General features: G+C 69.7%; 206 protein-coding genes, 4 tRNA genes and 18 pseudogenes (2 of these 228 running past the window's edge). 121 read left to right on the forward strand and 107 right to left on the reverse strand.

Annotated elements, in window-relative coordinates; translation table 11 throughout:
- The 3 genes in view from OG322_RS25600 to OG322_RS25610 are tightly spaced (at most 40 nt apart) and all read right to left on the reverse strand, a layout consistent with a single transcriptional unit that may run on beyond the window.
- A protein-coding gene (locus tag OG322_RS25600; protein WP_329306983.1) for a DNA recombination protein RecN crosses the window boundary here: on the reverse strand, positions 1 to 1489 show its 5' portion. Its footprint begins 527 nt before the window's first position; 1489 of the gene's 2016 nt are visible here — the first part of the coding sequence; it begins with the start codon at positions 1487 to 1489; its stop codon lies off the left edge, out of view.
- The gene (locus OG322_RS25605; RefSeq protein ID WP_275815204.1) at positions 1486 to 2064 is read right to left on the reverse strand and encodes an ABC-three component system middle component 2; all 579 of its coding nucleotides are present in this window, start codon (positions 2062 to 2064) and stop codon (positions 1486 to 1488) included. The genes OG322_RS25600 and OG322_RS25605 overlap by 4 nt, the downstream gene beginning before the upstream one ends.
- 40 nt (positions 2065 to 2104) lie before the next feature.
- Positions 2105 to 2980 carry a serine/threonine protein kinase gene (locus tag OG322_RS25610; protein ID WP_329306984.1) on the reverse strand — a complete coding sequence of 292 codons (876 nt, stop codon included), beginning with the start codon at positions 2978 to 2980 and terminating at the stop codon, positions 2105 to 2107.
- Positions 2981 to 3211: 231 nt separating this feature from the next.
- Here OG322_RS25610 and OG322_RS41630 point away from each other — a divergent pair.
- The 4 genes and pseudogenes from OG322_RS41630 to OG322_RS25625 form a co-directional block, all read left to right on the forward strand.
- Positions 3212 to 3402 (forward strand): annotated as a pseudogene (locus OG322_RS41630) (IS5/IS1182 family transposase); the annotation flags it as partial.
- A gap of 179 nt (positions 3403 to 3581) precedes the next feature.
- Positions 3582 to 3917, forward strand: a complete 336-nt coding sequence (locus tag OG322_RS25615) for a helix-turn-helix transcriptional regulator (RefSeq protein ID WP_329306985.1) — start codon at positions 3582 to 3584, stop codon at positions 3915 to 3917.
- Positions 3918 to 3925: 8 nt separating this feature from the next.
- Complete coding sequence (locus OG322_RS25620; RefSeq protein ID WP_329306986.1) at positions 3926 to 4723, forward strand: ATP-binding protein; 798 nt, start codon at positions 3926 to 3928, stop codon at positions 4721 to 4723.
- 204 nt (positions 4724 to 4927) lie between these two features.
- Positions 4928 to 5851, forward strand: a complete 924-nt coding sequence (locus tag OG322_RS25625) for a restriction endonuclease (RefSeq protein WP_329306987.1) — start codon at positions 4928 to 4930, stop codon at positions 5849 to 5851.
- 243 nt (positions 5852 to 6094) lie between these two features.
- Here the strand turns inward: OG322_RS25625 and OG322_RS25630 are convergent, their stop codons facing one another.
- Positions 6095 to 6481: a hypothetical protein gene (locus OG322_RS25630; protein ID WP_329306988.1), complete on the reverse strand. Its 387-nt coding sequence runs from the start codon at positions 6479 to 6481 to the stop codon at positions 6095 to 6097.
- Between the two features lie 206 nt (positions 6482 to 6687).
- On the opposite strand from OG322_RS25630, the gene OG322_RS25635 reads away from it, so the two are divergent.
- The 5 genes and pseudogenes from OG322_RS25635 to OG322_RS25655 all read left to right on the forward strand — a co-directional run bounded on the left by OG322_RS25635 (position 6688) and on the right by OG322_RS25655 (position 11568).
- Entirely contained in the window at positions 6688 to 6969 is a 282-nt protein-coding gene (locus OG322_RS25635) for a helix-turn-helix domain-containing protein (RefSeq protein WP_329306989.1), read from the forward strand.
- Between the two features lie 33 nt (positions 6970 to 7002).
- Positions 7003 to 7564: pseudogene (locus tag OG322_RS25640) on the forward strand (transposase); the annotation flags it as partial.
- Between the two features lie 139 nt (positions 7565 to 7703).
- On the forward strand, positions 7704 to 10754 hold the full coding sequence (locus tag OG322_RS25645) for a Tn3 family transposase (RefSeq protein ID WP_260147642.1): 3051 nt from the start codon (positions 7704 to 7706) through the stop codon (positions 10752 to 10754).
- A gap of 401 nt (positions 10755 to 11155) precedes the next feature.
- Positions 11156 to 11359 carry a Thoeris anti-defense Tad2 family protein gene (locus tag OG322_RS25650; protein WP_123471834.1) on the forward strand — a complete coding sequence of 68 codons (204 nt, stop codon included), beginning with the start codon at positions 11156 to 11158 and terminating at the stop codon, positions 11357 to 11359.
- A 2-nt stretch (positions 11360 to 11361) separates the two neighbouring features.
- Positions 11362 to 11568, forward strand: a complete 207-nt coding sequence (locus tag OG322_RS25655; protein ID WP_123471832.1) for a hypothetical protein — start codon at positions 11362 to 11364, stop codon at positions 11566 to 11568.
- Positions 11569 to 11629: 61 nt separating this feature from the next.
- Here OG322_RS25655 and OG322_RS25660 read toward each other — a convergent pair whose 3' ends face one another.
- From OG322_RS25660 to OG322_RS25670, 3 genes are all read right to left on the reverse strand, one after another.
- A complete protein-coding gene (locus OG322_RS25660; RefSeq protein WP_260147641.1) occupies positions 11630 to 12703 on the reverse strand; it encodes a tyrosine-type recombinase/integrase in 1074 nt (357 codons plus the stop codon).
- Between the two features lie 279 nt (positions 12704 to 12982).
- The gene (locus tag OG322_RS25665) at positions 12983 to 13732 is read right to left on the reverse strand and encodes a LysE family translocator (protein WP_123471830.1); all 750 of its coding nucleotides are present in this window, start codon (positions 13730 to 13732) and stop codon (positions 12983 to 12985) included.
- On the reverse strand, positions 13624 to 15153 hold the full coding sequence (locus tag OG322_RS25670) for a B12-binding domain-containing radical SAM protein (protein ID WP_329306990.1): 1530 nt from the start codon (positions 15151 to 15153) through the stop codon (positions 13624 to 13626). Before OG322_RS25670 ends, OG322_RS25665 begins: the two co-directional genes overlap by 109 nt.
- Before the next feature lie 514 nt (positions 15154 to 15667).
- Here OG322_RS25670 and OG322_RS25675 point away from each other — a divergent pair.
- A complete protein-coding gene (locus OG322_RS25675; protein WP_329306991.1) occupies positions 15668 to 16321 on the forward strand; it encodes a hypothetical protein in 654 nt (217 codons plus the stop codon).
- A gap of 15 nt (positions 16322 to 16336) precedes the next feature.
- Here the strand turns inward: OG322_RS25675 and OG322_RS25680 are convergent, their stop codons facing one another.
- Positions 16337 to 17398, reverse strand: a complete 1062-nt coding sequence (locus OG322_RS25680; RefSeq protein WP_329306992.1) for a hypothetical protein — start codon at positions 17396 to 17398, stop codon at positions 16337 to 16339.
- A 629-nt stretch (positions 17399 to 18027) separates the two neighbouring features.
- On the opposite strand from OG322_RS25680, the pseudogene OG322_RS25685 reads away from it, so the two are divergent.
- Positions 18028 to 18783, forward strand: a pseudogene (locus OG322_RS25685) (ComEC/Rec2 family competence protein); the annotation flags it as partial.
- 8 nt (positions 18784 to 18791) lie between these two features.
- On the opposite strand, the gene OG322_RS25690 reads toward OG322_RS25685, so the two are convergent.
- Entirely contained in the window at positions 18792 to 19247 is a 456-nt protein-coding gene (locus OG322_RS25690; protein ID WP_123471488.1) for a pyridoxamine 5'-phosphate oxidase family protein, read from the reverse strand.
- A 122-nt stretch (positions 19248 to 19369) separates the two neighbouring features.
- On the opposite strand from OG322_RS25690, the gene OG322_RS25695 reads away from it, so the two are divergent.
- The gene (locus OG322_RS25695) at positions 19370 to 20206 is read left to right on the forward strand and encodes an arylamine N-acetyltransferase family protein (RefSeq protein WP_124283979.1); all 837 of its coding nucleotides are present in this window, start codon (positions 19370 to 19372) and stop codon (positions 20204 to 20206) included.
- A gap of 134 nt (positions 20207 to 20340) precedes the next feature.
- A pseudogene (locus OG322_RS41635) lies at positions 20341 to 20442 on the forward strand (YceI family protein); the annotation flags it as partial.
- Between the two features lie 10 nt (positions 20443 to 20452).
- Here OG322_RS41635 and OG322_RS25700 read toward each other — a convergent pair.
- The gene (locus tag OG322_RS25700; RefSeq protein WP_123470919.1) at positions 20453 to 20698 is read right to left on the reverse strand and encodes a hypothetical protein; all 246 of its coding nucleotides are present in this window, start codon (positions 20696 to 20698) and stop codon (positions 20453 to 20455) included.
- Positions 20699 to 20808: 110 nt separating this feature from the next.
- Between OG322_RS25700 and holA the strand changes: the two genes are divergently transcribed.
- Complete coding sequence (gene holA, locus OG322_RS25705; RefSeq protein WP_123470916.1) at positions 20809 to 21795, forward strand: DNA polymerase III subunit delta; 987 nt, start codon at positions 20809 to 20811, stop codon at positions 21793 to 21795.
- Positions 21796 to 22090: 295 nt separating this feature from the next.
- On the opposite strand, the gene rpsT is transcribed toward holA, so the two are convergent.
- Entirely contained in the window at positions 22091 to 22357 is a 267-nt protein-coding gene (gene rpsT / locus OG322_RS25710) for a 30S ribosomal protein S20 (RefSeq protein WP_123470913.1), read from the reverse strand.
- 225 nt (positions 22358 to 22582) lie between these two features.
- Between rpsT and lepA the strand changes: the two genes are divergently transcribed.
- The 4 genes from lepA (at position 22583) to hemW (ending at position 30091) form a co-directional block, all read left to right on the forward strand.
- Positions 22583 to 24457, forward strand: coding sequence for a translation elongation factor 4 (gene lepA / locus OG322_RS25715; RefSeq protein ID WP_078617653.1), 1875 nt, complete (start codon positions 22583 to 22585; stop codon positions 24455 to 24457).
- Between the two features lie 272 nt (positions 24458 to 24729).
- Positions 24730 to 26619, forward strand: a complete 1890-nt coding sequence (locus OG322_RS25720) for an AMP-dependent synthetase/ligase (RefSeq protein ID WP_123470911.1) — start codon at positions 24730 to 24732, stop codon at positions 26617 to 26619.
- Between the two features lie 232 nt (positions 26620 to 26851).
- Complete coding sequence (locus tag OG322_RS25725; RefSeq protein WP_329307766.1) at positions 26852 to 28759, forward strand: ATP-binding SpoIIE family protein phosphatase; 1908 nt, start codon at positions 26852 to 26854, stop codon at positions 28757 to 28759.
- A 90-nt stretch (positions 28760 to 28849) separates the two neighbouring features.
- Positions 28850 to 30091 (forward strand): radical SAM family heme chaperone HemW, encoded by a 1242-nt coding sequence (gene hemW / locus OG322_RS25730; RefSeq protein ID WP_123470907.1) that lies wholly within the window; start codon positions 28850 to 28852, stop codon positions 30089 to 30091.
- An 18-nt stretch (positions 30092 to 30109) separates the two neighbouring features.
- On the opposite strand, the gene OG322_RS25735 is transcribed toward hemW, so the two are convergent.
- The 3 genes from OG322_RS25735 to OG322_RS25745 form a co-directional block, all read right to left on the reverse strand.
- Positions 30110 to 32974 (reverse strand): hypothetical protein, encoded by a 2865-nt coding sequence (locus tag OG322_RS25735; RefSeq protein WP_124283978.1) that lies wholly within the window; start codon positions 32972 to 32974, stop codon positions 30110 to 30112.
- 116 nt (positions 32975 to 33090) lie between these two features.
- On the reverse strand, positions 33091 to 33909 hold the full coding sequence (locus OG322_RS25740; RefSeq protein ID WP_123470903.1) for a DUF3097 domain-containing protein: 819 nt from the start codon (positions 33907 to 33909) through the stop codon (positions 33091 to 33093).
- Positions 33910 to 33934: 25 nt separating this feature from the next.
- Positions 33935 to 34657, reverse strand: a complete 723-nt coding sequence (locus OG322_RS25745) for an MBL fold metallo-hydrolase (protein WP_329306993.1) — start codon at positions 34655 to 34657, stop codon at positions 33935 to 33937.
- 186 nt (positions 34658 to 34843) lie between these two features.
- Between OG322_RS25745 and hrcA the strand changes: the two genes are divergently transcribed.
- The 9 genes from hrcA (at position 34844) to OG322_RS25790 (ending at position 45286) form a co-directional block, all read left to right on the forward strand.
- Positions 34844 to 35860 (forward strand): heat-inducible transcriptional repressor HrcA, encoded by a 1017-nt coding sequence (gene hrcA, locus OG322_RS25750; protein ID WP_073735980.1) that lies wholly within the window; start codon positions 34844 to 34846, stop codon positions 35858 to 35860.
- Positions 35861 to 36997 carry a molecular chaperone DnaJ gene (dnaJ, locus tag OG322_RS25755; protein WP_123470898.1) on the forward strand — a complete coding sequence of 379 codons (1137 nt, stop codon included), beginning with the start codon at positions 35861 to 35863 and terminating at the stop codon, positions 36995 to 36997.
- A gap of 113 nt (positions 36998 to 37110) precedes the next feature.
- Positions 37111 to 38184 carry a nitronate monooxygenase gene (locus OG322_RS25760; RefSeq protein WP_123470895.1) on the forward strand — a complete coding sequence of 358 codons (1074 nt, stop codon included), beginning with the start codon at positions 37111 to 37113 and terminating at the stop codon, positions 38182 to 38184.
- A complete protein-coding gene (locus OG322_RS25765; protein WP_124283977.1) occupies positions 38181 to 38927 on the forward strand; it encodes a 16S rRNA (uracil(1498)-N(3))-methyltransferase in 747 nt (248 codons plus the stop codon). Before OG322_RS25760 ends, OG322_RS25765 begins: the two co-directional genes overlap by 4 nt.
- A 133-nt stretch (positions 38928 to 39060) precedes the next feature.
- Positions 39061 to 39555 (forward strand): hypothetical protein, encoded by a 495-nt coding sequence (locus OG322_RS25770; RefSeq protein ID WP_260147583.1) that lies wholly within the window; start codon positions 39061 to 39063, stop codon positions 39553 to 39555.
- Between the two features lie 79 nt (positions 39556 to 39634).
- Positions 39635 to 42868, forward strand: coding sequence for a S41 family peptidase (locus OG322_RS25775; RefSeq protein ID WP_329306994.1), 3234 nt, complete (start codon positions 39635 to 39637; stop codon positions 42866 to 42868).
- A gap of 115 nt (positions 42869 to 42983) precedes the next feature.
- Positions 42984 to 43343: a histidine triad nucleotide-binding protein gene (locus OG322_RS25780; protein ID WP_123470889.1), complete on the forward strand. Its 360-nt coding sequence runs from the start codon at positions 42984 to 42986 to the stop codon at positions 43341 to 43343.
- 14 nt (positions 43344 to 43357) lie between these two features.
- Positions 43358 to 44266, forward strand: coding sequence for a ribonuclease Z (locus OG322_RS25785; RefSeq protein ID WP_123471485.1), 909 nt, complete (start codon positions 43358 to 43360; stop codon positions 44264 to 44266).
- A gap of 27 nt (positions 44267 to 44293) precedes the next feature.
- Positions 44294 to 45286 carry an adenosine deaminase gene (locus OG322_RS25790; RefSeq protein WP_123470888.1) on the forward strand — a complete coding sequence of 331 codons (993 nt, stop codon included), beginning with the start codon at positions 44294 to 44296 and terminating at the stop codon, positions 45284 to 45286.
- Here the strand turns inward: OG322_RS25790 and OG322_RS25795 are convergent.
- Complete coding sequence (locus tag OG322_RS25795) at positions 45250 to 46608, reverse strand: MFS transporter (protein WP_123470886.1); 1359 nt, start codon at positions 46606 to 46608, stop codon at positions 45250 to 45252. The genes OG322_RS25790 and OG322_RS25795 overlap by 37 nt on opposite strands.
- Positions 46609 to 46932: 324 nt before the next feature.
- Between OG322_RS25795 and OG322_RS25800 the strand changes: the two genes are divergently transcribed.
- The 5 genes from OG322_RS25800 (at position 46933) to OG322_RS25820 (ending at position 51365) form a co-directional block, all read left to right on the forward strand.
- Complete coding sequence (locus OG322_RS25800; protein WP_329306995.1) at positions 46933 to 48036, forward strand: carbohydrate kinase family protein; 1104 nt, start codon at positions 46933 to 46935, stop codon at positions 48034 to 48036.
- A gap of 133 nt (positions 48037 to 48169) precedes the next feature.
- On the forward strand, positions 48170 to 49219 hold the full coding sequence (locus tag OG322_RS25805; RefSeq protein ID WP_123470882.1) for a PhoH family protein: 1050 nt from the start codon (positions 48170 to 48172) through the stop codon (positions 49217 to 49219).
- A 9-nt stretch (positions 49220 to 49228) separates the two neighbouring features.
- Complete coding sequence (ybeY, locus tag OG322_RS25810) at positions 49229 to 49726, forward strand: rRNA maturation RNase YbeY (protein WP_207319655.1); 498 nt, start codon at positions 49229 to 49231, stop codon at positions 49724 to 49726.
- Complete coding sequence (locus tag OG322_RS25815; protein ID WP_123470878.1) at positions 49723 to 51015, forward strand: hemolysin family protein; 1293 nt, start codon at positions 49723 to 49725, stop codon at positions 51013 to 51015. The genes ybeY and OG322_RS25815 overlap by 4 nt, the downstream gene beginning before the upstream one ends.
- Positions 51012 to 51365, forward strand: a complete 354-nt coding sequence (locus OG322_RS25820; RefSeq protein ID WP_123470875.1) for an MmcQ/YjbR family DNA-binding protein — start codon at positions 51012 to 51014, stop codon at positions 51363 to 51365. Before OG322_RS25815 ends, OG322_RS25820 begins: the two co-directional genes overlap by 4 nt.
- A gap of 25 nt (positions 51366 to 51390) precedes the next feature.
- Here OG322_RS25820 and OG322_RS25825 read toward each other — a convergent pair.
- Positions 51391 to 52794, reverse strand: a pseudogene (locus OG322_RS25825) (MFS transporter); the annotation flags it as partial.
- A gap of 30 nt (positions 52795 to 52824) precedes the next feature.
- Here OG322_RS25825 and OG322_RS25830 point away from each other — a divergent pair.
- The 5 genes from OG322_RS25830 (at position 52825) to era (ending at position 57646) form a co-directional block, all read left to right on the forward strand.
- Positions 52825 to 53583 (forward strand): helix-turn-helix transcriptional regulator, encoded by a 759-nt coding sequence (locus OG322_RS25830; protein ID WP_241199960.1) that lies wholly within the window; start codon positions 52825 to 52827, stop codon positions 53581 to 53583.
- Positions 53584 to 53637: 54 nt separating this feature from the next.
- Positions 53638 to 53991, forward strand: a complete 354-nt coding sequence (locus tag OG322_RS25835) for a cytidine deaminase (RefSeq protein WP_123470872.1) — start codon at positions 53638 to 53640, stop codon at positions 53989 to 53991.
- A gap of 216 nt (positions 53992 to 54207) precedes the next feature.
- Positions 54208 to 55575, forward strand: a complete 1368-nt coding sequence (locus tag OG322_RS25840) for a beta-xylosidase (protein WP_185095710.1) — start codon at positions 54208 to 54210, stop codon at positions 55573 to 55575.
- 88 nt (positions 55576 to 55663) lie between these two features.
- Positions 55664 to 56608, forward strand: a complete 945-nt coding sequence (locus OG322_RS25845) for a WxL protein peptidoglycan domain-containing protein (RefSeq protein WP_123470868.1) — start codon at positions 55664 to 55666, stop codon at positions 56606 to 56608.
- 63 nt (positions 56609 to 56671) lie between these two features.
- The gene (era, locus tag OG322_RS25850) at positions 56672 to 57646 is read left to right on the forward strand and encodes a GTPase Era (RefSeq protein ID WP_185095709.1); all 975 of its coding nucleotides are present in this window, start codon (positions 56672 to 56674) and stop codon (positions 57644 to 57646) included.
- Between the two features lie 23 nt (positions 57647 to 57669).
- Here era and OG322_RS25855 read toward each other — a convergent pair whose 3' ends face one another.
- Both OG322_RS25855 and OG322_RS25860 read right to left on the reverse strand, forming a co-directional pair.
- The gene (locus OG322_RS25855) at positions 57670 to 57936 is read right to left on the reverse strand and encodes a protealysin inhibitor emfourin (RefSeq protein WP_124283974.1); all 267 of its coding nucleotides are present in this window, start codon (positions 57934 to 57936) and stop codon (positions 57670 to 57672) included.
- Positions 57937 to 58013: 77 nt separating this feature from the next.
- Positions 58014 to 59090: a M4 family metallopeptidase gene (locus OG322_RS25860; protein WP_123470863.1), complete on the reverse strand. Its 1077-nt coding sequence runs from the start codon at positions 59088 to 59090 to the stop codon at positions 58014 to 58016.
- A gap of 324 nt (positions 59091 to 59414) precedes the next feature.
- On the opposite strand from OG322_RS25860, the gene leuA reads away from it, so the two are divergent.
- The 5 genes from leuA (at position 59415) to OG322_RS25885 (ending at position 65336) form a co-directional block, all read left to right on the forward strand.
- Positions 59415 to 61211 (forward strand): 2-isopropylmalate synthase, encoded by a 1797-nt coding sequence (gene leuA / locus OG322_RS25865; protein WP_123470861.1) that lies wholly within the window; start codon positions 59415 to 59417, stop codon positions 61209 to 61211.
- 213 nt (positions 61212 to 61424) lie between these two features.
- Entirely contained in the window at positions 61425 to 62129 is a 705-nt protein-coding gene (locus OG322_RS25870) for a TerB family tellurite resistance protein (protein ID WP_185095708.1), read from the forward strand.
- A 79-nt stretch (positions 62130 to 62208) separates the two neighbouring features.
- Entirely contained in the window at positions 62209 to 62961 is a 753-nt protein-coding gene (locus OG322_RS25875; protein ID WP_124283973.1) for a hypothetical protein, read from the forward strand.
- A gap of 757 nt (positions 62962 to 63718) precedes the next feature.
- Complete coding sequence (gene recO / locus OG322_RS25880) at positions 63719 to 64465, forward strand: DNA repair protein RecO (RefSeq protein ID WP_123470854.1); 747 nt, start codon at positions 63719 to 63721, stop codon at positions 64463 to 64465.
- Positions 64466 to 64499: 34 nt separating this feature from the next.
- Entirely contained in the window at positions 64500 to 65336 is an 837-nt protein-coding gene (locus tag OG322_RS25885; RefSeq protein ID WP_123470852.1) for an isoprenyl transferase, read from the forward strand.
- A gap of 85 nt (positions 65337 to 65421) precedes the next feature.
- On the opposite strand, the gene OG322_RS25890 is transcribed toward OG322_RS25885, so the two are convergent.
- The 4 genes from OG322_RS25890 to OG322_RS25905 form a co-directional block, all read right to left on the reverse strand.
- Positions 65422 to 65856, reverse strand: coding sequence for a Fur family transcriptional regulator (locus tag OG322_RS25890; RefSeq protein WP_123470850.1), 435 nt, complete (start codon positions 65854 to 65856; stop codon positions 65422 to 65424).
- Between the two features lie 65 nt (positions 65857 to 65921).
- On the reverse strand, positions 65922 to 66815 hold the full coding sequence (locus OG322_RS25895; protein WP_124283971.1) for a metal ABC transporter permease: 894 nt from the start codon (positions 66813 to 66815) through the stop codon (positions 65922 to 65924).
- 2 nt (positions 66816 to 66817) lie between these two features.
- Positions 66818 to 67600, reverse strand: a complete 783-nt coding sequence (locus tag OG322_RS25900; RefSeq protein ID WP_124285149.1) for a metal ABC transporter ATP-binding protein — start codon at positions 67598 to 67600, stop codon at positions 66818 to 66820.
- An 89-nt stretch (positions 67601 to 67689) separates the two neighbouring features.
- Positions 67690 to 68643 carry a metal ABC transporter substrate-binding protein gene (locus tag OG322_RS25905; protein WP_123470845.1) on the reverse strand — a complete coding sequence of 318 codons (954 nt, stop codon included), beginning with the start codon at positions 68641 to 68643 and terminating at the stop codon, positions 67690 to 67692.
- A 208-nt stretch (positions 68644 to 68851) separates the two neighbouring features.
- Here OG322_RS25905 and OG322_RS25910 point away from each other — a divergent pair, with 208 nt between their 5' ends.
- Both OG322_RS25910 and OG322_RS25915 read left to right on the forward strand, forming a co-directional pair.
- Positions 68852 to 70234 carry a glycine--tRNA ligase gene (locus OG322_RS25910; protein WP_024491652.1) on the forward strand — a complete coding sequence of 461 codons (1383 nt, stop codon included), beginning with the start codon at positions 68852 to 68854 and terminating at the stop codon, positions 70232 to 70234.
- Positions 70235 to 70342: 108 nt separating this feature from the next.
- Positions 70343 to 70549 (forward strand): hypothetical protein, encoded by a 207-nt coding sequence (locus tag OG322_RS25915; RefSeq protein WP_123470842.1) that lies wholly within the window; start codon positions 70343 to 70345, stop codon positions 70547 to 70549.
- Between the two features lie 101 nt (positions 70550 to 70650).
- Here OG322_RS25915 and OG322_RS25920 read toward each other — a convergent pair whose 3' ends face one another.
- Together OG322_RS25920 and OG322_RS25925 are read right to left on the reverse strand one after the other, a co-directional pair.
- Positions 70651 to 71238 (reverse strand): TetR family transcriptional regulator, encoded by a 588-nt coding sequence (locus OG322_RS25920; protein ID WP_123470840.1) that lies wholly within the window; start codon positions 71236 to 71238, stop codon positions 70651 to 70653.
- Between the two features lie 133 nt (positions 71239 to 71371).
- The gene (locus tag OG322_RS25925) at positions 71372 to 72385 is read right to left on the reverse strand and encodes an aldo/keto reductase (RefSeq protein WP_124283969.1); all 1014 of its coding nucleotides are present in this window, start codon (positions 72383 to 72385) and stop codon (positions 71372 to 71374) included.
- 298 nt (positions 72386 to 72683) lie between these two features.
- Between OG322_RS25925 and OG322_RS25930 the strand changes: the two genes are divergently transcribed.
- Positions 72684 to 72926, forward strand: coding sequence for a DUF6243 family protein (locus tag OG322_RS25930; protein ID WP_123470836.1), 243 nt, complete (start codon positions 72684 to 72686; stop codon positions 72924 to 72926).
- A gap of 90 nt (positions 72927 to 73016) precedes the next feature.
- Here the strand turns inward: OG322_RS25930 and OG322_RS25935 are convergent, their stop codons facing one another.
- Entirely contained in the window at positions 73017 to 74438 is a 1422-nt protein-coding gene (locus OG322_RS25935; RefSeq protein ID WP_329307767.1) for an MFS transporter, read from the reverse strand.
- Positions 74439 to 74590: 152 nt separating this feature from the next.
- On the opposite strand from OG322_RS25935, the gene OG322_RS25940 reads away from it, so the two are divergent.
- On the forward strand, positions 74591 to 75511 hold the full coding sequence (locus OG322_RS25940) for an MmyB family transcriptional regulator (protein WP_123470834.1): 921 nt from the start codon (positions 74591 to 74593) through the stop codon (positions 75509 to 75511).
- Here OG322_RS25940 and OG322_RS25945 read toward each other — a convergent pair.
- A complete protein-coding gene (locus OG322_RS25945) occupies positions 75481 to 77064 on the reverse strand; it encodes an MFS transporter (protein ID WP_206432306.1) in 1584 nt (527 codons plus the stop codon). The two genes, OG322_RS25940 and OG322_RS25945, sit on opposite strands and share 31 nt — an antisense overlap.
- 221 nt (positions 77065 to 77285) lie before the next feature.
- On the opposite strand from OG322_RS25945, the gene dusB reads away from it, so the two are divergent.
- The 4 genes from dusB to OG322_RS25965 all read left to right on the forward strand — a co-directional run bounded on the left by dusB (position 77286) and on the right by OG322_RS25965 (position 83923).
- Positions 77286 to 78434 (forward strand): tRNA dihydrouridine synthase DusB, encoded by a 1149-nt coding sequence (dusB, locus tag OG322_RS25950; RefSeq protein ID WP_123470829.1) that lies wholly within the window; start codon positions 77286 to 77288, stop codon positions 78432 to 78434.
- A 592-nt stretch (positions 78435 to 79026) separates the two neighbouring features.
- Positions 79027 to 81789, forward strand: a complete 2763-nt coding sequence (gene ppdK, locus OG322_RS25955) for a pyruvate, phosphate dikinase (protein ID WP_329306996.1) — start codon at positions 79027 to 79029, stop codon at positions 81787 to 81789.
- A 566-nt stretch (positions 81790 to 82355) separates the two neighbouring features.
- A complete protein-coding gene (locus OG322_RS25960) occupies positions 82356 to 83375 on the forward strand; it encodes an ArsR/SmtB family transcription factor (RefSeq protein WP_123470821.1) in 1020 nt (339 codons plus the stop codon).
- Between the two features lie 137 nt (positions 83376 to 83512).
- Positions 83513 to 83923 carry a VOC family protein gene (locus OG322_RS25965; RefSeq protein ID WP_123470819.1) on the forward strand — a complete coding sequence of 137 codons (411 nt, stop codon included), beginning with the start codon at positions 83513 to 83515 and terminating at the stop codon, positions 83921 to 83923.
- 103 nt (positions 83924 to 84026) lie between these two features.
- On the opposite strand, the gene OG322_RS25970 is transcribed toward OG322_RS25965, so the two are convergent.
- A complete protein-coding gene (locus OG322_RS25970; protein WP_124283966.1) occupies positions 84027 to 84956 on the reverse strand; it encodes an oxidoreductase in 930 nt (309 codons plus the stop codon).
- A gap of 133 nt (positions 84957 to 85089) precedes the next feature.
- Positions 85090 to 85362 (reverse strand): annotated as a pseudogene (locus OG322_RS25975) (nitrite reductase (NAD(P)H)); the annotation flags it as partial.
- Positions 85363 to 85507: 145 nt separating this feature from the next.
- On the opposite strand from OG322_RS25975, the gene OG322_RS25980 reads away from it, so the two are divergent.
- Positions 85508 to 86296, forward strand: a complete 789-nt coding sequence (locus OG322_RS25980) for a sulfite exporter TauE/SafE family protein (protein ID WP_329306997.1) — start codon at positions 85508 to 85510, stop codon at positions 86294 to 86296.
- A 96-nt stretch (positions 86297 to 86392) separates the two neighbouring features.
- On the opposite strand, the gene OG322_RS25985 is transcribed toward OG322_RS25980, so the two are convergent.
- From OG322_RS25985 to OG322_RS26000, 4 genes are all read right to left on the reverse strand, one after another.
- Positions 86393 to 87016: a class F sortase gene (locus OG322_RS25985; protein WP_123470811.1), complete on the reverse strand. Its 624-nt coding sequence runs from the start codon at positions 87014 to 87016 to the stop codon at positions 86393 to 86395.
- A gap of 117 nt (positions 87017 to 87133) precedes the next feature.
- Positions 87134 to 88222, reverse strand: coding sequence for a hypothetical protein (locus OG322_RS25990; protein ID WP_329307817.1), 1089 nt, complete (start codon positions 88220 to 88222; stop codon positions 87134 to 87136).
- A 393-nt stretch (positions 88223 to 88615) separates the two neighbouring features.
- Entirely contained in the window at positions 88616 to 89089 is a 474-nt protein-coding gene (locus tag OG322_RS25995; protein WP_124285147.1) for a DUF5990 family protein, read from the reverse strand.
- Positions 89090 to 89205: 116 nt separating this feature from the next.
- Positions 89206 to 90006, reverse strand: coding sequence for an aminotransferase class IV family protein (locus OG322_RS26000; protein ID WP_329306998.1), 801 nt, complete (start codon positions 90004 to 90006; stop codon positions 89206 to 89208).
- 88 nt (positions 90007 to 90094) lie between these two features.
- Between OG322_RS26000 and OG322_RS26005 the strand changes: the two genes are divergently transcribed.
- Together OG322_RS26005 and cutA are read left to right on the forward strand one after the other, a co-directional pair.
- Positions 90095 to 90736 carry an NADPH-dependent FMN reductase gene (locus tag OG322_RS26005; protein ID WP_329306999.1) on the forward strand — a complete coding sequence of 214 codons (642 nt, stop codon included), beginning with the start codon at positions 90095 to 90097 and terminating at the stop codon, positions 90734 to 90736.
- A gap of 68 nt (positions 90737 to 90804) precedes the next feature.
- Positions 90805 to 91170, forward strand: coding sequence for a divalent-cation tolerance protein CutA (cutA, locus tag OG322_RS26010; protein WP_123470803.1), 366 nt, complete (start codon positions 90805 to 90807; stop codon positions 91168 to 91170).
- A gap of 7 nt (positions 91171 to 91177) precedes the next feature.
- Here the strand turns inward: cutA and OG322_RS26015 are convergent, their stop codons facing one another.
- On the reverse strand, positions 91178 to 91912 hold the full coding sequence (locus OG322_RS26015) for a SanA/YdcF family protein (protein WP_329307000.1): 735 nt from the start codon (positions 91910 to 91912) through the stop codon (positions 91178 to 91180).
- A gap of 135 nt (positions 91913 to 92047) precedes the next feature.
- Entirely contained in the window at positions 92048 to 92218 is a 171-nt protein-coding gene (locus OG322_RS41640) for a hypothetical protein (RefSeq protein WP_443066558.1), read from the reverse strand.
- Here OG322_RS41640 and OG322_RS41645 point away from each other — a divergent pair.
- From OG322_RS41645 to OG322_RS26040, 5 genes are all read left to right on the forward strand, one after another.
- Positions 92166 to 92465 carry an HAD hydrolase family protein gene (locus OG322_RS41645; RefSeq protein WP_443066599.1) on the forward strand — a complete coding sequence of 100 codons (300 nt, stop codon included), beginning with the start codon at positions 92166 to 92168 and terminating at the stop codon, positions 92463 to 92465. The genes OG322_RS41640 and OG322_RS41645 overlap by 53 nt on opposite strands.
- Positions 92466 to 92501: 36 nt before the next feature.
- On the forward strand, positions 92502 to 93821 hold the full coding sequence (locus OG322_RS26025; protein WP_329307001.1) for a deoxyguanosinetriphosphate triphosphohydrolase: 1320 nt from the start codon (positions 92502 to 92504) through the stop codon (positions 93819 to 93821).
- 373 nt (positions 93822 to 94194) lie between these two features.
- Positions 94195 to 95454 carry an NAD(P)/FAD-dependent oxidoreductase gene (locus OG322_RS26030; RefSeq protein ID WP_123470795.1) on the forward strand — a complete coding sequence of 420 codons (1260 nt, stop codon included), beginning with the start codon at positions 94195 to 94197 and terminating at the stop codon, positions 95452 to 95454.
- A gap of 126 nt (positions 95455 to 95580) precedes the next feature.
- Complete coding sequence (gene dnaG / locus OG322_RS26035; protein ID WP_123470793.1) at positions 95581 to 97497, forward strand: DNA primase; 1917 nt, start codon at positions 95581 to 95583, stop codon at positions 97495 to 97497.
- A gap of 193 nt (positions 97498 to 97690) precedes the next feature.
- A complete protein-coding gene (locus OG322_RS26040; RefSeq protein WP_124283962.1) occupies positions 97691 to 98836 on the forward strand; it encodes an RNA polymerase sigma factor in 1146 nt (381 codons plus the stop codon).
- 44 nt (positions 98837 to 98880) lie between these two features.
- Here the strand turns inward: OG322_RS26040 and OG322_RS26045 are convergent, their stop codons facing one another.
- The 4 genes from OG322_RS26045 to OG322_RS26060 form a co-directional block, all read right to left on the reverse strand.
- Positions 98881 to 100812, reverse strand: coding sequence for an ABC transporter ATP-binding protein (locus tag OG322_RS26045; protein WP_123470789.1), 1932 nt, complete (start codon positions 100810 to 100812; stop codon positions 98881 to 98883).
- A complete protein-coding gene (locus OG322_RS26050; RefSeq protein ID WP_124283961.1) occupies positions 100812 to 102545 on the reverse strand; it encodes an ABC transporter ATP-binding protein in 1734 nt (577 codons plus the stop codon). Before OG322_RS26050 ends, OG322_RS26045 begins: the two co-directional genes overlap by 1 nt.
- A gap of 197 nt (positions 102546 to 102742) precedes the next feature.
- Complete coding sequence (locus OG322_RS26055) at positions 102743 to 104188, reverse strand: FGGY family carbohydrate kinase (protein ID WP_329307002.1); 1446 nt, start codon at positions 104186 to 104188, stop codon at positions 102743 to 102745.
- Between the two features lie 67 nt (positions 104189 to 104255).
- Complete coding sequence (locus OG322_RS26060; protein WP_123470782.1) at positions 104256 to 104555, reverse strand: YtxH domain-containing protein; 300 nt, start codon at positions 104553 to 104555, stop codon at positions 104256 to 104258.
- A gap of 181 nt (positions 104556 to 104736) precedes the next feature.
- Between OG322_RS26060 and OG322_RS26065 the strand changes: the two genes are divergently transcribed.
- From OG322_RS26065 to OG322_RS26075, 3 genes are all read left to right on the forward strand, one after another.
- Positions 104737 to 104809: transfer RNA gene (locus tag OG322_RS26065), tRNA-Asn, on the forward strand.
- A 5-nt stretch (positions 104810 to 104814) separates the two neighbouring features.
- Positions 104815 to 104887: transfer RNA gene (locus OG322_RS26070), tRNA-Asn, on the forward strand.
- 245 nt (positions 104888 to 105132) lie between these two features.
- A tRNA-Ile gene (locus OG322_RS26075) sits at positions 105133 to 105206 on the forward strand.
- Between the two features lie 322 nt (positions 105207 to 105528).
- Here OG322_RS26075 and OG322_RS26080 read toward each other — a convergent pair.
- A complete protein-coding gene (locus OG322_RS26080; RefSeq protein ID WP_329307003.1) occupies positions 105529 to 106365 on the reverse strand; it encodes a hypothetical protein in 837 nt (278 codons plus the stop codon).
- Positions 106366 to 106552: 187 nt separating this feature from the next.
- Complete coding sequence (locus OG322_RS26085; protein WP_329307818.1) at positions 106553 to 106954, reverse strand: hypothetical protein; 402 nt, start codon at positions 106952 to 106954, stop codon at positions 106553 to 106555.
- Between OG322_RS26085 and OG322_RS26090 the strand changes: the two genes are divergently transcribed.
- The 7 genes from OG322_RS26090 to OG322_RS26120 all read left to right on the forward strand — a co-directional run bounded on the left by OG322_RS26090 (position 106924) and on the right by OG322_RS26120 (position 110089).
- A complete protein-coding gene (locus tag OG322_RS26090; RefSeq protein WP_329307004.1) occupies positions 106924 to 107304 on the forward strand; it encodes a helix-turn-helix domain-containing protein in 381 nt (126 codons plus the stop codon). The genes OG322_RS26085 and OG322_RS26090 overlap by 31 nt on opposite strands.
- A gap of 90 nt (positions 107305 to 107394) precedes the next feature.
- A complete protein-coding gene (locus OG322_RS26095) occupies positions 107395 to 107733 on the forward strand; it encodes a hypothetical protein (RefSeq protein WP_329307005.1) in 339 nt (112 codons plus the stop codon).
- A complete protein-coding gene (locus OG322_RS26100) occupies positions 107733 to 107948 on the forward strand; it encodes a hypothetical protein (RefSeq protein ID WP_329307006.1) in 216 nt (71 codons plus the stop codon). The genes OG322_RS26095 and OG322_RS26100 overlap by 1 nt, the downstream gene beginning before the upstream one ends.
- Complete coding sequence (locus OG322_RS26105; RefSeq protein ID WP_329307007.1) at positions 107945 to 108577, forward strand: hypothetical protein; 633 nt, start codon at positions 107945 to 107947, stop codon at positions 108575 to 108577. The genes OG322_RS26100 and OG322_RS26105 overlap by 4 nt, the downstream gene beginning before the upstream one ends.
- 20 nt (positions 108578 to 108597) lie before the next feature.
- Positions 108598 to 108999 (forward strand): hypothetical protein, encoded by a 402-nt coding sequence (locus OG322_RS26110; protein ID WP_329307008.1) that lies wholly within the window; start codon positions 108598 to 108600, stop codon positions 108997 to 108999.
- On the forward strand, positions 108996 to 109268 hold the full coding sequence (locus OG322_RS26115) for a hypothetical protein (RefSeq protein WP_329307009.1): 273 nt from the start codon (positions 108996 to 108998) through the stop codon (positions 109266 to 109268). The genes OG322_RS26110 and OG322_RS26115 overlap by 4 nt, the downstream gene beginning before the upstream one ends.
- 566 nt (positions 109269 to 109834) lie before the next feature.
- Complete coding sequence (locus tag OG322_RS26120) at positions 109835 to 110089, forward strand: hypothetical protein (RefSeq protein ID WP_329307010.1); 255 nt, start codon at positions 109835 to 109837, stop codon at positions 110087 to 110089.
- Here OG322_RS26120 and OG322_RS26125 read toward each other — a convergent pair.
- Together OG322_RS26125 and OG322_RS26130 are read right to left on the reverse strand one after the other, a co-directional pair.
- The gene (locus OG322_RS26125) at positions 110076 to 111029 is read right to left on the reverse strand and encodes an MraY family glycosyltransferase (protein ID WP_329307011.1); all 954 of its coding nucleotides are present in this window, start codon (positions 111027 to 111029) and stop codon (positions 110076 to 110078) included. The genes OG322_RS26120 and OG322_RS26125 overlap by 14 nt on opposite strands.
- Positions 111030 to 111277: 248 nt before the next feature.
- Entirely contained in the window at positions 111278 to 111700 is a 423-nt protein-coding gene (locus OG322_RS26130) for a hypothetical protein (RefSeq protein ID WP_329307012.1), read from the reverse strand.
- A 566-nt stretch (positions 111701 to 112266) separates the two neighbouring features.
- On the opposite strand from OG322_RS26130, the gene OG322_RS26135 reads away from it, so the two are divergent.
- Positions 112267 to 112446, forward strand: coding sequence for a hypothetical protein (locus OG322_RS26135; protein ID WP_329307013.1), 180 nt, complete (start codon positions 112267 to 112269; stop codon positions 112444 to 112446).
- A 173-nt stretch (positions 112447 to 112619) separates the two neighbouring features.
- Here OG322_RS26135 and OG322_RS41650 read toward each other — a convergent pair whose 3' ends face one another.
- The 6 genes and pseudogenes from OG322_RS41650 to OG322_RS26160 form a co-directional block, all read right to left on the reverse strand.
- Positions 112620 to 112760, reverse strand: coding sequence for an IS3 family transposase (locus OG322_RS41650; protein WP_443066600.1), 141 nt, complete (start codon positions 112758 to 112760; stop codon positions 112620 to 112622).
- Complete coding sequence (locus tag OG322_RS26140) at positions 112761 to 114206, reverse strand: NF041680 family putative transposase (protein WP_124286181.1); 1446 nt, start codon at positions 114204 to 114206, stop codon at positions 112761 to 112763.
- Positions 114112 to 115254 (reverse strand): IS3 family transposase, encoded by a 1143-nt coding sequence (locus tag OG322_RS26145; protein WP_329307014.1) that lies wholly within the window; start codon positions 115252 to 115254, stop codon positions 114112 to 114114. The genes OG322_RS26140 and OG322_RS26145 overlap by 95 nt, the downstream gene beginning before the upstream one ends.
- Positions 115255 to 115284: 30 nt before the next feature.
- The gene (gene ltrA, locus OG322_RS26150; protein ID WP_329307015.1) at positions 115285 to 116721 is read right to left on the reverse strand and encodes a group II intron reverse transcriptase/maturase; all 1437 of its coding nucleotides are present in this window, start codon (positions 116719 to 116721) and stop codon (positions 115285 to 115287) included.
- 337 nt (positions 116722 to 117058) lie between these two features.
- A pseudogene (locus OG322_RS26155) lies at positions 117059 to 118050 on the reverse strand (IS5 family transposase).
- A gap of 406 nt (positions 118051 to 118456) precedes the next feature.
- Positions 118457 to 118786: pseudogene (locus OG322_RS26160) on the reverse strand (transposase); the annotation flags it as partial.
- Between the two features lie 1105 nt (positions 118787 to 119891).
- Between OG322_RS26160 and OG322_RS26165 the strand changes: the two are divergent.
- Positions 119892 to 120240: pseudogene (locus OG322_RS26165) on the forward strand (CoA-transferase); the annotation flags it as partial.
- A gap of 155 nt (positions 120241 to 120395) precedes the next feature.
- Here OG322_RS26165 and OG322_RS26170 read toward each other — a convergent pair.
- Positions 120396 to 120648, reverse strand: a pseudogene (locus tag OG322_RS26170) (ATP-binding protein); the annotation flags it as partial.
- Between the two features lie 390 nt (positions 120649 to 121038).
- Between OG322_RS26170 and OG322_RS26175 the strand changes: the two are divergent.
- The 4 genes from OG322_RS26175 to OG322_RS26190 all read left to right on the forward strand — a co-directional run bounded on the left by OG322_RS26175 (position 121039) and on the right by OG322_RS26190 (position 123747).
- A complete protein-coding gene (locus OG322_RS26175) occupies positions 121039 to 121380 on the forward strand; it encodes a PadR family transcriptional regulator (protein ID WP_329307016.1) in 342 nt (113 codons plus the stop codon).
- Positions 121377 to 122333, forward strand: coding sequence for a hypothetical protein (locus OG322_RS26180; RefSeq protein WP_329307017.1), 957 nt, complete (start codon positions 121377 to 121379; stop codon positions 122331 to 122333). Before OG322_RS26175 ends, OG322_RS26180 begins: the two co-directional genes overlap by 4 nt.
- Before the next feature lie 201 nt (positions 122334 to 122534).
- The gene (locus OG322_RS26185) at positions 122535 to 123338 is read left to right on the forward strand and encodes a phosphatase PAP2 family protein (RefSeq protein ID WP_329307018.1); all 804 of its coding nucleotides are present in this window, start codon (positions 122535 to 122537) and stop codon (positions 123336 to 123338) included.
- 157 nt (positions 123339 to 123495) lie between these two features.
- Positions 123496 to 123747, forward strand: coding sequence for a Tn3 family transposase (locus OG322_RS26190; RefSeq protein ID WP_329307019.1), 252 nt, complete (start codon positions 123496 to 123498; stop codon positions 123745 to 123747).
- A 125-nt stretch (positions 123748 to 123872) separates the two neighbouring features.
- Here the strand turns inward: OG322_RS26190 and OG322_RS26195 are convergent.
- Positions 123873 to 124681, reverse strand: a protein-coding gene (locus OG322_RS26195) for an IS5 family transposase (protein WP_443066559.1) whose coding sequence is annotated in 2 segments (ribosomal slippage) — positions 123873 to 124333 and positions 124333 to 124681 — 810 coding nt in all. Because the reading frame shifts where the segments join, the coding sequence is not laid out codon by codon here.
- Between the two features lie 82 nt (positions 124682 to 124763).
- Positions 124764 to 125570, reverse strand: coding sequence for a hypothetical protein (locus OG322_RS26200; protein WP_329307021.1), 807 nt, complete (start codon positions 125568 to 125570; stop codon positions 124764 to 124766).
- A gap of 423 nt (positions 125571 to 125993) precedes the next feature.
- Here OG322_RS26200 and OG322_RS26205 point away from each other — a divergent pair, with 423 nt between their 5' ends.
- On the forward strand, positions 125994 to 126743 hold the full coding sequence (locus OG322_RS26205) for a transposase family protein (protein WP_329307022.1): 750 nt from the start codon (positions 125994 to 125996) through the stop codon (positions 126741 to 126743).
- Between the two features lie 729 nt (positions 126744 to 127472).
- On the opposite strand, the gene OG322_RS26210 is transcribed toward OG322_RS26205, so the two are convergent.
- Entirely contained in the window at positions 127473 to 128051 is a 579-nt protein-coding gene (locus OG322_RS26210) for a MarR family winged helix-turn-helix transcriptional regulator (RefSeq protein WP_123470780.1), read from the reverse strand.
- A 664-nt stretch (positions 128052 to 128715) separates the two neighbouring features.
- On the opposite strand from OG322_RS26210, the gene OG322_RS26215 reads away from it, so the two are divergent.
- The 3 genes from OG322_RS26215 (at position 128716) to OG322_RS26225 (ending at position 130833) form a co-directional block, all read left to right on the forward strand.
- Positions 128716 to 128886, forward strand: a complete 171-nt coding sequence (locus OG322_RS26215; protein ID WP_123470778.1) for a DUF5670 family protein — start codon at positions 128716 to 128718, stop codon at positions 128884 to 128886.
- Positions 128887 to 129364: 478 nt separating this feature from the next.
- Positions 129365 to 130231: a SigB/SigF/SigG family RNA polymerase sigma factor gene (locus OG322_RS26220; protein ID WP_241200173.1), complete on the forward strand. Its 867-nt coding sequence runs from the start codon at positions 129365 to 129367 to the stop codon at positions 130229 to 130231.
- 194 nt (positions 130232 to 130425) lie between these two features.
- Positions 130426 to 130833, forward strand: coding sequence for an ATP-binding protein (locus OG322_RS26225; RefSeq protein WP_241199959.1), 408 nt, complete (start codon positions 130426 to 130428; stop codon positions 130831 to 130833).
- Positions 130834 to 131154: 321 nt separating this feature from the next.
- Here the strand turns inward: OG322_RS26225 and OG322_RS26230 are convergent, their stop codons facing one another.
- The gene (locus OG322_RS26230) at positions 131155 to 131664 is read right to left on the reverse strand and encodes a hemerythrin domain-containing protein (RefSeq protein ID WP_123470770.1); all 510 of its coding nucleotides are present in this window, start codon (positions 131662 to 131664) and stop codon (positions 131155 to 131157) included.
- Between the two features lie 719 nt (positions 131665 to 132383).
- Between OG322_RS26230 and OG322_RS26235 the strand changes: the two genes are divergently transcribed.
- From OG322_RS26235 to OG322_RS26245, 3 genes are all read left to right on the forward strand, one after another.
- Entirely contained in the window at positions 132384 to 132797 is a 414-nt protein-coding gene (locus tag OG322_RS26235) for a DUF4190 domain-containing protein (RefSeq protein WP_123470768.1), read from the forward strand.
- A 12-nt stretch (positions 132798 to 132809) separates the two neighbouring features.
- Entirely contained in the window at positions 132810 to 133253 is a 444-nt protein-coding gene (locus OG322_RS26240) for an SRPBCC family protein (protein WP_398914083.1), read from the forward strand.
- Between the two features lie 191 nt (positions 133254 to 133444).
- Positions 133445 to 134737 carry an MFS transporter gene (locus tag OG322_RS26245; RefSeq protein ID WP_405701076.1) on the forward strand — a complete coding sequence of 431 codons (1293 nt, stop codon included), beginning with the start codon at positions 133445 to 133447 and terminating at the stop codon, positions 134735 to 134737.
- 43 nt (positions 134738 to 134780) lie between these two features.
- Here the strand turns inward: OG322_RS26245 and OG322_RS26250 are convergent.
- The 3 genes and pseudogenes from OG322_RS26250 to OG322_RS26260 all read right to left on the reverse strand — a co-directional run bounded on the left by OG322_RS26250 (position 134781) and on the right by OG322_RS26260 (position 138462).
- Positions 134781 to 135575, reverse strand: a pseudogene (locus OG322_RS26250) (VOC family protein).
- Positions 135576 to 135614: 39 nt separating this feature from the next.
- Positions 135615 to 137006: a carboxyl transferase domain-containing protein gene (locus tag OG322_RS26255; RefSeq protein ID WP_329307023.1), complete on the reverse strand. Its 1392-nt coding sequence runs from the start codon at positions 137004 to 137006 to the stop codon at positions 135615 to 135617.
- Positions 136999 to 138462 (reverse strand): acyl-CoA synthetase, encoded by a 1464-nt coding sequence (locus OG322_RS26260; protein ID WP_329307024.1) that lies wholly within the window; start codon positions 138460 to 138462, stop codon positions 136999 to 137001. The genes OG322_RS26255 and OG322_RS26260 overlap by 8 nt, the downstream gene beginning before the upstream one ends.
- 282 nt (positions 138463 to 138744) lie before the next feature.
- On the opposite strand from OG322_RS26260, the gene OG322_RS26265 reads away from it, so the two are divergent.
- Both OG322_RS26265 and OG322_RS26270 read left to right on the forward strand, forming a co-directional pair.
- On the forward strand, positions 138745 to 141207 hold the full coding sequence (locus tag OG322_RS26265) for a PQQ-dependent sugar dehydrogenase (protein WP_329307025.1): 2463 nt from the start codon (positions 138745 to 138747) through the stop codon (positions 141205 to 141207).
- 7 nt (positions 141208 to 141214) lie between these two features.
- A complete protein-coding gene (locus tag OG322_RS26270) occupies positions 141215 to 143392 on the forward strand; it encodes a ThuA domain-containing protein (protein ID WP_329307026.1) in 2178 nt (725 codons plus the stop codon).
- A gap of 86 nt (positions 143393 to 143478) precedes the next feature.
- Here the strand turns inward: OG322_RS26270 and OG322_RS26275 are convergent, their stop codons facing one another.
- Positions 143479 to 144687 (reverse strand): MFS transporter, encoded by a 1209-nt coding sequence (locus OG322_RS26275; RefSeq protein WP_329307769.1) that lies wholly within the window; start codon positions 144685 to 144687, stop codon positions 143479 to 143481.
- Positions 144688 to 144809: 122 nt separating this feature from the next.
- On the opposite strand from OG322_RS26275, the gene OG322_RS26280 reads away from it, so the two are divergent.
- On the forward strand, positions 144810 to 145241 hold the full coding sequence (locus tag OG322_RS26280) for an Lrp/AsnC family transcriptional regulator (protein ID WP_123470749.1): 432 nt from the start codon (positions 144810 to 144812) through the stop codon (positions 145239 to 145241).
- Here the strand turns inward: OG322_RS26280 and OG322_RS26285 are convergent.
- The 3 genes from OG322_RS26285 to OG322_RS26295 form a co-directional block, all read right to left on the reverse strand.
- Positions 145219 to 146802 carry a GAF domain-containing sensor histidine kinase gene (locus tag OG322_RS26285; RefSeq protein WP_124283954.1) on the reverse strand — a complete coding sequence of 528 codons (1584 nt, stop codon included), beginning with the start codon at positions 146800 to 146802 and terminating at the stop codon, positions 145219 to 145221. The genes OG322_RS26280 and OG322_RS26285 overlap by 23 nt on opposite strands.
- A gap of 21 nt (positions 146803 to 146823) precedes the next feature.
- Complete coding sequence (locus OG322_RS26290; protein WP_123470747.1) at positions 146824 to 147861, reverse strand: rod shape-determining protein; 1038 nt, start codon at positions 147859 to 147861, stop codon at positions 146824 to 146826.
- A 148-nt stretch (positions 147862 to 148009) separates the two neighbouring features.
- Positions 148010 to 148576 carry a hypothetical protein gene (locus tag OG322_RS26295; RefSeq protein ID WP_329307027.1) on the reverse strand — a complete coding sequence of 189 codons (567 nt, stop codon included), beginning with the start codon at positions 148574 to 148576 and terminating at the stop codon, positions 148010 to 148012.
- Between the two features lie 78 nt (positions 148577 to 148654).
- Here OG322_RS26295 and OG322_RS26300 point away from each other — a divergent pair, with 78 nt between their 5' ends.
- A complete protein-coding gene (locus OG322_RS26300; RefSeq protein ID WP_329307028.1) occupies positions 148655 to 149452 on the forward strand; it encodes an SCO2400 family protein in 798 nt (265 codons plus the stop codon).
- A gap of 64 nt (positions 149453 to 149516) precedes the next feature.
- Here the strand turns inward: OG322_RS26300 and OG322_RS26305 are convergent, their stop codons facing one another.
- Positions 149517 to 149951, reverse strand: coding sequence for a MarR family winged helix-turn-helix transcriptional regulator (locus tag OG322_RS26305; RefSeq protein ID WP_123470741.1), 435 nt, complete (start codon positions 149949 to 149951; stop codon positions 149517 to 149519).
- A gap of 137 nt (positions 149952 to 150088) precedes the next feature.
- On the opposite strand from OG322_RS26305, the gene OG322_RS26310 reads away from it, so the two are divergent.
- From OG322_RS26310 to OG322_RS26325, 4 genes are all read left to right on the forward strand, one after another.
- Positions 150089 to 151108, forward strand: coding sequence for an NADP-dependent oxidoreductase (locus tag OG322_RS26310; RefSeq protein ID WP_123470739.1), 1020 nt, complete (start codon positions 150089 to 150091; stop codon positions 151106 to 151108).
- A gap of 90 nt (positions 151109 to 151198) precedes the next feature.
- Positions 151199 to 151627 (forward strand): organic hydroperoxide resistance protein, encoded by a 429-nt coding sequence (locus OG322_RS26315; protein ID WP_124283953.1) that lies wholly within the window; start codon positions 151199 to 151201, stop codon positions 151625 to 151627.
- 311 nt (positions 151628 to 151938) lie between these two features.
- On the forward strand, positions 151939 to 153456 hold the full coding sequence (arfA, locus tag OG322_RS26320) for an arabinosylfuranosidase ArfA (protein ID WP_329307029.1): 1518 nt from the start codon (positions 151939 to 151941) through the stop codon (positions 153454 to 153456).
- 97 nt (positions 153457 to 153553) lie between these two features.
- Positions 153554 to 154372, forward strand: a complete 819-nt coding sequence (locus OG322_RS26325; RefSeq protein WP_266412066.1) for an EI24 domain-containing protein — start codon at positions 153554 to 153556, stop codon at positions 154370 to 154372.
- A 3-nt stretch (positions 154373 to 154375) separates the two neighbouring features.
- Here the strand turns inward: OG322_RS26325 and OG322_RS26330 are convergent, their stop codons facing one another.
- Together OG322_RS26330 and OG322_RS26335 are read right to left on the reverse strand one after the other, a co-directional pair.
- Positions 154376 to 156301 carry a flavin monoamine oxidase family protein gene (locus tag OG322_RS26330; RefSeq protein WP_329307030.1) on the reverse strand — a complete coding sequence of 642 codons (1926 nt, stop codon included), beginning with the start codon at positions 156299 to 156301 and terminating at the stop codon, positions 154376 to 154378.
- Positions 156302 to 156419: 118 nt separating this feature from the next.
- Positions 156420 to 156761: pseudogene (locus OG322_RS26335) on the reverse strand (TetR family transcriptional regulator C-terminal domain-containing protein); the annotation flags it as partial.
- 64 nt (positions 156762 to 156825) lie between these two features.
- Here OG322_RS26335 and OG322_RS26340 point away from each other — a divergent pair.
- Positions 156826 to 157197, forward strand: coding sequence for a fibronectin type III-like domain-contianing protein (locus tag OG322_RS26340; RefSeq protein ID WP_329307031.1), 372 nt, complete (start codon positions 156826 to 156828; stop codon positions 157195 to 157197).
- Positions 157198 to 157323: 126 nt separating this feature from the next.
- Here the strand turns inward: OG322_RS26340 and OG322_RS26345 are convergent, their stop codons facing one another.
- Both OG322_RS26345 and OG322_RS26350 read right to left on the reverse strand, forming a co-directional pair.
- Entirely contained in the window at positions 157324 to 158322 is a 999-nt protein-coding gene (locus tag OG322_RS26345) for an aldose epimerase family protein (RefSeq protein WP_329307032.1), read from the reverse strand.
- A 27-nt stretch (positions 158323 to 158349) separates the two neighbouring features.
- A complete protein-coding gene (locus tag OG322_RS26350) occupies positions 158350 to 159261 on the reverse strand; it encodes an SGNH/GDSL hydrolase family protein (RefSeq protein WP_124283949.1) in 912 nt (303 codons plus the stop codon).
- Between the two features lie 352 nt (positions 159262 to 159613).
- Here OG322_RS26350 and OG322_RS26355 point away from each other — a divergent pair, with 352 nt between their 5' ends.
- On the forward strand, positions 159614 to 160108 hold the full coding sequence (locus OG322_RS26355; RefSeq protein ID WP_123470719.1) for a DUF3145 domain-containing protein: 495 nt from the start codon (positions 159614 to 159616) through the stop codon (positions 160106 to 160108).
- Between the two features lie 148 nt (positions 160109 to 160256).
- Here OG322_RS26355 and fabF read toward each other — a convergent pair whose 3' ends face one another.
- From fabF to OG322_RS26380, 5 genes are all read right to left on the reverse strand, one after another.
- A complete protein-coding gene (gene fabF / locus OG322_RS26360; protein WP_123470717.1) occupies positions 160257 to 161519 on the reverse strand; it encodes a beta-ketoacyl-ACP synthase II in 1263 nt (420 codons plus the stop codon).
- Positions 161520 to 161596: 77 nt separating this feature from the next.
- Positions 161597 to 161845: an acyl carrier protein gene (locus OG322_RS26365; protein ID WP_123470715.1), complete on the reverse strand. Its 249-nt coding sequence runs from the start codon at positions 161843 to 161845 to the stop codon at positions 161597 to 161599.
- A 64-nt stretch (positions 161846 to 161909) separates the two neighbouring features.
- A complete protein-coding gene (locus OG322_RS26370) occupies positions 161910 to 162911 on the reverse strand; it encodes a ketoacyl-ACP synthase III (RefSeq protein ID WP_123470713.1) in 1002 nt (333 codons plus the stop codon).
- Positions 162912 to 162924: 13 nt separating this feature from the next.
- Positions 162925 to 163839, reverse strand: coding sequence for an ACP S-malonyltransferase (locus OG322_RS26375; protein ID WP_123470711.1), 915 nt, complete (start codon positions 163837 to 163839; stop codon positions 162925 to 162927).
- An 89-nt stretch (positions 163840 to 163928) separates the two neighbouring features.
- The gene (locus tag OG322_RS26380) at positions 163929 to 165128 is read right to left on the reverse strand and encodes a PucR family transcriptional regulator (protein WP_123470709.1); all 1200 of its coding nucleotides are present in this window, start codon (positions 165126 to 165128) and stop codon (positions 163929 to 163931) included.
- A gap of 121 nt (positions 165129 to 165249) precedes the next feature.
- Here OG322_RS26380 and OG322_RS26385 point away from each other — a divergent pair, with 121 nt between their 5' ends.
- A complete protein-coding gene (locus OG322_RS26385; RefSeq protein ID WP_329307033.1) occupies positions 165250 to 165909 on the forward strand; it encodes a pirin family protein in 660 nt (219 codons plus the stop codon).
- 137 nt (positions 165910 to 166046) lie between these two features.
- Here OG322_RS26385 and OG322_RS26390 read toward each other — a convergent pair whose 3' ends face one another.
- The gene (locus OG322_RS26390) at positions 166047 to 166679 is read right to left on the reverse strand and encodes a GNAT family N-acetyltransferase (RefSeq protein WP_123470705.1); all 633 of its coding nucleotides are present in this window, start codon (positions 166677 to 166679) and stop codon (positions 166047 to 166049) included.
- A 354-nt stretch (positions 166680 to 167033) separates the two neighbouring features.
- On the opposite strand from OG322_RS26390, the gene OG322_RS26395 reads away from it, so the two are divergent.
- Together OG322_RS26395 and OG322_RS26400 are read left to right on the forward strand one after the other, a co-directional pair.
- Entirely contained in the window at positions 167034 to 169043 is a 2010-nt protein-coding gene (locus tag OG322_RS26395; RefSeq protein WP_329307034.1) for an alkaline phosphatase family protein, read from the forward strand.
- Positions 169044 to 169057: 14 nt separating this feature from the next.
- A complete protein-coding gene (locus tag OG322_RS26400) occupies positions 169058 to 172372 on the forward strand; it encodes a LamG-like jellyroll fold domain-containing protein (protein WP_329307035.1) in 3315 nt (1104 codons plus the stop codon).
- Between the two features lie 87 nt (positions 172373 to 172459).
- Here the strand turns inward: OG322_RS26400 and OG322_RS26405 are convergent, their stop codons facing one another.
- From OG322_RS26405 to OG322_RS26430, 6 genes and pseudogenes are all read right to left on the reverse strand, one after another.
- The gene (locus OG322_RS26405) at positions 172460 to 173293 is read right to left on the reverse strand and encodes a hypothetical protein (RefSeq protein ID WP_123470699.1); all 834 of its coding nucleotides are present in this window, start codon (positions 173291 to 173293) and stop codon (positions 172460 to 172462) included.
- A gap of 77 nt (positions 173294 to 173370) precedes the next feature.
- Positions 173371 to 174018, reverse strand: coding sequence for an RNA polymerase sigma factor (locus tag OG322_RS26410; protein WP_123470697.1), 648 nt, complete (start codon positions 174016 to 174018; stop codon positions 173371 to 173373).
- 182 nt (positions 174019 to 174200) lie between these two features.
- Positions 174201 to 174584, reverse strand: coding sequence for a DUF6281 family protein (locus OG322_RS26415; RefSeq protein WP_123470695.1), 384 nt, complete (start codon positions 174582 to 174584; stop codon positions 174201 to 174203).
- Positions 174585 to 174656: 72 nt separating this feature from the next.
- Entirely contained in the window at positions 174657 to 174899 is a 243-nt protein-coding gene (locus OG322_RS26420; protein ID WP_241199956.1) for a hypothetical protein, read from the reverse strand.
- Positions 174900 to 175151: 252 nt separating this feature from the next.
- The gene (locus OG322_RS26425) at positions 175152 to 175424 is read right to left on the reverse strand and encodes a DUF397 domain-containing protein (RefSeq protein WP_266412077.1); all 273 of its coding nucleotides are present in this window, start codon (positions 175422 to 175424) and stop codon (positions 175152 to 175154) included.
- Positions 175408 to 176231, reverse strand: a pseudogene (locus OG322_RS26430) (helix-turn-helix domain-containing protein). Before OG322_RS26430 ends, OG322_RS26425 begins: the two are co-directional and overlap by 17 nt.
- Before the next feature lie 96 nt (positions 176232 to 176327).
- Between OG322_RS26430 and OG322_RS26435 the strand changes: the two are divergent.
- Entirely contained in the window at positions 176328 to 176807 is a 480-nt protein-coding gene (locus tag OG322_RS26435; RefSeq protein WP_124283944.1) for an ATP-binding protein, read from the forward strand.
- On the opposite strand, the gene OG322_RS26440 is transcribed toward OG322_RS26435, so the two are convergent.
- Positions 176773 to 177588 (reverse strand): serine hydrolase domain-containing protein, encoded by an 816-nt coding sequence (locus tag OG322_RS26440; RefSeq protein WP_329307036.1) that lies wholly within the window; start codon positions 177586 to 177588, stop codon positions 176773 to 176775. The genes OG322_RS26435 and OG322_RS26440 overlap by 35 nt on opposite strands.
- Positions 177589 to 177679: 91 nt before the next feature.
- Here OG322_RS26440 and OG322_RS26445 point away from each other — a divergent pair, with 91 nt between their 5' ends.
- Positions 177680 to 178147, forward strand: coding sequence for a MerR family transcriptional regulator (locus OG322_RS26445; protein ID WP_329307037.1), 468 nt, complete (start codon positions 177680 to 177682; stop codon positions 178145 to 178147).
- Positions 178147 to 179163, forward strand: a complete 1017-nt coding sequence (locus tag OG322_RS26450) for an aldo/keto reductase (RefSeq protein ID WP_329307038.1) — start codon at positions 178147 to 178149, stop codon at positions 179161 to 179163. The genes OG322_RS26445 and OG322_RS26450 overlap by 1 nt, the downstream gene beginning before the upstream one ends.
- Before the next feature lie 195 nt (positions 179164 to 179358).
- On the opposite strand, the gene OG322_RS26455 is transcribed toward OG322_RS26450, so the two are convergent.
- The 5 genes and pseudogenes from OG322_RS26455 to OG322_RS26475 all read right to left on the reverse strand — a co-directional run.
- Entirely contained in the window at positions 179359 to 179715 is a 357-nt protein-coding gene (locus tag OG322_RS26455; protein WP_123470676.1) for a hypothetical protein, read from the reverse strand.
- 196 nt (positions 179716 to 179911) lie between these two features.
- Entirely contained in the window at positions 179912 to 181267 is a 1356-nt protein-coding gene (locus OG322_RS26460) for a S1 family peptidase (protein WP_329307039.1), read from the reverse strand.
- Between the two features lie 734 nt (positions 181268 to 182001).
- Positions 182002 to 182955: a DUF4429 domain-containing protein gene (locus OG322_RS26465; protein ID WP_329307040.1), complete on the reverse strand. Its 954-nt coding sequence runs from the start codon at positions 182953 to 182955 to the stop codon at positions 182002 to 182004.
- Between the two features lie 85 nt (positions 182956 to 183040).
- Positions 183041 to 184252, reverse strand: coding sequence for an alpha/beta hydrolase (locus tag OG322_RS26470; RefSeq protein WP_123471475.1), 1212 nt, complete (start codon positions 184250 to 184252; stop codon positions 183041 to 183043).
- A gap of 222 nt (positions 184253 to 184474) precedes the next feature.
- Positions 184475 to 185128 (reverse strand): annotated as a pseudogene (locus tag OG322_RS26475) (TetR/AcrR family transcriptional regulator); the annotation flags it as partial.
- A gap of 115 nt (positions 185129 to 185243) precedes the next feature.
- On the opposite strand from OG322_RS26475, the gene OG322_RS26480 reads away from it, so the two are divergent.
- On the forward strand, positions 185244 to 186854 hold the full coding sequence (locus OG322_RS26480) for an MFS transporter (protein ID WP_123470668.1): 1611 nt from the start codon (positions 185244 to 185246) through the stop codon (positions 186852 to 186854).
- 175 nt (positions 186855 to 187029) lie between these two features.
- Entirely contained in the window at positions 187030 to 187401 is a 372-nt protein-coding gene (locus OG322_RS26485) for a peptidase inhibitor family I36 protein (protein WP_123470666.1), read from the forward strand.
- 72 nt (positions 187402 to 187473) lie between these two features.
- Here the strand turns inward: OG322_RS26485 and aceE are convergent, their stop codons facing one another.
- Positions 187474 to 190215 carry a pyruvate dehydrogenase (acetyl-transferring), homodimeric type gene (gene aceE, locus OG322_RS26490; RefSeq protein WP_123470664.1) on the reverse strand — a complete coding sequence of 914 codons (2742 nt, stop codon included), beginning with the start codon at positions 190213 to 190215 and terminating at the stop codon, positions 187474 to 187476.
- Positions 190216 to 190744: 529 nt separating this feature from the next.
- Here aceE and OG322_RS26495 point away from each other — a divergent pair.
- The 6 genes from OG322_RS26495 (at position 190745) to OG322_RS26520 (ending at position 195397) form a co-directional block, all read left to right on the forward strand.
- Positions 190745 to 191182, forward strand: a complete 438-nt coding sequence (locus OG322_RS26495) for a DUF3052 domain-containing protein (RefSeq protein ID WP_123470661.1) — start codon at positions 190745 to 190747, stop codon at positions 191180 to 191182.
- 185 nt (positions 191183 to 191367) lie between these two features.
- Positions 191368 to 191826 (forward strand): peroxiredoxin, encoded by a 459-nt coding sequence (locus OG322_RS26500; RefSeq protein WP_123470659.1) that lies wholly within the window; start codon positions 191368 to 191370, stop codon positions 191824 to 191826.
- Positions 191827 to 191976: 150 nt separating this feature from the next.
- On the forward strand, positions 191977 to 192552 hold the full coding sequence (locus OG322_RS26505; RefSeq protein ID WP_024491201.1) for a TerD family protein: 576 nt from the start codon (positions 191977 to 191979) through the stop codon (positions 192550 to 192552).
- Positions 192553 to 192683: 131 nt separating this feature from the next.
- Positions 192684 to 193259 carry a TerD family protein gene (locus tag OG322_RS26510; protein ID WP_123470656.1) on the forward strand — a complete coding sequence of 192 codons (576 nt, stop codon included), beginning with the start codon at positions 192684 to 192686 and terminating at the stop codon, positions 193257 to 193259.
- 71 nt (positions 193260 to 193330) lie between these two features.
- Positions 193331 to 194491 (forward strand): DUF475 domain-containing protein, encoded by a 1161-nt coding sequence (locus tag OG322_RS26515; protein ID WP_329307041.1) that lies wholly within the window; start codon positions 193331 to 193333, stop codon positions 194489 to 194491.
- Positions 194492 to 194662: 171 nt separating this feature from the next.
- Positions 194663 to 195397: a TerD family protein gene (locus OG322_RS26520; protein WP_123470650.1), complete on the forward strand. Its 735-nt coding sequence runs from the start codon at positions 194663 to 194665 to the stop codon at positions 195395 to 195397.
- 75 nt (positions 195398 to 195472) lie between these two features.
- On the opposite strand, the gene OG322_RS26525 is transcribed toward OG322_RS26520, so the two are convergent.
- The gene (locus OG322_RS26525) at positions 195473 to 196309 is read right to left on the reverse strand and encodes a TerD family protein (protein WP_266412083.1); all 837 of its coding nucleotides are present in this window, start codon (positions 196307 to 196309) and stop codon (positions 195473 to 195475) included.
- A gap of 221 nt (positions 196310 to 196530) precedes the next feature.
- On the opposite strand from OG322_RS26525, the gene OG322_RS26530 reads away from it, so the two are divergent.
- From OG322_RS26530 to OG322_RS26545, 4 genes are all read left to right on the forward strand, one after another.
- Positions 196531 to 197694: an HpcH/HpaI aldolase/citrate lyase family protein gene (locus OG322_RS26530; RefSeq protein WP_123470646.1), complete on the forward strand. Its 1164-nt coding sequence runs from the start codon at positions 196531 to 196533 to the stop codon at positions 197692 to 197694.
- Positions 197695 to 197849: 155 nt separating this feature from the next.
- Positions 197850 to 200597, forward strand: coding sequence for a phosphoribosyltransferase (locus tag OG322_RS26535; RefSeq protein ID WP_329307042.1), 2748 nt, complete (start codon positions 197850 to 197852; stop codon positions 200595 to 200597).
- Positions 200594 to 201433 carry an HAD family hydrolase gene (locus OG322_RS26540; protein WP_123470641.1) on the forward strand — a complete coding sequence of 280 codons (840 nt, stop codon included), beginning with the start codon at positions 200594 to 200596 and terminating at the stop codon, positions 201431 to 201433. The genes OG322_RS26535 and OG322_RS26540 overlap by 4 nt, the downstream gene beginning before the upstream one ends.
- A gap of 147 nt (positions 201434 to 201580) precedes the next feature.
- The gene (locus tag OG322_RS26545) at positions 201581 to 202240 is read left to right on the forward strand and encodes an O-methyltransferase (protein ID WP_123470638.1); all 660 of its coding nucleotides are present in this window, start codon (positions 201581 to 201583) and stop codon (positions 202238 to 202240) included.
- 82 nt (positions 202241 to 202322) lie between these two features.
- Here OG322_RS26545 and OG322_RS26550 read toward each other — a convergent pair whose 3' ends face one another.
- From OG322_RS26550 to OG322_RS26565, 4 genes are all read right to left on the reverse strand, one after another.
- A complete protein-coding gene (locus OG322_RS26550; protein ID WP_329307043.1) occupies positions 202323 to 202532 on the reverse strand; it encodes an FmdB family zinc ribbon protein in 210 nt (69 codons plus the stop codon).
- 165 nt (positions 202533 to 202697) lie between these two features.
- Entirely contained in the window at positions 202698 to 203294 is a 597-nt protein-coding gene (locus OG322_RS26555; RefSeq protein ID WP_123470633.1) for a DUF4383 domain-containing protein, read from the reverse strand.
- A gap of 242 nt (positions 203295 to 203536) precedes the next feature.
- Positions 203537 to 204913: a hypothetical protein gene (locus tag OG322_RS26560; RefSeq protein WP_123470630.1), complete on the reverse strand. Its 1377-nt coding sequence runs from the start codon at positions 204911 to 204913 to the stop codon at positions 203537 to 203539.
- 71 nt (positions 204914 to 204984) lie between these two features.
- Entirely contained in the window at positions 204985 to 205761 is a 777-nt protein-coding gene (locus OG322_RS26565; protein WP_123470627.1) for a DUF4097 family beta strand repeat-containing protein, read from the reverse strand.
- A gap of 237 nt (positions 205762 to 205998) precedes the next feature.
- Between OG322_RS26565 and OG322_RS26570 the strand changes: the two genes are divergently transcribed.
- Positions 205999 to 206073 (forward strand) — tRNA-Val (locus tag OG322_RS26570).
- 154 nt (positions 206074 to 206227) lie between these two features.
- On the opposite strand, the gene OG322_RS26575 is transcribed toward OG322_RS26570, so the two are convergent.
- Positions 206228 to 206524: a GYD domain-containing protein gene (locus tag OG322_RS26575; RefSeq protein ID WP_123470625.1), complete on the reverse strand. Its 297-nt coding sequence runs from the start codon at positions 206522 to 206524 to the stop codon at positions 206228 to 206230.
- A 314-nt stretch (positions 206525 to 206838) separates the two neighbouring features.
- Positions 206839 to 207150 (reverse strand): annotated as a pseudogene (locus tag OG322_RS26580) (tyrosine-type recombinase/integrase); the annotation flags it as partial.
- Between the two features lie 813 nt (positions 207151 to 207963).
- Here OG322_RS26580 and OG322_RS26585 point away from each other — a divergent pair.
- Positions 207964 to 208179, forward strand: a pseudogene (locus OG322_RS26585) (helix-turn-helix domain-containing protein); the annotation flags it as partial.
- 65 nt (positions 208180 to 208244) lie between these two features.
- On the opposite strand, the gene OG322_RS26590 reads toward OG322_RS26585, so the two are convergent.
- The 3 genes from OG322_RS26590 to OG322_RS26600 form a co-directional block, all read right to left on the reverse strand.
- Positions 208245 to 208907, reverse strand: coding sequence for a class I SAM-dependent methyltransferase (locus OG322_RS26590; protein WP_329307044.1), 663 nt, complete (start codon positions 208905 to 208907; stop codon positions 208245 to 208247).
- A 67-nt stretch (positions 208908 to 208974) separates the two neighbouring features.
- Positions 208975 to 209460, reverse strand: a complete 486-nt coding sequence (locus OG322_RS26595; protein WP_329307045.1) for a glycine-rich domain-containing protein — start codon at positions 209458 to 209460, stop codon at positions 208975 to 208977.
- Positions 209461 to 209584: 124 nt separating this feature from the next.
- Positions 209585 to 209758 (reverse strand): hypothetical protein, encoded by a 174-nt coding sequence (locus OG322_RS26600; protein ID WP_329307046.1) that lies wholly within the window; start codon positions 209756 to 209758, stop codon positions 209585 to 209587.
- A gap of 102 nt (positions 209759 to 209860) precedes the next feature.
- On the opposite strand from OG322_RS26600, the pseudogene OG322_RS26605 reads away from it, so the two are divergent.
- Positions 209861 to 210496, forward strand: a pseudogene (locus OG322_RS26605) (DUF5753 domain-containing protein); the annotation flags it as partial.
- 58 nt (positions 210497 to 210554) lie between these two features.
- On the opposite strand, the gene OG322_RS26610 reads toward OG322_RS26605, so the two are convergent.
- Positions 210555 to 210995, reverse strand: coding sequence for a hypothetical protein (locus tag OG322_RS26610; RefSeq protein WP_329307047.1), 441 nt, complete (start codon positions 210993 to 210995; stop codon positions 210555 to 210557).
- A 325-nt stretch (positions 210996 to 211320) separates the two neighbouring features.
- On the opposite strand from OG322_RS26610, the gene OG322_RS26615 reads away from it, so the two are divergent.
- Both OG322_RS26615 and OG322_RS26620 read left to right on the forward strand, forming a co-directional pair.
- Positions 211321 to 212220, forward strand: coding sequence for a hypothetical protein (locus OG322_RS26615; RefSeq protein WP_329307048.1), 900 nt, complete (start codon positions 211321 to 211323; stop codon positions 212218 to 212220).
- Positions 212221 to 212805: 585 nt separating this feature from the next.
- Positions 212806 to 213198, forward strand: coding sequence for a signal peptidase I (locus OG322_RS26620; protein ID WP_123470617.1), 393 nt, complete (start codon positions 212806 to 212808; stop codon positions 213196 to 213198).
- 81 nt (positions 213199 to 213279) lie between these two features.
- On the opposite strand, the gene OG322_RS26625 is transcribed toward OG322_RS26620, so the two are convergent.
- Positions 213280 to 213618 carry a hypothetical protein gene (locus OG322_RS26625; RefSeq protein WP_241199954.1) on the reverse strand — a complete coding sequence of 113 codons (339 nt, stop codon included), beginning with the start codon at positions 213616 to 213618 and terminating at the stop codon, positions 213280 to 213282.
- An 862-nt stretch (positions 213619 to 214480) separates the two neighbouring features.
- On the opposite strand from OG322_RS26625, the gene OG322_RS26630 reads away from it, so the two are divergent.
- Both OG322_RS26630 and OG322_RS26635 read left to right on the forward strand, forming a co-directional pair.
- Complete coding sequence (locus OG322_RS26630) at positions 214481 to 214843, forward strand: hypothetical protein (protein WP_329307049.1); 363 nt, start codon at positions 214481 to 214483, stop codon at positions 214841 to 214843.
- Positions 214844 to 214901: 58 nt separating this feature from the next.
- A complete protein-coding gene (locus tag OG322_RS26635) occupies positions 214902 to 215567 on the forward strand; it encodes an alpha/beta hydrolase (RefSeq protein ID WP_329307050.1) in 666 nt (221 codons plus the stop codon).
- On the opposite strand, the gene OG322_RS26640 is transcribed toward OG322_RS26635, so the two are convergent.
- Positions 215548 to 216288, reverse strand: coding sequence for an aminoglycoside phosphotransferase family protein (locus OG322_RS26640; RefSeq protein ID WP_124285142.1), 741 nt, complete (start codon positions 216286 to 216288; stop codon positions 215548 to 215550). The genes OG322_RS26635 and OG322_RS26640 overlap by 20 nt on opposite strands.
- Positions 216289 to 216419: 131 nt before the next feature.
- Here OG322_RS26640 and OG322_RS26645 point away from each other — a divergent pair, with 131 nt between their 5' ends.
- Together OG322_RS26645 and OG322_RS26650 are read left to right on the forward strand one after the other, a co-directional pair.
- Entirely contained in the window at positions 216420 to 217652 is a 1233-nt protein-coding gene (locus OG322_RS26645) for an MFS transporter (protein WP_329307051.1), read from the forward strand.
- 175 nt (positions 217653 to 217827) lie between these two features.
- Positions 217828 to 218604 carry a class I SAM-dependent methyltransferase gene (locus OG322_RS26650; protein ID WP_123470597.1) on the forward strand — a complete coding sequence of 259 codons (777 nt, stop codon included), beginning with the start codon at positions 217828 to 217830 and terminating at the stop codon, positions 218602 to 218604.
- Positions 218605 to 218679: 75 nt separating this feature from the next.
- On the opposite strand, the gene OG322_RS26655 is transcribed toward OG322_RS26650, so the two are convergent.
- From OG322_RS26655 to OG322_RS26670, 4 genes and pseudogenes are all read right to left on the reverse strand, one after another.
- Positions 218680 to 219579, reverse strand: a complete 900-nt coding sequence (locus OG322_RS26655; protein ID WP_123470595.1) for a hypothetical protein — start codon at positions 219577 to 219579, stop codon at positions 218680 to 218682.
- Complete coding sequence (locus OG322_RS26660) at positions 219576 to 219914, reverse strand: PadR family transcriptional regulator (protein ID WP_123471474.1); 339 nt, start codon at positions 219912 to 219914, stop codon at positions 219576 to 219578. The genes OG322_RS26655 and OG322_RS26660 overlap by 4 nt, the downstream gene beginning before the upstream one ends.
- A 63-nt stretch (positions 219915 to 219977) precedes the next feature.
- Positions 219978 to 220181, reverse strand: a pseudogene (locus OG322_RS26665) (MFS transporter); the annotation flags it as partial.
- 224 nt (positions 220182 to 220405) lie between these two features.
- Positions 220406 to 221050 carry a dihydrofolate reductase family protein gene (locus tag OG322_RS26670; RefSeq protein WP_123470592.1) on the reverse strand — a complete coding sequence of 215 codons (645 nt, stop codon included), beginning with the start codon at positions 221048 to 221050 and terminating at the stop codon, positions 220406 to 220408.
- A 75-nt stretch (positions 221051 to 221125) separates the two neighbouring features.
- Between OG322_RS26670 and OG322_RS26675 the strand changes: the two genes are divergently transcribed.
- Positions 221126 to 221647, forward strand: coding sequence for a winged helix-turn-helix transcriptional regulator (locus OG322_RS26675; RefSeq protein WP_266412095.1), 522 nt, complete (start codon positions 221126 to 221128; stop codon positions 221645 to 221647).
- Positions 221648 to 221670: 23 nt separating this feature from the next.
- Here OG322_RS26675 and OG322_RS26680 read toward each other — a convergent pair whose 3' ends face one another.
- Positions 221671 to 222171, reverse strand: coding sequence for a GNAT family N-acetyltransferase (locus OG322_RS26680; RefSeq protein ID WP_123470587.1), 501 nt, complete (start codon positions 222169 to 222171; stop codon positions 221671 to 221673).
- Between the two features lie 134 nt (positions 222172 to 222305).
- The gene (locus OG322_RS26685) at positions 222306 to 222812 is read right to left on the reverse strand and encodes a GNAT family N-acetyltransferase (RefSeq protein ID WP_123471473.1); all 507 of its coding nucleotides are present in this window, start codon (positions 222810 to 222812) and stop codon (positions 222306 to 222308) included.
- A 172-nt stretch (positions 222813 to 222984) separates the two neighbouring features.
- On the opposite strand from OG322_RS26685, the gene OG322_RS26690 reads away from it, so the two are divergent.
- Together OG322_RS26690 and OG322_RS26695 are read left to right on the forward strand one after the other, a co-directional pair.
- Positions 222985 to 223425 carry a DUF7144 family membrane protein gene (locus tag OG322_RS26690; protein ID WP_123470585.1) on the forward strand — a complete coding sequence of 147 codons (441 nt, stop codon included), beginning with the start codon at positions 222985 to 222987 and terminating at the stop codon, positions 223423 to 223425.
- A gap of 372 nt (positions 223426 to 223797) precedes the next feature.
- Positions 223798 to 224022, forward strand: coding sequence for a DUF2277 domain-containing protein (locus tag OG322_RS26695; protein ID WP_123470583.1), 225 nt, complete (start codon positions 223798 to 223800; stop codon positions 224020 to 224022).
- Here the strand turns inward: OG322_RS26695 and OG322_RS26700 are convergent.
- The 4 genes from OG322_RS26700 to OG322_RS26715 all read right to left on the reverse strand — a co-directional run.
- A complete protein-coding gene (locus OG322_RS26700; RefSeq protein WP_123470581.1) occupies positions 224009 to 224692 on the reverse strand; it encodes a DedA family protein in 684 nt (227 codons plus the stop codon). The two genes, OG322_RS26695 and OG322_RS26700, sit on opposite strands and share 14 nt — an antisense overlap.
- Positions 224693 to 225005: 313 nt before the next feature.
- Positions 225006 to 225464, reverse strand: coding sequence for a DoxX family protein (locus OG322_RS26705; protein ID WP_266412096.1), 459 nt, complete (start codon positions 225462 to 225464; stop codon positions 225006 to 225008).
- Positions 225465 to 225546: 82 nt separating this feature from the next.
- Complete coding sequence (locus OG322_RS26710) at positions 225547 to 227325, reverse strand: alkaline phosphatase D family protein (RefSeq protein WP_329307052.1); 1779 nt, start codon at positions 227323 to 227325, stop codon at positions 225547 to 225549.
- 143 nt (positions 227326 to 227468) lie between these two features.
- On the reverse strand, positions 227469 to 227869 hold the 3' portion of the coding sequence (locus OG322_RS26715) for an HNH endonuclease family protein (protein WP_123470574.1). It continues 244 nt past the right edge of the window; only the last 401 of its 645 coding nucleotides appear in the window; the start codon falls outside the window, past its right edge; its stop codon occupies positions 227469 to 227471.

Raw genomic sequence — 227869 nt, forward strand, 5'->3', positions numbered from 1 at the left:
CCTCCCGCAGGCGGTCGATCTGTGCCTCCTGCCGCTCTACGAGCGCGGCGCGCTTCTCCAGGCCGGCCTGAAGCTTCGTCGCGTTCTCGGCGTGCTGGAGATGACGGAGGACTTCCTCGCGTCGGCGCTGGAGGTTGTCGCGGGCGGCGAGGAACGGGGTGACGGTGGGCGAAGTGGCTTCGTCGACCGCGGCCGCGGCACGTTCTTCGTCGATGGCGGCGTCTTCTGCCTGGAGCTTCAACGTGGCGAGCGAGCTGTCCAGGCCGTCAACGTAGGCAGTGATCTCCTTCAAACGGGCCTTGGTGGCCCTGACCTCCGCTGCGACATTTAGCCGCCCTTCATCCGACGAGTGCTCGGCTGTAGCGGTGCCGAGTGTCAGGTGCCCATCGCTGTGGGGCAGCTCGTGGCTGCACAGACTGCACGAGCCGTTCTCCACAGACGGGGGAGCGGGCAGCCGATTCAGGCACGCCGGACAGGTCGTGACGCTGAGGGGGTCGAACAGGCGCTGCGCTTCGGCCAGCATATTGAGCTTGACGAGGTCGTCCGCGTACTGCGCCCGCAACGGCATCATTCGGGTGAGTTGCGTCTCGCAATCGCGTACCACGCCGGCGGCTCGCCTGGCGCGCTGGGCAGCTTGCTGGTGCTCGCGGCGCAGACGTCCTGCGAAGGTGGTGCCGGCTTGCGCTGCCTCGTCGAGGGCTCGTAGCTGCTCGGTCAGCTCCCGCAGCTCGGCTTCGTATTGCTCAGCGGTCAGCGCGCCGGACGTGGGAACGTCCTGCTCGTCGACGAATGCCCGTGCTGCGGCGAGTTCGGAGCGTGCCTGGGTGAGTCGGGCGCCCAGTTCCTTGATGCGTTGCCCAAGCTCGACAGCGCGGTCGTCGTGAACGCCGAAGACGACGTCGACTACCTGCTTCAGCTTGTGCTTCTTTATGTATTCGTTCTCGAACAGGAAGTTCTTTGAGGCGATGCGCTCGTTGGGCAGGAACGCGAGGTTCATGAGGTCGCGGATACTCAGGGGGTCGGTCCGGGACTCACGGCTGGAGGGAGCCTCCCGCAGCTGGACGCCTTCGAGCTTGCAGTGCCCCAGCAGAAGAGCGGAGAGGCTCTCAGGGGCTCCCGCCGGCTCGATGGTCCTGCTCTCAGGCTTGGAGAGTGGCGAGCTGTCCAGCGTCCCCCGGCGTACGTAGGCGACCTTCGACGGCTCCCCGACGGGCCGCTCGATGACGTGCGGTTCGCCGGACAGATCGACTTCCAGAAGACAGGAACGGACCTTCCGCAACACCTCAGAATGCCGTGGATGGCGCTTTCCACCGAGGCCGTAGGCGATGAACTCCAACACCGCGGTCTTGCCCGAGCTGAATGCCCCGGCCACCACGGACAGGTCTCGCACCCGCTGGTCCTGTGTGAAATCGACTTCATAGTTCCGGCTGACGCCAGCAAGGCGCAGGCGCCGAATCCGGATGCCAGGCAGAGGCTGCATGATGGTCATCCCTCCCAGGGCATGTCAGGTGCCTGAGGTCCCGGACCCAGCACGCTGAGGAGCGCGGCACCGGGACCACCCTCTCCATCCGGCCGCAGCCACCGTGCGGTTTGTTCCCGCAGTGCCTTGTCGCTGAGTTTGCGGAGGCTACGCACGACGATGGACGCCGCAGTGGTGAACGACGCGGCGTAGGTGGCGGTGAAGCGAGCCCCGAGTTCCCGACCGCGGTTGCTGATCGAATAGGCGAAGGCGCCGTTGCGGTTGTGGACCTCGCAGCACCCGTAAGCCACGAGCAGTCCGAGATCGTGCTGGATGCGCTCGCGTCGACTGGTGAAGCGCTGCGAGGAAGACGCGTACGAGAGCACCTGCGGATCGAACCCGGCCAGCCTGAGCATATTGCCCTCTCTGCCGTCAGAATCGACGACGAGGAAGGGATTAGCCGACAGGAAGTCGTAGTAGCCGATGCGCTCCAGGCTCGCCCCCTTCGCGTCCTGTCCGGCAACAGCATCGAGGAGAAGCAGCAGCTGCGCCAGCCGGAAGGTCACCTCGTCCTCCGGCATCATCACCGGCCGGTGTGCTTCCACAGCGAACTCCTCGTAGGTCTGACAGGACAGGCGACGGCGGTCAGCCGTCGATGTGCTCGGCGGCGATCTGCCGCCAGTGCTGGACCCAGCCCGCCTTGCGGTTGTCCACGAGCCTGTGGACCAGTCCCCAGCTGTGCACCAGCTCCAGGCGGAGCGACTTCGGCAGTTTGTCGTGCTCGTTGCGTACATCCCGCCAGACACGGGGGTGAAGAACCCGAAGCGCGTCCTCGGCCGCGCATTCGTTGAACTGCATCTCCCATAGCCCGTGGAGCGTCGCATCGGCGGAACTGAGCGCCGCCACCTCGGCCGGAACATCCTTGTGCGCGATCTCGCGAGCCACCAGATCGGCATTGAAGAACTGCCTCTTGGCCGAGTCCAGCTCCACGTGGCCGGCCTCGGCCATCTGCCGAATGAACAGGGCGGAGCCAAGGGCGGCTGCCTTGTCGTCCTCAACTTCGAGTACCAGCCGAAGCTGCTCCGCGGGGGCGGGGGCGGGGGCGGCCTGAGCGTATGTCTCGTAGAAGCCGCGACGCACGTCGTCGCCTTCGGGGCTAAGCAGCTTCTTCCGGAGGGCGGTCTCGTCCCAGAGCTGGATGACGAGGCTGTGTTCCTTCTCCCTTGCCTTCGTCCATCTGTCCCACCACGCCGTCATGGGGCCGTCCATGCTGGAGGGGATACACAGGATCCAGCTGGCGATGGTGTGGCCGTTCTTGACGGCTGCCTTCAGCACGTTGGCGAGCGAGTCTTCGACCTGCTGTACGTGCTTCTTGGTGGTGACCGGCATGAAGTACTTGGACTGCCACACTGTGATCGCTCCGCCGAGGTTTCCGGCGAAGGCGTCGATACCCCAGTCGCCGGGATTGGCAGCGACGGACCGTACGTTTGGGGTCGTCGCGGCGGCAAGCTGAGCGATCATCGTTTCGAAGTCGTCGCGGGCTCCGCCGGGGCTTGACCCACGGAGTGCGTGCACGTCGAAGCTGATTGGCTGGACGCCCGTCGGCGCCGCTATCGAGTCAGGCACAGCCCACCCCCCTGCGCCGTGGCTGCACACAGGATGTCCCCCGTGCGTCACACAACGTATCGGTGGAGCTTATCCAACGGCCACTCGTCTGATCAAGAAGTGGAATGCGCGGGCATCGCAAATACGGCATGGGATCTATCCGGAGCGAAGGAAGTCATCGCCGGACTACCGTGATCGCAGACGACGGCCACCAGCGCACGGGCCTGATCATTCCTCACCACCGTGTGCCCGGTTGGGCTGAACTCCCGTGCTGGAAGGGCGAACCCAAGGCCTCGGACCGCAAGGTTAGGGCCCGCATCGAGCACGTCTTCGCCCAGACCAGCGTGGCGCGGTTCAACCTCCGACGAACCTCTGCGGTCATCGCCGCGTCGCCGGGGCGGTCGGCAGCCCCAACCCAAGTAAGTGGCCGCACGCACACACTCCACCTCGCGAGCGCCACAACCAGCATCCCGAGATTCTCCTGGACGGCCTATCTCTAGATAGCTAGAGTTTGGGTATGGAGTATCCCTTCAGGGTGACCGACGCGACGCTGGACGTGCTCGAAACCCTTCTGTCAGGCGATGAACAGCTCTACGGGCTGAAGATCGCTAAGTTGGCGGGCCGGCCCAGCGGCAGTGTGGTCCCCATCCTCATGCGGCTTGAAGGCTGTGGTTGGCTCCTTAGCGAGTGGGAGCAGAACCAGGACGCCCGAGGGCCTCGTCGGCGGTTCTACCAGATCAACCCCGACCACCTGGGGCAAGCGCGAACCCTTGTGGCGGAGCGGCGAGGGACGCGGGCTCAGCACGCTCTCATGCCCGGCATCCTTCGTCCGGGGATCGAGGGGGGACGATGAGTCCGGAGATGATCGCAGTCCTGACCGCAGTAGTCCTTCCGCTACTGCTGGCGGAATTCGGCGACTGGTGCCCCTGGCTTGCCAAGCGCTTGGTGCGATGGACTGCCCGGCATCTTGGGGATGCGGCTGTGGTTGAGCGCTACTCCGAGGAATGGCTAGCCGAAATCGAAGAGGTGCCTGGAAAGCTGTCCTGCTTGGTCGTTGCGATTGGCAAGGTCTCGGCGTTACCGAAGAGCCGATGGGAGCTGCGAGCCCAGCGGCGAGCCGTCGACCGCTTGGTGAGGTTGGGAGATCTCCTGCCTACAGGCCGCCCCAGCTACTGGGATCACCTGGGCGACAGCGGGGTGATCTACCGCTTCGTGCACCAAGCTGAGGCATGCTCCCGCATGGTGCAGGCCGTCGCTGATGACGATCCGCGATGCAGGAACGATCTGCATGTGCTCGTCGGTCCTGCGGGCTCCGGGAAAACGGTCGTCCTTCAATGGATCTATGAAGCCCTGCACCAACAGGGGAAGGAAGTGCACTACCTCTATGCCCCTAGGTGGGTGACGAGCAGGTCCCAGTCCTCTTTGCCGCTCGACAGACGTTCTCGCAAACGGCTTGCCAGGGCCTCGGAGGATGTCGGACTCCTCATGGTCGACGAAGCGGATGGGGTAACGATCCAGGCCGTTCAGAGCTTGCGGCTTCGCTGCCCAGTCCTCATCGTCGGGCGGGCTTCTGATCTCAGCCGACGGCCGAGGAGCACCGGAGTGGAGTTCGACCTGACGCCTCAAGGGGGTGGCTTCTTGAGGCACGGGCTCTCCTGACCATGCCGGTCCGGGTGAAGCAACACGGCCAGACTTGACACGGATACGTGACGGGCAGCCCTTGGGTTGCCCGTCACGAGGCCCCAACTTCTAAGGGGAAGGTGAGATGTCGGTTCGGTCTGGCTCGGGTGAGGGGATGATCGGTGTCCGACGAAGTAACCGGAGTCGAGTCACCCTCAGGCTGGACGGAGCAACCCTGTGACCATGCGGCAAGAACTCGATGACCTACTTGCACTGAGGAACGGAATCACTCCTCAGACTCGAGGTCGGAGGTTCGAGGGATGGCTGAACCGGCTGCTCTCTCAGAGCAACCTGGCTCCTCGGACGGCGTTCCGGCCAGATGGCGAGGAGGTTGACGGCTCCTTCGTTCACGGACACAGGACGTACCTCCTTGAGGCTAAGTGGCTCAAGGACGAGGTGCCCGCCTCGGCCATCTACCAGTTCAAGGGGAAGGTGGATGGCAAGCTCGTCGGAACCATCGGAGCCTTCATCTCGATGTCGGGCTACAGCCAGGACGCGGTTGATGCCCTCCGCGTCGGCAAGAACCTGAACGTAATACTCTTCGACCGCGGCGATATCGACCTGGCTGTGCGGGTCGGATTCGCCGAGGTGTTCGGTTTCAAGCTCCGCCAAGCCGCCGAAAAGGGTGAGGTTTTCATTCCCTATGAGGTGGTTCCAGATAGCGACGTGGTTCCGTCTCCAGGCGTGCCGTTGACTGTTGTTGTGGAAGGGCCCGGGGATGCGTCCATTATTCGCGGGATCGCCCAGAACCTCAGCCGGAGTGGTACCCCGACGCGCGATCTGCATGTCATCGTCGCGCACGGAGTGATGGGGATGTCCCACATTGCAGAAGCCGCAGCGCAAGCACGTGGTGGAGATGTTCTGGCCATCGCTGACTCAGACGGTCACCTCACCACGATCCCTCACCTGGACATGCTTCAGGGGCAGAACATCGAGTCCATCATCGTCGACCCCTGGATCGAGAAGTGGCTTGGCTTCTCCTCGCCCGCCGAGGCGAGGCAGGTCCCACGAAGGGAGATACCCCACCGAGTGGCAAAGATTGACGTCGCCGATCTCGCGGCACGTGACCTGGAATTTGGACGGTTGATCAAAATTCTCAGTGCGTAGACCCAGCCATGTTCCGATGAGCCGGCGGGTGTCCAAAATTCGCTGCACCAAGTGCACCCAGCACTTCTCCGGCTCGGGCATCGAGTGGTGCGGCAGGTCGAGTGCTGCAGGATGGATGACCAGCGAGGCCCCCGAGCAACGTGATTGAGACGTCAGGCATCTCGATCAACAGCTCGAGGGCCTCGTTCGTTGCGCTTCAGGCCCATCACCAAATCGGTGGCCTCCTCGAAGAAGCTCAGTGATTCAAGGGAGAGGCTCTACAGAAGCAGCCGCCACTGCTTGTGATAGCGAAGCTGACGCGGGGATGACTCTACTAACCGAGCCATCGTCATTAATTAGTAGAAATCCTTCAATGTGCAACTCATGTATTACGCGTCGAACGTCATTCGATGCCACATCCGGAAAATTCTCACACGAGATCCATTTAATCTCAGATGCATTTTTCCCGTTTCGCATGGGGAGAGTTCCGTTTTTAATGTGATAGTCGAGTACGAAGGCGGCTTCAGGGACCTTGGGTTGGTAGAGGTCCAGCAGAAACAACAAGTCCAACTGGCTTTGGTCTTCACGTGAGACTGTATCGCCGTCTGGTGTCAATTCATACCAGGCCTGATAGAGGTCGCCTGGTTCCATGATGGGCATATTGTTCATCAACGCTCGCCTCACACTCCGCTCACCTCGCGGTTTGTGCTTCTTCGTTCTCCCCATGCTTCCGTCCTATGTGATCGCATGCGCTTGCGACTCGCCCAGCTGGAGGCGAGCGGCCCCAGGTGGTGCTGCGGATCGATTATGCACAACTGTTCATGGTGTAGCGAATATATCGCTGTTGATCTCGATGTGTGTCCACGAGCAGCGATCCGCCAGACCCTCGGCTCCTTCTTCTGGGAGTTCACATCCGCAGATTGCGCGAGGAACGTGGTCTCAGCCTTGAGGAGCTCGCCGAACTTAGCGGCCTCAGCTTTCGTGGCCTCGTGTACGTGGAACACGGTCGCAGGAACGCCGGTGTGCTGACTCTCTTGCAGATCGCGGAAGGTCTGCAGACGGAGCCGTCTCAGCTCCTCGCGCCGTTTGACACGCCGACTGCGGCGGATGTCACCAATCCCCGCCGCGGGGGCGAGTAATCGGCGCAGGTGTCGCTCGCCCTTTTGGCTACCAAGGACGCCGTGCTCATCGTGGACGGCACCCTGGCACCCACCCGCGACCACACCATCGCCGAGCAGTCCAAGAACTACCGATACTCCACCAACCACCAGGTCGTCATCGACGCCGACACCCGGCTCGTCGTGGTGGTCGGTCGGCCTCTACCAGGCAACCGCAACGACTGCAAGGCATGGGAGGAGTCCGGCGCGACGGCCGCCGTCGGCACGACCGTGACCATCGCCGACGCAGCTATCCGAGCACAGGGCTCGTGATGCCCCACCGCCGCCGCAAAGGCGAAGAACTGCGGACTGGAAACAGGCCCACAACACGTCCCGCAAACAGGTCCGCGCCCGCGTCGAGCACGTCTTCGCCCGCATGAAGACCTGGAAGATCCTCTGGGACTGCCGCCTCAAAGGTGTGACCACGCAGTCTTGTTGGCAAATCGCGGCGCAGCTTGTCGCTGGTCTGACGGATGTGTCGCTGCGTGGTTGGCGAAGAGGCAGCAGGTTAGTTGGCAAGCCATGGTCACCGAATGTGATGGGCAGACGTCCGACTCGCAGACCGCCTCGATGCTGAGGATTTCGGCGTCTCCCGGGAAAGGGGTATCGCCGGTAATGCTCCAGGATTGAACGCTAAGGAATGATCTTGGTTTGGAGGGTCTCAGTTCGATCACTGGCGGGACGGCTGTGACGCCTGTTGCCTAGCGTCACGCCTTGTGACTATTGAGTATCTTTCAGAAGACCAGATGGCCCGGTACGGACGCTTCGCCGGGGAGCCGTCAGCGCAGGAGTTGGAAGAGTTCTTCCGGCTGGACGCGGCGGCGCTGGAGCGGGCGGCAGCCAAACGGCGGCCGCATAATCGCCTGGGCTGGGCGGTGCAGTGGGGCACCGTGCGGATGCTGGGCACCTTCTTGTCGGCACCGGCCGAGATGCCGCCCGGGGTGGCCGCGTTTGTCGCAGAGCAGTTGGGGATCGACGATCCGTTGTGTCTGAAGCTGTACCCGGAGCGGCTGCCGACCCAGCATGAGCACGCCCGGGAGATCCGGAAGCTGTTGAAGATCCGCGACTTCGAGGACGGAGACCTGGCTCTGCGGGAGCACATAGCCGGCCGGGTGTGGGTGTCGAACGAGGGGCCGCGGGCACTGTTCGACCGGGCGGTGACGTGGCTGTTGCGCAACCGGGTGCTCCTGCCCGGGCTGACGCCGCTGGCCTACCTGGTCGCCGAGGTCCGCAAGGGTGAGCAGGCGCTGATCTACTCGGTGGTGGACGCACCGGTGAATCCGGAGTTCCGGCGTGAGCTGCTGGAGCTCCTCGACGTCCCGGACGGCGCCCAGACCTCGGTTTTGGAGGGGTGGCGCAAGGGCCCGCGGGATGTGTCGGGGCGGGGCCAAAAGGCCGCGTTGGAGCGGACGCGGGACATCCACGGCGTGAAGTCCGGCGAGCTGGACTTGTGGCGGGTGCCGCCGGTGAAGCTGGCGGAGCTGGCCCGGTACGGGATGAGTGCGCATGCGCCGACGCTGCGCAGGCTGGCGGAGCCGCGGCGGACGGCGACGGTGCTGGCCACAATGCGGTACCTGGAGGGCTCCTCGGTCGATGATGCGCTGACGCTGTTCGATGTGCTGATGGCTACGAAGCTGCTGGCCCGCGCGGAGCGCGAGGAGGACAAGGCGAAGCTGAAGGGGCTGCCGAAGCTGCGGAAGGCGGCGGCGAAGGTGGCCAGCGCGGTCTCCGTTCTTCTCGACGTCCCCATCGAGAGCGACGGCGGCGAGGACGACGCGGAGTCTGTGCCGCTGAGTGTGGCCCAGGCGTGGGAGCGGATCGAGCAGCTGGTTACCCGTGAGGAGCTGGCCAAGGCGATCGTGGAGCTTGGCGAGCTGCTGCCCGAGGGCACCGATGAGGACGCGGATACCGCTTGGCGCAAGCAGCTGCTGGAGCGGTACGCGACGGTGCGGCCGTTCACCTCGCTGCTGGCCGAGGTGATCCCCTGGGGTGCGACGCAGGCCGGCACCCCGATCGTGGAAGCACTGCGGGAGCTGCCGAAGGTGCAGGCGCGGCGCAAGCCCGGCCCCGAGCACATCGACGCCTCGCTGCTGGACGGCACGTGGCGGCGCCTGGTGCTGGGCAACCCGCTGCTGGCGGTGAACGGGTACATCGACAAGCATGCCTGGACGTTCTGTGTGCTGGAGGCCCTGCACACCGCGCTCAAGCGCCGGGACGTGTTCGCGAAGGGGGCGGACAACTGGGGTGATCCGCGCGCACGGCTGCTGTCCGGGCCGGACTGGCAGGTCAACCGGCCCAGGGTGCTGACCGCGCTGGAGCTGTCGGGCAGTGCGGAGGAGCACCTGGGCGAGCTCGAAGTGCTGCTGGACGAAATGTACGCGCACGTCGCCGACGGCCTGCCGGGCAATGCGGCGGTGGACATCGTGGACGGGAAGATCCGCCTGGACCGGCTTGAGGCGGAGCCCGAGCCCGCCGGATACAAGCCGGTCCACGACGCGGTGCAGGCGATGCTGCCGAGGATCGACTATCCGGAGCTGCTGCTGGAAGTCCATGCGCGCACGGGCATGTTCGACTCTTTCGAGCACATCGGCGGGAAGGTCGCCCGCCCCGTTGATCTGGACCTCACGCTCACCGCCCTTTTGGTCAGCAAGTCCACGAACATCGGGTTCGAACCGGTGATCAAGCCCGGCGAGAAGGCGCTGACCCGCTCGCGGTTGATCGCCGCGGACTGGGGCTACTGGAACCTGCCCGGGATGAGTGCCGCCTCCGGTCTGCTGGTCACCCGGCAGGGCGATATCGACATCGCCTCGGACTGGGGCGGCGGACATGTCGCCTCCGCCGACGGGATGCGCTTCAACGTACCCCTGCGTTCGATCCACACCCGCCCGAACCGGAAGTACTTCACCGGGCGCGGAGCGACCTGGCTCAACGTCGTCTCGGACCGTGTGATGGGCCTGGGCGGCATCGTCATGCCGGGCACCTTGCGGGATTCGCTCGGCATCCTGGACGCGATGTTCAACCTCGACGGCCCGGTCCGCCCAGAGATCGTCATCACCGATACCGGTTCGTACAGCGACCTGGTCTTTGGGCTGTTCGCGATCTGCGGCTACCAGTTCTCACCGAGGATCGCCGACATCTCGGATGCCCGGCTGTGGCGCTTGGACATGGCCAAGGACTACGGGCCGCTCCAGCCGGTCTCCCGCCAGCGCGTGCAGGTCGAGCGAATACGCCAGAACTGGGAGGACATGCTCCGCGTCGCGGGCTCGCTCCAGACCGGCAAGGTGCGGGCGTACGACCTGTTGCGGATGATGACCAGCGGAGACCGGATGACCGGCCTCGGGGATGCGTTCGCGCATTACGGCCGCATCTTCAAGACGCTCCACCTACTTCAGTTCATCGACTCCGAGGCATACCGGCGCATGATCGGCGTCCAGTTGAACATCGGCGAGGGCCGCCACGCGCTGGCCCGGAATATCTTCTTCGGACGGCTCGGTGAACTGAGGCATGCCTACCGGGAGGGGATGGAGGATCAGCTGGGGGCGCTGGGCATGGCCCTGAATGCGGTGGTCTGGTGGAACACCCTCTATACGGACGCCGCCGTCAAGGAGTTGGAGGCCGGCGGGCTGACCATCTCCCAGGAGATCCGCTCCCGGCTCTCCCCGCTGGTCCATGAGCATATTAATTTCCATGGCCGGTACCCCATCGTTCGCAGCCACGGCGACGGTTCGCTGCGGGCACTGCGGGACCCGAACGCCGCGGAGGAGTAACGGGCGGCCGGCCGTGGGTACGTCTTGTACGGCAAAGGGCCGTCTCCCTCACCCGGCGCCGAGTTCGTCCAGGCCGACGTACTCACCTACCTGCGCACCCTGCCACCGGGCACCGTGACCGCCGCCCTCTCCGTCTTCGGCATCCTCAGCTTCAGCCCCGCGCCGCCGCTGCTGGCCGCCTGCGCGCGGGCACCCTGCGGCCCGGCGGGTTCCGGCTCCTCACCCTCCGGGCCAGTGACACCCACGACTACGTGGCCCTGCTGCATCGCCGCGAGCCGCCTACCGAGCCTGGCGGACACGTTCGCACCCCCGCGAACCCGTCTACACAGGGTGACAGGGAGGCTACGATCACGGGCATGGACTTCTCCGCGGCGCTGGAGCTGCTGAAGGACGGCTGACACATGGCCCGCCGCAGCTGGGTCCAGCCTCGCAAGTACGTATACCTGGAGCCGAATCTCACACCGGACAGCCTCGACCGGACTCTCGCCGCCCACCTGCGGTTCGTGGCCGCCGACGGCACCGTCCAGGTAGGGGTACAGCCCTCGCACGCCGGACTGGTCGCCGAGGACTGGCACGACATCGACGCTGGAAGCGACAAGGGATGACGATGTCGCGAGAACTGACCCGCACTGAGTGGACCGCCTTCCATGCGGCCTACCTGCGAGGGAACACAGCCCTATGCCCATCCTGCGGTACGGCCCAGCAGGCCCTGCTCAAGCCGCTGGACCGGATCGTGCGCTTCTCCTGCGGTCACGAGCTGGCGATCCCGGAGAACACCGAACCTCTCGCGCAGCCGCAGCCCTCCGCGCGCTGACGGCTCCGCCACAGTCGGGCAATGCTGGGGGCCGTGCACCGGAAGCGGGCCGCCGCAAGGGTCAGCGAGGGGCGCCCCGCCGGGCGGCCGGGTCGCCGCCGGCGACGTGGGCCGCGACTGCGTCGACGCCGGGCCGCGCGTACCGCTCCAGGGAGCGGACAGAGGCGTGGCGGGAGCGGGCCAGCAGCATCGGCGTGGACGTGCCGCGCTCGGCGTCATGTGTGAGCGCGCTGTGGCGGAGCCGGTGGAGCGTGAATCCGTCCAGGTCGACGACCTCCTCCGGCCGGGCGAGCGGGTTGGCCAGCAGCCGGGTGGAGGTCTCGAAGACTTCTTCCGCGCGGCGGTACGACAGGCGGGCCCGGCCCGTTTCGGGGCACACATCCAGGGTGGGCGTCCCGGCGGGCGCGCGGCGGCCGGTGAGGAAGAGCGGGCCGCGACTGCGGCCGGCGGTGAGGCGGGGCAGCAGCTGGGCGGTGCCGGACTGCCAGTGCACCCACTCGGTGGCGCCGCCCTTGGCCAGGGTCCGGCCGCGTTTGTCGCCTGGGTGCAGGTCCTCGATGTTGAGGCACAGGATCTCTTCTGCCCGGGCCGCCGATTCGTAGAGCATCTTCCACAGAGTCTTGTCTCGCAGCGCGACGTCCAGGCGCCACAGGGCAGCAATCTGGTTCTCCGCGAGGGCCTTGGTGCGGTCCGGCGGTGCCGGACGCCGCTCGATGCCGATGGTGGGGTCGCATGCGATCCAGCCCTGCCGCTGCCACCAGCCGATCGCCTTGCGGGCGATCGACAGTTCCCGGTTGACGGTGTCAGCGTCCATCTCGTCCGCCCGCGCGGCAGCGAGTTCGGCCAGTACCTGAGGCAGCACCGGATCGTCCAGGCCCGTCAGCGCGAAACCGGGCGGCGTCGCACCGCGTCGGGCCGGTCCGGTGGGCGCAGGTTCGCCGCCGAGCATCCACCCCCATGTCGTGAGCGAGATCCGGTAGATCCGCGCGGAGGACTTCGCGATGCCCGCACCCGTCAAGTACCGGTCGACCGCCGCGGTGTACGTGGCCGGAGGGGCGGACAGCGGCACGACGCGGGCGCGCGGCAACCGCAACGCGCCCCCGGCCCCGAGTTCGGTCACTGGTTCGATCGTCACGCCCGCCCCGCCCTTCCAGCTCTGCCGCAGTAAATGCGTACACCTCGCCCCGGCGGCCGGAATGGCCCACCGCAGGTCGCGATGATCACGGTAGGGGTCCGCCGCAGTAAATCCGGCATTTACCGCGGCAGCACCCTGACGGGCCGTCAGTCGGCGGAAGTCTGATAAGCCGACCCTGAACCGGACCCGGTGCGGAGCCGGACGACGAGAGGACCGCACAGCAAAGCCCCTGCCTGCCCTGAGCGCCGAAGCCCGCGCGGAAAACCTCCAGAGCACGGATCACGCCGAGGGAGCGATGAGGTGAGCGAGCGACCACGCGGCGAAGGCGAAAAAGACCAGTGCTACTCCCCGGCCAAGCCGCGGCGCCGACTTGTTGTAGAAGCGGCGAACGGCGCCCAGTCCGGAAAACCAGGCCAGCAACATCCCCGCAGCCAGGCATCCTAGGGCACTGGCGGCGACGAAGAGCGGAATCGTCGAGACCGTCAGCAGTTCGACCCGGTCGCCCAACACTGCGGCGAAAATCGCGAATGTGACGGGATAGCTCTTGGGATTGGTCATACCGAAGGCGACGCCTTGCAGTACGACCCTACTGTCTGCGAGGGCGATAACCGCCTGGGGAGCCTGAGCTGCCACCAGCGCCCGCGCTCCGAGATAAGCCAGGTACAGCGCGCTGGCCAGCGTCAGAATGGTGAAGAATGTGGGCGAAATCAGCTGGACCCAGCGCAGCGCGATCAAGGCGAGCGCGGCCCAGATGAGATCGCCTGCTAAGTGGCCAACCACAAAGAAAGCGCTGGGGCGTCGGCCGCTGCTGGCGCCGATGTGAAGCACCATCAGCACTCCGGGCCCCGGAGTCAGCACGACGAGGGCACAGGACAGGACTGTGGCGCATAGAAGGGTGACCATTGGGCTCTCCGGGCGACCTAGCTTGATCCGAGCTGAGTGTGCGTGACGCGGCCGGAGCCGGTGTTGGTCCCGCAGCGTTCTGCGTAGGACCGGATCGTGTGGGTTGCCGCTATCTGATCTTCCCATGACGCGTGACTGAAGATCTTGCACCAGTCCTGGGATATCTCATCGAAATCGACAAAATCGGTTGAGCCGTACTTGGATGGCATGGAATCGAGGAGTCCTTCGTCGAGGATCTCGAAACCCTTCTCCTTGGCAGCCTCTCTGGCGAGGTTCGGGTTCATCAGCCACCGGCCGGTCAACGCGCCGAAGTCGGGGTAGAGAGGTCCTGCCTCCAGAGAGGCCATCATCTCGTTATCGATCAGCCAGCGAGAGAAGTCAATCGTGTTCTGCAGGCTCTCATAGTTCTCGCCTGGTCCGCCGAGAACCAGTGAGCCATGGATGAGAATGCCGGCCTCCTTGAACAGGCGGCAGGCGCGTTGATTGTTCTCCAGGCTGTCGCACGGACCCTTGAGAAGTTTGAGCATCCGAGTGTCGCCCGATTCCAGGCCCATGTTGACCCGGTAGACGCCGAGCTGCTGGTACAGGCTGACGAGTCGGGGCGCGGTCTCCGCAGCCTGGGTGTAGATGAAGAATTTCGGGTCGCCGATGTCATCCGGTTTGGCGTCGGCCAGGCTGCTTACCCAGCGAGGGGAACTGCTCATGCTGTCGAATGCCTCATAGAATATCGAGGCAGCAATTTGCTCCTGCGCTGCGCGCACGTCGTCCCAGAACATCTCAGGGGAGGAGAAGCGCAGGCTGAGGTCCATGATGCCGCAGAAGTGGCATGGAGCCTTGACCCGTGCACAGCCGCGGGCACGGTTCATCGTTGTCACACCGGTGACCTCCTCGCCGGTGTGCATCCCGCCGTAGCGGTCCAGGTAGTTGCGCAGGTATTGGGCCCAGTTCGAGTCCAGCATGAGGGACCGGTCCGGAACAGGGATAGCGTCCAGAACCGCGCTGCCCAGCGCACCTCCGCCGCTCTTGATCCGATCAACGGGTATCTCGGGCAGGCGGTTGTGAGCAATGCCGTCGGACGTGCGGTACAGCAGCTCCGGAACGGCCCTCAGGGCGAGCTCTCCATTCAGCGCGCTCACGAACGCCGAGAGAGCGAACTCGCCGACGTCCGCGGCACACACGTAGTCGACGGCATCGCGGTGCTGAAGGATCTGCCGGGCCATGGCGGCGGCGTGATCATTGCCGAGGATGGTAATGGCACCGGCGTTCTTGCCCGCCTCAGCCAGCCGGAGTGTGTTGCGGTAGGACGTGGCCAGTACACCTATGCCGAGGACATCGGGTTCAAAATCCCGGATCAGCTGTTCGATCTCGTTCATCGGCGTGATTTGGCCGTCGAGCGCGATCACTTCCAGGAACGGGTGGTCACGTCGAAGCACCGTGGCCAGCGACACAACCCCTAACGCAGGAAAAGTGCCGTCATTGGCGATCGAGGAGACATCGGAGTCATTACCTGCGTTCACGAGTAGGACCCGCTGCACCTTCATGGGCATCGCGTACCTCCGTGGGCGTGAAAACTGCGTAGGGCGAGGGGCTGCACATAGCAAGCTGCGGAGCGTGCGGCAGGCATACTGCATTTCGTCGCCTTGATCAACGAGCTCTGTTGTGGCGCGTCACGAGTTTGACGAATGTACGGTCTCTGATTGCCGAGCACAAGGACGTTTTTCGGCTATCAAGGTGGAGATATCCGCACACCGCCTTCGAGGCGCAAAACCTGCCTCGACCCTTGTCCGCCGAGGACATCTGTGGGCACGAGGACGGCTTCGTTTCCGTCCCGCTCCTCGGCCACTGCACTGCCGCGGTGCGGGACCCAGGCACCCGGCACCGCGGCCGTGGCGAGGTTCAGACAGAGGCCATGCCGAAGATCATTCCTTAGCGTTCAATCCTGGAGCATTACCGGCGGGACCCCGGAAATGTCGATGCCGACCTCGGCGTCCAAGGGCGCTGAGGCACCGGGCAGTTGCCAAAGCAGTAGTGGACGAGGCAGGCGGTTGCCATTCTGACGGGATGGAAGAAGCAGAAGACCGGTTGAGCCTGCCCCGGCCCCGCTGGGCGAATGCCGAGATTACTGTCTGGGGCGGTGCCAGCGAGGACGATCTGGCCCTTGCTGGCGGCTATCTGAGAGTGGCCGAGACCGCCGCCCGACACTGGATCACCCACGGCCCGGACGACCGGATGCCCCTCCCGATCCTCTACAACTACCGACACAGCATCGAACTGTCGCTGAAGTGGCTGATCCGCAAGGCCGCCCAGTGCGCCCTGCGCGAGGGCTACGCAGGAGAAGAAGACCTCAGCGCCCATCAGTTGGACAAGCGTCTGCGCACGCATAACATCAGAAAACTGGCGGACTGTCTCAACCGGTACCTGGCCCTGCTGGACCTGCCCAAGGTGGAACAGCGCATCGATCCGGATTCCTGGAGCCAGCTCACCTGGCTGGACAGCGAGGATGCATCAGGGGAGACCTACCGGTACGCCGTGGTCGGCCACGGCACGGGCCGGGCTCCCGCCCGTCCCGTGCAGCAGAACGTCAACTTCTACGAGCAGGTGAACGAGCTGCACAAGCTCGCGCACCTGCTGTGGGGCGGCTACTCGGCTCATCTCGGTGAGTACGAGAACTGGCAGATCGAGTACATGGAGGCCATGGACAGGGCCGGCTATTGACGCGCTGCGCCGTCGCTACGGTGTCGGTTTCTTGTGGCGGGTGAGGAGCTCGGTGAAGAAGTCGGAGATGAGCTGCGGGCTGTCGGGCCGAGTGAGTTCCCAGCCGCCGAAGCGGTAGATCTCATAGCCGGCCAGCCGCAGACGGCGGTCCTCGGCGACCATCTCCGAGTACAGCCTGGGCGAGGCGGTGTACGTGGTGCGGCCGTCCGCGCCGGTGGGATTCTTGGTGCCGTAGTGGTGGGCGCCGTCCACCTCGATCACGATGCGGGAGCGGTCGGGGGCCAGCAGTAGGAAGTCCATACGCTCGCGGTGCAGAGCACCGCTGTGTCCGCCGCTCTTGCGGGTGTAGGGGTCGTAGTGCAGGTAGACCTGCGGAATAAGGGCGGGCAGGTCAAACCCGTCGGGTTCGGCGTAGCGGGTGCAGTACGTGCGCAGGACCGTCTGCTCCGGCAGGGAATCCAGTGAGCGGTACAGCCGCCGGTACAGGGCCTCGGCAGCCTCCGGCTCCTCGGCGTCCGGCATGTGGTGCGCCTGCCACCAGGCGACCATCTGTCGCCAGGTCAGGCCCTGTGCCGGCAGCGGGTCCTTGTACACGAGGCAGTTGTCGGCGTTCCGGACAATCTCCACCTCGTTGCTCACCGCATCCCGCAGCACGATCTGCGGCTTCGGGCCGACGGCCGCGAAGATGAGATTTTTGAAGGTGCCACGGGGGCCGTTCCTAAAGCGCTGCTCGTACTCGGCCTCCTGCAGGTCCTCCAAAGCCTGCCTTGTCGGCCCCAGCAGCTCTTCGATGCACTCGCGGCGCGCCTGCCAGCCGCCACCCCCCGACATGTCGTTCTTGCGCCAGTAGTCGTGGAAGCCGCTGTGATGGCGGAACGGCAACTGCGGCCGCTCGAGGCCCAGGCGATCGAGGACCGCCCGGTGCGCTTTGACGGCGAGTACGGCTTCGTCGTCGTTCATGCGTTCGTCATGGCTTGTGCCCCTGGCGACGAAGTCTTCGTGCAGCAACCGGGTCAGGGCCACGGCTACGTCCAGGTCCGGGTGGGCGGGCAGAGGACCGAACCGCAAGGATTCCATCAGCTCAACATCCAGCTCCCACAGCTGACACACCCATTCACCCGGCCTGAGGTCAGGCCAGTCCACGTGCTCAGTGCCGCGAAAGAAGTCATCTGTCTGCATGCTCGCGCATCCCCCTGCCCACAGCGCTGTCGGAAGCAGTATCGCTGGTGTCACTGACAAGGGGGAGCTGTGCGCGATTGGTGAACAGGGCGGTGACAGTGCGGCGGGCAGCTCACGTTACCTGCGTGAGCAGGTCGGCGACCTCGCGGACGGCGTCCCGGACGGTGTGGCCGACGCCGATCAGGGTGGCCAAGGTCGCTTCGCAGAGTAACGAATGAGGGACGTGGGCCTCGTTTGCCAACAAGCTTGCTGATTTGCCAACTGTGCTGCGTTGTCACAAAAGGCGCCGTCGTCCACCACGCCATGCTCGGCATCGCCCGCCTCCACAACCTCAACCTCGCCGGATAGGCGAGCAATCGGACTGGCCACCAACCACGTCCACACCCAGCCGAAGATCATTTACGGGACAGTCAGGAGGGTAGGTGAGGGGTCGATGGTTACAGTTCGTGAGTGCGGTTTGGCGCGTGCAGTGAGATTGGCGAGGGCTGAGGAAGTGAGAGCGCAACACGCTCACTCTTGACAGAGAAGACGTGGGTCAGGGCGATGCGCTGGTGCTCGCGGCGGGGCCCGGCTCGGGTGTGGTGGTCGACACCGGCCCGGATCCCCGGCTCGCCGACCGGTGCCTGCGCGACCTGGGAATCACCCGGGTCCCGTTGTTGCTGCTGACCCATTTTCACGCCGACCATGTCCGGGGCCTGCCCGGTGTGCTGCGGGGCAGGGCGGTGGGCGCGATCCAGACGACGAGCCTGGACGAACCGCCGGAACAGGCCGCGTTCGTGACGAGAACGGCCGCGGCAGCGCGTATCCCTGTGGTGCGGGCCGTCCCCGGTGAGCGGCGACGGATCGGCGCGCTCGACTGGCAGGTGCTGTGGCCGGTGGGCGGTGCGTCGGCGGGTCCGGCGGCCGGTCCCGTACTGCAGGAGCCCAATGATGCCAGCGTCACCCTGTTCGTCCGGGCCGGCGGACTCACTCTGCTGCTCCCCGGCGACCTCGAACCACCGGCCCAGCAGGGGCTGTTGCACAGTTACCCGGCGCTCCCGCGAGTGGATGTGCTCAAGGTCGCCCATCATGGCTCCGCACATCAGGACGCCGCCCTGCTGCGGACTGCGCATCCGAGGTTCGCCCTGGTCAGTGTCGGCCGGGACAACCCGTACGGGCATCCGGCCGCCCGTACGGTCGATGCGCTCAGGGCCGGGGGAGCGGTGGTGCTCCGTACCGACAGGGACGGCGCGATCGCTGTGACGGGCGCCGGGCCGGGGCTGCGGGCGGTGGGCCGGTCGTGACCGTGCGCTCAGTCCAGCCACCGTCCTTCGGCCATCAGTTCGCGGCCGGCCAGCTCGTTCTCCTCCCGCCACGCCTTGACCGCGGTCGGAGTGAAGCGCAGGTACACCCAGGCCTGACGGCCCCGCAGGTCCCAGTTGAGCTTGGAGGCGAAGGCGTCGCCCGACTGAGTGGCGAGGTCCGCCCCCTCGATCACCTCGGCCGTGGCCTCGATGAGGACCACATCACGGGTGTGGCCCACGGCGATCCGGGCGTGCCCGGCCGGTGTCACGTTGACCGCGGTGGGGTTGGTGCGCCGGGTGGCCATGAGCAGCGTCCCCCGGTCCCATACGAACGACAGCGGCACCAGGGTCGGCACCCCGTCCGGCGAGGCGGTGGACACCCAGGCGTCCTCGTCCTTCTCCAGGCGATCGAGCACATCCTGCTTGCGCTGCTCCCGGCTGCGGGCCGGCTTCTGCTTCGTCATGTCCCGCATGTTAGAGGCTGTCCCGCCGGCCCCGGCGGGCTCGCGCGGCGCCGTGGCTCCGCCATCGGTCCTAGGACCGACGGCTCATGGCGGGCCGCCGCGCCCCGGGACAGACTGCCGGTATGGACCCGCACCTGCCGCACACCGTCGACTCCTACCTGGCACGCATCGGCGCCACCAGGCCCGACCGCCCCGACGCGGCGGCACTGCGCGAGCTGCAACTGCGCCACCTCACCGCCGTGCCCTTCGAGAACCTCTCGATCCATCTCGGCGAGGACATCGTGCTGGAGGAGCAGACACTTCTCGACAAGATCGTGGCGGGCCGCCGAGGCGGGTTCTGCTACGAACTCAACGGGGCCTTCGCCGCGTTGCTGCGGGAGCTGGGCTTCGAGGTCGCGCTGCTCCAGGCCCGGGTCCACGGCGACGACGGGAAGCTCGGCATTCCCTACGACCACCTGGCCCTCCGGGTGGGGACGGACGACGGCACCGGCCCGTGGCTGGCGGACGTCGGCTTCGGTGACCACGCCCAGCATCCGCTCGCACTCGACGACCGCACGGACCAGGAGGACCCACGCGGCACCTTCCGGATCAGGCGGGCTCCCGCCGAGGCGGCCGAGGACGGCGAGGACTACGGGGACGTCGAGGTGCTGCGTGACGGTGCGCCGCAGTTCCGTCTGGACCCGCGGCCCCGGGCGCTGGCCGACTTCCGGGCCGGCGCCTGGTACCACCGCACCTCACCCGACTCCGGCTTCACCCGGGCCCCGGTCTGCTCCCGTTTCACCGCCGCCGGCCGGATCACGCTCAGCGGCCGGAAGCTCGTCACGACGGTGGGCGCCGAGCGCCACGAGACACCGTTGGGAAGCGACGACGAGGTGCTCGCCGCCTACCACGAGCACTTCGGACTGCGTCTCGACCGGCTGCCCGCCGTTCGCGGGGCCGGTGCGTCCGCGCGAACGTGAATGCGCCCTCCGGGAGTACGTGAAGATGTTCGGCCGTTGGCTCGCAAACATCGGCCGTTGGCTCGGAAACAAGGGAGCGACGGGTGCCGCGCGCGGCGGCGTCCCCGCCGGAATCGGCCGGTGTCCTCAGCTGAGACCTCACCCTCACCTGGCAGACCGTGCCGGCCCGCGGGATCGCCGCCGTCGGCTCCAGCATCTCCATCGGCCCGGACGACCAGATCGTGCCGAAGGGCTGAGCCCGAGGCTCTACGGGGCCTCCAGCCACCCCCCGTACTCCGCGGCGAACACATCCAGCGCCGCGGAGTCCAGTCGTCGGTACGGGTCCTCCACGACCACCAGCCACTGGGCGTCCTCGGCGTCGTCTTCGCCGGCCAGCGCGTCGCGCACGAGTTGCGGCTCCTCGGTGACCCCGAACCGGTCGGACAGCTCGCCCGCCACCTCCTGTGCCGTGTCGCGGTCGGGCAGCACCAGTACATGTCTCACATCGCTCACCCGCCCATTCTCCGGTACGTGCGGCGGTGCACGTGCGGCGGTGTCCCCCGCAGCGGTGTCCGTGCAGCGCCCGGCCGGGTTGTCCGTGGCGCGTGGGATGCTGGACGGCGATGGCCACCAGAAGGAATTCCACCGACGACCCGCTCGCCCCGCTCACGCTCGCCGTGGGCCAGGAGGACCTGCTCCTGGACCGCGCCGTGCAGCAGGTGGTGGCGGCGGCCCGCGCCTCCGACGCCGACACGGATGTCCGTGACCTCACGTCCGATCAGCTCCAGCCGGGCACGCTTGCCGAGCTGACGAGCCCGTCGCTCTTCGCCGAGCGCAAGGTGGTGATCGTGCGCAGTGCGCAGGATCTCTCCGCCGACACGGTCAAGGACGTCAAGAAGTACCTGGACGACCCGGTCGAGGAGATCACGCTCGTGCTGCTGCACGCGGGCGGTGCCAAGGGCAAGGGACTGCTGGACGCGGCGCGCAAGGCGGGGGCGCGGGAGGTCGCCTGCCCGAAGACCACCAAGCCGGCGGAGCGGCTCTCCTTCGTACGGGGTGAGTTCCGGGCGCTGGGGCGCTCGGCGACGCCCGAGGCGTGCCAGTCGCTGGTCGATTCCATCGGCAGCGATCTGCGGGAGCTGGCGAGTGCCGTGTCGCAGCTCGTCGCGGACGTCGAGGGCACGATCGACGAGGCGGTCGTCGGGCGCTACTACACGGGGCGCGCGGAGGCGTCGAGCTTCACGGTCGCCGACCGGGCGGTCGAGGGGCGGGCCGCGGAGGCGCTGGAGGCCCTGCGCTGGTCGCTTTCGACCGGAGTGGCGGCCGTCCTGATCACCAGCGCGCTCGCGCAGGGCGTGCGGGCGATCGGCAAGCTGTCGTCGGCGCGCGGGGGGCGGCCGGCTGACCTCGCCCGTGAGCTGGGGATGCCGCCGTGGAAGATCGACCGGGTGCGTCAGCAGATGCGTGGCTGGACGCCGGACGGGGTCGCGGTGGCGCTGCGGGCGGTCGCGGAGGCGGATGCGGGGGTCAAGGGGGGCGGGGACGATCCGGCGTACGCGCTGGAGAAGGCCGTGGTCGCGGTGGCGCGCGCCGCGCGGACGGGGCGCTAGCGGGCAGCAGGTGGCCCCGGGCGGGACGGGGGGCCGGGTTCGTTCGGCCGGCCGCGTTGTCCCCAACCGCCGGACGGGCTCGAACCTGGGCTCAGAACGCTGCCCTGCCCCGCCGTGCGCGCATGACGAAGGCCCCTGTCGTCGCCCTGGGGAGGGGAACGGCAGGGGCCTTCGGTCTGTGCTTGGTGCGCCGCACCCGCGTGGCGAACGCAGGTTCGGTGTGCGGCGCGGGGTGCCGGTCAGGAGCGGGAGAGAGGGCCCGCTGGTTCCGTTCCGGCGATCACATCGGGAATGCTCAGCCCTGGAGGGTGGCAACCTTGGTGGCCAGCGCCGACTTCTTGTTGGCGGCGGCGTTCTTGTGGATGACACCCTTCGAGACAGCCTTGTCGAGCGCACGGGAGGCGTCGCGGACGGCCACGTTGGCCTTCTCGGCGTCGCCCGCAACGACGGCCTCGCGGGCCTTGCGGATTGCGGTCTTGAGCGACGACTTGACGGCCTTGTTGCGCAGGCGCGCCTTCTCGTTGGTCTTGTTCCGCTTGATCTGGGACTTGATGTTCGCCACGAAAGAGCCTTTTCAGGTTCGTTGGATCTTCGATGTGCGCCCTGCGGCCGGAAAGCCACGAGGCACAGCTGTCCACGGTAGCAGCCGCGCTCCGACCGGCCCAAACCGGTCTCCGCTCCGCAGGCGTGGGACGATGGGAGCTACGTACAGATCCGAGTACAGATCCGACCGACCCGACATCGACCCGAGACACGGCGTTCGGCGTCTCAAGAATCAGGACCCTGCGTGCCCGCGACTCCTCTCCACGTGCCCGAGCCGAGCCGTACCGACCCGGCGCTGATCCGCAATTTCTGCATCATCGCGCACATCGACCACGGCAAGTCGACCCTCGCCGACCGGATGCTCCAGCTGACCGGTGTGGTCGACCAGCGGCAGATGCGCGCTCAGTACCTCGACCGGATGGACATCGAGCGCGAGCGTGGCATCACCATCAAGTCCCAGGCGGTTCGGCTGCCCTGGGCGCCCACCGTCGGCGAGGACCAGGGCAGCACCCACGTCCTCAACATGATCGACACCCCGGGGCACGTCGACTTCACCTATGAGGTCTCCCGGTCGCTCGCGGCCTGTGAGGGCACGGTCCTGCTGGTCGACGCCGCGCAGGGCATCGAGGCCCAGACCCTCGCCAACCTGTACCTGGCGATGGAGAACGACCTCACCATCGTCCCGGTGCTGAACAAGATCGACCTGCCGGCCGCCCAGCCCGAGAAGTTCTCCGAGGAGCTCGCCAACCTCATCGGCTGCCAGCCCGAGGACGTGCTCAAGGTCTCCGCGAAGACCGGTGTCGGCGTGGACGCGCTGCTGAACCGGGTGGTCAGGGACGTCCCGGCGCCCGTCGGCAAGGCCGATGCCCCGGCCCGCGCGATGATCTTCGACTCGGTCTACGACTCGTACCGCGGCGTCGTGACGTACGTCCGTGTCGTGGACGGCTCGCTGAACAAGCGCGAGCGCATCCGGATGATGTCCACGGGCGCCACCCACGAGCTGCTGGAGATCGGTGTCTCCTCCCCGGAGATGACCCCGTCCGACGGCATCGGAGTGGGTGAGGTCGGCTACATCATCACCGGTGTGAAGGACGTCCGGCAGTCCAAGGTCGGTGACACGATCACCTCCCTGAACAAGGGGGCGACCGAGGCGCTGGGCGGCTACAAGGACCCCAAGCCGATGGTGTTCTCGGGTCTGTACCCGCTGGACGGATCGGACTACCCGGACCTGCGCGAGGCCCTCGACAAGCTCCAGCTCAACGACGCCGCCCTGGTGTACGAGCCGGAGACCTCCGCAGCGCTCGGCTTCGGCTTCCGCGTCGGCTTCCTCGGCCTGCTCCACCTCGACGTGGTCCGGGAGCGGCTGGAGCGCGAGTTCGGCCTCGACCTCATCGCCACCGCGCCCAACGTGGTCTACCGGGTCGAGATGGAGGACGGCAGCGAGCACACCGTCACCAACCCGAGTGAATTCCCCGAGGGCAAGATCGACAAGGTGCACGAGCCGGTCGTCCGGGCCACGGTCCTGGCGCCCAGCGAGTTCATCGGCGCGATCATGGAGCTGTGCCAGCAGCGCCGCGGCACGCTCCTGGGCATGGACTACCTCTCCGAGGACCGGGTCGAGATCCGCTACACCCTGCCGCTCGCCGAGATCGTCTTCGACTTCTTCGACCAGCTGAAGTCCAAGACCCGCGGCTACGCCTCGCTCGACTACGAGCCCACCGGCGAGCAGTCCGCCGAGCTCGTCAAGGTCGACATCCTGCTGCACGGCGACAAGGTCGACGCGTTCTCCGCGGTGACGCACAAGGACAAGGCGTACGCGTACGGCGTCCGGCTCGTCGCCAAGCTGCAGAAGCTGATCCCGCGGCAGAACTTCGAGGTGCCGATCCAGGCGGCCATCGGCTCCCGGGTCATCGCCCGTGAGACCGTCCGCGCCATCCGCAAGGACGTCCTCGCCAAGTGCTACGGCGGTGACATCTCCCGTAAGCGGAAGCTGCTGGAGAAGCAGAAGGAAGGCAAGAAGCGGATGAAGATGGTCGGCAACGTGGAGGTGCCGCAGGACGCGTTCATCTCCGTGCTGTCGACGGACGAGTCCGCCGGGGAGAGCAAGGCCAAGAAGTAGTCCCGTCCCCCGCATGCCGAACCTACTGATCGGTAGACCGAACGGGCCCCCGCATCGCAGAACGCTGCGGCGCGGGGGCCCGTTCGTTATGAAGCGGGGTCCGATTGCCCCTTACGCGGCGGACCCGGGCGCTCTACCCTGATCACGGCTTCGTAGTTACTCGCCAGTTAAACAAGCGCGATCAAGCAGGACCAAGCACCCAGACATACGCGGAGAGCAAGCCGCGAACCAGCAGCCGGTCGTGAAGCACTGCCGTAGGCCCGGAGGATGTCGTGAGCGACACACAGACCATGATCGAGAACCGTCCGCCGTCCGTGGCGACCCTCTTCATCGACCGGGTGGCCGCCACCCCGGACGCGGAGGCCTACCGCTACCCCGTCCCCGCGGCCGACAGCCGGGGCGCCGACGAGTGGAAGTCGCTCAGCTGGGCGCAGGCCGCCGAGCGGGTGTACGCCATCGGGGCCGGGCTGATCTCTCTGGGGGTGCAGCCGGAGGAGCGCATCGCGCTCGCCGCCAGTACCCGGGTCGAGTGGATCCTCGTCGACCTCGGCGTCATGTGCGCGGGCGCCGCGACCACCACGATCTACCCCTCGACCAACGCGGAGGAGTCGGCGTTCATCCTCTCCGACTCCGAGAGCCGGGTACTGATCGCCGAGGACGCCGGACAACTGGCCAAGGCTCGTGAGCGCCGCGCCGAGCTGCCGAACCTCGCCCATGTCGTCGTCATCGACGCCGAGGGCACCGGACCCGCCGAGGGCGACCCCGAGGGCTGGGTGCTCACGCTGGCCGACCTGGAGGCCCGGGGCGCCGAGCACCTGGCGAAGAACCCGGCCGCGATCACCGAGCGGGTCGACGCCATCACCCCCGAGCAGCTCGCGACCCTGATCTACACCTCGGGCACCACCGGCCGTCCCAAGGGCGTACGGCTGCCGCACGACAACTGGTCGTACATGGCCAAGGCCACCGTCTCCACCGGGCTGATCAGCGAGGACGACGTCCAGTACCTCTGGCTGCCGCTCGCGCACGTCTTCGGCAAGGTCCTCACCTCCGGCCAGATCGAGGTGGGCCACGTCACCGCCGTCGACGGCCGGGTCGACAAGATCATCGAGAACCTGCCGGTCGTCCAGCCGACGTACATGGCCGCCGTCCCCCGTATCTTCGAGAAGGTCTACAACGGCGTCGCGGCCAAGGCGCGCGCCGGCGGCGGGGCCAAGTACAAGATCTTCCAGTGGGCGGCAGAGGTCGCCCGTGAGTACGCGAAGGTCTCCCAGGACAACTTCCGGCGCACCGGCACCGCCTCCGTGCCCTTTGCGCTCGGCGCCAAGCACAAGGTCGCCGACGCCCTCGTCTTCGCGAAGATCCGCGAGGCCTTCGGCGGCCGGCTCCGCGCCTGCGTCTCCGGCTCCGCGGCCCTCGCACCCGACATCGGCTTCTTCTTCGCGGGCGCCGGGATCCACATCCTGGAGGGCTACGGCCTCACCGAGACCAGCGCCGCCTCCTTCGTCAACCCGGGCGAGGCGTACCGCACCGGCACGGTCGGCAAGCCGCTCCCCGGCACCGAGGTAAGGATCGCGGACGACGGCGAGATCATGCTGCGCGGCCCCGGTCTGATGCAGGGCTACCAGGGGCTGCCGGAGAAGACCGCCGAGGTGCTGGAGGCCGATGGCTGGTTCCACACCGGCGACATCGGCGAGCTGTCCGTGGACGGCTATCTGCGGATCACCGACCGCAAGAAGGACCTGATCAAGACCTCCAGCGGCAAGTACATCGCCCCGGCCGAGGTCGAGGGCCAGTTCAAGGCGGTGTGCCCGTTCGTCTCCAACATCCTGGTGCACGGCGCGGACCGTAACTTCTGCAGCGCGCTGATCGCCCTCGACGAGCCGACCATCCTCGGCTGGGCCGCCGAGAACGGCATGGAGGGCAAGTCGTACGCGGACGTCGTGGCCTCCCCGCGGACCGTCGAGCTCATCGACGGCTATGTGAAGACCCTCAACGAGGGGCTCCAGCGCTGGCAGACCATCAAGAAGTTCCGGCTGCTCCCGCGCGACCTCGACATCGAGCACGGTGAGGTGACGCCCAGCCTCAAGCTGAAGCGGCCGGTCGTCGAGCGCGCCTACAAGAACCTGATCGAGGACATGTACGCGGGCTCCCGCGAGGCGTGACGGCGGCCCGTCACCGGGCCCCGGCCGACCGGCCCCCGCGTTCCGGCGCGGGGGCCGGCACGTCGTTGCGCCGCGCGCCTCCCCGCTCGCTCCCCGTCTGCTGCTCGGCTCACTTCTCCCCTCACTTCGGTAACTCGACGCGTATGTGCTGGGCCGATCTGTCACTCTGTCCCTGTCGTCAGCGGCGCAATAGCGAGAACAGGTCAGGAGCCGCCCTGTGGGGCCCATTCCCTTGCAGCGGGACATCGTGCAGCGTCCCGGAAGCAGTGCCGCGTCCACGGGTACCCAGCCGGCCGCCCGCACGAGCCTGCCCGGGAATCTGCTCGCGCCCGCCGCGGCCCGGCGGTTCGTCGCGGCCGCGCTCGCCGAGTGGAGCGGGCTCGGCCTGCCCGCGGCCGTGGGGTTCAGCGAGCGGCTGTCCGACGACGCGGCGGTGATCGTCAGTGAACTGGTCACCAACGCCGTCGTGCACGCCGGGACCAACGTCGAACTGCTCTTCCGGCTGGAGGAGGCGACCGAGGACGAGGTGTCGGCACTGGTGCTGGAGGTCTCCGACCACCATCCGGCCCGTGCCGTGCGCAGCGACGGCAGCGAGAACGGCGCCGGGCCCGACAGCGCGGCCGCCCCGGGGGAGCCCGCCGAGTACGGGCGCGGACTGGAGCTCGTCGCCACCCTCGCCGAACGCTGGGGCATCACCTACCGCACCGGCCTCAAGACCGTCTGGGCCCGGCTCCCCGTCGACGACTGGAACCCCTTCGCCGACGCCCGGGCGGAGCCCGGCTTCCAGCACGGGCTGCGGGCGGCCGAACTCCTCGCCCCCACCGCCCGGCGCGCCCTGCGGGACGACGCGGACTGGGCCGGGCGCGGCGCGCTCTCGTTCCTCGCCGAGGCCTCCGACCTGCTGGCCGGACAGCTCGACGAGGACATCGTGGCCGCGCTCGCCGGACAGTTACTGGTACCTAGGCTCGCCGACTGGTGCGCGATCTGGCTGGAGCCGGAGAGCGGCGGCCGCGCTGCCGTTCCGCGGCTCGCCAAGGTCTGGCACATCGACGAGACCCGTACGGACCCGTTGCGCGAGGTGCTGGAGGGGGACCCGCTCCGGCTCCCCGAGCGGGTCGGCACCGGACCCGTCTCGATTCCGTGGCCCGGCAGCACGGAGGACGCCGCCGCGCCGGACGGGAGCGACGGCGTCGCCCTCGCGTACCGGATCACCTCGGGCGGCCGCACCCTCGGCGCCGTACTCGTCGGCCGCGAGGGCATCGCCCGGGTGCCCGACGAGGTGACCGCCCTGATAGAGGACTTCGTACGCCGGGTCGGCCTCGCCGTGGGCGCGGCCCGCGCCTACACCCGGCAGGCCACCATCAGTCGCATCCTGCAGCGCGGACTGCTGCCCAGCAAGGTCGCCGACATACCGGGCGTCGCCAGCTCACTGGTGTACGAGCCCAGCGACGACGGAGTGGTGGGCGGTGACTTCTACGACATCTTCCCGTGCCCGAACGACCGCTGGTGCTTCGTCCTCGGCGACGTCCAGGGCAGCGGCCCCGAAGCCGCCGTCGTCACCGGCCTCGCCCGCCCCTGGCTGCGGCTGCTGGCCCGCGAGGGCTTCCAGGTCGGCGAGGTCCTGGTCCGGCTCAACCGGCTGCTCCTCGACGACGCGATGGAGGCCGCCGAGGCGGCCGCGCTGATGGTCGCCGCCGCGGGCGGCCAGCAGTCCGCGGAGAGCGGGCCCCGGTTCCTCTCCCTGTTGTACGGGGAGCTCGTGCCGCTGCCCGACGGCGGCGCGCGCTGCACCCTGGCCAGCGCGGGCCACCCGCTGCCGCTGCTGCTGCGCCCCGACGGCACGGTGCGGATCGCCGCCGAACCGCAGCTGCTGCTCGGTGTCGTCGACGACGCGACGTACGAGAGCCAGAGCTTCGACCTGGCTCCCGGCGACAGCCTGCTGTGCGTCACCGACGGGGTGACGGAGCGACGCTCCGGCCCGGTGATGTTCGACGACGGCGACGGCCTGGCGCAGGCGCTGGCCGACTGCACCGGGCTGACCGCCGAGGGGATCGCCGACCGCATCAACCAGGCGGTGCACGCCTTCGCCGAGCGCCCGCCGGACGACGACCTGGCGCTGCTGGTCCTCCAGGCCCTGTAAGGCCGGCAGCGCCTGCCCGGCGGATCGGGGGCGGGCAGGCACGGTGGCCGGAGACCGGGGTGGCGTCCGGTTGCCGGGCGGCGCGCGACAATGGACGGTATGCCTTCCGTACTGCCCGATGGTGAGCCCGTGCCCGACGACGGGGCGCTGCCCCGCCATGCCCTGGAAGGCGCCGCCGGCCGGCCGCTCGGCTTCTACCTGCATGTGCCGTACTGCGCGACCCGCTGCGGCTACTGCGACTTCAACACCTACACCGCGACCGAGCTGCGCGGCTCCGGCGGAGCGCTGGCCTCCCGGGACAACTACGCCTCCCATCTGATCGGCGAGGTCCGCCAGGCCCGCAAGGTCCTGGGCGACGACCCCCGGCCGGTCCGCACGGTCTTCGTCGGCGGCGGTACGCCGACCCTGCTGGCCGCCGCCGATCTCGTCAGGATGCTGGCGGCGATCCGGGAGGAGTTCGGGCTCGCGGACGATGCGGAGATCACCACCGAGGCGAACCCGGAGTCGGTCGGCCCGGCGTACCTGGCCGAGCTGCGCGAGGGCGGCTTCAACCGGATCTCCTTCGGGATGCAGAGCGCCCGGCAGCACGTACTGAAGATCCTCGACCGCACGCACACCCCCGGCCGGCCCGAGGCCTGTGTCGCCGAGGCGCGGGCGGCCGGTTTCGACCACGTCAACCTCGACCTGATCTACGGCACCCCGGGCGAGTCCGACGACGACTGGCGGGCCTCGCTGGACGCGGCGATCGGCGCCGGGCCCGACCATGTGTCCGCGTACGCCCTGATCGTCGAGGAGGGCACCCAGCTGGCCCGCCGGATCAAGCGCGGCGAGATCCCGATGACGGACGACGACGCGCACGCCGACCGCTATCTGATCGCGGACGAGGCGATGGCCGCGGCGGGCTTCTCCTGGTACGAGGTGTCGAACTGGTCCCGGACGCCCGAGGGCCGCTGCCTGCACAACGAGCTGTACTGGCGCGGCGCCGACTGGTGGGGCGCCGGACCCGGCGCGCACAGCCACGTCGGCGGCGTGCGCTGGTGGAACGTGAAGCACCCGGGGGCGTACGCGCAGGCGCTGGCCGAGGGGCGCTCGCCCGGGGCCGGACGCGAGATCCTCTCCGCGGAGGACCGCCGCGTCGAGCGCATCCTGCTGGAGCTGCGGCTCGCCGACGGCTGCCCGCTGTCCCTGCTCGCCCCGGCCGGGCTCACCGCTGCCCGGCGGGCCGTGGAGGACGGTCTGCTGGAGTCCGGGCCGTTCGGGGACGGCCGGGCCGTGCTGACCCTGCGGGGGCGGCTGCTGGCCGACGCGGTGGTGCGGGACCTGGTGGACTGAGGACGCGCCGGGGACGGCTCACCCCACCGGGCAGCCGACCGGGGTGATCTTGTGGCCCCCGGCCGGCCGGCCGCAGATGATCCTGCTGTGGATCCGGCCGTCCGGATACGTGATCTCGACGACGTCGAGACCGTGGCCGGCCTGGGCCTCGTACGGGATGAAGCCGCGGAACGTGATCGTGCCGGTGGGCATCGTCTGCAGGTTCACCGCGTACAGGTTCGCCCACGTCTCGGCGGCGCTGTTCATCGTGTCGCCGTGGCTGGCGGCGTCGTACAGGGCGGCCGTCGCGCTGTAGGAGATGACCGACTGCCCGCTGGCGAACAGGCCGTCCTGGTAGGGCCTGGCGGCCGGCAGGCGCGGCAGGGTCCCGCCCGCGGGCAGCAGGCCCTCCAGGGTCCGGTGCGCCTGCGCGTAGAAGCCGTCGGCCCGGCCGCGGCCCATCGGGGCGAGCGCCGTGTGGTAGAGCGTGACGTCCTCGGCGAGATCCGTGCTGTCGTCGAACCGCGCCTTGGTCAGGTCGTCGCCGGTGAAGACCGTGATGGGCTTCCCCGCGCAGCCCTGGGAGAGCCGGCCCATCAGATTGTTGACGTCCTCGACCCGGCCGGCGAAGTACAGGGCGTCCGGTGCCGGGTCCGCGTCGCAGATCTTCTGGACCGGCTTGTCGAGGTCGGCGCTGTTGTGGTGGCCCAGGCCGTACGTCTCCAGCGGAGCCACCTCGAACCCGGCCTTCTTCAGCATCGTGCGCCCCACCTTGCGCTGCTCCTGCGTGTAGCGGTCCTTGTCGTTGTTGACCAGCCTGCGGGAGAGCACGAGGGCCCGCGGATGCGGGGACTTCCCGGCCACCTGCCCGGCCACCAGGCCCAGCGCGTCCGCCTGCTCCTCGTCGGTCGCGGCGATGCCGAAGTAGTTCGAGTAGCCCTTCGCCAGATAGCCGCCGGAGTTGGTCGTGTCCACCACCGGGAGACCGGCCTCCTGAAGCAGCTCGGTGGCCCGGGGACTGTCCGTGGTGTCGCGCCCGAGCCCGACCACCCCGACGACCCTGCGGTCCTTCCTCGCCACCTCGATGATCTTCTTCACCGCCGGGATCTGCTGGAGCATGTCCTGCCCGCCGTTGGCGGTCAGCACCTTGAGCTTGACGGAGAAGTCCAGCTTGTTGGTGTGGTGCTGGTACAGATACACACCCGTCAGCTCCTCCAGGGCCTTGCGGGTGCCCTCCGGGGACGTGGCGGTGAACGGGCCCGCGTAGATGACGGTGACGTAGTCGTCCCCGGGCATGATGGCGGCGTTCTCCTCCTCCACGGCCCGCTCGATCCGGTCGAAGGTGACGCCCTTGCCGGAGCCGTTCAGCGACAGGTCGTTGCCCGAGGCGAAACGCACCTGTGCGGTCGTCGACACACCTATGCACTCCTTCGGCCCGCCGCCCGGGCCGGAGAGCTTCACCGAGTCCGTGTTCACGTCGGTGAGCGGACCGTGGCAGTACCGGTTCGCCAGCTGACTGCTCACCAGGAAGGTCGCCAGCAGGGCGCCGACCAGGAGGAGCGCCACGGTCGTACGCGACATCACCCACCAGACCCACGTCCTGCGCACACGCGTCGTGACCAGTTGCGCGTGACCGTGCTCATGGGTCAGCTGCTCGGTCGAGAGCGGCAGCCGCAGCACCCAGGCGAGCGTGGCGGCGGCCGTCGGGGACTGGCCGATGCTGAGATGGCTGATCCAGTTGTCGTAACGGGCCCGCGCCGCACCGGTGTGCGTGGGCAGCGGTTCCGCGGGCAGCGGCGGGGTGTGCCGCAGTATCTCGGCCGCCGGCAGCGAGGCCAGGAGCAGCAGCGGATCCACCTCGCTGCGCCGGGAGCGGACGTTGTTGAGGGCGTTGATCAGCTGGATGCCGCCGTTGCTCTGACAGGCGGTGGGAAGGAACACCACCGGCGGCACGACGCGCTTGCCGCGCCGCCAGTCCAGCGCGTGGGGACGGTAGTTGTCCCGCAGGTCCTCCAGCAGTGCCTGGACCCGCAGCTCCAGGTGGAACTGGCGGGACTGCTCGTCGCCCGCCGCCGCGTCGGCCACCCGCCCGGCGACCACCGCGGCCCGGACCCGGATGACCCGCCACGACCCGCTGGGCGAGAAGCGGGACCAGCCGTCGGACGGGTATCCGGTACTGGCCGCGGCCAGCGAGGAGGTGGTGGCGAACCACCTGCTGGCCCGCCGCAGCCACAGCAGCGGCGGCGCCGACGTCGTCACCAGCCGGACGACGGCCAGACCCAGCACCGCGCCCACGGCCACCAGGGCGGTGGGCACCCAGCCGATCTCGCCGAGCAGCACACCGAGCACCGCGATGACGACGGCCCCGAGGAACGTCTCGGGCCGCACCGACTCCCTGAACGCGCCGAGCCAGTTCCGCGGGCCCCGTCGGCTGACCCGCCAGCGCAGCGTGCTCAGCTGCTCCAGGATCCGGTCGTCGCGGTCGCCGGGGGAGCCGCCGTGGTCCGGCTCCCCGACCACGGCGGCGGTGGCCTGCTCGATGGCGCCGAGCAGCCGCGAGCGGGGAAAGGAGAAGGGCTTGTACTGCGAGCCGCTCCGGATCTCCCACGGCTTCTCGGTCAGTGTGCGGACCATGTCGAGCGCCGCGTCGTACGGCGTCCCGCCACGGCCGTCGAGCAGCTTCAGCGGCACGCGGCGCAGCTGATTGGCGTGGTGGATCTGGCGCACGATCTGCTCGACCCTGGCGTCCACGGCGGACGGGACGTCGGCGTCGGCGGCCTGGAGGACCACCAGCGGCATCACCGGCCGGTTGTCCCGGTACCGGTCGATGAGCTGCTGCACGAAGTGGAAGACGGCCGAGGCCGCCTCGTTGTCCGCACTGTCCCGCCACACTTCGCGCGCCATCGCCCCGTGCCTTCCCTCGCGAAAAGAGCCAGGCACCACTCAATAACCGATGATGCGTGCGGGGCGCAGGCCATTGTAGGGATCGGCCCCGGATTGGCGGGAAGACCCGCCGGACATCAGGCGGGAAGCGTGACGAAGTCAATCAATTCCTCTACCCGGCCCAGGAGTTCGGGCTCCAGGTCCCGGTAGGAGCGGACCGAGGACAGAATCCGCTGCCAGGCCGCCCCGGTGTTCTCCGGCCACCCCAGCGAACGGCACACGCCGGTCTTCCAGTCCTGGCCGCGCGGCACCACCGGCCAGCCGCCGATTCCCACGGACGACGGCTTTACCGCCTCCCACACGTCGATGTACGGATGGCCGACCACCAGGACGTTCCCGTCCGAGATCCGGGCCGCGATACGGGACTCCTTGGAACCCGGCACCAGATGGTCGACCAGCACGCCGAGACGCGCGTCCGGGCCCGGGGAGAACTCGCGCACGATCGCCGGGAGGTCGTCGATGCCCTCCAGGTACTCGACGACCACTCCCTCGATCCGGAGGTCGTCGCCCCAGACCCGCTCGACCAGCTCCGCGTCGTGCCGGCCCTCCACGTAGATCCGCCCGGCCCGCGCCACCCGCGCCCGCGCCCCGGGTACCGCCACCGAGCCGGAGGCCGTACGGGCGGGCCGGACAGGACCCCCGGCCGACGGCCGCACGAGCGTGACCACCCGGCCCTCCAGCAGGAAGCCGCGCGGCTCCATGGGGAAGACCCGGTGCTTGCCGAACCGGTCCTCCAGGGTCACCGTCGGACCCGCGGCCGTCTTCTCGCAGCGGATCACCGCACCGCAGAAGCCGGTGGCGACCTCCTCCACGACCAGATCCGGATCGGCGGGCACCTCGGGGGCGGGGGCGGACTTCTTCCACGGCGGGGTCAGGTCCGGCTGATAGCTGCGCATCGGACGACGATAGGACGGGACGGCCTCACGACACGCCGAACCGGGCCGCCAATGCGTCGCGCTGCGCCCGGACGAAAGCCGCGTCCACCACCGCTCCGTGCCCCGGTACGTACAGCGCGTCCTCACCGCCCAGCGCCAGCAGCCGGTCCAGTGCGGCCGGCCAGCGCGAGACGACCGCGTCCGAGCCGGCCTGCGGCTCACCGGACTCCTCGACCAGATCGCCGCAGAGGACGACCGCGGGCGAGCCGGGCACCAGCGCCGCCAGATCGTGGCCGCTGTGCCCCGGACCCACGTCGGCCAGCAGTACCTCACGGCCGCCGCCCAGGTCGATCGTCCACTCCCCGCACACCTCGTGGTGCGGGGCCACCAGCACGTCCACGGCCTCCGCCGCGTCCTGTTCGGACACTCCGTGCGCCACCGCGGAGCGGTGGAGGTCGCCGGCCCCGGCTCTCAGCAGATCCGTCAGGCCGGACGCCCCGTACACCCGGGCCCCGGCGAAGGCCGCCGTGCCCAGTACATGGTCGAAGTGCGGATGGCTCAGTGCGATATGCGTCACCCTCCGGCCGAGCAGCCGCTCGGCCCGGGTCCGCAGCTCGACGCCCTCCCGGAGTGTCGAACCCGTGTCGAAGAGAAGGGCCCCGTCCGCTCCGACCACCAGTGCGACCGTCGCGTCCCAGCGGGGCAGCCGCCGCCGGCCCACTCCGTCACCCAACCGCTCCCAGCCGAACTCTTCCCAAGTGGCGTCCATACCGCGACGCTATCGGCAACGACCTGCACGGTCTCGCGGTAGCGTGGCCGGTCGCCCTTGCTAGGGGCCCACTCGGTCGCCGTACACTGACCGGGGGGATTGCTGGCACTCGAACGGACAGAGTGCCAGGAGAAGTCCCGGGAACGACCCGAGATCGACCGAGGTAGACAGCTGGAGGTGTGCGCGATGCTCAGCGAACGCAGACTCGAAGTGCTGCGCGCCATCGTCCAGGACTATGTCGGCACCGAGGAGCCCGTCGGCTCCAAGGCGCTCACGGAGCGGCACAAGCTGGGGGTCTCCCCGGCCACCGTCCGCAACGACATGGCGGTGCTGGAGGACGAGGGCTTCATCGCCCAGCCCCACACCAGTGCGGGACGCATCCCTACGGACAAGGGCTACCGGCTCTTCGTCGACCGGCTCGCGGGCGTCAAGCCCCTGTCGTCGCCGGAGCGCCGGGCCATTCAGAATTTCCTCGACGGCGCGGTCGACCTCGACGATGTCGTGGGACGTACCGTACGGCTGCTCGCGCAGCTGACCCGGCAGGTCGCCGTCGTGCAGTACCCCTCGCTGACCCGCTCGACGGTGCGGCACGTGGAACTGCTCCTGCTGGCCCCCGCCCGGCTGATGCTCGTGCTGATCACGGACACCGGCCGGGTCGAACAGCGGCTGGTCGACTGCCAGACGCCGTTCGGTGAGACCTCTCTCGCCGATCTGCGGGCCCGGCTCAACAGCCGGGTGGTGGGACGCCGTTTCGCGGACGTCCCGCAACTGGTGCAGGATCTGCCGGAATCCTTCGAGAGCGAGGACCGGGCAACCGTGTCCACCGTGCTCTCGATCCTGCTCGAAACCCTCGTCGAGGAGACGGAGGAGCGGCTGATGATCGGCGGCACCTCCAACCTCACCCGCTTCGGGCACGACTTCCCCGTGATGATCCGGCCGGTGCTGGAGGCATTGGAGGAGCAGGTCGTGCTGCTGAAGCTGCTCGGCGAGGCCAAGGACTCGGGCATGACCGTACGAATCGGGCACGAGAACGCCCATGAGGGCCTCAACTCCACGTCCGTCGTCGCGGTCGGCTACGGTTCGGGCGACGAGGCAGTCGCCAAACTCGGCGTGGTCGGACCGACCCGCATGGACTACCCCGGAACGATGGGAGCGGTACGCGCAGTGGCACGTTACGTCGGACAGATCCTGGCGGAGTCGTAAGTGGCCACGGACTACTACGCCGTACTCGGCGTGCGCCGCGACGCTTCGCAGGACGAGATCAAGAAGGCCTTCCGGCGGCTCGCACGCGAGCTGCATCCGGATGTGAACCCCGATCCGAAGACCCAGGAGCGGTTCAAGGAGATCAACGCCGCTTACGAGGTGTTGTCGGACGCGCAGAAGAAGCAGGTCTACGACCTCGGCGGCGACCCGCTGTCCGCCTCCGGCGGAGGTGGCGCGGGCGGATTCGGACAGGGCGGCTTCGGCAACTTCTCCGACATCATGGACGCGTTCTTCGGCACGGCGTCGCAGCGCGGACCCCGTTCGCGCACCCGGCGCGGCCAGGACGCCATGATCCGGCTGGAGATCGACCTCTCCGAGGCCGCCTTCGGCACGACCAAGGACATCCAGGTCGACACGGCCGTCGTCTGTGCGACCTGCAGCGGAGAGGGCGCCGCACCCGGCACCTCGGCCCAGACCTGTGACATGTGCCGCGGCCGCGGCGAGGTCTCCCAGGTCACCCGGTCGTTCCTCGGCCAGGTCATGACCTCACGGCCCTGCCCGCAGTGCCAGGGCTTCGGTACGGTCGTGCCGACCCCCTGCCCGGAGTGCGCCGGCGACGGCCGCATCCGCTCGCGGCGCACCCTCACCGTGAAGATCCCCGCAGGTGTCGACAACGGCACCCGCATCCAGCTCGCGGGCGAGGGCGAGGTCGGCCCCGGCGGCGGCCCGGCCGGCGATCTCTACGTCGAGATCCACGAGCTGCCGCACGCGGTGTTCCAGCGGCGCGGCGACGATCTGCACTGCACGGTCACCATCCCCATGACGGCGGCGGCCATCGGCACCAAGGTGCCGCTGGAGACGCTCGACGGCCTGGAGGAGGTCGACATCAGGCCGGGCACCCAGTCCGGCCAGTCCGTCCCGCTGCACGGGCGCGGCATCACCCACCTGCGGGGCGGCGGGCGCGGCGACCTGATCGTGCACGTCGAGGTGATGACCCCGACGAAGATGGACCCCGAACAGGAACGCCTCCTGCGGGAGCTGGCGAAACTGCGCGGCGAGGAACGGCCCACCGGCCAGTTCCAGCCCGGGCAGCAGGGCCTGTTCTCACGTCTCAAGGACGCGTTCAACGGACGCTAGTCCCCGCATCGACACCGTACGGGCCCGGGTTTCCGGGTCCGTACGGCATTGCGGACATAACGCGTCCACGGGGTGCGCATCACGGGACAGGAAGGACATGACACGATGCCGTCATGCCATCCGCGTTGACCGATCTCTGCCGGTATCCGATCGTGCAGGCCCCGATGGCGGGCGGAGTCTCCTGCCCGCAGCTCGTCGCCGCCGTGGCCGAGGCCGGCGGGCTCGGCTTCCTGGCCGCCGGGTACAAGACCGCGGACGGCATGTACAACGACATCAAGCAGGCCCGCGGACTGACCGGCCAGCCCTTCGGCGTCAACCTCTTCATGCCGCAGCCCAACCTCGCCGACCCGAGCGCCGTCGAGGTGTACCGGCACCAGCTCGCCGGCGAGGCCGCCTGGTACGAGACCCCGCTCGGTGAAACCGACTCCGGCGGCGACGACGGCTACGAGGCCAAGCTCGCCATCCTGCTGGAGGACCCGGTCCCGGCCGTCTCCTTCACCTTCGGCTGCCCGGCCCGCGACACCCTCGACGCGTTCGCCGCGGTGGGCACCTACACCGTCGTGACGGTCACCACGCCCGAGGAGGCCCAGGCCGCGCAGTGGGCGGGCGCCGACGCGGTCTGCGCCCAGGGCGTCGAGGCGGGCGGCCACCAGTCCACCCACCGCGACGACCCGCAGGCCGACGGCATCGGGACCGGGCTGCTCAGCCTGGTGGCCCAGGTGCGCGAGACCGTGCAGATCCCGGTCATCGCCGCCGGCGGGCTGATGCGCGGCGCCCAGATCGCCGCCGTGCTCGCGGCGGGGGCCGATGCCGCGCAGCTCGGCACCGCCTTCCTGATCTGCCCCGAGTCCGGCGCCCATCTGCTGCACAAACAGGCCCTGACCAACCCGCTGTTCGTCCGCACCACCCTGACCCGGGCCTTCTCCGGGCGCCCGGCCCGCGGCCTGGTCAACCGCTTCGTGCGCGAGCACGGACCGTACGCCCCTGCCGCCTACCCGCAGGTCCACCAGCTGACCGCCCCGCTGCGCAAGGCGGCGGCCAAGGCCGGGGACGCACAGGGCATGGCGCTGTGGGCGGGCCAGGGGCACCGGATGGCACGCGAGCTGACGGCCGGCCGGCTCGTCGCGCTGCTCGCCGAGGAACTGGACGCCGCCCGGGCGGCAGTGAGCACAAGGAGCACGCAGTGACGGCACCCGTCTTCGTCGTCGAACAGATGCCTGAGGGACCCGGGTTCGTCCTGGAGGGGCCGGAGGGGCGGCACGCCGTCTCGGTGAAACGCCTGCGCGCCGGTGAGGACGTCGTCCTGACGGACGGCCGGGGCCACTGGGCGCAGGGCGTGGTGCTGGCCGCCGAGGGCAAGGACCGGCTGGTGCTCACCGGTCTGGATTCCGTCCACGAGGAACCCCGGCCCGACATCCGCATCACCGTCGTCCAGGCGCTGCCCAAGGGCGACCGCGGCGAGCTCGCCGTCGAGACGATGACGGAGACCGGCGTCGACGCGGTCGTGCCGTGGCAGGCGGGGCGCTGCATCACCCAGTGGAAGGGCGACCGGGGCCTCAAGGCCCTGGCGAAATGGCGCGGCACGGCCCGCGAGGCCGGCAAGCAGTCGCGCCGGGTGCGGTTCCCGGAGGTGGCGGACGCGATGACGACCAAGCAGGTCGCCGCACTTGTGGCCGCAGCCGACTTCGCGGCCGTACTGCACGAGGACCGCGAGTACGCCAGCGAGCCGCTGGCCACCGTCGCCCTGCCCAGAACGGGCGAGATCGTGCTGGTCGTCGGCCCGGAGGGCGGTGTCTCTCCCGACGAGCTGGCCGCGTTCGCCGCCGCCGGCGCCCGGACCTGCCGGCTCGGACGGACCGTGCTGCGCACCTCGACGGCGGGCACGGCGGCAACGGCCCTGCTGCTGGGCCGGACCGGCCGCTGGTCATGAATCGGGCCGTTTCCCGGAACCTTGGCCGGTTCTGGCCGCAAGCGGTCTACCGCACCGTCAGGAGCGGTGGGAAGCTGCCCGTATGGGGACATCAAGGGCATGGTGCAATCGAAGGATCCGTCGCTTTCCGGCCGTGATCTGCCTGGCGGGCACGGTCGTCGCCGGACTGGCGGCCTGCGACCCGGTCAACGGCCTGAACTCCGCGTCCATCGCAGTGACGACCGACCGGACCGCCACCCGCGCGCTGGAGCACGAAGGGGTGGACGTGCAGTGGCTGAGCTGCACCGCACGGACCGGCGGGGGCGCGAGCGCCGCCTCCCGGGCCGGTTCGTCCACCGCCGCCACCAGCCGGGTCGCCGACGTCGACTGCAACGGACGTACCAAGGACGGCAAGGACATCAGTCTCGAAGGCAAGGTCGACCGCGAGGTCGAGGGCCGTTGCGTCAGCGGTGACATGACCGCGAAGGCGGGCGGGAAGACCGTGTTCCGGGCCACGATGCTCGGCAACTGCGACGCCGCGCCCCCGGCCTCCGCGCCGCCCCGGCCCCCGGCGGGCAGCAGCGGGGGAGGCGCCGGGCCGACCGCGACCGTCACGGTCACCGTGACCGCGTACCCCCAGGGCAAGTGAGCGTGCCGGGCACCGGCCCTACGTCGGACTCCGGCCAACTCCGTTTCCTCGGGCACGACCTCGGCCTAGGGTGATCGATGTGACGCAGCCTTCCTACCTCCGGTATCCCCATGTCCAGGGCGACCTGATCGCCTTCACCGCCGAGGACGATGTCTGGCTGGCGCCGCTCGACGGCGGCCGAGCCTGGCGAGTCAGCGCGGACAACCGCCCCGTCACCCAGCCGCGGATATCTCCTGACGGCACCCTCGTCGCCTGGACGTCCACCCGGGACGGCGTGCCCGAGGTGCACCTGGCCCCCGTCGACGGCGGGCCCTCCAAGCGGCTGACCTACTGGGGCGACGCGCAGACAGCCGTGCACGGCTGGACCCCCGAGGGCGATGTGCTGGTGATCAGCACCCAGGGCCAGGTCTCGCTGCGCCGCACCTGGGCCCGCGCCGTACCGGTCGACGGGGGCCCCGCACGGACCCTGCCGTACGGGCCGGTCGGCTCCCTCGCGTACGGGCCCGGCGGACGGATCCTGCTGCTCTCGGCCACCATGGGGCGCGAGGCCGCCAAGTGGAAGCGCTACCGGGGCGGCACGGCCGGCAAGCTCTGGATCGCCGCCGGGGAGACACCCGGCGACGGGACTCCGCAGGAGTTCGTACGGGTCAACGAGGAGCTCGACGGCAACATCGAGTGCCCGATGTGGGTGGGCGGGCGCATCGCCTTCCTCTCCGACCACGAAGGCGTCGGAGCGCTCTACTCCTCCCTCCCCGACGGCACCGGTCTGCGCCGGCACACCGGCATCGAGGGCTTCTACGCCCGGCACGCCGCCACCGACGGCACCCGGGTCGCCTACGTCAGTGCGGGAGAGCTCTGGCTCCTCGACGGACTGGAGGGCGACGAGCCCCGCCGCCTCGACATCCGGCTCGGCGGCCAGCGCGCCGACCTCCAGCCGCACCCCGTGCACGCCGGCAGCCACGTGAGCGCCGCGTCCCCGGACCGCACCGGCCGCGGCAGCGCGGTCGGGTCCCGCGGAGCCGTCCACTGGGTCACCCACCGCGAGGGCCCGGCCCGCGCACTCGCCGTCGAACCCGGCGTACGGGCCAGGCTGCCCCGCACCTTCCAGGCCGACGGCGACCAGCACGTCGTCTGGGTCACCGACGCCGAGGGCGACGACGCGCTGGAGTGCGCGCCCGCCACCGGCACCTCACCCGGCGCCGTACCGCGCCGGCTCGCCGCGGGCCGGCTCGGCCGGGTCCTCGACCTGGCCCCCGCCCCCGACGGCAGCCGGTTCGCCGTCGCCGCCCACGACGGACGCGTACTGATCGTCGAACGGGAGAGCGGCGAGGTCCACGAGGTGGACCGCAGCGAGCACGGCGACGCCTCCGGGCTCGTCTTCTCACCCGACTCCTCCTGGCTCGCCTGGTCGCACCCCGGCCCCGAACCGCTGAGCCAGCTCAAGCTCGCCCACCTCGCCGACCTGACGGTCGCCGAGGCCACCCCGCTGCGGTTCCGGGACTTCGCACCCGCCTTCACCCCCGACGGAAAGCACCTGGCCTTCCTCTCCGAGCGGGCCTTCGACCCGGTCTACGACTCACACGTCTTCGACCTGGCCTTCATCGGCGTCTGCCGGCCGCACCTGCTGACGCTCGCCGCGACCACCCCCTCCCCGTTCGGGCCGCAGCTCCACGGCCGCCCGACCGAGCGGGAGAAGAGCGGCGAGGGCGACGACAACCCGACCGCGCTCCCGGTCACCCGCATCGACCTGGACGGCCTCGCCGACCGGATCGTGCCGCTGCCCGTCGAGGCCGCCAGCTACTCCTCGCTCCGGGCCGCGAAGGACGGGCTGCTCTGGCTGCGCCACCCGGTCATCGGAGTCCTCGGCACGAGCGGGGCCACGCCCGACGCCCGCCGCCCCGAGACCGTGCTGGAGCGGTACGACCTGGAGAAGCTGCGCTGCGAGGAACTCGCCTCGGACATCGGCCGGTTCGCGGTCAGCGGCGACGGCAAGCGGCTGGTGCTGCACAGCCACGGCAAACTGCGCGTCGTACCGTCCGACAGCCGTGTCCCGGCGGGCTCCGACGACGACCACGACGGCGAGGGCAGCATCACCGTCGACCTCTCCCGGATCCGCCGCACCCTGGACCCGGCCGCCGAATGGCGGCAGATGTACGACGAGGCCGGCCGCATCATGCGGGACAACTTCTGGCGCCCCGACATGGGCGGCGTCGACTGGACCGGCGTCCTGGACCGCTACCGGCCGGTGCTGGAACGCGTCGCCACCCACGATGACCTCATGGACCTGCTGTGGGAGGTACAGGGCGAACTCGGCACCTCGCACGCCTATGTGAGGCCGATCGGCGGATGGCACGAGGACTCGGCCCGGCAGGGGCTGCTCGGCGCCGACATCTCCCGCGCGGACGACGGGAGCTGGCGCATCGACCGCATCCTGCCGTCCGAGACCTCCGACCCCGCGGCCCGCGCCCCGCTCGCCGCACCCGGCGTCGCCGTCCGCGCGGGGGACGCGATCCTGGCCGTCGACGGCCACCCCGTCGACCACGTCACCGGCCCCGGACCGCTGCTCACCGGCTCGGCCGGCCACCCGGTCGAGCTGACCGTCTCACCGGCCGACGGCGGCGACCCACGCCATGTCGTCGTCGTACCGATCGCCGACGAGGAGGCGCTGCGCTACCACGCGTGGGTCGCCGACCGGCGCCGTTACGTCCACGAGCACTCCGGCGGACGCCTCGGCTACGTCCACATCCCCGACATGGCCGGACCGGGCTGGGCCCAGATCCACCGCGACCTGCGCACCGAGGTCGCCCGCGAGGGGCTGGTGGTGGACGTACGGGAGAACCGCGGCGGCCACACCTCGCAGCTGATCGTCGAGAAGCTGGCCCGCCGCATCGTCGGCTGGGACCTGCCCCGCGGCAGCCGGCCCCAGAGCTACCCGGGCGATGCGCCGCGCGGTCCGGTCGTCGCCGTGGCGGACGAGTTCTCCGGTTCGGACGGCGACGTCGTGAACGCGGCGATCAAGCTGCTGGGCATCGGCCCGGTGGTCGGCACCCGCACCTGGGGCGGTGTGGTGGGCATCGACAGCCGGTACCGGCTGGTGGACGGCACGCTGGTCACCCAGCCGAAGTACGCCTTCTGGATGGAGGAGTACGGCTGGGGCGTCGAGAACCACGGCGTCGATCCGGACGTCGAGGTCGTCATGACGCCGCAGGACCGTGCGGCGGGGCGGGATCCGCAGCTGGACGAGGCGATCCGGATCGCGCTGGAGTCGCTGACCCGGACCCCGGCGAAGACGGCCCCGCCCCTGCCGCAGTGACGTCCGCGGGGTCCGGGGCCCCGCCCCGGACCCCGCGCCTCGCACACGGGCGGGGCCGGGTGCGGGCCCAGGCTAGGCTGCCCCGTAACGGATCACCGAGACTGAGGAGCACCCCATGGCAGGAGAACCGCAGCCCGACTGCCTGTTCTGCAAGATCGTCTCGGGTGAGATCCCGGCCACCATCATCCGGGAGACCGACACCACCGTCGCCTTCCGCGACATCAACCCCCAGGCCCCCACCCACGTGCTCGTCATCCCGCGCCTCCACCACCCGGACGCCGCGTCCCTCGCCGCCGCCGAACCGCAGGTCCTCGCGGACATCGTGCGCGAGACCGGAGAGGTCGCCGCCGACGAGAAGATCACCGGCACCGGCTACCGGGTCGTGTTCAACACCGGCGCCGGGGCCGGGCAGACCGTCTTCCACGCGCACGCGCACGTCCTGGGCGGCCGCGGCCTCCAGTGGCCGCCCGGCTAGGGCGGCCGCACACCGTGTCGTCACGTGAACTCGTCGTCCTCGGCACCGCCAGCCAGGTCCCGACCCGGCATCGCAACCACAACGGCTACCTGCTGCGCTGGGACGGCGAGGGCATCCTCTTCGATCCCGGCGAGGGCACCCAGCGCCAGATGCTGCGGGCCGGCGTCGCCGCGCACGACATCAACCGGATCTGCGTCACGCACTTCCACGGCGACCACTCGCTCGGCCTGGCCGGGGTGATCCAGCGGATCAACCTCGACCAGGTCCCGCACCCCGTCGCCGCGCACTACCCGGCGAGCGGGCAGCACTTCTTCGACCGGCTGCGGTACGCGACCGCCTACCGCGAGTCCGTCGAGCTGACCGAGGCCCCGGTCGCCGCCGACGGGCCGCTGGCCACCACGGACGCGTACACGCTCAGCGCCCACAAGCTCTCGCACCCCGTCGAGTCGTACGGCTACCGCCTCGTCGAACCCGACGGGCGCCGCATGCTGCCCGCCAGGCTCGCCGAGCACTCCATCGCGGGACCCGACATCGGCCGGATGCAACGCGAGGGCGCGATCGGCGGTGTCACGCTCGACGACGTCTCCGAGCACAGGCGCGGACAGCGGTTCGCGTTCATCATGGACACCAGGCTCTGCGACGGCGTGCACGCGCTCGCCGAGGGATGCGACATGCTGGTCATCGAGTCGACCTTCCTCGACGAGGACGAACGGCTGGCCACCGAGCACGGCCATCTGACCGCCGGACAAGCGGCCCGGGTGGCGCGCGAAGCGGGCGTACGGCATCTCGTGCTCACGCACTTCTCGCAGCGCTACCCGGACCCCGGGGCCTTCGAGACCCAGGCGCGGGCCGCCGGGTTCGAGGGCGAACTGACCGTAGCCCAGGACCTGATCCGGGTCCCTGTACCCACTCGTCACCAGTAACAGCACCACCTGCGTAAGCGAGAAACCGTGCACCTCCCCAAAGCCGAACTCCACCTCCACATCGAAGGAACCCTCGAACCCGAGCTGGCCTTCGCGCTCGCCGCACGCAACGGCGTGCACCTCCCGTACGCGGACACCGAGGCGCTGCGCACCGCCTATCTCTTCGACGATCTGCAGACCTTCCTCGACCTGTACTACGCGCTGATGGCGGTACTGCGGACCGAGGACGACTTCGCCGACCTCGCCGACGCCTACCTCGCCCGCGCAGCCGCCCAGGGCGTGCGGCACGCCGAGATCTTCTTCGACCCGCAGGCGCACACCGCCCGCGGCGTCCCGATCGGCACGGTCGTCGAGGGACTCGGCCGGGCACTGGAGCGCAGCGAGGAGAAGCATGGCGTCTCCACCCAGCTGATCATGTGCTTCCTGCGCGACCTGTCCGCCGAATCGGCACTGGAGACCCTGGAGGCCGCGAAGCCGCATCTGCACCGGATCAGTGCCGTCGGCCTGGACTCCGCCGAGGTCGGCCACCCGCCCGCCAAGTTCCGCGAGGTGTACGCCGCGGCCGAGGCGCTCGGACTGCGCAAGGTCGCCCACGCGGGCGAGGAGGGGCCGCCCGCCTACATCCGGGAGGCGCTCGACGTGCTCGGCGTGGAGCGCATCGACCACGGGCTGCGCTGCATGGAGGACCCGGAGCTGGTGAAACGGCTGGCCGCCGACCGGGTACCGCTCACCCTCTGCCCGCTGTCCAACGTACGGCTGCGGGCCATCGACACCCTGGAGGAGCACCCGCTGCGGGCCATGATGGACGCCGGGCTGCTCTGCACGGTGAACTCCGACGACCCCGCCTACTTCGGCGGGTACGTCGGGGACACCTTCCACGCCGTCCACGAAGCCCTCGGCCTGGAGCGCGAACAACTGCGCACCCTGGCCCGCAACTCCTTCGAGGCGGCCTTCCTCGACCACGACGAGGAGCGCCGGGCGCGCTACCTGTCGGAGGTCGAGGCGTACGCGTTCGACTGACCGCCCCCGCCGGCCGGGCCGGCCGTCCGGAACGCACTCCTGACCAGGCGCCTGCGGCGCAGCTCGGGCAGGCTGAGCTCCGTGACGGCCTGCTCGGGCGCACCGAGCCTGGGCACGGCGCCGGGCACCGCGCCGGTGGTGACCGCGAGCAGGGCCGCCGGAGCACCGCCCCTGCGGCGCACCGATCCCGGCACCAGCGGGCGGCCACCGGTGTGCAGGGCGACGGCCGTCACCGGGACCGCGACCAGCAGGGTCATGGCGCCCAGGATCAGCCCCATCACCCGGTAGCCGGACTCCTCGGACAGCACGCTGCCCAGCAGCGGCCCGCAGGCCACGCCGACGGACGAGGCGGAGCCGGCGAGGACCGCCCAGCGGCCGCGTACGTCCAGTGACGCGGCCAGACCGATCAGATACGACAGGACCACCGGGTAGAAGGTGTTCCACATGATCTCGCCGGTCGCGAACGAGCCGAGGTCGCTCGCCGACGAGCTGAGCACGATGCTCGCCGCGATGATCACGGTGCCGAGCCCGATCGGCACCGCCCGCCCCAGCCGTGCGCCCAGCACCCCGGCGCCCATCACGCCGAGCAGACCGGCGCCGAGCGCGGCGGCGAAGACCGCTCCTATGCTGACCTCGGAGAGCCCCACCTGCACCACACCGATGCGGCTGCTGACACCCCACAGCGCGTTCTGTGCCATCGACCAGACGAGCATGCCGCCCGCCAGCACCAGACCGGAGCGGCGGTGCGGCAGCCGCCCGGAGGCGGGGACGGCGGGGCCGGCCGGCACCGCGCCGCCCAGCCGTGAGGTGGCGGGCCAGACGAGGAGCGCGACCAGGGCGATCGAGGCGAACGGCAGCCGGTGGCCGCCGCCCAGGTGAGGGATCGTCAGATAGAGGACGCCCGCGGTCGCGGAGACGCTGAGCAGCCCCAGGGACGAGGTCCGGTGCGGATCGCGCTGGGCGGCGATGCCCGCCGCGGCGACCGCGGTCGCCGTACCGGAGCCGAAGCCGCCGACCATCACGCCCATGACCACCAGTGGCACGGAACCGGCCAGCGCCGCGCAGCCGTAGCCCAGCGAGGCCAGGGCCAGCCCGATCCGCGCGGGTCTCTGCGGCCCGTACGTCTCGACCCGGCCCGCCAGGCAGAACCCGGCGGACGCCGAGCTCAGCAGCAGAGCACTGCCGACCAGACCGCCCTGGGCCGCGCTGAGACCCAGATAGACGGAGAGCCTCCCCACGATGGTGGGGAGCAGATAAGAGGCGAGGTAACCGGCGGTGAACACGGCAACCAGCGGCCACGCGGCGCGAGGGCGCGAGGACATGGGCGTTCCTGAAGACATGCCAGAGGAGGCGGAGAAGACAGCGAGGGGGTAAGGCAGAAATGCGGAAAATATGAGGAAGTCGACGCACTCGCCGGAAACTGCCCCCAACGGTGCTCGCGGGCCAATTTGTATCAAGCGCTCCCGGCTGACCGAAAGTCGCCTCGCTGTGATCTGGCTCACTTATGCGTTTGCCGTACTTCTATGCGGGTAACAGCGCATGTTTATGCAGGTCAGACTCTGTGTGCACAGACGCGGCGCGGGCCCCCCGGACGGGGGAGTGAATCGGGCACACTGGCCGGAACTGCCACGATCGGGGAGTGCAAGGTGAGCACTGGGATTCCTGGAATCGACCCACTGGACGGACTGCGCGCGCCGCAGGACCCGGACTGCGACGTCTTCCTCACCGGCACGGTCTTCCTCGACATCATCTTCACCGGCCTGGACAGCGCCCCCGTGCGCGGCACCGAGTCCTGGGCGCGCGGCATGGGCTCCAGCCCCGGCGGGGTCGCCAACATGGCCACCGCACTGGCCCGGCTCGGCCTGCACACCTCACTGGCCGCGGCCTTCGGCGACGACCACTACGGCGAGTACTGCTGGGACGCGCTGGAGCAGGGCGAGGGCATCGACCTCTCCATGTCGCACACCGTCCGCGGCTGGCACTCCCCGGTGACCGCCTCCATGGCGTACGAGGGCGAGCGGACGATGGTCTCGCACGGCCACGAGGCCCCGCCGCCGGCCGCACCGGGGCGCGCCGCCACCGCCTTCCCGCAGTGCCCGCCCCGGGCCCGCGCCGCCGTCGCCTCGCTCGTCCCGGGCCGCAGCGAGCCGTGGGTGGCCGCGGCGGCCCGCCGCGGCGCCATGGTCTTCGCCGACGTCGGCTGGGACGAGACCGGCCGCTGGGACCTGGCGGGCCTGACCGACCTGGCGCACTGCCAGGCGTTCCTCCCCAACGCGCAGGAGGCCATGCGCTACACCCGCACCGACTGCCCCCGCGCCGCGGCGCACGCACTCGCCGAACACGTACCGCTCGCCGTCGTCACCCTCGGCGCCGAGGGCGCCTACGCGGTCGACGCGGCCACCGGGACCGCCGCCGAGGTCCCCGCGATCGACGTCGAGGCGCTCGACCCGACCGGTGCCGGTGACGTCTTCGTCGCCGGCTTCGTCACCGGCACCCTGGCCAACTGGCCGCTCGCCGACCGGCTCGCCTTCGCCGGACTCACCGCCGCCCTCTCGGTCCAGGAGTTCGGCGGCTCGCTGTCGGCCCCCGGCTGGGCGGAGATCGCCGCCTGGTGGCAGGAGGTCCGCACCTGCGCCGACCAGGACCCGGCGGCGCTCCAGCGCTACGCGTTCCTCCAGGACCTGCTCCCGTCGGCGGCCCGCCACTGGCCGCTGCGCAGGGCCGTCCCGACGATCGGCTTCCGTCCGTGACCTGTCCGGCCGCTTTCCGCCCGCGAAAACCTCTCGGCGTTGTCGGTAGGGAGTCGTACGCTTGGTACTCCAGAGGTTGTCGAGCAGCGAGAACCCTGCAACGGGAGGTATGTGCAGGCCCGAGGGCCGGCCCATGACTCAGACACCAACACAGCGGCAGGCGCGTGCCCACATCAGGATTCCGGCCGCACACCCCATGGTGATGCTCCTGGGATCGGGCGACTCGCTGCTGCGCGTGATCGAAGCGGCGTTCCCGGAAGCCGACATCCACGTCCGGGGCAATGAGATAAGCGCGACGGGTAACACGGCGGAAATCGCCCTGATCCAGCGCCTGTTCGACGAGATGGTGCTGGTGCTCCGCACCGGTCAGCCGATGACGGAGGACGCTGTGGAACGTTCGATCGCGATGCTCAGGGCCAGTGACGACGGCCAGGCGGACGGCACGGAGACCCCGGCCGAGGTGCTCACCCAGAACATCCTCTCCAGCCGCGGCCGCACGATCCGCCCCAAGACGCTCAACCAGAAGCGGTACGTCGACGCGATCGACAAGCACACGATCGTCTTCGGCATCGGCCCCGCCGGTACCGGCAAGACCTACCTGGCCATGGCCAAGGCCGTTCAGGCCCTGCAGTCCAAGCAGGTCAGCCGGATCATCCTGACCCGCCCGGCGGTCGAGGCCGGCGAGCGGCTCGGCTTCCTGCCCGGCACGCTCTTCGACAAGATCGATCCCTACCTGCGCCCGCTCTACGACGCGCTGCACGACATGCTCGACCCCGACTCGATCCCGCGGCTGATGGCGGCGGGGACGATCGAGGTGGCGCCGCTGGCCTACATGCGTGGCAGGACCTTGAACGACGCCTTCATCATCCTGGACGAGGCGCAGAACACCAGCGCCGAGCAGATGAAGATGTTCCTGACCCGGCTCGGCTTCGACTCGAAGATCGTCGTCACCGGTGACGTCACCCAGGTCGACCTGCCGAACGGGACCAAGAGCGGTCTGCGCCAGGTGCAGGACATCCTGGAGGGCATCGACGACGTGCACTTCTCCCGGCTCACGTCCCAGGATGTCGTCCGGCACAAGCTGGTCGGCCGTATCGTCGACGCGTACGAGAAGTACGACAGCCAAGGCGAACAGGACGGCCCGGCCGGCAAGGGTCGGGGCCGCCACAACGGGAAGCAGTAGCAGCGCACCATGTCGATCGACGTCAACAACGAGTCCGGAACCGAGGTCGACGAGCAGGCGATCCTCGACATCGCCCGCTACGCACTGGCTCGGATGCGGATCCACCCGCTCTCCGAGCTCTCGGTGATCGTGGTGGACACCGATGCCATGGAGCAGCTCCACATCCAGTGGATGGATCTGACGGGTCCGACGGATGTCATGTCCTTCCCGATGGACGAACTGCGTCCGCCGGCCAAGGACGACGAGGAGCCCCCGCAGGGACTCCTCGGTGACATCGTGCTCTGCCCGGAGGTCGCCAAGAAGCAGGGCGAGGACGCCGAGACGCAGCACTCCATGGACGAGGAGCTCCAGCTCCTGACCGTCCACGGGGTGCTGCACCTGCTCGGCTACGACCACGAGGAGCCGGACGAGAAGGCCGAGATGTTCGGCCTCCAGGCGGCGATCGTGGACGGCTGGCGCGGTGAGCGCGGTATGACCGGCCCGTCGCCCGCCCCGACCGTCTCGTGAGCCTGCCCCTCGTCTTCGGGGTCGTCGTACTGGTCGTCGTCGGCTGGCTGGCGGCGTGTGCCGAGGCAGGTATCGCGCGTACGTCGAGCTTCCGGGCCGCCGAGGCGGTCCGCTCGGGCCGTCGCGGCGGCGACAAGCTGGAACAGGTCGCGGCCGATCCGACGCGCTATCTCAATGTCGCCCTGCTGGTGCGGGTCGCCTGCGAGATGTCGGCCGGGGTACTGGTCACGTACGCCTGTCTGAAGGAACTGCCGGAGACCTGGGAGGCGCTGGCCGTCGCCATGGGGGTGATGGTCCTGGTCTCCTATGTCGCCATCGGGGTCTCGCCACGCACCATCGGCCGGCAGCACCCGCTGAACACGGCCACGGCGGCGGCGTACGTCCTGCTGCCGCTGGCCAGGATCATGGGGCCCATCCCGCAACTGCTGATCCTCATCGGCAACGCGCTGACGCCGGGCAAGGGGTTCCGCAAGGGGCCGTTCGCCAGTGAGGCCGAACTGCGGGCGATGGTCGACCTCGCCGAGCAGGAGTCGCTGATCGAGGACGAGGAGCGCCGCATGGTGCACTCCGTCTTCGAACTGGGCGACACACTCGTGCGCGAGGTGATGGTGCCGCGCACCGACCTGGTCTGCATCGAGCGCTACAAGACGATCCGGCAGGCGCTCACCCTCGCGCTGCGCTCCGGTTTCTCGCGCATCCCGGTCACCGGGGAGAACGAGGACGACATCGTCGGGATCGTCTATCTCAAGGACCTGGTCCGCAAGACGCACATCAACCGGGAGTCGGAGGCCGATCTGGTCTCCACGGCGATGCGTCCCGCGGCGTTCGTGCCCGACACGAAGAACGCCGGTGACCTGCTGCGCGAGATGCAGCAGGACCGCAGCCACGTCGCGGTCGTCATCGACGAGTACGGCGGTACGGCGGGCATCGTCACCATCGAGGACATCCTGGAGGAGATCGTCGGCGAGATCACCGACGAGTACGACCGCGAACTCCCGCCGGTCCAGGAGCTGGAGAACGGCTGCTTCCGGGTCACCGCGCGCCTGGACATCGGGGACCTCGGCGACCTGTTCGGCCTCGACGAGTACGACGACGAGGACGTGGAGACGGTCGGCGGGCTGCTCGCGAAGGCGCTGGGCCGGGTCCCGATCGCCGGCGCCTCCTCGGAGGTAGAACTGCCCGACGGGCGACGGCTGCGGCTGACCGCGGAGTCCCCGGCGGGCCGCCGGAACAAGATCGTCACGGTACTGGTGGAGCCGGTGGCTCCGCCGGAGGAGGCGGCGGCATGACTCCGAAGGAGCTGAGGGCGTTCTGCCTGGGGTTCAACGCGAGCGCCGAGGAGTTCCCGTTCGGGCCGGAGGCGTCCGTCTTCAAGGTGCTGGGCAAGATGTTCGCGCTGAGCTCCCTGGACGCGCGGCCGCTGAAGGTGAACCTCAAGTGCGACCCCGACGACGCGGTGCGGCTCCGGGAGGAGCACGAGGCCGTGGCGCCGGGGTGGCACATGAACAAGCGGCACTGGAACACGGTGACCGTGTCCGGGCTGCCGGACGGAAGAGTGCGTGAGCTGATCGAGGACAGCTACGACCTGGTGGTGGCGGGGCTGCCGCGGGCGGAGCGCCTGCGGCTGGACCGGGCGTAGCGCCCGCTGGGCCCCGCGGGGCCCAGCTCCGCCGCAGCCCCGCGGCCACCACTCCCGCGGCGACGATCAGCAGCCCGGCGGCCACCGCCACCGCGATCCGGACCCCGTCGAACAGGGAGGCCTGCGTGGTCGCCACCACGCCGAGCAGCGGGATGCCGATCGTGAGGCCCACCTGCTGGGTCGTGGTGACCAGACCCGTCGCCAGACCCTGCTCCTCGTTCGGCACGCCCGAGGTGACGGTCAGCCCGTACGCGATGATCGCGCCCAGGTGGCACATGCTGGCCAGCGAGACCGCGACGGTCGCCAGCCAGATGCCGGAGTCCGTGTCGAGGCCCAGCAGCGCCGCGAAGAACAGGCCCTGGCCCAGCAGTGAGACGGACAGGGTCCGCCGGGCACCGATCCGGCCGATCACCTTCGGGGCGTACACCCCGGCCACGACCGAGGCAACGCCCTGCACGCCGAAGACCAGCCCGGTCCCGAAGGCCGACAGGTCCAGCACCTCCTGCAGATACAGGGTCAGGACGAAGACGACGGTGGTCATCATCGAGAAGGTGAGCAGCCCGCCCAGATTGCCGAAGGCCACCGTGCGGCGGCGGAGCATCGGCAGCGAGACCAGCGGGGCCGGCGCACGCGACTCGACCACCGCGAACGCGATGAGCAGGGCGGCCCCGGCGACCAGGGACACCTGCACGTCCGGGCGCCCGAATCCGTGCTCGGCCGCCGTGGAGAGGGCGTAGACCAGCGCGAGGAGCCCGCCGGTGACCGTCGCCGCACCCGGTACGTCGAGCCGCACCCGGTCGGGCGTACGGGACTCGGTGAGCAGCGCGGGGGCCGTCGCGAGGACCGCCACCGCGGCCACCGTCAGCAGCCCCATCGTGGAGCGCCAGCCCAGGGTGTCGGTGAGGGTCCCGCCGGCCACCATGCCGACGGTGATGCCGAGGGAGAGCAGCGTGCCGCTGATGCCGAGCGCACGGTCGCGCAGCGGCCCCTCCGGGAAGGTGGTGGTGAGCAGGGACATCCCGGTCGGCACGATCACCGCGGCGCCGAGCCCCTGGAGCGCCCGCCCGGTCAGGAACGCGGCCGGGTTCCAGGCGAGGGTGGCCAGCAGCGAGGCGGCCCCGAAGACGGCGAGGCCGGTGAGGAACATCCGGCGGCGGCCGTAGAGGTCGGCGATCCGGCCGAAGAGGAGCAGGAACCCGCCGGACGGCAGCGCGAACGCGGTGATCGCCCACTGCAGACCGGACCGGCTGAGGCCCAGGTCGTCGCCGAGGACGGGCAGCGCCACGTTCAGTACGGAGAAGTCGAGCGACACCATGAACTGGGCGGCGCACAGGACGAGGAGCACCAGCCGGGCCCGGCCGGTGAGCCGGTCCGGGGCGGGGGGTGCGGGAGGGGTGACAGCTGTGTGAGCGGGGGAGTGGATCGCCATGCCCATGAGCTTGCGGCCGCAGGAATATTCGTGGGGAGCGGGCTGCGCCGTGAGGAGGTCGCCGTCCTCGCCGGGGTGGGCGTCTCCTGGTACCAGTGGCTGGAGCAGGGCCGGGACATCACCGTGTCCCCGCAGGTGCTGGACTCCGTGGCCCGGGTGCTGCGGCTCAGCAGCGCCGAACGGCGTCACCTCTACGTGCTCGCCGGGCTCAACCCGCCCGCCCCGGAGGTCGATCCGGCCAACGTGGACATGTGCGCGGGGCTGCAGCGGCTGCTCGACAGCTGGATGCCGTACCCGGCGCACATCATGGACGCGTACTGGAACATCATCCTGTACAACAACGCGGCCTCGATGGTGTGGGGGATGGGGCCGGACCGGCCGCAGAACTGCGTGATCGCCTTCTTCACCGATCCGGTCCACCGCGGCCGGGAGCAGGACTGGCGGGAGACCGCGGCCGGAGTCGTCGCCCAGTTCCGGGCCGCCTGCTCCGAATGCCCCGACGACGACGGCTTCCGGGCGATCGTGGCCGAGGCGAAGGAGCGCAGTCCCGAGTTCGCCGAGCTCTGGGAGCGGCGGGACGTCGCGCCCGGCGGGCAGATGCGCAAGGAGCTGACGCATCCGGCGGTGGGCAAGCCGGTCGTGGAGGCCACCCAGTTGCGCATCCCGGCCCGCCCGGACCTGGCGATCGTGCTGCACAACCCGTGGCCGGAGACCGGCACGGAGGAGAAGCTCCGCTGGCTGGCCTCGCCCGAGGGGCGGCGGGGTTCGATGCGTCAGGTCCGGGGATGAGGGGGCCGGGCGCCCGCGTGCCGCGCCGGTCCGCAGGCTTCGTATGCTCGGCACATGACCGATAGCACCGACCTCGGCGCCGAGGACCGCAAGATCGTCACGCTGGCGCGCAGCGCCCGCGCCCGCAACGGTGTGCCGGAGGGCGCGGCCGTAAGGGACGAGACCGGACGTACGTATGTGGCGGGCACGGTGCAGCTGGAGTCGCTGCGCCTCAGCGCGTTGCGGACGGCCGTCGCCATGGCCGTGGCGAGCGGCGCCACCTCGCTGGAGGCGGCCGCGATCGTCTCCGAGGCCGAGACCCCTTCGGACGAGGACCGTGCCGCTGTCCGGGACCTGGGAGGGGCGGACACCCCGGTGCTGCTCGCCGGTCCGGACGGGGTTCTGCGGCTCAGTGTGACGGCGGGCTGACCTCCGCAGGACCGGCTCATCGGGTGCGAACGTCCCGCGTCCCATCGGTGCGGGGCGTTCGCACCTGGTGTGCGGGAAACATGGATCTTGACATCATCTGATGGCCCATCAGTCGGTGCATTTCGATCCCATTGACTTCTTTTCGGCCGGAGTCATCAATGGCCCCCTGCCGGCGCGGAAGAGCCGCTGCGCCGCAATTCCGCAGGAGGGGGCTCCATGAGTCCAGCCATTCGAAGATCCGACAGCCGGGGAACGCGGCGCCGAGGCCGCCGCTGGGCCGCCGCGCTGAGTGTGGGCGCGCTCGTCGTCGCCGGGGGAGGACTGCTCGCCGGGCCCGCCCAGGCCATGGCGGCGGCGTCCGTGGCGGTGGACTTCCCGACCCACTGCATCCCGCCCGCGATCGCCGGGATCCCGCCGATCGACGGGACGACGTCGGCGCAGATCAGTGTCGACAACGCGGCCCCGAAGGTCGGCGACACGGTCACGGTGACGTACACCGTCGTCAAGCCGGCCGCGAGCAACCCGGTCGATCTGGCGCTGCCCGCCGACATCATGACGCCGACCGGCAAGGTCACCGTCGCCGGTGCGCAGTCCGCCGGAATCACGGTGGCGGGCCCGAAGAAGAACGCTCCGGTGCCCGGCAAGGGCGCGTTCCCGTCGTTCTCCATGACCGGCACCTTCACGGTCACCGCGCCCGGCGAGATCACCCTCTCGCCCGGCGACTACAACATCCACACCAGCTACATCATGGAGCTGGACACACCCTGCACGGTCACCGATCCGCCCGCGCCCGTCTCCCAGACGATCATCGCGACGGACGGCGGCGGCCAGGTCAACGAGCGTGCCATCCAGCTCGGTACGGCCTCCGGAGCAGCCGGTGACCAGGTCAGCGTGACCGGGTCGAAGTTCACCGCGGGTGCGGCCGTCACCCTCGCCGGCCGGGCCGGGGGCTCCCAGACCGGCGACACGGCGACGGTCACGGCGGACGGATCGGGCGCCTTCACCGGACAGCTGACCGTCACCGACCCGTCGACCACCGGAATCGTCGCCTACGAGGGCGCCGGCTGGGACGCGGCCAAGGGCGCGGGCCCCCAGGCCTACACCGTCACCGGTGGCGGCGGAGAGACACCGGACGGCAGTCAGAAGCTGACCTCGTCCGTCAAGGCGGGCACGCTCTCCATGTCGCAGGCCGGGGACTCCGTCGAACTGTCGGCGGTCGACTTCGGCAAGGGCGGCGCATCCACCGGCGCCCTGCGGACGGTGACCGTCAAGGACTTCCGCGGCGGCCCCGCGGGCTGGTCGCTGACCGGAAAGGTCACCGACTTCCAGGGTCCGGCCGGTGCCACGATCGGCGCCTCCGCGCTCGGCTGGAGCCCGGCCTGCGCGGCGAAGGCCGGCAGCCCGAGCACCTGCGCGGCGGGTTCCGAGGGTTCGGTCGGCAGCGCGGGAGCCACTCTGGCCTCCACGCCGAACGGCGCCTTCACCGGAGGTGAGTTCACCGTCGACGCCCAGCTGTCGCTGGACGTGCCGGCGTACTCCGCCACCGGCGCCTACTCCGGAGTGCTCACGCTCACCCTGACGTGAGCCGGGACCACTGACCCACCGGTGGGCCGGGCGCGCACCCGGCCGGTCCACCCACCCCGCCAACGCGTGCACCCTGGGGGCCCGCACCGTGCGCAAGCTGTCCGTACTCCTTCTGACCGGCGCCCTGCTCCTGCTGGGCGCCCCCGCGGCCGGCGCCGCCGACAACGGCAGCTGGTCGGTCTTCCCGGCCGCCGCCGACACCGGCACCCGGCCGTACTTCTATCTCTCGGCCGACCCCGGAGCCACCCTCACCGACAAGGTGACCGTCAAGAACAAGACCGGCGACCCGCTGACGTTCCGGCTGTACGCGGCCGACGCGTACAACACCGAACGCGACGGCGGATTCGCGGTCCGCGCGCAGAACGAGAAGCAGCGATCCGTCGGCGCCTGGGCCAGGACCGACCGCGACCGGGTCACCGTGAAGCCGCACGGTTCGGTCACCGTGCCCGTCACGATCAAGGTCCCCGAGGACGCCGAACCGGGCGACCACCCCGGCGCCCTCGTCGCCCTGGACGAGCGCGTCGACCCCGCCGACGCGGGCGCCGTGGCCGTCGGCATCCAGAAGGCGGTCGGCGCCCGGATCTATCTGCGGGTCAACGGCCCGACGATGCCCGCGCTCTCCGTCGACGACGTCAAGGTCGAGCACACCCAGCCACTGGTCCCGGGCACCGGCACGTCCCGGGCCGTCATCTCGTACACGCTCCGCAACCGCGGCAACGTCACCCTCAGCCCCAAGGTCGCGCTCAAGGCCGAGGGGCTCTTCGGCCGCACCCTGCTCGCCCGCGAGCTGAAGCGGATTCCCTCCGAGCTGCTGCCCCGCCAGGAGGTCCGGCTCACCGAGGAGTGGAAGGGCGCGCCGCAGCTGGAGTGGGGCGAGGTCAAGCTGACCGCCAGCGCGCGCGACACCCGCGAGGCCGCCACCGCACCGTACTTCGCACTGCCCTGGCTGGTCGCCGGAGTGCTGCTGGTGCTTCTTGCCGGGGGCGCGGGGCTGTGGATACGGGCACGTCGGAGCCGTCGCCGCACGGCCTGAGACGAGGGGCCCGGCGGCCCCGCCGGCCGCCTTGGTGCGGCAGCGCCGCCGGGATCGGGGACAATGGGCGCCATGAGCGCTCGACCTAACCCAGAAGCTGCTGCGCAGCAGGCTGAGAACACCGCCCCGCACCGGGCCGGCTTCGCCTGCTTCGTGGGCCGTCCCAACGCGGGCAAGTCCACCCTTACGAACGCTCTGGTCGGCCAGAAGGTGGCGATCACGTCCAACCGGCCACAGACCACCCGGCACACGGTCCGCGGCATCGTGCACCGGCCGGACGCGCAGCTGATCCTGGTCGACACCCCCGGCCTCCACAAGCCGCGCACCCTGCTGGGCGAGCGTCTCAACGACGTCGTACGCACCACCTGGGCCGAGGTCGACGTCATCGGTTTCTGCCTGCCCGCCGACCAGAAGCTCGGCCCCGGCGACACGTACATCATCAAGGAACTCGCGGGCATCAGGAAGACGCCCAAGATCGCGATCATCACCAAGTCCGACCTGGTCGAGTCCAAGCAGCTCGCCGAACAGCTGCTGGCCGTCTCCCGCCTCGGCGAGGAGCTCGGCTTCGAGTGGGCGGAGATCATCCCGGTCTCGGCCGTCAAGGACGACCAGGTCGGTCTGCTGGCCGACCTGATCGCCCCGCTGCTCCCCGAGAGCCCGCCGCTCTACCCGGAGGGCGACCTCACCGACGAGCCCGAGATGGTCATGGTCGCCGAGCTGATCCGGGAGGCCGCGCTCGAAGGCGTACGGGACGAGCTGCCGCACTCCATCGCGGTCGTCGTCGAGGAGATGCTGCCGCGCGAGGACCGTCCGGCGGACAAGCCGCTGCTCGACATCCACGCCAACGTCTACATCGAGCGGCCCAGCCAGAAGGGCATCATCATCGGCCCCAAGGGCAAGCGGCTCAAGGACGTCGGCACCAAGTCGCGCAAGCACATCGAGGCGCTGCTCGGTACGCCGGTCTTCCTGGACCTGCACGTGAAGGTCGCCAAGGACTGGCAGCGGGACCCCAAGCAGCTGCGCAAGCTGGGGTTCTGAGCGGTCTCAGCCCTGCGCCGGTCTCACGCGCCCTCCTTCAGGACGCGTGCGACCAGTGCGCGCTGGGCGTCGGTCAGCCGCGGGTCCGCGCAGTGCACGGTCCGGTCGCCGACCGTGATCCGGTAGCCGAAGCCGTCCGGAACGCCGGCCGGCGGGGTGTCCCGGCCGCCGGTGAGTGCCGATTCGGCCAGGGTCTCCCATTCACGGGCGTCGGCCCGCCCGGAGGTGTCGATCTCGCGGTGGCGTGCGATACCGGCGAAACCACCGGTCCTGCTCACCTGGATCCGCATACGGTGTCCTTCCTCGACGGGCGGGCCTGGGGCTTCCGTTCGGATCATGCCTCATCCGAACGGAAGGCCCCCGTTGTCTAGACGGTCGGTACGCCCACCTCCGACCAGGCCTTGAGGACCGCCTCCGCCTCGTCCCCCTCGCCGAAGCGGCTGCGTGCCGCCGCGACGGTCAGCCGGGCGAAGGCCGCGAAGTCCGCGTCCACCGCCAGTTCACCACCGGTGAGCACATCGAACCAGAGCTGCCCGGCCCGCTCCCAGGAACTGCCGCCGAGCGCGGTCGCCAGCAGGTAGAACGCGCGGTTCGGGATTCCGGAGTTGAGGTGCACCCCGCCGTTGTCGTCGCCGGTGTGGATGTAGTCGTCCATGGACGCGGGCTGCGGGTCCTTGCCGAGCACGTCGTCGTCGTACGCGGTGCCGGGCGCCTTCATCGAGCGCAGCGCCACCCCCTGGACCCTGGGTGCCAGCAGGCCCGCACCGATCAGCCAGTCGGCCTGCTCCGCGGTCTGGCCCAGCGAGTACTGCTTGACCAGGGAACCGAACACGTCCGAGACGGACTCGTTGAGCGCGCCGGACTGGCCGTAGTAGCTCAGGTTGGCCGTGTACTGGGTCAGTCCGTGCGCCAGCTCGTGGGCGATGACGTCGATGGCGACGGTGAAGTCGAGGAAGATCTCCCCGTCCCCGTCGCCGAACACCATCTGCTCGCCGTCGAAGAAGGCGTTGTTGTACTTCTCGTCGTAGTGCACGGAGCCGATCAGCGGCAGCCCGTTGCCGTCGATCGAACGCCGCCCGTATTGCTTGAGCAGCAGTTCGAAGGTGGCTCCGAGGCCCGCGTACGCGCGGTTGACGCTGGCGTCGCCCGTGGGGTCCTCGCCCTCGGCGCGGACCTTGGTGCCGGGCAGGTCGGTGCCGTGCCGGCAGTCGTAGAGGGTGCGGTCGGGTTTGCCGGAGCGGTCGTCCTGCGGCGCGGGGGCGACGCGGGGCGGGACGGGCGTCGTCACCTGGCGGCGGGTGCGCCGGGCGGCGTCGGCCTCCAGGGTGCGGCGGGCCGGGCCCGCCAGGACGGGATCGTCGGACTGCGACAGCTTGTCGAGGACGTGGGGCGGCACGATGGTGCAGAAGACGGGGTGGGACCCGTGCTGAGTTCGAGGCTGCATGCACTCGACTGTGGCAGCGTGTGATCGCAATGTCACTGGTTGCCACCAGGATTGACGAAATAGAGTGATCGGTCACTGTTCACCCGTTACCGGTGCCCGGTCCCGCATACTGATACGGCACCGACCTCTCGGGCGTCGCTCGGCTAGTCTCTTCGCATCATGCGTTTCGGGCTGCTTCTTCTTAGCTGCCGCGGCGAGGGTCTGTAAGTCGTAGGCCGACCCCCTCCCCGCGGAGTCTTGTGTTGCAGCGACACGGTCGGCCTCCCCCGAGCTCTTGAAGAGCAGGGGGGACCCCCTCCGCCGGACTCCGAGGAGCCCCACGTCATGACCGCAGTGAATCCCGCTCAGACTCCCGTCGGCAACTCCGTCGGCCGCCCCACGCCGGTCACCAACGCCACGGGACTGCAGAAGCCGTCCGGGATGCCGATCGGCAAGTACGGCCGGTACGAGGCCGTCGAGATTCCCGACCGCACCTGGCCGGACAAGCGGGTCACGGTCGCTCCCCGCTGGCTCTCCACGGACCTGCGCGACGGGAACCAGGCGCTGATCGACCCGATGTCACCGGCCCGCAAGCGCGAGATGTTCGACCTGCTGGTGCGCATGGGCTACAAGGAGATCGAGGTCGGCTTCCCGTCCTCCGGCGAGACCGACTTCGCGTTCGTCCGCTCCATCATCGAAGAGGGCGCGATCCCCGAGGACGTGACGATCTCCGTCCTGACGCAGGCCCGCGAGGAACTGATCGAGCGGACCGTCGAATCACTGGTCGGGGCCCACCGCGCCACCGTTCACCTGTACAACGCGACCGCCCCCACCTTCCGCCGCGTGGTCTTCCGCGGGTCCAAGGAGCAGGTCAAGCAGATCGCCGTGGACGGCACCCGGCTGGTCATGGAGTACGCCGAGAAGATCCTGGGCGAGGAGACGATCTTCGGCTACCAGTACAGCCCGGAGATCTTCACCGACACCGAGCTGGACTTCGCCCTGGAGGTCTGTGAGGCGGTATGCGATGTCTGGCAGCCCGAGGAGGGCCGCGAGATCATCCTCAACCTGCCCGCCACCGTGGAGCGTTCGACGCCGTCCACGCACGCCGACCGGTTCGAGTGGATGTCGCGCAACCTGTCGCGCCGCGAGTTCGTCTGCCTGTCCGTCCACCCGCACAACGACCGCGGCACCGCCGTCGCCGCCGCCGAACTGGCCCTGATGGCCGGGGCGGACCGGATCGAGGGCTGCCTGTTCGGCCAGGGCGAGCGCACCGGCAACGTCGACCTGGTGACGCTGGGCATGAACCTCTTCTCGCAGGGCGTCGACCCGCAGATCGACTTCTCGCAGATCGACGAGATCCGCCGCACCAGCGAGTACTGCAACCAGATGGAGGTCCACCCGCGCCACCCCTACGCGGGCGACCTGGTCTACACCGCCTTCTCCGGCTCCCACCAGGACGCCATCAAGAAGGGCTTCGACGCCATGGAGGCCGACGCGGCCGCCCAGGGCAAGACCGTGGACGACATCGAGTGGGCGGTGCCCTACCTGCCGATCGACCCGAAGGACGTCGGCCGCAGTTACGAGGCGGTCATCCGGGTCAACTCGCAGTCCGGCAAGGGCGGAATCGCGTATGTCCTGAAGAACGACCACAAGCTGGACCTGCCGCGCCGGATGCAGATCGAGTACTCCCGGATCATTCAGGCCAAGACCGATGCCGAGGGCGGCGAGGTCACGCCGGCGCAGATCTGGACGACGTTCCAGGACGAGTACCTGCCCAACCCCGGCAACGCCGCGGCTCAGTGGGGCCGCGTGCAGCTGCGCACCGGCCAGACCACCACCGGCTCGGACGGCCAGGACACGATCACCGTCGAGGCGACCGTGGACGGCGCGGACACCGTGCTCACCGGCACCGGCAACGGCCCGATCTCGGCGTTCTTCGAAGCGCTGCAGGCCATCGGCATCGACGCCCGGCTGCTGGACTACACCGAGCACACGATGAGCGAGGGTGCGAGCGCCCAGGCCGCCTCGTACATCGAGTGCGCGATCGACGGGAAGGTCCTGTGGGGCATCGGCATCGACGCCAACACCACGCGGGCCTCGCTGAAGGCGGTCGTCTCGGCCGTCAACCGCGCCACCCGCTGACCCCCGTGCCCGAAAGGGCATGAAGCGGCACGGTTCGTGACCCCGTCCACCCGCACCCGGGAGGACGGGGTTCGGCCATCTCCGGGCGGTTGTGACGAGCGAGGTGCTGACGTCCTCTCGCGGATGTGGTTAACATCACGTCAACACGGCAATGTTGCCGAGGGGTACCTCCCGTGTCCTTGGGGCCACGGGGGAGTTACGGAGGTGTGCGACGTGCGGTCAGCCCTGGGACAACGCGCCATAAAGCTGCGTATCTGCGGCATCCGCACCATGTGGGACACCGTCGGTGACGGCGAGTTCTTCTGCACCGGCTGCGGGGGTGACCGCAACTACCGCCGCCTCACCGGACGCCTCCGGTTCGCCGTCCTCGGCGTACCGCTGCTGCGGCGCGGCACCGTGGGCCCGGTCGTCGAATGCGCCGCGTGCCACCACCACTTCGACACCGACACGCTCGACCACCCCACCACCACCCGGTTCTCCGCGATGCTCAAGGACGCCGTCCACACCGTGGCGCTCGGCGTCCTGGCGGCCGGCGGCACCACCTCCCGCACCGTCCTGGAGACCGCGGTCGCCACCGTGCGCGGCGCCGGATTCGACGACTGCACACAGGAGCAGCTCGCCACCGTCGTCGAGGTCCTCTCCGTCGACATAGGCCACGGCTCGGCGTTCGACCCGGCCGCCGAGGCCTGCGGCGCGGCCCTGGCCATCGAACTCCACGAGGCGCTGGAGCCCCTCGCCCCGCATCTGGCCCCCGCCGGACGCGAATCGATTCTGCTCCAGGGCGCCCGGATCGCGCTCGCCGACGGCCCGTACAGCCAGGCCGAACGCGAGGTGCTGACCACGGTCGGCGGGGCGCTCCAGCTCCGCGCCGAGGACACGGCCCGGCTGCTCGCCGCGGCGGCGCGTACGCCCTCCTGAGCCCTCCGGCGGGGCGGCCCGGTAAGTTGGCTCTCTTCGGGCGGCGAGAGCTCCCGGAGCCCCGATTGCGAGCTCCACGATGAGCGCCCAACCGTCCCTCGCACGACTGCGCCTCCATGCCGCGCTGGACCGCCTGGCCGTCACCTTCGCCGGTCTGACCGCCCGGTCCGACGAGCACAACTGCGTGTGCCACTGGGGCGATGCCGAAGAGCTCGCGCTGCTCAAGACGGCGGACGCGGAGCTGGACCCCGACCTCCTGCGGCGCACCTGGGACGCCCCCGACTGGACCGACCACGCGTCCGTCCTGCGCCGGATCCTGCCCCAGTTCGCCCGGACCCTCGTCGGCGGCCCTGTCGCCCCCTGGCAGGCGGAGGCGGGCCGCTCGTTCGCCCGGGGCCGATGGCAGCGCTGGCCCGCCGAGCAGGCCGGGGCGGTCCGGGAGTTCCTGCACGCCTGGTGGGCCGACACCCTCACCGACCCGTCTCCCGCGGTGCCCGTCCCCGACGTCCTCGTCGTGATCACCGAGGCGTCCGCGGCCGTCGGCCCGTGGCTCGGCGTCTGGAAGACGCTGACAGGGCCGCCGGCCGACGCGCACCTGGCCGCCCTGGTCGAACAGTGGGAGTGGGAGCTGATCGGAGGCCAACTGCCCTGGAGCGGCTGGGACAACGAGGAGGAGATCCGCACCGAGCTGACCGCCTGGCTGGTCCGCAACGCACCCGCCAGGCTCCGCGCCCACGGCGCACCGCCGGAGCTGCTCAACCGGATACGGCTGCTCGGCCTCCCCTGCGCCGACCGCTGGGAGGACCCCGGCTGGGACGGCCGGCCCTACTGATCCGGCCGCCGCGCGGCTCACCGTCCCTTACTCCCGCCGGAGTAAGCCGGGGCGCCGCACCCTCCCCGGCGGTGGCGCGGATGGCGGTCTCCGGCGCGAGGAATCGGCCCCGGCCCGACGGGAGCCCGGACATGAACCAGACACCCGGACGGAAAGGGGGGCTCGTATGAGGGCCGCAACGCGGGACAGGGGCGAGCCGTCGCGGGCGCAACAGCGGAGCCGGTGGCGGATGCCGCCCTGGTGGTATCCCCTCCACGAACGGCACGACCCTGATGCACCAGGTCTCCACGACCGGGCCGGGCCAGGACGACGACGCCCTGCCGATGGCCGTCGTCACGGACTCAACCGGGCCCCTCCTGTGCCTTCTGGCGGCCGATCTCGCCAGCAGCCCGGGAATGGGGCCCATCGCCGCCGTGGGGGTGCTGTGCGCGCTCCTGGCGATGCTGACGCGGCTGGTGCTCCTGGGCCGCCGGGGGCAGGAGGACTTCTTCATCAGCACGCCCGACTCGATCCCGGCGACGGAGACCACTCGCCACGCCTTCCCCGGCCGCCCGGCTGATCGCCCGGGTCCTCAGCGCGCCCCGCACCCCGACCGCCCCCGTCGGCCCCGAGACGCTCTGCGACCGCGCCCAGCTGGTGATCATCGCGTACGAATCCGGGCCGGTGGTGGCCGTTGGCGGCGGAGCGGACGGGAACTGAGCGGACCGGGTCGCGGGGGCGGCCCCGGCGGGCCGCCCGCGTACCGGACAATGGAGCCATGAGCTTGTTCCGGGACGACGGCGTGGTGCTCCGCACGCAGAAGCTGGGCGAGGCCGACCGGATCATCACGATCCTGACCCGCGGCCACGGCCGGGTACGGGCCGTCGCGCGCGGCGTGCGGCGCACGAAGTCGAAGTTCGGGGCCCGGCTGGAGCCGTTCTCCCATGTGGACGTGCAGTTCTTCGCCCGCGGCAGCGAGCTGATCGGACGCGGCCTGCCGCTCTGCACCCAGAGCGAGACGATCGCCCCCTACGGCGGCGGCATCGTCACCGACTACGGGCGCTACACCGCGGGCACCGCGATGCTGGAGACCGCCGAGCGCTTCACCGACCACGAGGGCGAGCCCGCGGTCCAGCAGTACCTGCTGCTGGTCGGCGGACTGCGCACGCTGTCCCGCGGGGAGCACGAGCCGCATCTCATCCTCGACGCCTTCCTGCTGCGTTCCCTCGCCGTCAACGGCTACGCACCCAGCTTCGACGACTGCGCCCGGTGCGGAATGCCCGGACCGAACCGTTTCTTCTCCGTCGCGGCGGGCGGCGTCATATGCGGCGACTGCCGGGTACCGGGCAGCGTCGTACCCTCGGCGGAGGCCGTCACCCTGCTGAGCGCACTGCTCACTGGTGACTGGGAGACGGCGGACGCGTGCGAGGCGCGGCATGTCAGGGAGGGGAGCGGGCTGGTGTCCGCCTATCTGCACTGGCATCTGGAGCGCGGACTGCGCTCACTGCGGTACGTAGAGAAGTGACACAGGCAGTCAGGCAGAGGGAGCGAGACAGTTCATGGCAGTACGCGGGATTCTCGGCGGCCGTAACCGGCACGACTACAAGACCCCGGAGCCGCACCCGTCCGGTGCCGTGCCCCCGACGATCCCCGGTGAGCTGGTGCCCAAGCACGTCGCCGTGGTGATGGACGGCAACGGCCGCTGGGCCAAGGAGCGCGGTCTGCCGCGCACCGAGGGCCACAAGGTCGGCGAGGGCGTCGTCATGGATGTGCTCAAGGGCTGCATCGAGATGGGCGTCAAGAACCTCTCGCTGTACGCCTTCTCCACCGAGAACTGGAAGCGGTCCCCGGACGAGGTGAAGTTCCTGATGAACTTCAACCGGGACGTCATCCGCCGCCGCCGCGACGAGATGGACGAACTCGGCATCCGCATCCGCTGGGTCGGCCGCATGCCGAAGCTGTGGAAGTCCGTCGTCCAGGAGCTCCAGGTCGCCCAGGAACAGACCAAGGACAACGACAAGATGACGCTGTACTTCTGCGTCAACTACGGCGGCCGGGCCGAGATCGCCGACGCCGCGCAGCGGATCGCGCAGGATGTCGCGGCCGGGAAGCTCGACCCGTCGAAGGTCAACGAGAAGACCTTCGCGAAGTACACCTACTACCCGGACATGCCGGACGTCGACCTCTTCGTCCGCCCGAGCGGCGAGCAGCGCACGTCCAACTACCTGATCTGGCAGAGCGCGTACGCCGAGATGGTCTTCCAGGACGTGCTGTGGCCGGACTTCGACCGCCGTGACCTGTGGCGGGCCTGTCTGGAATTCGCCCAGCGCGACCGGCGTTTCGGCGGTGCGGTGGAGGCCGCTGCTGCCAAGGCGGACCCCTCCTCCGCGAGCTGATCAGCGCGAAGCAGGCGGGCGGAGACTCCGTTCCCGGAGCCTCCGCCCGCCTGCTTCCCCGATGCTTCGCTGAAGCCCCCGGAGGTCAGCTCTCCGCGCTTGCGCACTCCGCGCAGGTACCGAAGACCTCCACCGTGTGCGCCACGTTCACGTAGCCGTGCTGCGCCGCGATCGTCTCCGCCCACTGCTCCACCGCCGGGCCCTCGACCTCGACGGCCTTGCCGCACATCCGGCACACCAGATGGTGGTGGTGGTCGCCGGTGGAGCACCGCCGGTAGACGGACTCGCCCTCGGTGGTGCGCAGCACATCGACCTCGCCCGCGTCCGCGAGGGACTGCAGGGTGCGGTAGACCGTGGTCAGCCCGACCGAGTCGCCGCGGTGCTTGAGCACATCGTGCAGCTCCTGCGCGCTGCGGAACTCGTCCACCTCGTCGAGCGCAGCGGCCACCGCCGTCCGCTGCCGGGTCGAGCGGCCGCGTACCGGTGCCGCGTTCGTTCCGCTGATCGGCGCCGTCGCCACAGGAGCCTCCTCGTGTCGCCCGTACGTTTGTCGGGCCATTGTGCCAGCCCGGCCCGGCCGCGGGGTCAGACGTGGACGTCGTCCGCGGCCCGGCGGGTGGCCGGTACCTCCAGGGTGCACCGGTCGGAGGCCGTTTCGCTCCTGCGTGCGCGGCTTCTGGCCAGCGGGGCGGCGAGCAGCGTCAGCCCGACGAAGACGCCGATGGCCAGCAGCACGATCGTCGCGCCGGGCGGTACGTCCTGGTAGTACGAGGTCACGGTGCCGGCCAGCGTCACCGCCACCCCGATGACCACCGAGAGCACGAAGGTCACCTTGAAGGACCGGGTGATCTGCTGTGCGGCGGCGACCGGGACCACCATCAGGGCGCTGACCAGCAGCAGCCCGACGACCCGCATCGCGACGGTGACGGTGACCGCCGCGGTGACCGCGACCAGCAGGTTCAGCACCCGCACCGGCAGCCCGGTGACCCGGGCGAACTCCTCGTCCTGGCTGACCGCGAACAGCTGCCGGCGCAGCCCCACCGTCACCAGCAGCACGAACGCCGCCAGGAGGCCGATCGCGGTGATGTCCTCGGAGGAGACCGTGGCGAGCGAGCCGAAGAGGTACGAGGTGAGGTTGGCGTTGGAGCCGGTGTCGGAGAGGTTGATCAGCAGGACACCGCCCGCCATGCCGCCGTAGAAGAGCATCGCCAGCGCGATGTCGCCGCGGGTGCGTCCGTACCAGCGGATCAGCTCCATGACGACCGCGCCCACGACGGCGACGGCGGTGGCCATCCAGACCGGGCTGGTGGAGAGCAGGAAGCCGAGGCCGACGCCGGTCATCGCGATATGGCCGATGCCGTCGCCCATCAGGGCCTGCCGGCGCTGCACCAGGTAGATGCCGACGGCGGGGGCGATGACGCCGACCAGCACGGCGGCGATCAGCGCCCGCTGCATGAAGGGAGGGGTGAGGAATTCCATGATCAGCTCAGCAGTCCCGTCCGGACGGGCTCGGAAGCCGCGTGGGGGTGTACGTGGTCGTGGCCGGGCAGCGCGTGCTGTCCCAGCGCCTTCGGGGGTGGCCCGTCGTGCATCACGCAGCCGTCGCGCAGTACGACCGCGCGGTCGATCAGCGGTTCCAGCGGGCCCAGCTCGTGCAGGACGAGCAGCACGGTGGTGCCGGCCGTGACCTGCTCACGCAGGGTCGCGGCGAGGATCTCCTGGCTGGCCAGGTCGACGCCGGCCATCGGCTCGTCCATGATCAGCAGCTCGGGTTCGGCGGCGAGCGCGCGGGCGATCAGGACGCGCTGGTGCTGGCCGCCGGAGAGGGCGTTCACCGAGTCCTTGGCGCGGTCGGCGAGCCCGACGAGTTCGATGGCCCGGTCGACTGCGGCGCGGTCGGCCTTGCGGGGCAGGCCCAGCTTGGTCCGGGACAGCCGCCCGGAGGAGACGACCTCGCGGATGGTGGCCGGTACGCCGCCGGCCGCCGTGGTGCGCTGCGGTACGTAGCCCACCCGCGCCCAGTCGCGGAACCGGCGCAGCGGGGTGCCGAAGAGCTCGACGGCGCCGCCGGTGAGCGGGACCTGGCCGATGGCGGAGCGTACGGCGGTCGACTTGCCGGAGCCGTTGGCACCGAGCAGTGCGACGACCTCGCCGCGGTGCACGGTCAGATCGACGCCGCGCAGCACGGGGCGTGCTCCGAGGGTGGCCGTGGCGTCGCGCAGGACGATCACGGGTTCGGGGGTGGAGCTCGCGGGCTCGGGCATGAGCGCCTCCGGTGCTGCTGCGGGGTTCGGGCGGGGCGGATCGGGTGCGTCGGCCGGATCGGGCGCGGCGGTCGGGTCGGTCGGGTCGCTCACTTCGCGCCGAGTGCCTTCTCCAGCGCGGCGAGGTTGGACCTCATGACCTCGATGTAGTCATCGCCCTTGGACTTGTCCGTGATTCCCTCCAGCGGGTCCAGGACGTCGGTCCGCAGGCCGGTGTCGCGGGCGACGGTCTTCGCCGTCTTGTCGCTGGCGAGCGTCTCGAAGAAGACGGTGGTGACCTTCTTCTTCTCCGCGATGGAGTGCAGGGCGCTGATCCGGGCGGGGCTGGGCTCGGCCTCGGGGTCGATGCCGGCGATGCCCTCCTGAGTGAGGCCGTAGCGCTCGGCCAGGTACCCGAAGGCGGAGTGGGTGGTGATGAACGTCCTGGTGGCGGTGGACTTCAGCCCCTTCTCGTACGCGGTGTCGAGCGCGCCGAGCTCCTTGACCAGGGTGTCGGTGTTCTTGCGGTAGTCCGCGGCGTGGTCCGGGTCGGTCTTCTCCAGGGACTTCCCGACCCCCTTGGCGACCTCGGCGTACTTCACCGGGTCGAGCCAGATGTGCGGGTCGGCGCCGGGCTCCTCGCCCTCGTGCTCGTGGCCGTGCTCCTCGCCGCCGGCCTCGGTGCCGTGGTCCTCCAGCGTGGTCAGCTTCGCGGCGTCGACGGTGTGCTCCGACTCGGAGAGCTTGATCGCGTCGTCCACGGCGGGCTGGATGCCCTTGAGGTAGAGGATGTAGTCGGCGTCGCTGAGGCCGCCGATCTGCCGCGGGCTGAGCTCCAGGTCGTGCGGTTCCACGCCGGGCTTGGTGAGCGTGGAGACGGAGACGTGGCTGCCGCCTATTCGCTCGGCCAGGAACTGCATCGGATAGAACGATGCCACCACGTTCAGCTTGTCACCGCTCCTGTGGTCGGCGGCGTCGGATGACGAGCAGGCGGAGAGGGCGGTGAGGCCGAGGACGACTGCTCCGGCGACGGCTGCGGTGGGTATGAGGCGGCGTTCGTTCATGACAGTCATTTTCAACTAAAGTGGAAACGATTGTCAACAAGGGTGATGAGATGCCTCCGGGAGCGGCTGTCCCGATACCGATTTGATCGAAGGGGCGTGCCCGCCGGTAATCTGGGGCATTCGCCCGCCCGTCTCCCGACCTCCACCCCCCACCGAGGCGCTCCGCGCCGCCCCTGTCCAATTTCGCCGTCGTAATGAAGAGAGCACCGTGGCCGCCGACAAGATCGACTCCATCGTCAGCCTGAGCAAGCGCCGTGGCTTCGTTTTCCCCTGTAGCGAGATCTACGGTGGCCAGCGTGCCGCCTGGGACTACGGACCGCTGGGCGTTGAGCTCAAGGAGAACCTCAAGCGCCAGTGGTGGCGCTACATGGTCACTTCGCGCGAGGACGTGGTCGGGCTCGACTCGTCGGTCATCCTGGCCCCCGAGGTGTGGGTGGCCTCCGGCCACGTGGCCACGTTCTCCGACCCGCTGACCGAGTGCACCTCCTGCCACAAGCGCTACCGCGCGGACCACCTGGAGGAGGCGTACGAGGAGAAGCACGGCAAGCCGCCGGTCAATGGCCTCGCCGACCTCAACTGCCCCAACTGCGGCAACAAGGGCACCTTCACCGAGCCCAAGCAGTTCTCCGGCCTGCTCTCCACGCACCTCGGCCCGACCCAGGACTCCGGCTCGGTCGCGTACCTGCGTCCCGAGACGGCCCAGGGCATCTTCACCAACTTCGGCCAGGTGCAGCAGACTTCCCGCAAGAAGCCGCCGTTCGGCATCGCGCAGATGGGCAAGTCCTTCCGGAACGAGATCACTCCGGGCAACTTCATCTTCCGCACCCGCGAGTTCGAGCAGATGGAGATGGAGTTCTTCGTCAAGCCGGGCGAGGACGAGCAGTGGCAGGAGTACTGGATGGAGCAGCGCTGGAACTGGTACACCGGCCTCGGCATGCGCGAGGAGAACATGCGGTGGTTCGAGCACCCGGCGGAGAAGCTCTCCCACTACTCCAAGCGCACCGCTGACATCGAGTACCGCTTCCGCTTCGGAGGCAGCGAGTGGGGCGAGTTGGAGGGCGTCGCCAACCGCACGGACTACGACCTGAAGGCGCACTCCAAGGCCTCGGGCACGGACCTGTCCTTCTTCGACCAGGAGGCCGGCGAGCGCTGGACCCCCTACGTCATCGAGCCGGCGGCCGGTGTCGGCCGCTCGGTCCTGGCCTTCCTGCTGGACGCCTACATCGAGGACGAGGCGCCCAACGCCAAGGGCGTCATGGAGAAGCGCACCGTGATGCGCCTCGACCCGCGCCTGGCGCCGGTCAAGGTCGCGGTCCTGCCGCTGTCCCGCAACCCCCAGCTCTCGCCGAAGGCCAAGGGCCTCGCCGCCGACCTGCGGCAGAACTGGAACATCGAGTTCGACGACGCCGGCGCCATCGGCCGCCGTTACCGTCGCCAGGACGAGATCGGTACGCCGTTCTGCGTCACCGTCGACTTCGACACCCTCGACGACAACGCGGTGACGGTGCGCGAGCGCGACACCATGAAGCAGGAGCGCGTCTCGCTGGACCAGATCCAGGCGTACCTCGGCGCCCGACTGCTCGGCTGCTGATCCGCCGCATCTGCTGATCCGTCGCATCCGCTGGATGAGGCCCCCGGTTCCCCGAACGGAACCGGGGGCTTCGTGCACACTGGGCACAATCGTCCACAGGAGGCTCGGATGCCGTCCATGACCACGAGCAAGGTCAGCAGATGGGACCAGCACGGCCGTGAACACATAGTCCACGTAAGGAAGTCGGGGATGCAGCGGCAGTTGAGCTGCGACACCTGCGACTGGCGCAAGGGGGCGCAGTTCCTGCCCTGGCTCAAGGCCGAGGAGCACCTCGCCGAGGCGCACCAGGCAACGGTCGACCCGACGGCGACGTAGCCGAAGCCCCAGTCGAAGCCACCGTCGTGGCCTGCGTGGAGCCCGCCGCGCGTCGCCCCGCAGGCGCCGTACCCTTGTTGCCCGTTGCCCGTTGCCCGTCGTCAGGCGCGCAGGCCGCGCAGCAGCAGATCCGAGACGGCGGTGAACTCGGCGACGATGGCGGGTTTCTGCCACTCGGCGGCATACGCCGGGTCGTGGAAGCGCGCCGTCGCGTCGAAGACCGCCTGGGCGGCGGCCGCGGGGTCGTCCACGGCGAACTGCCCGTCGGCCACCCCCTCCTCGATCATCTCCCGCAGCTGGCCCACCAGTTCGCGGATGTGCTCCTCGACCACGGTGCTCTCGCCCATCAGCACCTCATAGGTGGCGAACAGCTCCGGATCGTCACCCGCTTTGTGCCGCTTGGCCTCGAACAGCGCCTCCAGCCACTGCCGCAGCTTCGCCGGGGCGGGCTGGGCCGAGGCGTGCAGGATCTCGGTGAGCGCCAGCTCCGTGCGGGTCAGCCAGCGACCGGTCACGGCCTCGCGCAGGGCGGCCTTCGTGCGGAAGTGGCGGTACACGCTGCCGTGGCTGACGCCGAGCGCCCGGGCCACGTCGACCACGGTCGCCTTGGCGGGGCCGTAGCGGCGCAGCACGTCCTCGGTGGCTTCGAGGATGCGCTCGGGAGTCAGCGGATCGGGTGGCGGCGTCATCGCGGGTGTGCTGCCTTTCGGGGGCGTCGAGCGGCTTCGGGCGGCTTCGGGCGGCTGGGGGCCGGCGGCCGGACCGGGTCTCGCGTACGGCTTCCCGGCGGTGTCGCCGAGCCCCGCTGACCGTACCCGGAGGTCAGCGCTCGCTGTCCAGGTGGGCCATCTGGCTGTCGGGGTAGCGGGCGCCCGCCGCCGCGCCGGCCGGGACGGCCTCCTCGATCGCGGCGAGATCGGCCGCGGTCAGCTCCACGTCCAGGGAGCCGAGAGCCTCGGTCAGCCGGTCGCGCCTGCGGGCTCCGACCAGCGGCACGATGTCCGCGCCCTGGGCGAGGACCCAGGCGATGGCGATCTGCGCGACCGTGACGCCCTTCTGCTCGGCGATCTTGCGGAGCGCGTCGACCAGGTCGAGGTTGTGCTGGAGGTTCTCGTCCTGGAAGCGGGGGCTCATGGTCCGGAAGTCACCGGCGGCCAGCTCGCGGTCACGGGTGAAGTGGCCGCTGATCAGACCGCGGGAGAGCACCCCGTACGCCGTGACGCCGATGCCGAGCTCCCGGCAGGCGGGCAGGATCTCCGCCTCGATGGACCGGGAGATCAGCGAGTACTCGATCTGCAGATCGGAGATCGGGGCGACGGACGCCGCCCGCCGGATCGTCTCCGCGCCGACTTCGGAGAGGCCGACGTGGCGGACGTGTCCGGCCTCGACCAGCTCGGCGATGGCTCCGACGGTCTCCTCGATCGGGACGTCGGGGTCGAGCCGGGCGATCCGGTAGACGTCGATGTGGTCGAGGCCCAGCCGCTGGAGTGAGTAGGCCGCGAAGTTCTTGACCGCTGCCGGGCGGCCGTCATAGCCGCTGAAGCCGCCCTCGACCGTCCGCAGTGCGCCGAACTTCACGCTGGTCAGGGCCTGTTCCCGGGCGGCGGCGGGGGCGGTGCGCAGGGCCTCGTTGATCAGTAGCTCGTTGTGGCCCATGCCGTAGAAGTCGCCGGTGTCCAGCAGGTTGATGCCGGTGTCGAGCGCGGCATGAATGGTGGCGACCGACTCGGCGCGGTCGGCCTCGCCGTACAGCGCGGACATTCCCATGCAGCCGAGGCCGAGCGCGGAGACCTGCGGGCCGGTGGAGCCGAGGGTGTGGGTGCGAAGGGCGGTCATGAGGAACTCCCGAGTGGGCGGAGGAGAGCGGAGAGGAGAGCGGAGTGTCATGCATGCATATCGACCATGACATACGCGATGACAGATTTCAATATCTGTCAGTCCATGTTCCCTCTTCGGGGTGATCCGGCCGGACGAAAATCCGGTGCTGGAGCCGCTCCGGGCGCGGTACCGTTTCGGCATGTCTCCGTTCTTCCAGATCTACGAGTGAGCGCGCGGCGGGTCCGACCACCCGCCGCCCACCGGATCGATCCAGGGTCGTTTCAGACCTCACTTTCACCATGAATGGGAGAACCCCGTGGCCAAGAGCCGTAACAACCTTCTCGGCGTCGGCGGACAACGGAAGAAGCTGTCCCGCGCCGAGCAGCAGGGCGCAGGTCCCGAGCGCAACGCCGACCGGAAGACAGCGGCCGAGCAGAAGCAGGAGCTGCTGCGCAAGATGCGGGAGCGTGCCGGCCACCCCGAGCAGGCGGACGACGCCGCCGAGCGGGACGCCCCGGCACAGGACGCCGCCGAGCAGGACGCCCCGGCACAGAGCTGACGCCCGCTCGCAGTGAGCGGGCCGCACCACACGTACGACCGTGGCCCGGAACACCTGAGGTGTTCCGGGCCACCGGCGTTCCGGACGTGCTCAGGCGACCGTGCGCGGCAGCCTCAGGCTCAGCAGCGTCGTCAGCACCACCGTGCCCAGCTGCACCAGCAGCGTCACGATCAGCGCGTCCCGCATCCCCGACCCCGGTGCCAGCGAAAGGAACAGCGAACCGAGCGTCGCCACGCCCAGCGCCAGCGCCGCCTGCTGAGTCGTCGTCATGACTCCGCCGCCCACGCCGGCCCGCTCCGGCGGCACGTCGGAGAGCACGATGCGGAACAGGACGGGCAGCTGGAGCCCCTGGCCGAGACCGGCGATCGCCATCCCCGGCATCAGCCCAAGCAGCCCCAGTCCGGACCAGCCGCGCCATACGGTGAGTGCCAGCACCACCACGCCGAGGGCCTGGATGAGCCCGCCGGCCGTCACGACCCGGCTGCCGTACCGCTGCACCAGCCCCGGACCGGCCAGCGAGGCGACGAAGAAGGCCGCCGCCATCGGGGCCATCGACAGGCCGGACGCCGCCGGACCCAGCTTCAGGCCCTGCTGGAGCGCCACCGCGATGACGAACATGAAGCCGCCGAAGCCGACCGAGAACGGCAGCACCAGCGACAGCCCGCGCCGCAGCGAGTCGAGCCGCAGCAGGCTCGGCGGGACCAGCGGGATCCGGCCGCTCCGGTCGGCCCGCCGCTCCACCCGGTAGAAGGCGGCCGCGGTGAACGGGAACAGCGCCAGCGAGACCCAGGTCCACAGCGGCCAGCCCGCCGCACGCCCCTCGGTCAGCGGGGCCAGCAGCGTGACCAGTGACGCGGCGAGTAGCAGCGTGCCCGGTACGTCGACCGGCGCGGGCCGCTCCGAGCGCGTCTCCGGCACCGAGCGGGCCGCCAGTACCAGCCCCACCGCCGCCACCGGAACGTTGACCAGGAACACCGACCGCCAGCCCGCGCTCTCGCCGAGCACCGACGACAGCGGCGCGGCGGCGACCAGTACCCCGCCCAGGATCTGGCCCGCGACCATGGAGAGTCCGGCTGTCGCCCCGTACAGGCTCATCGCCCTGGCCCGCCGGTGTCCCGAGGTGGCCGCCTGGATGGTGGCGAGCACCTGCGGCAGCATCAGCGCCGCCGCGGCGCCCTGGGCCACCCGTGCCCCGACCAGCGTCCAGGCGTTCGGTGCGAGCCCGCAGGCCAGTGAGGTGAGCCCGAAGGCCGCGATGCCCAGCAGGAAGAGCCGGCGCCGGCCGGCCATGTCGCCGAGCCGGCCGCCGAGTACGAGCAGGACGGCGTAGGCGAGCCCGTAGCCCGCGACGACGAGTTCCAGCAGCGCGGGACCCGCGGCCAGATCGTGGTCGATGGTGGGGAGGGCGACGTTCACGATGAAGAAGTCGATCAGGGGAAGAGCCGCACCCAGCAACACGGTGAACAGACCCAGCGCGCCGAGCACCGGCGTGGGGTGGTCGTGCCGCACCACGGGGGCGGCGGTGGTGGCGGATGTCTTCGATCGTACGGAGGAATCACTCACGGCATCGACGATGGCTCTTCCCGAAGCCTGGTACCAGAGTTTCTTTATCCTGGTACAAGTAGCACCCGGCATGGTGTCGGGCCGTCCAGCAAGCTGGAGGAATGACGACGATGGCGACCGCGGCCGGGACGGGCCCCGTAGTCCCAGAGGCCCCCGAGGTCCGGGAAACCCCCGAGGTCCCGGAGACCGAGATCCGGCGGCACGAGCTCGCGGACTTCCTGCGCAGCCGCAGGGAGCGGATCACCCCCGAGCAGGTGGGCCTGGTACGGGGTCGCCGCAGGCGTACTCCGGGGCTGCGCCGCGAGGAGGTGGCCCAGCTCTCCGCCGTCGGCGTCACCTGGTACACCTGGCTCGAACAGGCCCGGGACATCCAGGTCTCGCCCCAGGTCCTCGACGCGCTCGCCCGCGCATTGCTGCTCGACCGCAGCGAGCGCCGCCACCTCTTCTCCCTCGCCGGGGCCATCGATCCGGCACCCGGCACGGAGTGCCCGAGCATCACCCCGGCGCTGCGCGCGATGCTGCGGCAACTGGAGCCGATTCCCGCCTGCGTCCAGAACAGCCGGTACGACATCCTCGCCCACAACCGGACCTACGGCCGGTTGCTCTGCGACCTGGACGCCGTCGCACCCGAGGACCGCAACATCATGCTGCTGGCCTACACGAACGAGGAATGGCGTTCCACCGTCATGGACATCGCCGAGGTGACCCGCTTCCTGACGGCCAAATTCCGGGCCGCGATGGCCGAACATCTCGCCGAACCTTCCTGGAAGGCCCTGCTCAAGCGGCTGGAGACGGTGTCGCCGGAGTTCCGCGAGACCTGGCTGCGGCACGAGGTCGTCGGCCCCGGCGGCCGGTCCAAGATCTTCCGCAACGCGTACGTGGGGCTGCTGCGCGTGGAGACCTCGGACCTCTGGCTGGGCCCGTCGGCCGGGCCGCGGCTGGTCACCTACGTACCGCGCGACGAGGAGACCCATGAGCGGCTCCAGCGGCTTCAGGCCCTGGTGCTCGCCGACGAGGACTGACTTCCGGACCGGCCCGACTGATCCACGGCCCGGCCTCCCGCAGGGCCGTGCCCCGCCGCCGAAGAGCCACCGCCCGCCGAGGAGCCACCGCCCGCAGACGGGCCGTCCGCCGTCGCGGCCCCCTCCAGCCGTTCAGCGGTCCGGCGTGCGGTGCCGCGCGCCCAGCGCCCGCTGCTCACTGCCCCGACCAGCAGGACGCACACCCCGCAGCCGGTGATGATCCACCAGACGGGTCTGCTCGCCGCCACGAAGTCGCCGGCCGGTCCGATGCCGTCCGAGGAGCCGGCGCCGGCCATCCCCGCCGCCAGCACCGCCCCGATCACGGCGACGCCCAGCGTCTGCCCGATCTGACGGCTCGTCGAGGCGACCGCCGCGGCCACGCCCGCCTGGGACCGCGGCATACCGGAGACGGCGGTGTTGGTGATGGGCGCGTTCACCGAGCCGAAGCCCAGCCCGAACAGCACATAGCCGGTGAACATCAGCATGTTGTCGGTCTCCGCGTCGAACAGCGCGAACATGAGACCGCTCGCCGCCATGGCGACCCCCGCGACCAGGAGCGGGATACGCGGCCCCCGGCTGGCGACCATGCGACCCGAGAGCGGCGGCAGGACACAGACCACCGCCGCCATCGGGAGCATGTACAGACCGGCGCCCAGTGCGCTCAGTCCCCGTACGTCCTGCAGGTAGAGCGTGTTGACGAAGAGGAAGCCGCCGAGCGCGGCGAAGGCGCTGACCGCGATGACGGTGGCCCCGCTGAACGGGGCGCTGTGGAAGAACCGCAGATCGATCAGCGGATCGGCGCGCCGGGGTTCGTACACCAGCAGGCCGGTCAGCGAAGCCGCCGCGACCCCGGCGAACAGCAGGATCTCCGCGGAGGCCCACCCCTTCTGCGGCGCCTCGATGATCGCGTACGTCAGCGAACCCAGCAGCGCGATCACCAGCAGCTGGCCCACCGGATCGGGGCGGCGGGCCTTCGCGGCGCGCGACTCGGGAACGTACTTCCAGGTCAACAGCAGTGCGGCGATGCCGACCGGCAGATTGATCCAGAAGATCGACCGCCAGCCGACCGAATCGACCAGACTGCCGCCGACCACCGGTCCCGCGGCCATCGAGATACCGACGACACCGCCCCAGGCACCGATCGCCCGCGCGCGTTCGCGCGGCTCGGTGAAGGTGTTGGTGATGATCGACATCGCGACCGGGTTGAGCATGGAGCCGCCGACGGCCTGCACCATCCGGAACACGATCAGCGTCTCCAGACTGGGCGCGATCGAGCAGAGCGCCGAGCCCAGGGTGAAGAGGACGAGTCCGGCCTTGAAGACCTTGCGCCGGCCGATCCGGTCGGCGGTGGAACCCGCGAGCATGAGCAGGGAGGCGAGGACGAGTGTGTACGCGTCGATCGTCCACTGCATCCCCGCGACGCTCGCGTGCAGGTCCTGGCGCATGGAGGGGAGGGCGACGTTCAGGACGGTGCTGTCCAGGCTGACGATCAGCAGACTCATGCAGCAGATCGCCAGCACCAGCATCCGTCTCCGGTGGCTGAGCTCGGGCATACATGGATAGTACGGCTAACTAACGACTATCGCTGCCGGTACCGTGCATCCTCGGCAGGCACAGGCACAGGCACAGGCACAGGCACAGGCACAGGCACAGGCACAGGCACAGGCACAGGCACCGCAGGCGCAGTCCGGCCGCAGGAGCGCTTCTCCGCGTACACCCTGAGCGGTCTCCACATACGCCCGGAGCAGTTCTCCGCGTACGCGACAATGGGGGAATGACCACGCTCGCCCCCTCGCCCCAGCTGCTCCGCATCGGCCCGCACACCGTGCAGCCGCCGGTGGTCCTCGCCCCCATGGCCGGCATCACCAACGCGCCCTTCCGCACGCTGTGCCGGGAGTTCTCGGGCGGCAAGGGGCTGTTCGTCAGCGAGATGATCACGACGCGGGCGCTGGTCGAGCGCAACGAGAAGACCATGCAGCTCATCCGCTTCGACGCGAGCGAGACCCCGCGCTCCATCCAGCTGTACGGAGTGGACCCGGTCACGGTCGGCAAGGCCGTCCGCATGATCGTCGACGAGGACCTCGCCGACCACATCGACCTGAACTTCGGCTGCCCGGTCCCCAAGGTCACCCGCAAGGGCGGTGGCTCGGCGCTTCCGTACAAGCGGCCGCTGCTGCGCGCGATCCTCCACCAGGCAGTCTCCAACGCCGGCGAGCTGCCGGTCACCATCAAGATGCGCAAGGGCATCGACGACGACCACCTCACCTACCTCGACGCCGGCCGGATCGCGGTGGAGGAGGGCGTCACGGCGATGGCCCTGCACGGCAGGACCGCTGCCCAGCACTATGGCGGCACCGCCGACTGGGACGCCATCGCCCGCCTCAAGGAGCACGTCCCGGAGATCCCCGTCCTGGGCAACGGCGACATCTGGTGCGCGGACGACGCCCTGCGGATGATGCGCGAGACCGGCTGCGACGGCGTGGTCGTGGGCCGCGGATGCCTGGGCCGCCCCTGGCTCTTCGGCGACCTGGTGAGCGCCTTCGAAGGTACGGGGACGAGGCAGACACCCTCCCTGCGCACCGTCGCGGACGTCATGCTGCGGCACGCGACGCTGCTCGGCGAGTGGATCGGCGACGAGAGCCGGGGCGTGATCGACTTCCGTAAGCACGTGGCCTGGTACCTCAAGGGCTTCGCGGTCGGTTCCGAGATGCGCAGGAACCTCGCGGTCACCTCCTCGCTGGAGGAGCTGGGCTCGCAGCTGCACGAGCTGCGGCTGGACCAGCCGTGGCCGGACGGCGCCGACGGCCCCCGTGGACGTACCTCGGGCAACAACCGGGTGGTTCTCCCGGACGGTTGGCTGAAGGACCCGTACGACTGCTCGGGCATCAGCGCGGACGCGGAACTGGACACGTCGGGGGGCTGAGACCCGCTGGACCGCTGGGGGTGGAGGGGCACCGCGTGCCGCTCCGCCCCCTTCGCTCGTTTGAGCGAGCCGCCTGGTCGGAATCGGCGACATCGGGCTCGATATTCGGCCAGATTCTGCCGAGGTGGCTGATCTCGAGGTCTGGCCGGTCGGCTGCCTCGTCACCGAGTGGCGCCATGTGACCGTCAGATCACCCACGGCTGCCCGGGAGGCGTCCGGATGGTGACATCTGAGCGCCACTTCCGGCGTGATCCTCGCCACCCTTGAGGGGTGTATCGCTCAGATGAGCATCACAACCCGGGGTGCATTTCTCAAATGATGGCACTGGGTGCCAGAGGGCTCCACTTTGATCGATCGATCCTTCTGTTACGTACCGTCGCGATCCTCGAGGATGATGGGTGCGCTGCGTGATTATTCGTTCAAGGAGTGAATGCATTCGCTCGAACAGCTTGTTCGTAGGGTCACTTTCGATCTGCTGGCGGATGGGTGGTTGCGGCCGCACGACGCGCAAGTGGACGTACCCAGACACCTTCGATCTGGGTATGTTCCTCGCCGTCAGGGCAGCCACCGCGTCCTCGAGGAGTCGAGACCCGTGTCGGAAAACAAAGATCCCCATGTATCCACCCCGGAATCCCGGGAGCCTGCGGGTCAGAAGTTCGTTTATGACTTCACCGAGGGCAACAGGGATCTGAAGGACCTGCTCGGCGGGAAGGGTGCCAACCTCGCCGAGATGACCAATCTCGGGCTCCCCGTCCCTCCGGGCTTCACCATCACCACCGAGGCGTGCAAGGTCTACCTCGGCAGTGGTGAGGAGCCGGCCGCGCTGCGCGACGAGGTGAGTGCGCACCTCGACGCCCTTGAGACGCGGATGGCCAAGAAGCTCGGCCAGTCCGACGACCCGCTGCTGGTCTCCGTCCGCTCCGGCGCCAAGTTCTCGATGCCGGGCATGATGGACACGGTCCTCAACATCGGCCTCTCCGACGCGTCCGTCGTCGGTCTCGCCACCCAGAGCGGCGACGAGCGGTTCGCGTGGGACTCCTACCGTCGGCTCATCCAGATGTTCGGCAAGACCGTCCTCGGCGTCGACGGCGACCTCTTCGAGGAGGCGCTGGAGGCCGCCAAGGAGGCCAAGGGCGTCACCGTCGACGTGGATCTCGACGCGGCCGACCTGAAGAAGCTGGTCAAGCAGTTCAAGAAGATCGTCACGCGGGACGCCGGACGCGACTTCCCGCAGGACCCCCGCGAGCAGATGGACCTGGCCATAAAGGCCGTCTTCGACTCGTGGAACACCGACCGGGCCAAGCTCTACCGCCGCCAGGAGCGCATCCCCGGCGACCTCGGCACCGCGGTCAACGTCTGCTCCATGGTCTTCGGCAACCTCGGCCCCGACTCGGGTACGGGTGTCGCCTTCACCCGCGACCCGGCCAGCGGCCACCAGGGTGTCTACGGCGACTACCTGCAGAACGCGCAGGGCGAGGACGTCGTCGCCGGCATCCGCAACACCGTGGCGCTCGCCGAGCTGGAGTCCATCGACAAGAAGTCGTACGACCAGCTGATCGCGATCATGGAGACGCTGGAAACCCACTACCGGGACCTCTGCGACATCGAGTTCACCATCGAGCGCGGCCGGCTGTGGATGCTGCAGACCCGGGTCGGCAAGCGCACCGCCGGTGCCGCCTTCCGGATCGCCACCCAGCTCGTGGACCAGGGCCTCATCGACGAGGCCGAGGCGCTGCAGCGGGTCAACGGCGCGCAGCTGGCGCAGCTGATGTTCCCGCGCTTCGATGACACGGGAGCGCGCGGCGGGGAGGGGCCGCAGCTGCTCGGCCGCGGCATCGCGGCGTCTCCGGGCGCGGCGGTCGGCAAGGCCGTCTTCGACTCGTACACCGCGATCAAATGGTCCCGTTCCGGCGAGAAGGTCATCCTGATCCGCCGTGAGACCAACCCGGACGACCTCGACGGCATGATCGCCGCCGAGGGCATCCTGACCTCGCGCGGCGGCAAGACCTCGCACGCCGCCGTCGTCGCCCGGGGCATGGGCAAGACCTGTGTCTGCGGTGCCGAGGAGATCGAGGTCGACACCAAGCGCCGCCGGCTGACGGCCGGGACCACGGTCGTGGAGGAGGGCGACCTCGTCTCCGTCGACGGATCGACCGGCAAGGTCTACCTCGGCGAGGTGCCCGTCGTGCCGTCGCCGGTCGTCGAGTACTTCGAGGGCCGGATGCACGCGGGCGCCGACGACGCCGACGAGCTGGTCGCCGCCGTGCACCGGATCATGGCGTACGCGGACCGGGTGCGCCGGCTGCGGGTGCGGGCCAACGCGGACAACGCCGAGGACGCCCTGCGGGCCCGTCGCTTCGGCGCCCAGGGCATCGGACTGTGCCGCACCGAGCACATGTTCCTCGGCGCGCGCCGCGAGATGGTCGAGAAGCTGATCCTGGCCGACACCGACCAGGAGCGCGAGACGGCGCTGGACGCGCTGCTGCCGCTCCAGAAGGCCGACTTCATCGAGCTGTTCGAGGCGATGGACGGACTGCCCGTCACCGTGCGGCTGCTCGACCCGCCGCTGCACGAGTTCCTGCCCGACATCACCGAACTGTCGGTCCGGGTGGCGCTCGCGGAGTCCCGCAAGGACGCCAACGAGAACGACCTCCGCCTGCTCCAGGCCGTGCACAAGCTGCACGAGCAGAACCCGATGCTCGGTCTGCGCGGGGTCCGGCTCGGTCTTGTCATCCCCGGCCTGTTCGCCATGCAGGTACGGGCGATCGCCGAGGCCGCCGCCGAGCGCAAGAACGCCAAGAGCGACCCGCGCGCCGAGATCATGATCCCGCTCGTCGGCACGGTCCAGGAGCTGGAGATCGTCCGCGAGGAGGCGGACCGGGTCATCGCCGAGGTCCAGGCCGCCACCGGCACGAACCTCAAGCTGAAGATCGGCACGATGATCGAGCTGCCGCGCGCCGCGCTGACCGCCGGTCAGATCGCCGAGGCGGCGGAGTTCTTCTCCTTCGGCACCAACGACCTGACCCAGACGGTGTGGGGCTTCTCCCGCGACGACGTGGAGGCCTCGTTCTTCACCGCGTACCTGGAGAAGGGCATCTTCGGGGTGTCGCCGTTCGAGACGATCGACAAGGACGGCGTCGGTTCGCTGGTACGCAGCGCCGTCGAGGCCGGCCGGGCCACCCGTCCCGACCTGAAGCTCGGCATCTGCGGCGAGCACGGCGGCGACCCGGAGTCGGTGCACTTCTTCCACGAGGTGGGCCTGGACTACGTCTCCTGCTCACCGTTCCGTATTCCGGTGGCCCGTCTGGAGGCGGGCCGGGCGGCAGCGGAGTCGCGCGGCAGCGACAGCCGCTGACGCGGCGGTACCTACTGATTCCGGAGCTGTCGTCGGCTCACCAGACCCTCACCGACCCGACGGCGGCTACGGAATTCCCGGAGGCGGCGGCACCCTGTGCGAGGGGTGCCGCCGCCTCGTCATGCCCGCCGGACCCGTGGATCCGGCAGCGCGGCGCGGGGCCCGGGACCGTGAGGGCTGTGAGCGACGGCTGTGAGTGGCTGCCTTGAGTGAGCGCTTTCTGCGATTCCTAGCACTCCATTGCTTCGTTTAATGCGCAAAGAGATGAGCCGGAACGGACCGGGGTGCGGCCCATGGATCCCCATCCATGGGCCGCACCCGGCTTACCCCCGCCGGGTGCGGAGCCGCACCATTGCCAACGGCCGCCGAGCGAGCGAAACCCCCCACGGCCTTCACTCGCTCTTCCGGTGGCTCTGGAATCGCAACCCGACGTCGTACAGCCTTTCGGGTGGTACCCGGTCGGGGCGAGACGTTTCACCTCTGGCCGAAACCCCGTGGTGACGTGGTGTGACGACTCGCATACCCTTGCGCGGGGGCAATTGCAGATGCAAGCGTGTGGGGGTTCGGTGCTGCGTATCCATATATCCGGATGGGACCTTTCCAAGGTGCGGATGGCCACCGGGCCGGACGCATTGTGGGAGACCATTCTCAGTTTTCATCGGCTGAGGGACCGGCGCGCTTCCACGGTGTTCGGGAAATGGCGCGCGGAAACCCGTCCGCGGCTGGATGGTGAAGTACGTCTGCTGTCCGCCGTGGTTCCGGTGAGCGGCTATTTCCCGGACTTTCTGACGCCTTCTCAGGAGGGTTCGGAGCCACTGGACTTCAGCACCGGAATCGAGGCCCTGCGAGACACCCCGCCCGAGCGGCTGCGGGCCGAACTGGCGATGCTGGGCGCCGGGGGAGCGGCCGGCGGCCGTGCCGCCACGGCCCTGCGGGCGGTCCGGCCGGTGCGACTGGACGCGCTTCGGGAAGGGCGCTCCGAGCCACTGGGCCGGCTCATCGGGGCGCTGCGCTGCTACCACCGCGCCGCGGTCGAACCGTACTGGCCGCATATCCAGGCCGGCGTCGAGGCCGACCGCGCCGTCCGGGGGCGCGCCCTGCTGGACGGCGGCGCGGACGAACTGCTCGCCTCGCTCCCGCCGGTGATCCGCTGGCGGGCGCCGGTGCTGGAGGCGGATTACCCGGTCGAGCGCGAACTGCACCTGGACGGGCGCGGGCTGCTCCTCCAGCCGTCGTTCTTCTGTCGCGGCGCCCCGGTCGTCCTGCGTGATCCGCTGCTGCCGCCGGTGCTCGTCTATCCGGTCGGCCACACCGGCGCCCCGGTCTTCGCCGAACCGGGCCCCTGGCTCGGCCGGCTCCTCGGCCACACCCGGTCGACGGTCCTGCGGACCATCGGTGACGGCTGCACGACCAGTGAGCTCGCCCGCCGGGCCGGGGTCTCCCTCGCCTCGGCGAGCCAGCATGCCTGTGTGCTGCGCGAGGCGGGCCTGGTGCACACCCTGCGCCACGGCAGCTCGGTCCTGCACACGGTGACTCCGCTGGGCGGCTCGCTGCTGCGGGGCGGCGCGCCGCTCGCCGTGTCGTGAGGCGTACCGGGACCGTCGGCCGCGAGAGTGGTCTTCTCGTCCGGCGCCGATGAGTTTCCGGCGGCCCCGGCGTCTACCTGTCGTAACGAGTTCGCGGAACACGCACAGGACTCACCCACCGAGAGAGCGGGACGGCCATGCCTCAGATGATCTTCGTGAACCTGCCGGTCAAGGACCTGGAGACGACCAAGGGCTTCTTCGGGAAGCTGGGGTTCTCCTTCAACCCGCAGTTCAGCGACGAGAACACCGCGTGTCTCGTCATCAGCGACACGATCTTCGCCATGCTGCTCACCGAGCCGCGCTTCAAGGAATTCACCAAGAAGGAGATCTCGGACGCCTCGAAGACCACCGAGGTGCTCCTGGCGCTCAGCGCCGAGAGCCGCGAGAAGGTGGACGAGATGGCCGACGCGGCGCTCGCCGCCGGCGGCTCGCCCGCCAACGAGCCCCAGGACCTCGGCTTCATGTACGGCCGGTCCTTCCAGGACCCCGACCACCACATCTGGGAGGTCGTGTGGATGGACCCGTCCGCCGTCGAGGGCCAGGGCTGAGCCTGCCGTGCAGGGGGGCGGCGGCCGATCGGAGCGCCCCCGCCCCCGGCCCGGGCCACGGTCCCGGGGAAATCGGGCCCCAGGAGATCGGACCTCCCGGGAATCAGACCCCGAGGCCCGCGAAGGTGACCCCGGTCAGCTGCTCCGACGCCACCCACAGCCGCTCGCTCGCCACATCGTTGAGCGTCCAGCCCGCCCGCCAGGACGGAGCGGGCGCACCGCGCCAGCCCAGCAGCCGCGGACCGGTGAACGAGTCGGGCCGGACGCCGGGTGCGGTGGCCGCGTACAGGGTGGGCAGGGCGCCCATGGCCGCGGGCTGGGCGATGATCCGGTTGCCGAGCTCGATGACCCGCTCCGCCGTCCTGCGGTTCTCCATCCGGACGCCCGCGGTCTGCAGATTGGTCGACGCGTAGCCCGGGTGCGCGGCGGCGGCGACCAGCCCGCTGCCGATGGCGGCGGTCCGCCGGGCCAGCTCGTGCACGAACAGCAGGTTGGCCGTCTTCGAGCGGCCGTAGGCGATCCAGCGGCGGTAGTTCCGCTCACTGTTGAGATCGCCCATGTCGATGTTGGACAGCACGTGCAGACCGCTGGACACGCTCACCACCCGCGCACCCGGGGTGCCGAGCAGCCTCGGCAGCAGCAGCCCGGTGAGGGCGAAGTGGCCGAGGTGGTTGACGCCGAACTGGGTCTCGAATCCGTCGGCGGTTCTCCCGTACGGAAGGGCCATCACACCGGCGTTGTTGATGAGCAGATCGAGCCGGTCCGCGGTGTACGCCGCGGCGAACTCCCGTACCGACGACAGATCGGCCAGATCCAGCGCGGCGAACTCCACGTCAGCGTCCGGTACCGCGGCGCGGATGCGGGCCGCCGCCTCCTTGCCACGGCGCTCGTCGCGGCAGGCGAGCAGCACCCGGGCACCGCGTCGCGCCAGCTCCCGTGCGGTGATCAGCCCGATACCGCTGTTGGCTCCCGTCACCACGGCCGTACGGCCGCTCTGGTCGGGAAGGTCGTTCGCGTACCGGCGCTGGGTCATGGATCAAGCGTACGACCGGACGGTCCAATGGCCGGAAGGGGCCGGTCGCCCGGCCCCTTCCGGCCACTTTCCGTGCGGGGAGTCCCGCTCAGTCCGCGCGGACCTCGAAGACCGGAACGGAGACCCCGTCGTCGTCCAGCCAGGTGGAGGTGCGCTCCAGCCGGTCCGCGGTGCGGATGCGGAGCATCAGGAACCGGTCGGTCAGCCGCACCGGTTCGGCGTCGGACAGGTCCTGGGCGAGCAGGTCCGCGTGGCGCGGGGTGGCTCCGCCGTTGCCGCCCAGGTACAGGTTCCAGCCGCCGACGGTGGCGACGATCCCGAAGCCCTTGCCGCGGGCCTCCGCGCACTCCCGGGCGCAGCCGGAGACCGCCGACTTCAGCCTGTGCGGGGAGCGCAGGCTTCGGTATCACAGCTCCAGACGGTTCGGCCTGTGTGCTCATGGTGGAAGCGTGTCCGGTGTTACCCGAGCAAGCTCAGGGTTCGCTCAACTTTTCTGCCGCGGGGGCAGGGCGGTTGGACGCGACACGTGCCGTTTCCTTAGGGTCGCGATCATGCCTGACATAACCGTGACCACCCTCGTCGTGCTGTGCCTCGCCGCGGGCGCGGCCGGCTGGATCGACGCGGTGGTCGGCGGCGGCGGACTGCTCCTGCTGCCCGCACTGCTGCTGGGGCTGCCGCACGTCCCCGCCGCGCACATCCTCGGCACCAACAAGGCGGTCGCCATCGTCGGCACGTCCGGCGCCGCCGTCGCCTACGCGCGCAAGGCGCCGGTGAAGGTCGGCACGGCGCTGCGGATCGGCCTCGCGGCCCTGGCCGGATCGATGACCGGTGCCTTCTTCGCCGCCGGGATCAGCAGCGAGGTCCTTCGCCCGGTGATCATGGTGGTACTGCTGGCGGTCGCGGCGTTCGTGATGCTGCGGCCCCGGTTCGGCAGGGCGCCCGAGGACGGCGCGGCGCCCCCGGCCACCCGGGCCCGCACCGTCACCGCGATCGTCCTGGTGGGCGGCGGCATCGGCCTGTACGACGGGCTGTTCGGACCGGGCACCGGCACCTTCCTGGTGCTGGCGCTGACCGCGGTGCTCCACCTCGATCTGGTGACGGCCTCCGCCAACGCGAAGATCGTCAACGTCTGCACCAACGGCGGCGCGCTGGCGATGTTCGCCTATCAGGGCAACGTGATGTGGCAGCTGGCCGGCCTGATGGCGGTGTTCAACCTGGCGGGCGGCCTGGTCGGGGCGCGGATGGCGCTGAGCAGGGGCACTGAGTTCGTCCGTGGGGTGCTGCTGGTCGTGGTGTTCTCGCTGGTCGCGAAGCTCGCCTTCGACCAGTGGAACGCGTGAGCGCCGGGGGCCGGCCCGGTGCCGGGGAACTCGGTGTCGGCGCCCCGGGCTTCAGCACCACGGGTGTCAGCGCCATGAGTGTCGGCGTCCTGGGTGTCAGCGCACTGAGGTGAGGTGCGCGTAGGCCACCACGTTGCCCTCGTAACCCGTCGACTCGGAGAATCCGCCGCCGCAGGTGATCAGCCGCAGCGAGGCGTGTTCGGAGGCCCCGTACACCCGCTTGTCGGGGAAGTCCTTGCTGTCGTAGACCTCGATGGCGTCGAGCGCGAAGACGGCGGTGCGGCCGTCCTGCCGGAGCACCTCGACGGTGCTGCCCTTCTTCAGCGAGCCCAGGTCGTAGAAGACGGACGGGCCCTGGGCGTTGTCGACATGGCCCGCGACGATCGCACTGCCCTTGGCACCCGGCGGGGTGCCGTCCTTGTACCAGCCGACGATGTCGGTGTTCCCGGCCGGAGGCACATCGAGGCTGCCGTCCGGGCCGAGCCCGAGCCGCATCATCGGGGCGTCCACCCGGATGCTGGGGATCCGGATGCGGACGGGGGCCGAGGGGCGCAGCGGTTCGGCGACCACTGATCCCGGCAGCATTTCCGGCCCGGCGGCGAAGCCCTGGGCGGAGGCCGGGCCCGGCGGGGCCAGACGGGTGTCCGCGCCGTTCTGGATCAGCCAGACACCGGCCAGTGCCGCGACGACGAGCAGCCAGCCCTTGGCCTTCTGGGACACGGTCGTCCTCCGGGTGACGAAGGTGGATGCGGTGACGACGATGGATGCGGTTTCCGTCCCGGCGGCGCTGGGCCACCGGAACGGAAACCAGGCGGTACGGAGCGGTGGAAGCCTCCGTCAGCTGTCGTCCTGCGTGCCGCTCGCCCGGCGACGCAGGAGCCAGGCTCCGCCGACGGCGGTCGCGGCGAGAACGCCGGCGCCCGCCGTGATCTGGGTGGTGTCCGGTCCGACGCTGCCGCCGACACCGGCCCTGACGTGCCCCGTGGGGGCGGTGGGTGCGGCCGAGGTGCGGTGGCCGGAGGAGGTCTCGAAGTCCGACGAGCTCTCCTGCGCGGCGGAGCTCTCGGGCTCGGCCTGGCTCGGCCGCTCGCCGGAGGTGTCGCGGCCCGGAGCCGTGGGGGCGTCCGGCACGAGGGCGGAACCGTCTGCCTCGGCCTCGTCGCGGCCGAGGGAGTCGAAACTGGAGGAGTCGCGGGCAGAGGAGTCGGAGGAGTCCGCGGGGGAGGCCTTCTCGGAGCCGTCCGGAGCCGTGTCCGTCCGGGCGGCTCCGGTGCTGTCCCTGCCCGTGGTGCCGGTGGGGTCGGGGGTGCTCCTGCCCGCGGTGCCGGCGGGGTCGGCGGTGTCCCTGCCCGCGGCACCGGTGGGGTCGGTGCTCTCCCTGCCCGTGGTGCCGGTGGGGTCGGCGCTGCTCCTGCCCGCGGTACCGGCGGGGTCGGCGGTGTCCCTGCCCGCGGCACCGGTGGGGTCGGTGCTCTCCCTGCCCGTGGTGCCGGTGGGGTCGGCGCTGCTCCTGCCCGCGGTACCGGCGGGATCGGCGTCGTCCCTGCCCGTGGTGCCGGCGGCCTTCACCTTGATCTCGCCGGTGGCCCGCTTGCCGTTCTCGCAGGCCACATCGATGCTGTACGGGCCGGGCTCGACGTTGCCCGGTACCCGGAACGAACCGGCCAGGACCTCCTTGAGGGTGGCCGGTGCCAGCGCGAAGCGGGACGCGTCCAGGGAGCTCGCGTCGCCGGTCGCACCGGTGTCACCCCCGCAGGCTTTGGTGTTCACGGTGACCGTGGTCCCCGGAGCCGCGCTCGCCGGGGTGATCTCCAGCGGGCCCAGTTCTTCCCCGTACGCCGACGGGGCGGCGGCACAGAGGCCGAACGCGGCGGCGGCGAGGGCCGCGGCGGCGGTGCCGGTCACGAGGCGAGCAGGACTGCGCATGGGGGGTTCCTCCGGGCAAGGGGCGCTGGCGGGTGTGTCCTGGCTCCGAGCTAACGGCCGGGCGGCCGCCCACGCCTGTTGACACCGAGTCAGCTGCCACCCGCCCGGACCGGCGCAGCCTCCTTGCCATACGGCATGTGTGCAGGTCAGGGCGGTGGTGGCGGGGGAGGTCCGGCACCCTTCGGTATCCGGTGCCGATCGGGTGATGACCCCCGAACGGGGTGTGGTGCACGTCACATGCATGACCTTGCGGTCGAGGGGCACACGCACCACACCCCCCACGGGACGGCGTCCCCCCGCCGCCTCCGGCCGCCGCCCTCATCGGACCCACCCCCCCTGGGCCCGATGAGGGCGGCTCCCTGTCCGCAGAGGTGTGTCAGGGGAGGGGCGCGCTCATGCCGGGGCGGCGGCGGACCACTCGATGACCGGCGGCCGGACCCGGGCGCAGAGCGGCTGGCCCTTGGCGTCGGAGAGCGGCAGCCGTGCGGTGAGATGCCCGGAGCGTGCGGCCGCTTCGAGGGTGTCCGCCCCGATGTCGGCGAACATCAGCTTGGCCCGCCGGAACATCGAGAAGAGCCCGTTCTCGTCGACCGTCCCCCATGACAGGTAGACGAAGCGCCCCCCGAGCCTGTCCTGTACGTACGGCCCGCTGATCTCGACACCGTCCGCGGAGGCGGAGGCGGAGGCGGTGGCGGTGCAGTCCAGGGTCCAGGAGGCTGACGGGGCGTCCCCGGGAAGCAGCCCGAGAAGTTCGCCGGGCCGGTCCTTGCGCTGCACGCCCACGTGGATGTTCTCGTAGCCGGCGAAGTCGCCGCCCGGCCCGCAGGCACGGCCGGGCAGGCGTGAGCCCTCGATATGGATCTGCATGCGCGACTGCGGGCCTTCGGTGGGGATCTCCATGTGCCCATGGTCCCCTCTCGGGGTCCCGCCCTTGACCTGCCGTGCGCCGGGGGCGTCCCGCGGCCCGGTCGGGGGCGGAGGGCTCAGACCGTGTCCCAGGGCGCCCTCTCGTAGGCCGCTTCCAGCCGCCTCATCAGCTCCTCGTCCACCGTGAACGCGGTGTCGTCGATCCGCCGGACCGGCGCCATGCCCTGCGAGTTGGTGACGAAGGCCGACCGGTAGGCCCCCAGCCCGTCCAGCGTCACCGGACTGTGCCGCGACCGGACCCCCATGCCGGGGAACTCCTGCTCCAGCAGGGCCATGGTGGTACCGAGCAGCGCGGGAGCCTGCGGCCAGACGACCGAATCGCCGTCCCAGAAACCGATGTTGGTGAACGACCCCTCGGTCACCGAGCCGTCCGGCAGGGTCAGCACCGCATCGTCGAAGCCCGCGCGGGAGGCGAGGTTCCCGTAGTACGTCTGGCCGAAATCGCCGGGGCGCTTGAGCTGCGGCACGGTACGGGCGTACGGGACGGACATCATGCTCTTCGGTCCGGTGGGCATCCTCGCCGGTCCGCGCACCGTCACCATGACGGTCGTCGCTGTGGCGCCCGGCGGCAGGAACCCGTGCACCCGCACCGAGCCGTCCACGACCCCCGCGCCCCGCAGGGCGTGCCGGATCAGCTCGCGCACCCGTCCGCCGTCCAGCGGGAGTTCGAAGAGCGCCCGGTTCGCGCCGTCCAGCCGGTCCAGGTGCAGCCGGAGCCCGCGTACCCGGCCCTCCCTGACCTGCATCGCGGTGAAATGGCCGTAGTTGAAGAAGGCGGCGGTCCGCAGATCGTCCTCGGTGGCCGGATGTCCGTCGAACTCGGCGTACGGGACCGGTGTGACTGCTGGAGTCGTCATGCGTTCCACCGTATGCCGACACGCCCGGCGGAGGGGGCGGTTGCCCGGCGCTTGACCTCAACCATGATTGAGGCGTGAGCCTCTTCCCATGGACCTCACCACAGCCACAGCCACGGCCGCAGTTGCCGCCACTGCCGCCGCCGCCTCCGGCGACGCCCCCCTGAAGGTCGCGGTCATTCTCGCCAGCAACCGCGAGGGCCGCTTCGCCCCCGTCGTCGCCGACTGGTTCCTCTCCCGCACCGACGGCCACCCCGCCGTCGTGACCGACCTGGTCGATGTCGCCGGACTCGACCTCCCGACCGTGCACTCGTACCGCCCCGGATCCGAGGTGCGGGACCGACTGGCCGAGGTCGCGGGCCGGTTGGCGGCCGCCGACGCCTTCGTCGTCGTCACCCCCGAGTACAACCACTCCTACCCGGCCCCGCTCAAGAACCTCATCGACTGGCACTTCACCGAATGGCAGGCCAAACCCGTCGCCTTCGTCTCCTACGGAGGGGTCTCCGGCGGGCTGCGCGCGGTCGAGCACCTGCGGCAGGTCTTCGCCGAACTGCACGCCGTCTCGATCCGCGACACCGTCTCCTTCCACAACGCCGGCGCGCTGTTCGACGACGAGGGCAGGCACCGGGACCCGGCCGGTCCCGACGCCGCCGCGAAGTCGCTGCTCGACCAGCTGGTGTGGTGGGGCCGGGCGCTGCGGGACGCGAAGGAGGTGCGGCCGTACGGCGGCTGACCGGGCGGCAGCGGGCCCCGCACCCGACAATCGGGGGAGGACCGCTGCCGACTCCGAGGAGACCGAAGGTGACTTCGCCCGCATGGCTGACCGTTCTGACCACGACGGACAGTGAGGAGAAGGCCCGGCTGCTGGCGCAGGGCGTGGTGGAGGCGCGGCTCGCCGCCTGCGTACAGATCTCCGCGCCCGTCATCTCGGTCTACCGGTGGCAGAACGCCATCGAGACCACCGAGGAGTGGCAGCTGCTCCTGAAGACCACGGCCGAGCGGTACGACGAACTGGAGGCCCATCTCCAGGAGGCGCACGACTACGACACCCCGGAGATCATCGCGATCCCGGTGGTACGGGGCAGCGCCGGCTACCTCGGCTGGGTGTCGGCGGAGACCGCACCGGTCACCTCGGGAGGGAGCCGAGGGCCCCGGCCGCCGCGATGAGGCGTGCTCACCCGACGTCTGCCGCGAGCGCCGTTTCCACTCCCGGCTCCCGGGGGCCCAGGAACTGCGGGTCGGGCTTGAACAGCGCGTCCAGGGCCGCCTTCCCCGCCGCGGCGATCTCCCGCGTCCCGCCGTAGTACCAGGTCGCGTCGTGCACGGCATCGACCCCGACGCCGTACGCGTCGATCCCCGCCGCCCGGCAGAGCGCGATCGCCCGCCGGACATGGAAGCCCTGGGTCACCAGCACGGCCCGGTCCACCCCGAAGATCTTCTTGGCCCGGACGCACGAGTCCCAGGTGTCGAAGCCGGCGAAGTCGCTGACGATCCTGCTGTCCGGCACCCCGTGCCCGACCAGGAACGTGCGCATCGCGTCCGGCTCGTCGTACTCCACCCGGCTGTTGTCACCGGTCACCAGCACGACCTTCACCTTCTTGTCCCGGTACAGCTCGGCCGCGGCCCGCAGCCGGTTCGCGAGATACGGGGACGGCTTCCCGTCCCACAGCCCCGCCCCGAACACCACGGCGACCTCCCGCGCGGGCGCGTCCGCCGTCGTCCTGACCCGGGCGTCGGCGACCGAGTGCATCCAGGTGGCGGGTGCCAGGCCCAGCACACAGGCGACCATCACCCCCTGCACGGCCCGGCGCCGCCCCCGGCGGGTCCGCGGCAGCCGGGGCCGCAGCCGGGCGGCCGTTCTCCTCAGCCAACCCCGGCCCGTCCCCGCACCCCGTCGCTTCAGCCGCATGAGAGCGCCCTCGTTCCTGTCTGTCCTGTGCCGTACCGAACTGTCCCCTCATGTCTTGACGACAGGACCGGCCAAAGGGTTCTCCGGGGCGGCTGTCGGCGGTATCGGCCGATGCTGCTCCCACGGCTGATCGACTCAGATCTCGACGGCACCCTGCTGCGCGACGACGGCACGCCCCGCGCCCCGCGCCCTGCGCGCGCTCGAGCTGGAGATCAGCGCGCCCCGCGTCACCGAGGCCGGCACCCTGTCGGCGCTGTGCGCCGGGCAGGGCATCGACGCCGCCGAGGTCATCGCCTTCGGCGACATGCCCAACGACCTCACCGTCCTCGACCGGGCCGGCACCGGAACACCCTCAGGAGTTCCCGCCCCTCGACAGCACGGCGCACGAGCCCCTTGCCCCCGCCGCCCAGGCCGCACCGTGGATCGCCGCAGCCCCGCTCGGCGCCCACGGCGATGGCCCAGGCTGCTGCCGCACCGCTACGACCAGGCACGGACGGCCGGTGTCCCGGCACACGAAACTCCTATGAACACACATTTCCTGGCGTCCGCCTGAGCCCTCATGTCAGCCCGGCCGATTAATGTCGACCCCATGGACGGCACGCACCACACGCACGGCACGCAGGAACCGGACACGGCACCCTACGGAGCCGCCGACGCCGAACGCTGGGACACCGAAGCGGACAAACGGCCCGGCCGTACGGCTTTCCAGCGCGACCGCGCCCGAGTGCTCCACTCCGCCGCGCTGCGCCGGCTCGCCGGGAAGACCCAGGTGGTCACCCCCGGCACCCGCAGCTACGCCTGGGACGCCAGCCCCCGGACCCGGCTCACCCACTCCCTGGAATGCGCCCAGGTCGGCCGCGAACTCGGCGCCGCACTCGGCTGCGACCCCGACCTCGTCGAGACGGCCTGCCTCTCCCACGACATGGGCCACCCGCCCTTCGGCCACAACGGCGAGCAGGCGCTCAACGACTTTGCCTCCGACTGCGGCGGCTTCGAGGGGAACGCCCAGTCGCTGCGCCTGCTGACCCGGCTCGAACCGAAGCGCTTCGTCCCCGACCCGCGTACCGGCGAGCTGGTCAGCGTCGGGCTCAACCTGACCCGCGCCGCGCTCGACGCCGCCACCAAATACCCCTGGCCCCGGGGCGCACACCCCACCGACCCCGGCTCGCCGAAGTTCGGGGTCTACGAGGACGACCTGCCGGTCTTCGACTGGTTCCGCAAGGGCGCCCCGCAGGACCGCAAGTGCTTCGAGGCCCAGGTGATGGACTGGTCCGACGACGTGGCGTACTCCGTCCACGACTTCGAGGACGGGCTGCACGCCGGGCACATCGACCCCAACTGCCTGGACGCCGAGCCGGAGCGGCAGGAGATCTGGCAGGTCGCCATCGGACGGTACGTCCCGGCGGACACCGACCCGCAGGAGCTGTCCGAGGCGCTGGACCGGCTCATCGGCCAGGACTGGTGGCCGCACGGCTACGACGGCTCGGCCGTCGCCCAGGCCCGGCTGAAGGACGCCACGAGCCAGCTGATCGGCCGGTTCTGCCTCGCCGCCGAGAGCGGCACCCGCCGGGCGTACGGCACCGGCCGGCTCGGCAGGTACGGCGCCGAGCTCGTCGTACCCCGCGAGGCGCGCAACGAATGCGCGGTGCTCAAGGCGGTCGCCGACCGCTACGTCATGCAGCGCGCCGAACAGGAGGCGATCCGCGCCGACCAGCGGATCGTCATCGCCGAACTGGCCGCGGCGCTGACCGCCCGCGCGCCGGAGGGGCTGGAGCCGCAGCTGCGGGCGCTGTACGAGTCCGCGCCCGACGACCGGTCCCGCAAGCGCGTCCTGGTCGACCAGATCGCCGCCCTGACCGACGCGTCGGCCCGCACCCTGCACCACTCGCTCACCGCGCCCGGCCGATGACCCCCGCACCGGACCCCGTCCGCGCCGTTCCGGCGCCGGCGAAGACCGGCCCTGCCCGCACCGGTGGCCACCCCGGATGCGTCCCGCCGTGGCGTGTCCCGCGGCAATGGGGGCGCGGCGGAGACGTCCGGCCATGTGACAGATGGTGTGCTGGGTGCCCGTATCGCGTGGCCCCGGCCACGTGCCTGGGGTGCCCGTACCGCGTGGCCCGGCCACGTACCTGCCACCCTGTTCCCCGTGGTGCGGCACCGGTCCGCGGACCGGCCCATGACCACTGGGTGTGACCTGATCGGCTCACACCCTCTTTCGCCATCACGCTGCGTGCGGGACGCTCGCAGTTGGCGCCGCGCAGCAAGCACCGAGGAGGCATCAAGTGGTCGACGCACATCGGACGTTCGTCATTGTCGGCGGAGGACTGGCCGGAGCGAAGGCGGCGGAGGCGCTCCGCTCGGCGGGTTTCAGCGGCCGGGTCATCCTGATCGGCGATGAGCGCGACCATCCGTACGAACGCCCACCGCTCTCCAAGGGGTACCTGGCCGGCAAGGAGGAACGCGACAGCGTCTTCGTCCACGAGACGGCCTGGTACGCGGGGGCCGACATCGAGCTCCACCTGGGCCAGCCCGTCACCGTGCTGAACCGCGACGCCCGCTCCGTGGAGCTCGGCGACGGCACCGTCATCCACTACGACAAGCTGCTCCTGGCCACCGGCGCCGAGCCGCGCCGCCTCGACATCCCCGGCACCGACCTGGCGGGCGTCCACCATCTGCGCCGCCTCGCCCACTCCGACCGGCTGCGCAACGTACTGGCCGCGCTCGGCCGCGACAACGGCCATCTGGTGATCGCCGGAGCCGGCTGGATCGGCCTGGAGGTCGCGGCCGCGGCCCGCGGATACGGCGCCGAGGTCACCGTCGTCGAACCGGAGCCGACCCCGCTGCACCGGGTCATCGGCCCCGAGCTCGGCCAGCTCTTCACCGATCTGCACAGCGACCACGGCGTCCGCTTCCACTTCGGCCGTCGGCTCACCGAGATCGTCGGCCAGGACGGCATGGTCCTCGCCGTCCGCACCGACGACGGCGAGGAGCACCCCGCCCACGACGTCCTCGCCGCGATCGGGGCCGCCCCGCGCTCCGCCCTCGCCGAGGCGGCAGGCCTCGACATCGCCCCCCGCGCCCAGGGCGGCGGCATCGCCGTGGACGCCTCGCTGCGCACCAGCGACCCGCACATCTACGCCGCCGGCGACGTGGCCGGCGTGGCCCATCCGGGGCTCGGCACCCGGCTGCGCGTGGAGCACTGGGCCAACGCGCTGAACGGCGGCCCGGCGGCGGCCCGCGCCATGCTCGGCCAGGACGTCTCCTACGACCGTGTGCCGTACTTCTTCTCCGACCAGTACGACCTCGGCCTGGAGTACTCGGGCTGGGCACCGCCCGGCAGCTACGACCAGGTGGTGATCCGCGGCGACGCGGGCAAGCGCGAGTTCATCGCCTTCTGGCTGAAGGACGGCCGTGTGCTCGCCGGGATGAACGTGAACGTGTGGGACGTCACCGACACCGTCCAGGAGCTGATCAAGGCAGGTCAGCCGGTCGACCCGGACGCGCTGGCCGATCCGTCGGTGCCGCTGGAGTCACTGATCTGAGCGATCCGGACCGCCCCGTGCCGGAGCCCGGCAGGCCCCGGCACGGGCGGACCCGGACACCGCCGGCGGCCCGCATCACACCCCGCCCGCACCATGGCTGTCACCGCCCACCCGTAGACTTCACCCGTGGCAGGCAGGATCAATGACGACGACGTGAAGGCGGTCCGGGACGCGGTCCCGATCGACGCCGTCGTTTCCGAGTACCTCCAGCTGCGCAACGCGGGCGGTGGAAACCTCAAGGGCCTGTGCCCCTTCCACGACGAGAAGTCCCCCTCCTTCCAGGTCAGTCCGAGCAAGGGTCTCTTCCACTGCTTCGGGTGCCAGGAGGGCGGCGACACGATCGCCTTCGTGATGAAGATCGACCACCTCCAGTTCTCCGAGGTGGTCGAGCGGCTCGCCGCCAAGGCCGGCATCACCCTGCGGTACGAGGAGGGCGGGTACAACCCCTCCCACCAGCGCGGTGAGCGGATCAGGCTGGTCGAGGCACACAAGGCGGCCGCCCAGTTCTACGTCGAGCAGCTGGACGGCCCCGAGGCCGAGATCGGCCGCAAGTTCCTCGCCGAGCGCGGCTTCGACCAGGCCGCCGCCGCCCACTTCGGCGTCGGCTACAGCCCGGCCGGCTGGGACCACCTCACCCGCTTTCTGCGCGGCAAGGGCTTCAGCGACAAGGAGCTGATCGCCTCCGGCATCTCCCAGGACGGCAGGCGCGGCCCCATCGACCGCTTCCGCGGCCGGCTGATGTGGCCGATCAGCGACACCGCGGGCGACATCGTCGGCTTCGGCGCCCGCAAACTGCGCGACGACGACAACGGCCCGAAGTACCTCAACACCCCCGAGACCGCGATCTACAAGAAGTCCCAGGTGCTGTACGGCATCGACCTGGCCAAGAAGGACATCGCGAAGGCCAGCCGAGCCGTCGTCGTCGAGGGCTACACCGACGTGATGGCCTGCCACCTCGCCGGGATCACCACCGCCATCGCCACCTGCGGCACCGCGTTCGGCGGCGACCACATCAAGATCCTGCGCCGGCTCCTGATGGACAACGGCAGCGCCCGGGTGATCTTCACCTTCGACGGTGACGCGGCAGGCCAGAAGGCCGCCCTGCGCGCCTTCGAGGACGACCAGAAATTCGCCGCCGAGACCTACATCGCGATCGCCCCGGACAACATGGACCCGTGCGATCTGCGGCTGGCCAAGGGCGACGAGGCCGTCCGCGACCTGGTCGAACCCCGCACCCCCCTCTTCGAGTTCGCCCTCCGCCAGATCGTCGGCCGCTACGACCTGGAGACCCCGGCGGGCCGCGCCGCCGCGCTCGACGAGGCCGCCCCCGTCGTCGCCAAGATCAAGACGGGCAGCGTGCAGCGCGAGGTCGCCGTCCAGCTGGCCGGCTTCGTCGGCATCCTGGACCAGGAGTACGTCGTGCACCGGGTCAACCAGCTCGCCCAGTGGGCCCGCGGCCGGGGCGACCAGCGAGGACCCGCGCGCTCCTCCTCCCGCGGCGGCGCGCAGCACCAGCAGGCCCAGGCCCCGGCCGGTCCCTCGGGCCCCTCCGGGCCCGCGCTCAACCTCCGCAGCCCGGCCCACCGCACCGAGCGCGAGCTGCTCAAGCTCGCCCTTCAGAAGCCCGCCCTGGTCTCCCCGGCCTTCGACGCCTACGGCACCGACGAGTTCACCGCCCCGCCGTACGCGGCCGTCCGCGAGTGCATCGCGGAGGTCGGCGGCGCCGAACTGGGTGTCGCCGAGACCCGCGAATACCTCGTCCAGGTACTCGACGCGACCCCCAACGAAACGGTGCGCAAGCTGGTCACCGAGCTGGCGGTCGAGGTCTTCCACGGCAAGTCCATCGACGAGGCCTACGCGGGCGAGCACCTGGTCAAGGTCCGGCTGCGGGCCGTCGACCGCCGGATCGACGACGTCCAGGGCAGCCTCGCCCGGCTCGGCAGCAATGTCGCCCCGGACCATCTGGCCGCGGCGCAGAACGAGGTCTGGGTCCTCCAGCAGTACGCCCAGTCCCTGCGCAACAGCGGAGCCGACGCGCTCTGACCCGCAGGTGGGGCACCCCTGTAGTCGTCCGGTCACGCAACGGACTCAGAAAGTCCCCGCACGCCCCTCGTGGCAGCTGTGTGTCGTACCCCACACTGGGTGGCGGTGCCTGAGTCATCGGAGCGCGGCCGGCCCACCGAACGGTGGTCCTCCATCCCCGCGGTCCGGCAGCGATCACCTGGAGGTCGCCCCCGTGCAGACCCGGACCGTGACCAAAACCGAGCATGTCTCGGCAATCCCCGCGCAGCACCGGGCCGTACGTCATCCGGAGGCCGCGGCGGACCCGCCGTCCCAGGTGCCCGAACGGCAGCAACGGCCCGGGGAGCCACCGGACCCGCAGGACATCCCCGACCCACCCGAGGCGGGGATCATGGAGGAGTCGGCGGAGCTGCCCGAACCTCCGGCGCGCGGCCGGCCGGACACCAGCGGGCCGTCGTCCGATCTGTTCCGGCAGTACCTGCGGGAGATCGGCCGCATCCCGCTGCTCACCGCCGCCGACGAGGTGGAGCTCGCCCGCAGCGTCGAAGCCGGCCTGTTCGCCGAGGAGCGCCTCGCCCGCACCCCGGACCCCGACACCCGCCTCGCCGTCGATCTGGACCGGCTGGTGGTCATGGGCCGGATGGCCAAACGCCGCCTCATCGAGGCCAATCTGCGCCTGGTCGTCTCCGTGGCCAAACGCTACGTCGGCCGCGGGCTGACCATGCTCGACCTGGTCCAGGAGGGAAACCTCGGACTGATCCGCGCGGTCGAGAAGTTCGACTACGCCCGCGGCTACAAGTTCTCGACGTACGCGACCTGGTGGATCCGGCAGGCCATGTCCCGCGCGCTGGCCGACCAGGCGCGGACCATAAGGGTCCCGGTCCATGTCGTCGAACTGATCAACCGCGTCGTACGGGTCCAGCGCCGGATGCTCCAGGAACGCGGCTACGAGCCGACCCCCGAGGAGGTCGCCGGCCAGCTCGACCTGACCCCGGAGCGGGTGGGCGAGGTGCTGCGCCTCGCCCAGGAACCCGTGTCCCTGCACGCCCCGGTCGGCGAGGAGGACGATGTCTCGCTCGGCGACCTGATCGAGGACGGGGACGCCGCGTCCCCGGTCGAGTCCGCCGCCTTCCTGCTGCTGCGCGAACACCTGGAAGCGGTGCTCTCCACGCTCAACGAGCGCGAGCGGAAGGTGGTCCAGCTGCGGTACGGGCTGGCCGACGGGCGGCCCCGCACGCTTGAGGAGATAGGCCGGATCTTCGGCGTGACCCGTGAACGCATCCGGCAGATCGAGTCCAAGACCCTCAACAAACTGCGGGACCACGCCTTCGCCGACCAGCTCCGCGGCTACCTCGACTGAGTGCGCGTACACGCGCACCCGCGCCGGGGCAGCCGCGACGCCGCTCAGTCGACCTCGGCGACCGCCTGCGCGAACTGGGCCGCGTACAGCCGGGCGTACGCGCCGTGCGCCTCCAGCAGCTCGTCGTGCGTGCCCTGTTCGACGATCGAGCCGTTCTCCATCACCAGGATGACGTCGGCGTCCCGGATGGTGGAGAGCCGGTGCGCGATCACGAAGCTCGTACGACCGTGCGCCAGGCGCGCCATCGCCTTCTGGATCAGCACCTCGGTACGGGTGTCGACCGAGCTGGTCGCCTCGTCGAGCACCAGTATCACCGGGTCGGACAGGAACGCCCGCGCGATGGTGATCAGCTGCTTCTCACCCGCGCTGACGCCGGTGCCCTCGTCGTCGATCACCGTGTCGTAGCCGTCCGGCAGGGTGCGGATGAAGCGGTCGGCGTGGGCCGCCCGCGCCGCCTCCTCGATCTGCTCCCGGCCGACCTCGCCCGACGCGCCGTACGCGATGTTCTCCGCGATGGTCCCGCCGAACAGCCAGGTGTCCTGGAGGACCATGCCGATCCCCGACCGCAGGTCGTCGCGCGACATCGTCGCGACGTCCACCCCGTCCAGGGCGATCCGGCCGCCCGTCACCTCGTAGAACCGCATCAGCAGATTGACCAGCGTCGTCTTGCCCGCACCGGTCGGGCCGACGATCGCGACCGTGTGACCGGGTTCGACACTCAGCGACAGGTCCTCGATGAGCGGCTTCTCCGGGTCGTAGCGGAACGAGACGTGCTCCAGCGAGACGCTGCCGCGCAGCTCCTCCGGGTGCGCGCCCTTGCCCGGTGCGGGATCGGCGTCCTGCTCCTCGGCGTCCAGCAGCTCGAAGATCCGCTCGGCCGACGCCACCCCGGACTGCACCAGGTTCGCCATCGAGGCGACCTGGGTCAGCGGCATGGAGAACTGCCGCGAGTACTGGATGAAGGCCTGCACATCACCGATCGACAGCGCACCGGAGGCGACCCGCAGCCCGCCGATCACGGCGATCAGCACATAGTTCAGGTTCGACACGAACATCATCAGCGGCTGCATGATCCCGCTGTTGAACTGCGCCTTGAACCCGGCCTCGTAGAGCGCGTCGTTCTGCTCGGCGAAGTCCCGCGCGGACTCCTCCTGCCGGCCGAAGACCTTCACCAGGGTGTGCCCGGTGTACATCTCCTCGATGTGGGCGTTGAGCCTGCCCGTCACCTTCCACTGCTGGACGAACTGCGGCTGCGAGCGCTTGCCCACCTTGGTCGCCACGACCACCGACAGCGGCACCGTCGCCAGGGCGACGAGCGCCAGCAGCGGCGAGATCCAGAACATCATGATCAGCACGCCGATGATGGTCAGCACCGAGTTGATGAGCTGGCCCATCGTCTGCTGCATCGTCTGCGAGATGTTGTCTATGTCGTTCGTCGCCCGGCTGAGCACCTCGCCGCGCTTCTGACGGTCGAAGTACGACAGCGGCAGCCGCGACAGCTTCGTCTGGATGTCCTCGCGCATCTGGAAGACGACGCGGTTGATCACCCGGATCGACAGCCGCGTCGACACCAGCATCAGCAGCCCGGCACCGACGTACGTGATCAGCGCGGCCAGCAGCACATGGCCGATCGCGTCGAAGTCCATGCCCTTGCCCGGGGTGAAGTCCACCTTGGAGAGCATGTCGGCCAGGCCGCTGTTGGTCTTGTGCAGGCCCGCGATGGCCTGCTCCTTGGTGGTCCCCTCCGGCATCTGCCGGCCGATGACCCCGGCGAACACCAGGTCGGTGGCCTTGCCGAGGATCTTCGGGCCGACCACCGAGAGCGCCACGCTCAGCGCACCGGCCACCAGCATCACGTACAGGGTGGTCCGCTCCGAGGCGAAGCGCTTCAGCAGCCGCTTCGTGGAGCCCTTGAAGTCCATGGACCGCTCGGTCGGCGCCCCGCCCGCCATCATGCGTCCGCCAGGCCCTGCCATTACGCGGCCTCCGCTTCCGTCAGTTGGGAGAGCACGATCTCCCGGTAGGTTTCATTGCCGTCCATCAGCTCGTGATGACTGCCGGAGCCGACGACCCGGCCCTCGTCCATCACCAGGATCCGGTCGGCGTCGCGGATGGTGGACACCCGCTGTGCGACGATCACCACGGTCGCGGCGGCGGTCTCCCGCAGCAGCGCGGCGCGCAGCGCGGCGTCCGTGGTGTAGTCCAGCGCGGAGAACGAGTCGTCGAAGAGGTAGATCTCCGGCTGCTGGACCAGCGTCCGGGCGATCGACAGGCGCTGCCTCTGACCGCCGGAGACATTGGTGCCGCCCTGCGCGATCGGTGCGTCGAGACCGTGCTCCAGACCCTCGACGAACTCCTTGGCCTGGGCGACCTCCAGCGCGTGCCACAGCTCCTCGTCGGTCGCGTCCGGGTTCCCGTACCGCAGATTGGTCGCGACCGTTCCGGAGAACAGATACGGCTTCTGCGGGACCAGGCTCACGGTCTTGGCCAGCAGCGCCGGATCCAGTGTCCGTACGTCCGTCCCGTCGACCAGCACCTGGCCGTCCGTCACATCGAACAGCCGGGGTACGAGGCCGAGCAGCGTCGACTTGCCGCTGCCCGTCGACCCGATGATCGCGGTCGTCTCGCCGGGCCGGGCCACCAGATTCACCGACCGCAGCACCGACGCCTCGGCACCGGGGTAGCGGAAGTCCGCACCGCGGACCTCCAGGTGCCCGTGGGCGCGCAGTTCGGTCACCGGATCGACCGGCGGCACCACGCTGGAATCGGTCTCCAGGACCTCCTGGATGCGCTCGGCACAGACCTCGGCGCGCGGCACCATCATGAACATGAAGGTGGCCATCATCACCGACATGACGATCTGCATCAGATAGGAGAGGAACGCGGTCAGCGCCCCGATCTGCATCCCGCCGCTGTCGATCCGGTGCGCGCCGAACCAGACGACGGCGATCGACGACACGTTCACGACGGTCATCACGGTCGGGAACATCAGTGCCATCAGCCGGCCGGTGGACAGTGCCACGTCCGTCAGCTCGGTGTTGGCACCGCGAAAGCGCTCCTCCTCGTAGCCGTCGCGGACGAAGGCGCGGATGACCCGGTTGCCGGTGATCTGCTCGCGCAGCACCCGGTTCACCGTGTCGAGCCGCTCCTGCATCGTGCGGAACAGCGGACGCATCCGCTTCACGATCAGACTCACCGCGATCCCGAGGACCGGCACCACCGCGAGGAGCACCGCGGACAGCGGGACGTCCTGGCCGAGCGCCATGATGATGCCGCCGACACACATGATCGGTGCCGAGACCATCAGCGTGAACGTCATCAGGACCAGCATCTGGACCTGCTGGACGTCATTGGTCGTACGGGTGATCAGCGAAGGGGCGCCGAACCGGCCGAGCTCGCGCGCGGAGAACGACTGGACCCGGTCGAAGACCGATGCCCGGACATCGCGGCCGAGGGCGGACGCGGTACGGGCACCGATGTAGACGGCCCCGATGTTGCAGACCACCTGGGCGATGCTGACGACGATCATGGCGCCGCCGTACTGAAGGATGTAGTCCGTGTCCCCCTTGACGACACCGTGGTCGATGATGTCGGCGTTCAGGGTGGGCAGATAGAGGGCGGCGGAGGTCTGGAGCAGCTGGAAGACCACCAGCAGCGCGATCGGCTTCTTGTACGGACCGAGGTAGGCCCGCAGGAGTTTTATGAGCACGCGTGTCTCTCGGAGTCGGCATAGGTCGGGAGTCGACCTATTTTCCGGCACCGCCCACCGGGACCGCGAACGTTTTTATTCAAGTCCAGGTCAAAAAAAAGACCGGGTCCATAATTTTGCCGTCGAACCCCGCACCGCCGCCCGGCCGCGTCACCGAGGGCAGGCGCCCCGGCATGCGGCGTGGAACGGCAGGCGTATCAGCGCGCGGCGTCGAACGCCCCGGGGTGGATCTGGTCCCGCGTCGCCACGTACTGCTGGCGCACCGCCTGACCGACCGACAGCTCCTCGCCGGGATCCAGCACCTGTGCCGCGGCGTCCTGCCAGACCGGGGGAGTGCGCGGATCGAGCGACCCCTGCGAGACCCCCAGCGCCCAGGCCGCCTGCCGGGCCGCACCGAGTGCCGCGTACTGGGCCGGCTCCGGCACGACCACCTGCGTCCCCAGCAGCATGGGCGCGAGCGCCTGTACGGCCGGCAGCTCGGCGGCGGCGCCCAGCAGGAACACCCGCCGCACCTCGACCCCGCGGCCGCGCAGCACGTTCAGTGCGTCGGCCAGCGAGCAGAGCATCCCCTCGAACGCGGCCCGCGCAAGGTGCTCCGGCTTCATCGACTCGCGCCGCAGCCCGCTCAGCGTTCCCGCGGTGTGCGGCAGATTCGGGGTCCGCTCACCCTCCAGATACGGCAGGAGCACCAGCCCCGAGGCGCCCGGCGTCGACTTCAGCGCCAGTGCCGACAGCTCCTCCAGACCCTCCACGCCCAGCATCTCGGCGGTGCCGCGCAGCGCGCGTACCGCGTTCGACGTGTGGACCACCGGCAGGTGCATCCCGGTGGCATCCGCGAACGAGGTGATCATCCCGGTCGGGTCGGCCAGCGCCTCGTGGTGCACCGCCATCACCGAACCCGAGGCCCCCAGCGACACCACGGCGTCGCCGACCCCGACCCCGAGCCCGAACGCCGCCGCCATCGTCTCGCCGGTACCCGCCGAGATCAGCAGCCCCTCGGGCGTCGTCCCGGCCGCTTCGCAGGGACCGAGTACCTCGGGCAGCGCCGCCTGCCGGCCGAGCGCCAGCTCCACCAGCTCCGGCCGGTAGGACTCGCTGCCCGCCGACCAGTAACCGGTCCCGGACGCGGCACCCCGGTCGGTGGTCCGCCGGGCCGGGCGGCCCAGCAGCTGCCACACCAGCCAGTCGTGCGGCTGCAGCACGGCGGCGACCCGCTGCGCCATCTCCGGCTCGGTCCGCGCCAGCCAGCGCAGCTTCGACACCGGCTGAGCGGCCTGCGGCACCGCCCCGACCGCCTCGGCCCAGGCCTGCCGCCCGCCCAGCCCGTCGATCAGATCGGCCGCGGCGACCTGCGCCCGCTTGTCGTTGCCGAGCAGCGCCGGACGTACGAGATTGCCCTGGCGGTCCAGCGGCACGAGCCCGTGCTGCTGCGCGGACACGCCGATGGCCTGCACGCCTTCCAGCAGCCCGCCGGTGGCCGCCTCACCGAGTGAGAGCAGCCACACCTGCGGGTCGACCTCGGTGGCTTTCGCCTCCATGGGGTGTGCGGCGTACCCCTGGCGCAGTACGGCACCCGTGTCCGTATCGCAGACCACGATGTGCGTGAAGGCGGAAGAACTGTCCAAGCCGGCGACTATGCCCATACACAGATTCTGCCGCACCGCCGGAGCGCTCCTGCACCGGCGGTGCGGCAGACGTGACGAGGCGGCCTCAGGTGTTGGTCGTTCCCCAGTCGTCCTCGCCGTTCGCCCCGCGCCCGCGCAGCGACCGCACCCGGTCCGCCACGGACGCGGGCACCTTCTCGCCGACCTTGTCGCCCACCGCGTGGTAGGCCTTTCCGGCGAACTCGCGGCCGCTCTGGGCCGCGGACTCGCAGGTGTTGCGCACGGCCGGGTTCTGGGCGAACTGGCGTGCGGACTTCTTCAGCTGCTCGTAGCGCTCGCGCCCGGCACGCGTGCCGAGCACGTAACCGAGGGCCACTCCGGCGATGAACGTGAGCCGGTACCGCATGGCTGCCACCCTTCCTTCACTCCGTGCGACGTGTGCTGCTCGCCTACCCGGGGGCGCAGGAGATCACCCCGGCCGATACCGATTGGCAAAGCACCCCCCTGCTTGCGCTAATGTATGTGTCGCAGCGAACGTCCGCCGCCCGGCAGCCGCCAGGCAGGTGTCGTCCGAGGCAACGCAGCAATCCCCTGTAGCTCAATTGGCAGAGCAGCCGGCTGTTAACCGGCAGGTTACTGGTTCGAGTCCAGTCGGGGGAGCGCGATCCCCTGTAGCTCAATTGGCAGAGCATTCGGCTGTTAACCGGAGGGTTACTGGTTCGAGTCCAGTCGGGGGAGCGGAACGGAAGAGGGCCCTGCGGGGTCCTTTTTCGTGTGCCCGGAACCGGTCCTCGGGAGGTCCGGTCCGGTGGTGCGCGTGGGGCCGGCGTGACTCTTTCGCGTCAACTTCACGCCGTCCGGAACCGGGCAGGGAGCAGCGCGGTCTTCATGGTCACGAGTACCCGGGCACCCGGAGCGAGAGATCGTATGACCGGCTATGCTGCGGCAGACGGCGCGCACACTTGTACGCGCCACGCCGAAACGGGGCGGTAGCTCAGCCGGTTAGAGCAGCGGACTCATAATCCGTCGGCCGTGGGTTCGAGTCCCACCCGCCCCACCGTGTAGCGGGAACCTTTCACCCGTTTGACCAGCAACAACAGGTAGGCCCCCGCATCCGCGGGGGCCTTTTTTGTTGCTCCATGATCACCTGCTCACCCGATGCTCACCCGAAGTGTCGGGGGAGTCTCAGAAGGAGGGTGGTTGACGCGTCTCGCACGGACGGTCGAGTGAGGAGCCGCTCCTCGCCCTGTGGCGGGCGGGCTCGACGCGGTCGCGTCGGAGGTTCTACCGGTGTCCTCGGTGTTCGCCTGCTCGCCCGGCCGCCCGAAGTATCGGTGCTTGCGGGCGGCCTCCCCGTGCGATCCGGGGCAGGCGGGCAGCTACTTGGCGAGGCAGAGATCGAGCAGGGGTGGGAGCGCGACGCCGATGGTGCACTGCGGCGGCGTCTGCTGAGGGACCGTTGGCGAGGGCGACGGCGTCGGCGTCGCCTGCTGGTCGGGCGTTTCGGGCGCAGGGGTCGGGGCCTGGGTGCCCGGCGCGGAGGCAGAGGGCGACTCACCGGGGGCGGGCGTCTCCGCGGGCGTGCCAGCATCCTGGCCTGCCTGCTGCTCGGTGCCGACCCGCAGTGTGGGCGCTGTGCCGGTCGCCCGGGGCGTGGGGGCGAGGAGGGGCGAGGGCACCACAGAGAGGTTGTTGACGTCCAGGAGCTCAGCGTCTCGACGGGGGCCCTCGTCGGCCAGCTCGATGTCGGAGGCATCGTTGTCAGCCGCATCGCCACCGGCTTCCGGGTCCGGCTTGCCGAGTCCGCTGGACGAGGGGACGACGGCGGCAGGGGGCTGGCCGTCGCTTGAGGTCAGCGCAAAGGCGCCGACTGCGGCGACGGAGGCCGCGGCGACCGTGACGGTCGCGGTAGTCGCGGTGCGGTGGCCGTGCCAGGCGTGGCGGATCTGTTCGCCGGTGGAGGCCAGAAAGGCGGCGACGCCGCCGCCGATGTAGAGCCCGAGGTGCTTCTTGCGGCGGACCGGTTCCGGCTCCTCCTGCGGGAGGAGGGTCGGCGGTCCACCGAAGGTGAGGGCGGCGATCTTTTGCGCCGCCAGTTCGGCGCTGAGTTGAGTGATTCGTGCGCGGTCGCGCTGGTGTGCCTTGTGGAGCAAGGCGCCCGCGAGGACGACGGCCCCTAGGACGCCGGAGAGCAGGACGGCAACAACATCGGCCACATTTTCCCCTTACATATACGGGCTGTTACGGGTTGTGGACCGATTGTTTGCCTGGGGCACATGCTTTTTGGTCGTTAGTTCAACTCGTGACCGTTCCGTGACATGCGTCACCCTGCTCGGTGGTGCCGGTGTTCGGGCGCTCCCTCGTTCGAGTTAGAGGGGGGCGTCGTGAGGCCAAGTCGCCGGATTACTTCCTCCTGTTCGTCGGGGGGGGGGGGGGGGGGGGGGGGAGGGCCGCCATGATCGCGGTGACCGCGTCCAGGGGTGGCGCGTACTGACCTGTCGGCCTTGACGGTGCGGCGGCGAGCAGCTCCTCCAGCTCGGTGGCTGCCTCGCCCCGCCCTGCCTCGCGGAGTTGCTCCGAGGTGACGTCGACGACACGGGCCATCAGGGCGAGCCGGTCGTCAGGTGCGCGGACCGGTAGGTACGAGCCGCTGACGGACTGGTATCCGGTGACGATCTGCCGCCAGCGGGCGTCACTGAGACCCGACTCCTTGGCTGCTTGGCGGGCCGTGAGGCCGGATCTCTTGAGGGCGGCTGTGATCAGCGCGGCCTCCGGTGGGGGCTCGGGACGCGACTTCTCATTCATGCAACCACCAGCCCAAACGGCGCCCTCGTGGCGCTCCGCTTAACCACGAGCCGAAGGCGGTCACGTACGCCCGGGAGAAGGCGGGGCTGACGAAGCGGGCCCTCGCTGAGGCCTGTGGTTTCAGCGAACAGCTGCTGTGTGACATCGAGGCCGGACGGCGCAACGCCATTCCTTCGAAGCTCCAGGACATCGCGGCGGTGCTCAATTGCCCGCTGGTTGTGCTGGAGGCGAAGCGCGAAGTCGACGGCCCGGCCGGCATGCGGCCCGTTCTCGGGGGTTCTGTTCTCAACTCGCCGACTCAGGACGGGCCTTCTGCGCCTACGGCCGGAGATGTCCGCGCCGGGTCCTGACGGCGACGGGGCCGCCCAGACCATGCACCGGTCTTCGGACGGCCCCGCTCACCAGGCAACACCTCAATGACTGTGAATCGAGGTTTCACCTTGCCAGCGAATGCTAGTCCGCAACTGGGCGCGGCCATCGTGCTTGTCGCCCTCCTGGGGGCGCATCCCGAACTGTCCGTGTTGACGTGGACCGTCGACAGCATCGGCATCCTGCGCGGTCAGCAGACCGCCGGGGTCGGTCGCGGCGGTGTCGTCGACGAGTGCGCCGGCATCCTCGGCGGCACGCCCGTGCGAGTGCGGGTCGACCAGGACGGCAGCGGCTTCGCCGAACTCGCCGTCGTCTGGGCGGGCGTGCCCGTCGAGATCTGGGCGACGTACACCGCGCCGCCCGCTCCCCGGGCGCTGGGCACTGTCGCCCCTGCCGTGGGTGGCCGGTGATGGGCTCCCTGATCCTCGCCGCCATGGCGGCCTGTGCGTTCCTGGTCCCGCTGTCGATCCTGTCGTACCGACGGGCGACCGCACCGGCCGAGGAGGCGCACCGCATCGCCGACTGCCGTCACTGCTCCGACGTCCTGAGCCACCCCAGGCACACCCGGACCCGGCTGCGGATCTCCGCCGCCATCCCCGGGCCGCGCGGAGGTGGCGACCGATGAAGTCCCGCAGCGTCTACCGCGCCCGGCCCGACCACGTCGCCGCCGCCGTCAACGCCCGCGAGGAGCGCGGTACTTGGCTGATGGCCGGTCTCTACCCGAGCAGCATGACGGCCAAGCTCCTCGCCCAGCAGATCCCCGTGGGCCGGAAGGACCCGTACACCCCGGCCGGGGAGTTCGAGGCGTACCAGGCCATGCACGACGACGGATACGCCCTGTGGGTGCGGTACGTCGGCGGCGACGAGCCGGTCCCGGAGCTCCCCGACCGGATGGTCGTCCGCGTCGTCAACCAGGGTGAGGGGGGCGGTGCCGGCATCGTGACCGTCACCGTGTCGACCCGCTGCCTGCGGTGCGGGGGCCCGCGCGGCTTCGACACCGTCAGGCCCTACCGGTTCCCCGTGAACGGTGTGATCGTCGACGCCGACCGCTGGACCAACCCGTGCGGCCACACCGACTCGCACCCTGCGGTGCTGATGGAGTCGCGGGAGCGGCCCCTCCCGGTGTCGGTCGGCGGTCCGGCTGCGGTCGTCCTCCGCGACGCTCCGGTGCCTCCGGCGCCGGACAGCCCGGCCGGGGTCGTCCTGGCCGCCGCCAACGGCTGGCGCGTACCACCTGCCGGTACGCCGGACTGACCTGCGGGAACGTCGGACGCGTGCTGCTCGCCCTCGGCAGCTACGGGCAGCGCCTCGACCCGTCGACCGCGACGGACGAGCAGCTCGACATCGTCGCCCGTGCCGTCGACGAGGCCCGCCGCCTGAGCCGTACCGCCCAGGGCCCCGCCTCCGGCTGCACCCAGCACCCCAACGGCCCGACCGACCCGACTCGTGGCGGCGTCTGCCTGTTCTGCTCCGGCCGCCGCCGAACCCAACAGCCCGACGGCCCGCCCCTCGAGGACGTCCTCCGCGACGTCGCCGAGCTCGGCCACGACGAGGCCGCCCGACGCCACACCGGCCGCCTCGTGGCCCGCGCCCTCGCCGCTGCCGGCCGAGGAACCCACACCTACGCATACACCGACCGCCCCCGCACGGGCGATCAGGAAGAGAGCCACGCATGAACACCCGCACACGCCCCGTCCGCTGGCTGGCCTTTGTGTCGGCCGACCCTGTGACCGGCCTGCGCCGGGGCCCGATCCGGTGGCCCGACGGCACACCGCCCCCGCCCTTCGGCTGCCGCTGGTGCGGCCACGACCCGGCCATGCACGGCATGGGTGCGCACAGCTGGGAGCGGCCGACCGACGCTCAGATGGTCGCCCGCATGAAGGCCCCGGCAGGCCGCCCGCCAGCAAGCCCGCAGCCCGCTCGCCGAGATCACGGCCCAGGGTGAGGCCGTTGCCCGCCACCTCACCCAGCCCCTCGGCTGCACTACCGAGAGCCCGCAGGGGTGTTGGGGGATGAACCACGACAGCGTCGGCACGGAGAGGGGGGCCCGACGGCCCCATCCGTACCGTGCGCCTCCGCCCGTCATAGACCGCCGGGGTGGACGGGCGAAAGAGTCAGATAGGAGCGTCAGAGGTCGAGCGGGGCTAAGATGTGCCACGGGCCGTAGTTAGCGGTCGGCGTCCGGCGGGTAGAAGCCGGATGTGGAGATCAGCCTCATCCTCTACTTGCACGGCAGCTGAGGGGGCTTTACTCGGGTGCATGGCTGAAAATCCGGCTGTCACCGTGTCACCCGGCAGTTCCCTACCGGCGCGAAGGATAAGCGGCGCGACCATACTCCCAGGTGGCACCGTACGAGTCCGTACAAGCATTGTCACGGCTTGATGTAATTACTATCATAGCTATCGCATTTTGCTAAAGTGGAACCGTATTCAACTTCCTTGCTGATGAGATCAGGCGGGCTGGACGGCGAAGCGATGTACAGAAACTCAACGGCAGCATGTGAGGTATGCAATGAGTGACGATTCTACGGCCACCCCAAAGGGGCGGCTTTCAGATCGGGACCTTGCTCGACTCGTGCGGATTGCGCGGGAAGAGCTCGCAGAGGATCCGTCCGCAGCGGAAATTCACGAACGCATCGCCGATAGAGAGGAGGCGTTCGAGGACCGACGGTACCGAGCCCATTCCGAGAAAGGGGCGGTGTTGGGCTGGATTGTCGGCGTGGCCCTTTTGATGGTTGTCGCAATTAGCATCATTATTGACCACTGATCTTTGCCTTTGTGCGCACCAAAATTAGCCCCCCTCCTCCGCCTAGCACCAAGATCGACAGTGCCGTACCGGTTACAGGGAGAACCGAGTAGGCGAGGAAGCCAAATGAGAGCAGGGCCGACAGAATCCACATAATGAGGACTGACCGAGGGTGCGAGTGCCCGATCCGCAACAAACGATGATGCAGATGCCCCTGATCGGCGGAAAACGGTGACTGCCCGCGCCAAATCCGTCGCAGTACAGCTAGAACCAAATCTGCTAGAGGGAGAGCCATTACGGCCGCCGGAAGAATCAGGGGCAAATACATGGGAAGCGCAGATTTCACAGTAGCTTTTTCGCCTCCGAACTGCTGGATCAGCGCATCGGGGTCTGCTTGACTAAGAAAAGATGTGCATGCTCCAGAAAGCAGTAGGCCCAATAGCATTGCGCCGGAGTCACCCATAAACGTTCGGGCTGGATGGACATTGTGGCACAAGAATCCTAGGCATATTCCAGTCGTGGCGGCCGAAATCACTACTGCGAGTGCGGCAGACTCTATTCCGTAGCTAAACCAGAGTCGATAGCAATACAGGAACATCGCACAGCCAGAGATCGCCACCACGCCAGCCGCCAGCCCGTCAAGGCCATCGATGAAATTCACCGCGTTGATCGCCACCAAGAGAGCAGTCACCGTCAGCAGGGCGCTGATTGCAGGCGAAAGGGCAACTATGCCAACGCCGGGGATGGGAAGCCAGAGGATCGCAAGTCCTTGATAGACCATAACGCCAGCGGCAATGAGCTGGGCACCTATCTTGGTAAGGGCTGAAAGTTCGAGCTTGTCGTCTACTACGCCGGCTAGCCAAACAATCAGAGCACCGAGAAGGATTGCCCGAAGGTTCTGCAAATCCGGACCTTGCTGGAATCTAGGCAGGTTCTCAGTGAGTACGAGTGCCGCGAGCATTCCTCCGAACATAGCGATGCCCCCCACTCTCGGAATGGGGGTCTCGTGCACGTCCCGCGCTCGCACGGCAATTACCCACCCTGTTGCAACCGCAAGATGCCGGATAGGGTTGGTCAGCACGAAAGTGACGCCTGCCGCAACACACGCAATAAGAAGGTACTCACGCACAATTATACGCTCCTGAAGCTGCCCTTCGGAGGTGGCCGTTATATCGACGGCCACCTCCGAACTACTGGTGCAGTATAGAGCTACGACTTGCCTGTGATGTATCCGCAGCTCTTCAGTGGTCCGCTGGCACCGTCCCTGAGGCATACCTTGACGTTGATCGTCCGCCCCTCGGGAATTTGCCGCGATGTGGCGTGCGGATTGGGGTTCTGGCAGAAGTCCGTGGCTCCGTCAGCGTCTTCCAGCGTCACCGTGCTCCCGTCCCAGGTGAACTGCGCCCAGGCCCTCATGCCGTCGGCCTTGGTGTCACACACCTCGAAGAACTCCGGATCCCCGGCACCGTGGGAGATCGCCTTAGCGCCCAGAGTGCCAGGGCCATCGCTGGTGTAGACCAGGACGGTGTTCCCTGCCGCAGTTGCGGGCGAGACGGCCAGCAGGGTTGCCGTAGCTGCGGCGCCCAGTGCTACAGACCATCGCTTTGTGCTTATACTGAGGAAGGAGCGCATAATACATCCCTCTAGATGTGGTGTTCCGATTTGAGGGGCTTTCGGCCATTGCTTGCAGGCATCCCGGCCGGGAGCCCCTCTTGGGTGATGTCGCCGGCGCTGAGGCAGCCTCAGCGCCGTGCACGTGGCAGGCGAATGAAGTGGAGATCACGGGATAGGTAGTGTGCACGCGCGGTGCATCCCTCCCTTAACCCCTCCTTTGGATCGAATGCACGTGCGATTTGCTGCAGACGTAATGATCATCCCGGTTGGAAATGCGCCTGTCAAGGCACTTCTTGCTGGCCAGCCGGATCGAAAAGGTCGCACACACATTCCATCCGCGCGGATGGGGCGGCAAAAGCGCAGGTCAGCGTCTTTAGCTTTACCTACAGAACAGCACGAGCGACCCCAATACATAGGGACGTCCGGCGTATTGGGGGAGGTGGCCAAAGAAAAATCCTCACGGCGTCAACTCCATGCCTCGCCCCGTACTGTCGGCGACAAGACGACGGAGGCCGCCGGGCAGGGCGGCCTCCGATGACGTCCATACCCCTGATCGCGCAGATCGAGAAGCGAGGACCTCACCCATGGAACCACAGAGCTGGCGCGGCTTCGAAGTCACGTGGACGCGCCCCCGACTCTCGGACATTGTGGTGTCAGGCGCCGTCTGGTACCTGCTCTACCAGGACGAACGGCTCCACCCGGTTGTCACGACCCTCGTCGCGATCATCGCGCTCCGCTGCATCCGTATGCGCCGCACTGTCTGAAACGGCGTGCACGCGGAGCGCCCAGCTCCCTGTGCTGGAGAGCGCCGCCCCTCGGCGTGGCGATGCGCAACGAACCCGACCGGCATATTCCCGGTCGGGGTCGTCGCGCGTCCGCCACTCAGGTTCGGTCGACTTCCGACACTGAGGTTCCCCCGGCGTGCGGGAGGTGCTGATCAGCTGGTCAGTACAGGTTGACGAGGCTTCAGGTTCGTTCGTTCGGTCGTCGCCTGGTTGGCGTAGTGCTTCTCCTCGAACTCGACGGGACTGAGGTAGCCGAGTCGTTTCTGGATCCGCCGGCTGTTGTAGCTTAAGATTTAACCTTTGCGAACTTTGAGCTGATTGCGTTCAGTGATGCTCTCGGGGCGTCTGGTCGTTTTGCCCACATCGTGGCGGGTGGCGGGATGGCGGTTCTTCGAGCCAACTGGGCGTCCTGGGCCGGGCGTTGAGGATTTCGGTGCACGGGCAGGACTGTGCAGGTGCGGGCGGAGGTTGCGAAATCCCCGGCGGACGCGGGCCGGGGTGAGCCGGGCGGGCTCCGTTCGCTTCTCCCACGGGCGACGGAGGTCGGCGGCGGCCTCGCGGAGGAGCCTGAGCTGGGTGTGGGCCGCGATCACGAGCCACGTCCAGCGGTCCGCGGCCTCGGGGGTGCGGAGCTTGGGGCGGGTCCAGCCGAGCGTCTGCTTGATCATGCGGAAGGTGTGCTCGATGTCGAAGCGGCGGAGGAATGCCTGCCAGCGCAGATCGACATCCTCGCCGGTCATGCCGGTCTTCGAGGACCACAGCCAGACCGGCTGCGGGTCCTGGCCGCTGGGCAGCCTGTCGACCGTCAGGCGGATCTGGGTGCCCTCGATGATGGGGAGCTCGCCGGTGTGGTCGATCCATGCACAGCGGGTGGTCAGATGTGGATGGAGACGGTCGAAGGACACAGCCCGAGCGGTGCCGTAGCGGTCGGTGACCTGCACGGTTTCCACGTCCGGGGCGCCCCAGGTGTCCGGATCGGAGAAGCGGAACGCTGCTCCGTGCCGGGTCGGGCGGCCGGCCCGGCGGGTGCGGGGCGGCGCCGGGCGTCGCATGACACGGTCGGAACGCATCCGGCCCAGAACCTCGACAGGCAGACCCACGAGGAGGTGGGCCAGGCGCGGGGCGTCGTAGCCGGCGTCGAGGACGATCAGGACGTCCGGGTCGCCGGGCTCCCACTGGCCTGCGTCGATCAGGTCGGTGACCACGCGGCGAACCTGGACCGCGGTGACCTCAGCAACGTCGTCATCGGGGCCGAGCCGCCTCGCGTCCAGGAGCTGGCACCAGGAGGTGCGGCCGGTCTCCAGCGCGGCGACGAACGAGTACGGCCAGCCGGGCACGAGCTGGTCGCTGGAGCGCCCGCTGCGTCCGTAGACGTGGCAGAACAGCCGGTCCGGGCTGCACGGGGCGTCGGGCCGCAGCCAGTGGGTCACGTCGACCGCGAGGACGATCCGGTTGTCGGCGGCCTTGGGCTGCGGCAGCACGGCCAGAGCGTGCCGCAACCCGTCCACGTCGATACGCCCGCAGTTCAGCGCGTCGTACAACGCGCCGTGCCCGCGCCGGTGTTCGGCCAGCAGCGTCAGGTCGACCGGCGAGGTCACCGGTCCGTTCTCGCAGAGCATCGCGTCCGTGAGCTCGAACAGAGTGTCACCACGCCGGGTCAGGGACGCGTAGAAGTCCTCCCGGAAGTGTGACGTGAAGTCGAGTGCCTCGTGCCAAGCATCGTGATGCAGCAGACTCACCCCTGCGGCCTTCGTATGAGTGCGGTTCGGTGACAGAACGCATGCTCATGCGGAGGCCGTCCGCCTGCCCGGCAAAGGCCCAGGTGGGTGACGGTGTCCTACTCGATGTTCGAATCCGGACCATAAATAACAAGTTGTAGAAACCGTCGATGTACTCGAAGAGCGCCAGGTTCGCCTCGGCCCTCGTGGCGAAGACGCGACCGCGGACGCATTCAGTCTTGATCAGCATCCATAAATTCTCGGCGAGAGCGTTATCGTACGAGTCCCCGACCGAGCCCATGGAAGCCGCAATTCCTGCCCGCAACAGCCGTGTTGTGAGCTTCACGGACGTGTATTGACAGCCGTGGTCGGCGTGATGGATCAGTCGGCCGGGCTCCACGTCCCGGCTGGCCAGCGCGTACTCGAGGCAGGACAGAACCAGGTCGGCGTCCGCGCGGGCGGAGGTTTCCCAGGCCACCACCCGGCGCGAGAAGGCATCCCGGATCGCCGAGAGCCACAGCGGACCCTCAGTCGTGGTGATCATGGTGAGGTCGGTGACCCACAGCCGGTTCGGCGCGGGCGCGGTGAAGTCCCGCTCGACCAGGTCCGGGGCCAGGGTGGCCTTGGGGTCCCGGCGCGTGAAGCTGCTGCGGCGTGGGCTGAGGCCCGCGAGATCGGCCTCCCGCATCAATCGCTCGACGCGTTTGCGGCCCACGTGGACGCCCTCGCGTTTGAGGACGGCATGCACGCGCGGTGAGCCGTAGATCCCACCGGAATCGGTGTGGATCTCGCGGATCCGGTCGGTGAGCTCGACGTCCTGGCGGATCCGTTCGCACGGTTGCTTCTCGGCGCGGCGCCAGCGGTAGTAGGTGGAGGAGGCGATGTGCAGTTCCCGGAGGGTGGGCTCGACCTCCAGGTGCGGGTGCTCGGTGAAGAGCGCCGTTACCTGGGCCGGGTCGGGTCGGTGAAAGTCGGCCCGGGGCGCGGTTCCGGCCTTTCGACCGGCCCGTTTCCCCGGACCGCTTCCCGAACCCGGCGGGCACCTCTCAATGCACCGGGCTCTCCACAAGCCCCGAAATTGGCCGCGTGTTGGACATCCTCATCCCGCGATGGGCCAGGGAGCCGGAATTATCGAACCTCGATATCGGTAGCGGGTCGTGCCTACCTTCTCAGGATCGAACAGCTCCCTGTCCTCGCTGGCGGGCCACCATCCGCCGCCGCAATAGCGGTGACGGAGTTCCTTCCACGTGGACCGGCGGTGTTTACGCCGCATCCAACGCCATACCGTCTGCCACGTGTAGTGGCTCAGATAAGCGAAAGTCGCGGAGGACACCCCGGGCCGGAAGTAAGCACACCAGCCCCGCAACGCCGTATTCAGCCGACGCAGCAGGTCATCCAGCGGCTGGTTCACTTCGACCTCTCGGCACAGCATCTTGACCTTCCGCTTCACGGCCTGGACAGCCTTCTTCGCAGGGTAGGTATAGACGTAGTACTGACTGGTCCCTCTCTTGCGGTGACGCTGGATGTGCCACCCGAGAAAGTCCAGTCCCTCATCGATATGGGTAATCAAGGTCTTCTCCGGTGATAGACGCAGGCCCATCGTGGACAAGACCTCAGCGATTTCCTCGCGCAGGACCTCGGCGTCAGCCTTCGAGCCGAAGACCATCAGGCACCAGTCGTCCGCGTACCTAACAAGGCGGTAGTTGGGCAGACCATGGCGGTGCCGTCTGGCACGGTCCACCTTCCCAGCACCCGGGCCTCCCGGCGCCTGGGCTATGTACTCGTCCAGGACCGACAGTGCCACGTTGCTGAGCAAGGGCGAGAGAATCGACCCTTGCGGGGTTCCGGCAGTGGTCTCCCTCAGCAGGCGGTCCTCACCGAGGATGCCCGATTTGAGGAAGGCCTTCACCAGGGCCAGGACGCGTTTGTCCCCAACTCGATGCCGTACCCGGTCCATCAGGGCCGGATGTGAGATTTCATCGAAACAGGCCGTGATGTCTCCCTCGACGATCCACTCGTAATTGCGTGGCCGCGAAGAGAGATAGCGCACCTCGGCTACCGCGTCATGAGCCCGGCGATTCGGGCGGAACCCGTAGGAACACGGGAGGAAATCCGCCTCGAAAATCGGCTCCAATACCAGTTTCAAAGATGCCTGGACCACCCGGTCGGTGACAGTCGCGATCCCCAGACGGCGGAGCTTCCCGCCCACCTTCGGGATCATGCGCTCCCGCACTGGTAGCGGGCGGAAACTACGGTCCTTCAACTGCGACCGCAGTCCGTCGAGAAAATCCCCGACGCCCTGCCCGGCCTCGACGGAACGCGCCGTGCGCCCATCCACTCCAGCCGTGCGGGCACCCTTGTTGCCCCGCACCCGATCCCAGGCCACCAGAAGGAAACCGGGGTCGGAAACGAGGTTATAGAGGTCGTCGAACCTGCGATGAGAATCATCACGAGCCCAACGGTGCAGCTTGGTCTGGATATTCAGTACCCGTCGCTCCGCCACATATATGGCGCGCTCCAGTTCGTCGGTATTCACCAGCGAAAACCTCCCAATATTCCAGCAACCTCAACTGCTGACTTGCTGGCCCCCTTCGCCCTGCGGCCGTCTCTCACGGCCTCCACGACGGGTCGTCACGCCCGCGACTACTACGGGACCTCCGCCCCATCCCACGGCCCTCAATCGGCAACGGACCTGCCCACCGCTGAACTGGCTGTCCAACAGAAGGGCGACCGCGGATGGTTCCCACGTTCACCATGTGATCGATCGGTCAGGGAGGCGCCCAGCTCTACCCCGGCAGCATCGCCACGTCTACGCCGCAGACCTTCGACGTGACCTCCCCACCGACACAACTAGGGCGTGTATCGAGTCGGGATCAATCGACGGTCCGGGTGAGGTCTTTGATCCAGATCATCGAGGCACGCAGTTGCAGGCCGGCAAGGTAGCTCTCGGGGGTCTTGTCGTAGCGGGTGGCGATGCCGCGCCACGCCTTGAGCTTGTTGATCAGGCGCTCGACAGTGTTGCGTTCCTTGTACAGGTCGGTGTCGTGGGTGAGGGGTCGGCCGCCCTGGCGGCCCTTGTTCTTCCGGTGGGTGGTCTGGTCCTTCTTCTCAGGGATGACAGCCTTGATGTTTCGTCTGCGCAGGTAGGCGCGGTTGCCGCGGGAGGAGTACGCCTTGTCGCCGGCGACGGCGCCGGGCCGGGTGCGGGGTCGGCCGGCCGGGCCGCGGACCCGCAGCTTGTCCAGGACCGGGATGAACTGCGGGCTGTCGGCGGCCTGGCCCACGGTCAGGGTCAGTACGAGCGGTCGGCACTTGCGGTCGCAGGCGATGTGTACCTTGCTGGTCTGGCCGCCCCGCGAGCGTCCGAGCAGGGCGGCTTTCAACCGGAGCTTGCGGCGGTGCCGGAGGCGTCTTCGCGCGGCGACGCCATCGGCGCCCGGTCCGGTTTGTTCTTCTTCGGTGCCCCCTTTGACCGGACCTTCTCTTCCTCCGCGGCCTTCTCCAGGGCGTCGAGCACGCCGGGGGCCAGACGCATACCGGCCGCGTCCTGGTGGGCCCGGGCGGTGGTGGAGTCCACGCTGACCAGGGAGAGGTCCACCTCACCCCGCGCGGCCGCCTGCGCGATCAGCCCTTCCAGCAGGGTCTCGAAGACTCCGGCGTCCCGCCACTGCCGGAAGCGGTTGTGCACGGTGGACCACGGGCCGAACTCGGCCGGCATCTCCCGCCACTGCGCTCCCGAGCGGAACTTCCAGATCACGCCCTCGAACTGCTGCCGAAGTCGTGCGGGATACGGACCGTACTCGCCGATCGGCAGGTACGGCTCGACGTACTCCCACTCCTGGTCCGTCAGTTGCCGCCGTGTCATACACACCGGACTACCCGATCCACCCGCTCCACGAGAACAAAACCCACAGATTGATCACGACCCGATACACGCCCTAAACGGCTTCGGAGTTGAGACCCAGACCGAAGGCCCGGACCTCACGCACTGCACACCGGCCCATATCCGCCAGATTTGACCCGGCTTCGCTGTTACGGGGCGTCCACCACTGGTTCGCTCTCGCTACACCTTCTGACCTTGCTGAACGGGCCCGCACCGTCTGGCAGTTCCAGCACGTCCCGCCTTCGTCGGGGCCGCTTGCCACCCTCACCGGCGTTCCCCGGATCGGGCTGCCCCCAAGCTTCGATCAGGCCGCTACGACGGCCCGACGGAAGTGGTCTTTCACCACCTCTCGATCAACATCGCGCCTCGTGGCGCACAGCTGGGCCGCGAAAAAAGCCGAGGCCGTCCGCAGGATCTCGTTCGCCCGCTTGAGCTGGGCATTCTCCTTGCGCAGGGCCGCGAGTTCCTCGCGCTCGGCGGTGGTCGGCCGGTCCTCACGCTCGCCGGCATCGGCCTCGGCCTGGCGGATCCAGCCGCGCAGGGCCTCGGGATGCACCCCGAGATCGGTTGCCAGCCGCTTGATCTGCGGCTTCGGGTCGACGGAGCGGTACATCCCCACCGCACGATCACGCAACTCCTGCGGGTATTTCCTCGGTGCAGCCATGGCCAGAGTTCCTCTCATGAGACCCATCTGACCCGCTGTCACCACCCACCGCATCTCGGGGGAACCTCAGGCCCGCGCCGCCGCCCAGCGCGGGTGCCATCCATGTCGCATTCATGTGTGAAGACTGACCCGCACGTGTGTGAAGTGCCGCAACGTTGTCGAGGTCGACCAGGACGGCCGCGTAGCGGCCCACACCAGGCCGCTGAGTCGTCTCTACTGCGATGCTTCTGGTCAGCTCGCCTCACCGGTGTCGGTCGAGTGAGGCCTGGGCCTCGCCATAGCCGCACGATTGCCAGCGGCCGCAAAGAACGCAGGCATGGCCGACGAAAGAAGGCCGAGTACCTCAAGCCGCCGGACTGGACGCCGCGCTATCAGGGAGCACACGTGGCATCGATCGGCTTGCCCGCCAAGGGATGGTTAGGTGTCAGGCTCCCAGCTCACACCATCTGGGAGCACGAGCGGAAGCTCTACAGCTGGCTCGGAAGCGATCGGTAGTTCCGGTGGGACGGCCACCAGGGATGTTGGACAGTTGCCAGCGATCACTTCCCCCGAATAAGCAAGGAGCTGCTCAAGAGGTACCCAGGCGTGCTGATCGGCCGGGAGTTCAACCCGAATGAGAGGTGCAACTCGTCCTGTCAGAACGCACTGGGTTTCCTGTGCACCTGCTCTTGCCGTGCCAAAAACCACGGCGACGGGAAATGGTGCAGCGGGTGGAGGACTCTGGGCGAGTTCGGAGGCCAGCGGAGGTAGACCGTGGCAGGGGACGGCCGTTGCCATGGATTGATGATCGCCTTGACACACGCTCCCGCGCGGGATGATCCCCGGGCTCGGCCGACTCCTCGGCGCACTCACGTGCAGCCCATCTGCGAGTGAGGGCCGTAGATGCCCCCGATGGACAACTGCAATCACAGACGCGGGCCGGGGTTCGGACAGGGCAGCCGAAGGCCGGCTGCGCGTCGTTCAGGGCATTGGGGCCCAAGGGTCCTGAAGCTCGCCTTGGTGAGGTCCTCGCCCGGGTTCCGCCAGCCTCCGAAGGCGCGCGCCTGACCTGCCTGAGCTTGCGTACCAACGGAGCCCAATCCGAATGCGGCTGGGGACGAGGTGACCGCCACCGTAGGGCAGCGAAACCGCAGGTGCACTGCCGGGGAGCTCGTAGACCAAGATCGGCGCAGCGGTCCTGGGAGCCATGCAGGTATCGGCGAAGGGGGACATCGCGAACTGGATGATCCCCGGAAAGATGGTCAAGGGGATGGGCGGGGCCGATGCACCTGGTGCACGGTGCCAGGCGGGTCATTGTCCTGATGGAGCACATCGCTCGGGACGGGAGCTTCAAGATCGTCGAAGAGTGCTCCCTGCCCCTCACCGGAAAGCGGGCCGTGCAGCGGATCATCACGGACCTGTGCGTCCTGGACGTCACCACCGAGGGCCTTCGCCTGGTCGAACTGGCACCGAACGTCTCCGTCGGGGACGTCAGGGCCAGGACTCAGCCGGAGATCAGTTGCGGATAGCGAAACCGTTACGACCGGACAGGTCCGAGCCGGGCGTTGAGACGTCGGCCTGCGCGGCGGGGACGGGGACGCGGGCCGCAACCCGCACGGCGGGGACGGCGCACACCAGCCACAACCCGCACGGCGGGGGCACAGACCTGGCCCGAAGCGGGAGCGACCAGGACGGTCATAGGCATCACCAGGGTGCCGCCGGTGTAGTCGAGCACATGGCGGGCGGTCTCGACCACAAGCGGCAGCCACGGCGGCCAGTCCTGGAAGTTGCCCGTCCAGGGGAGCCCCGGCGAGATGTCCATGAGTGTCTCGCCGACCTTCTCGGCATCGACCCCGCGAATCGGGGATCAGCTACTGCACGAGTGCACCGGTCGTCGTCTTGCCTGCGCCATGAGAGCCGTTCAGCCGTACGAGCACGAGACCTCACGCTAGCGCCTGGCGGGACCCACGTGGTCTCGACCGCCAAGGTCGGCTACAGCCTCTCTCGGTCGCACCGCCTGGACAGGCAGACGCTCGGCGACGTAGTCCCGCACGTCATCGCCCCCCCGATCGACATCCACGAGCGTGTGAACGGTGGTGAAGCCTCAACGGAGGCGATTCGGGCCGGCGGACACGGTGGGAATGACGTTCCGCTCGGCCCGGACCAGGTTGCGGTGAGCATCCGTCAACACCGCGCGGGGGCGTCGAGGCGACCGCCGTCGCGACCGCCCGGCCGGAGAGGGTGACGCTCGCTGCGGGCGTGAAGGCGCGGCCAGCGATCACCCAAGACTGGCAGACATACTTCGTAGCTCGATATATGCTTGATGCATGACCAGACGGAATCCGCCCTTGACGGAACCGCAGTACTTCATCCTTGCTGTGCTCATGGATGGGCCGTTGCACGGTTACGGCATCATCAAGGCTGCCGAGCAGGCCACCGACGGCAGGCTCCGGATCGCTATCGGCACGCTCTACGGGGCACTGGAACGGATGGAGCGGGCCGGGCTGGTGGCCGCCGGCCATGAGGAGATCGTGGACGGGCGGGCGCGGCGCTACTACCGGCTCACCGAGGACGGCACCGAGGCGCTCGGCCGGGAAGCGCTGCGGATGCAGCAGGCGGCGGCCGTCGTCATCGGACGGGCGCGGGATGCCGGAGCGGCCCCGGCATGAACCGTCTGCTGCTCGCGGCCTATCCCAGGTCCTACCGTTCCCGGCAGGGCAACGAGTTGTTGGCCTGCCTGACCGAGGCGTATCCCGGCCGTTCCTGGCCGCCGCCGCGGGAAGTCGCCGCCTTGGTGCGCGCCGGGGTGCAGGCCCGTGCCCGCGCCACCGTTGACGACACCACTCGGCCGTGGTGGCTGGACGGCGTCCATCTGGCCGCCCTGGCCCTCGCCGCGCTGGCGCTGGTTCCGTACTTGCAGGATGTGTGGCACTGGGCACTGCGCATCGACCCCGGACAGCACGCCATCGCCTTCCACTTCTCCGGCTGGTATCCGTGGGCCGGAGGCCCCACGCGGATACGGCTGCTGCCCTACGGGTTGCTCCCGCTGGGCTGCCTGATCGCTCTGCTGCGTGGCAGAGCGTGGATCGCGCTGCCGGCCGCGGCAGCCATGATCTGGGCCGGCGCTACTTCCCACGGCCGCACCCTCTTCGGCAGCGAGGGCAAGGCGGGCTTGAGCTACTACGGCCTTGGAGCCCCGATAACGGCCCGTGACCTGGCGCTCTCGGGGGCACTGTGCGCCGCGTGCACCGTGCTGGCGCTCTGCCGACCCAGCCGTCTGCGACGCCGCTCGTACCGCTGGCTGGCCCCCGTCGTGCTCGCCATGTTCGTGGCCGGGGGCCTGCACATCATCTCCGTCAGTCCGGCTTTCCAGCGCGGCTTGTTCGTCCTCGAGGTCACCGCGCTGCTCGGCGCGTGGGTGGCGACGGCAGCCACTGGCGACCACCGGTGGCTGATCCCCGTCGCGGCGGTCGCGATCGTCCGCACGCAGGCGATCGTCGTCCAGCCGGACGCGTTCATGCAGTCCCTTCCGGACGTGGTCGTCCTTATCCTGCTTGTCGCACCCCTCCCCGCCCTGGCGATCACCGCCCAGCGCCGACAGGCGCAGGCACTCGCCGAATAGGAGCGGACCCCCGGTGGGCCAGCCGAGCCCGGCGGCCCCGGCCGTGCCGTGAGACGTGCGTGACCGAACTCCCCCAACGGAAGAAACAGAGCGATGACTCAGCACGATTCTCCGATCCTGCCTGCGCACCATCCGAGGGCCTCAAGGCAGGCCCCTGAGGCTCCCGACAACCACAGCCCGTCGCGTTCGACACGGTCGTGGATGCCAGCCCTCCTGTACACCCTGGGGTTCCTGGCGGTCTACCTGCTCGCCATCTGCACCCCCTGGGGACAACGAGCAGAGAACGCCCTGTTCGGCCTCGGTAGAGCGAACCCCGAAGACGTATGGATCTATCCCCTGTCAGGAGCGGCCTACGGCTCGACGCCCCTGCCGCCGCTGGAATTGAGCGCCAAGCCGACCCTGATGGTGGGCCTGGCCGTCATCGTGATTCTCACCCTGGTGCGGCGGTGCTGGTGGCAGGGGTGCGCGGCACTTGGGGTCGTCGTTCTCACGACCGGAGGCAAGGAGGTGCTCAGATCGATCCTGCCCCGCCCCGACCTGGTGGGCGCGTCCGAGAATCTCCTTGATCAGGGTTTCCCCAGTGGGCACACGGCCATCCCCGCCGCGCTGACCCTCGCCGCCGTCCTTCTGGTTTCCCCCCGCATCCGCCCTTATGCCGCCACGGCCGGTGTCCTGTGGCTCGCCTGCATCGCCGCCTACAGCGCGACCAACGGCGGCCACCGGCCCAGCGAAGTGTTGGGGGCCGCACTATTGGCCTGTGCCTGTTACAGCCTCGCAACCTGGCTGCTGCCGCCGGCCGCCGCGCCGGGCGCCATGTGGAGCCCCCGTGCGCTGCCCGTCATCACCCTGACGCTGGCATTGGCCATCGCCCTCGTTTCCGGCGCACGCAACGACACCCTCACGAGGTCACTGGTCTCCGCGGCGACGGGCTTCGTGTGTGCCGCCATGGTCTGGTACGCCGCAGTCGGGCGGCCCTCACGCCGTACACGCCCCACACTGGGCTGACCAGAGGTCTCCTGCTCGGGTGAGGGCGGGACCGGCGCATCCGCGCCGCATCAGGGAGATCATCGCGGGACGTGGTGTAGCAGCCGCCCCTCGCCGGGCAGAGCGGTGGGGGCGTGGGAGCGTCCAGGTAGTGGAGTGCTTCGACGGCGCCAGCTCCGTGATCGCCTATAGCACGGGAAGGGAGATCGCCTCGAACCGGCGCGACGAGCAGGAGATGTTCGTCCTGTGCCTGCGGATTCTCCAATCGGCCCTGGTCTACGTGAACACTCTGATGCTCCAGGACGTCCTCGGCGAACCGGAGTGGGCAGACCTCCTCACCCCTGCCGACCGGCGTGGCCTGACCCCGCCCTTCTGGTCCCACGTCCGGCCCTACGGTGAGGTGAAAACCTCGACATGGACACCCGTCTGAACCTCACTGCAGGCTCGACGGTGCCCCGCCCTCGTACCGCTGCCGACGTCGAGCAGTCGGTGCTGAGCCGCAGAGATCGGTGAGCCCCTCTGCTTTCATCACCTCAGTCTTCCTTAGAGGTCATCTCATTTGGTGAGTCTGCGGTAGCAGATGAGGGTGCAGGCGATGCTGGTGAAGGCGAGGAAGTGCTCGGCCTTGCGTTCGTAGCGTTGGTGGAGGCGGCGGCAGCCGGCGAGCCAGGCCATGGTGCGTTCGACGGTCCAGCGGTGGCGGCCCAGTCGTTGCGAGGGCTCAATTCCCTTGCGGGCGATGCGGTGGGTGATGCCCCGCTCGCGTAACCATCGCCGCAGGTGGGCGTAGTCGTAGCCCTTGTCGGCGTGGAGTTTGCCGGGCTTGCGCCGTCGCCGGCCGCGGCGTGAGCGGATCGGCGGGATGCCCTTCACGAGGGGGATCAGGGCCTGGCTGTCGTGCAGGTTGGCCCCGGAAATGCCGACGGATATGGGCAGACCCGATCGTTCCGTGATCAGGTGGATCTTCGAGCCGTACTTGCCCCGGTCAACAGGATTCGGACCCGTCAGGTCCCCCTTTTCAGGGCCCGCAGGTTCACCGAGTCGATCGCGCACCGCGACCAGTCCAACTCGCCGTCGGCACCGAGTTCGTCGAGGACCAGGCGGTGGAGCTTGGCCCACACCCTGGCCTTCGACCACTCCGAGAACCGCCGGTGAGCCGTCGCACCGGACGGACCGAACGACGCCGATGACAGCTGCTGCCAGGTACAACCCGACGTTGCCACAAACACAATCGCCGCCAGCACCTCCCGGTCGCCGTGCCGACGCCGACCACCGCCCTGCGGCCGCGACGGCACCTCCGGCACCACCCGCTGGAACAACTCCCACAACTCGTCCGGCACAAGCCGTTCAACGATCCCCACCATGACTCACAGAATACCGAGTCACCCAAATGAGATGACCTCTTAGACGGGCTAGGACCTGCCGGCTTGCGTCGCCCGGGGTTCACTACTTGCCGGGGAAGAAGGAGCCCAGCAGCAGCTCCAGGACGATCAAGCCGACACCCGCGATTCCACCAGCAGCCGCGTTCCGATAGATGATCGCCACCACCACCACAGCGGCAGCAATCGCGGCCGGCTCGGGCACCCCCTGCCGCGCTGCCGCTATGACAATCGCCGCGACCAGGACGACCGTGAGAGACAGGCGCACCGCATCACCCATTCGATGCGGCCCTCTGAGGTCCCGTTCGTCCAAGAGCGCTCCGAGCCGCCCCGAGGCGTACCGTTCGCTGATCGTCAACGCCATGCGCGCAAGGTCGCACGCCGCCTTCTGCGGGTCCTTGTCCAGTTCGGCCTCAGCGGCACGCAACGCCCCCACAACCTGGGCCGCGTGGCTCTTCAACGGTCCGTTACGCCGCGAGAAGAAGGGGACTGACCCCCGGGACATCCGAGCACCTCGTACGCGCAGCACTGGAAGCCGAAGGGACAGTGCTCGGAGGTGAGCATCACGACTTCCGGAAGAGCGCACGATGTCCGCGCACTGCCCGATCAAGTGCGTCCAGACGTTCACGCGCTCGAAGGTGTAGCCACCTGCACCGCACATCCGGGCGACAGAAGCCAGAAGCGACCACAAAGGGTATGCCAGCAGCAGCAAGGCAATAGCACCTGCGCCAACGTCGCCGACGAACCAAGCGGCCAGAGCCTTCGCGTCGCTGTAGTACGGAATCCGCTCGGCATGTTCGTCTGCTTGCTTCACATAGATCGACAACCCCTCGCCGATGACGCGGAGGCAGATGTAGGTGAACAGGCCGTACAACACCCACGTTCGTACACGACGTTGGTGATAGCGCCGCAGGGCCACCCGAACCGGACCCGGCACAGGCCCGATCCCGAGCACTTCGGCGTCTTCACGCAGCTTCCGTATCGCCTCATCCGCCTGCCGCCTGTGGCGCGCAGCCAGAGGAGCCCTCCTCCATCTCATCACCAACCGATCATCGCATCCGGTGACCAGTAGCTTCGGCCGTTCTCAACATCGCGCGTAAGAGGGCCATTTGGGGAAAAGCGAGCTAACAGGGCAGCGATGGCGAGGCCGGGCCCCGAAAGGAAATGAACGCGCTATGTAAGCAGGTCAGAGCACAATGCAACATCCCCCCCGAGCGAGGTGAAGGCCGCAACGCACATAGCCCTCGTGCCGTTGGGGAGATGTTCGAAGTCGCAACCCATCGGCACAGGAGCTTCGTTGGTTCCCTATGCTGCCGCGCTCGACCTCCCGCATACCTTGGTCGAGTGGGTCACCATGCTCATCGTCACCCGTGAGGGTGACCGCAGGTGCAAACTCCCGCCGCACCAGCGCGTGCTCGTCGCTCTGGTGTACCTACGACGGCACGACACCCTCGCCCGGATCGCGACCGATTTGGGGATAGCCGTCGGCACCGCCCACGCCTACGTCACGGCTGTGACCGATCTGCTAGCCGACCGGGCGCCGGGCCTGCTCAAGACTCTGCGGCAGCATGATCCGGAGTTCGTCCTGCTGGACGGAACTCTCGCCGAGTGCGACCGCGTCGGCGACAGCCGGGCCGACTACTCGGCCAAGCACCGCCGACACGGCGTGAACGTCCAGGTCGTCACCGACCCCGCTGGCGAGGTTCTGTGGATCTCGCCAGCGCTGCCGGGCCGCACCCACGACCTGACCGCCGCCCGCACCCACCGCATCATCCGGATCTGCGAGTGTCAGGGCGTCCCCATCCTCGCCGACCGTGCCTACCAGGGCGCCGGCCCCTGGGTTACCACGGGACTGAAACGACCACCGGGCGGCGAGCTCACCCACACTCAGCACATCGTCAACCGGGCCCTGGCCACGGCGAGGGCACCGGTCGAACGCGGCATGGCACGGCTGAAGTCCTGGCAGATCTTCCGCAGATCCCGCATCAGCCCCAACCGCATGACCGTCATCGCCAGAGCCGTCCTCACCCTGGAGAGGCAACGCTGAAAACGCTCACTGATCCGCCAGGCAGCGACCTGGTTTTGGCGCAGTGCAGTAGCGGCTATCGGCTCTCTGGCTGAGAGCGGACCAGATCCAGTAGCTCCGTTGAGGCCCTCTGCTACTTTCGTCGCCGGGAAGCCAGAACCGATACGCCTGCGGCTCATCGTGCCCGGTCGATACGGAGTGTGACTGTGCTGGGCAAGGGGAGAGGCGGTAACGGAGTCGGCGGCATGCACTACGGGTGAGCCGTGCGGTTGGTCGCCTTGAAGCGGATGCGCCGGGCGGACCGTCTCCCACTGCGGGCACCGGGGGCGCCCCCCGTAGCCGTGCGGTACGTACCGCACGGCACCGTGGCCGCCGGGGATCGAGGCGGATGCAGCGGGATCCAGCAGGATGTGAATGTCCGCCTCTGTGGCGTTTCCGCAGGTGAGAGGCGTCACTCGTTTGGGTTCGAGTCCCACCCGCCCCACCACAGCAGAAACGTCGTGACCTGCGGAAACGCCGTTTCGAAAGCTAGTCGGGGCATGGCATTCGATGTACGAACGCCGCACCGACCCGCCGTAGGCTCCTTCGTGTGGCCCACGTCCGGGCTCACGAACGCCTGAGCGGCGCCCCCTCCCGCGCCGCGATGTCGCGGACCGGTGGTTTCCGGAAGGGCCAGACCCGGCGCGAGGTCTTCGCTCCTTGGCTGTCATCGCGGTTCGGTCCCTTTCTCGCGGCGGGTGGATGTCCCGTTCACGACTGGGCGTTCGTGCCGTCGGCCTGGCTCAGGTGCTGGTCGAGTTGACGCTGGTTCTCGACGAGGCGCAGACACAGATGCCGCAGCTGGGCCGTCTCGGCGGGCGTGAATCCCCGGAAGACCGCCGCCATGGCGACCTGGGTGGGCCGGCGGAAGGACTCCACCCAGTCCAGCCCGGCGGGTGTGATCCGGGCCAGGACTGAACGGCGGTCACGCCGGTCGGGAACCCGCTCAGCCAGTCCGTCGCGTTCGAGGGTGTCGACCAGCCCGGTGACATTGCGCGAGCTCACTCCAACCGCCTGGGCCAGCTTGCCAATGCTCAACCCGTCATCGGGCGCGGCGCTCAGACGGATCAGGAGGTCGAGCGCCCCCGCGCTCAGCCCGCGTCCCTCGGCCCCGCGGGCGCGCAGGCGTTCGATGGCGTGGAAGGCGCCGCGGACCGCGGCTGCGCCTTCGAGGGCGAGGGTGTCCTGGCCTGCGGTGAACTGGGCCATGGCGGACCTCACCCGGGGGTCGAAGAGGCTGCCGTCCGGGTCGCGGGTGAGGTCTGACGAAGAGTTATGTACGTGCTTCATAATGAAGCAGGACTCTAATACTGGCTTCCGTGAATTGCCAACCTTGGGCACCCCAGGGACACAGGGGCCAACCGTGAACCCGAGGGCACCCTGAACTCCATGACCCGCCCGGGGGCATGCGCGAAGCGGCAACGGGTCCGGAGTCGGGGGCCCTCGCCACCGCAGGGCGCTTCGCGGCCGACGAACCGAGGTGCCGGACCCCGGCTTTCCCGGAGCCATCGAGATGCCTTCATGAGCAAGGAGCTCGCCCGCACCACTTCCCGTCCTCCTCGCTGTCGGTGCCGGGATCGCGGCGGTCGGATTTCGGCGGCGGGAGCGCTGAGCAGAGTCCCTGACGGTCTCGGCAACAGCGCCACTCCCTCTCTTGCGCTGCCCCGCCAGGGATTACGGGACAACCCTCGGGTGTCAATGGGGCGCGGCGGACTGAGAAGTTCATCGTCGGCCTGGAGCAGGTCTTCCCCACGTATCCCACCGTCCAGGAGGCCGCGGCAGCCTGGACGGTGCCGGCCGCAGGCTGACCGGCACGCCACCTTGTCTGCCGCCCCACCCTTCGGGGACACCCGCGTCGCCTGTCCTCAACACGACGGCCCCGCTTCCGCCTCGATATAAAAGTCATCTAAAAGTGAGAGGTGTGAATGCGAGGACGTGGGGCACCAGGCTGACCATGCTTCCCATCATTCTGGTTCTCCTCCTCGCCCTGATCCTCTTCGGTGCCGGTTTCGCTCTCAAGGCACTGTGGTGGATCGCCGTCATCGTCCTGGTCGTGTGGCTCCTCGGCTTCTTCATCCGCCCCGCCGGCCACGGCGGCAAGCGCGGCCGCTGGTACCGCTGGTAAGAACGAACACACCCAACTTTCTTGCGGGGCCCGACAGGAGAATCTGCCGGGCCCCGCACGCATGTCCCGGAATCGATAACACCGCCCCTGCGGGTGCGGTTTCACGGAGGCGGGAATACGAGCCCAGCCGGGGAGAAAGCTGCGCGGCTGCCGGGAAGCAAGCCCGCGGATTCAGGGCACGCCACGTGGGTGAACTCACAGCAGGCCTTGGTCACACCGGCTCACCGGGCTCTGCGCGCTTGAGCTTTCAGCCCCTGACGGGCCCGCCTCCGAACGCATCACCGCAACGAATCCGCCGTCGAAACAGGGTATTCAGCACCGCGAGAACAGGGCCCCACGGCACACGCCGGCTGAGCGTGGGCCGAGCAGCAGGTTTTCTTCCCGCTGTCTCACGGGTGTGTACCTCATGTTCGCGGGTACAGGAGCGTCTGCGCGTGCGAAGCCCGAAAGGGCAATTCGGTGGAGGGAAAGAATCATCATGTCGGTACCTGTGCAGGCCCCGGTCGAAAGAGCAGTCGGCGTACCGGCAGTTCTTCCGGAGATAGCTGATCCGCAGAAGGTCGCGCCGAAGGACGCCCGCCATCTCAGCAAGCTGTTCTTCGACCGGCTGCAGGTTCTTGAAGAGGGCACCGTCGAGTATCAGTACGCGCGCAACACGCTCATCGAGATGAATCTGTCGCTGGTGCATTTTGCCGCGAAGCGCTACCGCAACCGCGGCGACGGCCAGATGGAAGACATCGTCCAGGTCGGGACCATCGGCCTGATCAAAGCTATCGACCGGTTCGAGCTCACACGCGAAGTCGAGTTCACCACTTTCGCGATCCCTTACATCGTGGGGGAGATCAAGCGGTTCTTCCGCGACACCACCTGGTCCGTCCACGTCCCGCGCCGGCTGCAGGAACTGCGCGTCGTCCTCGCCAGGACCAAGGAGGACCTCGCCACTGAACTGGACCGCGATGCCACGGTCGCGGAGCTCGCAGCCCACCTCAAGATCAGCGAAGAGGAGGTCATCGACGGGCTCATCGCCGCGAACGGCTACACCGCCGGCTCCCTCGACGTGCCTGTCGGCGGTAGCGACGGCGACGGCTCCTCCGCAGGTGTCACCTACGGCGACATCACCGGTGACTGCGACCCCGGCATGCAGCTGTTCGAGAACCTCCACACCCTGGCGCCGCTGCTGGAACAGCTCGGCGAACGCGAGCGCGCCATAATTGAGATGCGCTTCGGCCAGGAGATGACTCAATCTCAGATCGGCGCTCACCTGGGCGTCTCCCAGATGCATGTCTCCCGCCTGATCACCCGCATCATCGGCGACCTCCGCGTCGGCATGTTCGCCCAGGACTGAGCGAACCGGTCGGACACCGGGCCGGTGCGACCGTGCCGGGTCATGTGGACGAAGAGGGCCGTGTCGGAAGAGATTTCGCGGGTAGACGGCACTGGTCGCAATGGATGTTCTGAGGACGGGGGAGTTTCATGGGCCAGGCAGCACGAGAACGTGGTCAGCGGTCGATGACCGCCGGTCCCCTTTCGGTATCCGCGATGTTCGAGGACAGTTCGGAGATCGCTGAGGCCCGCGACCTGGCTCGCTCGTTCCTGGCGGACGTGCAGGCCCTCCACGGGTTCCCCGTGTCCGGCAGGGCGATGGGGACCGTGCAACTGGTGGTCAGCGAGCTGGTCACCAACGCGCGCAAATACGCGCCCGGACCCTGCGTCCTGACCCTGGACATCCAGGACGGGGCTGTTCGCGTGCGCGTCTGGGACAGCGGTACGACGCTGCCGGTCACCCTGGCGCCGGATCCGTCCCGGGTGGGTCAGCACGGCCTGGAGATCGTGATGGCTGTCTGCCAGGGCCTCGCTGTGGAAAGGAAGCCGGTCGGTAAGCAGATCACGGCGGTCATCGCCCTCGCCGACGACCCCGGCGGCGACGTACTGGGCCGGCAGCTGTGACCGGCGTTGCGTGAGCTGATGAGTCTGACCACCCCCTCACGCGTGCGCCCTGCCCACGCGGCAGGTCTGCCCACGCGGGCGCCGCGATGGCGCAAGGGGCTGTTCCGCGCGCTGGACAGGCGTCGCTCACCCGGTCCGTTCAGCTCTGGCGGCCGCTCGCCCGGTTCCGGAACGAGCTTTGGAGCGGCGAGAGCCTGATCGCGCTCAAGCGCCGGTCGTACTGCTCACGCGGGATCACGCAGGCCGGCCACCCGCCGGTGGTCGCGGAACCCGACGGAGTGCTCGGCGGCCCCACCGCGACTGCCGGGGGACGGCGGATGGTCAGTGTCCGCGTCCCCTCGCCGACTTCACGACCGCGCGCACCTGCTCGGTACTACCGCAGTCACTCGCCAGGTGCTTCTCCCGTGCGGAGAGGAAAGCCGCTCCGAGCTCAGCCCGCCGGTCGTCGGAGACGTTCTCCCGTGCCCCGTTGAGGATGGTGCGCTCCTCCTCGTCCAGGTGGTGGCTGATCGCGTGCGCGAGACCTTCCAGCTTCTCGTCCCACTCGTCCGACCCGACGTCCTTCACTTCGAGCAGGGCCAGCAGCGCCTCGTTGCCCTCGGCGTGTTCTTCCGTGCCGTGCTCGACCTCGTGGCTGTCGATGTCCTTGAAGCGCTTGAGCGCCGGATAGACCTCGTGTTCCTCCGCCTCGCCATGGGCGATCAGCAGGGCGGAGAATTCCCGCAGTGCAGCGGCGCGGTCCGCCTCGACGCTGCGCATCCTGTGGAACAGGTCCTCCATGGCCCGGTGGTCCTTCAGGATCAGTGCTACGACGTCCCGGTTCTCTGCCACGGTTCAGGTCCTTCCTTCGAAATGGAGCTGTGCTTGTCCGGCTGCCCCGCGAAGCGGAACCCAGCGTTGACAACACGGCGGATCGGGGTCGAGGCGTGCTCCGGTCACGCGCCGGCCACCTGACCTCGTGACGCGTCATGGCCCGCTCGGACACCTTCGTCCGGCGAGCCATGACGCGTCACGAGGTCGGGTGGCGCCGAGGCCACGGCGGAGTCAGCGCCGACGCAGCATCATGACGACAGCGACGACGACGATGATCAGTACGACGGTGCCAATGCCTATGTACACGGGTCTCTCCTTGTGTCGCGGACGGGCCCCATCGGTGCCGTGGCCTCCGAGTGCCCCCGTTGCGGTGATCTAACGAGTGCGGCGATGAATTTCTCATCCACGTGACCACCGGGCACCGGCAGACCCGCACGTCACGCCCGGGCGGGATCGTCCGGATGCGGTGTCGTTCCCGACCAATCCGCTCCCGCCTCTGCCCCGAATCCTCGGGTGAGGGTTCTTGGAACCAACCCTCACCTCCCTGGCGGGGGGCGCGCCTGACGCGCCCCCCCCGCCGGCACCTTGCCCGCGCCCCGGAGCCGGTCAGGAGAGCGCGGTGAAACGGAACCTGACGTACCGCTAACACGCGGACGACACAGGCATTCGGGACCGAGAGAAGGGCACAAGACACGGGCCGCAACCCGGCGGCACCGAAGCAGCATGAGAGGAACGACGTGTCTTTCGCCAACCACCCCGAGACGCCCGGCGACTACCACCAGACCCAGCCGAGCGGGAGTGTGACGCGGAGTAACGGACTCGCGATCGCCGCGCTCGTTCTCGGCATTGTGGCGGTACTGCTCTTCTGGACCGTCCTCGGCGGCATCCTGCTCGGCCTGCTCGCGATCGTCCTCGGCATCATCGGGGCCCGTCGTGCCCGCGGCGGGAGAGCTCCGCACGGCACGCTGTCGATCGTCGGCGCCGTACTCGGCGCGCTGGGGCTGATCGGGTCGATCGTGATCATCGCGATCGGCGCGTCCATCCTCAACTCCGACGAGTTCAAGGACTTCAACGACTGCATTCAGCACGCCAATTCGCAGAGCGAGAAGGACCAGTGCTCCCAGGACTACAAGCAGGACACCGGCAACTGACCCACTGAGGTCCTGCCCCGGGTGGACCGGACCACGTCCGTCTCACGGATCGTCCTGGGGAAAGAGGTGGTGCGCTACCTGGCGGACTTCTCCCATGCGGTCGACTGGGACCCGGGGACGCGGGAGTGCGACCGCATCGACAGCGGCCCCCTCGCCGAAGGCGCGCAGTGGCACAACGTCTCCGAGTTCCGCGGTCGCCGTACGGAGCTGCGGTACCGCTTGGTCACGCTGACGGACGACCACGTGGTCTTCGTGGGTGAGAACAAGACCGCCACCTCGCGCGACGACCTGAGCTTCCGGGCCGACGGGGAGTCCACGGTCATCACCTACCGTGCGACGATCCGGTTCCACGGCCTGGCGCGGCTCGCCGATCCCTTCCTGCGCCGCGAATTCGAGCGGCTGGGCGACGAGATCACGGTCAGCATGCCCGCCGCGATCGACGGGCACGCGGCCTGACCCCTACTCGGTGACCGGAGCCGCCGATGCCGGCAGGGGCGCCGGCAGGGTGCTCCCTCCGGCGCGCCGGGCGTCGAGCAGACGTACCGAGAGCCGGTCCTCCAGAAGCCGGGCCGTGCCCCCGGCGCCGCGGTGACCACCGTCGTCCCCGCCGCCTCCCGGCTCAGGTCTTCCGGCCGATACCATCCTCCGTGACCGAATCCCTGACCGAAACGGCGGACGAGGCCGATGAGCCCGCCCCTCGCGCCCGCATATTCGCCGATCTGACCCCGCTGCGGACCTCGCCCGACTACCGGCGGCTCTGGTTCGGGAACACGGTCTCCTGGGTCGGGCAGGGGATGACGGCGCTCGCCGTCTCGCTCCAGGTGTACGACCTCACCGGGTCAGCCTTCTCCGTCGGGCTGATCGGATTCTGCTCGCTCGTGCCCCTGGTCGTCTTCGGGCTCTACGGCGGCGCCGTCGCCGACACCGTCGACCGGCGCAAGCTGGGACTGGCCAGTGCCTTCGGGTCGTTCGTGCTCTCCGTCGGGCTGGTGGCGATCACCGTCGCCGGGGTGGAGCGGGTGGGGCTGCTGTACGCGGTCGTCGCGCTCCAGGCCGTCTGCTTCGCGCTCAACTCACCGGCCCGCAGCTCGATGATCGCCCGCCTCCTGCCGGCCGAACAGCTGCCCGCCGCCAACGCGCTGAACTCCATGACCAGCACCACGGGCGGGCTCGTCGGACCGATGCTCGGCGGGCTCATCGTCGGCTGGTGGGGGTACCGGGCCGCGTACGGCATCGACGCCGTCACCTTCACCGCCTCGCTGTACGCGATGTGGCGGCTGCCCGCGATGCTGCCGGACCGGGGGGAGGGGGCCGCCGGGGCCGCGAAGCGGGCGTCGGTCATGGACGGGCTGCGGTTCCTGGGGACCCGGCCCAATCTGCGGATGACCTTCTTCACCGACATGTGCGCCATGGTGCTGGCCAATCCCCGCGCACTGTTCCCCGTCGTCGCCGCCCTCTGGTACGGGGGCGACGCGAAGACCACCGGACTGCTGGTCGCCGCCCCGGCGCTGGGGGCGCTGCTGGGCGGGGTGTTCTCCGGCTGGCTGGGGCGGATCCGGCGGCAGGGGCTCGCCGTGCTCTTCGCGGTCGCGAGCTGGGGGACCGCCATCGCGGTGTTCGGGCTGACCCGGCAGCTCTGGCTCGGGCTGATCTTCCTGGCGCTCGCGGGGGCGGCCGACACCACCTCGATGGTCTTCCGCAACACCATGCTCCAGGCCGCCGTGCCGGACGGGATGCGGGGGCGGCTCCAGGGCGTGTTCATCGTCGTCGTGGCGGGCGGCCCCCGGCTCGGCGACTTCCTGGCCGGATCGGTCGCCGATCTCGTCTCGCCCGGCGTGGCCGTGACCGGGGGAGGGATCGCGTGCGTGGCCGCGGTGGCGGTGCTGGCCCTGCGGTGGCCCCGGTTCGCGCGGTACGACGCACACGATCCCGAGGCCTGAGGGCTGTCCACGGACCTGTGCCCGGACCGAAGCCGCGGCCCCGTCAGGAGACGTCCGTGACCTTCGGCATCTCGCCGCCGGTCGTCGTGCCGTCGATCAGCGAGAACGGTGCGCCCTGCGGGTCGGTCAGGGACGCGAACCGGCCGAACGGGATGGTCAGCGGGCCGAACCGGAGCTGCGCCCCGAGCGCCTTGGCCTTCTCCACGGCCGCGTCGCAGTCCGCGACGGTGAAGTACACGTTCAGAAACGGCGGCACCTCCGGCGGGAAGTCCTCCGTCATCTTCATCCGGCCGAGCACCGGGTCCGCTCCCAGGTCGTAGAGCGTGAAGTCGATCTCGTCGTCCTCGACGCGCTTCACTTACCCGAAGACGCCGCGGAAGAAGGCGTCCGCCTTCTCCGGCTCCCGGGTGAAGACCTCGGCCCAGCTGTAGGCGCCGGGCACGTTGCGCGCACCGAACCCCTCGTGGCTGCCCGCCTGCCACACCCCGAAGGCCGTCCCGCCCGGGTCGCGGGCCAGCGCCATCGTGCCGAACTCGCTGACCTGCATGGGTTCCACCAGCACCTCGCCGCCGTGCTCGCGGATCTTCGCGGTGGTGGCCGCGGCGTCCGGCGAGGCGAGATACAGGGTCCAGGCGGCCGGTACCTCCTGGCCGGGGACGGGAGGCATCAGGGCGGCAACCGCCCTGCCGTCCACGTACGCCTGGGTGTAGTTGCCGAACTCGGGCAGCGAGTCGCCGTAGGTCCAGCCCAGCAGCTCACCGTAGAAGCGCTTCGCACCCTGGATGTCGCCGAACGTCGCATCGGCCCAGCACGGAGTGCCCTCTGATTCTGCGGCCATGACCCGGCCTCTCTTCTGCTTGAGGATATGTCCCCTCTATTACGCTATCGACCCATCGCCTCCTGTGCGCGCCGAGCCCGTGCCGGCGCCCGGCGGGCCGGGCCGCACGACGGAGCGGGCGACTCCCAGGTCCACCAGGTCCTGCGGACGCAGCCGCAGCTGGTCCGCCGTGGCGTGCACCTGGTCCGGGGAGCGCTTCAGGATCGCCGCCGCGAGTTCCGGGGCGATGACCGAGAAGTAACTGTCGGCGGTGACATGGGTGTTGCCCGGTGCGGCCAGGGCCAGTGCGCCGCCCGAGCCGCCCTCGCCGATCACCAGGGTCGTGACGGGGACCCGGGCGGCCGCGATCGCCGCGAAGGCGTCGGCGATGGCCGCACCCGCACCGGCCCGTTCCGCCTCGGCGTCATTGGCCGCGCCCGGGGTGTCGACCAGGGTGAGGACCGGGACGCCGAGCCGGTCGGCCAGCCTGATCACCCGGGCCGCTGTGCGGTAGCCGGCCGGGCGGGTCGCGGTGCCGCACTGGGCGACGTACGCGACGGGCCGCCCCTCGCGCAGCCCGAACCCGCAGAGCAGCCCGGGGTCCGTGCCCCCGCAGCGGTCCCCGTGGAGCGGGAGCCGTATCCCGAAGTAGGCGTCCAGATAAGCCTCGGCGCGCGGCCGTGACGCGGACCGGGCCCGGACCACGGCCTCCCAGCCGGTCCGCGGGAGCCCGGTCGCGGAGAGTGCGGCCGGCACCGGTGCGGCCGCCGGCGCGGGGTCGCGGTGGGCGAGCGCCCCCAGCCAGTGGCCCAGGGTGGCGGCCAGCTCCTCCTGCGGGACGATCGCGTCGATCTGGCCGGCCGCCAGTTGGCCCTCGGCGGTGTACGCGAGGGGGTCCGCGCCGGGCGGCCGTACCCGGGAGCCGGCGAACCCGATCTGGGCCCCCGGCAGTGCCAGGATCACATCGGCGCCCGCGCCCAGGGTCGCCCAGCCGCCGCCGGTCGTCGGGTCGCGCAGGACTGCGAGCTGCGCCGGACCGGCCGCCCGCAGCCGCGCCGACGCACGGGCCACCCGGTGCAGCTGGGTGAGCGCGATCATGCCCTCCTGCATCCGGCTGCCGCCCGTGGCGATCAGTGAGACGAGGGGGAGCCGCCGGGTCACGGCCTCCTCGTACGCCGCCTCCAGCCGGTCCCCGGTGCGCTGCCCGAGCGAGCCGCCGAGGAACCCGAACTCGAACGAGACCAGGACGCAGGGGTGGCCGCCGAGGGTGGCGAGGCCGTGCACGACGGACTCCCGCTCACCGGTGCGGGCGGTGGCCCGTGCCCGGGAGTCCGCGTATCCCGTCCAGTCGAGCGGTCCGTCGGCCGCGGTGTCCTCGCGGGGGGCGGTGGACTCGGTGAAGTCCGCGGTGACGGCGGCGATCGCCGCACGGGCCGACAGCCGGTCAGCCATGGAGCGACCGCTTCATGATCTTGCCCAGGTCGTTGCGTGGCAGCGCGTCCAGGTAGCGGACCGTGCGCGGCCGCTTGTGCGGGGAGAGCTGGGCCGCGACATGACCGGCGAGCTCGTCGGCCGGGGGCGGGGAGGAGGGGTCGGCCGGCACCACCCAGGCGACGATCCGCTCGCCCAGGTCCGGGTCGGGTTCGCCGGTGACGGCTGCCTCGCGGACGCCCGGGTGGTCCAGGAGGGCGTTCTCGATCTCACCGGCGCCGATCTTGTGGCCGCCGCTCTTGATCAGGTCGGTGGCCTTGCGGCCCACGATCCGTACGTACCCGTCGGGGTCGAGGGTGGCCATGTCCCCGGTACGGAACCAGCCGTCGGCGGTGAGTGCGGCGGCCGTCGCGTCGGGGCGGTTGAGGTAGCCGGTGAACAGGTTCGGGCCGCGTACCTGGATCTCGCCGATGGACGCGGGGTCGGCGAGAGCGCTGCCGTCCTCCTCGACCAGGCGGAGTTCGACGCCGCGCAGCGGGGCGCCGACGGTGCCGGGGCGCGGTTCGCCGTCGGCCCGCACGCCCGTGTTCATGAGCGTCTCCGTCATGCCGTACCGCTCGATGACCCGGCGGCCGGTCGCCGCCGCGATCCGCTCGTGGTCGTGGACCGGCAGCGCGGCCGACCCGGAGACCAGCAGCCGGGCACCCGCCAGGGCCTTCGCGAGCCCGTCGGACGCGGAGGGGCCGGCAAGCGCTTCCGCGATCCGGTGGTACATCGTCGGCACGCCGAACAGCATCGTGCCGCCCGACTCCAGCTCCCGGGTCACGCCCTCGGTGGAGAACCGGCCGAGATGGCGCACCGAACCGCCCCGCCGCAGCGGGCCGAGGACGCCGAGGACCAGGCCGTGCACATGGAACAGCGGCAGCGCGTGGACGAGGACGTCGTCGCCGGTCCACTGCCAGGCGTCCTCCAGCGCGTCCAGGGTGGCGGCGATGGCCCGGCGCGGCAGGACCGCGCCCTTGGGCGGGCCGGTGGTGCCGGAGGTGTACACGATCAGGGCCGGGGACTCGGGTGAGGGCTCGGCGAAGGAGGCGGCGGAGCGGGCCGGCTCCCCGGTGTCCACGCCCACGTCCACCCGGGTCAACGCGGCCAGTGCGGGCGGCAGTACGGCACCGGCCGCGGCCAGCACCGTCGACGGTGCGCTGTCGGCGACGATATGGGCCAGCTCCCGCTCGCCCGTCTTCGGGTTGAGCGGTACGGCGGGCACCCCCGCCCGGAGCGCGGCGACCACCGCGACCACGGTCTCCGGGACCGGGGCGGCCCAGACCGCGACCCGGCCGGCATCGGCGATCCGGGCCGCGAGCGCATCCGCAGCGGCGGCCAACTGTGCGTAGTTCAGGGACTGTTCGCCGAACCGGACGGCTTCGCGGGCGGCCGGCGGACCGGCGGGATCCTGGAGTGCAGGCAGAAGTGGCATCACTCTGCGAACCCTAGATAGGTGAAGCGCTTCCGTCATCGGAATGTGTCCCGAACCGGCGCCGGATGGCTGTACGGGGCATCCGGCGGGAATTTGGATACGACCTTGACATATTAATTTTGCGTTGCCAGCATGCAAAAAGTTCACTCCGGTAGGGCATCTCGGCGCGGCAGGGAGGAAAGAACCTGGCTGCATCGCCGCTCGCCCGGCAGTACACGCACGTCGCAAAGCGCGACAGCGCCTTGCCTGACAACCCCACGCACCGTCAGGAAGGAAGCGTTCATGCCTCTGTCCCCACCCCTGTGGTCCAGACTCGTCACCGCGCTCACCCTGGTCGCCACCGGCGGCCTCGCCGCGGGTGCCGCGGTGGCCGCGCCCGCAGCCCCCACCGCGGTCCACGCGGCGGCCGACATCCCCGCCGCCGACTACCAGCAGGTCCAACTGGCCCTCGGAGCGGCCGAACTGGGCGAGGCCATGTCCCTCGCCGTTCTGCCGGACCGGTCCGTCGTCCACACCGCCCGGGACGGCACGGTCCGGCTCACCGACGCCTCCGGGGCGACGAAGACCGCTGCCAAGCTCGATGTCTACACGCACGACGAGGAAGGACTGCAGGGCGTCGCGGCCGACCCGGACTTCGCCGCCAACCGCTACCTCTACCTCTACTACTCACCCACCCTGAACACCCCGGCCGGTGACGCCCCCGTCACCGGAACGGCCGCCGACTTCGAACCGTGGAAGGGGCACCTCAACCTCTCCCGGTTCACCCTGAAGGCCGACGGGACGCTGGACACCGCGAGCGAGAAAGTCGTCCTCGAAGTCCCCAACGACCGTGGCCAGTGCTGCCACGTCGGCGGTGACATCGACTTCGACGCCGCCGGGAACCTCTACCTGACCACCGGCGACGACACCAACCCCTTCGAGTCCGCCGGCTACGCACCCATCGACGAACGCACCGACCGCAACCCGCAGTTCGACGCCCAGCGCTCCTCCGGGAACACCAACGACCTGCGCGGCAAGCTGCTGCGGATCAAGCCCACCGCGTCCGGCGGCTACACCGTCCCGGCCGGCAACCTCTTCGCCCCCGGCACCGACCGGACCCGGCCGGAGATCTACGCGATGGGCTTCCGCAACCCGTTCCGGATGTCCGTCGACAAGCCGACCGGCACCGTCTACATCGGCGACTACGGCCCCGACGCCGGCACCACCGACGCCGGCCGCGGCCCCAGCGGCCAGGTCGAGTTCGACCGCGTCACCGGCCCCGGCAACTTCGGCTGGCCCTACTGCACGGGCACCAACACCCCCTCGGAGACGTACAACGAGTACACCTTCCCGAGTGGCCCATCCGGCGCGAAGTACGACTGCGCGGCCGGTCCGGCCAACAACTCCTTCCGCAACACCGGCCGGCCGACGCTGCCCGCCGTGCGGCCCGCCTGGATCAGGTACGCGGGTGACGCGGGCTCCCCGCCCGAGTTCGGCGGCGGCTCCGAATCGCCGATGGCCGGTCCCGTCTACCACTACGACGCGGACCTCGACTCGGCCGTGAAGTTCCCCGCCTCGCTCGACGGCCGTTTCTTCGCCACCGAGTACGGCCGCAAGTGGATCAAGCCGGTCGAGGTGAAGGCCGACGGGTCACCCGGGACGATCGACACCTTCCCGTGGACCGGCACCCAGGTCATGGACTCCGCGTTCGGCCCGGACGGTGCGCTGTACGTCCTGGACTACGGCACCGGCTCCAACAACCAGGCGCTGTACCGCGTCGAGTACCTGGCGGGCAGCAACCGCTCCCCGGTCGCCAGGGCCGCGGTGGACCGGACGTCCGGCCCGATCCCGCTCGACGTCGCCTTCTCGGCGGCCGGCAGCGCGGACCCCGAGGGCGGGGCGCTGCACTACGCCTGGGACTTCGGTGACGGAGCCACCTCCACCGAGGCCGATCCGCACCACACCTACACCACCGCCGGGACCTTCCGGCCGACCCTGACCGTCACCGACCCCGAGGGGCTCACCGGCACCGCCAGTCTCGTCGTGACCGCGGGCAACACCGCCCCCGCGGTCACTCTGACCACGCCCGCCGACGGCGGACTCTTCTCCTTCGGTGACTCCGTGCCCTTCACGGTCACCGTCACCGACCCGGAGGACAGCACGGTCGACTGCTCGAAGGTCAAGGTCACCTATCTGCTCGGCCACGACAGCCACCGCCACCAGATCACCTCGAAGAACGGCTGCTCCGGCACCATCGACGTCCCCGTCGACGGCGAGCACGACAGCGCCGCCAACATCTACGGGGTCCTCGACGCCGAGTACACGGACGCCGGCGGGCTCACCACCCACGGCGACAGCATCCTCCAGCCCCGGCACCGGCAGGGCGAGCACTTCGCCGCCCAGTCCGGGATCGAGCCCGCCCAGCACGGGACGGCCGAGGGCGGCGCCACCGTCGGCTTCACCGACAACGGCGACTGGATCTCCTTCGAGCCGTACGCCCTGTCCAACGCCACCGGCGTCTCGGCCCGGGTCTCCTCCGCCGGTCCCGGCGGCACGCTGGAGGTGCGCGCGGGTTCCCCCACCGGCACCCTGCTCTCCACCCTGACCGTCGCACCCACGGGCGGCTGGGAGAACTTCACCGACGTCTCGGCGAACGTGAGCAACGCACCCGCCGGCACCACGGAACTCTTCCTCGTCTTCAAGGGGCCCACCGGCCGGGGGAACCTGTTCGACCTGGACGCCTTCACCTTCAAGGCGGAGGGGTGACCGACGCATGAGACACCAACTGGCCCGGCGCGTACGCCATATCGCCTCCGCCGCCGCACTCGCCCTGGGAGCCGGGTTCCTGGCCCCCGCCCCGGCGGGCGCCGCCGCGGACCCGTACGACGTGCTCGTCTTCTCCAGGACCGCCGGATTCCGGCACGACTCCATCCCGGCCGGCATCACCGCGATCCAGCAACTGGGCGCGGCGGACGGCTTCGGCGTCACGGCCACCGAGGACGCGGGCGCCTTCACCCCGGAGAACCTCGCCGGGTACGAGGCGGTGGTCTTCCTCAGCACCACCGGCGACGTCCTGAACACCGCACAGCAGGACGCGCTCGCCGGGTACGTGGACGGCGGCGGCGGATTCGTCGGCGTCCATGCGGCCGCCGACACGGAGTACGACTGGCCGGCGTACGAGCACCTCGTCGGCGCCTGGTTCAAGAGCCACCCGGCGATCCAGCAGGCGAAGGTCGTCACCGAGGACCACGCCCACCCGGCGACCGCGCACCTCGACGACGACTGGGTCCGCACCGACGAGTGGTACAACTACCGCACCGATCCCCGCGACGACGTCCATGTGCTCCAGAGCCTGGACGAAAGCAGCTACACCGGCGGCGAGATGGGCGGCGACCACCCGATCACCTGGTGCCACCCGCAGCAGCAGGGGCGGTCCTTCTACACCGGCCTCGGCCACACCATCGAGTCCTACAGCGATCCGGACTTCCGCCGACTGCTGCTCGGCGGCATCCAGTACGCGGCCGGCGTGGTGCGGGCCGACTGCGGCTCCGGGACCCCGGACCCCGGTGACGCCCCCGTGGAGGCGGAGTCGTACACCTCCTCCTTCGGCGTGCAGAGCGCCGCGCACAACGGGGCGGGCGGCGGGGCCACGCTCGGCTACATCGACAACGGCGACTGGGCGGGCTACGCCTTGGTCAACACGGCCGGGGCCACCTCCTTCACCGCCAGGGTCTCCTCGGCCGGGGCGGGCGGCACCATCGAGGTGCGCTCCGGTTCCGCCACCGGACCGCTGCTCGGATCGGTGGACGTCGCCCCGACCGGCGGCTGGGAGACCTTCACGCAGGTGACCGGCGCCGTCACCGCCACCGGTTCGGGCCCGCTGTTCCTCCGGTTCACCGGGGGAGCGGGCTCCCTCTTCGACATCGACAGCTTCACCCTGGCCGGACAGCAGGGCACCAAGGCCACGGGCTCCTCCCGCGTGCACCTCTTCTACTACCCCTGGTACGGCACCCCGGAGACGAACGGCGGCTGGCGCCACTGGGAGCAGGGCGGCCACACCCCGCCCGACGACATCGGCGCCGACCTCTACCCGAAGCTCGGCCCGTACGACTCCGGTGACATCGCCGGGGCCGTCGAGCAGCACATGAAGTGGATCGAGCGGTCGGGCGCCGGAGTCATCGTCTACAGCTGGTGGGGGCAGGGCGGCTACGAGGACAAGCTCGCCCCGGAGGTCCTGGACGCCGCCGCCCGGCACGGGATCAAGGTCGCCTGGCACATCGAACCGTACGGCGGCAGGACCGCGGCCTCCGTGGTCGACGACATCGCCTATCTGACCGGCGAGTACGGCGACCACCCCGCCTACTACCGGGACGCCGAGCACGGCAACCGCCCGGCGTTCTACGTCTTCGAGAGCCTGCGGATCCAGGACTGGTCGGCCCTGGACGCCGTGCGCGACAGCGCCGTCGTCCTCGCCCAGACCACCGACACCACCAAGGTCGCGCACTTCGGCGGGATCTACACCTACGACGGCATCGCCGGTGCCACCGCCCCCGGCTGGAAGCAGGCGGGGGAGTACGCCAAGTCCAACGGCCTGGTCTGGGCGCCCTCGGTGGCACCCGGATACATCGACGACCGGGCCGTGCCCGGCAACACCACGCCCACCCTGGGGCGGGAGGACGGCGCCTCCTACGACCTGGAGTGGAGCAACGCCCTCGACCCGGCCATCGGCGGATCGCCCTCCTGGGTCTCCGTCACCTCCTTCAACGAATGGCACGAGGGCAGCCCGATCGAGCCCGCGGCGGGCAACCCGCCCGCCGGACACGGCTACCGGACGTACGAAGGGGCATACGGGAAGACGGGGGCCGCCGCCGAGACGGCCTACCTCGACCGGACGGCGTACTGGGTGGACCGGTTCGAGCAGCGGCGCACCGCTGCTCGTGCCGCACGCTGAAGCGGCGGTGACGACACGCTGAACCGGTCCACGACGAACGGCGGCGTCCCGGCGGGGACGCCGCCGTTCTCCTTCCGTGCGGGCTCTCAGGCGTCCCGCGGGATGTTCCGCATCCGCCCGTACGCGTATACACAGCCCGCCAGCGCCACGTCGGACAGCAGCATGAAGCCGATCGAGTAGGAGCCCTTCGCGCTGTAGACCGCGCCCATCACCAGGGGCGGCACGAAGCCGCCGAGTCCGCCCATCGCGCCGACGATCCCGGTGACGCTGCCCACCTTCGCCTGCGGGGTCACCTGTGAGACCAGCGCGAAGACACTGCCGCTCGCGGTACCGAGACCGGCCGCCATGATCAGCAGAGCGATCGTGCCGCCGGGCATCAGCTTCGGGTCGAAGGCCTGGACGATCGCCATCAGGGCGGCCACGCCGAGCGCCGCCGAGGAGACCAGCGCCGGGTGGATCCGGTCCGAGAGCCAGCCGCCGATCGGCCGGAAGACCACCGTGACCAGGGCGAATCCGGCGGCCTTCGTACCGGCGTCGGTCGGCGGGAGGTCGTACCAGGTCTTCAGATACGTCGGCAGATAGACGCCGAACGCCACGATGCCGCCGAAGCCGATCGCGTACAGCGCCGACAGCTCCCAGGTGACCCGCAGCCGTCCCGTCGCAGCCAGCCGGTCAGCCAGTGTGCCGGTCGGCACCTGCCGCCCCGGCCGGTCGTTGACCAGCACCGCCGCCAGCGCCGCGTACACCACGAGCGCCCCGGCGACCACGAGGAACGGCAGGTTGTCGCCGTGCTCGGCGATCCGCGGGGTGAAGTACCCGGACAGCGCCACGCCGCCCATGCCCATGCCGAACACACCGAGGGCGAGGCCCCGTTCGGCGGGCGGGAACCACGAGTTGACGAGCGGGATGCCGATCGCGAACGTCGTACCGCCCAGGCCCAGCAGGAAGCCCACGGCCAGCATCGCGCCGTAGGAGTCCTTCGCCGGGATCAGCAGCAGCACCGGCAGGACGGTGAGCGCCGAGATCAGTGGGAACATCAGCCGGGCACCGTACTTGTCGGTGAGCGCGCCCACCGGGATCCGGCCGAGCGAGCCGACCAGCACCGGCACGGCGACCAGCAGCGACTGCTGGAACGAACTCAGTCCGAGCCGGTCCTTGTAGTCCCCGGACATGGGCGCGATCAGATTCCACGCCCAGAAGGTCAACGCGAAGCCGACCGTGGCCATCGCGAGGTTGCGGTAGGCGCCGGGCGGCGCGGCGGCCGGAGCGGGGGGCTGCTTGACGGCTGCGTACACAGTGACAGTCAAGGGCGCGGGCCCGTTCCCGGCCCGTCGGCGTGCTCCATCCGTGGGCGGGGCAGCCGCTGCCCACGGGCGCCAGGCAGCCGCTGTCGCCCGAAAGCTGAGACAATCGCGGTATGGACCGTCTGGACAGGGAAATCCTCGGCGTTCTGCAGGAGGACGCGCGGATCTCGTACCGCGATCTGGGCGCACGGGTCGGGCTGAGCGCCAACGCGGCGGCCGACCGGGTGCGGCGGCTGCGCCGGGACGGCGTCATCCGCGGCTTCACCGTGATCATCGACCCCGCCGCCGACACCCGGACCGGCCTGGTCGTCTTCATCGACGTGACCCTGCGGATGGACACCACCAACGAGGTCTTCGAGCGGGCGGTGCTGACCCTGCCCGGGATCACCGAAGTGGTGCATGTGACGGGCGGGCACGACTACCTCGTACGCGCCACCGCCGCCGACACCGCGGCGCTGGACGCACTGCTGCGCAGACTCAAGCGGGAGGCGGGCGTCGCCCACTCCAACACCAGGGTCGCGCTCAGAGCGGCGCCTGCCAGATGACGGCCGACGGGCGCGATCCGTCCTGTTCCCGCCCGTTGTCGCCGACCGTCAGCCGGACCGCGGCCCGGCCGTCGGGCAGCACGGCCGTACCGTCGACCTCCACCTCGATCTCCGACACCCCGGCCCGCCGGTGCGCGGCCGCCAGCGCCCCGCGCAACGCGGCGAGGAGCTGTCCGCTCACCGGCTCCCGCACGAGGGCGTCCACCGCCCCGGTGAAGTGCACCGACGGCTGGAATCCGAGCACCGCGGCCGCGCCCCGGGTCTCCCGCAGCACCTGACCGCGGAAGGTGGTGGGAGCCTCGGCGGGCGGCTGCTGGAGGGCGAAGATGGTCGTCCGCACCTCCTGGATCGTGGAGTCCAGCTCGTCGACGGCCCTGCCGAGCAGCTCGTCGGTCTCCCCGGTGCCGGCCCGGCGGCGGGTCGACTCCAGCATCATCTCGGTGGCGAACAGCCGCTGGACGACGAGATCGTGCAGATCACGGGCGATCCGGTCCCGGTCCTCGTACACCGCGAGCTGCTCGCGGTCGTGCTGGGCGTCCACCAGGACCAGCGCGAGCGCGGCCTGCGAGGCGAACTGCGAGGCCAGCAGCCGGTCCACGGCCGTGTACGGGCGGCCGCCGCGCCGCCGGGGCAGGGCGAGGGTGCCGATGAGCCGCCCGCCGCTCTGCAACGGCAGCATCATGCTGGGGCCGAACCGGGACCGTACGTGTGTGGTCATCCGGGGATCGGTCGCCGAGTCCTCGATGAAGACCGGCTCGCCGCCCAGCAGCTGGACCAGGACGGGGGAGCCGGGCTCGATGGCGGTGCCCACCAGACCGGCCGGATCGTCGAGCGTGGACGCGGCGACGATCTCCATCCCGCCCTCCTCGGTCGGCTGGAGGATCACCCCGGCCGCCGCGTCGCTGAGGATTCTGGCCCGTTCGGCCACGGTCGTCAGGGCATCGGCGGCGTTCTCCCTGGTCAGCAGGGTGTTGGTGACCGCGGCCGCGCCCTCGATCCAGCGTTCCCGCTGCCGGGCCGTCTCGTACAGCCGGGCGTTGCCGATCGCGATACCGGCCTGCGAGGCGAGGACCCGCAGGAGCGCCGCGTCGGTGTCGGTGAAGTGCGCGGTGCTCTTCTCGGTGAGGTAGATGTTCCCGAAGACCGTGTCGTGCACCCGGATCGGGGCGCCGAGGAACGAGTGCATCGTGGGGTGGCCGGGCGGTACCCCGGTGGCGCGCGGGTCGGTGGTCAGGTCGTCGGAGCGCAGCGGCCGCGACTCCTCGATGAGGGCGCCGAGCATGCCGGAGTGGCCGTCGGGGAGGTCGCCGATGGCCTCCCGTTCGGCGTCGCCCAGTCCGCAGACGAACAGTTCCCGGATGGTGCCGCGCTCGGGGTCCAGAACGCCCAGCGCCCCGTAGCGGGCCGTGGTGAGCGCGGTGGCGGTGTCGATGATCTGCTGCAGGGTGGCCCGCAGTTCGAGATCGGTGCCGACACTCAGCACGGCCTCCAGGAGCATCGGCAGCCGGGGCGTCTGCGGGATTCCTCCGGGGGATGCCGCGTCGCGTGGTTCGTCGGTCATCCGCCGCACGGCCCGCGGCACTCAGCAGGCGAGCGGGGCGAGGACCATCGGGCGGATCTTGCCGTCCAGCATGGCGCCGAGCCCCAGTACGGAGCAGACGTCGGGCCGCTCGGCGATGTGCACCGGCATGCCGGTCGCGTCGCGCAGCATCTGGTCCAGGCCGGGCAGCAGCGCGCTGCCGCCGACCATCATGATCCCGCAGTCGGCGAGGTCGGCCACCAGATCGGGCGGGCATTCCCGCAGCACCTTGCCCAGGCCGTCCAGGACCGTGGTGAGCGGGCGGTGGATCGCCTGTTGCACCGCGGCGGTGTCGACCTCCACGGAGCGGGCCAGGCCGGTCGCCACGTCCCGGCCGTGGATCTCGGTCAGGGCGGGCCCGTGCGAGGTGAGGCCGTTGCCGCTGAGTGCCAGCTGCAAGGGGCGTACGGAGTGGCTGGGCAGCATCAGCTCGTGGTAGTGGCGCAGATGCTGGATCACCGCGTGGTCGATCGCGTCGCCGCCGATCGGGATGCGTACGGCGGTCACGATCGAGCCGAGCGAGAGCACCGCGATCTGGGTGGTCGCGGCCCCGCACACCATGATCATGGTGGCGGTCGGCTGCTCGACCGGCAGTCCGCAGCCGACGGCCGCCGCGATCAGGGTGTCGACCAGCTCGACGCGCCGGGCGCCGAGGCCGACCAGGGTCTCGACGGCGGCCCGCTGGGCGAGCGGATCGCTGTCGTGCGGGGTGCAGGCGGCGGCGCGCAGCCGTGGTCTGCGGCGCAGCTGACGGCGGAGCTTCTCGCCCAGCAGCTGGCGCAGCATGCGCTGGGCCATGTCGATGTCCACGACGGTTCCGCCGGAGACCGGACGGACCACCCGGATGTAGTCGGGGGTGCGGCCCGTCATCTGTTCGGCGAGCGCGCCGACGGCGATGAGTGAGCCGGTACGGGTGTTCACGGCGGCGGCGCTCGGCTCGTCCACGACGAGCCCGAGCCCCTTGATGTACACCCGGGTCCGGGCGGCCCCGAGGTCGACGGCGACGTGGCAACGGCGCAACTGATCAAGGCTGACGGTCACGGCAGGTCTCCCGAGAGCGCTGATGGGGGTACCGACGGGCAGCCGGTTGTCTTCGTATCGTGCGCCGCCGGGAGGCGTTGTGCGCGTTGGGATGCGCCGTAGGGGGTACGGAGCTGACGGCTCGTCGGCCGGCGGCCTCGCGGGTCTGTCAGCGGGGGAGCAGCCGCTGGAGCAGTCCCCAGGTGAACTCGGCGACATACGGTTCGCCGGTGACCGGAGCGGTGATCGCGAGCGCCCAGCGGGTCGGCGCGCTGCCCTCCATCGGGCGGGCCGGTGCGAAGGCCCGCGCCACCTCGTCCACGGTGCACGACCAGGGGCGCAGCTCCTCGACCGTGTGCAGGGCGGGGGCGGCCGCGCCGGGGGCCCGCACCAGCCACTCGTTCCACACGGCCCCGCCGGGCCCGGCCATCACCTCGAACCGCAGATCGGGCCAGAGCGGTACCGGCCAGAGCAGGGCGTCGCACTCCAGATCACCCACCGTGCGCCGCAGCGACGATTCGGGCTCGCCGAGCACCGAACGGTAGCGGCGCAGCGACCCCCGCCCCCGTGGCGCACGCACCATGGCCTGCCAGCGGCGGTTGGCCTCGCGCATCTCGGCGAGCGTGGCGCTCAGTTCGTGCCGGGCGTCCTCGACGAGGCCGGGCTGGTGGTCGGTCATCCGGCGCAACAGGACAAGCTGGAACTCACGGGGGCCGAAAGGCGTGGCAGCGGTCATGGAATCAACGCTTCCACACAGGATCCTCACCTGAGCCGCTTTCTCTGTTGTCCGATGGGCATCTAATCTGCGGGCGCCATGGATTACTGCCACCCCTGTCAGCGGCATCTCAACGGCGCCCTGGCCTGTGCCGGATGCGGAACCCCCGCGGAGGCGCTGAGCCACTACGCCGCGCCCGCGCCCCTGGGCCATGAGCCGGACGCGCGGGACGAGACGGCCGCGCCGTCCCGCCCCGGCGGCCGGCGCCGCCGGGGGCACGACGCTGCCCGGACGGAGCGCGTCGCCGCCCCGGCGGGTCACGGCGGGCACGGTTCGGGTCGGCCGCGCCGGGGCGAGGAGCGGGACGCCCGGCCGCGCCGGGGCCGCCGGGCCCGCAGCCGCCGCGGCCGTACGGTGCTGCTGGCGCTGCTCGGGGTGGCCCTCGCCGCCGGAGCGCTGAGCCTGGCCGAGCTGGCGACCGAGCCGGACGGCGGCGACGGCGCCTCGGACTACGTACGCGAATCGGCCTCCGTCACCACCGCGCCCGCCCCGGAGCCCCCGGCGAGCGATGCCGTCGAGCCGCCCGGCCCCGTGGAGACCCCCGCGGGCAGCCCCCCGGTGGTGCCGGCCACCGACGTCCGCCCCTCCGGCGCACCCCGGACGGACCGGCCGCGCCCCGAAGCCACCACCGCCCCGGCCCCGGCGGCCACCGCGGAGGTGTCCGGCCCGCCGTCCGAGCAGCCCGCCACCCCGTCCGCCGGTCCGTCGGAGCCGGACGGCACGGGCGACGAGCCGTCGCGGCCCCCGGCCTCCGAGCCGCCCACCCCGACGCCCACGCCGCCCCCCACCCCGACACCGAGCCCTTCGGACACCTGCTGGTTCCTCTGGTTCTGCTGAGGCCCAGCGGCTGAAGTCCTGGAGGCCCGGGGCCTGAGGGCTGAAGTTCTGGAGGCCCGGGGTCTCAGACCGCCGGTTCCATGCCCAGCATCCGGCGCAGCAGATCCCGCAGCACCGCGCGGTCCTGGTCGGAGAGGCCGGCCAGCGGCTCGCGGGCGAAGTCGAGCGATTCACGCAGTTGCCGCGCCGTCCGGGTGCCCTTCTCGGTGGGCGCGGCCAGCTTCACCCGCCGGTCGGCCGGATCGGGCCGGCGCTCCACCAGGCCGCGCACCTCCAGCCGGTCGACGATGCCGGTCACGTTCGACGGCTCGCACTTCAGCTTCTGCGCGATCCTGCGCATCGGCATCGGCTCCAGGGAGAGCAGGCCGAGGACCCGGGCCTGCGCACCGGTGAGGCTGTGTGCGGCTGCGGCCTCCTCGTACTCCTCGTAGTAGCGCGCCACGACGGTGCCGATGAGCTCGACGACCTCGAGGGTCAGTGGGTCTGTACGAGTGGCCATGACGCTCAGGATAGCCGGTTACTTGACAACGTGAAATATCCAGGCGCATGGTTGTTTTACATGGTGAAGCTTTTCCGCTCCGGCCGAACGGCTTCCCGCACCTTCCCCCCTCTAGACATCGAGGAGACACCGAGCCCATGTCTGCAGCTCTTCCCACGTCCAGCCGTGAATGGCACCTCGTAGCCCGTCCGCACGGCTGGCCGAAGGCCGAGGATTTCGCGCTGCGTGAGGCACCGGTCACCGCTCCCGCCGAGGGCCGGGTCCTCGTCCGCAACCTGCACTTCTCGGTCGACCCGTACATGCGCGGCCGGATGAACGACGTGAAGTCGTACACCCCGCCGTTCAAGCTGGACCACCCCATGGAGGGTGGCGCGGTCGGCGAGGTCGTCGCGTCCAACGCCGAGGGGTTCGCGGTCGGCGACCACGTCCTGCACGGCCTCGGCTGGCGCGAGTACGCCGACGTCCCGGCCGAGCATGCCGTGAAGGTCGACGCCTCCCTCGCCCCGCTCTCCGCCTACCTCGGCGTGCTCGGCATGACCGGGCTCACCGCCTACGCGGGCCTCTTCGAGGTCGCCTCCTTCAAGGAGGGCGACGCGGTCTTCGTCTCCGGCGCGGCCGGTGCGGTCGGCAGCCAGGTCGGCCAGCTGGCGAAGCTCAAGGGCGCCTCGCGGGTCATCGGCTCCGCGGGCTCCGACGAGAAGGTCAAGCTGCTGGTCGAGGAGTACGGCTTCGACGCCGCCTTCAACTACAAGAACGGCCCCGTCGCCGAGCAGCTGCGCGAGGCCGCTCCCGACGGCATCGACGTCTACTTCGACAACGTCGGCGGCGAGCACCTCGAAGCCGCGATCTCCTCGTTCAACGTGCACGGCCGCGCGACCATCTGCGGCATGATCGCGCAGTACAACGCGACCGAGCCGACCCCGGGCCCGCGCAACCTCGCCCTCGTCATCGGCAAGCGGCTGCGCCTTCAGGGCATGCTCGTCGGCGATCACGCCGCCCTCCAGGGGCAGTTCGTCCAGGAGGTGGCCGGCTGGCTGGCCTCGGGCGAGCTGAAGTACCGCGAGACCGTCGTCGAGGGAATCGAGAACGGCTTCGAGGCCTTCCTCGGGCTGCTCCGCGGCGAGAACACCGGAAAGATGATCGTCTCCCTCGGCTGACACAGTCACAGGGGCACCCGTTAGGCTCATCCCAGGCCGTCGTGATCGTGGGCGCGAGTCGCGGCGCATCAGCAGGAGGATTTACAGGTCATGACCATTCAGGACGTAGCCGTTGTGTACACCGCTGTCGCCACCGCCGAGAACGGCCGTGACGGCCGGGTCTCCACGGACGACGGCAAGCTCGACGTGGTCGTCAACCCGCCGAAGGAAATGGGCGGAAGCGGCGCGGGCACCAACCCGGAGCAGCTCTTCGCGGCCGGCTACAGCGCCTGCTTCCAGGGCGCGCTGGGTGTCGTGGCCCGTCAGGAGAAGGCCGACATCTCCGGCTCCACGGTGACCGCCGCGGTCGGCATCGGCAAGACCGAGGCCGGTGGCTTCGGCCTGGAGGTCGCGATCACGGCGACCATTCCGAACGTCGACAGGGCGACCGCGCAGGCGCTCATCGAGAAGGCCCACCAGGTGTGCCCGTACTCGAACGCGACGCGCGGCAACATCAAGGTCGAGCTGTCGGTCGCCTGACCGCAGGCATCACTCGTACCGCTCGCGCGTAGCCGAGGGCCGCATCCCGTTTCAGGGGTGCGGCCCTCGGTTTTGTTCGGCACCACGGACGTTGTTCGCAATTTCTGCGCGACCCATTGACGCGCAAGCGCTGCGATTTTACGGTCCGTTCGAAGTTACGGGCAGCATTCGATATATCGAATGGATGAGGGCGGGCACGGGACCACCTGGCCTGAATCGCAGGCGACCGATCACAGGGCTGGTTGGCGCGCTCGCCGGACCGGAACCCCGCGGGACCCGAACCCGAACACCCCGAACACAGCGAGGAAGCCATGACCCGCACCGCGCGCTTCACCCTCGACCCGGCGTTCACCGTCGGCGACGTCGATCCCCGTCTCTTCGGCTCGTTCGTGGAGCACCTCGGCCGCTGCGTCTACGACGGCATATACGAACCGGGCCATCCGGCCGCCGACGAGGCGGGCCTGCGTACCGACGTGCTGGAACTCATCCGTGAACTCGGCGTCACCGCCATCCGCTACCCCGGCGGCAACTTCGTCTCCGGCTACCGCTGGGAGGACGGCGTCGGCCCCGCCGGCGATCGGCCGCGCCGCCTCGACCTCGCCTGGCGCTCCACCGAGTCGAACCGCTTCGGGCTCTCCGAGTACATCGCCTTCTGCAAGAAGATCGGCCCGCAGGCCGAGCCCATGATGGCGGTGAACCTCGGCACCCGCGGTGTCCAGGAGGCCATCGAACTCCAGGAGTACGCCAACCACCCGGCCGGCACCGAACTCTCCGAGCGCCGCATCGCGCACGGCGACAAGGACCCCTTCGGCATCAAGCTCTGGTGCCTGGGCAACGAGATGGACGGCCCCTGGCAGACCGGCCACAAGACCGCCGAGGAGTACGGCCGGGTCGCCGCCGAGACGGCCCGTGCGATGCGGCAGATCGACCCGTCCGTCGAACTCGTCGCCTGCGGCTCGTCGAGCCGGTCCATGCCCACGTTCGCCGAGTGGGAGGCGACGGTACTCGCCGAGACCTACGACCTCGTCGACTACGTCTCGCTGCACGCCTACTACGAGGAACACGGAGGCGACCGCGACTCGTTCCTGGCGTCCGCCGTGGACATGGAGTCCTTCATCGAGGACGTCGTCGCCACCTGCGACCACGTCGGCGCCCGGCTGAAGTCCACGAAGAAGATCAACCTCTCCTTCGACGAGTGGAACGTCTGGTACATGGCGCGCAGCCGGCAGGAAGCGCAGGCGAACCCCCTCGACTGGCCCGAGGCGCCGCGCCTGCTGGAGGACAACTACTCGGTCACCGACGCCGTCGTCTTCGGCACCCTGCTCATCGCGCTGCTGCGGCACGCCGACCGGGTGGCCGTGGCCTGTCTGGCCCAGCTGGTCAATGTGATCGCCCCGATCATGACCGAGCCCGGCGGACCGGCCTGGCGGCAGACCACCTTCTTCCCGTTCGCCCAGGCCGCCCGGTACGCAAAGGGCCAGGTCCTGGACGTACGGGTGGACTCGCCCCGGTACGGGACGGCCAGGCACGGCGAGACGGACCTGCTGCACGCCACGGCCGTCCGCGACCCGGGGACCGGCGCCGTCACCGTCTTCGCGGTCAACCGCGGCCAGCACGGGGTCCTCCCGCTCGAAGTCGCCCTGCACGGCTTCGAGCTGACGGAGATCGCCGGGCACCAGGTCCTCGCCGACGCGGACCCGGACGCCCGCAACACACTCGCCGAGCCCGCGCGGGTCGCCCCGCACCCGGCCGAGGGCACCACGCTCGACGCGGGGGTGCTCAGGGCCGCCCTTGAGCCGATGTCCTGGAACGTGATCCGGCTCGGCTGACCGCGGAATGGGGGCGGGCCCGCCGGCGGCCGAGGGCCGGACGGGCCCGCCCGACTTCCCGGTCAGCGGCGCCCGCCCCCGCCAGTACGCTGACGGCATGCGTGACGCGGCAGCGGGATTCGGCTATTTGATCAATGGGCAGCGCTGGGTCGCCCGGCACGGGCGGTGGTTCGGCATCGGTCTGATCCCCGGCCTCATCACCCTGGTGGTGTACGCGGGGGCGCTCGTCGGCCTCGGCTACGGGGCCGACGACCTGGCGGCCTGGGCGACCCCCTTCGCCGACGGCTGGTCCTCGCCCTGGCTGGGCCTGCTCCGCACCACCCTGACCGTGCTGGTCTTCGCCTTCGGCCTGTTCCTGGCGGTGATCACGTTCACCGCGGTGACGCTGCTGGTCGGGCAGCCCTTCTACGAGTCGCTCTCCGAGGAGGTCGACCGGGCCGAGGGTGGCGAGGTGCCCGAGTCGGGGCTGCCGCTCTGGCGGGAACTGTGGATCTCCGCCCGCGACAGCGTACGCATCCTGGTGCGGGTGGCCCTGTACGCCGTACTGCTCTTCGCCCTCGGATTCGTCCCGGTCGCCGGCCAGAGTGTCGTCCCGCTGATCGGCTTCTGCGTCACCGGCTACTTCCTCGCCGAGGAACTCACCGCCGTCGCGCTCCAGCGCCGCGGCATGGTGCTGAAGGACCGGCTGGTCCTGCTGCGCGGCCGACGGCTGCTGATCCTCGGCTTCGGCGTACCGCTGGGCCTCGCCTTCCTGGTCCCGTTCGTCGCCGTCTTCCTGATGCCGGGGGCCGTCGCCGGTGCGACCCTGCTGGCGCGCGAACTGGTGGGGCAGGACGACGGCGCGGACGACGACGCGGCCGACGGGGAGGACGAGGGATCGCTGCCGTCCTCCTCGTCGCACACCTTCAGCGACTGAGCGTCAGCTCGTGTGCACCTCCAGCGCGGTGCGGACCGCCGACTCCAACGCTCCTTCGATCCAGGCCGGCTTGACCGAGGTGTGGCAGCCCGCGAAGTGCAGCGGACCCTCGGTCGAGCGCACATCGGCGAACAGTTCGGTGTGCTGGCCGGGCAGCAGTACGGACGCCTCGCCGTACGCGTACGGGTCGCGCATCCACGACTGGGTGGCGCCGGCCCCCGTGTAGAAGACCTCGATGCGCTGCCCGTACACGTCCTGCACCCCTCCCAGGGCGTGCGGGTAGCGCTCGTCGTCGTCCAGGGAGTCCCATTTCAGGGCGTCGTCCGCCCAGCTGTACGAGGCGAGGAGAACTCCGCCCTTGCTCGTGCCGGCCGGGTGGGAGGGCTGGTACATGAACCGGTTGGCGTTGTCGGTGACCGATCCGCCGCCGATGACGTGAGCGGCCTCGGGCTGGTTGCGGGCGGTCGCGCGGTACGCCGCGTAGTGCACGCGCTGGTTGGGCGGCAGGTGGCCGGACGGTACGGATGCGTGCGCGCCCAGCAGCGAACCGTCGGCAGGTGCCTTGCCGAGCCGGTACGCGTCGTACAGACCGGGCCGGATGCTGTTCAGCTCGGTCTTCCAGTCCTTCTCCTCGAACTCCCACCAGCGGCGGCTGAATTCGAGCAGCACCTTGGTGGCCGCGTCGTAGTGGATCTCGGTGATCGCGCGCCGCTTGCCGTACGAGAGCGCGGGCGTGACCGGGATGTGGCGCAGTCCGGAGAACGGCACGGTGACGATCGCCCGGTCGCCGGTGAACGTCTCCCGCACGACCTTGCCGTCCCGGCCCTCGGACACCGTCTCGACCCGGACTCCGTCGGCGCCGTGGCTGATCCTGGCGGCCCGGCGGTCCAGCCGCACCAGGTCCTTGACCCGTGCGTACATCGCGTCGGCCAGTGTCGCCGTGCCGTCGGGCAGTTCGTAGAACGCGGTGTCCGGGCTGATCAGGGAGGCCCCGATGAAGCTGTGCACGAAGGCGAGGTGGAGCCGCGAGGTGAGGTTCTCGACCGTGCCGATGAGGTCGACGGTGCGCTCGTCGAGCTTGGCCGCCTCGGTCAGGAAGCGGAACATCGACCAGTGGCCGTAGCGCTGGATGACCCGCGCCCAGCCCTTGACGAGTTCGGAGCCCTCCTTGCCCTCGAACTCCGCGCGCACCGGGGCGAAGGCCTCGCGCACGATGGCCGAGGCCGTCTTGTCCTCGAATTCGGCGGGGACCCCGAAGGAGCGGTTGACCGCCTGCGGCTTCTTCGCGTAGTCCGCCTTGCGGACCCGGACGCCGTTGACGTGGATCCAGGTGTGGTTGACGGGCCGGCCGGTCTCGTCGACGTCGACGAGGTAGAAGCGGCGGCGCTTCAGCTCGAAACTGTCCATGAGCCCGGTGACGAGCGGGTGGCTGTCGGGGATGCGCATCGCCCCGGCCTCGGCGTACTGCTCCGGGTCGGCGAAGGGCGACTTCGCGTTCTCGTGGCCGCCCGTGCGGAAGGTCTTGATCCGGCCGCCGACCCGGTTGCCGTTGGCCTCGATCACGGTGACGGTGTGCCCGGCCTCGCGGAGCAGATGGGCGGCGGTGAGCCCGGCCGGGCCCGCGCCGATGACCAGCACCTTCTTGGGCGCCTTGCGGCTGCGCGGCAGGCCCTTGGTGAGCAGGACGTCGCGGTAGTGCGGCACCAGCGGCTCGTCCCGCTCGTCGCGGACGAGGATGGCGCGGGCGACGGTCAGGCAGGCGTTCCAGTCGGAACCGGGGGCCGCCGCCGGGGCGGGGGCGGCGGCGGCCGCGGCGTTCGCCGAGGTCATGGCGGTCGCGGCGAGAGCGCCGGCGCCTGCGGCGGCACCGGCGATCATGGTGCGCCTGGAGGGCAGGCCGGAGGTCGGTCCGGCGGGCTTGGAAGTCATGCGGCAACCCTGGGGGGCGCGAAACGGGGCGCACGCGCACGGACGCGCGTAGACCGCTCGGAATCACCCGCAGGGGGCGCTTAACGATCTTGTCGTATCGGTGTTGCCGCAGGTCATGTCACTCGTGGACGGGATTGCTGTCCGCGTCCGAGGCGTCCGAGGACTCCGGCCGTGAGGCCTGCTCGGCGTCGGTCCGCAGCAGCCGGAGGAAGTCCTGGAACGCCGCAGGCATGTCCACCGCGTCCGGGTCCAGCAGCCACTGGTACTGCAGCCCGTCCATCGTCGCGACCAGGAGGGGCGCGACGCGCTCCGGCGTGAGCCCGCCCGGCAGCCGCTCGCCGAACTCGGCGCGCAGCATCGCCGTCATGCTCGCCCGGACCTGGGTGTAGCGGTGGGTGAAGAACTCCCGCGCCGGGTGTTCCTCGGTGACGCTCTCGCCGAGCAGCGCCGAGAAGGTTCGGTACTACTCAGATCCCTGTTCCGGCCGCTTCCGGTCGGCTTCCTGGACCGTACGCCATGCCCGTGTGTTACGTATTGATAACAAACCCTACCGATCTACCGGCTGGACGTACGAGGCCCTCACCGTCACCGAGGACGCCGCCACCGTCCGCCTCACCAACACCGGCACCCGGCCGGGCGCCGAGACCGTGCAGCTCTACCTGGCCCCGAGGGCCGACACCGCCGAACGCCCGGCCCGGGTCCTCGCCGACTTCGGCCGCGTCGAGGCGGTGCCCGGCCAGAGCGTCGAGGTGACGGTCCCGCTGGAGCGGCGCGCGTACGAGATCTGGGACGAGACGGCGTACGGCTGGACCGTCGTCCCCGGTACGTACGAGGTGCAGGCGGCCCACTCGCTCGGCGACGTACGGCTGACCGCGACCGTTGAGGTCAAGGCGTAGCGGCCCGGGTCCACCCCCGACCCCCTGTACGGAAGAGCCCCGGAGCGGTCCCTGACCCCGCTCCGGGGCTCTTCCCCGTGCCGTACGAGCGCCGTCGTATCAGCGCCGTCGTATCAGCGCGTCGTATCAGCGTGCCGAGAAGCCGTACACCGTCGTCGACACGTACTCCTGGCCCGGCCGCAGCACCGTGCTCGGGAACTCCGGCCGGTTCGGGGAGTCGGGAAAGTGCTGGGTCTCCAGCGCGATTCCGGCGCACGGTCCGAACGGCTCCCCGTCGAAGTGGTCCGCCGTGTAGAGCTGAAGACCGGGTTCCGTGGTGGTGACGGTCAGCACGCGCCCCGACGCCTCGTCGTACAACTCGGCCGCCGGACCCGATATGCCCTCGTCCAGCACGTAGTTGTGGTCGTACTCCCCGGGCACCGGCCGGGACTCCCGGAAGTCGAACCGGGTCCCGTCCACCGGCCGGAACTCACCCGTCGGCAGCGACTCCGCGTCGGCCGGGGTGATCCGTCCGGCCGCGATCCGCAGCCGCTGTCCCAGCGCGCTGCCGCTGTCGGCGCCCGCGAGGTTCCAGTACGTGTGATTGGTCAGGTTCAGCACGGTCGGCGCGTCCGTCGTCGCCCGGTACGCGATCCGCAGCGCCCCGCCCTCGTCCAGCGTGTACGCCACCGAGACCTCCAGGCGCCCCGGGAAACCCTCCTCGCCGTCCGCCGAGACCAGGGACAGCTCCACCCCGTCCGCGGTCTCCCGGGCGTCCCAGACGCGCTTGTCGAAGCCGAGGGCCCCGCCGTGCACGTGGTTGCGCCCCTCGTTGCGCGTGAGGTGGCAGGTCCGTCCGTCTAGCTCGAAGGCCGCGCCGCCGATCCGGTTCGCGTACCGCCCGACCAGCGCGCCGAAGTAGGGCCCGGTGTACTTCAGGTACGAGGCGAGATCCGGCAGCCCGAGCGCCACACCGGTCCGCGCGCCGTCGCGGTCCGGCACCTCGACCGACTGCACGACGCCGCCGTACGTCAGCACGCGCACCCGCGTGCCGGCCCGCTCCAGCGTCCAGCGGTGCACGACCGTGCCGTCGCCGAGGGTGCCGAAGTCTTCCGTGCGCGTCGCCGTGTTCGAACCCGTGTCCATGATCGCGAACTCTAGACCGGCCGGCCCTCACGCGGGGGGCCGGGCCGCCGTGACATTGCGGTACGCGATCTCGGCCAGCCGGGCCTGCCCGTTGCGCCCCGGGTGGAACCAGTCCCACTGGCTGAGCTGCTTGCCGGTGAACCGGTAGTCGAAGACCGCCCCGCCGTCGTAACGGCAGCGCACATCCTTCGCACACACCTCGCGCAGCACCTCGTTGTACGCCACCACGCGCTTCTGCACCGCCGCGCGCCGCGCCACCGCCGAGGCGCTCATGTCGTCCGCGTCGCCCAGCATCGACTTGCAGATCCCCAGCTTCCAGATCTGCTTGCCCAGCTGATTGCCGCGCCCCGTCGACCAGAGCCGCTTCAGATCCGGCACGCTCGACACATACACCTGCGTCTTCGGCGCGACGCTGCGCAGCTGACGCATGGACGCCTCGAACGACGCACGGAAATCGGCCACCGGTGTCATGACCCGCACCGAGTCCCGGCAGGCGTCGTTGGCGCCGATCATCACCGTCACCAGATCGGGGTCCTCCTTCGCGGCCAGCGCCATCTGCTCCGGCAACTGGTTGATCCGGGCCCCCGTCTCCGCGTGGTTCCAGCTGCGGTCCGCCGCGCCGGAGGCGCCGAGCAGCCGCACCGCGAGGCTGTTCACCGTGCTGTCCGTGCCGGTCGACCAGGAGGCCTCGGGACAGTCCGCCAGCACCGAGCAGGCGTCGAACCCGCGGGTGATGGAGTCCCCGACCGCCGCGACCGACCCCGGGCTGCGGTCCCAGACCGGTGCGGCCGCCGCGGAGGGGTGCCCGGCCGCCGCGCCCTTCGTCGTGCTGTCCGACCCGGAGTCACAGCCGGCCAGCGCGGCCGTGCCGAGACACGACAACGCGGCCAGCGCGGCCAGTGCGGTGCGCGATCGGTGCCGTACGGAGCGATCCGGCATTCCCTGGTGCCTCCCGTCCATGCCCCCGGCAAACCCTCTTGGCACCGGTCGGCGGGCCCGCCCGCCCCGCGGGGCGAATGCTGAGCGAATCATGGGCCCAGGACCGACGGTACGTCACACCTCGGACGCCGCCGCACGGTAGCTTTTCCCCCGTCGAACCAGTGGTTCCTTCGGCAGTCCGGCTCCACTCGGGTGGCTTCCGAACTTCACATCACGTCACATAGTGTCCCTTTTCCGGAGATTAACTCCCGATGCTGTTTACTGATGACAACCTCGGGAAGCGGCCGGAAAGAGGCGTTACGGGCGCGAGGCCGCTGGGGAAGGCGAACCTCGTCCCACACTGGAGGTCCCGGTGACGACACGTGGAGTTCTGTACGTTCACTCCGCACCGCGCGCGCTCTGCCCCCATGTCGAATGGGCGGTGGAGGGTGTACTCGGTGTGCGGGTCCAGCTCGACTGGATCAGACAGCCGGCCGCGCCCGGCACCTGGCGGTCCGAGTTCTCCTGGCAGGCCAGGCCGGGCACGGCGTCGAAGCTCGCCTCCGCGTTGCGCGGCTGGGATCTGCTGCGCTTCGAGGTGACGGCGGAGCCGTCGCAGACCGCGGAGGGGGAGCGCTACAGCTCCACGCCCGAGCTGGGCATCTTCCACGCGGTCACCGGCATGCACGGCGACATCCTGATCCCCGAGGACCGGCTGCGGGCCGCGCTGGCACGGTCGGTGCGGGGGGAGACGGACCTGGGGGCGGAGATCACCAAGCTCCTGGGCAAGCCGTGGGACGACGAACTGGAGCCCTTTCGCCACGCGGGCGAGGGCGCGCCGGTCCGCTGGCTCCACCAGGTCGTGTGACCGGGGCTCCGACCGGGCAGGATCAAGCCCCTCCGGCGACTGAGGAGCGGGGGTGCGGGGGCGGAGCCCCCGAAAGGACCCGCACTACGTGTGAAGCCCGCCTCCCCACAAGGGGGAAGCGGGCTTCACACGTACAGCGGTAAAACGATCACACGCTACGGAACGCCAGCACCACGTTGTGCCCGCCGAATCCGAACGAGTTGTTGATCGCCGCGATCGGCCCCTCCGGCAACGGCCGCGGAGTGTCGCGCACGATGTCCGCCTCGACCGCGTCGTCGAGGTTCTCGATGTTGATGGTCGGCGGAGCCATCCGGTGGTGCAGTGCCAGGACCGTCGCCACGGTCTCGATGCCGCCCGCGCCACCGAGCAGATGGCCCGTCATCGACTTCGTCGCGGAGATCGCGACATGGTCGAGGTCGTCGCCCAGGATCTTGCGCAGCGCCTTCAGCTCCGCGACGTCGCCCTGCGGCGTGGACGTGGCGTGTGCGTTGAGGTGCACGACCTCGGACGGCTTGAGGTCCGTCTGGTCCAGCAGGTTCTGCATCGCGGCGGCGATGCCGCGCCCGGTCGGCTCGGGCTGCGCGATGTGGTGGGCGTCCGCGGACAGCCCCTGGCCCAGCACCTCGGCGTAGACCCGGGCGCCGCGCGCGGCGGCGTGCTCCGCGGACTCCAGGACGACGACGCCGGCGCCCTCGCCGAGGACGAAGCCGTCCCGGCCGGTGTCGTACGGACGCGAGGCCTTCTCGGGCTCGTCGTTGCTCTTGGACATCGCCATCATGTTGGCGAACGCGGCGATCGGCAGCGGGTGGATGGCCGCCTCGGTGCCACCGGCGAGGACCACATCGGCACGGCCGGTGCGGATCATCTCGACGGCGTACCCGATCGCCTCGGCGCCCGACGCACAGGCGGAGACCGGGGTGTGGACGCCCGCCTGGGCGTTCACCTCGATACCGACGTTGGCGGCCGGACCGTTGGGCATGAGCATGGGCACGGTGTGCGGGGAGACGCGGCGTACGCCCTTCTCCTTCAGCACGTCGTACTGGTCGAGCAGGGTGATCACGCCGCCGATGCCGGAGGCGATGACCGAGCCCAGCCGATCGGGCTGGATCTTGGCGTCCTCACCGGCCTTGCCGGTGAAGCCCGCGTCCGCCCACGCCTCACGGGCCGCGATCAGCGCGAACTGCGCCGAGCGGTCCAGCTTGCGGGCGAGCGGACGGGGCAGGACGTCACCCGGGTCGACGGCCGCGAGGGCCGCGATCCGGACAGGCAGTTCGGCGAAACGGTCGCCCTCAAGGGGCTTGACGCCGGAACGGCCGGCCATCAGACCTTCCCAGGTCGATGCGGAATCGCCACCCAGCGGAGTGGTTGCGCCGATACCGGTGACGACCACGGTGCGATTGGTCGAGTTCACTGGAAAATCTTCTCCACGTGTAGAGGGTCGTGAATCAGCGGCGCCACCGCCGGGTGGCGACACACGAACCGGCTGGATCAGGCCTGGTGCTTGAGGATGTACTCGGCAGCGTCGCCGACCGTCTTGAGGTTCTTGACGTCCTCGTCGGGGATCTTGACGTCGAAGCGCTCCTCGGCGGCGACGACGACCTCGACCATGGACAGCGAGTCGACGTCCAGGTCGTCGGTGAAGGACTTGTCCAGCTGGACGTCCTCGACCGGGATACCGGCGATCTCGTTGACGATCTCGGCGAGACCGGTGACGATCTCTTCCTGCGTGGCGGCCATGTTGGCGCTCCTTCGGTGTATATCTGCTGGGTTCGGGCGTCCGGGCCGAAAAGACCCGGTGTGCCTAGGGGAGGGTAACGACCGTCGCGGCGTAGACGAGACCCGCCCCGAAGCCGATGACGAGCGCGGTGTCGCCGCTCTTCGCCTGACCGGTCGCCAGAAGCCGCTCCATAGCGAGCGGAATCGAGGCGGCGGAGGTGTTGCCGGTGGTCTCCACGTCACGGGCGACCGTGACGTGCTCCGGCAGCTTCAGGGTCTTCACCATCGAGTCGATGATCCGCATGTTTGCCTGGTGCGGAATGAAGACGTCCAGGTCTTCCGGGGCGATCCCGGCCGCGTCCAGCGCCTGCTGGGCGACCTTCGCCATCTCGAAGACGGCCCAGCGGAAGACCGCCTGGCCCTCCTGCGTGATGGCCGGGAACTTCTCCGGACGGTCGGCGTGGAAGGTGTCCCACGCCACGGTCTGCTTGATCGTGTCCGACTTGTCGCCCTCGGAGCCCCACACCGTGGGGCCTATTGCGGGCACCTTGGACGGGCCGACGATGACGGCACCGGCACCGTCGCCGAACAGGAACGCCGTCGCACGGTCGCTCAGGTCGGTGAGGTCGCTCAGCCGCTCCACGCCGATCACGAGCACGTACTGGGCCGAGCCCTCGACGATCATGCCCTTGGCGAGCGTCAGGCCGTAGCCGAAGCCCGCGCAGCCGGCCGAGATGTCGAAGGCGGCGGGCTTGCCCGCGCCGACCTTGTGGGCGATCTCGGTGGCGATGGCCGGGGTCTGCTTGAAGTGCGAGACGGTGGACACGATGACCGCGCCGATCTGCGACGGGGTGATCCCGGCATCGGCGATGGCCTTGCCGGACGCCTCGACGGACATCGCGGCCACGGTCTCCTCGTCGGAGGCCCAGTGGCGGGTGGCGATGCCGGACCGTGAGCGGATCCACTCGTCGGACGAGTCGATCGTTTCGAGGATCACCTCGTTCGGCACGACACGGGTCGGGCGGTAGCCGCCGACACCCATGATCCGTGCGTACGGGGCGCCCTGGCTGGGCTTGATCTTCGACATGCTCTCGGGCTCCTTAGGCGCCCGCGTGCTCAGCGATGAGCGCGCGGGCCGCGTCGAGGTCGTCGGGGGTCTTGAGCGCGAGGGTCTGCACACCCGGCAGCGCGCGCTTGGCGAGACCGGTGAGCGTGCCGCCGGGGCAGGCCTCGATCAGTGCCGTGACGCCCAGTTCCTTGAAGGTCTCCATGCACAGGTCCCAGCGGACCGGGTTGGCGACCTGGCCGACCAGCCGGGAGATGACCTCCGCGCCGGTGGCGACGGTCTTCCCGTCGGCGTTCGAGACATATGTCACGGCCGGGTCGGAGACCTCCAGAGCCGCGGCGGCCTCGCGGAGCCGCTCGACCGCGGGAGCCATGTGGTGCGTGTGGAACGCCCCGGCGACCTTCAGGGGCACCACGCGGCGCACACCCTCGGGCTTGTCCTCGGTGAGCGCGGCGATCTGCGCGGCGGTGCCGGCGGCGACGATCTGACCGGCCCCGTTGACGTTCGCCGGGGTCAGGCCGAGCTTCTCCAGGTGCGCGATGGTGACCTCGGGGTCCCCGCCGAGCAACGCCGCCATACCGGTCTCGGTGACCGCCGCGGCCTCGGCCATGCCGAGCCCACGGGTGCGTACGAGACGGAGGGCGGCCTCGTCGCCGATGACTCCGGCGAAAGCGGCTGCGGTGATTTCACCAACGCTGTGACCTGCGACGACACTCGGCGAAGCGTCGAGTGCGGCCGCGGACAGCAGGCCGGCGGCGACCAGCAGTGGCTGAGCCACCGCGGTGTCGCGGATCTCCTCCGCGTCGGCCTTGGTGCCGTAGTGGGCAAGGTCGAGCCCGATGGCGTCGGACCAGGCCGCGATGCGGTCGGTGGCACCGGGGAGGTCGAGCCAGGGAGTCAGGAAGCCGGGCGTCTGAGCGCCTTGGCCGGGAGCGACGAGTACGAGCACCCTCACACTCTCTCTTGTGAACGGTCCGAAACACCCGTGGGGACAGGGACGAAGAACCGTATGGGGAATTGTTGATGTCCGACAAAAGTCTAGGACTGGAGATCTCTGTCGGCCAGACGCCCCAGGATGAGGGCGATCCGCAGTGTGAACGCCGAGCGGACGTCCGACGGTGACCACCCGGTGACGTCTGTCACACGTCGGAGCCGGTAGCGCACGGTGTTGGGGTGGACGAAGAGCATCCTGGCGGCTCCTTCGAGGCTGCTCGCCTGTTCCAGATACACACTCAGCGTCTCCAGGAGGGCGGAACCCGCTTCTTCGAGCGGTCTGTAGATCTCCTCTACCAACTGGTCCCGCGCGGCCGGGTCACCCGCCATCGCGCGCTCCGGGAGCAGATCGTCCGCGAGTACCGGCCGGGGGGCGTCCTGCCAGGCGCCGCACGCCTTGAGCCCGGCGGCCGCCGCCTGTGCGGACCGGGTGGCCGCCAGCAGGTCCGGCACCACGGGACCGGCGACGACCGGACCCGCCGCGTACGGCCCGATCAGCGCCTTCGCGACCTGGAGCGGATTGTCGCTGCCGCCCGCGATGACGACGAGGCGGTTGCCGAGCACCCCGGTCAGGACCTGGAGCTTGGCGTGCCGGGCGGCCCGCCTGATCGCCTCCACGGTCAGTTCGCTGTCGCCGTCCGGTGCGGTCCCGAGCAGCACGCAGACATGCTCGGGGGAGTTCCAGCCGAGCGCGGCGGCCCGGGACACGGCGCCCTCGTCGGCCTCCCCGGACAGCACCGCGTTCACCACGAGCGATTCGAGCCGGGCGTCCCAGGCGCCCCGTGCCTCAGCGGCCTGGGCGTACACCTGGGCGGTCGCGAAGGCGATCTCCCGCGCGTAGACGAGCAGCGCCTCACGCAGCACCGACTCGTCGCCGGGCGCGGCGACTTCGTCGATCGCGGCCTCCATGACCTCGATCGTCGTCCGCACCATCTCGACGGTCTGCCGCAGCGTGATCGCCCGGGTCAGCTCGCGCGGAGCCGTACCGAAGACATCGGTCGAGATGGCCTGCGGGGTCTCCGGATGCCGGAACCACTCGGTGAAGGCGGCGATCCCGGCCTGGGCGACCAGGCCGATCCAGGACCGGTTCTCCGGTGGCATGGCCCGGTACCAGGGCAGTGACTCGTCCATGCGGGCGATCGCGTTCGCGGCCAGCCGTCCGGAGGACTGCTCCAGCCGCTTCAGCGTCGCGGCATGGAGATGGGCGTCGTTCGCAGCGGGCTGCTCAGGATCGGGTCGGGGCACGGAGACAAGACTGCCTTATCCGGACTGCTGCCCGGAGGGGCGGGGCGGTCCGCGGGTCGTACCGCTGGGTAGTGGTCCCTGGCCGGGGCCCCGGTACGGCGGCGCGGGCTACCGTGGGCGGGTGATTTCCGTACGTCGCTCGGGCGACCGCTTCAGGGGCGGGGACGAGGCGGCCGGTATCGAGTCCCGGCACTCCTTCTCCTTCGGCACCTTCTACGACCCGGACAACCTCCGCTTCGGCCCGGTCCTCGCCTGCAACGAGGAACGCCTGGAGCCCGGCGCGGGCTTCGACGAGCACCCGCACAGCCACACGGAGATCGTGACCTGGGTGGTGGAGGGGGAGCTGACCCACCGCGATTCCACCGGCCGTGCCACGGTCGTACGGGCCGGGGACGTCCAGCACCTCAGCGCGGCGGGGGGCGTCCGGCACGTCGAACGCAACGACGGGGACGTTCCGCTGACCTTCCTTCAGATGTGGCTCGCACCACTGGAGCCGGGCGGCGAGCCCTCGTACACGACCGTCCCCGGCATCGCCGACTCCACCCCGTACGCCCTCCCGGAGGCGGGCGCGATGCTCCATGTCCGGCGGCTGGGGGAGGGTGAGCGCACGGCGGTGCCGGACGCGCCTCGGGTGTACGTCCATGTGGTGGCCGGGAACGTGCGGATCGGCGACGCGGAGCTGACCCCGGGCGACTCGGCGCGGATCACCGGAGAAGTGGGGCTGGAGCTGGTCGGCGGCGGCGGGGCGGCCGAGGTGCTGGTGTGGGAGCTGCCGGACTGATCCGGGGTACGCGGAACTCGTGCAGCCACACGTCCCCGAAGTGGAACTGGATCACCAGCTCCGCCCGCGAACCGCACGGGGGGCAGGGAGAGGGGCCGGGCACGAACAGCCGGTCGTACACGCCCATGCGGGTCTCATCACCTCTCGCTCGGGATGTCTCGCTCGGGCGACGTCGACGGCCGGCGGCCGGTCTCCCGCCGCCACATCGACCACATCGGCGGCCCGGACCGAAACGTCATCTCCTCGTGCACGGCGAAACCGTGCCGCTCGTAGAAGGTCAGGTTGCGCCGGTTGCTCGACTCCAGGAACACCGGACGCCCGTCCGCGTCCGCCCGCTCCAGCAGCCCGCCCAGCACCCGCGACCCGCGCCCGGTGCCGCGCGCGTCGGCGTGGGTGCCGATGTACTCGACGTACCAGTGCGCGGGGTCGGCCGGATGGCGGTGCTCCAGCGCGAGCAACCGCAGTGCGGTACGCGGTAGTTGGGCTCGCGCAGCCCGGATCAGTGTGCCCGCGTTGCGCAGCAGGTAGCTTGTCGGCAGCTTCCACTGGCCGGGCTCCGCCCACACCGCCGCCACCGTGCGGTCCGGGTCGGTCCACACCCGGCCCGCCGGGACCTGCTGTGCCAGGTGCGCGGTGAACAGGAGCCGCAGCCGCCGGTCCCGGTCGTGCGGCATCAGCCAGGACCAGACGGGGTCCTCGGCGTAGGCACTGGCGAGTACGGCGGCGAGCGCCGGGACGTCGGAGGCGGCGGCACGCACTATGTCGGTCATGGCCGGGGAGAGTATCGGCCATTCGTGATCTCGCACTACCGGGTTGACCGGCCCTGTTGCATGTTGGCCCTCGGGGAGACCCCCGTCCGGCGGAACGGCGAGAGATCATCTGCCGGTGTCTCAGGAGTACGGCCATGGTTCGCCCGCCGTTCGCCCCGGCGGCCTAGTTTTCGCAGGCAGCGCCGACGTTCGCCCCCCTGAATCACTCTCCCCCAGAGGCCCCTGATGACTCTCACCACCATCGAGCCCCCCTGCATCGACACAGAGCACACAGAGCACGCAGAGAGCACTGAGAGCACAGAGAACATCGAGAGCAGCGCAGCCACCGGAAGAGCCGAAGTCACCGAGAACGCGGTGAGACCCTCCGGCGAACACCGCATCACCCGGCGCCGGATGCTCCGGACGGCCGCCGTCGCCCTCGGTGCGATGGCGGCCGGACCGGTCGCGGAAGCGGTCGGCGGGGCACGGGCCGGCGCGGCCGAATACGTCCTGCCCAAGGGCTTCAACGGCGATATGTCCGATCTGAAGCACGTGGTGATCCTGATGCAGGAGAACCGGTCCTTCGACCACTACCTCGGTCAGCTGCCCGGTGTACGCGGCCACCAGGACAAGCAGGTCCTGAGGTTCCAGGACGGCACCGACGTCTTCCAGCAGCGCGACGCCACCGGCACCATCGTGCGGCCCGCCGTGTCGACCGCCACCTGGAGCGACAACCACAACTTCTACGGTGCCAACGACGGGCGGTGGAACACCTGGGTGAAGGACAAGGGCGACCACTGCATGTGGTACTACTCGCCCGGCTACATGCCGTGGATGTACTCGCTCGCCTCCCAGTACACCGTCTGTGACATGAACTTCTGCTCGCTGCACGGGCCGACCATCCCGAACCGCTACTACCTGATGACCGGTTCGGCGGGCGGCGAGACCAGCAACGCCGGCCAGAACAACTACAGCCGCGGCTGGACCACGGTCCCTGAGCAGCTCCAGCAGGCCGGCATCGACTGGCGGGTCTACTCCGACAACAGCGGCAAGGGCGTCGGCGGCAGCCTCCAGAGCGGCTATGTCGGTGAGTACGGCTGCAATGTCACCAACAGCTTCAAGTCCTTCGACCCCCGCACGGCGGACGAGGGCGACCTCGAACCCGGCACCGGCAAGGTCTGGAAGGCCAACTCCTTCGTCTACGCGGGCGCCACCACGCCCAACGACGACTCCGAGGCGAACCTCGACGCGGTCCTCCGCGACCTGATCGCCGCCTGCGAGCCGGGGGCGGAGCATCCGCTTCCCGAGGTCTCCTGGGTGGTGATGCCCGCCGCGTGGAGCGAGCACCCGGGCTTCGACACCGTGCACGGTGAGCGCTACATGAACAAGGTGCTCCGGACGCTCCAGAGCAACGAGGACATCTGGAACCACACCCTGGTGATCATCACCTACGACGAGAACGACGGTAAGTTCGACCATGTACTGCCCCCGCGCCCGGAGCCGGGCACGGCCGGTGAGTTCTCCGGCACCACTCCGTACGGGTTCGGGCCCAGGGTGCCGATGCTGCTGGTCTCGCCGTGGACCCGGGGCGGCTACGTCGCGTCGGAGGTGTTCGACCACACCTCGACGGTGAAGTTCCTGGAGACCTGGGCCGCCTCCCTGGGCAAGCCGTTCACCTGCCCGAACATCACCGACTGGCGCCGGGCCGTCGCCGGCGACCTGACCAGCGCGATCGACTTCGCGCACCCGCAGCCGGGGCCGGTCGTCATCGCGGACCCGGTCACCGGGACCCCGCCGGAGCTCCCGGCGGACAGGATGAAGCCGCGCGGCCTCTCCTTCCACCCGCACGCCACGTTCACCGAGAACCGCTCCGCCGGCACGGTGACCGCGTCCATGACGCTGTCCGGCGGTCCGGCGGGCAAGGCGGTGAGCCTCCAGGTCTTCCCCGACCGGTACCTCGCCTTCGCCAACACGCCGTACACGGTGACCGAGGCGACCCCCCGTTCGTACACCTGGGACGTGAAGAAGACCGACGGCAAGTACGCCTTCTCCGTCTACGGGCCCGACGGCTTCCTGCGCTCCTTCGCCGGACAGGTGATTCCCGCGAGCCAGAAGAACATCGGCATTCCGCGCATCGGGGCGGAGCTGGGCAGGGGCAGGCACGGCGAGGTCAGGCTGACGCTCCACAACGACGGTACGCAGGCCGTCCGTTACACGCTGACGGCCAACGACTACCTGGGCGGCACCCAGAGGTACACCGTCGCCGGCGGCGCCTCCACCGTCGTGGACTGGCCCACCGAACAGGGCTACTACGACGTGGTGCTCACCGCCAGCACCGGGACCGGCTGGACCCAGCGGTACGCCGGCCGTGTCTCGACGGTCTGAGGAGAGAGAAGAGCATGCGAACCAGAGCCAGACTCCTGGTGGCCGCCACGGCCGCCTTCGCGGCGCTCCTCGCGCCGTTCTCCGTGATGACGGCGACGGCGGCCGACACCGCGCCGACATCGGCAGCCGCCGTCCCCGTTCCCGAACCGAGCGTCCTGGACGTGGACTTCGCCGACGGCAGGCCGACGGACCGCGCCCAGAACCTCGCCCCCGTCACCAAGGGCACCCCGTCCATCACCCGCGACCAGAGCGTGGCCAAGAACGCGGCGACCTTCAACGGCACCACGGACGCGTACACCTATCCGTTCGCCGCGCAGTGGCCCAAGCTGTCCGGCGGGTTCTCGGTGGAGTGCCGGTTCCGCTGGAACGGTGATTCCCTGCCCGCCTCGGGGCAGTCCGCGATCTGCTCCAACGCCCAGTCGGGCGGCGCCGATCTGCAGATCGACGGCGGTCAGCTGGCGTTCTCGGTGAACGTCGGCGGCTACAAGTACACGCACGCCCCGATCGTGCCCGGCCAGTGGTACGACGCGGTCGCCACCTGGGACGGCCGGAACGTCAAGCTGTACGTCGACGGCGCCCTCGCCTCTACCACGGCCGCCGCAGGCTCGCTCACCGCCCCGGCAGCCGGGGCGCAGAACTGGACCCTGGGCGCCGACTCGGCGGGCAGCGGCGGTATCGAGGCCCCCTCGCCGGTCACCCTCAGCACCGCCCACGTCTGGGACTCGGCGCTCTCGGCCGACCAGGTGGCGTCCTTCGTCCGGCGGAACACGGCTCCGCCGCCGGACGCCCCGGACTGTTCCGCGTACCGGAAGGGGATCGCGGACGCGGCCGGCGCCGCCGCCGGGACCGTCGTCCTGAACGAGGACTTCTCGGACGCGGCCGACGTCAACTGCTGGAACCAGGCCACCGGTTCGTCCCCGTGGAAGGTGACCGGCGGCCGTCTGGCCGGCGACTCGCCCGCCGCCGGTGACGACCCGCTGATCACCTTCGGCCCGCATCTGGACGACTACGTCCTCCGGGCGACCGCCCGCTTCGACAGCGTGCTGGCGCCCACCGGCCCGTGGTTCGGGGTGGTCGCGGACACACCCGGCAACGGCGTCCGCCCCTACCCGGTCTTCGCGGTCGCCGCCGACACCGCGGCCGCCGACGGGGTCCGCGCGATGACCCGGTACCCGGCGTCCACGAAGGGCATCAAGAGCGCGGCGTACAGCTCGGACCTGGGCACCGGCACCGAGGTGGACCTCGCCCTCGAAGTGCACGGCACGCTGGCGAACCTCTCCCTCGACGGCCGCCCGGTGCTCACCGGTGTCGAAATTCCCCGCACGTCCAAGGGCGTGCTCGGGCTCGAACTCGACTCCGCGAGCGTGTCGTTCGACACGCTCTCGGTGACCAAGCTCGGCCCGCTCGGCACGGCCGGTTTCATGTCCGCCACCTTCAGGCTGCCCGCCACGGCGGTCTCCGGCGGCATCGACCAGCCGCTCGCCGGGCTGTGGAGCACCGGCTGGACGGAACAGGACGACGCCCCGGTCAGCTTCTCCAAGGTGTCGGGGGACAGCTGGCTCGATGTGAGCCCCGGCGGCGTCGTCACGGGCACCGCCCCCGACGACGTACCGCAGGACGACGGCACGATCACCGTCGAGGCCACCGACGGCACGACGACCGGGCAGATCGAGGTCCAGGTCCCGGTGGCCGGCCGGGGCGCGGCGCCGCAGATCCAGAGCGCTTCGTGGAATGCCTGGGACGGCGGAAGCCATGTCACGGACGCGGTGGCGAAGAACGTCGCGGTGATCGCCACCCAGGGCATCGGCCTGGTCGGCTTCCAGGACGGCGGGGCGGACATGGCCCGGCAGGTCGCCGGCGCGCTGGGCTGGCACGTGTACGCCTCCGGGGATCTCGGGATCGTCTCCGCCCACCCGATCGCGGACACCGGGCGGATCGGCCCGAGCGACGCCGCCCCGGCGGCGGCCGTCACCCTCGATGTGGCGGGCACGCCGGTGCGGGTGTGGGACGCGCGGCTGGACGAGGCCGACTACGGCCCCTACCGGGCCTGCTTCGACGGCGCCGCGGACCTGACGGCACATGAGAGGACCACCACCCGTTACGCCCAGGCCCGTAAGATCGCACAGGAGATGGCGGGCGACCTGTCCGGCAGCGGCAGCACCCCGGTGGTCTTGCTCGGTGACCTGGCCTCGCCGTCGGGCACCGACTGGACCTCGACGACCTCGGACGCCCACTGCGGCGCGGGCGCCGTGGACTGGCCGGTGCCGGACGTCTTCGCGGATCTCGGTCTGACCGACTCCTACCGGGTCGTCAACTCCGACCCCTCGGCCGACCCGGGCAACACCTGGTCCCCGATCACCTCGACCCACCCCGACGGGCGGGCCGAGCCGCAGGACCGTATCGACTACGTCTGGTACGCCGGTGACGGTGTCCAGGTGGCCGAGGCGCACCCGCTCACCGTCGGCTGGCCGTCCGAGGACGATGTGGCGGACAACTCCTGGGCCAGCGACCACGCGGCGGCGGTCACCACCTTCACCGTCGGTGAGGACTCCGCCGAACCGCCGGCCGAGTTGCCCGTCGTCTCGGTGGACAACCGCACCGTCGCGTACCAGGAGGGCCACGGCCCGGCGGACGTCGCCGCGTTCCTCAAGAGGACCGGCGCCACCGCCGACCCGGCCGGCGCGACCCTCTCGGCCGATCTCGGCACGGTCGACTTCGCCACCCCCGGCTGGTACACGGTGCTGGTCACGGCGGTCAGTGGCCGCTACACGTCCCACCCGGTCGCGATCACCGTACGGGTCGCACCCGTCCCCGGACTGACCCTCTCCGCCGACACCGCGACCTTCGCCGTCGGTGACCCCCTCGACGAGGCAGCGGTTCTGGCGCGGCTCGAACCGATCCTGGACGTACCGGGTGCGGTGAACGTCGGCCTGTCCGGCGTGGACGCCTGGGTGCCCGCCGCCTATCCGGTGACGGTGACCGCCACCGACGAGTGGGGCTTCACGGCGACCCGGCCGGCGACCGTCGAGGTCGTGGGCACCGCGCCCTGGGACGCGTCGGAGGTCTACGACAACGGTGACATGGTCACCTACCAGGGCACGTTCTACCGGGCGGCCTGGTGGACGCGGAACCAGAAGCCGGGTGACCCGTACGGGCCGTGGCAGGAGATCCGCACGGCCGAGGACGGCACCCCGGTCTGGACCGCGTCGCGGATCTTCCTGGCGGGCGACATCGCGACCCACCAGGGCGTGACGTACCGGGCGAAGTGGTGGACCCGGAACCAGAGGCCGGGCGACCCGAACGGGCCCTGGGCGGTGACCACGGGCTGACGGGTGCGGCGTCGCACCGCTGACGGACGTGACAGGTCCCGGTGGGGCCGGGAGCTGTCACGTCCGAGTGCGGTGGAGAGAGCAGGCTTACTGCCCGTCGGCGAACTGCGGGTCCTTCTCCTGGTTGTAGATCTCCTTGCCGGATGCGTCGAAGGCGTGGACGTAGGGGCTCGGGCCCGCGTAGTGCGGGCTGGGGCGGGACGTGCCGGGGGTGAGCGCCGCCGCGTAGACGAACGCGCCGCCCGCCATGACCGCCGGGTACTGCTTCGGGTTGTCGCCGTAGCTGATGGTGATCTTGGCAACGTTGGACGTGTAGTGCCCGGCGCCCAGCATGAGGAACTGCTTCTTTCCGGCGGGCGCGCCGATGGAGTCGAAGTACGCGATCGTGCGACCTGTGCCCCACAGGCGATTGTTGATGAACGTGGGCGGGGAGTCCGGGCTGCTGCCCTTGTCGCCCTTCGACTCGCATTGCACGTACTGGCCGGCGGAGTCGACGGCGACGACCACGCCGTCCGCGTCCTGCGAGGCGATGGGAGTGCGGACCGCGATCACCGCGTGGTACCGCGATGCGTCCGAGCCCAGGCAGGAGGACAGGATCTTGGCGACGGTCCCGGCCTCGATCGGGATGGTTCTTCCGCTGGTGATGGTGAAGGTGTCGGGGGTCGAAGATGACGCGGGAGCCGAAGACGGCGCCGAGCCGGCTCCGCCCGACGTGGAGCCGTGTGTTGTGCCCGCACTCGGTGACGCGGTGGCGTTCGTCGGGTTTCCGGCGGGGGAGGCGAGAAGCGGCTTGGCTTCCCCTGCCCCGCTGAAGACGGCCACGGCCCCGATGCTCAGCGCCGCGACGCCGGTGGCGACACCCAGCGGTATTCCCCACCCGCGTCGCAGCGAAGCACGGTTGTCCTCGGGATCGATCTTCATCAGTAGCTCCTCTCGGGTCCGCCGGTGGTTCGGCAGATCACGATCGGAAGGAGCCGCAGGAATGCCCTGCTTGTCATTCATCGTGCGACCTCTTCCGCGTTGACGGGATTCTTCGAACTGAACGACGCCGTGACCGTGGTTCCGCCAATGAGGTCGGCCCCCAGCCTCCGCCGGGCCCGGTGCAGTCTGGACTTCACGGTTCCGACCGCCACCTTCAGCGCTGCCGCGGCCGCCTGCTGATCCAGGCCCGACCACACGCAGAGCTCGACGACCTCGCGTTCGTGGCGCGGCAGCCGGGCCAGCGCCCGGTGGATCTCCGACATGCGACGCTCGTCGTCGACCAGGACGGCGACGCGGTCCGCGTGGTCGCCCACCGGCTCGTCATGCGAGACGAGCCGGTGCAGCAGCGCCTCGGCCCGCCTCAGCCGCCGCCTGGTGTTCGACAGCAGGCGGTCGGCGATGCCCAGCAGCCACGGCAAGGCCGAGTCGCGGTCCAGCACCGTCTCCGATCGCCTACGCCAGGCATGCAGGAACACGGTCGACGTGAGGTCTTCGGCCTCGGACCAGTCGGCAGTCCGCCGGAACAGATGGTTGTAGACGGTCTTGCCATGACGGTCGAAGATCCGACCGAACGCGTCCCGGTCGCCGCCGACGGCCCTCGTCCACAGCTCCCGGTCAGATATCCCTCCGACCGGTACGGCGGGAGCAGCGTCGTTCAGTTCCATGCTCTATACGTGTCCGGCAACCGGCCGAAGGTTCCCGATGAACCGACTCCTGGAATGTTGCTGCTTGTTTCCGGTGCTTCTGGTTGGCAGGGATGGTCGATCCGAAAGAGGTGATCGCGGCCCCGCGGCGCCGGGCCGGTCTGCGTCCGAAGGGGGACGGGTGTCGGCCCCCGCACCCGGCGTCAGGAGCCGTGGATCAGCTTCCTGACCTCGGGAGGGAGTTCCTTGCCGGATTCGGCGGCGACGAAGAGGACGTCGTCGGACGCGTCCTGCACCCAGATGGCGATGTCGGGGTCCACCCCCTCGACCGCGTAGGCGGTCGTCGTCGTCGGCTCCGTCCGGCCGTCTTCATCGTCGTTCGGAGTGTCGTCGCACGGCGCACGGGTGGCGGCCCCGAGCTTCTTCCCGGTCGTGATCTTCGTGCTCTGTGTGCCCGAGTACGTGCGGTTCTGGTACGTGACGTCGTTCGCGCAGGACGCCGCCGACTCGCCGCCGTCACTGTCACTGGACGTAGTGCAGGAGGCGGACAGGGTGACGAGGGCTGCCGCCAGTAGGAGCGTGCGCACGGGGCCGCTCCTGTGGCTCGGGAGTACCGGTTTCATCGGGGTGTCTCCTCCTGGAGCTGCCGCTCCGGCTCATTAGATGCTGCGAAGGCCGAGGACGTCACCCTTGCCGAGAGTCCTGGCCTGAGTCGAGCACCGGTTCGAGTTCTCGTGCATGGTGCGATTCTCGTGCGCCCCGGCAATGTCCTTCAGCCCGAAGATGTGGCCGGCCTCATGCGTACCGACGGAGCGGATGTCGAACTTGTTCGAACAGCTGCTGGTCACCTTGTTGGTGAAGTCGTAGTCGGTGGTGTTGCCCGCCCGGAGGCGCTGCCTCAACACGCGGAATGTATCGGGCTGCCGCTGACGGGGGCCTCGCCGGGGCGACGGCCGCCGCCGCGTCAGCGGCACCGGGCGGCGGTCGGCACGGCAGCGGGGTGGCGCAGGTGCCGCAACTGGGCTCAGGCGCGCAGACCTTGGCGCGAGTGGCGAACGGGTGACTGATCTCGCCGGTGCTCCTGGGATGGGCGGTGCAGCCGGCCCAGGACGGCCACACCTCCGACGCTGCCGGCCTCCGTCACCCGGACAGAATCACTTCGCGCAGAGACTCTCCACGAAGCCGCGCCAGGCATCGGCCCCGACGACGACGACGGGCCCGCCGGGGTTCTTGCTGTCGCGGACGGGGACGGATGCGGCGCAGCCGTCGGCCACCTCGACGCAGTCGCCGCCGCTCGTTCCGCTGTACGACGACTTACGCCAGGCCGCGCCGCCGGTCACGGTGCACTCGACACACTCGCCGCCGTTCGTGCCGCTGTACGACGACTTTCGCCAGCGCGCTCCTGTCAGCTCATGACTGGTCCCCATAGCGTTCCTCCATCACACGAGCGATCAGCGTCGCCGAGTCCTCGGGGGAGAGGGCTGTGGCTTGCAGTCGAGCGTAGCCGACCGAACGCTCTTTGATCACTGATGGGTTGGCGGTCATATGGCTCTGGTCGTAGCTCTCCACGTAGAAGAGATCCGGATCGTCGTCGAACCGAAGCAGGTTGAACGAGCCCATCATCGCTGTGTGCTGACCTACAGTGAACGGCAGTACTTGGATCTGTACCCAGGGGTCGTTCCGGAAGGCCAACAGGCGAGCAAGTTGCTCGTGCATGACGTCTCGCCCGCCGACTTCCTGGAGCAATGCGGCTTCGCTCAGGACGATCCACAGCGTTGGCGGATTCTCTCGCCCCAGAACTCGCTGCCGATCCAGCCTTGCGGCCGTCATCTCGTCGACCCTGTTCGGGTGGTCGACGCCTACGAGCGCCCGCGCGTAGCCCTCCGTCTGCAACAGCCCGTAGACCAACTGCGCCTGGAACGTGCTGATGTACGCGGCCCGTGCCTCCATGTCGGCGTACGGCTGGAACCAGGTCGGCAGCTGGCTGCGCAGGACCAGGCCCATCAGCCGGGAGAACACCCCGTCCGTGCCGAGGGCGGCGTCCACGCGTTCGGAGAAATCGCGGGTGGGGATCTTCTTCGTCGTCTCGATCTGGCCGATCAGCGAGCCCGTGCAGAAGATGATCTCGCCCAACTGGTGCTGTTTCAGGCCGTGCGCCTCGCGCTGGCGGCGTAGTTCCCAGCCGTAGTAGTCCAGGGGGACGCGCTGGGGTCGAGCGACTGGATGTTGGCCACGGCGGGACCTCCGATGTGCAGGCGCGATGCGCAACGCCTCGCGGCGTTCGGTTCCGTAGGTAGCCGAGCGTAGTCAACCGCTCGCACGATGGTGACATGAGTCACGTAATTGCCCCCCGGGCCGAGTCCGAAGAGCCGGTCTACCGAGCCGACTTCGCCATGGGCGAGCACTCGGCCCGGCATCTGCGGCGCATCCTGCGGCTCTACCTCAACGGGTGGGGGCTGGTGGGCGTGGCCGACGCGGCGGAGCTCGCGTTCACGGAACTGATCGCCAACGTGGTCCGGCATGTGCCCGGCCGCCGCTGCCAGACGTTCATCTTCCGGCTCCCGGACGGCGACGGGGTCCGCGTCGAGGTGGCGGACGGCTGCCCGACGGTGCCTCGCGTGGCCGAGGGCGATGTGCTCGACGAGGGCGGGCGGGGGCTGGTCCTGGTGGCTGCCGTCGCGGACAAGTGGGGCGTGGAGGTGCGCCGCGACGGCGGCGGCAAGACGGTGTGGTTCGAGTGCCTGGCCGCCGCGCCGGGGGCTGGTGCCGGTCCGGCTACGCCGACAGCTCGGCCAGCACCGCGTCGGTGAACGGGGTCCAGGCCTCGGCCGCCCACGGTCCGAAGGCCCGGTCGGTGAGTGCGACGCAGGCCGCACCCGCGACCGGGTCGATCCACAGGAACGTGCCCGACTGGCCGAAGTGCCCGAAGGTCGCGGGAGAGGACGAGGTGCCCGTCCAGTGCGGCGACTTGGAGTCCCGGATCTCGAAGCCGAGGCCCCAGTCGTTGGGGTTCTGGTGGCCGTAGCCGGGCAGTACGCCCTTGAGGCCGGGGTGGACGACGCTCTGTGCGGCCAGCACCGTGCGCGGGTCGAGGAGGCGGGGGGCCTGCACCTCGGCCGCGAACCGCAGCAGGTCGTCGACGGTGGAGACGCCGTCGCGGGCGGGCGAGCCGTCCAGGGTGGTCGCGGTCATGTCCAGGGGCTCCAGGACCGCCTGTCGGACGTACTCCGGGAACGGGATGCCGCTGGCTTTGGCGATGTGCTCGCCGAGCACCTCGAAGCCCGCGTTGGAGTAGAGCCGCCGGGTGCCGGGCGGGGCCGTCACCCGGTGCTCGTCGAAGGCGAGGCCGCTGGTGTGGGCGAGCAGGTGTCGGACCGTGGAGCCCTCGGGCCCGGCCGGTTCGTCGAGCTCGACCGCGCCCTCCTCGTACGCCACCAGCGCCGCGTAGGCGGCGAGCGGCTTGGTGACGGAGGCGAGCGGGAAGCGGTGCGCGGTCGGACCGTGCCGGCCGAGGACGGTGCCGTCCGCTCGTACGACGGCTGCTGCCGCGGTGGGGACGGGCCAGTTCTCGATCAACGCCAGGCTCTGCATACGTACGAGACTAGGTTCTCCCCGGCGCCCGTCGAAACTCGCCTCCGGTTGCGCTTGCTTCGAGTGCACTCCAAGGTTCTAGCGTGGAGGCATGACGGTGATGGAGACCACTTCGACTTCGACGAGGACCGATATCTGCGCATCGGCCCCCAAGGCGCACCCGCGCCCCGAGGGGCAGGACCAGTACACGATCAGCGAGGTGGTCGCCTTCACCGGGCTCACCGCACACACGCTGCGCTGGTACGAGCGGATCGGGCTGATGCCGCACGTCGACCGGTCGCACACCGGTCAGCGCCGCTTCACCAACCGTGACCTGGACTGGCTGACCTTCGTCGGCAAGCTGCGGCTGACCGGGATGCCGGTCGCCGACATGGTCCGTTACGCGGAGCTGCTGCGCGAGGGCGACCACACCTTCGAGGAACGCCAGGAACTGCTGGAGGCGACCCGCCGCGACGTGAGGACGCGGATCGCGGAGCTCCAGGACACCCTCGCCGTCCTCGACCACAAGATCGACTTTTATGCGGGCGCCCGAGTGGCGCCGGGAAGGTCCAGTACCTGATGACTGACAACAAGATCGCCACCGTGGAGCTCGGCAGGGGCGGCCCGCAGGTCGGGGTCCAGGGCCTCGGCTGCATGGGCATGAGCGAGTTCTACGGGGACACCGACGAGTCCTCCGCACGCGAAACGCTGGAGACGGCCCTCGCGGCGGGCGTCACGCTCTTCGACACCGCGGACATCTACGGCAGCGGCGCCAACGAGACGTTCATCGCGCCGTTCGTCGGGGCGCACCGGGACGAGATCACCCTCGCCACGAAGTTCGCCATCGAGCGGCGCGACGACGACCCGCACTACCGGGGCATTCGCAACGACCCCGCGTACATCCGGCAGGCCGTCGAGAACAGCCTGCGCCGGCTGAACACCGAGGTCATCGACCTCTACTACATGCACCGCCGCGACCCGGCCGTGCCGCTGGCCGAGTCCGTCGGCGCGATGGCCGAACTGGTGGAGCAGGGCAAGGTCAAGCAACTCGGGCTGAGCGAGGTGACCGGTGCGGAGCTGCGTGAGGCGCACGCCGTGCACCCGATCGCGGCCCTCCAGTCCGAGTGGTCGCTCTTCAGCCGGGACGCCGAGCGCAGCGCGGTGCCCGCTGCCATGGAGCTCGGTGTGACCCTCGTGCCCTACTCGCCGCTCGGCCGGGGCTTTTTGACCGGGGCGTTCACGGACGCGGGCAAGGATCTGACGAAGGGTGACTTCCGGCAGTTCCAGCCGCGCTTCACCGGCGAGAACGCCAAAACGAACGCCGCGCTGCTGGAGCCGGTCCACAAGATCGCCGCCGCGCACGGGGCGTCCGCCGCCCAGGTGGCGCTGGCCTGGGTGCAGCAGCGCGCCCAGGTGCACGGCCTGACCGTGGTGCCGATCCCGGGCACCCGCAAGAGCAGCCGGCTGCTGGAGAACGTCGGCGCCACCAGGATCACGCTGACGTCCGAGGAACTGGCCCTCCTGGAGCCGATCGCCGGCCGGGTCGCGGGGGACCGCTACCCGGACATGAGCTCGACGTCGGCGGCCCGCGAGTGAGCGCCTGCCGCGCGGCCAGTTGACCGGCAAGAAACCGCAGGGTTCGGCTGGACAGGTCGATTGAGGATGGGCAGGCAAGCACGCGAAGCTCCTGGCGGACACGGATCGTCTCGGTCAAGAATCCGTCTGCCAGGAGCTTCGTCATTGCGCACGACCGGCCCGACTCGCGGTCAGTGACGCCACCGTGGACAAGGCCTATTTGAAGGAGCCGGCGTTGAGGACGATGAAGCCCCCTTCCGGCCGGCATGCCCGCGCGATGTCCGCGTCCTTCATCCTGGCATCGTCTGCCTCCCAGAAAGAGCCACTCGCCTTGATCGTGGCGCCTTCCAGAATCGTGCCGAAGTTCGGGACTTCGACACCCCGCTTGCCGCCCTCACGGGCCGGCTGCACGTCCTTCGACCAGATGGGCGACACTGTGACCTCGACGCCGCCCTTGTCGGCGTGCACCACCAGGCAGTCGCCGTCAGCAATGTACTCGAGACGTCCGCCCACCAGCATGTCTTCGGCCAGCTCGCGGTTGTGAACCAGGATCTTCGGGTTCTCGCCCTTCACGGCGAGACCGTCCGGGGAGGTCTGGCCCCCGCTGCTCTTTCCGTCTCCGCCTCCACCTCCGCAAGCGGAGAGGGCGAGCAACCCGGAAACGAGCAAGAAGCGGTTGATCGTTCTCGGAAACCGCACAGGTCAAGCCTCCCTATAGCCCTGTGGGGCAAGCGGCCCAGCTTGCCCCACAGAAATTAGAACTGCCTCTTCATCGCTGCCAGACGTCGTAGCCGCGATTCTGGAACAAATACGCGGGCGTGAAGACGCTGCGAACAGCTCCACCCTTACTCACGATGCCGGTGTGAATTCCCACCGCAGTGCCTCCGTGATACCACGGACCTCCACTGTCGCCGCCTGCCGAGACGTTGCTATTGGTGAGCACCATATGCTTCAGAGAGCTGATCGTGACATCTCGGTATTTAACCGTACTGCATCTCTTACCGGAAGTCGTCCCGAAATGACAGACCGAGGTGCCAACCGTCGGCATTGCCGAACGATTGTCGGCATACCTGGTCTTGTTCCAGTCATGGTAGAAGGTGCGGGTGGGGGTCTTGGTGCCGTGATTCGTATAGCCCAGATCGCCCCAACTGCCTTGGCTGGACCACACCACGTCAACCGTTGTGGAACCACCCGCGCTGGAGTGGTTGGAATACTTGGAAGTGGTTCCAGTGGTGCAGTGTCCTGCCGTGCCCAGGCGCTTGGTGTCCGTGCTGATGTACTTGAGGTTGAATCCGGCCGTGCACCCCGAGAGTCCGCCGCCGCCCCGGATGTAGTTGTCCTGCTGAATCAGCCCTGACCCCGCGGAGACGTTCACGGTGACCGGGAACCGGGGGTCGCCGGCCGTCTCCGGGGTGCCGTCCGCTTCGCCGGCACTCAGACGCGAGGCGGTCGCGGCGTCATCGTACTCGACGTCCACCGTGATCCCGCCGGAGCGGATTTCATAGGCTGTACTGAAGCTCCTGACTCCGTTTTTCTTCTCCCATTCCCTCGCTATGATCTCCATAACGCGAGCGAGTTCGGCTTCGCTGTATTGCCGGTTACTCACCACTTCAACGGGGACAGGAAGGGAACTAGCCAGCTCCAAGGCTTTGGCGGGAGCTGCCCCTTTGAAAGCGAACCAGGCGCTCGTGTCGAGCTTTTCCGCTCCGGAGAATGTGTCCGGGTACAGCGCTTCCAGTTCGTCGGCAACGGCGACGAACTCGGCCTGCCAGGCGTATCGGTTGATTCCCTCTTCGAGACTCAAACCGTCCTCTGCTGCCATCGCCTCGATATCCTCGAGCTCTCCGGCCGTGAGGAGGTCGATCGAAGAATTTGGAGTGCTCACGGGTCCATCGGGCTCATCGGCGATAGTCAGCCTGGAGGCGGTCGAAGGATTCGCTAGATAGTTGTCCACAGCCACCTGGAGGGAACTTCCGTCCGCCTTGGCAGATTTCTTTATCCTGTCCAGCGTGGGGCTGCTGAAATCGACGTTTTGCTTCTCAGAGTTGAGGAAAACGGACACTTCGGCGGGAGCTTCAGGCCCACTGGCCGAACTCGCCGAAGGGGCGGCCAACAGCAGCCCCATTAGCGCCGAAACTGTCCCAAATAGTGCGAAACCGCCGGCTCTTGTGCTCGATATTCGTTGAAACATTCCCCCCCCAAGGTTGCCGATTGTAATAGATCTACAATCCTTTCCCTAACCTTTACACGGCGGGACATCGTCAGGCAAGAGTTATTTAATATCCGAAGAGGCCATATGTGTATTAATCGGTCATGAAGCTAGTGGAAACTTTTAGCGTTTCATGTTATTTCGTCGGCCTTGTGTTTCAGGAGTGCCCCGTCGACGCTCCATCGCCTTCTTGGCAGCGCCGAGCGGGGACCCTCAGTTCCTTCGTGCTGTTCGAGCACCGCACCGTGATGCCTAAACGTTGTTGCATGGCGATCGACGCCTCGCATCAGAGCGGTGGGGGGTTCGGGTGCTCGTGGGTGGTGGTGATCACGTGGGTGCAGGGCGGAAGTCTGGTAGGCCGTCGTCGTCCTTCACCACACCTCAACGTGAAGTTGGAAAACCCTCAGTGCCACACACGTCTACTCGGGGCCAGCATCACTGGTGACAGAGCTGGTGGCGTGGTTGGACCAACGCCACGGCCCCGGAACCTTCACGGGCCTGTTCTGCACGTTGGTCTACTTCGAAATCCGGCTTGACCGCGCAGACGGTCTCTCGCCCTGGCTGCGGTCACGTACTCCGGTGGCTCCGCCCGTACGGGGTTAAGTCATACACGCCCGTACGGGCGAGCCGCCCCGGCCCCTCCCGGACCGCTACAGCTCGGCGAGCAGCTGGGCCTTCTTCGCGCTGAACTCGTCGTCCGTCACCAGACCCGCCTGGTGCAGCTCGCCCAGGTGGTGGATCCGCTCCGCGATGTCCGCCGGGTCGCGACGCCCGGCGGAGGCCAGGGCCGTCGCCGCGGCGGGCGTGGACTGCTTCCTGCGGACGGACTCCAGTACGGCCGCGGCGAACGGCAGCGACTCGTGCACCGGACCGTAGCCGAGGCCGAAGATCACCGCGGCGGGGTCCTCGTCGGCCCGGGTGGGCCGCGCGGCCCCCGGCTGCACGCTGTGGGCCGTCCCCGCACACAGCGCCGCGCCCGGACCGTCGCCGAGCCCGGCGGCCGCGGCCGGAACCGTACTCTCCAGCCCTCTCGGCACCAGCCGCAGATAGCCCTCGAAGGCCTCGGGCGAGCGCCACTCGACGCCGCTCAGCTCGGTGACCGGGAAGGTCTGGTCGCCCGCCTTCCACTTCTGCGAGGAGGCACCCGTCCAGAACCACCGGAAGGAGATCCGGTCCCCGTCGAAGCTGGCCCGGCCGTCGTACGCCTTGAAGCGCATCGGCGCCTCGGGCGCCGCGACCAGGAACCGCTCGGCGGGTTCACCGGCGTCCGGACCCAGCCGGGCCCGCAGCTCGTCCGCGTAGTACTCGGCGAGCGTCTCGCGTTCGGCGGGGAGCACCAGGCGGTACGGATCGCAGCCGTCCTTGAGCTGTCCGGCCGCGGCCTCCAGCAGTGGATCGGCACCGGGTCTCGGGACGGCGCGCAGCACCACCGTGCCCCGCTTGCCCGGGGTCAGCGTCACCGACGACAGCGCCGCGTGCGGGACGCGGCGTTCACGAAGGCTCTGGAGGAGCCTCGGCGTACGGATACCCCGTTCGAAGCGGATGAGCACGGAGTCGGTGTCGAACTCCCAGGTGGCTTGAATTCCGGCCAGCACATCACCCATGTGCCTCATCGTATGCGGCACTTGCCCGCACGTCCCCCCTCGGCGTAGACGGCAATCCGTGATCGGGCACGGCCCTCTACGCGCGTCAGACCGTCTCGTCGCCGGAAATTCGTTCGTGGCAAGCGCTGTCGGCCTGCGCACAGGTCACCGAGCCGTAGGTGCCCACACCGATCGCGGCGAAGTTGCCCAGGCTCTCGGTACCCGGCTCGAAATAGCCGCTGTGGCCGATGGCGTCGCCCGCCGACGCGATCCGCGCACCGAAGCCCGGATCCACCGGATCGGCCCCGTGGCCGAGACCGGCGACCTCCAGGTTCGGTACGTCCTCGATCCAGTCGTCGTGGTCCCGCATCGCCCACACGTTGGCCCGGGTGTGCAGCTGGGCGGCGTTGTCGACCCGCATCCCCGGACTGCCCGCGACCGCGATGTCGCTCACCCGGGCGGGCAGTCCCCGCGCGGCCACGCCGCACAGGACGGAGCCGTAGCTGTGGCAGAACAGTGAGACGGGTGCGATGCCCGGGAGCGAGCCGACGAGCGCGTCGAGCCGGACCGCCCCGCGCCGGGCGAGATTCCCCAGGGCGGCGTCCATGCCGATGCCGGCGGGCGCGGTGTAGTCGGCCCAGGCGATCACGGCGGTCCGTACGCCGGGGCGGGCGGACCGCTCGGCCGCGTAGAGGGACTTGGCCATGCCGACGGGGGCGGCGTTGGTCTTGACCCCCGTCCGCTCCAGCGTCAGCAGATTGGTGTCGACACCCGGTACGACCACCGAGACCCGCTCGGCCCGGTCGAGATCACCGAAGACCTCGGCGGCGCGGCCCCGGCCGGACGGGTCGAACGCGAGGAAGTGCCGGCCGTCGGCGAGCATCGACCGGAAGCGGTCCATCCGGCGGACCGCCTCGGCGCGGCCGTCGGGGGAGAGCCTGCTGTCGTGCACGCGCTGCTGTTCGACCGTGCGCGCCTGTACGAGCGCGAGCCGGTTGGCCCGATAGCGCAGGGTGACCGGGACGCCGTTCAGATTCCCCACCACCAGCGGGTACTTGTCCGCCAGCCGGATGCGCTGCGCGGCCGTGAGCATGGCGAAGAAGTGCGCCACCCTGAACGGCTGGGCATCGGCCGGGGGAAGCGCGTGCCCCGCTATCGATCCCTTGGCCCAGGAGGCGAGTGCGACAGTGCGTGGCTCGTCGGAGCGTTGAGGGCGCACGGCGGTCCAGCCCGTGGTCGTCAGCATCACGAACACAACCGCGATGGCGAGCAGAGTGCGCCATGCGGTGAGCGTCGGGGAGGAATCGAAGGAAGTCACTTCGGCCCACATTAGGAGACGCGCGCCGAAGGCCGTGAAGCGGGTGACACACATCACCCGGCCATGAGGAATGGAACGCCTCTTCCCTCACGCTCCGTACGGATCACCCGTACGCTCCGCCGAGCCCCGTGTCCCTCGGATGCCGCATCCGGGCGGCGTGGTCCGCGTGTTGTGACCTTGGCCATACGGCGCGTCCGAGGTGTGCGGCACACGGCCCCGGGCGGGGGTGCGCCAGTCCTCGGCGAGGGCCGGTCCCAACTGGTCGAGGTACACCTCGGTCAGCGTCCGCAGCGAGTCCATGCTGGTCTCCCGCCCCTGCCCCCACAGCTGGCCGGTCACCCGCATCACCCCGGAGAACGCGGCGACGGCGACCCGCGGCCGCGGGTCCAGCTCCACGTCCAGACCCTCGCGCTCGGCGATCATCAGGGCGATCTGGTTCTCCAGCTCACAGCTGCGCCGCAGGTGGGCGGCGAGCAGTGAGGGCGTCGATTCGATCATTTGGTACGTACGCATGTGGAGTTCGACCGGGATCAGGGCCTCGATGGCGTCCCCGATACTGTTCCAGGCGCAGAGGACCGCGCGGCGCATGGCCTCGAAGGGGGCTTCCGACGCGGGCCGTTGGCTCAGTTCGGCGATGAAGCGCGACTCCACCATCTCCTGGACGGCGAAGGCGGCCGACTCCTTGCCGGCGAAGTAGCGGAAGAAGGTGCGCTGGGAGACCTCCACCGCGTCGACGATCTCGTCGACGGTGGTCTCCTCGTACCCCTGGGTGGTGAAAAGATCGAGGGCGGCATGGAGCAGGGCGTCCCGGGTGCGTCGCTTCTTGCGCTCGCGCAGCCCGGCCGGATACTCGGCGGCTCGTTGCCCGTCGGTCACTGAGCTGGTCCCCTTTTCCTGCTTTGTCCAGCTCAGCGTACCTGTGAGCTACGTGACAGTTACCGACTTGTGAATGGGTTTGTCAACTGTCAGCGACTGACACTAATCTCTGCGTATGACTAGTCAGACCACCGTCGAAAAGGCGTCGCGGGAGCCCCGGGATGTCCCTGTTCCCGCACCTGCCAAGGGGCTGCGCGGCCATCCCTGGCTGACGCTCTTCTCCGTGGCCATCGGCGTGATGATGGTTGCGCTCGACGGCACGATCGTCGCGATCGCCAACCCCGCGATCCAGAAGGACCTGGGCGCCTCGCTCGCCGATGTCCAGTGGATCACCAACGGCTACATGCTCGCCCTCGCGGTCTCCCTGATCACCGCGGGCAAGCTCGGTGACCGGTTCGGCCACCGCCAGACCTTCCTGATCGGCGTCGTGGGCTTCGCCGCGGCGTCCGGGGCCATCGGCCTCTCCAGCAGCGTCGTGCTCGTGATCACCTTCCGGGTGCTCCAGGGCCTCTTCGGCGCGCTGCTGATGCCGGCCGCGCTCGGCCTGCTGCGCGCCACCTTCCCGGCCGAGAAGCTGAACATGGCGATCGGCATCTGGGGCATGGTGATCGGCGCCTCGACCGCCGGTGGCCCGATCCTGGGCGGCGTGCTCGTCGAGCACGTCAGCTGGCAGTCCGTCTTCTTCATCAACGTGCCGGTCGGTGTGATCGCGCTCGTGCTGGGCGTGCTGATCCTCAAGGACCACCGCGCCGAGAACGCGCCGCGCTCCTTCGACTTCGCCGGCATCGTGCTGCTGTCCTCCGCGATGTTCTGTCTGATCTGGGCCCTCATCAAGGGCTCGGAGTGGGGCTGGGGCGACCTCAGGACGATCGGCTTCCTGATCGCCGCCGTCGCCCTGTTCGTCGGGTTCTCCCTCGTCCAGCAGCGCGTCAGGGAACCGCTGATCCCGCTGGCGATGTTCCGCTCCGTGCCGCTCTCCGCCGGTACGGTCCTGATGGTGCTGATGGCCTTCGCCTTCATGGGCGGCCTGTTCTTCGTCACCTTCTACCTCCAGAACGTGCACGGCATGAAGGCCGTCGACGCGGGTCTGCACCTGCTGCCGCTGACCGCGATGATGATCGTCGCCTCGCCGGTGGCGGGCTTCCTGATCACCAAGTTCGGCCCGCGGGTCCCGCTGGTCGGCGGCATGGTGTGCACCGCCGTCGCGTGCTTCGGTATGTCCCAGCTGACCGTCGGCACCGGCACCGTCACCATGTCGATCTGGTTCGCGCTGCTCGGCCTCGGCCTCGCGCCGGTCATGGTCGGCGCCACCGAGGTCATCGTGGGCAACGCCCCGATGGAGCTCTCCGGTGTCGCGGGGGGCCTCCAGCAGGCCGCCATGCAGGTCGGCGGCAGCCTGGGTACGGCCGTCCTGGGCGCGATCATGGCCGCCCGGGTCGACGCTGACCTGGCCGGCAACTGGAAGGACGCGCAGCTTCCCCCGCTGTCGGCGGACCAGCTCGACCAGGCGTCCTCGGCCGTCAAGGTCGGGATGCCGCCGGTCGCCCCGGGCACTCCGCCCGAGGTCGCCGGCAAGATCGTGGGCGTCGCCCATGACACGTTCGTGTCGGGCATGAGCACGGCGTTCATGGTCGCGGGCATCGTCGCGGTGATCGCGGCCCTGGTCGCCACCCTGACCAAGCGCGGTGCGAACGCCGAGGCGGGCGCGGGCGCCGGCCACATCTGACCGGTCCGTCCCGACGCCGCACGGCGTCAACACAGTGTGTGCAGCAGCCCCGCCGGAACGTTCCGGCGGGGCTGTCGCCTATCAGGGTGGTACGGCCCCCGGCCCCTTCCCGAGCCGTTGCCCCGCAGCTCAGAGTGGGTGCGGAAGATCCACATCACCACGGGGGTTCATTCACATGCGTACAACCGTTGTCGCCGCCACCCTGGCCGCCGCCTTGGCCGCCGCTCTGATCCCGCAGGCGGTGGCCCAGGCCGCGCCCGTCCGGCTCGGCAGCTGCGGGAGCGGTCAGCTCTGCCTCTGGGCGAAACCGGGGTTCACCGGCGCCCGGCAGGTCCACGAGCTGTCCACCCTCGACATCGACAGCTGCGTGCCGCTGCCGGCGGGCTCCACCGTCCAGGCACTCGCCAACCGCACCGGCCGCCCGGTCACGGCCTACCAGTCGGCCGAGTGCGCCGAGACCGGCGAGTTCGAGACCTACCCGGGCGGCGGCACCTGGCTGCCGCAGTCCCCCTACCAGGTCCGCGCCTTCAAGGTCTGGGAGAGCTGACCCCGCGAACGCGGCGGGGCGGTCGGACCCTGAGGTCCCACCGCCCCGCCCGTGTCACCGTGCCGTGCGTGCCTACGCGTCGCCGCCCGCGGCCCCCGGATCGGCCGCGGCCACATCCAGCAGGTCATAGCGGTCGACCGCCGTCTTCAGCACCGAACGGTCGATCTTCCCGTCCTTCGCGAGCTCCGTGAGCACCGCCAGGACGATCGACTGGGCGTCGATGTGGAAGAACCGGCGGGCCGCCCCGCGGGTGTCCGCGAAGCCGAAGCCGTCCGCGCCCAGCGACTGGTACGCACCGGGCACCCAGCGCGCGATCTGGTCCGGTACGGACCGCATCCAGTCCGAGACCGCCACGAACGGCCCCTGGGCGCCGGAGAGCTTGCGCGTCACGTACGGGACGCGCTGCTCCTCCTCCGGGTGCAGCAGGTTGTACCGCTCCACGTCCACGGCCTCGCGCCGCAGCTCGTTCCAGGAGGTCGCCGACCAGACGTCCGCCCGCACGTTCCACTCGTCGGCGAGGATGCGCTGCGCCTCGACCGCCCAGGGGACCGCCACGCCGGACGCCATGATCTGGGCCGGGATCTCGCCCTTCTCGCCGCTGCTGTAGCGGTACACGCCCTTCAGGATGCCCTCGACGTCCACGTCGGCGGGCTCGGCCGGGTGCTGGATCGGCTCGTTGTACACCGTGAGGTAGTAGAAGACGTCCTCGTTCTCGTCCGGGGTCCCGCCGTACATCCGGCGCAGGCCGTCCTTGACGATGTGCCCGATCTCGTACCCGAACGCCGGGTCGTACGCGACACAGCCCGGGTTGGTCGAGGCGAGCAGCTGCGAGTGGCCGTCCGCGTGCTGGAGACCCTCACCGGTCAGCGTCGTACGGCCGGCGGTGGCACCCAGCACGAAGCCGCGCGCGAGCTGGTCGGCCATCTGCCAGAACTGGTCGCCGGTCCGCTGGAAACCGAACATCGAGTAGAAGACGTACACCGGGATCAACGGTTCGCCGTGCGTGGCGTAGGCCGAACCGGCGGCGATCAGCGAGGCGGTACAGCCCGCCTCGGAGATGCCGTCATGCAGCATCTGGCCGGTCGGCGACTCCTTGTACGCGAGCAGCAGATCGCGGTCCACCGACTCGTACTGCTGACCCAGCGGGTTGTAGATCTTCGCGCTCGGGAAGAACGCGTCCATACCGAAGGTCCGGTACTCGTCGGGCGCGATCAGCACGAAACGCTTGCCGATCTCCTTGTCCCGCATGAGGTCCTTCAGGACGCGGACGAACGCCATGGTGGTGGCGATCGACTGCTGGCCCGAACCCTTCTTCGCGCTCGCGTACGCCTTGTCGTCGGGCAGGGCCAGCGGCTTCGCCCGCACCACACGGGTCGGGACGTAACCGCCCAGACCCTTGCGGCGGTCGTGCATGTACTGGATCTCCTCCGAGTCGCGGCCCGGGTGGTAGTACGGCGGATTGCCGTCCTCCAGCTGCTTGTCCGCGATCGGGATGTGCAGCCGGTCCCGGAAGCGCTTGAGGTCCTCGGCGGTGAGCTTCTTCATCTGGTGGGTCGCGTTGCGGCCCTCGAAGTTCGGCCCCAGCGTCCAGCCCTTGACCGTCTGCGCCAGGATCACCGTCGGCTGGCCCTTGTGGGCCTTGGCCGCCGCGTACGCCGCGTAGACCTTGCGGTGGTCGTGACCGCCGCGGCCCAGGTGCAGGATCTGCTGGTCCGACATGTCCTTGACCATGTCCCGCAGCCGGGCGTCGTCGCCGAAGAAGTGATCACGGATGTACGCACCCGTCTCGGTGGCGTACGTCTGGAACTGGCCGTCCGGCGTGGTGTTCAGCTTGTTGACCAGGATGCCCGTGCGGTCCTGCGCGAGCAGCGGGTCCCAGGAGCGGTCCCAGACCAGCTTGATGACGTTCCAGCCGGCGCCGCGGAACTGCGACTCCAGCTCCTGGATGATCTTGCCGTTGCCGCGCACCGGACCGTCGAGGCGCTGGAGGTTGCAGTTGACGACGAAGGTCAGGTTGTCCAGGCCCTCGCGGGCGGCGATGGAGAGCTGGCCGAGCGACTCCGGCTCGTCCATCTCGCCGTCGCCGAGATACGCCCAGACGTGCGAATCGGAGGTGTCGGCGATGCCGCGCGCCTCCATGTAGCGGTTCATCCGCGCCTGGTAGATCGCACCGAGCGGGCCGAGGCCCATCGAGACGGTCGGGAACTCCCAGAAGTCCGGCATCAGCCGCGGGTGCGGGTAGCTGGACAGGCCGTTCGGCGCCTTCGACTTCTCCTGGCGGAAGCCGTCGAGCTGCGCCTCGCTCAGCCGGTCCAGCAGGAAGGCGCGGGCGTAGATCCCGGGCGAGGCATGGCCCTGGAAGAAGATCTGGTCGCCGCCCAGGCCGTCGTCCTTGCCGCGGAAGAAGTGGTTGAAGCCCACGTCGTACAGCGAGGCGGAGGACGCGAACGTGGCGATGTGACCGCCCACGCCGATCCCCGGACGCTGCGCCCGGGACACCATCACGGCCGCGTTCCAGCGGGTCGCGTTGAGGACCTTGCGCTCGACCTCCTCGTCGCCGGGGAAGAACGGCTCGTCCTTCGTGGCGATGGTGTTCACGTAGTCCGTACTACGCATCTCCGGCACGGCGACACGCTTCTCGCGCGCACGCTCGATGAGCCGGAGCATGAGGTAGCGGGCCCGCTCGCGGCCCCGCTCGTCGACGGCGGCGTCGAGGGAGTCGAGCCATTCCTGGGTCTCTTCGGGATCAAAATCCGGGACCTGACTCGGAAGGCCGCCAATGATGATCGGGTTGCGATCGGATCCGGAAGCCACGCGTGTTCCTTCGCTGTTCGGTGCTGCGCTACGGGGCCTGGTTGAGGGAGTCACGCCCCCGGGATGTGTACACGTAAGCCATCCCATCGTGTACCGCGAGGGCGCAAACGTCATCTCTACCCAAAGGTAACCGGCGGCTTCCCGGAGACGGTCCCCAAGGGTCCGGATGGGCCGCGGCGCAGCGGGTACCGGGGAGGCAGGACGCGTCGGGAGGGCGCGTCGGGCAGGATGGGTCGGGCGAAACCGCAACCATACGCCCAAGGCGTGCAAGTGTTCCCAAACGCTGCTCGACTCCGATTGCCGGACCGAAACGGCATAAGCTGTTCAAGGACGTAAAGGGTGTGGACGGTAACGCGGGCTCCGGCAAGGGGCCGCCGACAGTGCGGCGACGTGGCACGAAACGTCACCGTTTAGGCGGTCTCGTGCGCTGGGTACTTGCGCGATCCGCCGCTCCCGTGTGGACTACGGCCAACGCCCCGCGTACGCGCGTGGCTGCAGCATTTTCCGAAACATGATCAGGAGGCAACCCGTGAGCGCGACCGCGGACCACGCGGAGGAGCGGACCAACCCGGCAGCACGCCTGGGGTTCGAGCCCGGACAAGTGGTCCAGGAGATCGGCTACGACGACGACGTCGAGCTGGAGCTCCGTGAGGGCATTGAGGCCACTATCGGCCAGGAACTCGTCGATGAGGACTACGACGACGTCGCAGACGTCGTCCTGCTCTGGTTCCGCGACGAGGACGGCGACCTTACGGACGCGCTGGTGGATGCCATTGGTCTGCTCGAGGACGGCGGTACGGTCTGGCTGATGACGCCGAAGACCGGCCGTGACGGATACGTCGAGCCGAGCGACATCAACGAGGCTGCCCAGACAGCCGGTCTCGCCCAGACCAAGAGCATCAGTGCGGGCAAGGACTGGACGGGCAGCCGTCTGGCCACGCCGAAGGCGGCCAAGGCCAAGCGCTGAACCGCACTCGCCCCTGAAGGCCCCCGACGGCAGCCCGCCGCCCGGGGGCCTTCGTACACCCGTGGCACGGCCGGGACACCGCAGGATGAGCTTCTGCGGGTGCCGCGCGGCCGCCGGGAGCCTCTGCGTAGGGTGGGAGTCACCCGGACAGCCCAGCCCGGCGACGTAGCGAAGGGACGCGTTTCATGGCGATCGAGGTCGGCACCAAGGCCCCGGATTTCGAGCTGAAGGACAATCACGGCCGGACCGTGAAGCTCTCCGAATTTCGCGGCGCCAAGAACGTGGTGCTGCTGTTCTACCCGTTCGCTTTCACCGGCGTCTGCACGGGTGAGCTGTGCGCCCTGCGCGACGAGCTGCCCACGTTCGAGAACGACGACACGCAGCTGCTCGCCGTCTCCAACGACTCCATCCACACCCTGCGCGTCTTCGCCGAGCAGGAGGGCCTCGACTACCCGCTGCTCTCGGACTTCTGGCCGCACGGCGAGACCTCGCGGGCGTACGGCGTCTTCGACGAGGAGAAGGGCTGCGCGGTGCGCGGCACCTTCATCATCGACAAGGAGGGCGTGGTGCGCTGGACCGTCGTCAACGGCCTGCCCGACGCGCGCGACCTCAACGACTACGTCAAGGCGCTCGGCTCCCTCTGATCCGAGTTCCGGGCGATCTGCGGGCGACCCCCGGCCAAAAGCCTGTTTTGGCCGGGAACCGGTCACTAGGATCCACTCGTTGATCCGATGCCAACGCAACGTGGAGGCGCCGGCACCGGCCGGCCCCCAAGGAAACCAATGGGAGGACTCATGGGAGTCAGCCTCAGCAAGGGCGGCAACGTCTCGCTGACCAAGGCCGCGCCCAACCTGACCGCGGTCATCGTGGGTCTGGGCTGGGACGCTCGTACCACCACCGGCGGAGATTTCGACCTCGACGCCAGCGCCCTGCTGACGAACGCCGAGGGCAAGGTCGGCAACGACGGCAATTTCGTCTTCTTCAACAACCTCAAGAGCCCCGACGGTTCCGTCGAGCACACCGGTGACAACCTCACCGGTGAGGGCGAGGGCGACGACGAGGTCATCAAGGTCAACCTGGCCGGTGTCCCGGCCGATGTCGACAAGATCGTCTTCCCGGTCTCGATCTACGAGGCCGAGTCGCGCCAGCAGAGCTTCGGCCAGGTGCGCAACGCGTACATCCGCGTGGTCAACCAGGCCGACAACAGCGAGCTCGCCCGCTACGACCTGAGCGAGGACGCCTCGACGGAGACCGCCATGGTCTTCGGCGAGCTGTACCGCAACGGTGCGGAGTGGAAGTTCCGCGCCATCGGTCAGGGCTACGCCTCGGGTCTGCGCGGCATCGCGCAGGACTTCGGCGTCAACGTCTAGACAGCCGATCCGGGGCCGCGCCCGCGGGGCGCGGCCCCGGGCAGGTACCAGCACGTCCCGTCCGGCGCCGCACCCTGTGCGGCGCCGGACGCGCTCAAAGACGGTTCATTCACTCGGGGAGGACACACACCATGGGCGTCACACTCGCCAAGGGAGGCAATGTCTCCCTCTCCAAGGCCGCACCCAATCTCACCCAGGTACTGATCGGGCTCGGCTGGGACGCACGATCCACCACGGGGGCCGACTTCGACCTCGACGCCAGCGCGCTGCTGTGCCAGTCGGGACGGGTGCTCGGTGACGAATGGTTCGTGTTCTACAACAACCTCACGAGCCCCGACGGCTCCGTGGAGCACACCGGCGACAACCTCACGGGTGAGGGCGAGGGCGACGACGAGTCGGTCATCGTGAACCTCACGCAGGTGCCGGCCGGCTGCGACAAGATCGTATTTCCGGTCTCGATCCATGACGCGGACAATCGCGGGCAGACATTCGGCCAGGTCAGCAATGCGTTCATCCGGGTGGTGAACCAGGCCGACGGCCAGGAACTCGCGCGTTACGACCTGAGCGAGGACGCCTCGACGGAGACCGCGATGATCTTCGGTGAGCTCTACCGTTATGGCGGCGAGTGGAAGTTCCGTGCAGTAGGGCAGGGGTACGCGTCGGGGCTGCGGGGCATCGCTCTAGACTTCGGGGTCAACGTTTCGTAAAGCCGCGCTCGGCGCGGGGGAGCCCCGTGCACACCGGGGAGAGACCCGTTACATAAATGATGGGGTAGCCAGTGCTTCTGAAAACCTTCGGCTGGTCGCTCGCGATTACCGCGATCGGCCTGGTCGCAGCGTGGTTCTACGGGGGGTGGGAGGCCTTCGGAGTGGTGGCGATCCTCTCCGTCCTGGAGATCTCGCTGTCCTTCGACAACGCGGTGATCAACGCCGGAATCCTGAAGAAGATGAATGCCTTCTGGCAGAAGATCTTCCTCACGGTCGGTGTGCTCATCGCGGTCTTCGGTATGCGGCTGGTGTTCCCCGTCGTGATCGTGGCCATCACTGCCAAGCTGGGTCCGATCGAAGCCATTAAGCTTTCCTTCAACGACGCGGACCGCTACAAGGAACTGGTCACGGACGCCCACCCGGCGATCGCCGCGTTCGGTGGCATGTTCCTGTTGATGATCTTCCTCGACTTCATTTTCGAGGACCGTGACATCCAGTGGCTGCGCTGGATCGAGCGCCCGCTCGCCAAGCTCGGCAAGGTCGACATGCTGTCGGTCTGCATCGCGCTGATCGTCCTGCTGATCTCGGCCATGACGTTCGCGGGCAACGCGCATCAGCACGGCGGCGGACACGCGGACAAGGCGGAGACGGTTCTGCTCGCGGGCATCGCGGGTCTGATCACCTACCTCATCGTCGGCGGACTCTCCGGCTTCTTCGAGAACAAGCTCGAAGAAGCGGAGGAACGCGAGCACGAGGAGGAGGAAGAGGCCCAGCGCACCGGCAAGAAGCTCTCCGCGGTCGCACTCTCCGGCAAGGCCGCGTTCTTCATGTTCCTCTACCTGGAAGTGCTCGACGCCTCCTTCTCGTTCGACGGCGTGATCGGCGCCTTCGCCATCACCAACGAGATCGTGCTGATGGCGCTGGGTCTCGGTATCGGTGCCATGTACGTCCGTTCGCTCACGGTCTACCTGGTCCGCCAGGGCACCCTGGACGACTACGTCTACCTGGAGCACGGCGCGCACTACGCGATCGGCGCGCTGGCCGTCATCCTGCTCGTCACGATCCAGTACGAGATCAACGAGATCATCACCGGTCTCGTCGGAGTCGTCCTGATCGGCTGGTCGTTCTGGTCGTCGGTCCGGCGCAACAAGGCCCTGGAGGCCGCGGGCGGCGGCGGGGACGACGGCGGCGGGGGCGGCGGTTCCACGTCTGAAGTCTCCGCCGGGGTGTGACCCGGTAGGGAATGAGGAACGCTCTCTGCGGGGCGGCTCGTACGGTGAAGGTCCTCGGGGAACACCCGGACCCGGCCCGGAGCCGCCCCGCAGCGGTGCGTGGGTCGTGTGTGCCTCATGCGACGGGTGCGGAGCCGATATCTGCGGGGCCGATATGTATGGGGGTTGGGGATGGCGTTCTGGGACAGCCTGTGGCCGGGGCGGGAAGCACAGTTCGAGTCGGGCAGCGCGGCCACCAACTCCATCGTGCTCTCCCGGCGGCACGCCACGGTCTCGCTGACCAAACAGGGTGCGCTCACCGGCAACCTCCGGGTCAACCTCTCCTGGCGGATGCGCACCTCCGACATCGAGGGCCGGTCACAGCAGAGCGGCCGGTTGCTGCGGCCGTTCAAGCTCTTCAAGCCCGATGTGGTCCAGGCGCACACCCAGGGCGTGGTCAACGTCGACCTGGACCTGGGCTGCATGTACGAGCTGACGGACGGCACCAAGGGCGTGGTGCAGCCGCTGGGCAACCTGATCGGCGATCTGAACGGGCCGCCGTACATCAGGCTCAGCGGGGACGACCGCTTCGGTGCGCCGTCCGGGGAGACCGTCTACGTCAACCTCGATCAGCGCGACCAGATCAAGCGGCTGCTGTTCTTCGTCTACATCTACGACCAGACACCGGCCTTCGACCGTACGCACGCCAAGGTGACGCTCTACCCGGGCAACGGGCCGCGCATCGAGATCGAGCTGGACGAACGGGCCCCGCAGGCGCGCTCGTGCGCCGTGTTCACGGTGGAGAACGTCAAGGGCGAACTGATCGTGCGGCGCGAGGTGAAGTTCGTGTACGGCTTCCAGTCGGAGCTGGACCGGCTGTACGGCTACGGGATGCAGTGGGGACGCGGCTACAAGTCCCGGGCGTAGGCGGTGCCGGGCGTGGCGCGGGCCCCGTACGGCTCTCGGGCCGGCAGAGCCGGTGCGGTGGGCCGGTGCGGCGGGTCAGGGGCGTATGAACTGGGGCCCCTGCGGCGGCAGGGCGAAATTCGGGTCCGGCGCGTACGCGGCCGCCGCCGCGGGCTGCGGATAGCCGTACGCGGGCTGCGCGGAGGCCGGCTGGGGGTAGCCGTAGGCAGGCTGCGGCGCCGGTGCGGGCGGGGCCGCGGCGGGCTGCGGATAGCCGTACGCGGGCTGCTGGTGCTGCACCGTGAGCTGCGAGTCCGGCCCGGGGGCCGGTGCGGGCGGGAACGCCGGTGCGGGCGGCAGCGACGTCGCGGCGGGCTCTGCCGCGGCCTCCGCCTCGTCGACCGAGATACCGAACGCGGTCGCGAGCCCGACGAGACCGGTCGGGTAGCCCTGCCCCACGGCCCGGAACTTCCAGCCATCGCCGCGCCGGTACAGCTCACCGCAGATGATCGCGGTTTCCTCGCCGGTCTCCGGCCGGATGTCGAACACGGCGAGCGGTTCCCCGCCCGCCGCCGTCGCGTCGAAGAGCATGACGCACAGGTCGCGCACTTGTTCGAAGGCGGCTCCGTCGGAGGATGCCGCGATGACCACCTGGTCGACCGAGGGGTCGAGCGCGTTCAGGTCGGCCTCGATGGTGTCCGTCAGCCCCTCTGCGAGGCTCCGCTTCGGCAGCCGCCGCACCAGGCCGGAAGGGTGACGGGGCTGGTTGTAGAAGACGAAGTCCTCGTCCGAGCGCACGCGGCCGCCGGAGCCGAGCAGCAGGGCCGAGGCGTCCACGTCGGGGACCCCGGCGCCCGGGGTCCAGCGCAGCACGGCCCGTACGGCCATGGCGTCGAGTGGGACGTTCGAACCTTTCACCATCGCGTGCGTCATGGCGGTCATCCTGCCTGCTGGCTGCCCCTGCGGACAACGTGGGGGTCGCGAGCCGTGTGTCGGAGAAATACCGGAAGCGTCGCGTCCGCACCCTTCGCAACCGTCGCTAAATGGACGAGTTACCCGGAATTCACGCGGTCAGGGAACTGTCGACACCCGCCCGTACGTACTATTACCGGCCACACGTTGTCCGATCGGTCAGCTAGCACGGGGGGATCTAGATGCGTCATTTCGGGCATATTGCGCCCAGTGTCAGGGGTGACCTGTTCTTCCAGCAGCCGTGCACCTTCGACGCCGGCGCGCCGGCCCGGGTGCTCTCGGCCGCACTGGGAGCCACCCTTTACAGCCCCGCCACCCGGCCGAGACTTGCCGACGACGTCATCAAGCAGGCCGCCCGGGGCGTCGTCTCCATGGTGCTGTGCCTGGAGGATTCGATCGATGACTCCGAGGTGGCCGGCGCCGAGGAGAATCTGGTCGGACAGTTCACCGAACTCGATGCGCGCGGCGGCGAACTGCCGCTGCTCTTCATCCGGGTCCGTGAACCGCACCAGATCACGGATCTGGTGCGCCGGCTCGGCGATTCCGCCCGGTTGTTGTCCGGTTTTGTACTTCCGAAATTCACGCAAGAGCGTGGCGTGCCGTTCATGGAGGCGCTCACCAAGGCCGAGAGCGACGGCGGCCGGCGGCTCTTCGCCATGCCCGTACTCGAATCGCCCGAGCTGCTCCATCTGGAGACCCGGCGGGAGGTCCTCCAGAAGATCGCCACCACCGTCGGCGCGTACCGGGACCGGATCCTCGCGCTGCGGCTCGGCGTCACCGACTTCTGCTCGGCGTACGGACTGCGCAGGGCGCCCGACATGACGGCGTACGACGTCCGGATCGTCGGCGACGTCATCGCCGACGTGGTCAATGTGCTGGGCAGGGCGGACGGCACGGGCTTCACGATCACCGGACCGGTGTGGGAGTACTTCCGACTCCAGGAACGCATGTTCAAGCCGCAGCTGCGCCGCAGCCCCTTCCTGGAGGGCCGGGCCGAAGAGCTGCGCACCGCGCTGATCGAGCACGACCTCGACGGTCTGCTGCGGGAGATAGAGCTGGACCGGGCCAACGGCCTGCTCGGCAAGACCTGTATCCACCCCTCGCACGTCGCGCCCGTGCACGCACTGTCGGTGGTCAGTCACGAGGAGTTCAGCGACGCCCAGGACATCCTGCGGCCGGAGAGCGGAGGCGGCGGCGTGCTGCGCTCCGCGTACACGAACAAGATGAACGAAGTGAAGCCGCACCGGGCCTGGGCCGAGCGCACCCTGCAGCGGGCCGAGGTCTTCGGAGTGGCGAGGGAAGACGTCGGCTTCGTGGAGCTGCTGGCCGCGAGCCTCGCGGAATGAGCCTGTTCGGGTGAGGGTGGTCCGGTGACGCTGTTCCGGTCAGAGTGTTCTGGTGACGGGGTTCCGGCGCCGGTGTCCGGACGGGCGTGACCCCGAGTACGGCCCCGAGTGCGACCCGATGAGCGGGCGCACAGCTGAGGAAAGAGACGGCGAACGTGGTGTGGTCGGGTAGCTGGGTCGCGGAGCGGCTGGGCGTCGAGCTCGTGGGCGACGGCGAGCTGCGGGAGCTGCTGGGCCTCGCCCTGCGGCGCAACCCCAAGCGGGCGCATCTGCTCGTGTCCCATGTGCTCGGCAAGCATGTGCCGCAGTACCCCTCGGTGGTCTACGGCGCCGGATTCGAGCTCGGCCGCCGGGTGCGGGAGCTGCTCGGGGAGGCCGGGACGCGGCGTGCGGTCGTGCTCGGCTACGCGGAGACGGCCACCGGCCTCGGCCACGCGGTCGCCGACGGGCTCGGCACCGCGCGGTATCTCCACTCGACGCGGCGCCCCGTGGCGGGCGTGGCGCGGGCGGGCGGCTTCGAGGAGTCGCACTCGCACGCCACCTCGCACCTGCTGCTGCCGGAGGACCCGGAACTGCTGGCGGGGGACGTCGGCGACGCGGTCGGCGCGGGGGAGACCGGCGGCGCGGGCGAGGCGCACCCGTCCGACGCGGTACTCGTGCTGGTCGATGACGAGTTCTCCACCGGCAACACGGTCCTCAACACCATCCGCGCCCTGCACGAGCGCTACCCCCGGAACCGCTACGTGATCGTGACCCTGGTCGACATGCGCTCGCCGGCCGACCGCGGTCGACTGGCCGAGTTCGCGGCGGAGATCGGCGCCCGCGTCGACCTGGTGGCGAGGAACTCGGGCATGGTCCGCCTCCCGGACGGCGTCCTGGAGAAGGGGCAGGCGCTGGTCACCGCGGAGGAGGCGGCGCAGGGGGCCGCTCGGGATGCGGCTCGGGAGTGCGCTCCCGGGGTGGCGCGGGAAGCGGCTCAGGAGCCGGAGGGGCACGCGGGGGCGGCGATATCGCAGCCGGCATCCGGCGCCGCCCGTTCCCGCCCTCGCCCCTGCACCCGGGTGGACCTGCGGTGGCCCGCCGGTGTGCCCGACGGCGGCAGGCACGGCTTCACCCCCGCACACCGCGCCCGGCTGGAGGCGGCCCTCCCCGCCATGGCGGACCGCATCGCCGCGGCGCTGGACGACGGAGCGCTGGACGACGGAGCGCAGGGCGACAGGGCGCTGGACGACAGGGCGCGCCGCGTGCTGATCCTCGGCTTCGAGGAGCTGATGTACGCACCCCTGCGCCTGGGCACCGCCCTGGAGGACCGCATCGGCGCCGAGGTCCGCTACTCCACCACGACCCGCTCCCCGGTCCTCGCGGTCGACGACCCGGGCTACGCGATACGCACCCGGCTGGTCTTCCCGGCCCACGACGACCCGGCGGACGGCCCGGGCGACCGGTTCGCGTACAACGTCGCGGGCGCGGGCTTCGACGCGGTCGTGGCCGTCGTCGACTCCACCGCGGACACACCCGAGCTGCACGCCCCCGACGGACTGCTGGCGCGGCTCGCCCCGCACACCGCCCAGGTCCTGCTCGCGGTCGTGCCCTCGTACATACCGCCCGAGGCGATACCGGCGGCGGCCGTCCCGTCCAAGGTCTCCGCGCAGTCCGCTCTCCCCGGCCCGTCCGCTCTCCCCGGCCCGTCCGCAGTCCTCCCCGTACCGACGTACGCACCCGAACGCCAGGAAGAACCCCGCATGCTGCCCGAGCCCCTCCGCGGCCCCGCCTTCTCCTCCTACGCGCCGGACGAGGTCGGCTGGCTGCTCCAGGACCTCTCGGACACCGAGCTGGAGGCGCCCACCGAGGAGCGCGAGGAGGCGATACAGAGCGGCGGCGCGCACTACGCCGAGTCGCTGCCCGTCGAGTACCAGCCGTCCGACCAGTACCAGGACCTGTTCAAGGCGGCACTGGACCAGTCGGCCGCCCGCATCGCCCGCGCCGTCGGCACCGTCACCGAGACCGTCCTCGCCGAGCGCGGCCCCCGTCCCGTACTGGTCTCGCTGGCCCGCGCCGGTACCCCCGTCGGCGTACTGATGCGCCGCTGGGCCCGCCACCGGCACGGCGTGGAGCTGCCGCACTACGCCGTCTCGATCGTGCGCGGCCGCGGCATCGACGCCAACGCCCTGCGCTGGCTGGCCGCCCACCACGACCCGGCCGACGTCGTCTTCGTCGACGGCTGGACGGGGAAGGGCGCCATCACCCGCGAACTGGCCTCCGCAATCGCGGAGTTCGAGGAGACCGGCGGGACGGAGGGCTTCAACCCGGAGATCGCGGTCCTGGCCGATCCCGGCGGCTGCGTCCGTACGTACGGCACCCGTGAGGACTTCCTGATCCCCTCGGCCTGCCTCAACTCCACGGTGTCCGGGCTGATTTCGCGTACGGTCCTGCGCTCCGACCTGGTCGGGCCGGAGGACTTCCACGGCGCGAAGTTCTACCGCGAGCTCGCCGGATCGGATGTCTCCGGCCACTTCCTCGACACCGTCGCCGACCGGTTCGGCGAGGTCGCGGGCGCGGTCGACACCGACGTCAAGGAGCTGCTCACCGCCGACCGCGCACCCACCTGGGAGGGCTGGGCCGCGGTGGAACGGATCAGCGAGGAGTACGGCATCCACGACGTGAACCTGGTCAAGCCGGGCGTCGGCGAGACGACCCGGGTCCTGCTGCGCCGGGTCCCGTGGAAGATCCTCGCCAAGCGCGGCGCCGGCGCGGACCTGGAACACATCAGGCTGCTGGCGCAGCAGCGCGGCGTGCCCGTCGAGGAGGTCGACGAACTCCCTTACACCTGCGTCGGGTTGATCCACCCCAAGTACACGCGCGGGGCGACCGGTGCGGACGGCAAGGCGGTGGAGTCCAAGTGACGTCCCACGTGACCTCCCCGGTGACGCTGGTCGCCAGCGACCTCGACCGCACCCTCATCTACTCGGCGGCCGCCCTCCAGCTCCCGATGCCGGACGCGGAGGCCCCCCGGCTGCTCTGCGTCGAGGTGTACGACAACAAGCCGCTCTCGTACGTCACGGAGACGGCCGCCGCACTGCTCGTCGAACTGGCCCGCTCCACGGTCTTCGTGCCGGCCACCACCCGTACCCGTGAGCAGTACCACCGCATCCACCTCCCGGGACCCGCGGCCCGGTTCGCGATCTGTGCCAACGGCGGACACATCCTGGTGGACGGCGAGTCCGACCCGGACTGGCAGCGGACGGTGACCCGCAGGCTGGCCGACGAGTGCGCCTCGCTCGCCGAGGTCCGCGCCCACCTCATATCCGCCGCCGACCCCGCCTGGCTGCTCAAGGAGCGGGTCGCCGAGGATCTCTTCGCCTACCTCGTCGTCGACCGGGCACTGCTGCCCCCGGACTGGACGCAGGAGCTGGCCGAGTGGGCGGAGCCGCGCGGCTGGACCGTCTCGCTCCAGGGCCGCAAGATCTACGCCGTACCGCGGCCGCTCACCAAGAGCGCGGCGATGCACGAGGTGGCCCGTCGCACGGACGCCACGCTCACACTCGCTGCCGGTGACTCCCTCCTGGACGCCGACCTGCTGCTCGCCGCCGACCACGGCTGGCGCCCCGGCCACGGCGAACTCGCCGACGCGCGATGGAGCGCCCCGCACGTGGTGGCGACCGCCGAGCGGGGCGTGGCCGCGGGCGAGGAGATCCTGCGGAGCCTCCTTCGGACGTCGGGCCTGCGCCAGGCCGCCTGATACGCGGGGGCGGCGCACCGAGTGGCCGCGCGCCGCCCGCCACACCGTGGAATTCGCTCGAACCGGCGGTGTCGCGGTGTCCGGCGACTACAGTCACCGCGTTCTCGCCTGCCGGGGGGAGCATGTGGCCGACCAGGGAGTTGTGCGATGACCAAGGGAAACGAAACCAAGATCACGGACGAGCTGTACGCGTACATGCTCGCGCACAATCCGCCGCTGGACGCGGTGCAGCGCGAACTCGTCGAGACCACGTACGCCCGTCTCCCCGACCATGCGGGCATGCAGTCGGCCGAGGAACAGGGCCCGCTGCTGGCCTTCCTCGTCCGGCTGACCGGGGCCCGTCACATCGTGGAGGTCGGCACCTTCACCGGCTTCTCCGCCCTGTCGATGGCCCAGGCCCTGCCCGCCGACGGACGGCTGATCGCCTGCGACGTCTCGGAGGAGTGGACGGCATACGGCCGTGAGGCGTGGGAGAAGGCAGGCGTCGCCGACAGGATCGACCTGCGGATCGCCCCCGCCCTCGACACCCTGCGGGCGATGCCCGCCGAACCGCACATCGACTTCGCCTACCTCGACGCGGACAAGGGCAACTACATCCCGTACTGGGAGGAACTGGTGCCCCGGATGCGTCAGGGCGGCGTCATCACCACGGACAACGTGCTCTTCCACGGCGGCGTGACGGACCCGCGCGCCACCGGCGGAGCGGCGGCCATCAAGGAGTTCAACGACCACGTGTCCGCCGACCCGCGGATGGACAGCGTGCTGCTCACGGTGTCGGACGGCCTGACCCTGTCGCGCAAGCGGTAGCGGTAGGAGTAGCGGTAGCGACGGCGCGGAGTCGCGGAGTCGCGGTGTGCGGCCGGGGCCGCCGACGGGTCAGCCGGCCGGGTCAGCCGCAGCAGCCCCCGCCGCAGCAACCGCCACCGCCTGACGGTGCCGGCGCGGAACCGGCCGCGCCGCCCACGGCGACGGCGGACAGAAGCTTCACGGTGTCCTCGTGCCCGGCGGGGCAGGAGGCGGGGGCAGAGGACTCGGCCATCGGGCGGCTGAGTTCGAACGTTTCTCCGCAGGAGCGGCAGCGGTACTCGTAACGAGGCATGGCCCCAGGTTATCCGCCGAGACCTGATCCCAGGCAGAGGCAGAGGCAGTAGCAGAGGCAGAAGCCGCGACAAAGACAACGGCAACTGCAACGGCAGCGACCACGGCAGCGACGACTGTCCACGCGGGGATCAGGCCCGTGCGGCGCGACGGGTAGGCCCTACACTCACCGCCCGGAGGAGGGCGGGACGACAACGGGCATCTCATCGAGCTGCCTGCGCCGCCCGAGACGTTCCTCGTGCGCGGCTTCCTCGGGATGGCGGGTCCGCCAGTACGGGTTGTCGTGGGGGAGTCCGCCGCTGACGCGCCCGTACATCCCGAACATCATCAGCAGCAGCCCGACGACAAAGCTGAACAGCACGTTCTGGATCTGGAAGGCGAGGAAGTTCATCCCGGTGTCCAGCACTGCGAGGTTCACGAAGCCGCTGAGGATGAACACGATGCCGATGACCATGTTGAGGGTCGAGGCGAAGTTGCCGCCGATCACCATGCCGACGAACAGCAGTAGCCCGACGCAGATCGACAGGACGCTGAGCGCGCCGTTGGTGCTGAGGCCCGCGACCGTGTCACCGCCGGTGTCGAAGAAGCCGATCTTGTCGATCAGCCCGAGAACGCCGAAGGCGAGCAGCACCAGACCCATCAGCCCCGCCCCTACCTGGTAGACGCGGCTCAGCCGATGGTCGACGGGCAGATGCTCATCGAGTCGAGTGGGCCTGCGGTGAGCTGCGGGCCGTCGGGCGGGACGCAGTATGTGGGTCGCCATGGCGGGGGCCCTCCTTCGGGTACTACCAACCAGGATCGCTCCGCGACGGGTGCGGCGCACGTCGGCATCCACCGGCCGGCGTCGCACGGAGGCCCGGCGCAGCATCCGGCCGGGGCCTGGCGAAAGGAGGCCCAGGCGCAGGACGGACCAGCGAGGGGGAACGACCAGCGAGGGACAGACCAGCGAGGGGGAACGACCAGCTAGAGACAGACCAGCGAGGGACGTGCCGGGGGCGGGTCGGCTCAGGTGCCGGCCCCGCGCTCCTCGCGGATCTCGGAAACCACGCGAGCGGCGGTCTGCCGTACGCCCTCCGTCACGGTCAGGAAGTGCCAGTAGTCGGGATGGCGTCCCTCAAGACCGGTGACGGCCTGGTCGAGCCGGGCCACCGCGTCGTCCAGCGGACGGGCATGGCGCGGCTCGGGGGTGTTGCGCCCGGCCATGGCCAGCCGCTGGGCGTCCCGGATCGCGAACCGGGTCCGCTGGATCTCCTGCTGCGGGTCCTTGGCCACCTGGTTCAGCCGGTGCAGCCGGTCACCGGCTGCGGACACCGCCTCGTCCGTGGCGTTGAGCAGGGCTCGTACCGTACTCAGCCGGGAGGTCGCATCGGCCCAGCGCTGCTCGCTGCGCGCCTTCGCGGCCTCCTTCAGCTTCTCCTCGGCCTGGCGGACATTGACCGCAGCCTGCTCCGGAACGGGCTGGAGGTCCTGCCAGCAGGCGGCCGAGAACCGTCTCCGCAACTCGCTGAGCACGGGCTCGACGGAAGCGGACCGGGTCGTCAGGGCCTGGGCGCGCGTACGCAGCGTCACCAGCCGGCGATCGATCTCGGCGGCCCGCTCGGGCAACTGAGCAGCCTCGGCCCGTACGGCCTCGGCATCGCGCAGCACCTGATCGGCGCGCTGGAGGGTCTCGGCCACGCCGTGCCGGCCGGCGCCCTGGTTGAGCTTGGTCAGCTCGGGGGCGAGGGCGGCGAGCCGCGCGGCGAGATCGTCCGCTCGCAATCCGGACTCCCGCACCGCGTCGAGAGCATTGCTCGCGGACAGGAGCGCCTGCCGTGCCCGCTCCACCGCCGGCGCGAGCCGCGCGAGCTGGGTCTCGGCGCTGCCGAGCAGCGGCCCGAGACCGGCCGCGAACCGGTCCAGCTCGCCCTTGGCCTGCACGAGGTCGTTCCTGGCGGAGGCGAGCTGGGCCTTGGCCTGTGTGGCGATCGACGGTTCAAGATCGTCGCGATCCAGATCGTGGGCGTCGACAGCGGTGATGTAGGCGCCGCTGGCCGCGTCGATACGCCGCCCCAGCGCGGCAAAGTCGTCGACGGCCTTGCGCGCGGCCGGCGAACTGTCCACCGCGGTGATCGTCTCGATCGAGATCTGCAGATCTCGCTGGGCCGTGTCCAGCTCGTAGAACGCCTCGGCGGCAGCATCCTTCGCGGCCTGCGCCTCGGCCCGCTGCCCCTCCCCGCGCCCGCCGAACCAGCGCCGCGTGCCGCCACCGGCGAAGGCGGCCGACAGTGCCCCCGCAAGCAGCGGAACCGGCAGCAGCATCAACGCGAGGACATCACGGACGTCTCTGACGGCGGAACTCGCACCCGCTCTCGCCTGCGGCTTCGCGTGTGTCGCCGTCACATCCCTCTCCCGTGCCGATTCGCCCTGCCCGGTACATTCTCCCACCAGGTAAGGACGAACACACGGGCCGGTTAGTTCGCGCTTCGCACCGTGACTTCGCCGTTGTTGCTCCGGGCCTTCACCACATGGCGGCTGTCGTCGCTGCGCGGCACCTCCACCGAGATGTTCCCGTTGTCGGCCCTGGCGCTCACCGCGTATGAGGTGCTGCCGCCCGGAAGCTCGATGGTGACCTTGCCGTTGTCACTGACGGTGTCCACCAACGTCGGCACAGCGGTGAACCCCAGCCGCACCGCACCGTTGTCCGAGTCGGCCTTCACGGACGAGCCGGAGATCCCCTCGGCGACGATGCCGCCGTTGGCGCTGTCCAGCTTCAGCGGCCCGCTGGAATCGCGCACGGTCACCTTGCCGTTGTCGGAGCGCAGGTCGAGCGGGGTGTCGAACCCCGACGCCACGATCTTCCCGTTGTCCCCGCGCACGGTGACCGACACCCCGCGCGGCACCTTCACCTGATGCTTGGAGGCACAGTCACTGATCAGGGCCTTGCACTTCATCTTCAGCGTCAGCGTGCCGCCCTGCATCTCCCAGTGCGGATTGGGCCCGCTCCCGAGCACCACCCACCCATCGACCTGCCGGGTCACCTCGACCTTCTTCACATCGGCCGGCACGAGCTCCAGCGTCGTATTGGCCGTATCGATGGTCAGCGTCTTCCCACTGAACGCGAACGACTTGTGATCGACCGGTGCGTCGTCGGCGTCCGTACCGCCGCAGCCGGAGAGAACAAGGGCGGCAATCACCGCTCCGCCGGACGCGATGAGTGTGCGAGTGCGGGTGCGGGTGCGGAATGCCACGGTGATCGTTCCCCCAGGTCGTGCGACGGTCGGTTCGCCGCTCTGCGTTCCCGGTCACCGTATGTGCGCGCCGGCACCCGGGGGAATCGGGACGGCTACCGTATGCGGGGTGGGGATATCCCCCGCCTCCCGCCCACCCTCGACGGCCCCGCGCCGCCTCGTCCCACCCCGGCTGCTGCCGTCGGCAACCGTTTGTGACCGGGGGCCGTAGGCCATGTACGCTGTTGCCTCATCCACGGGTGCGTAGCTCAGGGGTAGAGCGCTGCTCTTACAAAGCAGATGTCGGCGGTTCGAAACCGTCCGCGCCCACCAGTGCAAAGGCCCCCAACCGATCATGGTTGGGGGCCTTTGACATCCACTTCTGACATCAACGGTTGCGGTCACCCACGGTCGGGACGCTGCCGCTTCAGCATGCGGTCCAGGTGGCTCACGGCCTCGCGTTGAGTGTCCTGGACGACGTGGGTCGTCAGCCGGCCGCCTTGGCGATGATGCGCTCCATCTCCTCTGGGCCGAAGGCCCGCAGAGTCGTGGAACGGACGCTGCCCACCCCACCGAGCTGCAGGAGTGCTGCCGTGGCAGTTTCGTCGTCGGGCGCCTCGACGATGGCCACGAGGTCGTACGGACCGACGGTCCAGTAGATGCTCAGGAGCTTCGCCCCGAGCTTCTGTACCGCTGACCCGAAGGCCTCGGAGCGCTTTGCGGTGTCCTTGTAGTTTCGGACCCCTTGATCGGTCCAGCTCAGCAAGGTGACGTACGTCGGCATGTTCTTTCACCTTCACGAGGAGACACATTGTGAGGACAAGCCTGGACATCTGGGCCAGAACCTGCACGAGATACGCACCCGAACGAGCAATACGAGCGACCACAGGCATCGAGGGGCAGGCTGACATCAACGACAGCGGACACCGACGGTCGCCGCGGTTCTCTGCGGAGTGGATGCAGCCATACAGTCGTAGCTATCCGGGGCCGCTGATATCGCGGATCGAACTCACAACGTCCGCGCCCACCAGTGCAAGGGCCCCCAACCGATCATGGTTGGGGGCCCTTGACATCCACTTCTGACATCAACGGGTGCGGTCACTCACGGTCGGGGCGCCGCCGCTTCAGCATGCGGTCCAGGTGACTCACAGCCTCGCGTTGCGTGTCCTGGACGACGTGGGTGCAGATGTTCATCGTGACCGCGATCTGACTGTGTCCGAGGATCTCCATCACGACGCGGGGAGCGACCCCGGCGGCGGTCAGCAGGGTCGCGCATCCGTGGCGGGCGTCGTGCAGCCGGATCACGCGAAGCCCGGCGGTCTTGGCTACACGGGTGAACGAGCGGTACAGGTTGCGCGGCTCGATCGGCCGACCGGTGCGGGTGGTGAAGACGTAGCCGGTCTCTTCCCACTGATCATCGGCGGCTTTTCCGGCGAAGCCTATGAACGGTCTTGGCACAGGAAGCAGCAACCTACTCAGCTGCCCCGACCAGGCCGCTGCACGCCAGCAAGATCGTGTTACGAGTTCTTGGGCCGGTACGGCCGTCGCTGACTTCCCCGGTTGGAGCTACGGACCCGAAGGTCTCTGACATCCCCAGCTGACATCAACGACGCCGGACGGTAGCGCACACGGGCATCTCTGTCTGACTGTCGCGGCGAGGGCAAGGAGGAGTGGGACGGGTTCTGATCGACTTACAAAGCAGATGTCGGCGGTTCGAAACTGTCCGCGCCCACAGTAGGAAACCGCAGGTGAGAGCCTGATTCGGCCCCCTGGTCCACACAGACCGGGGGGCCGTTTCCATGATCGATGCCACATGGATGCCACATCCCCACGAAATCACGCTCTCTCATCACTCGATAGAGGGACCGGAAACGTGGCCGGTACACCGTAGAGTGCGGCGCATGGGAGGGGCAGGTGTGTCTCCCCGCGCGCGCCTGACACGCGCCTCCCGTATTCTGCGGCGCCTTGGCGGGGAGGCTCTACCCGCAGAAGCGTGACCCCCGCCGTGAGACTCGGCTGGGGTCTTCTGCCGCCCAACGTAAACCGCCCCGCACCTGTTCGGGTGCGGGGCGGGGCGCCTTGACCGAGTCATGGTGCCATCCGGCGCAATCTGGCGAACGCCGATGCGCAGGTAGTGACCGGGCAGAGCCCGAAACAGCCATGATCAAATATGTACCATCGATGGTACTGACATAGATCACGGCGGACCAGAGCGTTAACGGGGTGCCGACTGATCCCCTACCCGACTGGGTACCCGCCCGCCGCCGCCGGGCCATCGGGGACCGCGTCCGGGCCGCCCGCGTTGCCGCAGGCCTCACCCAAGAGGAAGTGGCTGGCCGGTGCGGGCTCGACCGGAAGACCGTGAATCGCCTGGAGCAGGGCCACACCTCTCCGCTCCTCGATCACCTGCTCCTCATCGCCGACGCGATCGGCGTGGACCTCACCGTCCTCGTTCGGCAGCGAGCCCCGACCGCGCGAGAGGTCGGGGCTCTGGTCATCTACCGTCAGGCGTGGGCGCGGACGAGCAGGGTGCCGATTTTTCTCGGCCCGGGCGGCGCGGGCAGGACTCGGGCGGCTGCCACAGTGAAGCCGTGCTCGGTGAGGAGCGCCTCCCACCGTTCGGGTTCGTAGTCCCAGCGCTTGACGACGAGCGGGTCCTCATCCTCGGACCGGTTGATGTACGAGGCCTGGCATCCGTAGCAGCCCTCGATCGGTGGCCGGTGCGAGAAGGCCAGCACACCACCCGGACGGAGCCGCTGGCGGATGGCGGGCAAGAGGACGGCCGGGTCGGTGAACCACGCCGCACCGAAGACGGAGAACACGGCGTCGAAGTGCTCGCCGCTCTCTGCGAGGAACCGGGTGGCCTCGGTGTGGTGGAGGACCATGCCGGTGTCGGACCAGCGGGCTTCGGCGGCCTTGAGCTGCGCGAGCGAGACGTCGACGCCGACTGCGCGGGCGCCGAGAGCGGTGATGTGGGCGAGGTTTCCACCCTTGCCGCAGCCCAGGTCCAGAACGGATGCGCCCGGGTCCACGCCCAGCAGTTCGGCGCCGGGGCCGTGGTCGGCGTACTGGGTCCAGTTGAACCAGGTGGACTCGCCTGCCGCGTTCGTGTGCCGGCGCTCCGGCTTCTGCTTCGAGTAGGTGTCCCAGGCCTGGGTCTCGGTCATGCTGCTCCGTTCATGGGCCGACCGCCCGGGGGGATGTGCCCAGGCGGTTGGCTTCGGGGTGAGCTGACTACCTCTTCTTCTTGCCGCCGTTCGGGCTGTCGGTGCAACCCGCGTGGCACTGGGAGCACTCGCCCATCTTGGCGGCTTCGGGCCACAGATCGGGCTCGATTCGGAATCCCGCCGCGGTCAACGCGTCGAGGTTGCGCCTGCGCTCGGCTGCGGCACCACCTTTGGCGTCTTCGCCGTCGGGTGTCGGGACGTGATGGATGAAGCGTCCGGCGATCCGTTCGCAGAACGCGGCGTAGTCGACGGTGTGAAGGATCCACGTGTGCCAGCCGACGTCCACCGGCTTGCTCGGCGAGAGCTTCAGGCCGGGGCGCTGGGCGCCGGTGGCGAGGAACGCGGCGGTCTGCGCGACGATACGGCGGGCGGTGGTGGTGGTGTGCTCGGGGTGGTCCTTGACGATGCGGGCGGCAAGCCGCTCCATCATCTCGGGCTCGACGAGCGTGACAGGGTCAGTGGTGCCCACGGGACGCTCTAACGCGATGGTCATGTGCTTCCTCCTGTAGTGGACTTGCCCTCACGTGAGGGCGGGCCCGCCCGTGCCGGGTGGCGGGGTGCACCGGCACGGACGGGAGTTGTGGGGTGATCAGGGCCAGGCCCCCTGATTCAGTGCGTCATTGCCGTGCCTGGCGCCAGGCATGGCCGAGCCGTACGACTGTCGTGCATGCCGCCCCGGCCCGGCACGCGGCGCAGGCGAGGGTGTGGCCGAGCCATGCTCGGTAGGCATGGTCCTGGGCGGGGCGGACGGCGGCCGTCACGATGCGCTCCAAGTGGTGCAGCGGGGGCATGCGCAGGGCGGCAGTTCGAACGTTGTCTCCGGCTGCTCCAGGGGGACAACTTCGGCCTCCCGCACCAGCCTGGTGGTGGTCCCGGAGCGGTCCACCTCGTAAGCCGGGGATCTGATCGCGCAGTCCCTGCACGCTGAGTCGATGTACAGCGAGTGGCGCCACCGGACACGCAACGGGCTGAAGCAGCTGCAGGACAGCGCGGTCAGCTTCTTCCGGCAGACCGAGCTGTTCCGGGTGTATTCCTCCTCGCTCATTCCCGGCCTGCTGCAGACCGAGGGCTACGCTGCCGCCGTGCTGGGTATGAGCGCCCGGTTCCGTGAGCTCCCTGTCGACGACAGCGCGGCCGCGGCCCGGGCCCGGGTGGAGCGCTCGCAGATCGTCCACGAACGCGGGCACCGCTTCGTCCTCCTCGTCGAGGAAGCGGTGCTGTACTACCGGATCGGCGACGCCGAGGCGATGGCTGCTCAGCTCGGGTACCTGCTGACGGCGGGCGCCTTGCCGGCGGTCTCGCTCGGCATCATCCCGAGCACCGCGCTGCGGGGGCAGTGGCCTCGCGAGACGTTTCACGTATACGACCACTCCCTTGTATCTGTGGAACTCGTCTCCGCGCAGGTGCGGATCACCCAGCCCAGTGAGATCGGGCTGTACCTGAAGGCGTTCGAGCAGATGCGCCGCACGGCCGTGTACGGGGGTGACGCCCGCGCCCTGGTCGTGAAGGCGATCGAAGCGCTCAGCTGATCCTGAACGCAGAGAAGCGCCCCCGCCCCGGCCGAAGCCGGAACAGGGGCATGGTGGTTCAGGCTTCGGTGCGCATGTGCTCCCGAACCAGCTCGTGAACATCGTCCGGCTCCGGCGGGATACCCGCGCGTTCCATGCGGGAGATCAGCCGGTCCACCGTCCAGGAGTACGCCCGCTGCAACGCACGCATCCCGCGCAACTCGGTGCGAATTTCCCCGCTCTCCCGGTCAACGCGCTCGGCGGTCTCCCGCAGGATCGCAAGGTCCACCGTGCGCTGCGCGGGCTCGGCCGCCAGACGCTGCGCCTCACGCTGGTCTGTGGCCGTGCGCAGTGCCGCCCGTGCGCTGTGCCGTCCGTGCCGCGATGACCGCACACCACCGAATACGGCGGCGGCCAGGGCCAGCCGCAGCAGTCCAGCCCACGGGCCGCGCGGGTAGTCGCCGAGGACCCCGGCTACGAAGTACGACATGGCCCAGGTGAGCGGGGGCAGCAGGGCCACGATGAATCCAGGCCAGTCCCACGGTGGCCGGAGCGCGGAGCACCCGGCGATGTTGCCGGCGCCGATCCACCCTCATGCCCAGCAGCGGAGGCGGGCAGCTGTGGTGAGGAGTCGGACTGCGCGCTGGGCCGTGGCGAGGCCCCGCACGAACTGACCGCTCCCGCCGTGCGGGCGCGCGGTCGGATCGTCCATGGGGGCGTGCCTCCTTCTGGTGGGAGGGTACGGATTTCGGCCGGTCCAAGACTTTGGGGTCTGTATGTCGCGGGCAAGGGTGAGGCTCGCGCCGGTTGGACTGCTTGGGGAATGGGCTGCATGCTGATCAGCTATGTCCCAGACGACTCATCCCGTGGTGTTATTTCAGAAGCGTCTCAGCGGCCCCGGCGTCATGCTGCTCATCTGCAACGCGATGTTGCTATGCATGGTCATAGCCAGCCTCCTGTTCTGGCAGTCTCACGCGCTACTTGTCACCGCCGTCGCGTATGGGACGGCGGTGATCTTGTGGATCGGCATGGACATCGGGCGAGAGGCGAGCCGCGAAAGAGAGAGCATCGGAGAGAGTCAACAGCGCCTGAATCTGGCCGAAAGGGACTTTGAAGAGGCCTTGCGTGGCGAGTTCCTCGAGTCCGCCGGAAAGACGCCGACGCAGATTGAGGAGCTACGACGCCGAAGGGCCCTAGCGCGCCGCCGCGATGGTGAGGTGACTGATGCTACTGAGGCGTCTGGATCGGAATCGTTGCTGGCGCCGATCGCTTCGCCGCCACATCTTGCGTTGGCGGAGTTGTGGGCCGCTACTCATGCTCGATTGGCGCTCTATCACAAGATTGCTACTGGTCAGGCGAAGCAGTCGTTTCGGAATGCGCAGGTAGCGATGTGGCTCGGGTTTGTTCTCCTCGCCGGGTTCCTCGTGGTGGCGCTGAAGGTGAGTACGACGGCGGGCAGCATCGTTGCTGGTGGTCTGGGCGCGGTGGCGGCCGCGCTCGCTGGCTTCGTGAGTCGCACCTTCGTTCGGTCTCAGGAGGCTGCTGCCGGTCACCTGCGGTCGTATTTTGATCAACCGCTTGAGCTTTCCCGATATCTTGCTGCGGAGCGGTTGATCGCTGATGCGCAGCTGAGTGACGAGCGGCGCGCAGAGATCTTGGCGGATCTTGTGCACGCGATAGTGGCTGGGCCTCCGCAGCCGGTGGCTGGTGATGATGCCGCGGCTTCCTCGCAACGGGCGGGGTAACAACGTGCGCCCGAAGTGGGATATGCGGTCAGACATGGCGATGCCCCCGCCTCGACCGAATTGCGTTGGAGGCTCTGGCATGCCCGTGTCCAGGTCGGCCGCCCCTTCCTCGCCGAGGTGACCGCCAAGAAATGAGCAGGTCATTCTTCCGTCTCGGCATGCCAGTTGACAGTGCAACGCCCTGGCCGGTCCTCCACCACGCTGGACTGCGGTGATGTGGTGGTGCCCCTTTTGGGAGGAGGTGGGGGAGCGGGGTCAGTTGCATGCCGCATGGACTTGGCGCCTCGCCACAGAACGAGGGTGCCGACGCCTCAGACCGTGGCCACCCCGCCGATGGGTGACAGGGCGTAGAAGACCGCCGGGGTACCGCCGTCGAGGACGGCACATGACGGCGCCCGCCGGTCTGGGTGAGGGGCAGGTAGGCGACGGCCGGGCTGTGAAGCAACTGCGTTCAGCCGCCCCGCCCACCCCGAGGCAGGCACGAAACCGCGTTGGACTGGATAGATGACCGGTGTAGGGCTGTTGCGAAGGTGCTGGTCACGATCCTGGGAGCGGCGGAACGAGCTGCTGCTAGCGTCCGGATTCATGAACGACAGCGTGTACGTGGGCAATGCGGGCGAGGGCGCCGCACTGGACCGGGGATGGTTGCTCGGGCACTTCAAGGACGCCGCAGATCCTCGCCACAGCGAGGCTGTAGAGATCAAATGGGGCGTTCACCCGCGTGGTGACCAGCGAGTGCAGTGGGTGAGGGGCGAGGAACGAACAGCTCTCCTGGTACTCATCAGCGGCCGCTTCCACGTCCAACTTCCGCGCCGAAGTGTGCTTTTGGCGCGGCAGGGCGATTACGTCGTCTGGGGTCATGGAGTCGACCACTCTTGGTTCGCGGAAGAAGAGTCGGTAGTGCTGACGGTTCGGTGGCCATCCGTACCCGGCTACGCAGTGACACCAGCGGAAGGCAGTGCGCGGGTGTGGCCCTGACCGTGAAGGTGCAGGCTCCGCCATTCTTGACCAGAGCCGCACGTGTGCCAGGTACGAGCGGGAATCTGCGGTCGAAGATTGTCAGGGGCGGGCCAGTGAAGACCGCATGGCCGCCATGAGCTTCTGGCGGGCCTCGCGGAAGGCGCGCCGTACCTGTGCGCACTCAGGATCGTCACGCAGATGTCCGGCGACCACCGTGTCCCGGTAGAGGAGCAACTGGTAGGCGGCGTCCCTGGCGCACTGGGCCACTTCCGGTGACGCCAGTAGCTCCAGTTGGTACTGCTTCGAGTGCACGCCGTGGCTCAGGATGCCGGCGCGGGCGAGTTCGGTCCGTTCATCCACTGGTAGATGTCCCGATCGGCTGGCGTCGCTTATGGCGTCGCGCGCCTCGGTCAGGGCCTCCAGGAACTGGGCAGACACCGTGCGCAGGGTTTCTCTGTCGCGCTCGCCTCTGTCCCGTCGCCAACGCACTCGGTCTGTGGCGAGCGTGCTGCCCACCCCGATGACCGCACCCATCACTGTGGCAACCAACGCTGTCCATTCCATGGCCTGGAGACTACGAGCCCGTCGATTCTGGCGGCCAGGGGACTGCGACTCTTCCCTCATCGCACCACGGAGCACCCTCCCGGGGTCGTCCCGGGGCTGTCTCGGGGCCCTGGAAGGGCGCTCAACCATGACCAACGCTGACAACTGCCGTCAGCTCAGCAGCGGGTCACAGCATTGGCCAATCCGCGTTCCCGCAGTTCGCACCCAGGGTCCCGTGGCGCTCTGTGTGCCCTGTGTCCTCGGCGGGGAAATGAGGTCGGGACTGTTCCTGGTACTGGTCCAGTGCCTGTCGGGTCATGGTGGCCCCGCGTGGGACACGGGTGCTGAGTTGATTCTGGCCGACGAAGTGCAGATGGTCCGGGATCAGGGCCGAGTCGGTGATCGCATCCCAGGACATGTTCAGGTTCATCTACGCCGACGCGATACCTGTAAAGAAATATGGCCAGCCGCAATACGTCTTTCGGGCCCACAAGGTGAACTGGGCGTAGTGCCGCACCAGTTCAGCCCACCGCAGTAAGCTGGAGGCCAGTTCAGGCAATGCGTAGCATCCCATGGAAGAGGTCGCGTGGCGGTACTGGTCGACGAGCTCATGAAAAGGAAACTGCGTCCTCTTGGTCGTCATCTCACCCTTTACGCCTCTGTATTGTCCGTGGCCCTCGTCGCTGGGTGTACGAGCGACTCCGATGGACCGAGTGCACCGGCGAGCAGCCCAGGCCGGCAGCAGAAGCCCTCGAACGTGTCCGATCCCACCGACGGGCGACTGGGCAGGCAGGTCGAGGAGGCCCTCGGCACAGCCGAGGTCAGCGACAGTGATCCGCTGTTTGTAGAGGCCGGCCTTGAGCGGGTCGGTGGCGGGTTCCACTCGGTGCCTGAACTGGCCCGAGGGCATTCGTACGAGTTGTCGGTGGTCTGTGCCGGAAAGGGCAAGATCCGCCTTTCCGTAGCCCTGAAGAACCCCGTTCTCCAGACCCTTGATTGCGACGGTGTCACGTTCCGGCAGCGCCTCACGGTGTCGGCGGCCACGGTCGAGATCGACGGCGACGGGATGAAGGGGGCTGCGGGGATGGTGGGTTGGCGCCTGGACAAGGTGAAGAAGTAGGTCGCAGGTTCATCAAGGCGCGGCACGATATTGTGCGCCGCATCCATTTCGGTGTCGCTTGGGCCGTCCTCGCGATCCGCGCCACTTCGGCCTGGTCGTAGGGGAGTTGCGGGCCCGCGGGATCGAGGTGGCGGTTCCGGAGCTGCATCGGGGCTCGCTCCCGGCCGACACGGAAGCCGTGCAGGAGGTCGTTGATGCCATGGGGGAGCCGCCGTTGGTTCTGGGCCACTCCTGCGGCGGGTCGGTCATCACCGGTCTGACGGGCGTGGGGCATCTGGTGTATCTGGCGGCCTTCGTGCCTGCTGAGGGGGAGAGCGCGGCTGGTCTTGGTGGCTCGACCGAGCTTCTGGCCTCTTCCGTCGTGCAGGACGGAGGCGGCCTCACTCACGTGGACCCGGCGGCAGCCATGGAGTTGTTCTACGACGACGCCCCGATCGGGCATGCGACCTGGGCGGCGTCCTTGCTGCGGCCGCAGGGGCCGGGGTGCGGGCGAGGTGTGCCGCAACGTCAGGCGTGGTGCGGCACGCCTTCCACGTACGTCGTCTGCGCGCGGGATCGCGCGATCGACCCCGGGCTGCAGTGGACGATGAGCAGGCGTTGTGGCAGCGCGACGGCCTGGAAAACGAGCCACTCGCCCTTCATCAGTGAGCCCGGGAGAGTCGCCGCCGTACTGCGGAGCCTGCTTCGTCCCCGGGGTGGGCGCCTCAGCGCAGGGCTGTCGTGAACGCGGCGCGATGCGCGGTTGTGAAGGCGTGCTCGCGGTGGGACCAGGCGATTCGCTCGGTGATCTGATCCTCCGAGGCGATCCGGGGTGCCGGCGTGCGGCGGTGCGCGTGCCACCAGTCGGCGTTGCGGGCCTGGCGGTCGGCGATCGCGTCGAGGAGGCCGCCGCGGGCCCGGTCCGGGAGTCCGTAGGCGTCGGCGAGGACTCGCACCTGGGCGGCCTGCTCTTCGGCGGGCGGCGCCTCGGACTTGGAGGTGATGCACCAGGTCCAGGCCATGTAGCCGAGGTCTTCGAGCGGGTCTCCCGGAGCGGCGGTGTCGAAGTCGATGAAGGCCACGGGGCGGTCCTCGCGGAATACGGTGTTGTTGGGTCCGGGATCGTGGTGGCAGACCACCGGGTGTGCTCCGGCGAGCGTGCTGCCTCGGGTGGCGTCGTGCAGGTCCCGCAACAGGGCCCCGGCCGCGCCCACTTGGGCATCGGTCCACCGCTGGAATCGGCGTGGCACCCAGCCGGGAAGGTAGCTGAGGATGTCACGGCCTGCCTGATCGTGGCCGAGATGGCGCGGTGCGCCGGTGAAGCCCTGCCTGTTCAGGTGTCCGAGCAGGTCGGCAGCGAAGGGCGAACAAGCGCCGACGGGGCGCCGGACCGTGTCACCGACCCGTACGACGCCCTGGGTGATACGGCCCCCGCACATCGGTACTTCGTCTTCGGCGATTTCCATGTCTCTCACGTCTCTCACGCCTTCCGCCGTCTCCACTGGGCCATTCATTCTGTCGATCCACCGTTCTGTCGTTCTCTCGTATGGGCTTTCAGTTCCGGCGGCGGGATACGGTGCCACCTGGCAGGAGGGTCATGACCACCACCACCGACCGGCAGGAGCGCGGAGGGCGTGCCCTGTCCCCGCTGCGGATACCGGCCTTTCGCCGGTTCCTGCTGGCCCACCTCGTATCCGCGACGGGTTCGGCGATGGCGCCCGTGGCGCTCGCGTTCGCCGTGATCGGTCACGGCGGGGGCGCGCAGTCGCTCGGGATCGTGCTCGCGGCGAACACCGTGCCGACCCTGGTCTTCCTTCTGCTGGGCGGCGTGCTCGCGGACCGGATGTCCCGTAGCCGGATCCTCTTCCTCGGGAATCTCGGTGCCGGGCTCGCCCAGGGGGCGGTCGGCTTTCTGGTGGCGACGGGGGCGGCGACGACACTCGCGATCAGCGTCTGTGCCTGCTTCTCCGGGGTGTCGGCCGCCTTCGTCACGCCTGCTGCCCAGGGGATCGCGAGTCGGCTCGTACCGAAGGAACAACTGCAGCAGGCCAACGCGCTGGTCCGGGTTCCCGGGAACGCCGTCAAGATCATGGGGCCGGTCGTCGGCGGATTCGTCGTGGCGTTCGCGGGCCCTGCCTGGGCGCTCGGGTGGGACGCGGGCACGTTCGTCGTTGCCGCTCTTCTCCTGCTCGGGCTCCGGCTCGTCGGCTCCGTCCCCACCGGGCGCGGTGCCGTGGGCGATCTCCGGGCCGGTTGGGCCGGCTTCCGCTCGCGGAGCTGGCTGTGGAGCTACACCGTGGCCGGGACCGCGGTTGTGGCGGCCTGGCTGGCCGGATACCAGTTGCTCGGGCCGCTCGTGGCGGCCGACAGCTATGCGGGTGCCGGTTCCTGGGGGCTCGTGCAGGGCGCCTTCGCCGCCGGGCTTCTCATGGGTACGTTCCTCTGCCTGGCCTGGAAGCCGCGACGGCTGATGCTGGTCTGTGTGACGGCCAGTGGGGGAATCATGCTCCCGCTGGCCGCCCTGGGGCTGGAGCTGCCCCTCGGCTGGGTGCTCGTGGCCGCCGTTGTCGCCGGCGCCGGGCTGGACGTCGCGATCGTCTCCTGGTCCACGATCATGCAACAGCAGCTACGAGACGCGGAGTTGGGACGCCTCGGCGCGTTCAATGCCGTGGGTGAACGCATCGCCGTCCCGATCGCGTACCTGCTGGTGGCGCTGGCCTCGAAGCACTGGACCAGTCAGCACATTCTGCTGGTGTGCGCGGGAACCATCCTCGCCGCCACCCTGGCCAATGCGTGCGTGCGCGATGTGTACCGGATCAACCGGGCGTGAATCGCGGGCCGTGGCGATGCGCGCGTCCGGCATCCGGCTGCGCGATCCCTGACGGGCCACTGGTTTGTATATGTCGGTCACCGACCTATAGTTGCCCCCGTGAAGCCCCGCCCCGGGGTCGGTCGAAGCTGCGGCTGCTACCGGGGCAGAGCCCTGCAACGGAGATGGAGCAGCCATGGCCAGCAAGAAGAACCTCGTCGCCAACCGCGAATCCCTCGTCCACAAGGTCCGGTACGCCGCGAGCCGGCCGGACCGCATAGCCCCGTATCTGAGGCGGGCCGCCCGTGACCGCTGGCTGGCCTTCAAGCACCCCGGCCATGTGAACTACTACCGGGCCGTGATGGCCTCGGACACCCGCCGCAACCCCGAGGCCGCCGTCGGCAGTCAGACGCACGAGCGCTGGCTGGCGCTGGGGCAGATGCAGTTCGACTACCTCCTGGGGCACGGACTCGCCCCCGGGGCTCGCATGCTGGACATCGGCTGCGGCAACCTCCGCGCGGGCTGGCGCTTCATCGAACACCTCGAAGCCGGGCACTATTACGGCATCGACATCTCGCCCGACATCCTGATTGCCGCGAAGCAGACGCTGGCGGCTCAGGGGCTCCAGGCCAAGGTCCCGCATCTGACCATCACCAAGGACCTGACGCTGGACTTCCTGCCCGACGGGTACTTCGACGTCGTTCACGCGCACAGCGTGTTCTCGCACTCGCCGATCGAGATCATCGACGAGTGCCTCGCCCACGTCGGCCGGGTGCTGGCCCCCGGTGGTCACTTCGACTTCACCTTCGACCGCACCACCGGTGCCGAACACCAGGTCCTGCGCGAGGACTTCTACTACCGGACCCAGACCCTCGTCGACCTCGCGGCCCGGCACGGGCTGGCCGCGCGGTTCATGGAGGACTGGGAACGGCTCGGCCACGGACAGTCCAAGATCCGGGTCAGCGCCGGGTGACGTGACCGGCCCCCGGGCGCGCGTGGTGCCCGCGTCCGGCGCCTCGTGAGCGGCGGGGGCATGGCGCCGGCGGCCTCAGCGGTTGCCGGTCGTGCCGGAGTTGCGGTCGCGCACGCGCCACAGGCGCAGGATCACGGCCGCGCCGGCGAGCAGGACGACGACCGGGAGCAGTGTGTCCTGGTCCACCACCCCGGCGGAATACCCCATGGCGACGAAGGGCGTTGAGGCGAGGGCGAATTGGCCGACGGTCCGGATGCCGGCCAGCGCCCGGAGGCCCGTCAGGGCCAGGGCGGCGGCCATGGGGGCGCCGAGGCGCCACAGGACGATGGCCCCGAGCCCGTTCGCATCGGCCAGAGCGAGGACGGCCACGGAGAGCGGGGCCCAGATCGCCAGCGCCACGATCCCCGCCGTACTCCGCATCCGGCCGGGCGGGCGCAGGTCCGGCGGGCAGGCCAGTGGGACAGCGGCCGCGACCACCGGTGCCGGCAGGTACGCCACGAACTCCAGCGGCACGGCCGCACCCGCCGTCAGGCAGACCGCCAACAGAACGACGGCAGTGCCCAGCACGCCCGCGAGTGCGCACCGCGCGCCGGCAGCGAAGCGCCCGCCCAGCGCCACGACCGCTCCGACGAGGGCCAGCAGGTCGCAGCCGCCCAGGACGTAGCTGAGCGGCACCAGGAAATCGGGGTTTCCGCTGATGATCCGGTCGCCGATCACCGAGACGAGGTCGAAGGCGGCATACGCGGCCGTCGCCGCCAGTGCGAAGGGGGCCGTGGCCGCGAAGAGGCGGCCGCCGCGCTGTGTGGACCCCAGGTGCAGGCGGAGGCGGAGCGCGTGCGCCACGATGTCGCAGGCCTCCCTGAACCGGGCGGTCCGGCCGGCCCCTTCGGTCGCCTCGCGGTAGGCCTCGGCTATCTCGTCCCCGAAGGCACGCCTGAATCCCGCCGGGTACAGACGCAGCAGCGGCAAGCTCATGCGGTGGCCGGCTTCCCCGAGACGCCCAGGCGCCGGGTGGCCTCACGCGCGGTCGCGGCGATCCGCTGCACCTCGGCGGCCAGGCCCTGCCGACCGGCCGGGGTGAGGGTGTAGGTGCGCCGCAGCCTGCTGTCCACGACCTCCTCCGCGTGCACTTCGATCAGCCCCTCGTTCAAGAGGCGCTCCAGGCCTCCGTACAGCGTGCCGGTCCGCATCGTTACCCGCCCGCCCGAGATCTTCTCGACCTCACGCGCGATCGCGTAGCCGTGGCGGGGCTCGTCCGCGAGCGCGGTCAGGAGGAGCAGGGTCGGTTCCTGCATCGCACGATCACTCATGTCCTGCATAATAGGTCACTCACCGGCATATACCGGCAGGGTGAGGGGCTGGTTCGGCGCCTGTCAGGTGCTGCTGGTTCGCCCGGTTCCCGGCTGGTGCTCGTCCGGGAGTGACTTCCCCAGCCGGGCCAGTGGGGACAGGGCCATGAACAGCGGGGACAGTGCCATGGCGGCGGCGGTGAGGAGTAGGCTCGTGCGCAGTCCCCACCGCGCGGCCAGGAAGCCGCCCAGCAGCGAGCCGAGCGGCGTCAGTCCCGTCCCGGCGAACGGCCGGCCGGAGCCGGCGTCGTAGCTCAGGCGTTGCAGTGCCTTGGCCAGGCGGGGCAGGTAGGGGGCGGGGCTGACCTGGGCGAGCACCCGGTACCTCCCCCGGGCAAGGGCCGCTTGGTGGTCGAGGGCTACGAACCGGTCCTGGGTCGCGGCCTGTTCCGGCGGGTCGGCGGGCCGGCGGTGGCCAGTGGTCACCACCGGCCACCACCGATCATCAGCGGTCATCGCCTCCAGAACAGGAGGTGGGTGACTCCGCTGGGGCTCGGAACCGAGTCGAGGTGGAAGCGGTCGAGCAGCTCGGTGTGGCTCTCCCACAGCCGTTCGCCCTGGCCCAGGTCGACGGGTGCGACGGCGATGTGCATCGTGTCGATCAGGTCGGCCTCAAGGAACTCGCGGACGGTGGCGACCCCGCCACCGAGGCGCACGTCCCGGCCGTCGGCGGCCTCCTTCGCGCGGGCCAGCGCCTCGGCCGGTTTCGCGTCGAGGAAATGGAACGTGGTGTCCGCCAGGGTGAAGGAGGGGCGCTCGTGATGGGTGAGTACGAAGACCGGCGTACGGAAGGGCGGGTTGTCTCCCCACCAGCCCTGCCACTCGTGGTTCTCCCACGGGCCGCGCTGGGGGCCGAACTTATTGCGCCCCATGATCTCCGCGCCCACGTTGTGGGTGTGGGCGCGGGTCATGTAGTCGTCCAGGCCTCGCGTGCCGCCGGGGTCGGTGCGGTTCACCCAGCTGGCGGTGGCGCCCGCCCAGGAGAACAGGGCGGTGGCATCTCCGTGGCCGAAGGGCCGTTCCAGGCTCTGGCCCTCACCGGCACCGAAACCGTCCCGCGACACGTTGAAGCACTGCACCCTCAACAGCTGTGACATGCATCCTCCTCTGAGTGACGACAAGCAACAACCGGTTGCAACAAACAACCGGTTGTACAGTACTAGGCTGAGGGCATGCCGCAACCAGGAGAGACGGGCCGCCTGCCCGTGCCGGAGGGGAAATCGGGCTGCCCGATCAACTTGACCGTCGAGCTGCTGGGTGACCGGTGGAGTCTGGTCGTGCTGCGGGATGTCATGTTCGGCGGCTACCGGCACTTCCGTGAGCTCCTCGCGCATTCGGTCGAGGGCATCGCGTCGAACATCCTCGCCGCCCGGCTGTCGAAGCTCGTGGGTGCCGGTCTGCTCACCCGGCACGATGATCCGAGCCACCGGCAGAAGATCGAGTACCGGCTCACCGAGGCGTCGATCCAGCTCGTTCCGCTCATGACGCAGCTGGGCGACTGGGGCTCCCGATGGCTCCCGACCACACCCGAGCTGTCGATCCGCGCCCAGCTCCTCGCTCGCGGCGGCCCCGAAATGGGGGAGAGGTTCATGGACGAGCTCCGCGCCATGCACCTCGAAGGCCGTCCGCAGCGTGCCGACGGTGTCCTCGCCGAACTCACCCTGGCCTACGAACGCGCCGTTTCCGAAGGCTGAGTACTGCTGAGCGGTGCTGGATGTCAGCGGTGGCCGGTGGGGCGATCCAGCGCGTGGACCGTGACGGGACTGCCGTTCAGCTCGTCCTGCCGGCGCGGCGCGAAGCCGAGGCGCTCAGCCACCCTTACCGACGGCATGTTGCCCGGCCGGATGAGAGCGGTGAAGTAGTCGGCTTCGAGCGTGGCGAAGCCCCAGTCCAGGCAGGCCCGGGCCGCCTCGGTCGCGTATCCGCGCCCCCAGTGCTCCGCCCGGAGGGTCCAGCCCAGCTCGACCTCGTCGAACTGCGGCCAGTACTGCAGACCGCTTCGGCCGATGAACTCGCCGCTCGACCGGAGCTCCACCGCGCACAGGCCATGACCCCGCTCTGCCCACTGCCGCTCGATCCCGGCGAGCCGTTCCAGTGCCTGCTGACGGGAGTATGCCCCGACGAATCGATTGACCTCCGGATCGGCGTGGAGCTCGACGAAGGCATCGGCATCCGAGGTCGCAAGGGGGCGCAGGGTGAGTCGCTCCGTCTCGATCATGCCTGCGAGCGTAGGTCCTACGTCGCCCGGAAGCAGCCGGTCGCGTCGAGGCGGGGTGTGTCCGCCAGGGAAGCCGGGCCAGGACCCGGCCCGGCCCCTGCCGTCGCCCCGCGGTACCGCTCGGGACCGGCCCGCTATCCGGCCGCCAGGGCCCCGCCGAGGTCCCGGGCCATCAGCGTGCACATCGTCTCGTACCGGCGAACCGAGCCGTCCGGGGCCAGCTCGTCCCAGGAGTCGGGCTGTCGGCCGTACGCCACGTATCCCAGGCGCTCGTACAGCGCGCGGGCACGCGGGTTGTCCTCCTCCACGCCGAGTTCGGCCCGCCGCAGGCCCCGGGAGGCGATCCGGCGTTCGGCGGCGCCGATCAGGAACGTGCCGATCCCGCAGGACTGGAGCGCGGGATGGACCGCCAGTTGCCACAGCGTGCCCACGCCCTCCCGGGCGCCGTAGTCGACCCCGCCGATCGCGACCGGGACGCCCGACGGCGGACACACCGCCAGGTAGTCCACCTCGCCGCGCCGGGCCCGTGCCAGCTGCCCTGCGATGTTCTCCAGGTGGAGCGGCGAGCCCGACCACCCGCAGGACTCCAGATCGCCGGGAACCAGATCGCGGGCCGAGAGCTTCAGTACGACGTCGGTCATCGTCACCACCTCCGACCGGCAAGGATTCCTTCCGGCGGACGTCCCCGCCAAGCGGATTTCTCCGGCCGGGCCGGGTGCCGCCCCCACTCGTTCGGCCGCGCCCAGGTGGACGCCCCCGAACGTGCCCGCCAGGGTCGGTCTGACGTGCAGTTCCACCGGTCAAGGAGTTCCCATGGCACAGTCAGCGTCCACACCGGGTACGCCCCACTCGCGCACGGCCGATTCGCGGGACGTCAACCCCTGGGCGGCAGGCGGGATCATGTTCGCCGGCGTCCTGCTCATGGTCGACGGTGTTCTGGGGGCGATCAAGGGCATCGCCGGAATCGCGTCCAACGATGTCTACGCGCGGATCAACGACTACGCCTTCAAGTTCGACGTGACGGCCTGGGGCTGGATCCACCTGGCTCTCGGTATCGTCCTCGTCGTGGTCGGCTGGGGAATCCTCAGAGGCATCGGCTGGGCCCGTTGGGTCGGTGTGGCGCTGGCGGCGCTCAACATGATCGCCAACTTCATGTGGCTGCCCTACCAGCCGGTCTGGGCCGTGGTCTCCCTCGCCATCGACACCTTCGTGATCTGGGCCCTGTGCACGGATCGCTCGAAGGCGGTCATCTGAGGGCAGTTCTTGAGTCGGGAACGGTGGACCGGGCCATGACCGACCGCGTCCTCATGCATGCCGCCGAACCCGCCGACGTTCTTGCGCAGCTCCATCGCGTGACCCGGCGGGGTGCCCGGATCGGCCTTGCCGAGCCCGCTCGGGACACCTTGATCGTCGATGCCGATCGACCGGGGACGCGTCGGCCGAGACCACGGCCACCGCTGGTTCGGCGGCCTCTCCGCGGGGCCGTTCTACGCGTCGTTCACTCTCGGCAGCGTGATCTGCTCTCGCTGACCCGGCCGGCAGCTCCCGGTGTGCTGCCCCGCCCCCGGGCTGCGGGGCCGGGACGTTGCCCGGGACGTTGTCAGTGGCGCGGTCCACACTTGAGACATGTGCCGCAGTATCAAGACCCTTCGCCCACCCGTCCTCCCCGAAGAGGCCACCGAGGAGGACATCCGCGCCGCCGCCCTGCAGTTCGTCCGCAAGGTGTCCGGCTTCCGTGCCCCGGCCGCGCACAACAGGGAAGTCTTCGACCGTGCCGTCGACGAGATCGCCGCGTCGACCGCCAGGCTGCTGGACGGGCTGGAAGTGCGGGGAGGCGTCAGGACGCCGTAGGGACCGGGGCCGGGGCAGCGGTGGCAGCGGCCGCGGCGGCCGCCGCGGCGGGGCGCCGCATCAGCAGTGCGGCGAACGCGCCCGCGACGAACAGCGCGAGGACCGAGATCGCCGTGCCCAGCCAGCTCGCGCCGAGCCACTGGGCGCCGAAGTAGCCGAGCCCCACGCTGTAGCCGGCCCAGGCCACGCCCGCCACCGCGGACCACGGCAGGAATTCCTTCACCTTGCGGTGCGAGGCGCCCGCGCCCAGGGAGACGACCGAGCGTCCGGCCGGGGCGAAGCGGGCGATCACGACGAGGGCGCCGCCGCCGCGGCTCAGCGCGGCGCCGAGACGTTCCTGCGCTGAGGTGAGGCGGCGGGAGCGGGCGATGGCGCGGTCCAGGCGTGCGCCACCGCGCCAGGCCAGCCGGTACGCGACGAGGTCGCCGAGCACCGAGGCGCTGGCCGCGCAGAGGATCAGGGCCAGGAGCGAGGGGACCTCGGTGACGTGGCGGGCGGCGCCCGCGGCGTCGGCGGCCACCGTGCTGGTGCCCGCGGCGGCCGCCGTGGCGGCCGTGATCACGAGGACACCGCTGGGCAGCACAGGGAGGAAGACGTCCAGAAGCACCGAGAGGGCGACCACAACGTAGATCCATGGGCTGCCGGTCAGCGCACCCACACTCTCAAGCACCTTCTACTCCCCGATTCGTGACAACGCCGCGACGTCGCAGGGGAGCGGCAGGAGCGGCAGGTCCAGCTGTACAGCGTACGCCTGCCGTTCACCTGTAGATCCATATATATGCGTGATGTTGGGCACCTCACGTGTGTGTCACATGAGGCTTGTGTGTCAGTCGAGTGTGCCTCGAAGTGCGACCGGCATACGTCGCACCCGCGCCTCGGGTACGCCGGGAAGCGGCATTCCCGGCGTACCCGGGGCGGAGTGCCCGAGGCGGCGCGGCGGGCCCGGTCGGTGCGGGCCCGCGTCCTCGTACGGGTCGGGCGGGTCAGGCGGCGACCGGGGAGGCGGGTTCGGGCGCGCGCTCCTCGGCGCGCCGTGCGGCGGAGCGGGACGTGAACAGCCGGTCCAGGGCCAGGGCGCCGGGACCGGTGAAGACGAGCAGCAGGAACACCCAGCTGTAGACGGCCGAGGGCTCGCCGCCGTTCTGCAGCGGGAAGAGCGCCTCGGGCTGGTGGACCTTGAAGTACGCGTACGCCATGGAGCCGGAGGAGATCAGAGCGGCGATGCGGGTGCCGAGGCCCAGCACCACCAGGCTGCCGCCGACGAGCTGGATGACCGCCGCGTACCAGCCCGGCCAGGTGCCGGCGGGTATCGATCCACCGCCCATGGCGCCGCCCAGGACGCCGAAGATCGAGGCGGCACCGTGGCAGGCGAAGAGCAGGCCTACGACGATTCGGAAGAGCGCGAGGGCGTAGGGCTGGGCCCGGTTCAGGCGTGTGTGCATGGGGGGAGGCTCCTTCGGTCTAGTGGGGACGTGAACCGACTGAGCGCTACAGGTTAGGCAAACCTCACCAATACTTGCAAGTTCAACGTTTAGTTGACTGGCTGAAAGTCGACGGCCCGTCATCGGTCAGCGGGCGCTCGAATACCGTCTGGAGCTGGGCCCCTGTCCTCCTTGACTTGGCCTGAACCAATGACAGCGCAGCTTTCCGGCCATGCAGCGTGAGTGTCATCAGCTGGTTGCCGAACCATGGCCCGTCCGTCTTGTGCCACCGGACCGGAGGTGTACCAGTGCGCCCGTGCCGCGCCAGCAGCCGCCCGAGCCGCCGCCCCGCCCGGCTCCAGCCGAAACGGAAGGCGGCCCTGAGCGGACCGGGGATCGAGTTGTGCACGGGAGAGCAGGTCAGTTGCAGGACGCGGGCCTCCGGCGCGCTGCCGGGGGCCTCGGCGGGCCAGGCGGGTTCCGCGATGTACGCATGGTGCACATCGCCCGACAGCACGCATACCGTCGCCGGTGCGTCCGGGCCGCTGCCCACCTCCCGGATCAGCTCCGTCAGTTGCCCGAACGAATCGGGGAACGCGGCCCAATGCTCCAGGTCGGAGCGTTGCCGCAGGTGCTCACCGACGCGCGCCCAGCGGCCGTCCGGACCGCCCCGCTCGCCCCGGCAGAGCGCGGAGCTCCACTGCTCCGCGTCGTGTACCAGTGGCGGCAGCAGCCATGGAAGCGAGGTGCCGATCAGGAGGTGGTCGAAAGAACCGGGCCCGGACAGCGCCTCCTCGCGCAGCCAGCGCGCCTCCCGCGGGTGGAGCATCGCCCGCTGCCGCTCGTCGAGCACCCGGGCCGCGCGGCTGTCCACCATGAGCAGCCGTACTCGGCCGAAAACGCGTCGGTAGCTCCAGCGGGTTCCGGTGGGGTCCGCGTCGGCCCCGGCCGCGAACCGGCGCACCGCTTCGGTGCCGTCCGGGGTGGCGTGCACCGCCGCGTAGAGCGGATCCGCCGCCAGCTCGGCGGGGGAGAGGTTGCCCAGGTGCTGATAGACCCAGTACGACATCAGTCCGCTGACGATCCGCTCGTGCCACCAGGGCGTGGAACGGATCTCGGTGAGCCAGGCGGCGCTGGTGTTCCAGTCGTCGATGACATCGTGATCGTCGAAGATCATGCAGCTGGGGACCGTCGAGAGCAGCCAGCGCACCTCGGGGTCGCGCCACGACTCGTCGTACAGGCAGGTGTACTCGTCGTAGTCCGCGACCTCCGCCCCCGGCGGCTCGTCCAGATCGCGCCGCGCCGCGAGCCTGCGCCGGGTCGCCTGCGAGGTCTCGTCCGCGTACACCTGGTCGCCCAGGAGCAGCAGGACGTCGGGGCGGACGGCGTCGGGATCGGCGGCGAGCCGGGCGGCGAGGGTGTCCAGGGCGTCCGGTCCGACGGGGTCGGACCGGACGGACGCGTGAGCGCCGGCGGGGGGAGCCGCCCAGCGGCAGGAGCCGAAGGAGATCCGGACCGTCCCCGGCCCGCCTGCCTCGCCGCTCCCGTTTGCCTCGCGGCCCTCGCCGTCTTCGTCGCCGCCGGTGGATATCGGCGGGGTGGTGATCGTGCTCGCCGGGAATCCGTGGTCCTCGGGCGGCCACACCCGGCGGTCGTCGAGCAGTACCTCGTACGCCGTGGTGGAGCCGGGAGTCAGGCCGGTCACCACCACCAGGGCGTAGTGGTGCCCGGCGACCGCGAAGGTCCGCGACGAGCCCGAGGCCCCGTCCGCGCACCGGACCACGGCCGTGCACGGCCGGTCCGCCTCGACCCAGACGGTCGCGGTGGAGGCGGTCTCCCAGTCGACGTACCGCAGTAGTGGTCCCAGGCGCAGCCCGGCCATGTGGTGCTCCTCACGTCGTTCCGTACGGACAGTTCCGTACGGGTGGTTCGTACGGCGGGTTCGTACCGTACGGAACGACGGGGGAGCGCGGGGCGGTTCCGGGGGCCGGCCGTCAGGTGGACAGGCCGCCCTTCAGTGGTCGTTCAGCAGCCGTTGAGCACGGACTGCAGCGCGGTCTTCTCGGCCGGGTCGACGGTCAGGCCGTAGTAGTGCTTCACGTCCACCCAGGCGCGTACGTACGTGCACTGGTACGCGGTGCGTGAGGGGAGCCACTTCGCCGGGTCCTTGTCGCCCTTGGACTGGTTGACGTTGTCGGTGACCGCGATGAGCTGGGGGCGCGTCAGATCGTTGGCGTACGCCTGTCGTTGGGCGGTGGTCCAGCCGGCTGCGCCGGACCGCCAGGCCTCGGCCAGCGGGACCATGTGGTCGATGTCCAGATCGGCTGCGGCGGTCCAGGTGGCTCCGTCGTACTCCGAGTACCAACTGCCGCTCACGGCGGCGCAGCTGGAGTCCTGCGAGACGTTCGTGCCGTCCCGCTTCAGGA

Origin of the sequence: Streptomyces sp. NBC_01260 (assembly GCF_036226405.1) — a bacterium.
GTDB classification, from domain to species: domain Bacteria; phylum Actinomycetota; class Actinomycetes; order Streptomycetales; family Streptomycetaceae; genus Streptomyces; species Streptomyces laculatispora.

Excerpts from the sequence above, each read along its gene's own strand:
- OG322_RS26295 (WP_329307027.1), bottom strand. The coding sequence starts at position 148,576 with ATGACCGCTGCCACGCCTTTCGGCCCCCGTGAGTTCCAGCTTGTCCTG.
- OG322_RS26085 (WP_329307818.1), bottom strand. The coding sequence starts at position 106,954 with ATGAATGAGAAGTCGCGTCCCGAGCCCCCACCGGAGGCCGCGCTGATC.
- OG322_RS26640 (WP_124285142.1), bottom strand. The coding sequence starts at position 216,288 with ATGGAAATCGCCGAAGACGAAGTACCGATGTGCGGGGGCCGTATCACC.
- OG322_RS26365 (WP_123470715.1), bottom strand. The coding sequence starts at position 161,845 with ATGGCCGCCACGCAGGAAGAGATCGTCACCGGTCTCGCCGAGATCGTC.
- OG322_RS25990 (WP_329307817.1), bottom strand. The coding sequence starts at position 88,222 with ATGCGCAGTCCTGCTCGCCTCGTGACCGGCACCGCCGCCGCGGCCCTC.
- OG322_RS26310 (WP_123470739.1), top strand. The coding sequence starts at position 150,089 with ATGTCTGCAGCTCTTCCCACGTCCAGCCGTGAATGGCACCTCGTAGCC.
- OG322_RS26115 (WP_329307009.1), top strand. The coding sequence starts at position 108,996 with ATGAACACCCGCACACGCCCCGTCCGCTGGCTGGCCTTTGTGTCGGCC.
- OG322_RS26330 (WP_329307030.1), bottom strand. The coding sequence starts at position 156,301 with ATGACTTCCAAGCCCGCCGGACCGACCTCCGGCCTGCCCTCCAGGCGC.
- OG322_RS26435 (WP_124283944.1), top strand. The coding sequence starts at position 176,328 with ATGAGTCACGTAATTGCCCCCCGGGCCGAGTCCGAAGAGCCGGTCTAC.
- OG322_RS25820 (WP_123470875.1), top strand. The coding sequence starts at position 51,012 with ATGACTCCGAAGGAGCTGAGGGCGTTCTGCCTGGGGTTCAACGCGAGC.
- OG322_RS25610 (WP_329306984.1), bottom strand. The coding sequence starts at position 2,980 with ATGATCGCTCAGCTTGCCGCCGCGACGACCCCAAACGTACGGTCCGTC.
- OG322_RS26575 (WP_123470625.1), bottom strand. The coding sequence starts at position 206,524 with ATGCCGACGTACGTCACCTTGCTGAGCTGGACCGATCAAGGGGTCCGA.
- OG322_RS26525 (WP_266412083.1), bottom strand. The coding sequence starts at position 196,309 with ATGACGCACGCGATGGTGAAAGGTTCGAACGTCCCACTCGACGCCATG.
- OG322_RS26270 (WP_329307026.1), top strand. The coding sequence starts at position 141,215 with ATGAGACACCAACTGGCCCGGCGCGTACGCCATATCGCCTCCGCCGCC.
- OG322_RS26260 (WP_329307024.1), bottom strand. The coding sequence starts at position 138,462 with ATGCCACTTCTGCCTGCACTCCAGGATCCCGCCGGTCCGCCGGCCGCC.
- OG322_RS26480 (WP_123470668.1), top strand. The coding sequence starts at position 185,244 with ATGACTAGTCAGACCACCGTCGAAAAGGCGTCGCGGGAGCCCCGGGAT.
- OG322_RS26045 (WP_123470789.1), bottom strand. The coding sequence starts at position 100,812 with ATGGCAGGGCCTGGCGGACGCATGATGGCGGGCGGGGCGCCGACCGAG.
- OG322_RS26485 (WP_123470666.1), top strand. The coding sequence starts at position 187,030 with ATGCGTACAACCGTTGTCGCCGCCACCCTGGCCGCCGCCTTGGCCGCC.
- OG322_RS26530 (WP_123470646.1), top strand. The coding sequence starts at position 196,531 with ATGCGTCATTTCGGGCATATTGCGCCCAGTGTCAGGGGTGACCTGTTC.
- OG322_RS25625 (WP_329306987.1), top strand. The coding sequence starts at position 4,928 with ATGCGGCAAGAACTCGATGACCTACTTGCACTGAGGAACGGAATCACT.
- OG322_RS26000 (WP_329306998.1), bottom strand. The coding sequence starts at position 90,006 with ATGACGACTCCAGCAGTCACACCGGTCCCGTACGCCGAGTTCGACGGA.
- hrcA (WP_073735980.1), top strand. The coding sequence starts at position 34,844 with ATGCTCAGCGAACGCAGACTCGAAGTGCTGCGCGCCATCGTCCAGGAC.
- OG322_RS25885 (WP_123470852.1), top strand. The coding sequence starts at position 64,500 with ATGGCAGTACGCGGGATTCTCGGCGGCCGTAACCGGCACGACTACAAG.
- OG322_RS26680 (WP_123470587.1), bottom strand. The coding sequence starts at position 222,171 with ATGATCGAGACGGAGCGACTCACCCTGCGCCCCCTTGCGACCTCGGAT.
- OG322_RS26300 (WP_329307028.1), top strand. The coding sequence starts at position 148,655 with ATGGATTACTGCCACCCCTGTCAGCGGCATCTCAACGGCGCCCTGGCC.
- OG322_RS25650 (WP_123471834.1), top strand. The coding sequence starts at position 11,156 with ATGGCCCGCCGCAGCTGGGTCCAGCCTCGCAAGTACGTATACCTGGAG.
- holA (WP_123470916.1), top strand. The coding sequence starts at position 20,809 with ATGGCCACCAGAAGGAATTCCACCGACGACCCGCTCGCCCCGCTCACG.
- OG322_RS26425 (WP_266412077.1), bottom strand. The coding sequence starts at position 175,424 with ATGGGGACCAGTCATGAGCTGACAGGAGCGCGCTGGCGAAAGTCGTCG.
- OG322_RS26185 (WP_329307018.1), top strand. The coding sequence starts at position 122,535 with ATGCCAGCCCTCCTGTACACCCTGGGGTTCCTGGCGGTCTACCTGCTC.
- leuA (WP_123470861.1), top strand. The coding sequence starts at position 59,415 with ATGACCGCAGTGAATCCCGCTCAGACTCCCGTCGGCAACTCCGTCGGC.
- OG322_RS26615 (WP_329307048.1), top strand. The coding sequence starts at position 211,321 with ATGTCCCAGACGACTCATCCCGTGGTGTTATTTCAGAAGCGTCTCAGC.
- OG322_RS26690 (WP_123470585.1), top strand. The coding sequence starts at position 222,985 with ATGGCACAGTCAGCGTCCACACCGGGTACGCCCCACTCGCGCACGGCC.
- OG322_RS25915 (WP_123470842.1), top strand. The coding sequence starts at position 70,343 with ATGCCGTCCATGACCACGAGCAAGGTCAGCAGATGGGACCAGCACGGC.
- OG322_RS26555 (WP_123470633.1), bottom strand. The coding sequence starts at position 203,294 with ATGGCGACCCACATACTGCGTCCCGCCCGACGGCCCGCAGCTCACCGC.
- OG322_RS26345 (WP_329307032.1), bottom strand. The coding sequence starts at position 158,322 with ATGGACACGGGTTCGAACACGGCGACGCGCACGGAAGACTTCGGCACC.
- dusB (WP_123470829.1), top strand. The coding sequence starts at position 77,286 with ATGACCACGCTCGCCCCCTCGCCCCAGCTGCTCCGCATCGGCCCGCAC.
- OG322_RS26550 (WP_329307043.1), bottom strand. The coding sequence starts at position 202,532 with ATGCCTCGTTACGAGTACCGCTGCCGCTCCTGCGGAGAAACGTTCGAA.
- OG322_RS26675 (WP_266412095.1), top strand. The coding sequence starts at position 221,126 with ATGCCGCAACCAGGAGAGACGGGCCGCCTGCCCGTGCCGGAGGGGAAA.
- OG322_RS26265 (WP_329307025.1), top strand. The coding sequence starts at position 138,745 with ATGCCTCTGTCCCCACCCCTGTGGTCCAGACTCGTCACCGCGCTCACC.
- OG322_RS26225 (WP_241199959.1), top strand. The coding sequence starts at position 130,426 with ATGTTCGAGGACAGTTCGGAGATCGCTGAGGCCCGCGACCTGGCTCGC.
- OG322_RS25655 (WP_123471832.1), top strand. The coding sequence starts at position 11,362 with ATGTCGCGAGAACTGACCCGCACTGAGTGGACCGCCTTCCATGCGGCC.
- OG322_RS25980 (WP_329306997.1), top strand. The coding sequence starts at position 85,508 with ATGCCTGACATAACCGTGACCACCCTCGTCGTGCTGTGCCTCGCCGCG.
- OG322_RS26410 (WP_123470697.1), bottom strand. The coding sequence starts at position 174,018 with ATGGAACTGAACGACGCTGCTCCCGCCGTACCGGTCGGAGGGATATCT.
- OG322_RS26405 (WP_123470699.1), bottom strand. The coding sequence starts at position 173,293 with ATGAAGATCGATCCCGAGGACAACCGTGCTTCGCTGCGACGCGGGTGG.
- OG322_RS26505 (WP_024491201.1), top strand. The coding sequence starts at position 191,977 with ATGGGAGTCAGCCTCAGCAAGGGCGGCAACGTCTCGCTGACCAAGGCC.
- OG322_RS26465 (WP_329307040.1), bottom strand. The coding sequence starts at position 182,955 with ATGGGTGATGTGCTGGCCGGAATTCAAGCCACCTGGGAGTTCGACACC.
- OG322_RS26460 (WP_329307039.1), bottom strand. The coding sequence starts at position 181,267 with ATGGGGCTGCTGTTGGCCGCCCCTTCGGCGAGTTCGGCCAGTGGGCCT.
- OG322_RS26055 (WP_329307002.1), bottom strand. The coding sequence starts at position 104,188 with ATGGGCATAGTCGCCGGCTTGGACAGTTCTTCCGCCTTCACGCACATC.
- OG322_RS26670 (WP_123470592.1), bottom strand. The coding sequence starts at position 221,050 with ATGTCACAGCTGTTGAGGGTGCAGTGCTTCAACGTGTCGCGGGACGGT.
- OG322_RS26220 (WP_241200173.1), top strand. The coding sequence starts at position 129,365 with ATGTCGGTACCTGTGCAGGCCCCGGTCGAAAGAGCAGTCGGCGTACCG.
- OG322_RS26400 (WP_329307035.1), top strand. The coding sequence starts at position 169,058 with ATGCGAACCAGAGCCAGACTCCTGGTGGCCGCCACGGCCGCCTTCGCG.
- OG322_RS26645 (WP_329307051.1), top strand. The coding sequence starts at position 216,420 with ATGACCACCACCACCGACCGGCAGGAGCGCGGAGGGCGTGCCCTGTCC.
- OG322_RS26325 (WP_266412066.1), top strand. The coding sequence starts at position 153,554 with ATGCGTGACGCGGCAGCGGGATTCGGCTATTTGATCAATGGGCAGCGC.
- era (WP_185095709.1), top strand. The coding sequence starts at position 56,672 with ATGGGCGCCATGAGCGCTCGACCTAACCCAGAAGCTGCTGCGCAGCAG.
- OG322_RS26180 (WP_329307017.1), top strand. The coding sequence starts at position 121,377 with ATGAACCGTCTGCTGCTCGCGGCCTATCCCAGGTCCTACCGTTCCCGG.
- OG322_RS26060 (WP_123470782.1), bottom strand. The coding sequence starts at position 104,555 with ATGCGGTACCGGCTCACGTTCATCGCCGGAGTGGCCCTCGGTTACGTG.
- OG322_RS25795 (WP_123470886.1), bottom strand. The coding sequence starts at position 46,608 with ATGTCCTCGCGCCCTCGCGCCGCGTGGCCGCTGGTTGCCGTGTTCACC.
- OG322_RS25920 (WP_123470840.1), bottom strand. The coding sequence starts at position 71,238 with ATGACGCCGCCACCCGATCCGCTGACTCCCGAGCGCATCCTCGAAGCC.
- OG322_RS25620 (WP_329306986.1), top strand. The coding sequence starts at position 3,926 with ATGATCGCAGTCCTGACCGCAGTAGTCCTTCCGCTACTGCTGGCGGAA.
- OG322_RS26100 (WP_329307006.1), top strand. The coding sequence starts at position 107,733 with ATGGGCTCCCTGATCCTCGCCGCCATGGCGGCCTGTGCGTTCCTGGTC.
- OG322_RS26450 (WP_329307038.1), top strand. The coding sequence starts at position 178,147 with ATGACTGACAACAAGATCGCCACCGTGGAGCTCGGCAGGGGCGGCCCG.
- OG322_RS26710 (WP_329307052.1), bottom strand. The coding sequence starts at position 227,325 with ATGGCCGGGCTGCGCCTGGGACCACTACTGCGGTACGTCGACTGGGAG.
- OG322_RS25895 (WP_124283971.1), bottom strand. The coding sequence starts at position 66,815 with ATGGAATTCCTCACCCCTCCCTTCATGCAGCGGGCGCTGATCGCCGCC.
- OG322_RS25665 (WP_123471830.1), bottom strand. The coding sequence starts at position 13,732 with ATGGGAAGATCAGATAGCGGCAACCCACACGATCCGGTCCTACGCAGA.
- ybeY (WP_207319655.1), top strand. The coding sequence starts at position 49,229 with ATGTCGATCGACGTCAACAACGAGTCCGGAACCGAGGTCGACGAGCAG.
- OG322_RS26175 (WP_329307016.1), top strand. The coding sequence starts at position 121,039 with ATGACCAGACGGAATCCGCCCTTGACGGAACCGCAGTACTTCATCCTT.
- OG322_RS25805 (WP_123470882.1), top strand. The coding sequence starts at position 48,170 with ATGACTCAGACACCAACACAGCGGCAGGCGCGTGCCCACATCAGGATT.
- OG322_RS25940 (WP_123470834.1), top strand. The coding sequence starts at position 74,591 with ATGACGACGATGGCGACCGCGGCCGGGACGGGCCCCGTAGTCCCAGAG.
- OG322_RS26280 (WP_123470749.1), top strand. The coding sequence starts at position 144,810 with ATGGACCGTCTGGACAGGGAAATCCTCGGCGTTCTGCAGGAGGACGCG.
- OG322_RS26390 (WP_123470705.1), bottom strand. The coding sequence starts at position 166,679 with ATGACCGACATAGTGCGTGCCGCCGCCTCCGACGTCCCGGCGCTCGCC.
- OG322_RS25695 (WP_124283979.1), top strand. The coding sequence starts at position 19,370 with ATGGACCCGCACCTGCCGCACACCGTCGACTCCTACCTGGCACGCATC.
- OG322_RS25630 (WP_329306988.1), bottom strand. The coding sequence starts at position 6,481 with ATGGAACCAGGCGACCTCTATCAGGCCTGGTATGAATTGACACCAGAC.
- OG322_RS25740 (WP_123470903.1), bottom strand. The coding sequence starts at position 33,909 with ATGCGCAGCTATCAGCCGGACCTGACCCCGCCGTGGAAGAAGTCCGCC.
- OG322_RS41640 (WP_443066558.1), bottom strand. The coding sequence starts at position 92,218 with ATGTCGCCGAAGGCGATGACCTCGGCGGCGTCGATGCCCTGCCCGGCG.
- OG322_RS25945 (WP_206432306.1), bottom strand. The coding sequence starts at position 77,064 with ATGCCCGAGCTCAGCCACCGGAGACGGATGCTGGTGCTGGCGATCTGC.
- OG322_RS26350 (WP_124283949.1), bottom strand. The coding sequence starts at position 159,261 with ATGCCGGATCGCTCCGTACGGCACCGATCGCGCACCGCACTGGCCGCG.
- OG322_RS26120 (WP_329307010.1), top strand. The coding sequence starts at position 109,835 with ATGAGTGACGATTCTACGGCCACCCCAAAGGGGCGGCTTTCAGATCGG.
- OG322_RS25965 (WP_123470819.1), top strand. The coding sequence starts at position 83,513 with ATGCCTCAGATGATCTTCGTGAACCTGCCGGTCAAGGACCTGGAGACG.
- OG322_RS26545 (WP_123470638.1), top strand. The coding sequence starts at position 201,581 with ATGACCAAGGGAAACGAAACCAAGATCACGGACGAGCTGTACGCGTAC.
- OG322_RS26135 (WP_329307013.1), top strand. The coding sequence starts at position 112,267 with ATGGAACCACAGAGCTGGCGCGGCTTCGAAGTCACGTGGACGCGCCCC.
- OG322_RS25905 (WP_123470845.1), bottom strand. The coding sequence starts at position 68,643 with ATGAACGAACGCCGCCTCATACCCACCGCAGCCGTCGCCGGAGCAGTC.
- OG322_RS26210 (WP_123470780.1), bottom strand. The coding sequence starts at position 128,051 with ATGAAGCACGTACATAACTCTTCGTCAGACCTCACCCGCGACCCGGAC.
- OG322_RS26215 (WP_123470778.1), top strand. The coding sequence starts at position 128,716 with ATGCTTCCCATCATTCTGGTTCTCCTCCTCGCCCTGATCCTCTTCGGT.
- OG322_RS26595 (WP_329307045.1), bottom strand. The coding sequence starts at position 209,460 with ATGACCATCGCGTTAGAGCGTCCCGTGGGCACCACTGACCCTGTCACG.
- OG322_RS25780 (WP_123470889.1), top strand. The coding sequence starts at position 42,984 with ATGGCAGGAGAACCGCAGCCCGACTGCCTGTTCTGCAAGATCGTCTCG.
- OG322_RS26685 (WP_123471473.1), bottom strand. The coding sequence starts at position 222,812 with ATGACCGACGTCGTACTGAAGCTCTCGGCCCGCGATCTGGTTCCCGGC.
- OG322_RS25840 (WP_185095710.1), top strand. The coding sequence starts at position 54,208 with ATGAGTCCAGCCATTCGAAGATCCGACAGCCGGGGAACGCGGCGCCGA.
- OG322_RS25615 (WP_329306985.1), top strand. The coding sequence starts at position 3,582 with ATGGAGTATCCCTTCAGGGTGACCGACGCGACGCTGGACGTGCTCGAA.
- OG322_RS26025 (WP_329307001.1), top strand. The coding sequence starts at position 92,502 with ATGGACGGCACGCACCACACGCACGGCACGCAGGAACCGGACACGGCA.
- OG322_RS25875 (WP_124283973.1), top strand. The coding sequence starts at position 62,209 with ATGAGCGCCCAACCGTCCCTCGCACGACTGCGCCTCCATGCCGCGCTG.
- OG322_RS25760 (WP_123470895.1), top strand. The coding sequence starts at position 37,111 with ATGCCATCCGCGTTGACCGATCTCTGCCGGTATCCGATCGTGCAGGCC.
- OG322_RS26015 (WP_329307000.1), bottom strand. The coding sequence starts at position 91,912 with ATGCGGCTGAAGCGACGGGGTGCGGGGACGGGCCGGGGTTGGCTGAGG.
- OG322_RS26255 (WP_329307023.1), bottom strand. The coding sequence starts at position 137,006 with ATGGCTGACCGGCTGTCGGCCCGTGCGGCGATCGCCGCCGTCACCGCG.
- OG322_RS26315 (WP_124283953.1), top strand. The coding sequence starts at position 151,199 with ATGACCATTCAGGACGTAGCCGTTGTGTACACCGCTGTCGCCACCGCC.
- OG322_RS26660 (WP_123471474.1), bottom strand. The coding sequence starts at position 219,914 with ATGAGTGATCGTGCGATGCAGGAACCGACCCTGCTCCTCCTGACCGCG.
- OG322_RS26370 (WP_123470713.1), bottom strand. The coding sequence starts at position 162,911 with ATGTCGAAGATCAAGCCCAGCCAGGGCGCCCCGTACGCACGGATCATG.
- hemW (WP_123470907.1), top strand. The coding sequence starts at position 28,850 with ATGGACGGTATGCCTTCCGTACTGCCCGATGGTGAGCCCGTGCCCGAC.
- OG322_RS26500 (WP_123470659.1), top strand. The coding sequence starts at position 191,368 with ATGGCGATCGAGGTCGGCACCAAGGCCCCGGATTTCGAGCTGAAGGAC.
- OG322_RS25690 (WP_123471488.1), bottom strand. The coding sequence starts at position 19,247 with ATGACGAAGCAGAAGCCGGCCCGCAGCCGGGAGCAGCGCAAGCAGGAT.
- OG322_RS26105 (WP_329307007.1), top strand. The coding sequence starts at position 107,945 with ATGAAGTCCCGCAGCGTCTACCGCGCCCGGCCCGACCACGTCGCCGCC.
- OG322_RS25735 (WP_124283978.1), bottom strand. The coding sequence starts at position 32,974 with ATGGCGCGCGAAGTGTGGCGGGACAGTGCGGACAACGAGGCGGCCTCG.
- OG322_RS25970 (WP_124283966.1), bottom strand. The coding sequence starts at position 84,956 with ATGACCCAGCGCCGGTACGCGAACGACCTTCCCGACCAGAGCGGCCGT.
- OG322_RS26655 (WP_123470595.1), bottom strand. The coding sequence starts at position 219,579 with ATGAGCTTGCCGCTGCTGCGTCTGTACCCGGCGGGATTCAGGCGTGCC.
- arfA (WP_329307029.1), top strand. The coding sequence starts at position 151,939 with ATGACCCGCACCGCGCGCTTCACCCTCGACCCGGCGTTCACCGTCGGC.
- OG322_RS26650 (WP_123470597.1), top strand. The coding sequence starts at position 217,828 with ATGGCCAGCAAGAAGAACCTCGTCGCCAACCGCGAATCCCTCGTCCAC.
- OG322_RS25900 (WP_124285149.1), bottom strand. The coding sequence starts at position 67,600 with ATGCCCGAGCCCGCGAGCTCCACCCCCGAACCCGTGATCGTCCTGCGC.
- OG322_RS25995 (WP_124285147.1), bottom strand. The coding sequence starts at position 89,089 with ATGCAGATCCATATCGAGGGCTCACGCCTGCCCGGCCGTGCCTGCGGG.
- OG322_RS25860 (WP_123470863.1), bottom strand. The coding sequence starts at position 59,090 with ATGCAGCCTCGAACTCAGCACGGGTCCCACCCCGTCTTCTGCACCATC.
- OG322_RS26130 (WP_329307012.1), bottom strand. The coding sequence starts at position 111,700 with ATGCGCTCCTTCCTCAGTATAAGCACAAAGCGATGGTCTGTAGCACTG.
- OG322_RS25925 (WP_124283969.1), bottom strand. The coding sequence starts at position 72,385 with ATGACCGCCCTTCGCACCCACACCCTCGGCTCCACCGGCCCGCAGGTC.
- OG322_RS25680 (WP_329306992.1), bottom strand. The coding sequence starts at position 17,398 with ATGGAATCCTTGCGGTTCGGTCCTCTGCCCGCCCACCCGGACCTGGAC.
- recO (WP_123470854.1), top strand. The coding sequence starts at position 63,719 with ATGAGCTTGTTCCGGGACGACGGCGTGGTGCTCCGCACGCAGAAGCTG.
- OG322_RS26520 (WP_123470650.1), top strand. The coding sequence starts at position 194,663 with ATGGCGTTCTGGGACAGCCTGTGGCCGGGGCGGGAAGCACAGTTCGAG.
- OG322_RS26285 (WP_124283954.1), bottom strand. The coding sequence starts at position 146,802 with ATGACCGACGAACCACGCGACGCGGCATCCCCCGGAGGAATCCCGCAG.
- OG322_RS26005 (WP_329306999.1), top strand. The coding sequence starts at position 90,095 with ATGGACCTCACCACAGCCACAGCCACGGCCGCAGTTGCCGCCACTGCC.
- OG322_RS25855 (WP_124283974.1), bottom strand. The coding sequence starts at position 57,936 with ATGCGGATCCAGGTGAGCAGGACCGGTGGTTTCGCCGGTATCGCACGC.
- OG322_RS26705 (WP_266412096.1), bottom strand. The coding sequence starts at position 225,464 with ATGCACACACGCCTGAACCGGGCCCAGCCCTACGCCCTCGCGCTCTTC.
- OG322_RS26440 (WP_329307036.1), bottom strand. The coding sequence starts at position 177,588 with ATGCAGAGCCTGGCGTTGATCGAGAACTGGCCCGTCCCCACCGCGGCA.
- OG322_RS26590 (WP_329307044.1), bottom strand. The coding sequence starts at position 208,907 with ATGACCGAGACCCAGGCCTGGGACACCTACTCGAAGCAGAAGCCGGAG.
- OG322_RS26695 (WP_123470583.1), top strand. The coding sequence starts at position 223,798 with ATGTGCCGCAGTATCAAGACCCTTCGCCCACCCGTCCTCCCCGAAGAG.
- OG322_RS26620 (WP_123470617.1), top strand. The coding sequence starts at position 212,806 with ATGAACGACAGCGTGTACGTGGGCAATGCGGGCGAGGGCGCCGCACTG.
- OG322_RS25745 (WP_329306993.1), bottom strand. The coding sequence starts at position 34,657 with ATGGACGCCACTTGGGAAGAGTTCGGCTGGGAGCGGTTGGGTGACGGA.
- OG322_RS26600 (WP_329307046.1), bottom strand. The coding sequence starts at position 209,758 with ATGCCCCCGCTGCACCACTTGGAGCGCATCGTGACGGCCGCCGTCCGC.
- OG322_RS25675 (WP_329306991.1), top strand. The coding sequence starts at position 15,668 with ATGGAAGAAGCAGAAGACCGGTTGAGCCTGCCCCGGCCCCGCTGGGCG.
- OG322_RS26305 (WP_123470741.1), bottom strand. The coding sequence starts at position 149,951 with ATGGCCACTCGTACAGACCCACTGACCCTCGAGGTCGTCGAGCTCATC.
- OG322_RS26510 (WP_123470656.1), top strand. The coding sequence starts at position 192,684 with ATGGGCGTCACACTCGCCAAGGGAGGCAATGTCTCCCTCTCCAAGGCC.
- OG322_RS26445 (WP_329307037.1), top strand. The coding sequence starts at position 177,680 with ATGACGGTGATGGAGACCACTTCGACTTCGACGAGGACCGATATCTGC.
- OG322_RS26125 (WP_329307011.1), bottom strand. The coding sequence starts at position 111,029 with ATGCTCGCGGCACTCGTACTCACTGAGAACCTGCCTAGATTCCAGCAA.
- OG322_RS25835 (WP_123470872.1), top strand. The coding sequence starts at position 53,638 with ATGACCGATAGCACCGACCTCGGCGCCGAGGACCGCAAGATCGTCACG.
- OG322_RS25670 (WP_329306990.1), bottom strand. The coding sequence starts at position 15,153 with ATGCCCATGAAGGTGCAGCGGGTCCTACTCGTGAACGCAGGTAATGAC.